This window comes from Streptomyces sp. A1277 (genome assembly GCF_004795015.1).
GTDB lineage: Bacteria > Actinomycetota > Actinomycetes > Streptomycetales > Streptomycetaceae > Streptomyces.
Map to the genome: position 1 here is coordinate 1 of NZ_SSBI01000007.1, position 188,642 is coordinate 188,642.

Genomic DNA, 188,642 nt, shown 5'->3' on the forward strand with positions numbered 1-188,642 from the left:
CGGGCGCAGGCGAGCGGCCATGGTGAAGGCATGAACGTCGCTGACATTTTGACGGATGGATACTCCCGCATCCAGGAGGCCGTGCACGCGGCCGTCGAAGGGCTCCGGCCCGACGACCTCCACGCCCGGCTGGACGACGGCGCCAACTCGATCGCCTGGCTGGTGTGGCACCTGACCCGCGTCCAGGACGACCACATCGCGGACGCGGCCGGCACCGAGCAGATCTGGTCCGCCCAGGACTGGGCCGGCCGTTTCGATCTGCCCCTCCCCGCCGATGCCACCGGCTACGGGCAGAGCAGCGAGCAGGTCGGGGCCGTGCGGGTGGGCTCGGCGGACCTGCTCCTCGGCTACTACGACGCCGTCCACGACCACACGCTCGCCTTCGTCGGGGACCTCGACGGGCACGCGCTGGACCGGGTCGTGGACGAGGCGTGGTCGCCCCCGGTCACCCTGGGGGTACGGCTGATGAGCGTGCTGTCGGACGACCTCCAGCACGCAGGCCAGGCCGCCTTCGTACGAGGTGTGCTGGAGCGGCGCTAGGACGCGCGCTCACGCCCCGCGGGTACGGGCGTAGTGCCCCGGGCCCGTGCCCACGACGCGCTTGAAATGGCGCGTCAGATGGGACTGGTCGTAGAAGCCCGCCGAGGCCGCCACGGCCGACGCGGGGACTCCGCGCAGCAGCAGCCGGCGGGCGAGGTCGACCCGCCGGCCCGTCACGTACTGGTGCGGTGCCATGCCGAACTCACGGCTGAAGGCCCGCACCAGATGCGCGTGATGGGCGTGCAGCCGGGTGGCCGCCTCCTGGAGCGTGATGCCCTCGACGTACTTCTCGTCCAGCAGATCCCGCAGCCGGTGCGCGACCTTGCGGTCGTGGACGAAGGGGACGGGGTCGAGGCGGTCGCGCAGGTGCTGTTCCAGGCGCTCCGAGACCAGGGCGAGCCGGCTCGCCGCCTCCAGTTCGTCACCGGGGCCCGCGAGGGCGCGGTGGAGGCTGTCGATGCGGTTGCGCAGCCCCGGATCGTGGAGGACGGGCCGGACCACCGCCCGGCCGATCAGCCGCTCGTCCACCTGCGGCACGTCGAGGTACAGGACGCGTTTGCGAAAGCCCTCCGGCGTGGCCGCGCCGCCGTTGTGCGGGACGTGCGGCGGCAGCAGCGTCACCGTATGGGTGAGTACGCCGTGCTCGTGGCGGTCCAGGTCGTAGCGCACCATGCCCTCGTCCACCAGGAGCAGCGTCCACGCGTCGTGTGTGTGCATGGGGTAGGTGTGGTCGGTGAAGTGCGCGTGGAAGACCTCGGCGATGCCCTCCACGGGGGGGCACCAAGCGGTGATCTCCGGACGGGCGGCCATGGGCCGATCGTACGCCGGGCGCACCCGCGCACCGACGCGCAAAGTTCGTACAAGACCGGGCGCCGGGCGGTTCGGCAGGCTCGGGGCATGACAGCTGAGACCACCGCCCCTGCCCCCGTCCGCTTCGACACCAAGATCGCCGTACTGCTCCGGGACGACCTGGAGACCTGGCAGCGGCTGAACGTCACGGCCTTCCTGGTCAGTGGCCTCGGCACCGCTGTCCCCGAGGTGATCGGCGAGCCCTACGCCGACGCCGACGAAACCCCGTACCTGCCCATGTTCCGTCAGCCGGTGATGGTCTTCGAGGGGCCGAAGGAGATGCTGACGACCGCCCACACCCGGGCCGCGGGCCGGGGCGTGCCGCTGTCGGTGTTCACCTCGGACCTCTTCGCCACGGGCAACGACCGAGGCAACCGGGCCGCGGTGCGTGCGGTGCGCCGGGACGGAATGGACCTGGTGGGCCTGGCCGTGTACGGCCCCCGCAACGCCGTGGACAAGATCCTCAAGGGCGCGTCGATGCACTCCTGACCGCCGGTGGGCGGGGCCGCCCCGCCCCGCCCACCGCGCGGCGCCTCACCCGGCGCGTTCGACCACGTACGGGAGGAGCGTCAGCATCTCCTCCAGGGCCTCCGGCGCCAGCGTGACGCTCTGCAGGCAGGCCCGCGCGCTCTCCAGGTGGCGGTGGGCCTCCGCCGTGGCGGCCGTGCGCCCGCCCGCCTCCTCGATCAGACCGGCCGCCCGTCCGACGGCCCCGTCGTCCAGCGGACCGCCGCGCAGCAGCGCCCCCAGCTCCGTCGAGGCGGGCCCGCCGGCGGCCAGCGCCGCGAGCACCGGGTACGTCTTCTTGCCGCGCCTGAGGTCGCTGTGCACCGGCTTGCCCGTGACCGCGGGGTCGCCCCAGATGCCCAGCACGTCGTCGGCCGCCTGGAACGCCACCCCGAGGTGGCGCCCCGCGGCCGTGAGGGCGTCGGCCTCCGTGCGCCCGGCGCCGCCGAGCAGCCCGCCCAGACCGGCGGCGCAGCCCAGCAGCGCACCGGTCTTGTGCTCGGCCATCAGCCGGTATTCGGACGGCTGCACGGCGTCCGGACCGGTCCAGGGCCGCGACTCGAAGAGCAGGTCGTCGGCCTGGCCGCGCACCAAATCGGTGAGGGTCGCGGCGAGCAGCCGGACCGCCGGCACGCAGTGGCTGCCGGGTGCGTCGGCCAGCGTCTGCACGGCCTGCGCGAACAGCGCGTCCCCGGCGAGGAGGGCCGGCCCGGTTCCGTACGCCTTCCAGGCGGTGGCGCGCCGTCTGCGCGTCTCGTCGCCGTCCATGATGTCGTCGTGCAGGAGGGAGAAGGTGTGGATCAGCTCGACGGCGACCGCTCCGGCGACCGCGCTCCGCGCCCTCGCCCCGACCGCCTGAGCGCCGAGCACGGCCAGCGCCTGGCGGAGGCCCTTGCCCTGCGCACCGGGCACGTCCCCGCCGTCGATCCCGTCCCAGCCGAGCGAGAACGCGGTGATCTCGCCGTGCCACGGGTGCAGCTGTCGCACCGCCCGGCACAGCGCGGGCCGGACCACGCCGCGGCAGCGGGCCAGTATCTGCGGCGCGGTGGCCGCCGAGGTCACGGGAGGCGTCATCGGCGTCCGCCCGCACCCTGCACCGCGTCACCGGCCGGTGCCACGCCCAGCTCCCTGTACGCCTGGTCCACCATGTCCCGTGCGTTGAGCAGACCGATCCCGTCCAGCGTGGCGCGCAACGCGTCCAGATCTGCGGCCGTCTCCCCGGCGTCACGCCCGAGCCGGGCCAGCGACTTCACCAGGCCGAGCCGGGACAGCGCCTCGCCCCGGGGCTCCGTCATCGCACGGAACTCCTCCAGCGCGCCCTCGTAGACCTGCCTGGCCTCCTCGTAGCGTCCGGCGCGGTAGAGCACATTGGCGCGCATCTTGTGGTTGTAGGCCAGGGCACTGGACAACTTCATCTCGCGGCACGTCACCTCGGCCTCCGAGAGCAGCGTCAGTGCCCGGTCCGCGTCCTTGTCGCGTGCGGAGACGATGTCGGCCATGCCGCGCAGCGCCCAGGCCCGGCCCCGCCGGTCGTCGGCGTCCCCGGCCAGCTGCGCCGCCTCCTCGAACATCGCCAGGGCGGTGTCGAACGAGCCGGTGTTGCGGTGGATCTGCGCGATGCCCTCCAGGGCCCAGACGGTGTGGCGGGCCTCGCCGCGTGCGCGGGCCTCGGCGAGCAGTTGCTCGTGCAGTGCCGCGACGGTCCGGTAGTCGCCCTGGATGCGCCCGGTCTCCGCGAGGCCGGCGAGCGAGTAGCCGCGGGCGACCACGTCATCGCCCCTCTTGCCCATGTCCGCCGCCAGGCCCAACAGGCGGAAGGCCAGGCGGAGCCGGCCGCGCTGGCGGGCGAGCGTCCCGCCGCTCCACAGCGCCCAGGCCATCGCCCCGGCGTCGTCCGCAGACCGGGCGGCGCGGTAACTGGCCTTCCACGCGAGGTCCGCGTCCGCCACGTTGCCGAGCCGGCGGTGCGCCTCGGCCACGGCGAGCCCTGCCCGGGCCGATTCCTGTGCGGAGCCCGAGCGTTCGGCCGCTTCCATGTGGCGTATCCCCTCGGCCAGGACGTCCGTGAGGGAGGCGTTCACGGACATCTTGGTGAGGGCGCCTTGGTATTCGGGCGCCAGTGCCTTGCTGTGCATGGGAGCCTTTCGCGCGTGAGCGGACCGGCCCGGCGCAACTATACCTTGCATGTATACGCAGGGAGTATAGTTGTCCGGTGCTCTGGCCCGCGTACTCATGGGGGGAGGGGCGAGGGTCGTCGTGTGCGGCGTGCCGCCTTGCTGTGGATCAAGACGGCATATCCGGGGACAGGGTTGCTTCGCGGTTCGAAAGGGCGCGGACCCGGCGGCGGGCTTCTTCTCTTCAGGCTGTCCCGTTCGCCAGGTGGCCGATGAACCAGTCGCGGGCCCGTTCGGCGACCTCGTCCAGGGTGCCCGGTTCCTCGAAGAGGTGGGTGGCGCCGGGGACGACGTCGAGCCGGCTCTCGCAGTGCAGCTCCGCCTGGGCCCGGCGGTTGAGTTCGAGCACTTCGGTGTCCCGGCCGCCCACGAGGAGCAGGGTCGGGGAGCGCACCTCACCGAGGCGGGCGCCCGCGAGGTCGGGCCGGCCGCCGCGCGAGACGACCGCACCGATCCCCGTGCCGGGCTCAGCCCCGACGACGGCCGCCGCCTGGAGGGCCGCGGCGGCTCCGGTGCTCGCCCCGAACACGCCGAGCGGGCCGGGGACCTGGAGCCGCAGCCAGGCGGTGGCGTCCACGAGCCGCCCGGCGAGCGTCGAGATGTCGAAGACGTGGGAGCCCTCGGCCTCCTCGTCGGGGGTGAGCAGGTCGAACAGCAGCGTGCCGAGGCCGGCCCGGTTCAGGGCCGCCGCGACGGACCGGTTGCGCGGGCTGTGCCTGCTGCTGCCGGACCCGTGCGCGAACATCACGAGCGCCCCGGTGTCACCGGGCCGGGTGAGGCTGCCGGGCAGGGCCACCCCGCCCGCCTCCACCAGCACATCGCTGGACGCCAGGGACCCGGACTGCCGCGCCGCCCTCTCCAGCAGCGACACGACCTCTTCGTCCGGGGTCTGGTCGAAGTCCCGGTACCACTCGCCGACCGCGGAGAACCCGGCCGGCGCCGACAGGCACACCAGCTCGTCCGCCTCCTCCCGCAGCCGGGCGGCGGCGGAGGGCGGTGCGACCGGCACGGCCAGCACCACATGGGCCGCACCCTGGGCGCGGGCCACCGCGCACGCGGCGAGGGCCGTCGCACCGGTCGCGATGCCGTCGTCCACGAGGATCACCGTGCGGCCTTGGAGCGGGATGCGCGGCCGGTCGCCCCGGAACGCCCTTGCCCGGCGCGACAGTTCGGCCTCCTCGGCCTGCTGGACGGAGGCGATGGCGGCCTCGAAGACCCCGGCCCGGCGCACGATGTCGTCGCTGATGATCCGTACCCCGCCCTCCCCGATGGCGCCGAAGCCCAGCTCCGGACGGCGGGGGACACCGAGCTTGCGCACCACGATCACATCGAGGGGGGCGCCGAGCTCCTGGGCGACGCGGAAGGCCACCGGAACGCCCCCGCGTGGCAGACCCAGCACGACGGGGTCGCTCTGCGCGAGGGGGCCGAGAGCCGCGGCGAGCCGCTGGCCCGCGTCGGAGCGGTCGGCGAACTGCACGGGATGCACCCCCAGACGGGGGAGGGAGGAAGGAAATCACCCACTTCGTTCCAGTCAAGGCCACTCACGGGAGGCCCGCAACCCGGCGTCCCCGCTGCTCCCCGTATGAGCTCCCTCCCCGCCAGGGCGTTCGGATCAGCCGTCCCCGTTCTCCAGCGCCTCGATGAGAAGGAGGGCGATGTCGTCGCTGCCCGGCGTGGTGTGTTCCGCGTACCGGACGAGGCTGTCGGCCAGGGCGTCCATGGACCGGCCGGCGCCCCGGGTGAACTGGCCGGCGAGCGCCGCCGTCGACTCGTCGAGATCGGTGCCGGGCACCTCCACCAGACCGTCGGTGTACAGCGCGAGGGCGGCGCCGGGCGGCAGCGGGATCTCGGTCGTCGGGTAGCGCGCCGCCCGGTCGATGCCGAGCAGCAGCCCGGGCGGCAGCCGCAGCACCTCGGTGTGCCCGCCCGGATGACGCAGGAGCGGCGGCGGATGACCGGCCGTGGCCAGCAGGGCGCGGTGACCGGCCAGATCCAGGTGGACGTAGAGGCAGCTGGTGAAGAGGCCGGGGTCGAGATCGGTGAGCAGTCGGTTGGTGCGCTCCAGGACCTCGGCGGGTGGCGCCCCCGCCGAGGCGTGCACCGCCGTACGGACCTGGCCCATCAGCGCCGCGGCCTTCACGTTGTGGCCCTGCACGTCACCGATGGCCGCGGCGGCGGTGGTGGCGTCCAGCCGGATCACGTCGTAGAAGTCGCCGCCGATGCCCATGCCGCGGGTGGCCGGCAGATAGCGGGCGGCCACGTCCAGGCCGTCGATCCGGGGGAGGGTGTGCGGGAGCAGATGGGCCTGGAGGCTGTGGGCCAGCTGCTCCTTGGTGTCGTACAGGCGGGCCCGGTCCAGGGCCTGCGCGATGAGCCCGGCGATCGAGGTGAGGAGGGCGCGCTCCTCCGGTTCGAAGGGGCGTGTGCGTTCGTAACCGAGCACCAGCGTGCCGACCGCGCGTCCGGAGGCGAGCAGCGGCAGGAACGCCCACGCGGCCAGGCCCTGCTGGAGCGTGGCGGGCTCGAACGCGCGCCGGAACTCGTCGAAGGTGCGGTAGAAGGCGGGCACCCCGGTGGCCAGGACGTGCGCGACAGGAGCGTGCGAGGTCAGGGGTGCGCCTTCGAAGCACTCCATCAGCCCGGCGCTGAAACCGCGGTGCCCCTCGCTCCGCAGCCGCCCCTCCGCCGCCGTCATCACGGCGAGCGCCTGGATGCGGAGGGCGGGCACGATCTGTTCGGAGACCAGCTCGACCACGTCCCGGATCCCGACGGCCTCGGTGAGCGTCGCCGCCAGGTGCATCAGGTGGTAGAGCGCGACCGCCCGGCCCGGGGCGCTCGGCGAGGCGGCACCGCCCGTGGCCGTGGGCGGTGCCGGGGCGTTCGGTGCGCTGACGGGGGTGATGTAGACGCTGATGCCGGAGGCGTCGGGGTAGAGGCGGAAGGAGAGCCACTGGTCCGGCGGCCGCAGAGCCGTGAAGGACATCGGCTCCCGGCTGATCATGGCCCCCCGGTACCGGTCCTCGAAGTGCGGATCGGCGAGCCAGCGCAGCGACACCCAGGGCAGCGTCCCCACCAGGTCCTTGGCCCGTCCGCCGACCAGGGCGGCGCCGGCGTCCGTGAGGTAGGTGATCCGGCCGTGCGTGTCCAGGGTGCAGCAGCCGCCCGGCAGCCGTGCGACGAAGTCGGCCGCGGCGACCGCGTCGGCGGGGGTGGGCGGCGGGGCGGTGACCGGCGGCAGCACCCGGGGCCCGACCCCGGCCGTCACCGGGTGGCCCGCTTCCCGCGCCTCGTGCAGCACCCGGGCGGCGTCACCGCAGCAGTCGGGGACCGCCGCGCGCTCCTGCGGCGTCAGCTGCGGCGGGTGCGAGCCGGGCCACAGCAGCACGAGACCGCCGGGAGCCGTGGTTCCCGTGAGGACGGGCGCGGCCGCCAGCGCGAAGCGGTACGGAAGGACGAGTGCGAGACGCGGATAGCGCCGGGCCAGCTCCTCCTGGCTGCCCAGCCACACCAGATGCCGGTCCTTCACCGCGTCGGACACCGGCATGGGAGCGGACAGCGGCACCCGCAGCCAGGGGTCGGCGAGCTCCGGCGGCACCCCGGCGAGCACGGCCAGCCGAAGGGTGGAGCTCCCGGGCGGCAGCAGGTACAGCATGGCCACCGTGGCCCCCGTCTCGCGCACGGCGCGTGCCACCGCCGCGTCCAGGCGATCCTCCGCGGAGTGCATGGCAGGCCCGACATTGTCCATAAACGGACAATACGCCCGCACCTCACGCACGACATCGCGATGTACGCCGCCGAGCCGCGCTTCCCGGCGAGCCCCGGTGGGTCAGCCCGCCGCGGCTTCGCGGCTGATGCGCTCGAACCGCGCTCCCATCTCCTCGGCCAGCGCCTGTGCGGCCGACAGGGGCCGGACCATCACCATGAGGTCGTCGATCAGGCCCGCCTCGTTGAGGTGGAGGAAGTCGCAGCCGGTGATCTCCCGGTCGCCGACCTTCGCCGTGAAGACGAGCGCGTGGTCGCGTCCGTCCGCGCTCGCCATCTCCCGTACGTACCGGAAGTCGCTGAACACCTCGGAGACGGCGCGCAGGATCGCGGCGGTGACCGGCTTCCCCGCGTAGGGCTTGAACGCCACCGGACTGGTGAAGACGACGTCGTCGGCCAGCGTGGCCTCGGCCGCCGACAGATCGTGTGCCTCGACAGCCTTGCGGAAAGGAAGCATCCCGGACTCCATAGTCAACTTGTTTAATAGGTGCGAACGAGATTAATCACATGGTGTTAGCGTGTCCAGATGTCACTCAAGTACGCGGTCCTGGCGGCCCTGCTCGAAGGCGAGGCGTCCGGATACGACCTGGCCAAGGTCTTCGACGTCTCCGTGGCCGACTTCTGGTCCGCCACGCCGCAGCAGCTCTACCGCGAACTGGACCGGCTGGCGGAGGGCGGCCTCATCGCGGCCCGCGTGGTGGAGCAGCAGCGCCGGCCGAACAAGCGCGTGTTCACCCTGACGCGAGCCGGCCGCGACGCGCTCGGCGCGTTCACCGCCGAAGCGCCCCGCCCCACGGCGGTCCGGGACGAACTCCTGGTGATGACCCAGGCCGTGGACATCGGAGACCGGGACGCGGTACGCGCGTCGGTCGAAGAGCGCATGGAGTGGGCGCGCGCCAAGCTCGCCCGCTACGAACGGCTGCGCCAACGCCTGCTGGCCGGCCGCGACGAGGACGCCTTCCTCGCGGAGACCGACCGCGTCGGCCCCTACCTCACCCTGATGCGCGGCCGGTCCTTCGAGGAGGAGAACCTACGGTGGGGGCGGCGGGTCCTGGAGATCCTGGACCGCCGCGCGGCGGCCGGGGAGGAGCCGGCGTCCGGCGGCGTTGTCAGGCCCGTCGTCTAGTGTCCCCGCATGACTTCATTCGTACTGGTGGCGGGTGCCTGGCTGGACGCGTCAGCGTGGGACGACGTGGTGCCCGGGCTGCGTGCGGCGGGCCACGGCGCCCACCCGGTGACCCTGTCCGGGCTCGGCGACAAGAAGGGGCGGCCGGTGGGCCGGCAGACCCATGTGGCGGACGTCGTCGGTGAGGTGGAGCGCCTGGACCTGCGTGACGTCGTCCTCGTCGGGCACAGCTACTCGGGCATCCCGGTCGGCCAGGCGGCCGAGCGCATCGGTGACCGGCTGGCCCGTGTCGTCTTCGTGGACGCCAGTGTCCCGGCCGACGGCGAGTCGTTCGTCTCCACCTGGTGGCAGGGGCCGGCCGCGCTCCAGGCCCAGCTCGACGGGAACGGCGGCCTCTGGGCCCTGCCGGCCGCCGCCGACTTCGAGGGCCAGGGGCTCGACCCCGGACAGATCGCACGGCTCCTGCACGGCGCGACGCCGCATCCGGGCGCCTCGCTCGGCGACCCCGCCGTGCTGGACCGTCCGCTGGGCGAGCTGCCCGCGACGTACGTCAAGTGCCTCCTGGACGGCCCGGAGCCGAGCGAGGACGCGGCCCGGCTGCTGGCCGGCGAGCGGTGGGAGCTGGTCACGACGGACACCGGCCACTGGCCGATGTACTCGCGGCCCGGCGAACTGACCGAGATCCTCATGGAGGCGGCCACCGCCTCCTGACCCGCCGCCCGTGCGCGCGCCCCGAACAGGCGATCAGGACGCGCGCACGGGCGGTGGGCGGGCTGCAATGGACGGGTGACCGCGCCCCCCGACGACTGCCTCGCGCGCAACGAGTGGATCTGCGGCGCCTACCTGAGCTCCCGTCGGCACATCCTCTGGGACGCCGTCCTGCAACACGTGCAGCTCACCGCGGTGGCCGTGCTCATCGGCCTCGTCCTGGCACTCCCGCTCGCCCTCGCCGCCCGCCGCCGGCACTGGGCGGCCGGGCCCGTGCTCGGTGTGACGACGATCCTCTACACCATTCCGTCGCTCGCCATGTTCTCCCTGCTGCTGCCGGTGTACGGGCTGTCCGCCTCGCTCGTCGTCGCCGGCCTCGTCCTCTACTCGCTGACCCTGCTCGTCCGCAACGTCCTCGCCGGACTGCGCGCCGTCCCCGAGGAGACCCGGCAGGCGGCACGCGGCATGGGGTACGGGCCCGTACGGCTGCTCCTGGCCGTGGAACTCCCGCTCGCCCTGCCCGCCGCCATGGCCGGCCTGCGCATCGCCACCGTCTCCGCGGTGTCCCTGGTCACCATCGGCGCGATCGTCGGCTACGGGGGGCTCGGCAACCTCATCTACTCCGGCATGAACACCTACTTCAAGGCCCAGGTGCTCACCGCCTCCGTCCTGTGCGTCGTCATCGCCGTCGCCGCCGACCTGCTCCTCCTGCTGCTGCAACGCCTGCTGACCCCGTGGACCAGGAGGCGGTCGTGAACACCCTCCTGGACGCCTGGTCCTGGCTGACGACCTCCGCGCACTGGCACGGCCAGGACGGCATCGGGGCCCGGCTCGGCCAGCACCTCTACCTCACCGCCGTCTGCCTGCTGGTCAGTTGCCTCATCGCGCTGCCCGTCGCGCTGGTCCTCGGCCACCTCGGCAAGGGCGGCGCGCTCGCCGTCAACCTCTCCAACATCGGACGGGCCGTCCCCACCTTCGCCGTCCTGGTGCTGCTCCTGCTCACCCCGGTCGGCCGCTGGGGCGAGGGCCCGACCATCGTGGCGCTCGTCCTGTTCGCCGTACCCCCGCTCCTCACCAACGCCTACGTCGGCATGCGCGAGGTCGACCAGGACGTCGTCCGCGCCGCCCGGGGCATGGGCATGACGGGCCGCCAACTGCTCCTCCAGGTCGAAATGCCGCTCGCCCTGCCGCTCATCCTCACCGGTGTGCGCATCGCGGCCGTCCAGCTCGTCGCCACGGCCACCATCGCGGCCCTGGCGGGCGGTGGGGGGCTGGGCCGCATCATCACCGCGGGCTTCAACCTCGCCTCCACCGCCCAGGTGGTCGCCGGAGCCGTCCTGGTCGCCGTGTTCGCGCTGCTCGTCGAGGGGCTCTTCGAGGCGGCGCAGCGGCTCGCGCCGCGCCGGCTCGGGCTGCGCGCGGGGGACACCGCGTGAGGGCCGGACGCACGCTGGCCGCCCTCGTGGTGCTGGCGGCCACCGCCTGCACCACCGGCCCCACCCTGGAGAACCAAGGCGAGGTCACCGCCCCGCCCGGTGACAGCAAGCACCTGACCATCGGCTCCGCGGGCTTCACCGAGAGCGACCTCCTGGCCCAGATGTACGCCCTGCTGCTCGGCCGCGCCGGATACTCCACGAAGATCATCTCCGTCACCAACCGGGAGATCTACGAACCCGCCCTGGAGAACGGCCAGATCGACATCGTCCCCGAGTACGCGGCCACCTTCGCCGACTGGCTGAACGCCAAGAAGAACGGGGCCGACGCCGCCCCCGTCGGCTCGCCGGACCTGGCCGCGACCATGAAGGCCCTGCGCGCCCTCGCCGCGCCCCGCGGCCTCACCGTCCTGGACCCCGGCAAGGCCGTCGACCAGAACGCCTTCGCCGTCACCGCCGCCTACGCCGAGAAGCACCACCTGAAGACGCTCAGCGACCTGGGCCGCTCGGGCCTGCCCGTACGGCTCGCGGCCGGTGACGAGTGCGTCCAGCGCCCCTACTGCGCGCCGGGTCTGAAGAAGACGTACGGGATCGACATCACCGCGGTCGACCCCAAGGGCGTCGGCACCACCCAGGCCAAGCAGGCCGTGCAGAGCGGTCGGGACCAGATGGTCCTGACCACCACCACCGATGCCACCCTGGACGACTTCGGGCTCGTCCTGCTCGCCGACGACAAGCACCTCCAGAACGCCGACTACCTCGTCCCCGTCGTCAACCGGGCCCGCGCCGGCGGCGAAGGGGTGCGCAAGGCGCTCGGCAAGCTCAACACCGTACTGACCACCGCGGACCTGGCCCGGCTGGACGAACAGGTGGACAGCTGGCGGCGGCTCCCCGAGGACGTGGCCCGCACGTACCTGAGATCCGAGCACCTCATCCCCGGCACGGACGGGTGAGACCGCGAGACCGCCCGGCGCCCACCGATGAGTTCGCACCGCCGCACGGGTCATCGAGCCGACACCCACCGCAGAAGGCGGAGCGATGAGCAGCCTGCGTGCAGTTCTGGAAGAGCATGTCCGCGACGGGTCGGTGCCGGGCATCGTGGGCCTGGTTGCGCACGGTCAGCGCGTGGACGCCTCATCCCGCTGCTGCACCAGCCGGGCCGGCAACGGCTGTACAACACCTGCTCCGACGTCCACCGTCGACGACCTGCACGCCTTCGCCCGCCTGCTCCTCGGCGAGGGCGCGGCCGGCAGCCGCCGCCTCCTGACACCCGCGGCGGTCCGGCAGATGACGACCGACCACCTGACGCCCGCACAGCGCGAGGCCGGCGGGCTGTTCACCGGGGGGCAGGGCTGGGGCTTCGGCGGTTCGGTGGACGTCGAGAGGACCGCCCCGTCGAACGTGCCCGCTACGGCTGGACCGGCGGCGCCGGCAAGACGGCGCACATCGTCCCGGCCACCGGCGCAGCCGCGAACATGCTCAGCCAGATGGCGATGACCGGCCCCACCCCACCCCACCCCGCCGCAGCCGATGCGCGACTTCTGGCGCTACGCCGCGAGCGCATGAGCCCCCGCCGGTGCCCGGGACGCCGGTCAGGCGTCCGCAACCGAATCGAACGGCACCTCGTCGCGCCCCACGCCCTGCGCGTCCGCGTCCACCGAGCGCCGCAGGGCCTCGTGGAGCTTCGCCGGAGTCAGCACCCCGAGGAACCGCGCCCCGTCCAGCACCGCGATCCACCCGGCGTCGTGCTGGAGCATCTCGCTGAACGCCTGCTTCAGCGGGGCGCCGACCGGCACCCACGCGTCCATCCGGCGCGCCAGCTCACCCACCGTGCCCTGGTCCCCGGCAATCCGCAGCGCGTCCGCCGACACCCAGCCGTGCAGCTCGCCCTCGGCGTTCAGCACGACCGCCCACCGCGAGCCCGCCGCACCCAGCCGGGCCGCCGCAGCCCCGGCCGGCTCGTCCAGCCGGGCCACCGGCGGCTCCTCCAGATCGTCCGGCTCGATCGCGGTGACCGACAGCCGCTTCAGCCCCCGGTCCGCGCCGACGAACCCGGCCACATACGGCGTCGCCGGGGCCCCGAGCACCGCGCCCGGGGTGTCGAACTGCTCGATGCGCCCCTGGCCGAACACCGCGATCCGGTCGCCCATCCGCACCGCCTCCTCGATGTCGTGGGTGACCATCAGGACCGTCTTCCTGACCCTCGACTGGAGGTTGAGGAATTCGTTCTGCAGCCGCTCGCGCACCACCGGGTCCACCGCCCCGAACGGTTCGTCCATCAGCAGCACCGGCGGGTCCGCCGCCAGCGCCCGCGCCACCCCGACCCGCTGACGCTGGCCGCCGGAGAGCTGGGCGGGGTAGCGCGAACCGTACGTCGACGGATCCAGGCCCACCAGGTCGAGCAGCTCGGCCGCGCGCTCCCGCGCCCTGGACCGCTTCCAGCCCACCAGCGCCGGCACCGTCGCCGTGTTGTCGAGCACCGTGCGGTGCGGGAAGAGCCCCACCTGCTGGATGACGTAGCCGATGCGGCGGCGCAGCTTCACCGGGTCGACCCGCGCGATGTCCTCGCCGTCCACGAAGATGCGGCCCGAAGTCGGTTCGGTCAGCCGGTTCACCATCATCATCGTGGTGGTCTTGCCGCAGCCCGAGGGTCCGACCAGGGTGACCAGTTCTCCCTCGGCGACCTCGAAGGACAGGCCGTCGACCGCGGCCGTACCGTCCGGATAGACCTTGCCGACCTGCTCGAACCGGATCATGACTGCACGGTAGGAGCCGGACGCCCCCGCCGCACACGGGCCGCGACCGTCCGGGGCACACCGGTGTGCTGAACTGTCCGGGAACCGTCCGATCCAGGAGCACCCTTGAACAGCTACCGGCAGCCCGGCCTCGTCCTCACCGACCGTCACTTCACCGTCCCGCTCGACCACGCCGACCCCGGCGGTGAGCAGATCGAGATCTTCGGCCGGGAGGTCGTGGCCGCTTCCAAGGCCGGCCAGGAGCTGCCCTGGCTGCTCTACCTGGAGGGCGGCCCCGGTTTCGGCGCCCGGCGCTTCACCGGTGCGGAGGCATGGCTCGGCCGGGCGGTCCGGGAATTCCGGGTGCTCCTCCTCGACCAGCGCGGTACCGGCCTGTCCACCCCGGCCAACCGGCAGACGCTCCCGCTGCGCGGCGGGCCGCGCGAGCAGGCCGACTACCTGGCGCACTTCCGCGCGGACAGCATCGTGCGGGACTGCGAGCTCATCCGCCCGCAGCTGACCGGCGGGGCCCCCTGGACGGTCCTCGGCCAGTCCTTCGGCGGTTTCTGCGCCGTCCGCTACCTCTCGTCCGCTCCCAACGGCCTCAGCACCGTCCTGATCACCGGCGGGCTGCCCTCCCTGGACGCCCACGCGGACGACGTCTACCGGGCCGCGTACCCGCGTGTCGAACGCAAGGTCGCCGCGCACTACGCCCGCTACCCGCAGGACGTCGAACGCGCCCGGGAGATCACCGCTCACCTCGCGGAGCACCGCCCCGAGTGCGCCGGGCACCGGCTGACGGCCGAGGGCTTCCAGTCGCTCGGCATCCTGCTCGGCGGCGGCAGCGGCAGCCACCAGCTGCACTACCTGCTGGAGAACGCCTTCGTCCGCACCCCCCACGGCAAGGAGCTCTCCGACACCTTCCAGGAGGCCATGCGCACCGCGACCTCGTTCGCCGGGCACCCTCTGTACGCCCTCATGCACGAGGCCATCTACGGCCAGGACGGCCGCCCCACCGCCTGGTCGGCGGAGCGGGTCCGCGAGGAGTTCCCGCAGTTCGACGCCGCCACGGCGCTGGGGGGCGACGGGCCCGTCCTGTTCACGGGCGAATCCATCCACCCCTGGCACTTCGAGGTCGACCCGGCACTGCGCCCGCTGCGCGAGACGGCCGAACTGCTCGCCGCCCGCACCGACTGGGAGCCGCTGTACGACCCCGAGCGCCTTGCCGCCAACGAGGTCCCGGTGGCCGCCGCCGTCTACCACGACGACATGTACGTGGACACCGCCCACGCACTGCGCACCGCCGCCGCGATCCGCGGGCTGCGCACCTGGGTGACCGACGAGTTCGAGCACGACGGGCTGCGCGCGGGCGGACCGCGTGTGCTGGACCGGCTGCTCGCGGTGGTCCGCGACGAGGTGTGAGACCTCGCGGTACGCACGGGGGCCGGCCGCACCATGTGCGGCCGGCCCCCGTGCGGTGCTTCGTCATGCCTGGAGCGCGTCCAGCGTCGCGTCCAGGTCCGCCGCCGAGCGCGGGGCGCGGTTGTGCGGGAGCTTCGACAGGGCCGCCGCCATGCCGCAGGTGTCGGTGACCGCGGAGAGGACGAGACCGGCGCCGATGCCCGCGGACAGCCAGCGCGCGGCGGGGTACTTGGTCCCGGCCAGCAGCCCGGCCACCACGAGCGAGCCGGCGGCCAGCCGTACCTGCCGTTCCATCGGCCAGGTCGCCCGTCCGCCCTCGGGGCGCTCCAGGCCGTGGCCCTCGTTCTCCCAGGCGGAGGTGCCGCCGGTGAGCGTCGCCGCGTCGATGTCAGCAGCCGAGAGGATGTCGCAGGCCCGCGTCGAGCGGACGCCCGAGGCGCACACCATGAGCAGCGTGCCCCGGGCCGATGCGGACTTGAGGGCCGGCACCGCGTCGGAGAGGCGGTCCAGCGGTATGTTCAGCGCTCCCGGCACATGCCCAGCGGCGTACTCACCGGGGGCCCGGACATCGATCACGGTGAACTCCGCGAGCCGGGCGGCCGCCTGGGTGGGGGAGAGGGATACGGGGCTGGTCACGAGCTGTGTTTCCTTTCGTTCACCGGGTGTGAGGCAGGGTCTGGCTCTCTCCTGCCCCGGACCGCCAAGAATACCCCCCGGGGTACTGAAGCGGTCGCGTCACGGCCTTCGTGCCTCCTTGCCGGTTAGCCTGCGGACATGACCGAGCAGCTGAAGCCCATGCCCGAGGACTGGCGGCGCGCGCTCGCCGTGGTCGCCCACCCCGACGACCTGGAGTACGGTTGCGCGGCGGCCGTGGCGGCATGGACCGACGGCGGGCGCGATGTCACCTATCTGCTGGCCACCCGGGGCGAGGCCGGCATCGATACGCTCGAACCGGAGCGGTGCGGGCCGCTGCGCGAACAGGAGCAGCGCGCGAGCGCCGCCGCCGTGGGCGTCTGCCGCGTCGAGTTCCTGGACCACCGCGACGGGGTCGTCGAGTACGGCGTCCCGCTGCGCCGCGACATCGCCGCGGCCATCCGCCGGCACCGCCCCGAGCTGGTGATCACGCTCAACCACCGGGACACCTGGGGCGGGGTCGCCTGGAACACCCCCGACCACCGCGCGGTCGGGCGCGCGACGCTGGACGCGGCCGCGGACGCGGGCAACCGCTGGATCTTTCCGGAGCTCACCGAGCAGGGCCTCGAACCGTGGGACGGGGTGCGCTGGGTGGCCGTGGCCGGATCGTCCACGCCGACCCACGCGGTGGACGCGGCCGCCGCTCTCGAACGGTCCGTCCAGTCCCTCCTGGCCCACCGCACCTACATCGAAGCGCTCACGGACGAGGACCCCGAGACGTACTGCCGCACCTTCCTCACCGGCAACGCGCAGGCGGCGGCCGAACGCTTCCGCGGGCGCCCGGCCGTCACCTTCGAACTCTTCCCCCGCTGACGCCGGGCGGGTGCGCTGCCGCGCTCCTTGATGCAGGAGCGCTGTTTTTTGGAGAGGAACCGCAGGTCAGCGCATTCATGTTGTCCAGACCATTGACATGCTAGCGCCAGGATGTTGAATTCAGTCTCGTTGTGTTGCGCGACTCTGGTGACTTGAGTGACCAATGGAGGATCTGTGACGCCTCGCCCGCCCCGCATCACCGCACTCACCGCCGCGGCGACCCTGCTCGCCGGCGGCCTGCTGGCCGCCGGGCCGTCCGCCCACGCGGCCGCCGGCGCCCCGGCCGCCGCGCCGGCCAAGGCCCAGGACACCCCGGCCATCACCCCGACCCCCCGGTCGGTGAAGAACCGCACGGACCGGGTGATCGTCACCCCCACCGTCACCCTCATCGCGGGAGCGACGGCCGACGGGCCGACGCTCGACGTGGTGGAGGCGGCCCTGCGCAAGGCAGGTGCCCGCAACGTCGTCCGCGCGAAGCGGCCCGCCCCGGGAAGACTCACCGTGTACGCCGGCGACCCCGCCGCGCTGGCCGCCCAGAAGCTGGAAGGCCCCTCCGCGCTGCCCGCCGAGGGGTACGTACTCGGCATCGGCGCGGACCGGATCGTGCTCGCAGGCAAGGACACCACCGGGACCTACTACGCCGCGCAGACCCTCCGCCAGGTCCTCCCGCACCGCGGACAGCCGGGCGGCAAGGTCGCCGGCCTCGCCGTGCGCGACTGGCCCGGGACCGCGCTGCGCGGGGTCATCGAGGGCTTCTACGGCACCCCGTGGTCGCAGAAGGCCCGCCTCGACCAGCTCGACTACTACGGCGAGCACAAGATGAACATCTACGTGTACTCGCCCAAGGACGACGACTACCTCCGGGCGAAGTGGCGCGACCCGTACCCCGCCGACCAGCTGGCCCGGATCAAGGACCTCACCGACCGGGCGGCCCAGCGGCACGTCGAGTTCACCTACGCGCTCTCGCCCGGCCTCTCGGTGTGCTACAGCTCCGACGCCGACGTGAAGGCGCTCGTCGACAAGTTCCAGACGATGTGGGACATCGGCGTCCGCACCTTCGCCGTCCCGCTGGACGACATCAGCTACACCAACTGGAACTGCGACGCCGACAAGGAGAAGTGGGGGACCGGCGGCGGCGCGGCGGGCGCGGCCCAGGCCCATCTGCTGAACCGGGTCAACCAGGAGTTCATCGCCACCCACGCCGGCGCACAGCCGCTCCAGATGGTCCCCACCGAGTACTACAACGTCAGCTCCTCGGCGTACAAGACGGCCCTGTCCGAACAGCTCGACCCCGATGTGCTGGTCGAGTGGACCGGCGTCGGCGTCGTCGCCCCCACCATGACGGTGGCTCAGGCCGACTCCGCCCGGGCGGTGTTCGGGCACCCGATCCTGACCTGGGACAACTACCCGGTCAACGACTACGCCACCGACCGCCTCCTGCTCGGCCCGTTCAACGGCCGCGAGAAGGGGCTGCCGGGGCGGCTCGCCGGGATCACCGCCAACCCGATGATCCAGCCGTACGCCTCGAAGCTCTCGCTGTACACCGTCGCGGACTACGCCTGGAACGACGCCGCCTACGACCCGCGGGAGTCCTGGGGCAAGGGCATCAGGGAGTACGCGGGCGGCGAGGCCCGTACCGAGAAGGCCCTGCGCGCCTTCGCCGACGTCAACTACAGCTCCGCGCTCAACACCGACAAGGCCCCCGAGCTGTCCGCCGAGTTCGCCCGCTACTGGAAGTCCGGGGACGCGGGGCGGCTCGCCTCCGTCCTGACCTCGCTGGGCGCGGCCCCCGCCCGGCTGCGCGCAGACCTTCCTGACCGCGGCTTCATCGCGGACTCGGCCCCCTGGCTGGACGCCACCGAGTCCTGGGCGACCGCCGCCCGCACCGCCCTGGGCATGGTCGAGGCCGCCCGCGCCGGCCAGGGCGCCCGGGCCTGGGAGCTGCGGCAGCAGCTGCCCGCACAGGTCGAGCGGGCCGCCTCGTTCACGTACACCGGGCTCGATGGCCGGAAGGTGCCGGTCCTGGTCGGGGACGGGCAGCTGGACGGGTTCGTGGACGCGGCCACCGCCGAGTACGACCGGCTGCTCGGGGTGAGCGGCCGGCCCACGGCCTCGACCAGCCTGGGCACGTACCAGAGCAACACCGTCGCCCGGATGCTCGACGGTGACGACTCCACGTACTTCTGGAGCGACGGGGCTCCCGCCGCCGGCGACCAGCTGACCGTCGACCTCGGCGAGCCCCGGGCCATCGGTGACGTCACGCTCGCCATGGCCAAGCCCGGAAGCACCGACGACTACCTCCACACCGGGGTCCTGGAGTACTCCGCCGACGGGCAGTCCTGGCAGAAGTTCGCGGACTTCTCCGGCAAGCCCGACGTCTCGGCGACCCCGCCCGCCGGTACGAAGGCGCGTTACGTGCGGGCCCGGGCGACCGCCGGGCAGACCAGCTGGGTCGTCGTCCGCGAATTCCAGGTCACGACCACGGACGGCGCGGTCACCGGCAACCCGCCCGCCGCCACCGGCTCCTCGCTGCGCGCGGCCGCCGACGGCGACCCGGCCACCGTCTACCGGGCGGCGCGTGCGACGGAGAGCGGCGAGTCGCTTGAGGTGGACCTCGTCGCCGCGCGTGCGGTCGGCTCCGTGACCGTCCTGCGGCCGGCCGGCTCCGCGGGGACCGCCGCCGACGTCCAGCTGCGCGAGGCGGACGGCACCTGGCACACCGTCGGCGCCCTCCGGGGCGCGTACACCCGCGTCGACACCGCGGGCCGGACCGCCGACGCGGTGCGGCTGGCCTGGCGGACCGGCTCGGCCGCGCCCCAGGTCGCCGAGGTGGTGGTCGGGAAGTAGTACCCGCGCATGGCCGTGCGCCCGGCTCCACCGCACCCTTCGCGGGCGGGGCCGGGCGCACGGCCGTGTCCCGGGCCGGTCGAACCGGTCGCCCGAGGGTTGTTCCCACAGGGGCAAGCGACCGCTTAGTATGCGCCGGAGCAGTGGTAATGCCGACAGTGTTGTGGAGGCCCCTCATGCAGGCATGGCGAGTGCACCGAAACGGCGAGCCGAGCGAGGTGATGCGGCTGGAGGAGACGGACCGGCCCACGCCCGGCGACGGGCAGGTGACCGTCGAGGTGCTCGCGGCGAACATCAACTTCCCCGACGCGCTGCTCTGCCGCGGCCAGTACCAGGTGCGGCCCCCGCTGCCGTTCACCCCCGGCGTCGAGATCTGCGGCCGCACCGAGGACGGGCGCCGGGTGCTGGCCACCCCCGCCCTGCCGCACGGCGGCTTCGCCCAGTACGTCGTCGCCGACGAGGCGGCGCTGCTGCCGGCCCCCGGGGCCCTGGACGACGCCGAGGCCGCGGCCCTGCACATCGGCTACCAGACCGGCTGGTTCGGGCTGCACCGACGGGCGCACCTGAAGGCGGGCGAGACCCTTCTCGTGCACGCCGCCGCGGGCGGCGTCGGCAGCGCGGCCGTCCAGCTCGGCAAGGCCGCCGGGGCCACCGTCATCGGTGTGGTCGGCGGTCCAGAGAAGGCCGGGACCGCCGCCCGGCTCGGCTGCGACCTCGTCATCGACCGGCGCAGCCAGGACATCGTCGCCGCGGTCAAGGAGTTCACCGGCGGTCGCGGCGCGGATGTCGTGTACGACCCGGTCGGCGGCGACGCGTACGCCAAGTCGGTGAAGTGCATCGCCTTCGAGGGGCGGGTGATCGTCGTCGGCTTCGCCAGCGGCGTCATCCCCACACCCGCGCTCAACCACGCCCTGGTGAAGAACTACTCGGTCCTGGGACTCCACTGGGGCCTCTACAACACCAAGGACCCGCAGGCGGTACGCGACTGCCACACGAAACTCACCCGGCTCGCCGCCGAAGGCGTCGTCAAGCCGCTGATCAGCGAGCGGGTCGCGATGGACGAGGCCGCGGCCGCCGTCCAGCGTGTCGCCGACGGCACCAGCACCGGCCGCATCGTCGTCCTCCCGTCGGGAGCCGCTCGATGACCGCCCCCGACGCCGGCGAACTGCGCAGCCTCACCCGAGAACTGCTCGCCGCACACCCCCCGGCCACCACCGGCCGCACCGACTTCCTCAGGGCGCGCTTCGACGCCGGACTCGCCTGGGTGCACTACCCGGTGGGCCTCGGCGGCCTGGACGCACCGCGCTCCCTCCAGCCCGTCGTGGACGCCGAACTCGCGGCGGCCGGCGCCCCGGACAACGACCCCCGCCGCATCGGCATCGGCCTCGGCATGGCCGCCCCCACCATCCTCGGCTTCGGCACCGACGAGCAGAAGCAGCGCTTCCTGAAGCCCCTGTGGGCCGGCGAGGAGGTGTGGTGCCAGCTCTTCAGCGAACCGGGCGCCGGCTCCGACCTCGCGGCCCTCGCCACACGCGCTGTCCGGGACGGCGGGGAGTGGGTGGTCGACGGACAGAAGGTGTGGACCTCCAGCGCCCATGTGGCGCGCTGGGCGATCCTCATCGCCCGCACCGACCCCGACGTGCCCAAGCACCGGGGCATCAGCTACTTCATCTGCGACATGACCGACCCCGGCGTCGAGGTGCGGCCGCTGCGCCAGATCACCGGCGAGGCCGAGTTCAACGAGGTCTTCCTCACCGGCGTGCGCATCCCCGACAGCCGCAGGCTCGGGCCCGTGGGCGAGGGCTGGAAGGTCGCGCAGACCACCCTCATGAACGAACGCGTCTCCATCGGCGGCTCCCGCATCCCGCGCGAGGGCGGCATGATCGGCCCGGTCGCCGAGACCTGGCGCGAACGCCCGGAGCTGCGCACCCACGACCTGCACCAGCGCCTGCTGACCCTGTGGGTCGAGGCCGAGGTCGCCCGGCTCACCGGCGAGCGCCTGCGCCAGCAGCTCGTCGCCGGACAGCCCGGCCCCGAGGGCTCCGGCATGAAGCTCGCCTTCGCCCGGCTCAACCAGGAGATCAGCGGCCTCGAAGTGGAACTCCTCGGCGACGAGGGCCTGCTCTACGGCGACTGGACCATGCGGCGGCCCGAACTCGTCGACTTCACCGGCCGCGACGCCGGCTACCGCTACCTCCGCTCCAAGGGCAACTCCATCGAGGGCGGCACGAGCGAGGTACTGCTCAACATCGTCGCCGAACGCGTCCTCGGCCTGCCCGCCGAGCCGCGCAACGACAAGGACGTCGCCTGGAAGGACCTCTCCCGATGACCGCACCGACCGAAGCGGGCCAAGCGCCCGACCTCCTCTACTCAGAGGCCGAGGAGGACCTGCGCGCCGCCGTCCGCTCCCTGCTCGCGGACCGGGCCGACGCGCCGTCGGTGATCGCCCGCACCGAGTCCGACACGCCGTACGACCCGCAGCTCTGGAAGGCGCTCGCCACCGACATCGGCGCCGCCGGGCTCCTCGTCCCCGAGGAGCTGGGCGGCCAGGGCGCCACCCACCGCGAGGCCGCCGTCGTCATCGAGGAACTCGGCCGCAGCGTCGCACCCGCGCCGTACCTGACCAGCTCCGTCGTCGCCACCGAAACGCTTCTGGCCCTCGGCGCGCAGGACGGTCCGGCGGGCGGGCTCCTCGCCGAACTCGCCGCCGGCCGCAAGGTCGCGGTGCTCGCCGTCCCGTTCTCCGCCGCCTCGGCGGGCCCCCCGACCGTGACCGGCTCCCTCGACGCGACGCTCGGCCCGATCGCCGACGCGGCCGCCGCCGACGTGCTGCTGGTCCCCACCGGGGACGGCCTCCACGCCGTCCCCGTGGATGCGCCCGGTGCGGCAGTCGAGCCGCTCGTCCCGCTCGACCTCACCCGCCCGCTCGCCACCGTCACGCTCACCGGCGCCGCCGGAACCCGCCTCGCGGACGCCGCGGCCTCGGCGCACGCGGTGGACCGGGGGCTGCTGGCCGGTGCCGGGCTGCTCGCCTCCGAGCAGCTGGGACTCGCCGAGTGGTGCCTGGCCGAGACAGTGCGACACACCCGGGAGCGCCATCAGTTCAACCGGCCGGTCGGCTCCTTCCAGTCGCTCAAGCACCGCATGGCGCAGCTCTGGCTGGAGATCGTCTCGGCCCGGGCCGCCGCGCGAAACGCCGCCGACGCCCTGGCCACGGGCAGCCCCGACACGCCGTTGGCCGTCGCCGTCGCGCAGGCGTACTGCTCCAAGGTCGCCGTCCACGCGGCCGAGGAGTGCGTCCAGTTGCACGGCGGGATCGGGATGACCTGGGAACACCCGGCGCACCTCTACCTGAAGCGGGCCAAGGCCGACGCGACCGCGTACGGCACGGCGGGACGCCACCGGGAGACCGTCGCCGCCCTCATGGAGCTGCCGGCTCCGTAACGGCCTTCGGTGCGCGGGACGGCCCCTCGGCTACGCCACACTTGCGCCGAATGCCGCAAATCGGGTGCGGCGGAGGAGGTTGGCCATGGCTATTTCGATCTCAGTGGTGCTGCTTCTGCTGATTCTCGCGGTGATCTTTCTCCGCAACGGCGGACTGAAGATCTCCCACGCGCTGGTCTGCGGGCTGCTCGGTTTCTTTCTGGCGGGCACGAGCATGGCCCCCACCATTCAGGACGGCATCATGGCCACCGCCGACGTGGTCAGCAGCATCAGGCCCTGACCGCTCGCGCGCAGCACAAGGCGGCCGGGCCCGTGTCCGTGCGGGTCCGGTCACTCCGCGGCGGCTTCGCCCGCCGCCTGCTCGGGGCCGGTTTGCACCCCGGGGACCGTCGCGGCCGCACCATGCCGCACCGCCTCCACGACGGCCGCGTGCAACGCACGGCTCGCCTCCTCCGACGGGCAGGGCACGGGACTGCCCGCCATGGTGAACCAGTCGGCCGCATCGGTGTACTGCACGGTGATCTGTGCCGTGCCCTCGGCCCAAGTGGTGTGGATGGTCAGGTCACCGGACAGCGGCCCGACCTCCTCGGTGAGCACGCCGCCGTGCCCCGAATACACTCCGCGTGTTGTCCAGGACGCCCAGGTCATGTATCCAGGCTCGCACCAAAGCGCCCGGATCGCGACCCGCGTGAACGGGGAATCCGGACCGGGTTGCGTCCCCGGGCGAAGCGTTGGGGAACGCCACCGGCCCCCGGACGATGAGCAGGTCGGGGGCCGGATGGCGGTCGATCGGGTGACACAGGCCGCTCTTCCCACATGCCGGAGGCGCGTGGCGGTTAGGCATGCGGGCATGACCAATGATCTCCACCCCAAGAACACCGGATTCCTCCGCTCCCACCGCCTCCGCGCGGCCGGCGCCGCCGGCGTCCTGCTCGCCGCGGCCCTCCTGACCGGCTGCGGCCAGGACAGCGGCAGCACCTCCACGGCCGCCGAGACCTCCGAGGCGGCCCGTGCCGTCCCCGAGGCCACGGGCAGCCCGTCACCCAGCGCGAGCAAGAGCGCCTCGCCGGCGCAGATGACGGAGGACCAGAAGGAACGCAAGGAGCTGATCTCCGCCACCAAGGTCACCTACGACAAGGCCATCACCACGGCCGAGGGCGCCGTCAAGGGCAGCAAGCTCACCGAACTCGAACTCAAGGGCCCGGGCGACGCGGACGACGACGAGTCCGCCAGCCCCTCGCCGACGGGCAGCCCCTCCCCGTCGGGCAGCGCCACGCCCGGCGCCGGCCCGCAGTGGGTCGCGGCCGTCGTCGCGAAGGACGGGACGAAGCACATCGTCCGCATCGACGCCGTCTCCGGCAAGGTCGTCAAGTCCTCCGAGGACTCCGACCAGGACGCCGAGGACAAGACCAAGATGGTCAAGCGGATCGCCGAGGCCAAGCAGACGCCTCAGCAGGCCGCGAAGGCCGCCCTGGCGAAGAAGAAGGGCACCGTGACGTCCATCGACCTGGACGAGAACGACAAGGACGTTCTCGTCTGGAAGACCGACGTGGTCACCAAGGACTGGAACAAGACCACCTTCGACATCGACGCGGACAACGGCTCCGTCACGCACGAGGAGACCGACCGCGACTGACGCGGAACACACCCCGTGTGCCCCCGGCCCGTACGGGCCGGGGGCATTGCCGTAGCGCGCTGTCGGCAGGGGCCTCGAGCCGCGCCGGCCGGCCCCCGCCGGGCAGGCCGGCGGGGGCCCTCGAAGCCACGGCCCGTCAGGCGGACGGCACCGGCGCCTCCTCCTGCTCGTCCTCACCGGGGGAGGCGAACTGCGTCCGGTGCAGCTCCTCGTAACGGCCGCCCGCGGCCAGCAGCGCGGTGTGCGTACCGCGCTCGACCACCCGGCCCTCCTCCACGACCAGGATCAGATCGGCGGCCCGCACCGTCGAGAGCCGGTGGGCGATCACCACGGCGGTGCGCCCCTCCAGAGCCTCGGTCAGGGCCTCCTGCACGACCGCCTCGGACGTGGAGTCCAGGTGTGCGGTCGCCTCGTCCAGGATCACCACGCGCTGCCGGGCCAGCAGCAGCCGGGCGATGGTCAGCCGCTGGCGCTCACCGCCGGAGAGCCGGTAGCCGCGCTCGCCCACGACCGTGTCGAGCCCGTCGGGCAGCGAGGCCACCAGCCCGTCGAGGCGGGAGCGCCGCAGCGCGTCCCAGATCTCGTCCTCGGTGGCGCCGGGCCTGGCCAGCAGCAGATTGGCGCGCACCGAATCGTGGAAGAGGTGCCCGTCCTGGGTGACCATGCCGAGGGTCTCGCGGATCGACTCGGCGGTCAGATCGCGTACGTCGACGCCGTTCAGCCGTACCGCTCCCTCGTCGGTGTCGTACAGCCGGGGCAGCAGCTGGGCGATCGTGGACTTGCCGGCGCCCGAGGAGCCGACCAGGGCGACCATCCGGCCCGGCTCGGCCCGGAAGGAGACGTCGTGCAGCACCCGGGCACCGCCCCGCGAGTCCAGCGTCGCGACCTCCTCCAGCGAGGCGAGCGAGACCTTGTCGGCGGACGGATAGCCGAAGGAGACCCCGTCGAACTCCACCCACACCGGCCCCTCGGGCACCCTGCGGGCCTCCGGCTTCTCGGCGATCAGCGGTTTCAGGTCCAGGACCTCGAAGACCCGCTCGAAGCTCACCAGCGCGCTCATCACCTCGACCCGCGCACCGGCCAGCGCCGTCAGCGGGGCGTAGAGCCGGGTGAGCAGCAGCGCCAGCGTCACGACCGCGCCCGGCTCCAGGCTGCCGCGCAGCGCGTAGTAGCCGCCCAGCCCGTAGACGAGTGCCAGCGCCAGCGCGGACACCAGGGTCAGCGCCGTGATGAAAGTGGACTGCGCCATCGCCGTACGGATGCCGATGTCCCGTACCCGGCCGGCCCGGGCGGCGAACTCGGCGGACTCGTCCGCGGGCCGCCCGAAGAGCTTCACCAGGGTCGCGCCCGGCGCCGAGAAGCGCTCGGTCATCTGCGTGCCCATCGCCGCGTTGTGCGCGGCCGCCTCGCGCTGCATGCGGGCCATGCGTGAGCCCATCCGCCGGGCCGGCACGACGAACACCGGCAGCAGCACGAGCGCGAGCAGGGTGATCTGCCAGGAGATGGTCAGCATCACGGCGAGCGTCAGCACCAGCGTCACCAGATTGGAGACCACCCCGGACAGGGTGTTGCTGAACGCCCGCTGCGCCCCGATCACGTCGTTGTTGAGCCGGCTCACCAGTGCCCCGGTCCGGGTCCGGGTGAAGAAGGCGACCGGCATCCGCTGGACGTGGTCGAAGACCGCGGTGCGCAGGTCCAGGATCAGGCCCTCGCCGAGCGTCGCCGACAGCAGGCGGGTCAGCAGCCCGAGCCCCGCCTCGGCCACGGCGATCACGGCGATCAGCAGGGCGAGACGGATCACCGTGCCGCTGTCCTTGCCCTGCACGATCGCGTCGACCACCCGGCCCGCCAGCATCGGCGTCGCCACGGCCAGCAGCGCGGTGACCACGCTGAGCAGCAGGAACCGGTACAGCTCGCGGCGGCGCGGCCGGGCGAAGGAAGCGATCCGGTGCACGGTGGCCCGGGAGAACGGTCTGCGGTCCGCTTGCGCGTTGATCGCGCTGTGCAGCGACGACCAGGCGGTGACTTCCATACTCATGCGGTGCCTCCGGGGCATGGCGGGTCGGTACGGCCCCGGGCCGGCCGGACGGCGGACCCGGGGCGCGGGAAGAACGCTAGAAACTCAAGCGAACTTGAGGTCAACTCTTCCGGAGCCCGGTGCGGACCGCGGCGGGGATCTGCGTAGAATCGGCCCCTGTTTCCGGCCGGACCACGGCAGACACGACCGATTGAGGCAGTTCGACGTGAGTTTCACAGACAGTTCCGAAGCACCGATCTACGCCGGTCTCGTGGAGGAGCACGGGGATGTGCCGGCCGAGGTGCGCCGGGTGGCTGAGGAGACCATGCGCGAGGCCGACCGGGCCATCGACTTCAGCGATGTGCGCAGGTCAGCGGCCTACCGGTAGCCCCTGAACCGGCCTTTTCCGGCCCCGCCCGAACCCCGTCGAACCGGCGTTTCACCCGGCCTCGGCCCACGGGCACCGGCCGCCCCCGGCCCTCGTCACCCGCGCCGTCCGGCACGCCCTCGCGGCGGCGCTCCGGCGCTGTCTCGTACTGCGGACCCGGCTCTCCCGTCGGAGCATGGAACGAACAGTCGGCGACGACATCGGGACGAAGGGAAGCCGGATGGGTGGTGAACGGCATGAGCCACCGACCGACGAGTTCGAGGCGGAACTGCGCCAGATCGAGGCGCTGAACCGGATGGAGGCGCCCGGCCCCGGCGCTGCCGGCCTTCCGGGACCGGACGACGGGTCCCCGGCCGAGGGGACGCCCGAGGAGGCCAGGCGCCGCGATTCCCTGCTGCTCTCGGCCGGCCACGCGGTGGCCGGGGCCGACACCCTCGACGAGGCGCTGAGGCTGGCGGCCGGACTGTACGCCCCGGACTTCCCGCTGGACGGGCAGTGCGTGTTCGGCCTGGCCGAGGGGAGCCTGACGGTCATCGGGCAGTACGGATTCCGGCCCGGCGGCACGAGCCGGGGCTTTCGCATGCCGATGACCACCGGCTACCCGGCGGCCGAGGTGGCCAGGACCGGACGCGCCGTCTACCTCGCCTCCACCGAGGAGTACCGCCGCCGCTTCCCCGCGACCTGGCACCTCTCCTCCCACAAGAACCGCGAGGCGTGGGCCTTCCTGCCGCTCGTGACCGCCGGCAGGGTCGTCGGGGTCTGGCTGGCCGCCTTCCGCTCGCCCCTGCCCTTCACGGCGAGCGAGCGCGCCCTGCTGACCGTCACCGGACGCATGATCGCCCAGGTGCTCGAACGCGCCCGGGCCAGCCGCGCCGAACTCGAACTCTCCCGCGGTCTGCGCCGCAGTATGCGCACCGCGACCGCCGCCCTGACCGGGCTGACCGTCGCCACCCGCTACGTGCCCACCGGTGGCGGCCTCATGGTCGGCGGCGACTGGTACGACAGCATCGACCTGCCGAACGGCCGGATGGCCGTGGTCATCGGCGACGTCCAGGGACACGACGTGCACGCCGCCGGACTGATGGCCCAGCTGCGGACCGCCGTGCACGCGTACGCCGCCGAGGGGCACGGCCCGGACGCCGTGCTGGCCCGCGCCTCGCGCTTCCTGACCACCCTCGACGAGGACCGCTTCGCGACCTGCCTCTACATCGAGGCCGATCCCTCCACCGGCAACCTGCACATCGCACGGGCCGGCCACCCGCACCCCGTCCTGCGCATGCCCGACGGCACCTGTGTGCTCAAACACGTCAGCGGCGGGCTGCCGCTCGGACTCATGCCCGGCGAGGAGGACTACCCGGTCGACACCGTGCGCCTGCACGAGGGCGAGATCCTCATGCTGTGCACGGACGGGTTCATCGAGAACGGCGGCCACGACATGTACACCGGCTGGGTCCGGGTCCGCGACGCGTTCTCGCCCTGCCCCGCCGACGACCTGGAGGCGATGGCCGACCGGCTCATGGCGGCCGTGCTCAGCCCCGGACCCGGTGCCCGGGAGGACGCCGCCGCACGCGACGGCGACGACATCGCCCTCCTGCTGCTGCGGCGCGACGCCGGACACGCCCGCGCCGAGGTCAGCCAGCGCCGCCTGATGCTCACCGTCGGCCAGGACCAGGGCGAGGGCCTGGCGGAGGCCCGCGCCGAACTAAAGGCGCTGCTGCACGACTGGGCGAGGCCGGACCAGGTCGACACCGCCGTGCTCCTGGCGACCGAACTCCTCGGCAACGTCCTCGTGCACACCGACCAGGACGGCGCCCTCAACGCCACCGTCACCGGCGAGACGGGCACCCGCCGGCTGCTCGTGGAGGTCATGGACCGGGGCGACGAACTGCCCCACCAGCGCACCCCCGGCGAACTCGCTTCCTCGGGGCGCGGCCTGCTGCTCCTGGACATCCTCGCCGACCAGTGGGGCGTACGGCCCGAACCCGAGGGCAAGACCGCCTGGTTCGCGCTCACCGAGGCGACACCCACCGAGACCGGCGACATCGCCCTCGCCTGAGCCGGCCCCCTCGGTCGCATACCGGCGGCCACCTACCGGGGCAGGACGACAGCTCCTACGGGGCCTACGTGCTGCTCGCGCAGCTGACGGGCGAGCAGAAGTACATGGACGACGCGAACCGCTGGCTCGACTGGTGGACGGTCGGCGTCAACGATGAGCGGGTGCCCTATGCGCCGGGCGGCCAGGCGGTGCTGGACAGCTGGGGCTCCCGCACCCGCCGACCAAGCCGCACCACCGCACCGCGCACGGTTCGTGGACCGACCAGATCAACAGCTCCGCGGAGAGCCGGCACACCCTGTACGGGGCGCTGGTGGGCGGCCCGAGCGCGGCCGACGACTCGTACACCGGCGACCGCTCGAACTACGTCAGCAACGAGGTCGCCACCGAGTACAACGCCTCCGTCCCCGCGGGTGGCAGCGCTTCCTTTTGCGGCGGCCCGGTCACCGGTGGCAGCTCCAGTGCCCCTTCACCCAGTGCGTGTCCCAGTGGCCGGGGACGTACACCTGGGTCCAGTGACCCTTGTGCCACTGGACGTGATGGGTCCAGTGACCGGGCTGCCAGTGTCCGTGCCGGTCGTAGTGACCGGGGTGCCAGACCTTCTGGTCGGAGTAGTGGCCCTTCTGCCACTGCTTCGCCCAGTGGCCCTTCACCCAGTGCTTCTGCCAGTGGCCCTGCTGCCAGGTGCAGCGGTCGTGGTGGTGGGTGGCCACGGCGGACGCGGCGGCCGGGACGGGGGGCTGCGCCGGGGCGGCCTCGGCCGCGCCCGCGGTGCCCAGGGCGCCGGTGCCGGCGAGCAGGCCGGTCGCCGCGGCACCGGCCAGGAGGTGACGGACTCGGGTGGAAGCGGTCATCGGACACACCTTCCTCGTGTCGGAGCGGACCCCCGAGCGAGGCGGAGCGAAAAGCCAAGAAAACATAAATATAGCCCGAATGGGCGAGTATGGCCGCTCCGTCGAAGTGCATCGCCGTCGCAGTTCATCGCCGCCGGAGTGGGTCGCCCTCCGGCGGTCAGGCCCGGGCGGGCGTCCGGAGCGCGGCATACGTGCCGGACACCGCCGCCAGCAGGATCACGCAGCCGGTGAAGACCAGACCGGCGTCGCGCAGGCCCAGCCAGGTGGCCAGCGCGCCCACCCCTACCACGGGCACGGAGATCCCCGTGTAGGCGACGACGAAGAACGCCGAGATGGTCCCGCCCCGGTGCTCGGCGGGAGCGGTCTCGCTGACCAGGGTGAGGGCCGCCCGGAAGGCGAGTCCCTGCCCGATGCCCCCGCAGACGGCGCCCAGGACGAGCAGCACCAGGGACTTCGCCAGCAATGACGAGGCGACCAGCACGAGTCCGGCGATCAGGACGGCGCAGCCGAGGGGGAGCGCACGCCGGGCGCCGATCCTCGGGGCCAGCGACTGGCCGACCGTCGAGGCGCAGAACACGGAGAAGACCACCGCGCCCGTCACCGCCAGGTTGTGCACGCCCAGCGTCTTGGCCGCGAAGCTCGGCGCGATCGCGGTGAACAGGCCGAGCAGCGCGAACCCGGCGAAGGCGGCCAGCCCGGCCGGCACGAACACGCCCTTCACCTCCGCGGGTACCCGGACACCCTGCGGCTCCAGCCGGGGCCACCGCCTGGGCTCCGCGACCGTCTCCGCCAGCCGCCAGGTGATGACGCAGGCCAGCGCGACCAGCCCCAGATGGACCCAGAACGGCAGGCTCAGCGGCCACGGCGTGTACTCGGCCAGCACACCGGACAGCAGCGGCCCGCAGCCCAGCCCGCCCATGTTCGCGGCCGTCGCGGCGAAACCGGCGCGCCCCTTCTGCCCGGGGCCCGCCAGCTCGATGACCGCCGCCGTCGCCGCCCCGCTCAGCAGCCCGGCCGCACCGCCGGACAGCACCCGGCCTGCGAACAGCAGGGGAAGCCCGCTCTCCAGGAGGAAGCAGCCCGCACTCGCGGCGGACAGCGCCATGGCGGCCAGCAGCACGGGTCTGCGGCCCGCCTTGTCCGAGTAGTTGCCCGCCACCAGGAGTACGGAGATGACCGCGACCGCGTACACGGCGAAGACCACGGTCACCATCAGCTCGGAGAACCCGATCTCCTTCTGGTAGAGCCCGTACAGCGGGGTCGGCAGCGTGGTGCCGGCCATGCCGATGGCGAACACGACCGCCGCGGCCGCGTAACCCGCCCGGCGCCTGCCCGTCCGTTCCGCATCCTCACGAACCATCACGCACGCCACTCTATGCAGCCCCCGCCCGCGGGCCTTGGCGGGCGGGCGCCCGGTGACGTGACGTACCGCCATACGGGCAGCTGCGCGGTGCCCTGGCCGACGGCCGACAATGGCCCGGGCCGCCGACCGCCGCGGCCCGGAAGAGAGCACCCATGAGGATCACCGACGCCAAGGTCGTCGTCACCAGCCCCGGCCGCAACTTCGTGACGTTGAAACTGACGACCGACGAAGGGCTCACCGGTCTCGGCGACGCCACACTCAACGGCCGGGAACTCGCCGTCGTCAGCTACCTCACCGACCATGTGGCGCCGCTGCTCATCGGCCGGGACCCGCACCGGATCGAGGACACCTGGCAGTATCTCTACCGGGGGGCCTACTGGCGGCGCGGCCCGGTCACCATGGCCGCCGTCGCCGCGGTCGACGTCGCGCTCTGGGACATCAAGGCGAAGGCCGCGGGGCTGCCGCTCTACCAGCTGCTCGGCGGCGCCTCCCGCGAACGCGTCGCCACCTACGGCCACGCCAACGGCCGCGACATCCCCGAACTCCTCGACTCCGTGCGGGAACGGCTGGCCGAGGGCTACCCCGCCGTCCGCATCCAGACCGGCATCCCCGGTCTCAAGGCCGTCTACGGGGTGCACGCCACCGACGACCACGGCGCACCCGTCCTCCACCAGCAGGCCCGCCCCCTGGCCGAGGACTGGGACACGGACGCCTACCTGCGGCACACCCCGGCCGTGTTCGAAGCGGTGCGGGCCGAGTTCGGCGCCGAGATCCCGCTGCTCCACGACGCACACCACCGGCTCACGCCCGTCCAGGCGGCCGGGCTCGGCAAGGACCTGGAGCCGTACCGCCCCTTCTGGCTGGAGGACTGCACCCCCGCCGAGAACCAGGAGGCGCTGCGGCTGGTGCGCAGGCACACGACCACGCCCCTCGCGATCGGCGAGGTCTTCAACACCGTGTACGACTACCAGACGCTCATCACGGAGCAGCTGATCGACTACGTGCGCAGCGCGGTCACCCACTTCGGCGGGGTCACCCCGCTGCGCAAGCTCTTCGACTTCGCCGCCCAGTACCAGGTCAAGAGCGCGATTCACGGGCCGGAGGACATCTCTCCGGTCGGCATGGCCGCGGCCGTCCACCTCGATCTCGCCGTCCACAACTTCGGCATTCAGGAGTACTCGGGCCACAGCGCCCTCACCGAGGAGGTGTTCCGGCACGCGTACGCCTTCACCGACGGCTTCCTGCACCCCGGCGAGGCACCCGGCATCGGCGTCGAACTGGACGAGGAGCTCGCGGCGGCGCACCCGTACGAGCGGTCCTACCTGCCCGTCAACCGGCTCCGGGACGGCACCGTCCACGACTGGTGACCGTCCCGGCGGGGGGTCCGCCCGCTGTTACGGGAGGGCGGGCTGGAGGTTCGCGTACACCCCGTGGCGGCCGAGCAGTTCGTCGTGCGTGCCCACCTCCGCGATCCGGCCGCCGTCCATCACCACGATGCGGTCGGCGCCCTGGATCGTGGAGAGGCGGTGGGCGACGACGAAGACGGTCCGGCCGTCCACGAGGCGGGACAGCGCCTCCTGCACCAGGGCCTCGGAACGGTTGTCCAGGGCGGAGGTGGCCTCGTCGAGTACCAGGACCCGGGGATCGCGGATCAGGGCCCTGGCGATGGCGAGGCGCTGCTTCTGGCCGCCCGACAGGCGTGCGCCGCGCTCACCGACCACCGTGTCCAGGCCGTGCGGCAGCCGGCGGACGAACTCCATCGCGTTGGCGTCCTCCAGGGCGCTCAGCAGGGTCGCCTCATCGGTGTCCCCGAGCCCGTACGTGACGTTGTCGCGGATGCTGCCCTCGAAGAGGATCGACTCCTGCGGCACCACCGAGAGGAACCGGCGGTAGCTGCGCAGGTCGAGCCCGGCCATGTCGGCACCGTCGAGCACGATCCGGCCCGAGGTCGGGCGGATGAAGCCGATGAGGAGGTTGAGGACGGTCGACTTGCCCGCCCCCGACGCGCCGACCAGCGCGATGGTCTCGCCCGGCCGCGCGGAGAGCGTGAACCCGTCGACGGCGGGCTCCGCGTCGTCGTACGCGAATCCGACGTCCTCGAAGTCGATGCGGCCGGTGACGTGCTCCACCTGCGCCTTGCCCGCGTTGCGCTCCAGGTCGGGCGCCTGGAGGACCTCGCCCGCCGAACGCACCGACTCCAGCCCCTTGGTGAGGATGGGGGCGAGCCCGAGCAGCGTGGTCACCGACCCGGTCAGGACGGTGAAGAAGGCGCTCAGCATGACCACATCACCGGCGGTCACCGGCATCCAGCCGTGGTAGGCGACCAGCGCGGAGCCGGTCAGGCACAGCACGCCGAGCGTGTTGAGGATGACCCAGGCCAGCGACCCGAAGCGGCCGTTGAGCATGTCCAGGCGCAGCCCGGCGGCGAACACCTGCCGCAGCGAGCCGTCCACCCGGCCCAGGGCGGTGCGCTCCAGGCCGTGGGCGCGTGTGATGGGGATGAGGGTGGTCATCTCGCCGACGCGGGAGGACAGCTGCTCGACCTCGCGGCGGAAGGACTCGTTGTGGCTGCGCAGCCGGGCGCGCAGCTTCATCACGAGGAACCCGGCGGCGGGGACGACGACCAGGAAGACGGGCAGGAACGAGGGGACCCGGAAGCCGATGACGACGAGCCCGCCGACCAGGGTCACGACGGCTCCCAGCCCCATGTCGGCGCTCTGCTGCATCATCTGCTCCACCGCTTCGACGTCACGGACCACCTTGGCCTGCAAGACGCTGGAGCTGACCCGGGCGTGGTAGCCGACGGACAGCTGCTGCATGCGGCGGCACAGTGCCGAGCGCAGGGTGATGCCCATGCGGCGGATGCTGCCGCCGAGGCACCGCACATACCACTGGTGGAGCGGATAGTTCAGGACCAGGATGAACAGGAGGAGGCCGGTGGCCTTCCACAGGCCGGACTCCGGGCCGTGCTGGACCACCACGTCCAGGACGGTCGCGGTGATCAGTGGCAGCAGCCATATGGGGCTGTGCTTCACGGTGAAGAGGACGACGGCGAGCGCCAGCTTCCCGCGGTCGGGGCGGAAGAGGAGTGCGAGGGTGCGCACCGGGTGCTCGCCGCGGTAGCGGTGGTCGAGGTGGTCGAAGGGCGCCAGGGATTCGGCGGAGGGTGGGGAGACCGCTTTCTGCATGGTGACCATCCCACCCCGTGGCCGATGCCCTCGGCAACTGCGTTCCACGGAAGGGACACGGGGCGGGGGCCGCGGCCGGGAGCGGTCAGCGCACGCGGAGTTCGCGGGGCCGCGGCTCGGGAGCCGGGTCCGTGCGGCGGGGGCGGCCCAGGGAGGCGATCGCGCTGGTGACGAGACCGGCCAGCAGGCCCCAGAACGCGGAGCCGATTCCCAGCAGGGTCACGCCCGACGCGGTGGCGAGGAAGGTGACCACGGCCGCCTCGCGTGACGCCTTGTCGGCCAGGGCGGAGGCCAGCGAGGACTCGATCGTGGCCAGCAGCCCGATCCCCGCGATCGCCAGTACGAGTTCCTGTGGCATCGCGGTGAGCAGCGAGGCGACGGTCGCGCCGAGCAGTCCCACGCAGAGATAGAAGAACCCCGCCCACACGGCTGCCAGATAGCGCTTGTCGCGGTCGGGGTGCGCTTCCTCGCCGGTGCAGATGGCGGCGGTAATGGCGGCGAGGTTGAGCCCGAACGCCCCGAAGGGCGCCAGCACGGCGTTGGCCGCGCCCGTCCACGTCATGAGCGGGGAGACCGGCACGTCGTAACCGGAGCCGCGCAGCACGGCGACACCGGGCAGGTTCTGTGAGGCCATCGTGACGACGAACAGCGGCGCGCCGACGCTGACGAGCACCTTCCAGTCGAACACGGGCGCGGTGAAGACCGGTGTGGCCAGGGACAGCTGGACCTCGTCCGGCTTCCAGCCCCCGGTGAACACGGTGGCCACGACCCCCGCCGCGAGCGCCAGGAGCACCGCGTAACGCGGCAGCAGACGGCGGCCCAGCAGATAGACGACGAACATGGGGAACGCGACCGCGAAGCTGTGGTGCATGGTGCTGAAGAGACCCGTGCCGAACCGCAGCAGTACTCCGGCGAGCAGTGCGGAGGCCAGCGGCACGGGGATGCGGCTCATGATCCGGGCGAACCACCCCGTCACCCCGCTCACCAGGATGAGCAGTGCCGAGAAGATGAACGCGCCGACCGCCTGCGGCATGGACACCCCGCTCAGGCTGGTCGCCAGGAGTGCTGCTCCCGGCGTCGACCACGCGGTCACGACCGGCGCCCGGTAGCGCAGCGAGAGGCCCGCGCAGGTGCAGGCGAGGCCGATGCCGAGCGCGAGCATCCAGGAGGAGATCTCGCGCGCGTCGGCCCCGGCGGCCTTGGCGGCGGTGAACACCAGCGCCGCCGAGCTGGTCACCCCGACCATGACGGCGATGAGCCCCGCGACCACGGCGGAGGGCGGTGCGGCCGAACGTATGCGCGTGATCGCGGACATGAGTGAGCCACTTCCCGGTGCGGTCGTTCCATATACGGAACGTTCTGTTTGTGGAACACTAGAGAGGCGGGCCGGTGCCCGTCAACCACGAAAGCGGAGCGGGCGGCGATGGGGCTGAACGAGGACGTCGGGCGCAGGCTGCGGGCCCTGCGGCACGGCATGGACGTGTCGCTGTCGGAGCTGGCCAGGCGCTCCGGGGTCGGCAAGGGGACGCTCTCCGAGCTGGAGAGCGGCCGGCGCAACCCCACACTGGAGACCCTGTACGCCCTCACCACGGCCCTCGGCCGCCCGCTCAGCGCGGTCCTCGGTGACCCCGCGCCCCCGGGCGTGGCCGCCGGGAAGGAGCCGGGTGTCTCGGGGGGCGCCGTCACCGCGGTGCTGCTGGAGCGGTACGAGGACGGGGAGGCGGTCACCGACGTGTTCCGGGTGACCATTCGCGCCGGTGCGGTCCAGGAGTCCCGGGCCCATGTGCCGGGTACGTCCGAGAGCCTGATGGTGCTGGCCGGCACCGCCGTCGTCGGCCGGCCGGACGACCTCGCCACGGTCGGGCCGGGCGCCTCCGCCCGGTGGCGCGCCGACGTACCCCACGTCTACAGCGCCCCCGACGGCGATGTGCAGGGCGTCCTCTTCGTGCGCTGTCCGGTCGCGGCGGAGCGGCGCGACGGGCAGGGCGGGGGCTGACCGCGCGGCCCCGCCCGCCGGGCGGCGCTCAGCCGGCGCTGAGGAGATTGACCAGACGGATGTAGCGGACCCAGTCCCAGTGGGGCCCCGGGTCGGTGTGGTCGGTGCCCGGGACCTCGACATGGCCGAGTATGTGCGCGCGGTCCTTGGGGATGCCGTAGCGGTCGCAGACGGAAGCCGTCAGCAGCGCCGACTTCTCGTACATGGCGTTGGTGAAGTAGGAGGGCTGATCCACCCAGCCCTCGTGCTCGATGCCGATGCTGCGGGTGTTGTAGTCCCAGTTGCCCGCGTGCCAGGCGATGTCCTTCTCCCGCACGCACTGGTCTATGTACCCGTCCCCGGAGCGCACCACGTAGTGAGCGGAGACCTGCTTCGCCGGGTTCTGGAAGATCGCCACCGCGTCGGAGAACGTCTCCTGCGTGACATGGATGACGACGTACTGGACGGGGTACGCCGAAGGGCGCGTGGACACCGTGTAGTTGGACGTCGAGGCGGGCACCCAGTGCGCCGACGGGTAGTCCGTGGCGCCCGTCGTCGCCGCGGTGGCCCGGACGGAGGGCGGAAGCAGCGCTCCCGCCGCCGCCACCGCGGCGCCCTGGAGGATTCTTCTGCGGTCCATGCGTACTCCTGTGTGGGGGGTGGGAAAGGCGGCCCGGATGCGGCCGGTCCGGCCGCCGGGCTTGGGACCGGCGGCCTGTCCGATGACCGGAGCTTGCCGTCCGATGTACGGCCGAGCGATGTGCGGGCCCTACCGTACGGGCGCCGCACGGGTCGCGGAAGACGGCGGGAGCCCCAAATCCTGCCCATGGGCCGGGAGTTGAAGGGATGCCGCCCCTCGGTGCGTGTCCCCCTCAGAGGCCGCCGGCCTCCGCCCAGGCCGCCGCCGGATCGTCGTCGGCCGGACCCGCCGGGAACCACTGCCCGTTCTCCTTGCGGTACGGGTACCAGCGCCCGTCGGGGCCGTAGCGGAGCTGAAGGCCGCCGTCCACCGAGGTCCAGCGGTTGCGCTCGGCCCGCAGCCGGGGAGCCTCTTCCTCCTCCCACGCCTCGGCGAGCCGCGTCCTGGCCCGGGCCAGGACGGCGGGCTCCAGCACCCGGTCCTCGTCGAGCACGGCCAGGGCCGCCGCGCCGCCGGACCGCCAGGCGGCGACCGCGGCCGGCAGCCCGGCGCGCGTGCGCCCGGAGCCGGTCGCCAGCCGCTGCGTGATCCATGGCGCGGGGCGCGCCTCGGCGGCAAGCCGCACCGCGTCCTGCTGCGCGGTCAGCTCCGCTGCCGCAGGGCGTTGTCCGTGGCCCGGCGCCAGCGCGTCGGCCAGCATCCGGTGGGCCCGCGCCGCGCCGTCCGTCGCCAGCATCTCCAGCGCCGCCGGGTCCATGCCCGGCTCCGGATCGGTCTCCGTGTCCAGCGAGGGCGCCGGGCCCGGCGCGTCGGGAAGCCCGGGGGGCGGGGGCAGCGCGGGCAGGATGCCGGCCGCGGTGTACGCCTGCTGTGCCGGTACGCAAGGCACCTCCCCGCTCGCGGCCCGCGCCTCGTGCGCGGCCGCCGCGCCCGGCTCCCCGGCCACGGACGCGATCCGCTCCTGGAGCTCGTCCAGCAGCCGCCGCTCGCCGCGCCCCCGCATCAGCATCAGCACGAAGGGGTCCTGGTCCAGCAGCCGCGCCACTTGGTAGCAGAGGGCAGCGGTGTGCGGGCAGTGGTCCCACGCCTCGCACGTGCACTCCGGTTCGAGGTCGCCGATGCCCGGGAGCAGGTCCATCCCGGCCGCCGCCGCGTCCTCGACCAGATGCGGCGGCATCTCCCGGTCGAGCAGCGCCGCGATGTGCCCGGCCCGCTCGGCCGCCATGTCCAGGAACCGGTCCCACTCCTGCTCGTCCAGCTCCTGGAGCAGCACATCGCTGCGGTACGTGCTCCCGTCCCGCTCACGGACCACCGCCGTGATCCGCCCCGGCCGCACCGACACGGCGCCGACCAGGCCCTCCCGGGCGAACCGGCGCCCCTCCTTCAGCTGCCGGGCGTCCAGGGCGGTGTCCTCCAGCGCCTTCAGCCACGCCATCCCCCACCAGGAAGCGGCGAAACCGCGGCCGTGCGCCGGAGGCAGGGCGGCGAACGTGCGCTCCTGCGCGTACACCGCGTCCTCCCGCTCCTCGCCGTCGCCCCCGTCAAAGAAGGCGTCCGCCTCGTATCCGTCCCTCATCGAGTCCCCCCTCGAAGCTCCACCAGATCGGCCAGTTCCGCGTCGCTGAGCTCGGTCAGGGCGCTCTCCCCGGAGCCCAGCACCGCGTCCGCCAGCCCCTGCTTGCGGGCGAGCATGTCAGCGATCCGGTCCTCGATCGTGCCCTCGGCCATCAGCCGGTGCACCTGCACCGGCTGCGTCTGCCCGATGCGGTACGCGCGGTCGGTGGCCTGCGCCTCGACCGCCGGATTCCACCAGCGGTCGAAGTGCACCACATGGCCCGCCCGGGTCAGGTTGAGCCCCGTGCCCGCCGCCTTCAGCGACAACAGGAAGACGGGCTCCTCACCGGCCTGGAAGCGGTTCACCATGGCCTCGCGCGCCGCGACCGGTGTGCCGCCGTGCAGGAACTGGGTGCCGATCCCGCGCGCCGCGAGGTGCCGCTCCAGCAGCCGGGCCATCCCGACGTACTGGGTGAAGACGAGGACCCCGGCCCCCTCCGCCACGATGGTGTCCAGCAGCTCGTCGAGCAGTTCCAGCTTTCCGGAACGGCCCGCGATGCGCGGCTCCTCCTCCTTGAGGTACTGCGCCGGGTGGTTGCAGATCTGCTTGAGCGAGGTCAGCAGCTTCACCACGAGACCCCGCCGGGCCATGCCGTCGGCCCCGGAGATCGCCGCCAGCGTCTCCCGTACCACCGCCTCGTAGAGCCCCGCCTGTTCGGCCGTCAGCGACACCGCCCGGTCCGTCTCGGTCTTCGGGGGCAGCTCCGGGGCGATGCCGGGGTCGGACTTGCGCCGGCGCAGCAGGAACGGGCGCACCAGCGAGCCGAGCCGTTCTGCGGCCGCCGGGTCACCGCCCTCCACGGCGCGCGCGTACCGGGTCCGGAAGGTGCCGAGCCGCCCCAGCAGACCCGGGGTCGTCCAGTCGAGGATCGCCCACAGCTCGGACAGGTTGTTCTCCACCGGGGTGCCGGTCAGCGCCACGCGTGCCTTGGCGCCGATGGTGCGCAGGGCGCGGGCCGTCGCCGAGTACGGGTTCTTCACGTGCTGCGCCTCGTCCGCGACGACCATGCCCCACTCCGCGGCGGCGAGCTTCGGGGCGTCCAGCCGCATCGTCCCGTAGGTGGTGAGCACGAACCCGGACCCGGCCAGATCGTCCAGACCGCGGGAGGGGCCGTGGAAGCGGCGCACCGGGGTGCCCGGGGCGAACTTCTCGATCTCCCGCTGCCAGTTGCCCATCAGCGAGGTCGGGCAGACCACGAGAGTGGGCCCGGCGGCGCCTTCGATGGTCTGACGGTGCAGGTGCAGGGCGATCAGGGTGATGGTCTTGCCGAGCCCCATGTCGTCGGCGAGACAGCCGCCGAGTCCGAGCGAGGTCATGGTGTGCAGCCAGTTCAGACCGCGCAGCTGGTAGTCCCGCAGCGTCGCGGCGAGCGCGGCCGGCTGCGTGACCGCCGGCTCTCCGTCGCCGTTCTGCCCGGAGGCGGGGTCGGCGACCCGCTCGCGCAGCCGCTCCAGCCAGCCGGCCGCCCGGACCTCGACCCGCCGGCCGTCGACCTCCGCGGAACCGGTCAGGACCGCGCCGAGCGCGTCGATCGGGGCGACCTTGCGGTCCCGGGTCTCCCGCGCGCGGCGCGCTTCGTCGGGGTCGATCAGCACCCACTGGTCGCGCAGCCGCACCAGCGGCCGGCCCGCCTCGGCCAGCCGGTCGAGCTCTTCGCGGCTGAGTTTCTGGTCCCCGAGCGCGAACCACCAGTCGAAGGCCAGCAGGCCGTCGGAGGACAGCAGGGAAGCGGAGTCCGAGGCGGTGCGCGACAGCCGCCGGGGCGCGTCGCCGTCGTCCCCGCCGTCCGGCCCGATCACCGCGCCGGCCGTGAGCTTACGAGCGGTCAGCTCCCTGGGCCAGTGCACCTGGACGCCCGTCGCGGCGAGCGCCCGCGAGGCGGGCCCCAGCAACTCGGTGATCTCCTCGTCGGCAGGCTCCACCGCCTCGGGCACGGCCGCCGACAGCAGCGGGGTCAGGGGCGGCCAGGCCCGGGCGGCCCGACGCAGCGTCAGCAGCGCGTCCATGCGGGCCCGCGGGCCGAAGGCCGCCGCTGCCGGGCCGCCGCCCGCCCAGATCTCGGCGGCGTCGGCGACCACGGCCGGATCGCTGACGCTGTGGATCTGCGGAACCACCCGGAACGACGGCCCCACCGCCGATTCGCCGTCCCGGTCCAGGCCCGACACCTCCACGCGCAGCGACAGCCGTACGCCCGCGTCATGGCCGGCCGCGACGTCGGCGGCCCACGCGCGATGGGCGGGTACGTGCTGCGGTGCCCACGCGGTGAACGCGGGACCGCCCGCGGCGAGGGACGCGGCGGGGGTCCGGGGCAGGCAGTCGGCGACCGCGTCGATAAACGCCCGTACCAGCCACTCCGGTTCGGGCAGGAGCAGCGGCCGGGCGGTCGCGTCCAGGGGAACCGCGTGGGCCGTGGGCGGCATGGACGCGGCCAGGGTGCGGATGCGGGTCCGGTCGTCTGCCGTCAGGGGGCCGGCCCGCCAGGTGTCGTGGTCCGTCGCGCTCAGCCCCGGCAGAAGCAGGCCCCGGGCGGCGAACTGGAGGGCCAGCAGCCCTGCCGCGCCCCAGAACGCCATCGACGCGGACGCCTCGGCCGCCGCCCGCGCACGCGTCAGCACGGGGAGCGCGTCACGTACCGGCAGCAGGCGGGCCGGCACCTCGTGGGGCAGGCCGTCGGCACCGGCCACGGTCAGCTCCCCGGCCTCGCCGGGACCGTCGGGCGGGCTGCTGCAGTCGGGGCGCCAGAAGGCGAACTGGCCGGTACGGGAGGGGTCCGAGGGCAGGAAGGCCACGGAACAGCCGGTGAGCGCGGAGATCTCGGAGGGCGAAGCGGCGGGGAGGCTGTGCACAGCGATGTCAGAGTCCTCAAATTTGACTAGTCGGCTGAGGTCGCCGAGGGTACCCCAACGATGACGGCGAAGGGCCATCCAGGCATGTGATCCACGCCACTTACGCGCCCTGGCAGGGGCTACCCGGTGCAGTCGGCCCCCGCCCCGGTGAGGGGGCTGGCCCCCGCACACCCCGGGTGGTGGCGCCATGGTTCCCGCACCCCTTGGAACCGTACGTTTTGTGAGGTCAGAGCGGATTCGAGACCGGAGACATCATGCCCCAGGCCGCCATGGCCGTCGCGGAACGCAGCCGCGACGGCGCCGGAAGTGACTTCGCGCCCCTGCTGCGCACCATCAAGGGGCGAGGACTCCTGGAACGGCGCACCGGCTGGTACGCGGCAGGCATCGCCGTCAACCTGCTCGCCCTGGCCGCCGTGCTCACCGGCGTCGTCCTCCTGGGCAATACCTGGTGGGTCCTGCTGCTCACCCTGCCCCTCGCGATCGTCTGGTCCCGCACCGCGTTCGTCGGGCACGACGCGGGACACGCCCAGATAACCGGCGACCGCCGGGCGAGCCGCGCCATCGGCCTGGTCCACGCCAACCTGCTGCTCGGCATGAACGAGGCGTGGTGGAACGACAAGCACGTACGCCACCACGCCAACCCGAACCACGTCGACAAGGACCCGGACGTCGGCGTGGGAGCCCTCGTCTGGACCCAGAAGCAGGCCGCCCAGCGCGAGGGCTTCGCCCGCTGGCTCACCCGCAACCAGGCCCGCCTGTTCTTCCCGATGCTGCTCCTCGAAGGCATCGCGCTGAAGATCTCCGGCTTCCAGTACCTGCGCCGGCAGCCCGTACGGGAGCGGGCCCTCTCCGCCCTGCTGCTGACCGCGCACCTCGGCCTCTACGCCGCCCTGCTCCTCACCGTCATGTCCCCGGGGAAGGCCGTCGTCTTCGCGCTCGTGCACCACGCGCTCTTCGGGCTCCACCTCGGCATGGCCTTCGCCCCGAACCACAAGGGCATGGAGATGCCCGACCCCGACGGCGACCGCTGGGACCACCTGCGGCGCCAGGTCCTCACCTCACGCAACGTGCGCGGCGCGGTCCTCACCGACTGGTTCCTCGGCGGCCTCAACTACCAGATCGAGCACCATCTCTTCCCGAGCATGCCCCGCCCGCACCTGCGCCTGGCGCAGCCCCTGGTCAGGGCCCACTGCGAGGCGCTCGGCCTGCCGTACGCGGAAACCGGACTCATCGAGTCCTACCGGCAGGCGCTCGCCCACATGCACGAGGTCGGCGCGCCGCTGCGATGACCGGGCGCGACGCGTACGCGGCAGCTGGAACCGATGAGCACGCACAGGCGTTCTCACAGCAGAGGCGGCCACTTGGCCGCGAAGGAGGCACGGGCGATGTCGAACAGCGCAAAGGTAGCCATCGGGGGAGTCGTCGTCGCAGTCGTCCTGATGCCGTTCATCGGGTTCTGGCTGTCCCTGCTGGTGCTCATCGGGGTCCCCACGCTCGCCTATCTGGCACTGGACCCGTCCCAGCGCCGCAGGCTCCGTAGGATCACGCGCAAGGAGATCGGCCGCTGAGAGCCGGCCGCTGAGAGGGGGTTCCCGCCGTGAGTGGCACCATCACCGTCGTGAGCAGCAATGAGACCTACACCTTCACCAAGCCGAACCGCGAGAGCGTGACGCTGCTGGCCGGCCTGGGAGTGGACGGGGACGTGCACTCCGGAGTGACGGTCAAACACCGGTCCAGGGTCGCCCAGGACCCCACGCAGCCCAATCTCCGTCAGGTCCACCTCATGCACGAGGAGCTCTTCGACGAACTGCGCACGGCCGGCTTCGAGGTGGCCCCGGGCGACCTCGGGGAGAACATCACCACCCGCGGCATCGACCTCCTCGCCCTGCCCGTCGGCACCCTGCTGCACCTCGGCGACGAGGCGGTCGTCGAGGTCACCGGGCTGCGCAACCCCTGCCTTCAGATCGACAACTTCCAAAACGGCCTCCTCAAGCAGGTCGTCGGCAGGGACGAGGAGGGCAATGTGGTCCGCAAGGCCGGGATCATGAGCGTGGTCGCGGTGGGCGGCGTGGTCAGGCCCGGCGACCCGGTCGAGGCCGAGCTTCCCGCCGGGCCCCACCGCCCGCTGGAGCGCGTCTGACCGCTGACGGTCAGGACGGGCGTACGGCCAGCGCGTCCAGGTCCTTGAGGAGCCCCGGCAGTTCCGTGCCGCGCCCCACCGGCAGGACCTCGCCCGGCACCTCGTCCAGCAGTACGAACGCGATGTCGTCGGTCCTGGCCACCATCGACCAGCCGGGCCCGTCGGCCCGTATCATCCGCGCGTCCCCGGGCGCGAAGGAAGAGCGGACGCGGCCGGGCGGCGGCGGCTCGTCCACATAGGCCCGCGCCTCGGCCAGGGCCCTGCGTATGCCGGGGTGACGCGGTCCGGAGGCGGGGGCCTCGCCGGTCTCCACCGCGTCGGGAGCCGCCCCGGGGGCGTCCTCGGGCTCGGTGGCGGACTTGTTGGCGGTGGCCTTGTCGTCGGTGGCGGTCCCGGTCGCTGTGGCGGTCCCGGTCGCGGTGTCGGCGTCGGACGCGGTCCTGGCCGGGATCCCGCCCTTGGCCTCTGGCCCGGCGTCAGCCTCTGGCCCGGCGTCAGCCTCCGGCCCGGCGTCAGCCTCTGGCCCGGCGTCAGCCTCCGCCCCGGTCTCCGTCTCCGTCCCGGCCTCGGCAGGCGCGTCGCTCTCGTCGTCCTGTGCGCCCTCCGTGCCCGTCGCGCTTCGGCCGTTCGCCGGGGCGAACGCCGTCGCGTCGTCGATCTGGTCGCGCCATTGCGCCCACTGCGAGGCGATCGCGTCCGCGCCCATGCGGCGCTGCGCGGGCCCCCACTCATCGGTGTCCGGCGGGGTCAGTGGTGCCAGCTCCTCGCCGTCCGCGTCCGCGTCCGGGTCGGGCGCCGGGTCGTGCGGGGCGGCCACCCCTGGGGCGGCCACGGCGACGGCGAGGGGCCAGCCGGGGAGCGCGCAGACCACCGAGCGGTCGTCCGGCGACAGGTCGTACTCCATGCCGCAGTCCCAGGACGCGATCGCCACCGCCACCAGCGACACGTCGTCGATGACGACGGTCCACCGGGCGCCGTCCCCGTCCTGGCCCATGACGAGCCCGTACCCCTCGGCGTACGGCTCCAGCCGCAGCGCCGCGCACGCCGCCGGATAGTCGTCGCCGAGCACGCCGGGGAACTGCGCGGGGGTCAGCAGGACAGCGGTCAGCACATACAGAGCGTCGTTGTCGGCGACTGTGTCGTCCGTCCCGGCCACTGCATCCTCCTCGTCCGTCATGGATTTCCGTCGGCGCACCTTAACCAGTGGGTAACCCCCTAGTCGAGGCCCTGACAAGGCAGGACGACCCGCTCGGCGTGCCCCCGCGGCGCCCGCCTCAGCCGTCGGTCAGGCCGAGCAGCTCACGCGCCACCGCCTGCGGTGATTCGTCCCGCTCGCGGGCGAGCGCGATGAGCGCCCGGCAGGCCAGCTCACTGACGCCGAAGGAGAGCTGCTCCGGCGACACCCAGCCGCTCGCCTCGTCCATCCGTTCCTCGTCGTCATCGGCCGACGCCGCGACGAAGACGGCCGCCGCCTCGAAGAGGTTGTGCTGCCGGCGTCCGGGCGCCGGCGGGGCCGCGGCCGTGCGGCGGCCTCTGCGGCCCGGGGTCACGGCTCTGCGCAGGACGCCGAATATCTCGGTCATGGGGGAACCGCCTTCCGTCAACGCGCGTGCGTCGCGCGTACTCACCGTCCTGCCCTCGGACGTACGCTGGAACACTCGACCTGGACAATGGGGGGCGGTGCGGTGAAGCGTTACGACCGGCTGAAGGAGATCCAACGCCTCGATCCCGAGGGGGACTTCCTCGAAATCTATCGAATCACCGCGACCTACGAGTTCCCCTGGGACATCACCCGAGCCCTCGAACTCGCCCTGTACCGCACCTACGCCGTCCCCAGCATCGGCCGACTGCTCGCCGAGACCGCCGAACTGACGAGCCGTTCGCAGAAGCGGTACGACGACACCGCGCTGCTCCTGGACACCGTCGTGGAGCACGGCTTCGACAGCGATCCGGGACGCACCGCCCTGCGCCGTATCAACCGGATGCACGCCGCCTACGACATCAGCAACGACGACATGCGCTACGTCCTGTGCACCTTCGTCGTCACCCCGAAGCGCTGGCTCGACGCCTACGGCTGGCGCCGGCTCTGCGACCACGAGTTGCGGGCGTGCGCCGCGTACTACCGGATGCTCGGCGCACGCATGGGCATCAAGGGTCTGCCGCAGACGTACGAGGACTTCGAGCGCACCCTCGACACCTACGAGGACGCCCACTTCGGCTGGGACGAAGGCGCGCGTGCGGTGTCCGACGCCACGCTGGACCTGATGGCATCCTGGTATCCACGCCCCCTCGCGCCGCTCGTACGGGGCGCGAGCCTCGCGCTCCTGGACGACTCGCTGCTGCGTGCCTTCCGCTACGAGCGGCCGGCTTCGGTGGCCCGCGGCCTCACCCGGGGCGCGTTGCGCCTGAGGGCCCGCGCCGTCCGCCTCCTGCCGCCGCGCAGCAGACCGCACTACGCCCGGCAGAACCCGGAGATCAAGGGATACCCGCAGGGATACGAGGTCGCCGCGCTCGGCACGTTCCCCACTCCGGGTGCCGGCGGCTGCCCGGTCCGGGACCTCGCCGCACCGGAGGCCCGGCCGGAGTGAGGGCGTTGCCCTCCTACGGCAGGGGCCCGGCGCGGCGCAACTGCCCCAGCTCGACGTTCATGGCGTGCAGGAACCTGACCACGACCAGCAGTTCGTCCTCGTCGAACTGCTTACGGGCCGCGTCCGTGCCCGCCGCCAGCGGCTGGAAGAAATCGCGGGCGACACGTTTCGCCGCAGCCGCGTAGTGAAGATGCACCACCCGCCGGTCGCCGCTGTCCCGTACCCGCCGGATGTGCCCCGCACGCTCCAGCCGGTCGAGACACGCCGTCACCGCGCCCGAGGTGAGATCCAGCTGCTCGCGCAGTCGCCCAGGCGTCATGGCCGGTCCCCCCTCGCCGCGGTCCGCGTCCAGGATGGCGACCAGGGCCTGCACATCCGTCGGGTGCAGGCCCTGGGCCTGGGCGAACTCATGCGTGATGCGGTTGAACTCGCTGTTCATACGGCGCAGCAGCACAGCGAACGACTGGAGGCCCGTGGGCCCGCCGTCCGTGCCTCTGTCCGGGCTCTCGTCTGCGGTGCGCATGCCCCTACAGTAATATCTCTCGATCATTGAGATAATGAATGGCCGAGATACATTCGGGATGTCTGTCCCGCGTCGACCCCTGGGGAAGCAATGAAGCCCGCACCGAGGCACCGTCTCCTTCGATGGCTCGTGCCCGTAGCGCTGCTCGTCGTCTGGCTCGGCATCGGAGGCGCCCTCGGCCCCTTCGCCGGGAAGCTCGGCGAGGTGGCGACGAACGACCGGGCGGCCTTCTTGCCGCGCAGCGCCGAGTCGACCAAGGTCGCCGACGAGCAGAAGGCGTTCCAGCGGTCCGGGACCGTACCCGCGATCGTCGTGTGGACGGCCGGGCAGGACGGGCTGCCGAGCGGCGCCCGGGCGTCGGCGACCCGGGCGCTCGCCTCACTGTCCGGGAAACCCGGCGTGGTCGGCGCGCCCTCGCCCGCGCTGCCGTCCGACGACGGAAAGGCCCTGTCGGGTGTCGTGCAACTGCGCTCCGACCTGGGCGACGAACTGCCGGACACCCTGGACCGGGTGCGTGACGCGGCCGATGAGGTGACCGGCACGACCGCCGAGATCGCCGGGCCCGCCGCCACCCAGGCCGACCTCAAGGACGCGTTCGCGGGAATCGACGGGCTGCTGCTGGGGGTCGCGCTGGCCGCCGTGCTGGTGATTCTGCTCCTCGTCTACCGCAGTGTGCTGCTGCCCTTCCTGATCATCATCAGTGCCGTCTTCGCCCTCGCGCTCGCCTGCGCCGTCGTCTACCTCCTCGCCGACCACGACGTGGTCCTCGTGGACGGCCAGGTCCAGGGCATCCTGTCGATCCTGGTGATCGGGGCGGCTACCGACTACGCCCTCCTCCTCACCGCGCGTTTCCGGGAGGAACTGGCAGTCCACGGCGACCGGACGACCGCTGCCCTCGCCGCGCTCCGCCGCTCCTTCGGGGCGATCAGCGCGAGCGCCGCCACCGTCGCGCTCGGACTCCTCGCGCTGCTGCTGAGCGACCTGACGAACAACCGGGCGCTGGGGCCCGTGGGCGCCATCGGGATCGTCTGCGCGGTGCTGAGCACGATGACGTTCCTCCCCGCCGTGCTGGTGCTGTGCGGACGGGCCGCGTACTGGCCGGCCAAGCCGCGCCCCGCCGACGAGGCGGCCGGCGGGCACGGCGTCTGGCGCCGGATCGCCGCCCGCGTCGACGGCTCCCCGCGCAAGGTGTGGCTCTCCTGTGCGGTGGTCCTGGTCGCCTGCGCCGCGTTCGCGCCCACCCTGAAGTCCCAGGGCGTCCCGCTGGACGAGATCTTCGTGAACGACGCCCCGTCAGTCTCCGCCCAGGCCACGCTCGGCAAGCACTTCCCGGGCGGCTCGGGCAACCCGGCCGTCGTCGTCGCGGCGGCCGGCCGGGCCGGTGAGGTGACCGCGGCCGCCGAGGCGACACCCGGGGTCTCCTCCGCCGCGCCCGTCACGGCGTCGGGCCGGCCCGGCGGGGGCAAGCCGCTCGTGGTGGACGGGCGGGTGCGCATCGATGCGACCCTGGACGCCGCCGCGGACAGCGATGCCGCGACGGCGACCGTCAAGCGCCTGCGTACCGCCGTGCACGACGTGCCCGGGGCGGACGCGCTCGTCGGCGGCTACACGGCCCAGCAGTACGACACCCAGCGCACGGCCGAGCGCGACCGCGGCATCATCGTGCCGGTGGTGCTCGTGATCATTCTGCTGATCCTGATGGGCCTGCTGAGGTCCGTCCTGGTCCCGGTCCTGCTGGTGGCCACCGTGGGCCTCAACTTCCTCGCGACCCTGGGCGTCTCGGCCCTGGTCTTCAAGCACGCCTTCGGCTTCAGCGGTACAGACGCCTCGGTGCCCCTGTACGGGTTCGTGTTCCTGGTGGCCCTCGGCGTCGACTACAACATCTTCCTGATGTCACGGGTCCGCGAGGAGGCGCTGCGACACGGGGCGCGGCAGGGCATGCTCCGCGGCCTGGTCAGCACCGGCGGGGTCATCACATCGGCGGGCGTGGTGCTGGCCGCCACCTTCGCCGCGCTGATCGTGATCCCGCTCGCGTTCCTCGCCCAGATCGCGTTCATCGTGGCCTTCGGCGTCCTGCTGGACACGCTGGTGGTGCGGTCGCTGCTGGCCCCGGCGCTCGTCGTGGACATCGGCCCCAAGGCGTGGTGGCCGAGCGCCATCAGCCGTACCGCGCGGGAGGCGGAGCCGTCGGCCTCCGTGTGACGGCCGCGGACGGAACGGCCCGGTCACCGCTGAAGCGGAGCCGGGCCGGTGGGGTCGGCGGACCTCAGACGTTGACTCCGTAGTCGGACGCGATGCCCGCCAGACCGGAGGCGTAACCCTGGCCGACCGCACGGAACTTCCATTCGCTGCCGTGCCGGTAGAGCTCGCCGAACACCATGGCGGTCTCCGTCGACGCGTCCTCGCTGAGGTCGTAGCGTGCGAGTTCCACGCCGTTGGCCTGGTTCACCACGCGGATGAACGCGTTGCGCACCTGGCCGAAACTCTGCCCCCGGCTCTGCGCGTCGTGGATGGAGACCGGGAAGACTATCTTCGCGACGTCGGCCGGGACCGCCGAGAGGTCCACGTTGATGGACTCGTCGTCGCCCTCGCCCTCACCCGTCAGGTTGTCACCGGTGTGCTGAACGGAACCGTCCGGGCTGTTGAGGTTGTTGTAGAAGACGAAGTGCAGGTCGGAGAGGACCTTGCCGTGGTCCGCGCACAGCAGTGCACTGGCGTCGAGGTCATGGTCGGCACCGGTCGTCGTCCGTACGTCCCAGCCCAGGCCGACCGTCACCGCGGTCAGGCCGGGCGCCTCCTTCGACAAGGAGACGTTGCCGCCCTTGGCCAGGGTCACACCCATGAACTTCCTCCAATGATCCAGTGGTTCACCGGCCGCCGCTCGCGCGCTCGCGGCCGGCGACGGTCCGGCCGCCGCCGAGGAGGCGGCGGCCCCGCCCTTACTCTTCACGATTCGAGAGGATTTGCCCAGGGCGCGGGCGGGGTCCGGCCCGCTTCTTCGGCCGGCCCGGTGAACGGGAGCGCTCTTCTTCCGCTCTCTCCTGGTGTCTTCCGGTCAATGTTTCCGGTGTCCGTGTGGGGACAGGGGATCGGATTGACGATGGAGACGCCTCACGGCGCTGTACGACAAACACTTCACGACAGAGCTTTACGACAGAGCTTCACGACTTTGACAACGCACAACTGCACGACCGTGCCGGTGCCGCCCACAGGCCGCCCCGCACGTCAGCCGGACGAACGGGGTGGCCCATGACAAGCAGGCGCAAAGAGACAGGGGCGGGGGGCAGGGGGAGCCGGCTGCGGCGGACGGCGGTATCCGCCCTGTCCTTCCTCGTCCTGCTGGTCGCCGGCGTCGGCTGGGGATATCTGAAACTGACCGGCAACATCGACACGTTCAGCGCCGACGGCGTCTCCGGTGACCGGCCACCGGGCACGTCCGGAGGGCAGAACGTCCTCGTCATCGGCTCGGACACCCGCTCCGGAGACAACAGCGGACTCGGCGGCGGCACGGGCGCGGTCGGCCGCTCCGACACGGTGTTCCTCCTGCACGTCTACGCCGACCGCAAACACGCCGTGGCCGTATCCGTCCCGCGCGACGCCATGGTCGACATCCCGGCCTGCCGGAAGCCCGACGGCAGCTGGACGACCCCGCAGCACCACAGCCAGTTCAACGGGGCGTTCTCGGTGGGGGAGACGACCGAGGGCAACCCCGCCTGCACCCAGAACACCGTCGAACACCTCACAGGACTGCGCGTCGACCACACGGTCGTGATCGACTTCGCGGGTTTCTCCGCACTCACCTCGGCGGTCGGCGGGGTACAGGTCTGCCTGCCGCAGGACGTGTACCAACGGGACCTGAACCCGAAGCGGGCCACCCAGGGCTCACGGGTCTTCGCCAAGGGCCCGCAGAAGGTGTCCGGACAGCGCGCCCTCGACTACGTCCGGCTGCGGCACGGCATCGGCGACGGCTCCGACATAGGGCGGATCAAGAGGCAGCAGGCATTCGTCGGCTCCCTGGTGAAGGAGATCAAGTCCCGCGGCATGAACCCCACCACCCTGCTGCCGCTGGCCAATGCCGCGACCGATGCGATGACCGTCGACCCCGGGCTCGGATCGGCCGACAAACTGCTCTCCTTCGCCCTGTCGCTGAAGGGCGTCGACCTGCACAACACCAAGTTCGTCACCGTGCCCTGGCGCTATGAGGGCGCCCGCGTCGCCGTCGTGGAACCGGACGCCGACGAGTTGTGGGCCGCACTGAAGGCCGACCGTACGCTCGACGGCAAGGAGACCAAGGGGGGCAGGGCAGGGTCCGTTGCCTCACCCGAGGCAGCGCAGTCGCAGCCCCCGGTATCCGGTACGGGCATCGACGTCGCCGTCTACAACGGCACCACGGTGACCGGCCTCGCGGCCCGGGCGGCCGGTCTCCTGCGCACGCACGACTTCACCGTCACCGGTACGGCCACCGCGCAGGACCAGGACCGCTCCCGCACCGTCGTCGCCTACGGCCCCGGCCTGCGCGACGAGGCCCGCACGACGGCCAGGCTCTTCCCGGGTGCGCGGATCACGCAGTCCGACGACGCCGGAATCCAGCTGATCGTCGGACAGGACTACGCGGACAGCCCGTCGCCCGCACCGGAGGCCGCGACCGCCGCTCCGGCGTCCGGCGTACCGGCCGACGTCGCCGACACGGCCCGCTCGGCCGACGACGATCCGTGCGAGGACCTGTCCTACGGGTGAGGCCCGGCGGCTGCTTCCGGACCGGTGTGCCGAGTGGGGTGCTTGCCCGTACGTGACCTGTGCGCAAGGCTTGCACACAAGCGAGGCACGGGGAACGCGTGAACGGGGAGGAAACAGAATGGCGCTGGACAGGGAACTCGACTGGCTCCTTGACGATCTCACCAAGCGGGTCGAGCACATACGGCACGCCCTGGTCCTTTCGAACGACGGCCTGGTGACCGGTGCGAGCGCCGGACTGGCGCGGGAGGACGCCGAACACCTGGCGGCCGTCTCGTCCGGGCTGCACAGCCTCGCCCGTGGTTCGGGACGGCACTTCCGTGCCGGAAAGGCCCGGCAGACCATGGTGGAGTTCGACGAGGCACTGCTCTTCGTGACGGCGGCCGGCGACGGCAGCTGTCTGTGCGTACTGAGCGAGGCGGAGGCGGACGTGGGTCAGGTGGCCTACGAGATGACCCTCCTGGTCAACCGGGTGGGAGAGCACCTCGCCGTGTCGTCGCGACAGGGCGGAACCGGGGGCATCAACCGGATCTGACGGTCTCCACCCGGCACTGCCGCGGGGCCTGTGGAGTTATCCACAGGCCCCGCGGCAGTTGACTTTCCCGGACTACCCTGGTTACAGAGAGTATCCAAGTCTCACGGGGGAGAGTCACCATGTCGACAACAAAGATGCCCGTAACCCGTCCATTCGCGGAGGAAGCCCGCGAGGCGGGGGCACCGACAGTGGGCACGTCGCGTTACGACAGTGCTCGAACGATGGCCGCCGGCCGGGCCGCGACGGAACTCGGGCTCAAGCGCGGCGAGTTCGATGTGGCGGTGTACCTGGGCGCGGTCAGGGTGACGAGAGGTCCGGACGGTGTGCGCCCCAGGGTCCACCAGGAGGAGATGGACCGCCTCCGGGCCCAGGACGGCTTCCCCGGCGCGCTGCGGGAGCGGGTGCGCACGGCGGGGACGGCGGAGGGGGCGGAGCTGCTCGGGATCAGCCCGCTCCGCTTCACCCGGCTGGCCAGGGCCGGCTGCGTCACACCCGTCGCCTTCTACCTCAACCGCTACCGGGCGGTCGTATGGGTCTACCTCGCCCAGGAGTTGCGAGCGCTGGCGGCCCGGTCGCCCGAACTCCTGGTGGGCAACAGTCCGCCCTGGATGCGCGAGCTGCTGGCTGCCGGGGGCGACTGCCGTCCCCGCAACTGGCGCTCGCGCAGGATCGAACGCCTGCTGTCCCTCACCGAGGATCCCTGGGCGCGTGCGGCGATCGTGGCGCAGGGGCTGGACCCGGTCCAGCTGGCGGAGGTGGTCGACGACCCCTACGAGCGGGCGTACTTCGTCAGGCTCGGGCCGGGAACGGTATTCGGCCGCAGAGGGACGGTCGCCGGGCGGGAAGCGATGGCCCGGCTGATGCCGGCGGACGAACCGGACGAGATCCTCTGGCGCCGGATCAGCCTGCTCACGGAACTGGAAGCCGCCCGCGAACTCCGCCCCGCCCCAAGGCCGGGCGAGGAGCCGGTGCCGTCCTCGCAGGCGGCCGTGCCCGTCGCCCCGGGCGTGCCCGCTGCGGCGGCCGCCCCCGAAGCACCGGCCACGCCCGGGCGCCCGGTGCGCGTCGGCGGCCCGGGAGGGCTCCTGGCGCGGCTTCGGCTGCGCAGGGCCGGGGGAGTGGGGCTGCGGCGCCACCGGCGAGGTGCGTCGCCCGGGGTGAAGCGGCCCGCCGGACGCCCCGGATAAGCGCTGGTGAACGCGCGGGCGGACAGGCATTCTTTGCGTCATATCGGTCAGGGAAGCCACGATCGAGGACTGGGCGGGGACGACGGCGCGGGGACGAGGGCGGTGCCGGACGGCCGGCCGCGGCGTGATCGGTACGGTCCGGCGCCGGGCGCTCACTTCACGCCACCGCACGGCGGACCCCTCGCGCGGCTCGGTGTCCGGCATGTCCCAACCGGCGACGGTGTGAGGGTTGTTGTGACACAGAATCGGTTGTGGGGCGGGTGCACACGTCGGGGACGGGGGCAGTACTGTGCGCTCCACCGCCCATTCGGGCGATGAAACATCTGCGGAGGAAAAATCCATGACCATACCCAGGAGATCGTGGCGGGCTGCGGGAACACTCGCCGCCGCCGCGGTTGTCGGTCTGTCCGGCGCGGTCCTCACCGCCGGTCCGGCCGCAGCTCACACCCCCACCTGGGACGTGACCTGTGACGAAGTCAGCCTGCACCTGACTCAGTACAACGCCGATGTCACCAACGAGGTGACCGTCACCGTCGACGGCAAGGACCTGCTGCCGACGGAGAAGTTCGGCGAGGGTTTCGAGAAGAAGATCGCGCTCCCGGAGCACGACCAGCCCCTGACGGTGCGCTTGGTCGTCAAGGCCGGTGACGGCGACCGGTACTCGAAGACCGACGCCAAGCAGGCGCCGGTGTGCGAGGACAGCACCCCGACCTCGACCCCGCCGTCGACGCCCACGCCGACTCCGACCGAGACGAAGCCGTCCGAGACGCCGACCACGTCGTCTCCCACCCCGACCGACACGCCGAGCGAGTCCGCTTCGCCGTCTGCGCCCGCCGCAGCCACGCCGAGCCCGAGCTCGCCGGATCTGGCCGAGACCGGTTCTTCGTCCGCCACGCCGATCATCGGTGGCGCGGCTGTTGCCGTGCTGCTGGCCGGCGGCGGCATCATGTGGTCCGTGCGCAAGCGCCGTACCGCGCAGCACTGACGCAGTCCGGCCGGCCGGACGCGCACAGCGCCCGGCCGGCCGGGCGAGGGGCGTAGCGCATCACGCAAGGCGTGATGCGCTACGCCCCTCACTGCTGTCGGCGGCCCCCGGCCCCCGGCCCTCTGCACGGGTCGTCCTTCAACGGCTCCGCGACGCTTCGGTGTATGGGAGGGGAGGTGGGCGGCGCCGCCGGGCCGATCTCGCACCAGACCGCCTTGCCCTCGCCCCGGGGTTCGATGCCCCACCGCGTGGCGACGGCGTCCAGCAGCAGCAGTCCGCGGCCCGAGGTCGCGGTCTCGCCCGGCGACCGGCGCCGCGGCCACGCACTGGAGCGGTCCTGCACCGAAAGCCGCACCCGGCGTACCGGCTCGGGCAGCACCTCCAGGGTGAGGACGGCGCCGCCCTCCGTATGCAGCAGCACGTTCACCAGCAGTTCGCCGGTCACCAGCTCCGCATCGTCGGCGAGTTCGGCCATCGCCCAGTCGGTCAGGGCCTGGCGCACGATCGTCCGCGCCTCGGAGAGCCCTTCCGGGTCCGCCTGGTGGACGTACTGGTGCAGCCTCGGTGCCCGGGGCGAGCCCGGGTCGGGGCTCCGGCGCAGCACCAGCAGGGCGACGTCGTCACCCGAACCCCAGCGTTCCCAGAGCCGGTCCGACAGATGGTCGGCCAGCGCCTCGGCACCCGCCGGTCCCGCGCTGACCTCGGTGATCAGGGTGCGCACCCCGGCGTCGATGTCGGCGCCCGGCTCCTCCACCAGCCCGTCGGTGTACAGGACCAGGGTCTCGCCCGGCACCAGGTCGAGCCGGGTCTCCGGGTACTCCTCGTCACCGAAGTCCGTCGAGATGCCCAGCGGCATGCCTCCGCGCACCTGCGGGCTGCCGACCCGGCCGTCCATGTGCCGGATCAGGGGCCCGAAGTGACCGGCCCGCACCACCCGTACGGTCCCGGTCCCCAGATCGACCTGGGCGTAGGTGCACGTGGCGAACCGGTCCGTGTCCAGTTCGGCGAGGAACCGCGAGGCCCGGGCCAGCACCGTCGACGGCGGGTGCCCCTCGGCGGCGTACGCGCGCAGCGCGATCCGGAGCTGGCCCATGATCGCGGCCGCGTGCGTGTCATGGCCCTGGACGTCACCCACCACGATCCCGAAGCGGTCCTTCGGCAGCGCGATCACGTCGTACCAGTCGCCACCGACCTGGCGGCCGCTCCACGCCGCGTGGTAGCGCACGGCGATCTCGCCGCCCTCGATGTCGTGGATGCGGCGCGGCAGCATCGCCGACTGGAGTCCGGTGGCGAACTCGCGCTCCTCGTCGAACAGCGTGGCCCGCTGGAGGGACTGGGCGACGATCGCCGCCAGCCCCAGGCAGAGAATGCGTTCGTCGGGGTTGAAGGCGGTGCGCTCGCGGTAGAAGAGGGCGAGCCCACCGAGCGACCGCGCCTGCGCGACCAGCGGAAGATAGGCCGCCGCCTGGAACTTCATCCGCCCCACGTACGGCTCCAGCATCGGGTAGCGCCGCGTCAGCGCCGCCAGGGAGCTCACGAACCGCGGCCGCCCGCTCAGCACGGTGTCGGCCAGTGGGAGCTTCGGGTCGAGGCGGCCCGACCCCAGCTCGTCGATGGCCTCCAGGGACTCGCCGCTCACCGCAATGACGTTCAGCGCCGCATTGTCCAGCAGGCCGAGCGCCAGCCCGTCCGCGCCCAGCCGCGCGAGCCCCCCGGGCCCCGTCAGGGCCGCGGTCACGTCGTCCACCGTGACCGCCCGCGAGAGAGCACTCGTTGTTCGTTCAACGATGTCGGTCTGCCGTTGGTGGCGCTTTTCCAGTTCCAGCACGAAGGCCGAATGGGTGACCTCGGCCGTCGCGTCCCGCACCAGACCGATCACCCGGCGCGCCTTCCCGCCCTCGCTGCGCAGGATGCGGCCCTGCACATGGGTCCACTGGTCGCGGCCGTCATCGAGCGCAATCCGGAAGTGGACGCTGTACGAGCTGTCGCCGTCCTTCAGCGCGTCGTCCGTCGCCACCCCGAGCCGGATGCGCTCCCCGGGCTCCAGCCGCTCCGCCAGGACCTCCGGCCGCCCGTCGTACGAGGCCGGGTCCACGCCGAAGACCAGCAGGCCCGCCTCGTCGATGTCCATCGTCCCGGCATCGAGATCCCACTCGAAACTGCCGGTCCGGTTCAGGGCGAGCCGCTCCGCCGTGCCGGTCTCGCAGGCCGGCGTCTTGCCGGCCGGCCTGCCGGGCGGGCCGGGAATGATCGGCGGCCGGTTCTGATCGGTCATTCCAGCTCCGAGGATCGTCCGGCGGGTCTGCCGTACGGCGTGCCTCAATTGTCCGGCCGGTTCGGTACGCCTGCCACAGCGGAGACCGCCCCGCACTGCGCGTCGGAGCCCCCTCGTACCTCGTCCGCGGGGCGCCGCGCACAATGGCAGCGGAAGATCGTCCGTGACCCGCGGACGGTACGGCACGAGGGCTGAGCGGAGCGCACGCATGAACCACGAGGATCCCGTCCTGCTGCATACCGAGGGACGCGTCCGCCACCTCACGCTCAACCGGCCCCGCGCCCTGAACGCGCTGAACCACGCCATGGTGCTGCGCCTGGCCGAAGCGCTCGACGCGGCGGAGCACGACCCGGCCGTCACCGCGGTCCTGCTCACCGGCGCTGGGGAGCGGGGCCTGTGCGCGGGCGGCGACATCCGCGCCGTCCGCGACGACGCGCTGGCCGGCGGCCGCGCCTCACTGGACTTCTGGCGCGACGAATACCTGCTCAACGCCCGGATCGCCCGCTTCCCCAAGCCGTACATCGCGCTCATGGACGGCATCGTGATGGGCGGCGGCATCGGAGTCTCCGCCCACGGCTCCGTCCGGATCGTCACCGAGCGCTCCCGCATCGCGATGCCGGAGACCGGAATCGGATTCGTCCCGGACGTCGGCGGAACGTACCTGCTGGGGACCGCGCCCGGCGAACTCGGTACCCACCTGGCACTCACCGGCGAGACGATCGGCGCCGCGGACGCGCTGCTCTGCGGCCTCGCCGACCACTTCGTGCCCGCACAGGGGCTCGCCGCCCTCGTGGCCGGTCTCGGCGCCTGCACCACGCCCGAGGAGGTCAGCGCGACCACCGAGCGGCACGCCCGCCCCGCACCCGGCGGCGTGCTGGCCGCCCACCGCGACTGGATCGACTCCTGCTACGCGGCGGACACGGTCGAGGAGATCGTCGACCGCCTCGCCGGCCACGGCGCCCCCGAGGCCAAGGAAGCGGCGGACACCATCCTGGCCAAGGCGCCCACCTCGCTCAAGGTGACCCTCGAAGCCGTCCGCCGGGCACGGCGCATCGGCGGCCTCGAAGCGGTGCTCGACCAGGAGTACCGCGTCTCGACCGCCGCCTTCGCCGGGCCCGACCTGGTGGAGGGCGTACGGGCGCAGATCGTGGACAAGGACCGCACCCCCCGGTGGGACCCGGCCGAGCTCTCCCGGGTCACCGACGAGGACGTCGCCCGCCACTTCGCACCCCTCGGCGACCGCGAACTCGGCCTCGCCCCGGCGCCGGAAGCCGGCTGACGCCGAAGCGGAGGCCCCACCGCCGGGCCCGTCGTGGCGAACGGCTCAGTGACCGCTGCCCGACAGGCTCGGCCGGAGCGACGAGATCAGGTCGAAGAACCGGGTCTCGTTGCCCGAGAGCCCCGCGCGCCTGAGCGCCCCGTCGGCCTCCTCGATCGGTGAGGCGAGCAACGGCAGGTACAGCGGGGCGTCCTGCGGATCGGAGAGGACCGCCCGGGTCGCCTCCAGTAAACGGACATAGGCTTGCGCCGCGGCGAGTTCGTCCTTGCGCATCTCAGCATCTCCCGGTCAGAGGTGTCGGACCCACAAGCATCCCCCACGGGTCTGACAGTGACCCCCGGCCGCGGGCGCGGCACGGCTTCTATCGGCCGTCCGGCCGACCTCCGCCCGCCGGCGGCTCGACCTCCAGGAACCGGCGGCCGCGCGGCCCCCGGTACAGCAGCGCCGTCCAGCCCAACTCCCGCAGGACCGCCGCGCACCGGGTCAGCTCGCCCTCCTCCTCGTACGCGGCCCCGCTGCCGGACGGACCCGGCCACTCCACCCGCACCGTGTCCGGCGAGGACCCGGCCGCCACCCGGTACCCCTTGGCGGTGCGCCGCCCTGACGGGTCGACGGCCGAAGCGGGCAGCCCCGCCGCCTCCAGCGCCAGGGCAACGGCCCGTACCGGCCGGTGCAGTTCCCACGGGGCCGGTACGGACTCCGGGTCGGCACGGTCCGCGTTCGTCAGGCGCCTGATCTGGAGCAGCCCGGCGAACGCGGTCCGCACCGAAGCGGCGCGCGCCCGCTCAGGTCCGGGGTCCGGCGGGCCGTCCCCCGTGGCCGGTTCGAAGCCGCTGTCCGCCTCGGCGCCCATCCGCATCCCCTCCGCCGTACCGTCCTGCCGCCAGTGTGCGCCGCCCCACCGACAACGGGCCGGTCGCCCCACCGACAGCGGGCCGGTCAGGGCCGGGCCGCCCCGAGAACCTTGCCGGGATTGAGGATGCCGTGCGGATCGAGCGCCGCCTTCACCGCGTGGTGCATGGCGAGCACGGCGGGGCCGAGCTCCTTGTCCATGCCGCGCATCTTCAGCAGCCCCACCCCGTGCTCACCCGTGACCGTGCCGCCGAGCGCGATCGCGTCGTCCAGGATGTCCTCGAAGGCCGACTGGGCGCGGGACCGGGCCGCCTCGTCACCCGGAGGCGTGATGATGAGGGGGTGGAGGTTGCCGTCGCCCGCGTGCGCGATGTTGGCCACCAGGATGTCGTGCCGGGCGGCCGTCCGCTCGATCCGGGCCAGCATCTCGGGGACAGCGGTGCGCGGCACGCAGACGTCCTCGGTGAGGACCGGACCCAGCCGCTCCAGCGCCGGATAGGCCAGGCGCCGCGCCTGGAACAGCGCGTCCGCCTCCTGCTGGTCCGTGGAGACCGCCGCCCAGGTCGCCGCGGCGCGTTCGAAGCAGTCGCGGATCAGCTCGGCCTCGGCGTCGCCCTCGGCCCCCGGCGTGTCGATCCGGCCGAGCAGCACCACGTCCGCGTCGGCGGACAGCCCCATCTTCTTCCAGGCGTCCACAGCGGCGAGACAGTGCCGGTCCACCAGTTCCAGCGCCGACGGGATGACCCCGCAGGCCGTCACCGCGCTCACGGCCTCGCCCGCCGCGACCACCGACGAGAAGTACCCGGCCACCGTCCGCTCCTGGAGCCGGGCCGGACGCAGCCGCACCGTGATCTCCGTGATGACCCCGAGCGTGCCCTCCGAACCCACCATCAGCCCGGCCAGATCGTATCCGGCCACGCCCTTCGCGGTGCGGCGGCCGAGCGACACGACCTCGCCGAGGCCGTTGACGACCTCAAGACCGAGCACGTAGTCGCGCGTCACGCCGTACTTGACGCAGCACATCCCGCCGGCGTTGGTCGCCACGTTCCCGCCGATGGTCGACCAGGGGGAACTGGCCGGGTCCGGCGGGTACCACAGACCGTGCTCCGCGCTCGCCGCCCGCAGGTCGTCGTTGACCACACCCGGCTGCACGACCGCCAGCCGCTCCGCGCGGTCGATGGAGACGACACGGTTCATGTCCTCGAAGGACAGCACGATCGACCCGTCCACGGCGTTCGCACCGCCGGACAGACCCGTGCCCGCGCCGCGCGGGACCAGAGGAACGCCATGGGCCAGGCAGTGGCGCACCACGTCCTGGACCTCGGCGGTGCTCTGCGGCCGCACCACGGCCATCGGAGTCCCGTACGGAGCCCACTCGGCCTCGTCGTGCTGGTAGCGGCCCAGGCCCGCCGGATCGGTCAGCACCCGCTGGGCCGGAATGCTGTCGACTGGTGCGTTCGCCACGAGAGTGGCCACCTCCCACATTGGATGTACTACCCACCATCATTGCGCGCAGGCCGCCGCCCCGCGGACCGGGCCCTGTGCGCGGAGTCGATAGGCTCCGGTACCGCCCACGAACCCCGCGTCCCGGAGGATCCACGTACCGTGCCCGACAACGACCGCCCGGACGGACGCGGCCGTGCCGCCCTGCGCGCCGACTGCGGGAACTGCTTCGCGCTGTGCTGCGTCGCGCTGACCCTGACCCGGTCCGCCGACTTCGGCCTCGACAAGGCCGCCGGCACGCCCTGCCGCAACCTCCGGGACGACTTCCGCTGCGGCATCCACACCCGGCTGCGCACCGAGGGCTTCCCCGGCTGCACCGTGTACGACTGCTTCGGGGCCGGTCAGAAGGTGTCGCAGGAGACCTTCGGCGGGCGGGACTGGCGCGGCGCCCCGGAGACCGCGCAGCAGATGTTCCAGGTCTTCCCGGTCGTCCGGCAGCTCCACGAACTGCTGTGGTATCTCACCGAGGCGGCCACCCTGGCACCGGCCCGCTCGTTGCGCGGCGAGATACGGCGCACCCTGGAGGCGACCGAACGCCTCACCCGCCTCGAACCCGCAGCCCTCGCGGACCTCGACGTCGCGGCGCACCGGGGCGAGGTCGCCGTCCTGCTGGCGCGTGCCGGCGAGCTCGTGCGCGCCACCGTGCCCGGCCGCAAGAAGCGCAGCCACCGAGGCGGCGACCTCATCGGCGCCCGGCTCAAGGGGGCCGATCTGCGGGGCGCCGATCTGCGCGGCGCCTACCTCATCGCGGCGGACCTCAGCGGCGCCGACCTCCGCCTGGCCGACCTCATCGGCGCGGACTTCCGGGACGCGGACCTGTCGGGCGCCGACCTGACCGGGGCGCTCTTCCTGACACAGGCCCAGGTGAACGCCGCCCGGGGGAGTGGCGCCACCCGGCTCCCGCCGTCGCTCGGCCGCCCCGCGCACTGGGCGGACTGACCGGTCAGACGTCGGGGGCCTCCAGCGCCGCCTTGAGGCGTTCGAGCGTGGTGCGGATGTTGCGGCGCTGGAAGGCGGCGAAGGTGTGCCCCCTGGTGGCCACCCGGTCGAAGGCGTTGGCCACGGCATCGGGCCAGGCCCGGCGGTCGTCGGTCCAGGTCTCCGTGACCCGGGTGCCGCCGTCCACGGCTTCGAACCGGTACTCCCACGTGGCGATGGGCCCGCGCAGCAACGGCCGCCGGGCACCGATCGCGTGGACCCGGAAGGCGAACCGGCGGCCCGGATCGGCCGCCGTGACCGTGCACCGCGTCGTCCAGCTCACCGGACCACGCTTGTTGCGGCCGTCGAAGACCATGCCGACGTACGCCTCGCCGCGTTCCCCCAGCACCCGCGCGCCTCGGTTCTCCGGACTCCAGCGGCCCATCGCCGTGGGATCGCTCAAGCGGTCGTACACGTCGGACGGATCGGCGAGCACGACGATGCTGTCCGACACGGACATGGTGCGGGGCATGGGGCACTTCCGTTCCGCGGCCGGCTGCGGTCACCACCGGGCGTCGGGCCGGCCGCACGGCCGACGGGCTCCCGCACCCACACCTTACTGACCGGTCACATAGGATCCGGCGGCGGGGAGTGACGCATCCGGCAGCCGGAACGAGAACGCCCCGCGGCCGTGGTTCGTTGCACAGACGTCGCACCCGGAACACCGCCGAGACCGACCGAGGAGCCCGCACATGCCCAGCCGTACCGACCCCAGCCGCACCGAGCCCGCAGACGCGGACGCCGGCCGCACCCGTCTGATCGAGCGGCTGATGGAGCAGTTCCCGCACGTGCCGCGGGAAGCCGTCATCAAGGAGGACCTGCTGCGCGGCGGCCTCGCCTTCGACGAGTCCGCGCTCAGCGACAACGAGGACGGCGACGTCAAGCCGAAGTCCTACTTCATCTTCTCCTTCGACCACGGCACCCTGCCCGAGCTGGGCGCGGCCGCGCTGCGCCGCCCGCCGGAGGAGATCGTGCTCACCGGAGGGCCGTACGACCTGCGGCGCACCGTCGTCTCGGTCCGGGTGAACCCGGCATCCCCCTACCGGGTCGCGGCGGACGACGACGGCGTGCTCGGGCTCTACCTCGACGGCAGGCGGATCTGCGACGTGGGCCTTCCCCCCATGCCGGACTACTACCGGCACACCCTTGCCAACGGGAAGTCCGTCATGGAGGTCGCCCCGACCATCCAGTGGGGCTATCTCGTCTACCTCACCGTCTTCCGGGTCTGCCAGTACTTCGGCGCGAAGGAGGAGTGCCAGTACTGCGACATCAACCACAACTGGCGCCAGCACAAGGCGGCGGGCCGCCCGTACACCGGGGTGAAGCCCGTCGAGGAGGTCCTGGAGGCGCTCGCCGTCATCGACCGGTACGACACGGCGAAGACCTCCACCGCGTACACCCTCACCGGCGGCGCCATCACCTCGCACATCGGCGGACGGGACGAGGCGGACTTCTACGGCCAGTACGCCAAAGCCATCGAGGAGCGTTTCCCGGGCCGCTGGATCGGCAAGGTCGTCGCCCAGGCCCTGCCCAAGGCCGACGTCCAGCGGTTCCACGACTACGGGGTGAAGATCTACCACCCCAACTACGAGGTGTGGGACCGTCGGCTGTTCGAGCTGTACTGCCCCGGCAAGGAGCGCTACGTCGGCCGCGACGAGTGGCACCGCCGCATCCTGGACTCCGCCGACGTATTCGGCGCCCGCAACGTCATCCCCAACTTCGTCGCCGGTGTGGAGATGGCCGAGCCGTTCGGGTTCACCACGGTGAAGGAGGCCATCGACTCCACCACCGAGGGCCTGCGCTTCTTCATGTCTCACGGCATCACCCCGCGCTTCACCACCTGGTGCCCCGAGCCGACGACCCCGCTCGGCAAGACCAACCCGGACGGTGCGCCGCTGGAGTACCACATCCGGCTGCTGGAGGCGTACCGCGCGACGATGGAGGAGTACGGGCTCAGCTCGCCCCCCGGCTACGGCCCGCCCGGAGCGGGCCAGGCCGTGTTCTCCGTCAGCTCCTTCATGGACAGCCTGCCGGCCGTCCCGCAGGACAAGGACGCCGCCGGGGGGCGGTGAGCGGGAGACGTGCCTACGCCTGCGGGGGCGCGGCCTCGGCGCCGAGTTCGCGCACCGTCACCGACACGGCCCGCATCGCGGACGTCGTGGCGGACACCGTGCTCGGGTACGGGCGGATCGACGTGGTCGTCGACAACGCCGCCACCGGGCCCGTCGGCGCGGTGGACGAGACCAGCAACCGCGAGGGCGCCCCGCACCGGAGCAAGGCCCTTATCGTCGAACCGGGCTCGTTCCGTACGGGATTCGCCGGGGGCGGCGCCCTGCGGCAGCCCGCACCCCTGGACGCGTACGGGGAGACCGTGGGCCCGGTCCGCAGCGGCCTCCCGGAGTCGGACGGCGAGCAGGAGGGCGACCCGGGCAAGGCCGCGGCGGCGATCCTGACCGCGCCGGCCGCCGGCGACACCCCGCCGCCGCTGCCGCTCGGCAACGACGCGACGGACGCCGTGCTCGGCGCCCTCGACGCCGGCCGCACCGAAGTCCTCGCTGGGAGAAGGTCAGCCGTAGTACCGGCTTCGACGGCTGACGGCGTCCGAAGGATCATGGGCGCGCGCTGTCCCGCGCGTGTGTGCCGGAGCGTGCGCCCCGGCACACACGCGCATTCGCGCTTCCCGCGGGGCCGCGGTGCGGGTGGGAGGCGGAAGAGGGGGGAAGCTAACCGGAACAGTGCTAGTCATTTGTAAAGGCGGTGCCCATGCTGCACGGTGTCGATGTCAGCGCCCACCAGTCCTCCTTCGACGTGGACGGGCTGGATTTCGTCTTCATCAAAGCCACCGAGGGCCGTTCCTACGTCAATCCACGCCTGACCGACCAGACCAAACGGGCCCGCGACGCCGACTGCGTCGTCGGCTTCTACCACTTCCTGTGGCCGGGGAACATCGCCGCGCAGGCGGAGTACTTCGTGAGCAAGGCCCCCGAGAAGGCGGGCGACCTGCTCGCCGTGGACTGGGAGCAGAACGGCGAGGGCACCCGCGCGAGCAACGCCGAGAAGGACAGCTTCATCCGCGAGGTGAAACGCCTGCGGCCGCACCACCGCGTCCTGCTCTACTGCAACCGCTACTTCTGGCTGAACCACGACACCACGTCCTACGCCGGGGACGGGCTCTGGATCGCCGACTACGTGACCGCGGGAAAGCCGCGCGTCAAGGCGTCCTGGCGCATCCACCAGCACACCGACCAGCCGCTCGACAAGGACGTCGCGAACTTCTCCTCGCGCTCCGCCCTGCGCACCTGGGCGCGGAAGTGACCCCAGGCGCACCGGTCAGTAGGACTGCAGCTCGACGAGGTGGCCCTCCGGGTCACGCACGTGGGCGGTGCGCAACCCCGCGCCCCATTCCGGCCGGTCGCACGCGGGTGCGACCGGCTCGGCGCCGTGCGCGAGGCAAGATCGTGGACGAGCTCGGAGCGGCGGGCCTGGTGGAGCGGGCCCGCGACACCGCCGACCGGCGGCGGGTCATGGTCACCGTCACCTCCGAGGGCCGCGCCCTGCTCGAAGCTCTCAAGGCCGATGCGCGGTCGGTGCAGGAAGAGGTGCTGGCACCGCTGACCGCCCGTGAAAGGGCCCGGCTGACCGCGCTGTTGCGCCGCGTGCACGACGGGATGCGGGGCAGCGAGGGGGCGCGGCCAGGTCGTTGACCCGATCGGCGCGCCGCGTGCGGCAGACTTCCGGGGTGACCACACCCGCGGCCCAGCCGCCTCGTGACCGTGCGCTCGGGCGCGGCATCTCCACCCTCATCCCGCAGGCCGCGACCGCCTCACCGGCCGAACAGGCGGCAGCCGTGCTGACGGCCATGCGCACCGTTCCGGTACGCGTCGGTGTGCTCCAAGCTGCTGTGGTGCTGCTGGAGGAACGGGTACGGGCCACGGGCGACGAGGCGGAACGGGCCGCGGCGGCGACCACCGTGGCCATGCTCCGCAGCGCCATCGGCCAGGCAGGCTGACCCGGCTCCCTTCGGCCTCCACACAACCGCGAGGTCGTGAGTCCCGCGTATTGCGTTCGCGCCGGGGCCGGTCGGCACGTCATCCTGAGCACCGCCTCCGACCGGGGGCGGAAAGCGAAGGGCAGCAGCGAAGCCTTGATGAGCAGTGTGTACGACACGGCATGCGGGCAGGTGCGCGGGCGGGCCCCGGTGCGGGACGTCGTCGCCGTCCTCGCAATCCCTTACGCCGAGCCCCCGTTCGGCGAGAACCGCTTCCGGGCGCCCCGGCCCCGCGCCCCCTGGCCCGGGGTCCGCGACTGTACCGATTTCGGCCCCGTCGCGCCGCAGTCGGCCGAACTGCCGGGCGCCCCGTCCTGGGCGCCCGGCGACGAGGACGTCCTGAGCGTCAACGTCTGGACCCCGGCTCGGGCAGCCGGCCCCTTGCCGGTGCTGGTCTGGATCCACGGCGGCGCCTACACCTTCGGGTCCGGCGCACAGCCCGACTTCGACGGTACGGCGCTCGCCCGCGCCGGCCTGGTCGTCGTCACCCTCAACTACCGCCTCGGCTTCGAGGGCTTCGGCCACGTCCCGGCCGACAGCACGGACGCCTGCCCGCCCAACCGGGGCCTGCTCGACCAGATCGCCGCTCTCGAATGGGTCCGCGACAACATCGCCGCGTTCGGCGGGGCGCCGGACAACGTGACCGTGGCGGGGCAGTCGGCCGGCGCCACGTCCGTGGTCTGCCTGATGGCGATGGAGGGCGCCCGGGGCCTCTTCCGGCGCGCGATCGCACACAGCGCGGTCGGCCCCTGCTTCGCCCCGGAGCTCGCCGAGCGTGTCACGGCGCGGGTGGCCGCCGAGGCGGGGGCGCCCGCGACCGGCGCCGCACTGGCCGCCACGTCCCCGCGGGCGCTGGTGCGGGCGACCGACGCCGTCGTCGAGGCGTACCGGAGGGAACCGCACTCCGGCGCCCTGCACTGGGACCCGGTGATCTACGGCCCGGTCGTCGACGGGCACCTCCTGCGCGACGATCCCCTGGCCCTGATCGCCGCCGGCGCCGCCCCGGACATCGACCTGCTCGTCTGCCACACGACCGAGGAGTACTGGCTGATGGACGCCGTCGGCAGCAGCGCCGACGTCGCCACGGCCGAGCGGCTCCAGCGCTTCGCGTCCGACTTCGGCCTGCCCGGCTCGCTGCTCGGCGGGTACCGCGCGCTCTTGCCCGGTGCTTCCCCCTACGACCTCCACCTCGCGGTCTACGGGGACCTGATGTTCGGCGAGTACAGCAGCCGGCTCGCCGACGCGCACGCCCGGGCCGGCGGCCGCGCCTTCCTGTCCCGGTTCGACCGGAGGCGCGGGGGAGGGCGGTCGGCGGTGCGCGCCTGGCACTGCGCGGACGTGCCCTTCGCCTTCGGGAACCTGGACGAGGCGAGCGTTCGGTTCCTTATCGGCGGCCCGCCGACGCCCGAGGACCGCCGCCTCGCGGACCGGATGACCGCGGCCTGGGCCGGCTTCGCGGCCGACGGTGAGCCGGGCTGGCAGCCGGGCAGCGAACACGTCCGGACGTGGGGTACGCCGGACGCCTCGGCGCCGCCGGGCCACTGGCGGGACAGCGCGGCGGTCCGCGCGCTGTGGAGCACGTACGCCTACCGTCCCGCCCTCACCTGACGCGGGGCGCGCCGGCGTAGCGGGCTCACATCGGGGGCAGTTGCAGCGGCCCGCGACCCTCGCGCACCCTGCCGACGTGCCGCAGCTCGCCCAGCGGCTCGCCGTGCAGGTCCGCGGTCACCAGCACGGCCTGATCACCCAGGCACGACTTGTCGCCGTCCGGCTCCTCGCAGTACAGCACGTAACCGGTGACCCGGTCGACGGTCCCGGGCTCCAGGCGCCACACCCAGTCGTAGTCGCTCACCTGCACCCGGGGGTGGGCCGCCCGGAGCCGGGACCTGACGGCGCTGTGCACGGCCTCGGTGAACTTCTCCCGCGCCTCGAACGGCCGGACGATCCTGGCACTGCCCGAACCGGGGTCGATGCGTCCGTCCGTCGCCGCGTAGCCCACCGAGTAGTAGTTGTGCGAGCTCAGGGCCGCCAGCAAGGAGGTCGCGCCCAGCCGCATCGCCGTCGGCTGGGACTTCTTGCCCGTGGGCCGGCCCTCGGCGACGGACGGCGAGGCCAGGTTGACCGAAGCGCCCTTCACCTCGGTCCCCTCCTTTCCGCTGCCCGCCTGCTCCTTCCACTGCCGCACGCAGGAGCCGATGTCCTTGAGCAGAGCGGTCACCGAGGCGTTGGTGGGGGAGGCGACGATCCAGGGGGCTCCGGTGGACGGCTCGATCGCGATCACCTCGTGGCCGCAGCGCCGGAACGTGTCGACCAGGACCCGCAGCGCGGCAGCTTCACTCCGCCCGCGCTCCACCGCGTCGTCCATGACACCCCGGCACTCGTGGGTGTTGCACGTGCCCGCGTCGGCATCCACCCGCATCCGGACCACGGCGTCGGGATCGTCGGTCATCGCGAAGGTGATCTCCGAACCGCCCGCGTGCGGGATCAGTTTGTGCGCCTCGATCACCTTGAGAACGCCCGGGTAGTAGGTGCCGGCCAGCTTCTCCGCGAACCGGCGGTCCTCCTTCGTGCTGACCACCCCGCACCCCGTGAGCGCCAGTGCCAGCGCGCCCGCCAGCACGCCGGCCACCCCTGCTCCGGCCTTGCGCGTTCTCGACGTTCCACCCATGTGCGCCCCGCCCCCGCTTCGTACTCCGGCACGCCCCTGCGCCCGGACCTGCTCGTTCATCTGATGTGACGGTAGGACGGGGGCGGGGGCGGGGGATGAGTACGCCTACTCATCGGGAGGACCGTACGGCCACCCATGTCATTGGCATGGACCTGCTAACACCTCTTCCGCTACAGTCCGGAACGGCACACTCTGAGAGCGCTCTCAGACGAGACGCCTCGGACGCCTGCTGTTCCTCCCCCACCCAGCCGGAACAACAGAAGGGCCAAGACCTTGAGACGCACCACAGCCTTGAGAACCGCACTGTCCGTCGTACTCCTCGTAGGAGCCTGGGCCGGTGCCGGATTCCCCTCGGCCTCCGCCGCGGACACCCCCGCCGCACCCTCCAGCACCGCCGCCGACACCGCACCGGCGTCCGACGGCCTGCTCGCCGCCATGCAGAAGGACCTCGGCCTGACGGAGAGTCAGGCCAGGGCGCGGCTCTCCGCAGAGAAGACCGCCACCGCGCTCCAGCCGAAGGCGCGCCACGCCGCCGGGGCGTCGTACGGCGGATCGTGGTTCGACCCGGCGACGGGCGACCTCACGGTCGCCGTCACCAGCGACAAGCAGGCGGACGCGGTACGGGCGACGGGCGCCGCCGTGCGGCTGGTGACCCACACCGAGCAGCGCCTCGACTCGGTCAAGGCGCGACTCGACAAGCTCGACGCGCCGGCGGGTGTCAGCAGCTGGCACGTCGACCCGCGCGCCAACAAGGTCGTCATCGACGTCGCCGCGTCCAAGCGGTCTGACAACGATGTCCAGAAGTTCATCGAGCGGGCCGAGAAGACCGGGCCCGTCACCGTCGAGCAGACCGCCGAGGCGCCCCGCACCTTCTCGGCGGGGACCGTGGGCGGCGACCCGTACTACACCGGCAACGTGCGCTGCTCCATCGGCTTCTCCGTCTACGGCGGCTTCGTCACGGCCGGCCACTGCGGCCAGGCCGGCGCCGGGGTCAGCGGCTGGGACGGCTCCGCGATAGGCAACTTCCAGGGCTCCTCGTTCCCCGGCGACGACTACGCGTGGGTCAGCGTCGGCAACGGCTGGTGGACCGTCCCCGTGGTCCTCGGCTGGGGCACGGTCTCCGACCAGCTCGTGCGGGGCTCCAACGTGGCCCCCATCGGCGCGTCGATCTGCCGCTCCGGCTCCACCTCGCACTGGCACTGCGGAAACGTGCTGGCCACCAACGAGACGGTCAACTACAGCCAGGGCGCGGTCTACGAGATGACGAAGACCAGCGTCTGCGCCGAACCCGGCGACTCGGGCGGTTCGTTCATCAGCGGTGACCAGGCCCAGGGCGTCACCTCCGGCGGATGGGGGAACTGCGCCTCGGGCGGTGAGACCTGGCACCAGCCGATCAACGAGATCCTGAACCGGTACGGGCTGACGCTCCACACGGCCTGACCGCAGCAGCACCGGGCCGGGGGCCTGCCGAGCGGGAAGGCAGGCCCCCGTGCCCGTGCGTGCCGGGCCGTCAGGCGAGCCCGAGGCCCGTTGGACGGCCCCCGTCCCACAGCCGACGGAAACGCGTTGCCGCGAAGACGGCCGCCCTGTCAGGCTCGGTGCCATGTCCGACCAGCAGACCGGCACCGGCCACAGCGTCCACGCCCTCTTCTCTGACGGCCGTCTCACGGCGATCCCGCGCAAGGCGGCCCGCCGCGAGCAACTCCTCGTCCACCTCACCCAATCGCTGTTCGAGCCCGAGCGCAGCTATACGGAACGCGAGGTCAACGAGGCGCTGCGCACCGTCCACGACGACTGCGCCGCGCTGCGCCGCTACCTGGTCATCGGCGGACTGCTGGGCCGGACCAAGGACGGCACCAGCTACCGGCGGCTGCCGCGCCCGGTGGCCTGACCGGCAACGGCCGCAGGTCCCCGCGCCGCCGACCGCTTCCGGGCCGGCCGCTCAGGCGGTCCATGTGCCGCGCAGGGCAGCGGTGGCGAACCCCGGCCCGTACGCGACCATGACCCCGGTGGCCCCGTCCCGCGGGGGCTCGGCATGGGTGCGTTCGAGGATCCGGAGTACGGAGACGGCGCCGAGGTTGCCCTCGTCCGAGAGCGTGGCGGTGGAGTGACGGGTGTCGTGGGCGTCGAGACCGAGCGCCCTCGCGGTGTCGCTGATGATGCGGGCGCTGCCGGGGTGGACGACGCCGAAGCCGACGGGGGTCCGACCGAGCCAGTCCAGCAGATCCGGCAGCACGTCGTCGGCGGCGCTCAGCGCTTCCTTGGTGCTGTCGAAGTGGAATCCGGTGTGGTCGACGCGGCCGGCGTAGCGGGTGAGGCTGTGCGGCAGGACGTGCTCGTAGGTGTCGGCCGGGGAATCGACGCGGAAACCGGGCCCCAGGGGTGCGCCGGTGACGAGGGTGGCGGCCGCGCTGTCCCCGAACAGCGCTTTGTAGATCATGTGCTCGACGGCGTCGTCCTCATGGCTGTAGACGGCGGAGATCACCTCCGCGGCGACGACGAGGACGGTCGAGCCGGGTCTCGCGGTCACCATGTCGACCGCCCGGATCAGTGCCTGGGCGCCACCCGCGCATGCCAACGATGTCAGAGCGATCCGCCGGACACCGGGCCGCAGCCCGAGACGGTCCAGGAGATGGACGTCCATGCTCGGGACGGCCCACCCCGTCGAGTGCGTCGTGATGATGGCGTCCACGGCGCCGGGGCCGAGGCCGTACGCGCCGAGGACGCCGTGCGCAGCCTGCTCCGCCATGGCCACCGCGTCGCCGAAGGCCGCGGTGGACCGGGCCGCGATGCCCGCGTTCCCCGACACCGTCGGCGCGCCCAGCGGCCGGGTGAAGTACCTGCTGCGGACACCGGTGTTGCTCACGATGCGGAGGATCGCGGCGAGCCGGGGGTGGTCGGGGTGGTGCGCGCCGATGTCGTCGGCTATTTCCCCGGTGGTGATCTTGTAGGCGGGGAACACAGTGGTGGGGCGGGCTATGTAGGCGGGCACGACATCCTCCGGCAGGCACGTTGCGGCGGCGTTGTGGGGGCGGAGCACAACCTAAGCCACCAGAGACCGCGTTGCCCTGATCAGAGCACTGCGGGAGCCCGGAGGGAAGACCTCAGAGGGCGCGCAGGGCCGGAGTCCGGGAGTGGGCGCGCCGTGCCCCGGCATGGAAGACGAGAACGATCAGTCGCGCGCCGGGGGCGGCCATGGGCTGTGCCGCGCACATCGTCACCCAGCCCGGACCGTCGACGGCATGGCGAATGGGCCGTTCGTCGCCGTCCGGATGGATGTGCGCGCCGCCCGAGTCCCAGATCGGTGCGCACTTCGGATCGGCCAGGACGTCCTTCTCGATCCGGCGGAGCACCTCGTCGTCGGGCCGGCTGGAGAGTGCCGCCCGGAGCTGCGGCACGACCAGGGGGGCCCATGCCCTCTCCCAGTCGATGAGCATGGCGCGCCCCTGGGGTTCGAGCAGCATCCACCGCATCGTGTTCGTCGGAACCCGTCCGCCGGGGAACAGGCGGGCGAACTCGCTGTTGTACGCGATGAGTTCCCACGAGGCGTCGGTGATGTACGCCGGATGGGTCATGCCCTCGACGGCCTCCTGCCACACACCGGGTACCTCCTTGCCCGAGTGGGAGGTGAGCGGCCCGGGCGGGTCGCCTATCCCGGCGTACCGGCACAGCGACACCCACTCCTGCTCGTTGAGGGCGAAGAGCATCGCGACGTCACGGAGGAAGCCGGTGTCCGGCCTCGGCCAGGCTCCGGACTCGAGGCGGCGGTACGTGCCGGGTGTCCGGTGCAGGAGCTGGTCGACCTGATGCTGCGACAGTCCGGGCGCGCGGCGCCCCTGGCCGGACGAACGGTGAAAACCGTGCCCTGTGGGGTCGATCAGTGCACGACGGACTTTCAGAAGCGTCCGCAGTGCTGCCTTGTCGGTGTTGGTCATGCGATCAAATCCCCCGCGTCAGAGCCACGTTGCGCGGGCGTGAGCCTAATTGGCGCGACGTGGCTTAGCGCTAAAAACTGGACGTAGAAAACAGTCTGTTTACCTTCCATGCTGGACGGCGTGAGGCACTGGCCTGCGGCTCTTCGAAGCAGTCGGCCCGCGCCTGACGTGCGGACTTCCTGCTGTCCTCTCCTGGCAGTGCTTGCAGCGGGAATTCCGTGTCCGTTCAGAACGGTGGCGGGAAGGGCTTGACCAGCAGACCGTATTTCGCCCCTGCGGGGGCCGGACTTCGTGAGACGGTCCGCTGATCTGGCTCTTTCCGTCACTCACCTCGATCTCCCGGACCGAGGCGGGGCGGATCCCGGTGCGGTCGGCAGCCCCCCTGCCGACCGCACCTTCTTCATGCCCCGGCGACACCGCTCCATTCGCGCGAGCCATGCCCCGCCGTCGCGGCATCCGCCCGGATGGCGCTCGCCGGTGACGCCGACTTCCCGGCCGACCGCGTCCACGCGCACACCACCGCCCCCGAACTACGGGCGCTGACCTGCGGCGGGGACTACTCCCGGGCGACCGGCTACGACGGTGACGTCGTCTACGCCCGGCTCACGGCCACCCGCCGAGCAGCCCTGCCGCCTTCGCCCCGGGTTACTCGGCCAGGGCCCAGATCTGGTTCTGCTGGTTGGGGCGGGAGTTGGCGCAGGTATCGACGATCAGGAGGTTGCCGTCGGTGGTCACGGAGGCGTACGCGTCGAGACAGCGCCCGGGCAGCCCGGTGTTCTTCAGGAACCCGTTGCGCTCGTAGGACCACTTCTGGGTGGCGCTGCCGTCGCAGGGGTTGAGGACGGCCCGGTAGCCGGTGTACGTGCCGTCCCCGCCGCGCGCGGCGTCCAGGCACCGGCCCAGGGTCCGGACGGTGCCGTCGCTGGGCAGGGTCCAGCGCTGGTTGGCGCCCGCGTTGCAGTGGTAGAGGACGACCGGGTTGCCGGCCGCCGTGCCCGCGCCGCTGTCGTCGGCGCACTTGCCGCCGATGCCGGTGATCTGACCGGTCGGCTGCTGGCCGGTGCAGCCCGCGCCCGGGGTGACGCGGAAGACGGCCGTGCCGTGCGGGGGCAGGGTCGCGCCGATCGTGGACGTGGTCCCGGTGTCTCCGGTCCAGAGGTTCTTGACCGATGCGGAGCAGGCCGCGCCGCCGAGGAAGCCGACCGCGGACAGGGTGGTGCTCGCGGGGACGGCCGACGTGCCGCGGTTGAGGAGCGCTACGGCACGGTCGCCGTTGGCCAGGGGACGGGCGAGTACGTCGACGGTGCCGTCCCGGGAGACGACACCGGCCTGCCTGCCGAGCGGGTCCTGGTCGATGGCGATGATGTCGGTGTTGCCGAGGGTGGCGAGCGAGTCGGTGCTGAGCGAGGCGACGTCCGTGCTCAGGATCAGGGGTGAGGCCATCATCGCCCAGAGGGCGAACTGGGACCGGGACTCCTCGGCGGTCAGTCCGTCACCGGTGATGAGGAAGTCCGGGTCGTTCCAGCTGCCGGGGGCCGCGTAGCGCGACAGGAGCGAGTTGTAGCCGTACTGCGTCATGACTCCGGCGCCGTTGCTGTTCTTGTCCCACGCGGATCCGCCGCCGTTGCGCATCTTGACGTCGTAGCCCTCGCGCCAGAGCTGCCCGGTCTTCGAGGCGCCGTCGATCACGTCGTACCAGTCGGAGAGGTCGGACGCGCCGATGGAGAAATAGGCGGGCGACGACTCGGAGAACACCATGTCGCGCCCCGAGGCATTGGCCTTCATCGCGGCGGCGAAGTCGCCGTAGGCGTTGACGTACCCGTCGGCGTCGGAGGCGGACGACGGCATGTTGCAGCCGTCGAGCTTGATGTAGTCGACGCCCCAGGAGGCGAAGAGGTCGACGTCCTGCTGAAAGTGACCCCAGCTGCCCGGGTAGCCGCCGCAGGTCGCCGTGCCGATGTCGCTGTAGATGCCGAACCGCAGGCCCATCTCGTGGAGCCGGGTTCCGATGTACGCCATGCCTGCCGGGAACTTCGCGGCATCGGCCACGAGGTTGCCGGCGGCGTCGCGCGAGGTGGTGGTCCAGCAGTCGTCGATGGTGACGGTGTCGTAGCCCTTGGCCGCGAGGCCGGTGTCCACCAGGGCTTGTGCCTGTTGAAGGATGAGTTGCTGGGTCGGCCCCTGGTCCCCGCGGTTCGGGGTGTTGGTGCCGCATCCGTAGCGCGCCCAGTTGTTGAAGCCCATGGGTGGTGTGAGGGCCAGGGCGTTGCCGTTCGGGCTGGTGGCCGTGGGGGATGCCTGCGCGGTGGGGGCGATCAGGGCCCCCGAGAGTGCGACGGTGGCGGCCACGGCCGCGAGGGCCGTACGCAGCCCGCGGGACCGGTGTGTTCTCTCCGACATGAACCACAACTCCTGACTCTGAAAGTGGGCATGACAAGCGTGTTGGCTCAGTGCAGTGCATGGGCTCGATGCTGTCAATAGATGCTCAAAAGCCTGGCTGTGCAAGCAACTTCATGCACTACCGGTGTTCGGCGCGGTAGCGCATGCCTGGGTCCGCCCGCGCGGTTCACCGGGCGGCGGCCGGGCCGGGCGCGGCCCCGTCAGCGCCTTCCTCCACACCCGGCGCGACGCGAACTCGTTGCTCTCTGGTGGAGAGCGGTTTCGCCATGTAGCGTCACTGCCGGAAGTCGTGGTTCGCCGAACCCGCCCGTGCTCCGGCGCGGGCGCCTTGCTGTGCAGGGTGGACCACGACACCACTGGGACCGCGTGGTGCGGATCCCGATATCGACTGAGAGGCACCGGCATGGCCAGCGGAACCGTCAAGTGGTTCAACGCCGAAAAGGGTTTCGGCTTCATCCAGCAGGACGGCGGCGGGCCGGACGTCTTCGCGCACTACTCGAACATCAACGCCACCGGCTTCCGTGAGCTCCAGGAGGGCCAGGCGGTGACCTTCGACATCACCCAGGGCCAGAAGGGTCCGCAGGCCGAGAACATCACGGCCGCCTGACACCACGGCTCAACCGTCCGGCCCCCTCGGAGCACGGCTCCGAGGGGGCCGGACGCGTGAAACGGCCTCGGCCCGCTCAGCCGGCCGCCGTCGCCTCCTCCCGTGCCGGCCGGTCGGCGGTCTGCGCGGTCGTCGCCGGTCCGGACACCGTGTACATGGCCGCCCCCTTCTGGATCCCCTTGGCTACGGCGCCCCGCTTGACCATGGTTTCCAGGGTGTTGCGCACCACCTGCACCGAGGTCCCGCGCTCCGGGTGCGCCTTCTCCAGGTCCGCGTGCACCTCGCGTGCCAACCGCGGCTCACCCACCGGCATCAGTGCGCGGATGAGCTCGCGCAGGGGAGCGTCCGCCGCGGCGGACGCCTTCTTGCCGGTCCTTCCGGCTGAAACGGCTGAAACGGCTGAAACGGACGGAACCTTCGCGCGCCTGGCAGGGCGGGGTTTCGGGACGGCCTTGACGGCGGGGGCCTCCTCGCCCACCGCCGCCGCGCCGGCCTTCGGGGCGGCGTGCGACCGGCCGGGAGCGGTCGCACCGGACAGCGTGGTCTGCATGCCCGTCAGCCAGCTCTCGTCCTTCTTCCGTTGCTCCAGGCGCGCCTGCAGTTCCGCGATCCGCGCGGTGAGCTCTTCCTGCTCCGAGCGGTTGGCGGCGAGATCGGCGGCCAACCGCTCGGCATACACCCTCTGTACGCTCTGCGACGCGCTGTCTGTGTTCTTCACGATGGTTCACGCTCCTTGGGCTGGGGGGTTTGCCGCCGGTACGCGGGCAGCTGCCCGGATCTGCGGCATGTGTCCATTCACCACGAGGCGCGACGCGTCGGACGGAGATTGCGGTCAAGGTCCAGCCGAAGGGATGAACGCTCCGCACTCCCCGTAGGCGTTACGGGTTCCGCGGGCGGCGCCCCCACGCGGAGATCATCGGTGCGGTGGCCAGGTCGAGGCGCCCCGTCGCGACGTTCGCAAGGTGGCGGTCGATCTCCTCGTCGGTGGCCAGCCCCGCCTTCACCAGACGGCCGCGGATCTGCCGCACCGTCGCCGCCTCCAGGACCGTGCACGCCGGAGAGGTGATCGGGAAGTACGCGTCGGCCCGGACGTCCTCCAGCCCCGCTTCGCGCAGCAGCCTGGGCAGGGTCCGCCCGTACGCGAGGTCCGCGCCCCGCTCGGCCATCAGGGACCGGAAGCCCGCACGCAGCCGGTTGGCCAGCCGCTGCCCGGGGCCGGACTCGTCCGGGCACAGCAGCGGCTGCAGCCCGGGGTCGGCGTCCTCCAGGAGCAGCACGCCACCCGGTCGCAGCGCCCGGACCATCCGGCGCAGCGCCTCGGCGCGGTCCGCGACATGGACCAGGACGAGCCGTGCGTGGACGAGGTCGAAACCGCCGCCCGGCGGAGGGTCGGCGGCAACGTCGTGCGCCAGTACCTCGATGACGCCGTCGGCGACGTCCTTGGTCCAGGACACGTCGATGTCGGTGGCGACCACCGCCCCGGCCGGGCCGACGCGCTCGGCCAGTCCCAGGGGAACGGACGGGCCGCCGGCACCGACCTCCCAGCACCGCATGCCGGCACCGATCCCGAGCGCGTCGACATGCCGGAACGTCACCGGATCGAAGAGCTCGCTCAGGGCGCCGAAGCGGACCCCCGCCTCGGTCTGCCGGTTGTCCAGCAGATAGCCGTGTTCCGGGTCGTTCTCAGTCATGGGGTGATTCTGGCAGAAGCGGCGCGGGGCGCCTGAGCGTGCGCGGCGGTCTCGCGGTCCCGGGCCGCGAGACCGGCACGCCAACAGCCGTCCGTGCGCGGACCGTTGACAAAAACGTCACCTGCTAGAAACCTGTCACCGCAGCACCGCAAAATATTGACCGGATCACTCAAAAATCCAGGTAATGAGCGTGAGTTTCCGGCAGGCGTGGTTGTCCCGCTCCTGTCGGCGTCCCCGATCGTCCCCACGGTGTACCGGAGGTCCGCGCCCGGCCCACGTCTTCCGCAGGGCGCGTCACGCGTCGCGCGGACGGTGACGCCTGCCCGCGGCCGCCCGGTCCCGCGGCCCACGGAACAAGAGGACAACATGAGATGGAAGCAATACGGATGGCGGCTCGTCGTCGGTGCGGTGACCGCCGCGCTGATGACCGTCGGGCTCGTGCCGGTCACCGCCTCGGCGGCAACCGTGCAAAATCCCGACCTGGCCCTCGGTAAACAGGTCACGACCAGCGGGGCCCACGGCGCCTACCCGGCGTCCAACGTCACCGATGGCAGCCAGCAGACGTACTGGGAGAGCTCCGGCGCACTCCCGCAGTGGGTCCGGATCGACCTCGGCGGCCGGTTCGACGTCGACCAGGTGGTGCTGAAGCTGCCGGCCACCTGGGAGGCCAGGGCCCAGACCCTCAGCATTCAGGGCAGTACGGACGGGAGCAGCTTCACCACCCTGTCCGCTTCGGCCGCACGGACGTTCAGCCCGGAGGCGGGCAACACCGTCACCATCGGCTTCGCCGCGAAGCAGGCACGGTACGTCCGCGTGCAGGTGACCGCCAACACCGGCTGGAACGCCGCGCAGCTCTCCCAGGTGGAGGTGCACGGCGAGGACACCGGCGACGATTCCGGCCCGTCCCCGGCAGTCGGCTCCAATCTGGCGCTGAACAAGCCCATCGAGGCGTCGTCGTCCGTACAGAGTTTCGCGGCGGCCAACGCCAACGATGACAAGGTCGGCACGTACTGGGAGTCGAACGGATACCCCTCGACCCTGACGGTGAAGCTCGGCGCGGACGCCGACGTCGAGGCCGTCGTCGTCAAGCTCTCCCCGGACCAGGCATGGGCGGCCCGCACACAGAGCATCCAGGTGCTCGGGCGCGCCCAGTCCGCCACCGGATTCACCTCGCTGAAGGACAGGGCCGACTACGCGTTCAGCCCCTCGGGCAACGCGAACACGGTGACGATCCCGGTCAGCGGGCGGTACGCGGACGTACGGCTCACGTTCTTCTCCAACACCGGTGCTCCCGGCGCCCAGGTCGCCGAGATACAGGTGGTCGGAACCGCCGCGCCCAACCCGGACCTGACCGTCACCGGACTGACGTGGTCACCCGCCTCGCCGTCCGAGACGGACGACGTCACGGTGAACGCCACCGTGCGCAACGCGGGTACGGCGGCTTCCGCCGCGACGACGCTGGATGTCAGCGTGGAGGGCGTGGTCGCCGGCAGCGCACCGGTGAGCGGCCTCGCCGCCGGAGCCTCGGCGACCGTGCAGGTCGACGTGGGCAAGCGGCCGATGGGCGCGTACAGCCTCTCCGCGGTCGTCGACCCGGCCGACACGGTCATCGAGCAGGACAACAGCAACAACAGCCGCACCGCGGCGTCGAAGCTCGTGATCGCCCAGAGTCCGGGCCCGGACCTGGAGGTGCTCGGTATCACCTCCAGCCCGTCGAACCCCGCGGTGGGGGCCGCCGTCACCTTCACGGTCTCCGTGCACAACCGCGGGACCACGGCCGTCAGCACCCCGACGGTCACCCGTCTCCTCGTGGAAGGCACCACGCTGAACGGCACGACCGGGGCGATTCCGGCCGGCGGCACCGTCTCCGTGCCCCTCAGCGGCAGTTGGACCGCGAAGAGCGGCGGCGCCACGCTGACCGCCACGGCGGACGCGACCGGTGTCGTCACCGAGACGAACGAGAACAACAACGTCTTCTCCCGCACCATCGTGGTCGGCCGCGGGGCCGCGGTCCCGTACACCGAGTACGAGGCGGAAGCGGGCGACTACCAGGGCACGTTGCTGAAGTCCGACAAGAAGCGCACCTTCGGGCACACCAACTTCGCCACCGAGTCCTCGGGCCGCCAGTCCGTGCGGCTGGACTCCACCGGCCAGTACGTCGAGGTCACCTCGACCGTCCCGTCGAACTCGATCGTGGTACGCAATTCCATCCCCGACGCCCCCGGTGGCGGCGGCACGGAGGCCACGATCAGCCTGTACGTCGACGACACCTTCGTCCGGAAGCTGACCCTCTCCTCCAAGCACAGCTGGCTCTACGGTGACACGGACAGCCCGGAGGGCCTGACCAACCGGCCGCAGGCGGACGCCCGCCGGCTGTTCGACGAGTCCAACGCACTGCTCGGCCAGAGCTACCCGGCCGGCACGAAGTTCCGCCTCCAGCGGGACGCGGGCGACTCGGCGTCCTTCTACGTCATCGACCTCATCGACCTGGAGCAGGTGGCACCCCCCACCGCGCAGCCGGCCGGATGCACCTCGATCACCGCCTACGGAGCGGTGCCGAACGACGGGATCGACGACACGGACGCCATCCAGCGTGCGGTGACGGCCAACCAGAACGGCGACATCGGCTGCGTGTGGATCCCGCCGGGGCAGTGGCGCCAGGAGCAGAAGATCCTCACCGATGACCCGCTCAACCGCGGACAGTACAACCAGGTCGGTATCAGGGACGTCACGATCCGTGGCGCCGGCATGTGGCACTCCCAGCTCTACACGCTCACCCCGCCCCAGGACGCGGGCGGCATCAACCACCCGCACGAGGGGAACTTCGGCTTCGACATCGACGACAACACCAAGATCTCGGACATCGCGATCTTCGGCTCCGGCACCATCCGTGGCGGTGACGGCAACGCCGAGGGCGGAGTGGGTCTGAACGGCCGCTTCGGCAAGAACACCAAGATCACCAACGTGTGGCTGGAGCACGCGAACGTGGGCGTGTGGGTCGGACGCGACTACGACAACATCCCGGACCTCTGGGGGCCCGGCGACGGCGTCGAGTTCACGGGCATGCGGATTCGCAACACGTACGCGGACGGCATCAACTTCGCCAACGGCACCCGTAATTCGACGGTGTTCAACTCTTCGCTCAGGTACACCGGTGACGACTCCCTCGCCGTGTGGTCGAGCAAGTACGTGAAGAACCCCTCGGTGGACGTCGGGCACGACAACCACTTCCGCAACAACACCATCCAGATGCCCTGGAGGGCCAACGGGATCGCGGTCTACGGCGGTTACGGCAACACGATCGAGAACAACATCATCTCCGACACGATGAACTACCCGGGGATCATGCTGGCGACCGACCACGACCCGCTGCCCTTCTCCGGGCAGACGCTGATCGCCAACAACGCGCTGTACCGCACGGGCGGGGCGTTCTGGGGTGAGGCCCAGGAGTTCGGGGCCATCACCCTGTTCGCTGCCGGCCAGGACATCCCGGGCGTCACGATCCGCGACACCGACATCCACGACTCGACCTACGACGGGATCCAGTTCAAGTCGGGCGGCGGCGCCGTGCCCGGGGCCCGGATCTCGAACGTCCGCATCGACAACTCCGTCAACGGATCCGGAATCCTCGCCCATGGAGGGGCACGGGGCAGCGCGACCCTGACCGATGTGACCATCACCGGCTCCGCCGACGGCGACGTGGTGATCGAACCCGGTTCACAGTTCGTCATCAACGGACAGGCCGGCAAGGCGGCCACCCGCAAGTAGTGCGGCCCCGGCCGGCGCCCCTTCGAGGCGCGCCGGCCGGGGAATCCGGTCGACAGCCGAGTGGCCGAGGCAGTCCGATGGCCTCGGCCGCCCGCCGTACGGAGCGGGCCGGAGGCAAAAACCGCCCTTGGCGGCCGAGGAACCCACCAATCCCCGCCCGGCGATCGATGCCGCACTGGTCAGGCGCCTGGGGGACACGCAGTTCCCGCAGTGGGCCGGGCTGCCCCTGCGACTGCTCAGCCCGGCCGGTTCGGACCATGTGATCTACCGGCTGGGGGACGGGCTCTCCGTCCGGCTGCCCCGCCACGCCGGCGCGATCGGGCAGGCCGGGAAGGAGTCCGAGTGGCTGCTGCCCCGGCTCGCGCCGCACCTCCCCCTGCCCGTCCCGGTGCCCGCCGGGGTGGGCGAGCGGGCCTGCGACCTGACCATCGCCTTCACTCTGATGTCGGCCCGCAGCCGGGCGGCCTTACGCACCGCGCTCGCAGCGGACGACGCCACCTGGACCCGGGGCCGCGGCCGGCCCTGGCCACCGGCCTGAACGCCTATACCTCCTACGCGGCCGTCAGCCCACGGGTCGCCGTGCAGAGCGCCCGCCAGATCACCGAGGCCCTCATCGGCTGAACAGCCGATGAGGGCCTGACGAAGCGAGTGCGGGCTCGGCTTCCCCGCCGGCGTCTCAAGCCGAGTAGACCTCGAATCCGGAGATCTGAGCAGCCGGCCACCCAGTGTTGGCGGTGAAGGTCAGCCGCACGAACCGGGGGGTGGCCGTCGACGGAAGGGTGAGAGTGACGGAGTTGCCGGTGGCCGGGTCGAACGTACGGTTCGCCGCGGCGAGCAGCTGGCCGAAGCCGCCACCGTCGGCGCTGCCCTGCACCGAGACGGTCTGGGTCCGGGCGCCCCAGGCGCTGGAAGGCGGCAGGGTCAGAACGATCCGCCGCACGGCCGTCGCGGCACCCAGATCCACCTGGATCCACTGGGGGAAGGCGTTGTTCGCCGACTCCCAGTAGCTGTTCGGATCGCCGTCCACCGCGTTGCCGGACCCGTACACCTGGGTGTGGCTGCTCTCCGCGGTCGGACGCCGCAGGGCCAGGTCGGTGTCGCCCCCCGCCGCGTCCGTGGTGGCACTCACCTGATCGGACGGCTGCGACGCACCGCCGGCCGCGTCGAGTGCGACCACGCGGAAGGTGTAGGCGGTGGACGGTGTGAGACCGGTGACGGTGAACGAGGTGCCGGCGGCGGTGCCCACCGGGGTGTCGGCGGGTCCGTCCACCCGCAGTACCCGGTATCCGGTGACGCCGACGTTGTCCGTCGCGGCGTTCCACGCCAGCGTCACCGACCCGCTGGTGTGTCCGGTGACGCGCAGGCCGGCCGGTGCGGTGGGCGGGACGGTGTCACCACCGGAGCCCGTCGTCGGCGTGGTGGGGCGGACGGGGGTGAGGGCGATCAGACCCTTGAGCATGCGTCCGCCGTCACCGGTCAGGCGGAGGTAGTAGTCGGACGAACAGGCGGTGCCGTCCTCGTCCAGGGCCAGGAAACCCGACCCGGTGGGTGTCCACGCCTGGGACTCCGCGGTCTTGGCGATCTGGTTGCCCTCGTTGTACTCGTCGAACATCGATATGTAGATGCCCTGCACCCCGGCCCGGCACATGTTGTAGAACTGCCGCCACATGAAATCACCGTGCGCGCGCTGGCGGGCGGACACGTCGCCGGGCAGCACGCACGGCTGGTAGTCGATGCCGTGCGCGGCACAGTCCGCCTGATCGCCGAGCGTGTAGGTGGTGTAGGCGTTGTCGGCGTCCTGGGCGCTGCCGATGGCGCCGATCATCCAGGGCGAGATCATGTCGAAGGCGTGGTACACGTCCGTGTATCCGGCGCGGCTGCCCGCACCGCCGGTGCGCCACTCACGGGGTACTCCGCCGATGATGTAACAGCCCTGGTCCGTGAACCAGTTGATGACATCCAGGCACGCTTCGGCGGAGAACGGATGGTTGGCGTCGTTGAAGCCGAACCCCCAGACGCACACCACCGGCCGGCCGTTCTGGGTGGCGTACTGGGGCGAGGACGTGTGCGCCTTCATCTTGTTCGTCCAGTCGGCCTTGATCTCCGACCGCATACCGGTCCAGCCGGTCACGTCGTACATCACGTAGAACTTCACGCCCTGCGACTCCGCCGCGGACCGCACCTTCGCGGCCATCGCGTCGCGGGTAGGGCCCTCGCCGCCGGTCGGGTTGAAGCGCTGCAGCGCAGCGGTGTCGATGCCGTACTGCCGCATCCACCGGAAGTGGGTGTCGACGGTCTGCTGGTCGTAGGAGGAGAAGAGCGTCGCCGGCCGGCCGTTGCCGAGGTTGTCGTACGCCGTGCGGTAGTCGTGCGTGTACTCCCGCATGTCGGGCCAGCACTTGATGCCGGTGTTCGAGGGGGACGGCGACCGGCTCCGGTCCTGCGCCCAGTGCCACCAGCTGTTGATCGGGGCGCCGTCGCCGCCGCAGGCGAACCAGCCCTGGTAGCCGACGGTGACCTTGCCCACCACGTCGCCCGGCGGACTGCCGGCCGCCGCCGCGGGCCCGGCGAGGGCGGTCTGTACGCCCCCGACCGTGCCCACCGAACCGGCCGCGAGGGCGGCTTGCAGAAACGTGCGGCGCGTTAAACCCATCTGAATGCTCCTCCGGCTAGGCCAACTCCCGCAGTGACGCGCCCGCATGGGCAGGCAGCAGGCGGGGACTCGATGCCGGGGATCGTAACGACGCGAGAATGTGCGCGCAAGACTCCGCGTCGTACATGAAATTAGCTGTGCGCGTATTGCAAAACGATGCTGTGAGGGGGGCGGGCTCAAGGACAGGGCGATCGGATCGCTGGGGGCCGGCCAAGTGTTCCTCCGGGGGACGACCCCTGATACGGCAGAACGCCGCGACACGGAGCACACCGACTCGCCGGCTCGACCCGACGAACCACCGGCGGGCAGACTGGGCCCGTGACACCACTGAGCAAGGGCGCCAACATGCCGGTGGCGGCATCCGCCGTCAGAGCCGTACTGGGCTGGTCGGCCGGGCCGGGCGTGCCCGAGGTGGACGCCTCCGCGCTCGTGCTGGCCGCCGGCGGACGCGTCCGCTCGGACGGCGACTGCGTCTTCTACAACCAGCCGCGCCACGCCTCGGGGTCCGTGCGTCACCTCGGCAAGCAGCCGGGCGCGGACGCGCTCGACGTCGATCTCGGGGCGCTGGGACGGGACGTGGAGCGGGTCGCCCTGTGCGCTTCGGCGGACGGCGGTACGTTCGGGCAGGTGCCCGGGCTCCATCTGCGGCTGCTCGATGCCGCGTCCGGCGCCGAGCTGGCCCGTTTCGACATGGCGGCGGGCCCGGAGACCGCCTATGTGTGCGGTGAGCTCTACCGGCGGGCCGGCGGATGGAAGTTCCGGGCCGTCGGCCAGGGGTACGCGAGCGGGCTCGCCGGTCTGGCGACGGACTTCGGCATCACCGTCGACCAGCCCGGTCCCGTGCCGGTGGCACCGGTCCCGCCGCCCCAACCGCCACTGAACCAGGCGCCGCCACCGTCCCCGGCCGCCGCGCAGCCCTCCGCCGGACCCGCGTCGCCGCGTCTCAGCAAGGGCGAGGAGCGGCTGCCGGTCGACATGCGCAAGCGGCTGTCCCTGCGCAAGCAGCAGGTCGCCGTCAGCCTGAGCAAGCACGGCCTGGCGCGGCTGACCGCCCGCGTCATCCTCGTCCTCGACGCCTCCGGTTCGATGAGCGGCCTCTACTCGCGCGGCACCGTGGCGGGGGTGACCGAGCGGATGGCGGCCGTGGCCGCGCAACTGGACGACGACGGCGAAATGCAGGCATGGACGTTCGCCTCGAACCCCGCCCGGCTGCCGGACCTGGCCATCGGCGACCTGCCCGAGTGGCTGCGGCTGCATGTGCGGGTCGGCCAGGTCGGCCTCTTCGGGCGCAAGAAGCCGCAGAGGGGCCTGCTCCCGGGCCAGGTCGACATGCGGGCGGTGGGCATCCAGAACGAGGAGCAGAAGGTGATCGCCGAGGTGCGCGCCTACGTGCGCGCCCACCCGGTGCCCGATCCGACGCTGGTCCTGTTCTTCTCCGACGGCGGTGTGTACCGCAACGACGAGATCGAGCGGGAGCTGCGGGAGGCGGTGGAGGAGCCGGTCTTCTGGCAGTTCATCGGGCTCGGCCGCTCGCAGTACGGGGTGCTGGAGCGGTTCGACACGATGCCCGGGCGCCGGGTCGACAACGTGGGCTTCTTCGCTGTGGACGACATCGAGAGGCTGTCCGACCCGGAGTTGTACGACCGCCTCCTGTCGGAGTTCCCCTCGTGGCTGCGGGCCGCCCGGCAGGCCGGAATCCTGCGCTGACCCGTCCGCGGCCGCAGCGGCGCCCGCTCAGCCGCTCGCGTCACTCGTCGAGTCGAGCCAGGCGCCGATCCCCGGCAGCGCCCGCGGCCCGCTGCTCTCCTCCACGGAGCCGACGAGATCCGCTATCGAGACGGCCCGCAGCGAGGCCCGCCAGGCGGCGTCGGCGGCGGCCATGGTGCGGGCGATGGGGCACGGCTCCGTGCACTTCCCGGGCGGCGTGCCGAAGGGGCCCCGCTGGCGGATCTCGGTGCACGCGAAGGCCGGATCGGCGCCGTCGACCGCCTGCACCACGTCCAGGACGGTGATCTCGGCGGCGTCCCCGGTCAGGACGTACCCGCCGGTCCTGCCCTGCACCGAGTGCACCAGGCCGGCGCGGGAGAGGGCCTGCATCTGCTTGGCCAGGTAGCTGGGCGAGACGTCGTGCAGCAGGGCCAGCCGGGCGGCGGGCACCGGCTCGCTGGCCGCCGTCAGCACGACACAGCAGTGCAGTGCCCATTCCACGCCGCCGGACAGTTTCATGTCGCCCTCCCGTTCGACCCGGACACATACTATCCGAGTAAAATCACGGACAACGGATATCCGAGTTCGCGGTGACGGGGGTGGCCGTACTCGGCTCACGGAAGGGCTCGACCATGAAGATCACGGTCATCGGCGGTACCGGACTGATCGGTTCCCAGCTCGTGTCCAAACTGCGCGAGGCCGGCCGCACGGTGGTTCCCGCGTCCCTGTCGACCGGCGTCGACCTGCTCACCGGGGCGGGGCTGGACGAAGTGCTCGAAGGCGCGGAGACGGTCGTCAACGTGACGAACTCGCCCACGTTCGACGCGGCGGCCCCCGACTTCTTCCGCGCGAGCATGGGGCACCTGCTGACGGCGGGGGAGCGGACCGGTGTGCAGCACCAGGTGATTCTCTCGATCGTCGGCGTCGACCGAGTGCCCCAGCTGGACTACTACCGGGCCAAGACCCTCCAGGAGGACCTTCTGCGCAACGGGCCCACCGCGTACTCGATCGTGCGCGCCACGCAGTTCTTCGAGTTCATGGACGCGGTCCTGTCGTGGACCTCCGACGAGCAGACCGTGCGCCTCCCCGCCACGCGTATCCAGCCGATCGCGACGGCCGACGTGGTCGCCGCCCTCGCCGGCGTAGCCACCGCTCCGCCGCTGAACGGCACGGTCGATGTCGCCGGCCCCGACGTCTTCCGCCTGGACGAGCTCGGGCGCCTCACGCTCGCCGCCCGCCAGGACCGGCGCACCGTGGTCACGGACGACGAGGCGGGCATGTTCGCCGCCGTCGACGGTGACGCCCTCATCGCGGGTCCCGTCGCGCGTCTCGCCGCCACCTCCTACGAAAAGTGGCTCACCGCCGGCCCCCGCTGAGACCGGAAGGGCGGCCGCGCGGCGCGGGCCCCGAGCCCCGGCACCGCGTGGCCGCCCTCCGTTCCGGGAGACGGTTCAGTCGTCCGTCACGGCGTGTTGTTGGCCAGGGCCAGCAGGCGGCCGGCGTCACCGCTGAACCGGTCGCGGTCCACGGCTCCCGAAACCCCGCTCACCGAACCGGAGTCGGTGTACTGCCAGAAGGTCCAGTACGGGAAGCCCTTCGGGATGGTCGGGCTCGCCGCGCTCGTCCAGTGCGCGGCGAACAGCGGGCTGCGTGCGGACATGCCGCTCCAGCCGCCCGTGCAGGAGTTCCACCAGCTCGCGCTGGTGTAGATGACGACGTCGCGCCCCGTCTTCGCCTTGTACGTGTTGTAGAAGTCCAGGATCCACGACTGCATCGCCGAGGCCGACTTGCCGTAGCAGCCGCCTTCGAGGTCGAGCATGCCGGGAAGCGTCAGGTTGTCCCGCGACCAGGCCCCGCCGTGGCCGGCGAAGTACGTGGCCTGCGCCGCGCCGCTGGACAGATTGGGACGGGCGAAGTGGTACGCGCCCCGGATCACCTTCGCGTTGTACGCGTTCAGGTAATTGGCGTTGAAGGTGGGGTCCTTGTAGGTGGTGGACTCGGTGGCCTTGATGTAGGCGAACTTGATGCCCGCCGACTTCACCGAGGACCAGTTGATCGACCCCTGGTAGTGCGAGACGTCGATGCCCGGGAGCTGGGCCGCCTGGACGGAGGCGGCGCTCCCGGCGCCCAGCTGGAGCCGGCGGGTGTCCGGTACGAACGTCTCGCCGTCCCCGAGGTAGCCGGCGCCCATGTATCCGTCGCCGAGGGGGATGGCGGCGCTCGTCGGCGCGGCCGGCTGGGCCGAGGCGGGGGTCGCCGAGACGGCGGGGACGAGCGCCATGCTGAGGCTGACGGCCCCGGCGGCCACCAGCTTGCGGAGTGCGGGTCTGCGGCTGCGGATGGGTGACAAGGGAGCCTCCTGGTGTGGGCCGCACGAGCAGGTCTACTCGCGTAGCGCGGGAGCGGTGCGGAACGGCGGGGTCTGTCCGGGGGCATGCATCAGTCGGTGCGGCGAAGCGGCCTTCGCATTGACGGGTGCACGTCACGAGTGACGCATGAACACTGCTGTGGCGTAAAGGGTTTCCGTCCGGCCTCTGAGGTCTGGACCAGTGGAGAACCCGCCGAGCTGCGGTGATGCCGCAGCCCGGCGAGAAATTTCACCTTCATGAAACCTCGGCGCGCGGCCGGCGGACCGGCCCGCGGACGCCCCGACCCGTGGTCGCGAGCAGCGCGACGGCGATGTAGACCAGCTGCTCGGGAATCCGGAACCACAGCGGGGTCGCCGGGTCACCGCCCAACGGGATGTCCTCCAGGGCGGCGTACACATTGGCGGGAAGCATCAGCACGAAGAGCACCGCCAGACAGATCCCGGCAGCCGGGCGCGTCGCCGTCCGGACCAGCCCGGCGGCACCGAGGAGTTCCAGCACGCCGGTCACGTACACCACGAGGTGGGGGAGCGGGACGAAGGGCGGGACCATGGCCGTCAGGTCGTCGTGGCTGGGCATCACGCTCCCGCCGTCCGGGACGAAGTGCGCCGACCCGCTCGCCACGAGCATGGCCGCCAGACCGTGGACGACAGCGGCCCGCCAAGTCGCGAACCAGTGGATGCCCAGGGCGCCCAGGAGCCGGAACACCAGCGTCGGGCCGGCGAGAAGCATGAGGGATTCGAACATGGATGTCCTCCGAGAGCGGGAAGCACGGGGCGCCGGGCACGACCGGCGAGTTCACGCCGCGCGGGTCCACCCGCGGGCGCCCGGCGCGGCACAGGCACGACCGCCATGCTTCCCCCGCCGGCCCGGCCCGGACCCCGACTCGCCCGGTCGGGACGGCTTTCGACACCGGCCTACACTGCCCGGATGGAATCGGTCACGCTGGACGCACTCGACCTGCGGCTCCTGCACGCCCTCCAACTCGACGGCCGGGCCCCCTTCAGCAGGATCGCCGACGTCCTCGGCGCCTCCGACCGCACCGTGGCACGGCGCTTCGGTAAACTCCGGGCCGCCGGAATCGCCCGGGTGGCCGGCGTGACCGACAGTCACCGCCTCGGCCACGCAGAATGGCTCGTACGCCTGCGCCTCCCGCCCGCCCGCAGCGCCGCACTCGCCCGCGCACTGGCCCACCGCCCCGATACCGCCTGGGTGGCCGTCCTGTCGAGCGGCACCGAGGTCGTCTGCGTCTTCCGTGTCCCGGACGAGGGCCCCGCGCCCCTCGCCTCCCTCGGCCGCCTGCCGGACATCACCCACATCGACGCACACCGGCTGCTGCGCCCCGTCATGGACCGCCGGTGGATCGGCCGCACCCTGGCGCTCACCGACGAACAGATCGCCGCACTGACACCGGACGCCACCGGGGACGCCCGGCCGGTGGAACTCACCGACCTCGACCGCCGGCTGCTGCCCGCGCTCGCCGCGGACGGCCGCGCCGCCTACCCGGACCTGGCCCGGCAGGTCGGCTGGTCGCAATCAGCCGTCCGCCGCCGGCTGCACGAACTGCGCCGCTCGGGCGTTCTCCAGCTCGACGTCGAAATCGACTCGGCGCTGTTCGGCTTCTCCGTGCAGTGCGTGCTCTGGCTGACCATCGCCCCGGCCCGCCTCGGCCGCGTCGCCCGGGCCCTGGCCGACGACGCCGAAGCAGCCTTCGTCGGCACCACGACCGGCCCCCACAACCTGGTGGCCATCGCCGTCTGCCGGGACACCGCGGCGCTCGACACGTACCTCACCGAACGCATCGGCCTGCTCGACGGCGTCGACCGCCTCGAATCCGCGCTGATCACGTCCTACGTCAAACGCGCCGCAGCGGAGCTCTGAGCCCCGGCGCGCCCGTCAGCGTTCCGGGGAGGCTTGCGTCAGCTCGGGTTCCAGGCCCTCGGCCATGTCGCTGGGACGGCGCCCGGAGTCGGCGCGCCATGCCTCGAACGCCCAGGCGGTGGACGCCACCACGGCGAGCCCGAGCAGCCAGCCGCCGACCACATCGCTGAACCAGTGCACGCCGAGCGCGACCCGGGTGAAGCCCACGCCCAGCACCGAGAGCGCCGCCACCCCCCAGCACAGCGCCCGGGCGCGGCGGGGCACCAGCGGGAGCAGGACGAGCAGCAGCACGGCGAACGACGTCGTGGCGGTCATCGCGTGCCCCGAAGGGAACGAGAAGCCGGGCGCCAGCGCCACCGGGTCCGCCAGCGACGGCCTGGCCCGCTCGACCACCGTCTTGACCAGCAACCCGGTCAGGCCGCCGGCCACCGCCGTCACCGCACACCAGGCCGCCAGCCGCCAGGCCCGCCGGTACAGCAGCCATCCCGTCAGCAGCGCGACCGCACAGCGCAGCGTCAGCGGGTCCCAGACCCAGTCCGACAGGAAACGCAGCGCGCTCGTCCAGGCCGGGTGGTCCAGCGCGGTGCGGTGCAGACGCCCCGCCGCGCCCGAGTCCACCGCGCGCAGCGGCCGCCAGTGCCCCTCGACGAGGACCAGCACCAGCGCGAAGGGCACCGCGGACAGCGCGGCCACGGCGGCGGCGCCCAGCAGGCGCACGCCGAACGCGCGGTCCGCCGCCCGGCGCCGCCGCTCACGCAGCAGCCGTGTGGTGGCTCGTACAACCATTCATGCTCCCGGGTCGTCGTGGACGGGACCGGGCCGGCGGGCGCGGGCAGCCTCCAGCTGCGCCGCGAAGGACAGCCCGAGGAAGAGGGCTATGGAGGTCAGATAGGCCCACAGCAGCAGCGACATGAACGCGCTCAACGGCCCGTAGACCGTGTCGAAGGAGCCGCTGAGCGAGAGATAGAGGCTGAGCAGCCAGGTCAGCGCCGTCCACAGCACCAGGTAGAGGGCCGCCCCGAACGCCAGCCACGTGTAGCCGGGCTGGTTGCGGCGCGGGGAGCGGCGGAAGATCGCGCTCGCCGAGAGGAGCGCGAGCAGCAGCCCGCACGGCCAGCGCAGGAGGTCCCAGGTCGTCCTGGCCGTGTCGCCGAGACCGTAGACCGTCGCGGCCGCCGTGACGAGGTCGCGGCCGACCACCATCAGGATGAACCCGAGCCCCAGCGGGATGCCCGCGGTCAGGGACATCACCAGGCCGCGGAAGTACTTCCGGTGGAACGGGCGGTCGCGCTCGACCCCGTAGATGCGGTTCGCCCCGCGCTCGATCTGGCACATCGCCGTCGTGACGTTGACCAGCGAGAACAGCAGGCCGAACCAGAGGGTGAGCTGCGATCCCTCACCGGCGCGCCGACGGCTGCGGTCGAGCGCGTCCTCCACCACTTCCGCACTCGGGCCGGCGGCGATGCGGCGGATCGTCAGCTCCGCGAGCCGCCCCACGTTCTCGGTGTGCAGGGAGGCCGAGAGGCCGACGAACGCGATGACCAGCGGGATGACGGCGAGGACCGTCTGCAGGGCGAGGGCACGCGAGTGGCTGAAGCCGTCGGCGTACCGGAAGCGCACGAACGAGTCGCGCAGCAGCGGCCAGCGTCCGTAGCGGCGCAGCGCGGCCAGCGCCTCGTCGGCGGTGAGCTCGTCGCCCGCCATGTCACGGGTCTGCGGGACCCGGGTCGCGGTCCCCATTCACTCGCCCCCCGCCGGCAGAAGCACGCTCAGGGCCCCGGGCCGCACCTCCGCGACGATCCGGCGGCCTGTGCCCACCGGGTCGCCGTCGATCTCCCGCGACTGCCGTGAGGCGAAGCGGAGTTCGGCACGGCGGAAGGTGAAGTACTCCACGGGCGTCCCGGCGCCCTCACCCCGCGAGGAGGCGGGCCGGGCCGGATTCCCGCGTCCGCGCAGCACCGCCCCGACCGCACGCAGCCAGCCGCCCGGCCCGTGCGGGTCGAACACTGCCAGGTCGAGCAGCCCGTCGTCGGGTCGCGCGGACGGCACGAGCGTGGCACCGCCCTGCACGTCGCCGATGTTCGCGAGGAGCACCATACGGGCCGTGCGGCGCAGCACCGGCCCGTCGTCCAGCCGGATCGACACCGACATGCGCGGCGCCCGCAGGCTGCTGACCCCGGCCACCACGTACGCGGGCCAGCCGATCGCGGCCTTCGCCGTACTGCCGGTGTTCTCCAGCATCGCGGCGTCCAGGCCGGCACCGGACATCGCGGTGAAGTGGGTGGCCGGGAGCGAGTCGCCCTCGATCCGGCCGAGGTCGATCCGGCGCTCGGAGCCCGACAGCGCGGCGGCCAGCGCCTCGGCAGGCTTTACCGGCAGCCCCAGGTTGCGGGCCAGCAGATTGCCGGTGCCACAGGGCACCACGGCCAGCGCAGTGCCCGTACCGGCCAGCCGGTCGGCGGCGGCCCGGACCGTTCCGTCGCCGCCGCACACCACCACCAGCGACGCACCCTCGCGCACCGCCGCCGCCGCCTGACCGCCGCCCGGATCGTCGGCGGTCGTGGCGATGAACCGCGGTGCGTGACGGCCGTGTTGCTCCAGGACGAGCCGTAGCGTCTCGCGCTGCTCGTCGTCGGTCACGGTCGGGTTGACGATGACGACCGTGCGGCCCGCGACCCGCTCCGCACGCTCGGCCGCCGCCTCCAGCGCCACCTCCATGGCGTTCTTCGGCACCGGCGCCGGGCTCGTACCCTCGGCCAGCAGCGCCCGGCCCACCACCAGCAGCGACAGCGCCCCGTTCAGCAGGCCGCCGAGTACGTCGGTGGGGTGGTGCATCCCCCGGTAGAGCCGGGCCACCGCCACGAGCAGCGGCAGGAGCAGCAGCAGGGCGGCGACCACCTTGCGCAGGCGGCTGCGCCTGCCGGGAAGCAGCGCCAGTACGGCGAGACCCGCATAGAGGGCCGTCGCGGCGCCCGTGTGACCGGATGTGTAACTCGCCGTCGGCGGAGAGGCGTCGAGGCGGTCCACGTCCGGCCGCCCCCGGTCCACGGACACGGTGATGATGAGGAACACCAGGGACTGGAGGGAGACGGCGACGGCAAGGAAGAACGCCTGCCGCCACCTCGGCAGCCGGGGGAGCACGACCAGGCCCAGGCAGGCCAGCACGGTGATGATGATCACCGTGGCGGTGTTGCCGGCCTCGGACGCGACGAACGACGCATCGGTCAGCGGGCCCGTCCGTACCCGCTCCAGCCCCTCATTGACCCGGTCCTCGGCACTCACGGGCCATATCCCGCGAGCGGGCCCGGTGACCAGGAGGCCGAAGCCCACCATCAGCGCAGTCTGGCCGACGGCCAGCGCACCGAGGCGCACAGCGGCCGTGCCGAAGCCGGTCGTCAGAGCGGGCGAGCGGCCGGGCTCGGGGACGGCATGGAGCTCCGCCGTCGATCGGACGGGTCTTTCCGGCTGGATGGCAGGCATGACGCTCCCCGTGTATCGGCGCCGCGGCATGGCGGCGCGGGAGGGTTCGGTCCTCCCGGTGAACCGCCGTCTGCCCCGTAATCCGCCCGTCAGGCATGCCCGCGCAACCACCGGCTCACGGTCGGGAGCGTCCCTTTGACAGGTACCGCCGGGGTGTGCCTCCGGGAGGCGCGGGTACGCGGAACGAGGTCCGGAGGAACGTACCCCCGCGAACAGGAGGATGGTCATGGCGGTGCCGAAAACGGGCCTGGTGGTGCTGGACTGCGCCGAACCGCAGGAACTCGCCGACTTCTACGCCGCGTTGCTCGGTGCGGAGGTCCGCGTCGGACACGAACCCGACATCGTGGAAGTGGTGGGCGCTGCCGGGGTGCACCTCGCCATCCGCAGAGACCACGGGTACGCCCCGCCGAGCTGGCCGAGGCCCGACGACTCCCAACAGGCCCATCTGCGCATCCTGGTGGCCCGCGAGGACATCGACGAGGCGGAGCGCGAGGCGGTCGGTCTCGGTGCGCGTCCCCTGGACACGAAGAACAACGGCGGCCTCCGGGACGCCCGCCTCTACTCCGACCCCGCCGGCCACCCCTTCACGCTCGCCACACCGGCGTAACGGCCCCCGGCGCCACCCGCCTCCCCTCCGCGGACCACTCCCTCCACACCCCTACCTAGGAGTTCGCATGTCTTCCTCGATCGTCGAGACCGTCGACATCAAGGCCCCGGTCGCCGTCAGCTGGGCCCTGTGGAGCGATGTCGCGCGCTGGCCCACCTTCCTGAGCCACGTCCGGCGGGTCGATCCCCTGGACGCGCGCCGGTTCGCGTGGCAACTCTCCCTGCCGGGCGCCGACAAGAGCTTCGTCGCCGAACTCACCGAGGTGATCCCGGAGGACCGGATCGCCTGGAAGACCACGGAGGGCGTCCATCACGCCGGGGTCGTCACCTTCCACCGGCTGGACGACGAGTCGAGCCGGGTGGCGCTCCAGATCGAGTACGACCCCCAGGGCTTCGTGGAGTACCTGGGCGCCCTCACCCACCTGGACTCGGTCCTGGCCAACTACGACCTCGGCGAGTTCCAGAAGCTGGCCGAGCGGACCGCGCGGGGCGATTTCTGAGGGGCGGCTCCGAGAGCGGCGGCCGGCTTCACACGCCGGTCGAAACCGCCTTGTCCGCTTGATCACCACAGGTTATGGTCCCCGGGCATGTATCGGGAGATCAACGCAGGTGGGGGACATGGCCGCAGATGTGAGCGCGTCCAGCAGGGCGCCGGGCGCGTGGAGTCAGGCAGCCCTGGCCCTCGTGCTGGTGGGGCTGCTCGGGGGCGGGTTCGCGCTGATGGCGAGGTCATCCGCCGCCGAGAGCACGCCCTCGCCCGCCACCTGCTCCGCCGATGATCCGTCGAAGGCGCCGGGGAAGGCGGACAGGGGCGCGAAGAGTCCGCGGCGCGTCTCCGGTGCGGGACTGTGCGAGGCGCTCAACCGCCCCGATCTCGCCGGCCTGCTCGGCACACCCGGCGAGATCCCCAACAGCGCGAGCGGCAGTGACAGCTCCATCGGGCTCTTCGGCGGCAAGGACATCCCCCACCCCACCGCCGAGGTCCGGTTCGACACGTACACCGTGAACCTGTCGGCCACCTACGACGGCCACCCGGTGGCCGGATCCGGCACCTACCTGCGGGACGCGCAGGAACGGACCGTTCTCGGCCGCCCGGCGTTCCTCTACTCCGACCAGACCATCAGCATCAGCTTCCGCTTCGACGGCCACGACTCCAAGACCGGCCCGGGCGTCCCGGCCCGCGCCCTCACCGTGGCCCTGGACGCCGACGACAGCGGCGGCTCCTTCGATGTGGTGGTGTGGCGCGAGGACGGCAGGATGCCGGACGACGCGGCGCTGACGCGCGTCGCGGAGAAGGTGCTGCCCACCGTCGACGAGTGGGCCGCCGCCGCGAAGTGACCGGCCGCCGTCCGGCCCCCCGGTGTCGTCGCCCGTCCCGTACCGGCGGAGGATACGGTGCGGGAATCGGCACGTAGAAGGGCATGGGCATGGCCAAGACGGTGACTGCGGGACTGGTGGACCTCCGGGAGGACCTCGCCGACCTCTACCGGGACCTGCACCGGCATCCGGAGCTGTCGCGCCAGGAGACCCGCACCGCGGCGCTGCTGGCCCGGCGGCTGAGGGACGCGCGGTTCGACGAGGTCGCCGAGCAGGTCGGCGGCACCGGCGTGGTGGGCGTCCTGCGCAACGGGGACGGCCCGGTGGTCATGCTCCGCGCGGACTTCGACGCGCTCCCGGTCGAGGAGAAGACGGGCCTCCCGTACGCCAGCACGGCCCGCGCCACGGACGGCGAGGGCCACGACGTGCCCGTGATGCACGCCTGCGGGCACGACATGCACGCCGTCTGCCTGACCGGCGCCGCCACCCTGCTCGCCCGGTCCCGCGACCGGTGGAAGGGCACCCTGCTGGTGGTCTTCCAGCCCGCCGAGGAACTGGTCGCCGGCGCCCGCGACATGGTCGAGGACGGGCTCTTCGAGCGCTTCCCGAAGCCCGGCATCGTGCTCGGCCAGCACGTCGGGCCCCTGCCGGCGGGGTTCATCGGCTACGGTTCCGGGCCGCTGATGGCGGCCGCCGACTCCCTGAACGTCACCCTCCACGGCAAGGGCGGCCACGGCTCCCGGCCGGAGGCGACGGTCGACCCCGTACTGATGGCGGCGAACGTGGTCACCAGGCTCCAGGGCATCGTCGCCCGCGAGGTCCCGCCGGCCGAGTCCGCCGTGGTGACCGTGGGGCGCCTGCAGGCCGGCACGAAGGACAACATCATCCCCGACACCGCCGAGCTGGGCATCAACATCCGCGCCTTCACCCCGGCCGTACGTGACCTGGTGCGCGGCGCGATCGAACGCGTCGTCGCCGGCGAGGCGCAGGCCGCCGGCGCGGTGCGGCCGCCGGAACTCGCCTGGTTCGGCTCCGCGCCGGCCCTCGTCAGCGACCCGGAGGCCACCGGCAGGACGGTGGCGGCGTTCTCCGCGCACTTCGGCGCACAGCGGATGCTGCCGATGCCCCAGGTGAACGCGAGCGAGGACGTCGGCGTGTTCGGGGCCGCCCTCGGCGTGCCCACCGTGTTCTGGTTCTGGGGCGGACTGGAGGCGGAGCAGACGATGGCCGCGCTCGCGCAAGGACGCCTGGACGAGCTGCCGGGCAACCACTCCCCGCAGTTCGCCCCGGTCATCGAGCCCACGCTGAGCACGGGCGTGGAGGCCCTGGTGGTCGCCGCGCTGACCTGGCTGGACGACGCCTGACGGCAGGCGCCCTCGCGGTCAGTCCACCGGGTGGCCCGCCGGGATGTCGAGCCCGTCGGACAGGGTCAGGAGCCGGAAGCCCTGGTCCGCAGGGTGCCGCACCTCCTCCGGGGCGAGCAGGAAACCCACGTGGTCCCCTCCGTCGACCCGGTCCTCGACGCGGCCGACGAACCACGCGGGCGCCTCGTCCAGCACCGGCACCCCGCCCGGCCCGGGGTGCCAGGGGACCTGGGCGAACTTGTCGGTACGGTCACCGGTCTCACCGCCGAAGAGGCGGGCCAGTCCGTCCTGGTCCCGGCGCAGCAGATGGACGGCGAGCCGGTCGGCACGGGCGGCGACCCGGTAGGTCCGGTTCACCTTCGACAGCCACACGATGAACCGGACCGGCCGCATCGAACACTGCGAACCGAAGCCGACCAGACACCCGCCCCGCTCACCGCCCGCCTCGGCGGTCACGACGTACATCGGATAGTCGAGCGCTTCGGTGAAAGGGTCCAGGTCGGTCACGACGGGTGGCTCCTGTCCGGGATCTGAGGCACGGGCTGCCACCGTATCGATGTGCGGCCCGAAGAACGCGGCATTGATCACGAAGATCAGCTGCCGGCGGACAACAACGCGCTCACCCGGGCAGGAGGGGCTCCTGCCCGGGTGAGCGCGTGGTGTGAGCGGGGCCTCAGGCCATTTCCGGCTGCGGCTCCAACTTCGGGGCGGGCACGGCCTTCGGCTCCCACCGCCTGATGGTCCGCACGTACCCGTAGATCACCGACCCCATGGCAAGGAGGAGAAGCGGCCCGAACACCCACGGATGATGGGCCATCTCCAGCGAGAGACAGCGATAGGACACCAGCAGCAGCGCGAACACCGCGGTGCCGTAGGCGACCAGCTGAATGGCGGGCCGGTCCCAGCCGCGTTCCAGCGCGCGCATACCCGTCTCGATCGTGAGCGTGAACACCACACCGGCGACCAGGTCCGCGCCGTAGTGGTAGCCGAAACCGAGGGTCGCGGCGAGCGTGGCCACCAGCCAGAAGGCGCCCGCGTACTGCAGGAACTTCGGGCCCTTGCGGGAATGGATGAAGATCGCGGTGGCCCAGGCGGTGTGCAGACTGGGCATGCAATTGCGCGGGGTGATCTCGTCGAACGGCATGTGGTGCGGGGCCCCGATCGGCACCGGTGTGTCCGGCCACAGGTTGGCCACCGCCCAGTGCCCGCCGTCCGTCCCGAACGCGAAGACCGGCCCGACCACCGGGAAGATCATGTAGATGGCGGGGCCGAGAAGGCCGATCACCAGGAAGGTGCGCACCAGGTGGTGGCCGGGGAAGCGGCGGTCGGTCGCCACGTTGCGCAGCTGGTACAGCGCGACGAGGACCGCGGCCACCGCCAGCTGTGTATAGACGTAGTCGAGGAAGCGGGCGCCGACCGGGCCGGTCGCATCGATGAGCCGCCCCACCACCCAGGACGGGTTGCCGAGCGCGTGGTCGGCGTTGGCCATGTACTGGTCGAGCACATCGGGGCGGGTCTTCGACGTGATGAGCAGCCATGTGTCACCGGTCTTCCGGCCGGCCACGAGGAGCAGGCCGAGTCCGACGCCCTTCAGGAGCAGCATGCGTTCCCGGCCCGTGCGGCGGGTGACGGCGATGACCGCGACGCCCACGATCACCCACAACGCACCGTTGCCGAAGAAGTGGCCTTCCGTGACGGGGGCGTCGGCCACCCACCGCACCAGCGCGATGACGATGTCGACGCCGGCCGCGACACCGACCGCGATGAACCGCTGCCGCCAGGTGAGGACCACCATCATCAAACCCATGCTGGCGTACAGCAGAAAGCCCGATTTGGGGGCGAATATCACTTCTTGGGCCTGAGTGGTGACCGGCCCCGGCAAGCCGTAGTGGCGTGCGGCGATCTCCAGCGCGACGAGGAACGCGAGGGTCACCACCGCCGCCGCCGTCCACAGTATCGCTCGCGGTTGGCGCCACGCGGCGAAGGGTATTCGGCGGTTTATTCGCGAAAACACCTGCGATGCTATAGGTATCAATTCTCTGGCCGATGTCTTAGGTTTTGGTCAAATGGGTCGCTTTTCATGCCGGATGGCATGGTTGTGCGGGCGATGAGGGCGGTCGCCGGGGTGCGATCATGCTAGCCGAGGGGGTACGGGCCGGATTCGCTGGTCATCGCCGGTGGGAAGGACGCGAAATCCTGTTCCCGGGTTCAGTAGCACGTCGCTGACAAGAGACACCGGCCACCCCCTGGCGTGGACCCTACGTCAGGGGATGGCGGCTTCCGAAGGTGTACGTCCCGAATGAGACGTAGCCCGCCATGGGAGGCGGGCTACGGTGCTCCCTTCCGGAGCGGGGTCCTGCGCGGACCAACCGGTCAGGACAGGGTGCAGCTCACGGTCGGAGCGCCGCCGGCGCCGGGCGTCCCCTGGAAACCGAAGCTGGTGTGGGCGCCGGCCGCGAGGCTGCCGTTGTAGTCGGTGTTCGTGACGCTGACGGCGCCCCCGCTCTGGGTGTAGGAGGCGTTCCACATGTTCGTGACCTTCTGGCTTCCGGCCCAGGTCCAGGTCACCTTCCACGACGTGGCGGCCGAGGTGCCCGTGTTGGTCACGGTCACGTCCACCCCGAAGCCGCTGCCCCAGTCGCCGTTCACCGTGTAGGCGGCCGTGCATCCGCTGTTGCCGGCGGAGCCGGTGGTGAGGGCGGTGACGGAGGCGGAGGGCGGCGAGGTGTTGCCCGCCGCGTCGCGGGCCCGGACGGCGTAGGTGTACGACGTTCCGGCGGCCACACCGGTGTCGGTGTACGTGGTGCCGGTGGCCGTACCGACCTTGGTGGAGCCGCGGTAGACGTCGTAGCCGGTGACCCCGGTGTCGTCGGACGCGGCCGTCCAGGAGAGGGAGACGGACGTGCCGGTGGTCGCGGTGACGGTGAGGCCGGACGGGGCGGTGGGTGCCTGCGTGTCACCGCCGCTGCTGCCGCCGCCGTTGGTGAAGTCGGGCGCCTTGATGCTCGCCAGGTAGCCGTCCTTCACCGTGTCGACCGAGGTCCAGTCGTCCTTGAGGATGCCGCCTGTATCGCCGGAGTTGGGGTTCCAGGACCAGAAGGTCCACGAGAAGCTGTCGCCGCCGTACTGAGCGGTCGGGCGGAGGTAGTCGGCCAGCGCCTTCAGCCACTTCTGGTCGGTGGCGGACTGGAGCGTCGTGCCGAACTCGCCCACCCACACCGGGGCGATGTCCTGCTTGAAGATGTAGCCCCAGTACTTGTCCCAGACGCCGGGCATGTTGCCGGGGAAGGAGGCGTCTTCGAACCACGGCTGCTGGGCGACGCTCGTCGCGTAGTCGTGCGCCGAGTAGACCACCCGGTGCGCCACGCTGAGCTCGACCGGATACTGGCCGACGCCCATCAGGTTGCCGCCCCACCAGCCCGACACCCCGTCGACCGTCTGGACACCTTCCACGAAGATCAGCAGGTCCGGGTTGGCCGACAGGACGGCGTCGCCGCCGCGCTCGGCCGCCAGCCGCCAGTCCTTCGTGGTGTCGCCGCAGCCCCAGCAGGCGGGGTCGTGGGGCTCGTTGTGCAGGTCGATGCCGACCACCGCGTCATCGCCCGCGTACCGGCCGGCCAGCGACTTGAGGTTGGCCAGCCAGGTGGACTCGGGCACGGCCGAGGTGTACCAGAGCGCCGACTGGCCGGCGGAGTCCGGGCGGTGCCGGTCGAGGATGACCTTCATGCCGACGCTGCCCGCGTGGTCCACGATCCGGTCCATCACCTGGAGCGAGTCGAGGCCCTGGAGGTCGCTGTTCATCCCGCCGGAATAGTTGATGCTAGCGGGCTGCGTCCCCGCGAAGATGTCGTCGCTGTAGGGCAGCCGGATGGTGTTGTAACCCAGCGACCGCATCTGGTCGATCATGCTCTTGTAGTCGCGGGACCACAGGCCGTGGGGCACGTAGTTGGCGGTCTCGAAGCCGAACCAGTTGATGCCGGCGACGCGGACCGGCTGGTTGTCCGAGTCCAGGATTTGCCGGCCGCTGGTGTGCCAGTAGCCGGACCCGGACGCGGCCTCGGCGGCCGAGGCCACCTGGGCGCCCGCCAGGGGGAGGAGCAGGGCCGCCGCGGTCACGGCGGCGGTTCTGGCGGCTCTGCGGAGGGTGCGGAGAGGGTGAAGCACGGTGCTGGTTCCTCTCTCGGAGGCGCGGTTCACGGCGATCATGGGAGCGCTCCCACTGTGCTGTGCGCCGTACCGCCTGTGACGTGGGGGACGGGGGTGTCGTGGACGCTCGCCACCCCGGCCCTCCCTGGCGATGTCCCGTTGCCCGGAGGTCCGGGCCGATGGCCGGCGACCCGGCGCCATAAAAGCGATAGAGCCATGGGCATGTCAATGGGGTGCGCGGCGTTCATGAGTTGAAGTCGGGGAGTCCTTGACTGCCGAAGTGCTCGGGGTGCGATGCGGAAAAGGGTGGACGTGCCGCCTGTGCGATGCAAATATATGCCGCATGACGCATGATCATGCATTGATGCCGGCGGCCGACCCCGTGACCTGGCCCGCGGGATTCGTCGCGTACACCGGACACGGCGGGCTGCGCGAACACGGCGACGACATCTCGATCGTCGCATCGGACCGGCCGGCGACCAGCGCCGCGATGTTCACGCGGAGCCTCTTCGCCGGTCCGGCCGTGGTCCTCAGCCGCAGGCACGCCGCCGGGCGGAACCTGCGTGCCGTGACGACGCTGGCGCAGAACGCCAACGTGGCCACCGGGCGCCGCGGCGAACAGAACGCCGCCGAGGTCGTCCGCCGTGTCGCCGCGATTATTGGCGTGCCCGAGAGCGAGGTGCTCATCGGCTCCACCGGTGTCATCGGCAGGCCCCTGCCGATGGACACCATCCTTCCGCGCTTCGACCGGACGGCCGAGCGCGGCGTCGCGGCGTTCACCGCCGGGCCGCTGGACGTCGCCCGCGCGATGATGACCACCGACACCCGCCCGAAGGTCGCGGTCCGCACCGCCGGGCGGGCCCGGATCGTGGGCGTCGCCAAGGGGGTCGGCATGCTGGAGCCCGACATGGCGACGATGCTCGCCTACGTGTTCACCGACGCCGAGCTGTCACCGGCCGACCTGGACACCGCGCTGCGCGGGGCGGTGAACCGTACGTTCAACTGCCTCAGCGTCGACACCGACACCTCCACCTCCGACACCGTCTCGGTCATCGCCAACGGGGCGGCCGGAGCGGTCGACCCGGCGCGGTTCGCCGAGGTGCTGGCCGACCTGTGCCTGGACCTCACGCTGCAACTGGCCGGCGACGGCGAAGGGGCCACCAAGCTCCTGCGCGTCACCGTCGCCAGTGCCCGCGACCATGCGCAGGCCAAACGCATCGCCAAGAGCGTGGTGAACTCCCCGCTGGTCAAGACCGCTGTCCATGGCGCGGACCCCAACTGGGGGCGGGTGCTGATGGCCATCGGCAAGAACACCGACGACACCGACATCGTGCCGGGCGACGTCACCGTGCGGTTCGGTGACATCGAGGTGTACCCCGAGGAGCCCGAGGCGGACACCCTCGGGAGACTCGTGGACATCATGCGCCGGGACGAGGTGGACATCGTCGTCACGCTCGGTCTCGGCGCCGCCGAAGCCACCGTCTACGGCTGCGACTTGTCCGCCGGCTACATCCGCGTCAACGCGGACTACACGACCTGACCCGCGGTCCCGTCGCCCCTGCCGGGAACGGGTGGCGGCGACGGGCGCGGTGTCACAGCCGTACGAAGCTCCCGACGAGCACGCCGAGCGAGAGCAGCAGCATGCCGAGGCAGTTCACCCAGAACGTACTGCTCAGCGCCCGCACCCGGATGTGGGCGGCGGTGGCCGCGAGGAAGTAGACGACGATCGCGGCCGTCGTCGTCATGGCCACACCGGGCACCCAGAAGCCGACGACGAGCCCCACGACCGAAGCGGCCTTGGCGGTGGTCAGCGCCCACCACCAGTCGCGCGGCAGCCGTACGCCTTCCAGGCAGTCCGCGATGAACCGCGGCGGGCGCAGCATCATCGCCGCGTCGCCCGCCTGGATGGCCAGCAGGACCACCACCGGCCATATGGGGGAGGGGAGTTCGGAGAGAGTCATCGGTCAGAGCCCTTCCTGCGCGGCGACGAAGGCGGCGGTGCGTCCGATCCTCGCCGCCGCCTGCCGGGGGTCGGTCGACCCTGCGGCGAGCAGCATCAGCTCGCCGAGATAGCCGGCGAACAGCACCTGCGCGCCCAGCCGGGCATGCGTCTCGTCCGCACCGGCGTTCACCATCGCGGCGGTGAGGTTGTCCTCGGTGAGGGTGCGCAGCGCGCCCAGGGCGGCGTTCTCGTCCTTGCCCCGGGCCAGCGTCCGGAAGTAGGCGCGCGCGAGGTCGTCGTTCTCGGCGAACAGGCCGAGGAACGGGTCGAAGTAGTGCGACAGGTACGCGACGGCCGACGGCGCGGGCGCCCCCGCCTCCGGCGGGGCGGGCGGAGGCGGGATGCGGTCGGCGATGGCCTGGTCGAACACCAGGCTCAGCAGGGACTCCTTGTCCCCGACCGCCATGACCGTGCCCACGGAAACCCCCGCCTCCGCAGCGATCTGACGCACCGTCGTGCTCTGGAAGCCGTGCTCCGCGAAGAGCTGGGCGGCGGCCTCCACGATGCGGGTGGCCGTCCGCACTTTCTGCGCCGCACGTGTTGACTGAACCTGTTCACCGAACATGTTCATAACGTACGTACGTGGCCGCGCCCCCGCAAGAGTGGCGGCGCGCCCGGTCCGCGCCGGCGCGGACCGGGCGCCTGCCCGCTACAGCTCGTCGCCGAAGGCGTCGGCGAGTTCACGCCACTCGGCGAGCGGCAGGCCGTCCCTCTCCCCGCCGACGGCGACTACCTGGAGCGCGACATGGTCGGCGCCCGCGTCGAAGTACTCCCGCGTCCGCGCCTTCACCCGCTCGGCGTCGCCCAGCGCGAAGAGGGCGTCCAGGAGCCGCACGCTGCCGCCGCCGTCGAAGTCGCTCTCCGAGAAGCCGAGGCGCAGCAGGTTGTCGGTGTAGTTGGGCAGCTGGAGGTACATCGCCAGCATCGCGCGCGCCGTGGCGCGGGCGCGGTCCGGATCGGTGTCGAGTACGACGGACAGCTCGGGCGCGAGCAGGGCGTCGGGTCCGAGGGCCTCGCGTGCCTCCGCCGTGTGCGCGGTGGTGACGAGGTAGGGGTGGGCGCCCAGTGCCCGGTCGGCCGCGAGCCGCAGCATCTTCGGGCCGAGCGCCGCCAGCACCCGGTGCCCGGGCTCCACGGGCGGCGCGGCGCCGTCCAGCGCGTCCAGGTAGGCCACCATGGCGCTGTACGGCTTCGCGTACCGGGGGACCACCGGGCCGTGGCTGACACCCAGGCCGAGGACGAAGCGCCCCCGGGCGTCGGCCTCGATCGCGGCGATCCGCGCCGCCACCTCCTCGGCGGTGTGGTCCCAGATGCTCAGGATGCCGGTGGCGACGTTGACCGTCCGGGTGGCGCCGACGATCGCGGCGGCGTCGTCGGGGGAGGGGCTGCCGCCGATCCACAGCGTCCCGTACCCCAGCGCTTCGAGCTCGGCGACCGCTTCAGCGATCGCCTCCTTGCCTGCGGCGTCCGCCTTCGACGAGTGCAGCGCGCCGCTCCAGATGCCGACCCGTCCGAATGCCTCATGTGTCTGAGAAGTCATGCCGTGATCAACAGCGGCCGCCTCCCGCTATTCCCCGCCCTGCCGCATGCGGGCCGGATTCACCCGACAGGCCGTCACACCCCCGTGTGCGCCCCTCATGTGGGCGAGTAGCCGCGTGTGCGGGGGCGCGGCCGGGGCAGCTGGCGGATATTGGATGTTCTGCGGCTCCGCAGTGTGCGCCCGCTCGGACGAGGAGGTAGCTGCCGTGACGACCCCCGCCGCATCGGAGGGACCTGGAGGCAGGGAAGAACGCCCGGACGGGGGAGGGGGTGGCAGGAGAGGGGGCCGCGATCCGCGTGACGAGGTGGCGGCGCCGGGTGATTCCGGGCTCGGCACCATCACGACGGCCGTCCCGGCCCGGCTGGACCGGCTGCCGTGGTCGCGCTGGCACTGGATGATCGTCATCGGCCTCGGCACGGTGTGGATTCTGGACGGCCTCGAAGTCACGACGGTCGGCAACATCGCGGGCCGGCTGTCGGAGGACGGCTCCGGCCTGGACATCACGTCCGCGCAGGTCACCGGACTCGCCGCCGCCCTGTATGTGGCGGGCGCCTGTTCGGGGGCGCTGTTCTTCGGGTGGCTCACCGACCGGTTCGGCCGCAAGAAGCTGTTCATGGTGACGCTCGCGGTCTACCTCGCCGCGACCGCCATGACCGGTCTGTCCTTCAGCGCGTGGTGGTTCTTCCTCTTCCGCTTCCTCACCGGCTTCGGTATCGGCGGTGAGTACGCGGCCATCAACTCGGCCATCGACGAGCTGATCCCCTCGAAGTACCGCGGCCGGGTGGACCTCATCATCAACGGCAGCTACTGGCTGGGCGCGGTCGGCGGTGCGCTGCTGTCGATCGTCATGCTGAACACGGACTACTTCCCCAAGGACCTCGGCTGGCGGCTCACCTTCGCCCTCGGCGTCATCCTCGGTTTCGTGATCCTGCTCGTGCGGCGGCATGTGCCGGAGAGCCCGCGGTGGCAGTTCATCCACGGGCACGGGGACGAGGCGGACAAGCTCGTCGCGTCCGTCGAGCGGGAGATCGAGGACGAGAAGCACGAGAAGCTGCCGCAGCCGGCCGGCGAGATCACGATCCACGAGCGCAAGAGCATCGGCTTCGGGCTCATCGCCAAGACCGTCTTCCGCAGCTACCCCAAGCGCGCCGTGCTCGGTCTCTCCCTCTTCGTCGGGCAGGCGTTCCTCTACAACGCGATCACCTTCGGCTTCGGCGCGATCCTGACGAAGTTCTACGACGTGCAGAGCGGCCACACCGGCTACTACTTCGCGGTGATCGCGGCCGGCAACTTCATCGGCCCGCTCGTGCTCGGCAAGCTGTTCGACACGATCGGGCGGCGCATCATGATCGCCGGTACCTACATCCTGCCGGGCATCCTGCTGTTCCTCACGGCCTGGCTCTTCGACCGGGGCTCGCTGACAGCCAACACCCTCACCGCGTGCTGGTGCGTCGTCCTGTTCTTCGCCTCGGCGGGCGCGAGCAGCGCGTATCTGACGGTCTCCGAGGTCTTCCCCATGGAGACCCGGGCCATGGCCATCGCCTTCTTCTACGCGGTCGGTACCGCGGTCGGCGGCATCAGCGGCCCGCTGATCTTCGCCGACCTCACCGAATCGGGCGTCCCCGGCGACACGGCCCTTGCCTTCTCCATCGGCGCGGCCCTGATGTGCGCGGCCGGCATCGTCGCGGCCTTCCTCGCGGTCGACGCCGAGCAGCGCTCCCTGGAGGACATCGCGAAGCCGCTCTCCCAGACGGCGTCCTGAGCGACGCCGGGACAGAGCCCGTCCCGGCGTCGCTCGGGACGCCGGGACGGGCTCCGTCCCGGCCGCTCAGCCGTCCGACGCCGGGCCGGCGAGCCCGTGCAGCAACAGGCGCGTCAGCGTGTCGATGATCTCGTCGCCGGAGATGCCGGGGCGCCCCGGCCCGCGGTCGTCACCGCGAACCCGAGCACCGAGACCATCGCCCCATGGCGGCGGCCACCACGGCGGGGCCACCCGGGAGCGGGTGACCCCGCTCGCGCAGCCACGCCAGGTGCTCGCGGAAGGCCCCCGTGTCCCCCGCCAGGCTCGCCCAGACGCGGCCCTCGCGCGGGGGAGCGGCGAAGCTGGTCTGCATCAGCGCCACGATCACGGGCAGGTGGTCGCGGATCACGCCCCAGGTGACGGCCAGACGGGCGCGCAGCTGCCCCGGGCCCGTCAGATCGTGACCGGTCCCGTCGTCGTGCGCACCGATCTCCGCTTCGAGCTGCGCGTTCAGATCCCCATCAGGGCCTGGAGCAGGGCGTCCTTGTCCGCGAAATGGGCGTAGAACGAGCCGGTGGCGCGCCCCGCCTCCCGCGTGATGTCGGTGATCTTCGTATCGAGATAGCCGCGCTCCGCGAACAGCCGGCGCGCCGCCTCCTTCAGCGCCGCCTCGGTCCCGGCGGCCAGGCCGGGGCGGCTCGTTCCTGAGCATCGCGTCCAACGGACTGCGGGTCCTGCGCGCCCGCGGCGTACTGGGAACAGGTGTGCCGGGCCGGAATCGATATGCCGTGCCGGAGCGACGGTGACGGTGTGGTCGGCCGGCCGGGGACGACCTGGGCTGCTCGAACCGATGGGCGTGCACGAGGAACACCGCCACCGGGGCTACGGCCGGGCGATCACCCTCGCCGCAGCGGCCGCACTCCGGGACATGGGCTCGTCCAGCGCACTCGTCTGCACCCCCAGCTCCCGCACCGGCGCCGTTGCCACCTACCGGTCGGCAGGCTTCCTGCGGCGCCCCGAGACCCATGACTGCTTCCGGCGCGCCTGAGGGGCCCGCCCCGCGAGGTGAGCACACGCACGGCCCTCCCCGCTGATCATGGAAGGCGCGGTTCGGGGCACACGGCGAACGACGACGTTCGTGACATGCCGAGGGAGACGCCGTGCCGATACGGAGACCGCGAAGCGCTACACGCCATCCCCGCACGACGGGCTCACTGCGCAGCCCCCTGCTCACCCTCGCCCTGGCCGGCGCCCTGATCTGCGCCGCGGCCCTGCTCTTCCTGCGCTTCGCCCACTGGGCCGGCGCGCACCCGGTCACCGCCGTACTGCTGGCCGTGGCCGCCGTCCCCGTGCTCTACATCCTGTTCCGCGCGATGCCGCGCACCCGTGAGCTGCGCAGGGCCGCCCGCGAAGGCATGGCACCGCCCCTTGAGGATGCCGCCGGGGCGCCCGGGAGCGACGGCGCCCCCGAACCGCCCGCCTCCACCGCGGACGGAGCGGCAGGCGTCGCGCCGCTCCCCGACGCGCGGGACGGACTCACCGCCGTACTCCCGCAGCCCGACGCCGAGTTGACCGCGTTCGACTTCGGCGCCCTCGACCCCGACGGCTTCGAGGCGGCCGTGGCCGCCCTGTGCGAACGCGACGGCTGCCACGAGGTCGAGGTCGTCGGCGGCGCCGGCGACCTCGGCGCCGACGTCCTCGCCACCGCACCGGACGGCCGGCGCGTCGTCGTGCAGTGCAAGCAGTACGGACCCGCGAACAAGGTGGGCTCCCAGGACCTCCAGCGCTTCGGCGGCACCTGCTGGACAATCCACGGCGCCCAGCTCGCCGCCGTGGTGACGACCAGTGAGTTCACCGCACCGGCCCTGGAGTACGCGGAATCCTGCGGCATCCGGTGCGTGGACGGAGCCTCGCTCACCGCCTGGGCCGAAGGCTCGGGCCCGGCTCCCTGGGGGCCGGCGATGATGGATACGGCTTGAGAAGCGCTCGCGGAGTCCGGGCAGCGGCCCACCGACCCCCTATCCTCACAGGATCACGGACATGTAGGGGAACGGGGCATGGAGCCTTCGGAGCCGGCCGCAGCGGCGTTGCGGGTGCTGACGGGGGACGATCCGGCCACGGCCGGGCAGAAGGCGTCCCTTCAGGAACTGGTGTGGGGCCGGCTGGGGCGAAGCAACCTCGGGGCGTCCGCCCTCACCCGGTTGCACGAGCGCCCCGATGAGGGCTCCGCGGCCATCGTGGCCTCCGTGCTCGCCGACGACACGCGTGCGGACCCGGAGCTGACGGCGCGTGTCGCCGACGCCCTCCGTCCGCAACCGGAACCACGGGTGCAGGCCGGCGCCCCGCAGGCGCCCCTGCGGGCGGGCGCCCCTTCCGCCCCGCTGCCTCCCCGGCCGACCGCGCCCCCGCCCCGGGCCCCCGGGACCGCCTCGGAAGTGCGCAAGGTCTGGCTGCTGGGGCTGCCCCAGATGATTTTGGCGGCCCTGGCACTGAGCATCGCCGGGAACCTAGGGGCGAAGTGGCCCCTCCTGCTGCTCATCGTGCTCGTGTCGGCCGGCCTGGCCGGGTACGGGCTGTGGCTCGGAAGCCGTCTTCTGCGCCGAGGCGTGCCCAGCCGCTCGCTCCGGGCCGCCATGGTGCTCGACGCGCTGGTCCTGATCAGGCTGATTCTCTGGGTGTTCATCGGCTGACGAGACGCGCCGCCTGGAGACGACCACCGGCACCGCCGTACCGCCCCGGCGCACCGCGTCCCGCCGGGCGAGGCCGGGGGACGGCCCGCCGCCCACCACCAGGCCGTCCAGGACCGCGAGCCAGCTGTCCTCGGGCAGGGCGGTGCGCAGCCCCCGCGCATCGGCCGGATCGAGGGCCTTGAGCAGTGCCGGGTCCGGGTCCCTCGGGGCGAGGGCCGCTGCCGCGCGCGGGGCCCCCGTGCGCCACTCGGCGACCGTACGCTCGGCGCCGCGCGCCCGTACCCACAGCACGTGCTGGACCACGATCAGCGGTCCCAGCGCGGTGAGCAGCGGAAAGGCCCCGGTCAGCGCGCCCAGGGCGAACAGGAGGCTGACCGCGCCGGACACCGCCACCCCGATGCCGGCCGCGAGGAGACCCGCGACCCGCCCGAACGCCTTGAGGGCGACCAGCGGGAACAGCACCAGCAGCAGGAGATCGCCCAGACCCAGCGCCACCGGCGGATCGCCCCGGGTGACGGCCAGCAGCGGGGCGAACGGCAGCCCCATCACCTGGACGGCGAACCGGTCCATCACCGAGGTCAGCCCGGTCGCCACCAGGTCGTAGCAGGCCAGCGCCCCCGCGAACCAGGCCGCGTGCGCCGACCGCATGCCGCTCTGCGCCCACATGTTCGCGACGCCCACGACGGCCGTGGCGAGCAGCACGTCGGTGAACACCATCACGGCGAGCGACCGGTCCGCGAACGCGCACCCGGCGGTGGCCGCGACCGAGGCGAGCGCGACCGCCCACGCCCGGCCCCCGCCGGTCACCGGCGCCAGCGTGAACTGGAGCGCCGCACAGAGCACCAGTCCGAAGACGACCGCCACCGCCGCCCGGGGCAGCTCCAGGTAGAGCAGCGGTGCGGCCACGACCACGGCGAACACCACGGCCACATCCGCGCGTTCGTAGCGGCCCACCGGCGGTCGCGGCATCCGGACGCGGCCGAAGTAGGCGAGGCCCGCCAGCGTGATCGCGGCGACGCAGCAGTTCAGGCCCACCAGGGCCGCCGTGCTCATGCCGGGCTCACGATGCGGGCGGCGGCCGGGCGGGCCGACTCGAAGGTGTGCTCGCGCAGGTCGGCCCGGACCGGGCCGGTCGGCGGCATCGAGGACGGCTCGTCGTGCAGCACGATCGCGTCCAGCGCGAGCCCCGATGAGGTGGCCCGCTCCTCCAGCCTGCCCAGCAGACCGGCGGCGGGCAGCCGGCGCACCAGGACGTGCAGGCGCGGGCCGGAGGGTGCCTCGACGAGGGCGTAGCGCGCGGGCAGCGGGATGTCCGGCTCCGCCTCCAGCACGTTCAGCACCGAACGGGTGGGGACCGCGACGCTGAGCGGGCCCGACCAGCGGCCGAGTATCTGCGAGGTCGCGGGCAGATGGGCCATCTCGCAGCCGGCCTCGCCCCCGGGCAGGCGTACCAGGTCCCCGGTCGCGTACCGCAGCAGCAGGGTGCAGTCCCGGTAGGGGACGTACGGGGTCTGCACGATGACCCCCACACCGCCCGGCGGAGTCGGCGCGTGAGTCACCGGGTCGAGCACTTCCAGGTGCCCGAACTCGGTGGTGTGGTGCAGATGTCCCTCGGTGCACGGTGTGCCGCCCGACGGCACGGTCTCCGTCATCATGTACGAGGTGGAGGTGTCCGCGCCCAGGGCCGCCGCCGCCCGTTCCCTCAGCGGTTCGGAGAGCGGTTCGCCGCCCACGCCGATGTACCCGAGCCCGAAGTCCGAGGGCCGCCAGTCGCCGCGTTCCGCCTCTTCGACCAGGGCCGCGAGGTAGGAGGCCGACAGCGTCAGATGCGTGATCTGCGGGGCCTTTCCGCGCAGCCCGAGCGGGGCGGCCAGCCGGTCCAGCGCCACCGCCGGCTCCACGGTCCCGAGCTGGACGAACGAGGCCCCGATGCGGGTCACCGACTCCTCCACGTTGAGCAGCGGCAGGGTGGCCCGCGAGCAGCCCGCGTACGCCAGGGTGTGGTGGGGGCGCAGGCCCAGTCCGAGCACGGCGGACACGGTGCTCATGGCGACCGCGATCTCGACCTCGGCCCGGGAGTACCAGACGGTGGTGGGGTTGCCGCTCGTCCCCGTGGTGAGCGCCATCAGCGCCGGTGCGGAGACGGCCGAGACGAACGCCGCCGGCAGACCGCGCAACGCCGCCTTCGGCGTGACCGGCACCCGGTCCCATGTCTCCGGTGTGAGCGTGCCCGGATCGAGCCCCAGCCGGTCGAACGTCCGCCGGTAGTAGGCGGTGTGCCGGGCGGCCGCGCGTGCCGTGGCCCGCAGACTGCGTTCGGTGACCGTTCGCCGTACGGCAGGATCGACGGCCCCGGCCCGGCCGGGCAGCAGGGCCGAGTCCGCGCCCGGTTCGCCGAACTCCGCGATCGTGGCGACGAGATCCCGGGCGATGCGCTCAAGGTCGTACGGGCGGATCGGGCGATTGCGCAGGATCGCCGCACCGTAGCGCAGCTGGCTGAGCGCGGTACCGAACAAAGATGCCTCCTGACGCCTGGACCGGGGGACAACTCCCGGTCCAGGCCGGGGGTTCCTGTCAGACCATGCTGGCGAACATGGCCGCGGTGAGGGTGCTGAAGGCATACTTGATGTAGTGCTTGACCATGGCGGATCTCCCTTCTCGGGCCGCCCCGCAGGGACGGCTGGGCTCCTGTGGTGCACTCGCAGCCAAGGACGGCTGTTCGATGAACGAGAGAGTAGAGCAGGGCTGTTGATGTCTCAACGGTGCCTGCCGATCCGACCGTTGGTCCGGGCGTACCGGCCGTCCCCTCCGCGACCGCGCCGCTGGTCCGCGGGCTCGCGATCAGGGGCCGGTCTCCTCCCCGCCCTCATCCGTCTCCCGTTCCCCGACGCTGATCAGACCCGTCTCGTAGGCGACGATGACGGCCTGGACCCGGTCACGCAGCCCGAGCTTGGCGAGGATGCGGGCGGGAGTGAGCCTGTCGGACGGGGTCGGTTGCTCCCACGGTCTACGGAGGTCGGCCGCCAGCGGGCGGGCGAGTCGGAGTTGGGTGAAGACCGCGAGGATCAGCCAGGTCCAGCGATCGGCGGCTTCGGGGGTGCGGATCTCCGGGCTGGTCTCGCCGAGTGTCTGCTTGAACAGGCGGAAGGTGTGCTCGATGTCGAAGCGTCGCAGGCACGCCTGCCACAGACGGTCGACGTCGGCTGTGGTGGCGTCGGTGCCCGACCACCACAGCCGCACCGGCTTGGGTGTCGCGCCGCTGGGCAGAAGTTCGACCTGCAGACGGATCACGGTCCCCTCGATCACGGGCAGGGCGCCCAGCTCTGCGGTCCAGGCCGAGCGGTGCGTCAGTCTTGGATGGAGCCGGTCCCAGGACCGTGCGACGGCGGTGCCGTAGAGACGGGTCTCGGTCACGGTCTGCGCGTCGGGAACGTTCCAGGTGGCCGGGTCACCGAACACGAACTCCCCACCGTGGCTGGGCGGGCGGCCCCGGACGCCGGGCTCGCGGGGTGGGACCGCACGTCGCAGGACCCGGTCCGAGCGCATCCGGCCGAGCACCTGCACCGGCAGATCCTTCAGCAGGAAGGCCAGCCGTGGCACGTCGTAGCCGGCGTCAACCACGATCAGGATCTCCGGATCACCCTTCTTCCACTGCCCGGCCGTCATCAGCCGCTCGATGAGCTCGCGCATCTGCCGGGCCGTGACGGTAGCGGCGTCGTCTCCCGGTGCCAGCCGCAGCGCGTCCAGCGGCGCGGTCCAGGAACTGCGGCCCCTCTCCAGCGCGCAGATCACCGAGTACGGCCAGCCGGGAACGGGAATGTGCTGGTCCTTGCCCCGCCCGTAGGTGTGGCACAGGATCCGCTGCGGTGAGGTGTGCGCGCTGGGCCGCAGCCAGCAGGTCAGGTCGGCGGCCAGGACCAGCCGGCCGTCCGCCGCCCGCGGCAGCGGCACCACGGCAAGGGCCCGCCGCAGCCGGGCCACCTCGACCCGGCCCGCGGCCAGAGCGTCATAGAGCCCGCCGTGCCCGCGGCGGTGTTCGCCCACCAGCGACAGTGCCACCAGCGACCGGACCGGGCCGTCCGCACACAACACCGCGTCCGCGAGTTCGAACAGCGCGTCCGCACGTGGTCAGACAGGAGCAGAACTCACCCCGGAAGCGTGACAGTTCCGCAAACGGATCCTGCCGGACAGCGTGATGCAGCAGACTCATCCCCACGGCCTTCGTGCTGGGTGTTGTGTGTTCCTTGGTCGGATCACATGCTCAGCCGAAGGCCGCCCGTACGTAAGGCGGTTACCAATCCGAGTGATCAAGTACGAGGACTCGTTCGGACCCCGAGGTTAAAGATCAAGTTAGGCAAGGCGGGAGCGCCACCGGTCCAGGCGCCGGATCACGGGCGTCGCCGTCGCCCCGTGCAGGAGCACGGAGACGAGGACCGTGAAGGCCGCGACCGCCCACAGTTCGTCGGCGTACCGGGCGAATGGCCCCTTTCCGAGCGCGTACGCGAGGTAGAAGAGCGAGCCGATGCCCCGGATGCCGAACAGGGCCGTCACCGCACGTTCGCGCGGCCCGGCCGGAGACCCCAGCTGGGCGGCGACACCCGCGGCCGGACGGATCACGAGGATCAGGGCGAGCGCGAGCAGCGCCCCCTGCGGGCTGAGGACAGCCAGTCCGTCCGCGACCAGGTAGCCGCCGAGGAGGAACAGCAGGACGGCGGTCAGCAGACGCTCGATCTGTTCGCTGAAGCCGTGCAGCACTTGGTGGTAGCCGTGGTTGCGTTCGGCGGCCCGGATGGTGCACGCGGTGACGAACACCGCGAGGAATCCGTATCCGTGGACCAGCTCGGTCAGCCCGTAGGCGGTGAAGGTGGCGCCGAGGGCGGTGAAACCCTCCATCTGCTGCGAGAGCCGGACATGGCGGGAGCGGAAGAACAACCAGCCGAGCAGCCGGCCCACCACCACACCGGCGACCAGCCCGACGGTCGCCCGCAGGAGCACGTCGGCCAGCAGCCAGTGGCCGATCCAGTCCGCCGACCAGCCCTCGCCCGCCGTCGTCGCCAGCGCGACGGCGGCGAGGACGAACGGCAGCGCAAGACCGTCGTTGAGACCGGCCTCGGAGGTCAGCGTGAAGCGCACCTCCTCCTCGTCCTCCTCGTCCTCACCACTGGTCGGCTCCCCGACCCGCACCTCCGCCGCCAGCACCGGATCGGTCGGCGCGAGCGCGGCGGCCAGGAGCAGGGCCACCGCCGGAGGCCAGCCCATGAGCCACGTGCCCAGCAGCCCCACCCCGGCGATGGTCAGCGGAAGCACCAGCCCCAGGAAGCGCCAGGCCCCCGCCCAGGTGCGCCATCCGAACGGGCGGTCGATCGCCAGCCCCGCGCCCATCAGCGACACGATCACGCAGACTTCCGTCACATGCTCGACCCACACCCGGTCCCGCACCGGGTCCACCACGGGCACGTCCCACGGCAGCAGGGTGATCGCCGCGCCCACGACGAGGAACACCATGGGCATGGAGAAGGGACGCCGACGAACCAGCGGGGGTAGGACAGCGGCCATCAGGATGCCGATACCTGCTGCCATGTATATGCCGTGCGCCAACGTCATGCGGTACCGAGTCCTCCGTCGGTTCGGGCCGCGAGCAGACGAACGGGCACGGGGCGGCCACGGCGGCTGCGGATGCGGCGGGAGGAACACCCGGTACCCCGGCACCCGGCACACACGCACCCGCACGTCGGTGTCTGTGCCGACGCCCCGACGTGCCCGGCAAACCGTGCGGCGGATGCATGGCGGTGGGGTCCGGGGCAAGGTGGGAGACATGACGACGACCCTCGGTGCCATCGTTCTCGGTACGCCCGACCCGCCCGCCCTGGCCGACTTCTACCGAGCCCTGCTGGGATGGGAGGAGGCCGAGCGGGAGCCCGAATGGGTCAGGCTGAGGGCCCCGGAACGGGAACGCCCCGGCCTCAGCTTCCAGCTGGAGACCGACCACACGCCCCCGGTCTGGCCCCAACTTCCGGGAAGCCAGCAGATGCAGGCGCACCTGGACCTCCAGGTGGACGACCTGGAAGCGGAGACCCAGCGAGCCTGCGCCCTGGGCGCGACGCTGGAGGAGCTCCAGCCGCAGAAGGACGTACGCGTGCTGCGCGACCCCCACGGCCACCCGTTCTGCCTCTTCCTCCCGGGCGCCTGAGGACACGGTCACCCCTGTTCGGCCGCGCCGCTGAAGAAGTCCGTGAAGCTGTACGGTGCGCGGTCGCCGAGGCAGAGGTCGAGGAGCTCGCGCGCCTCGGCGTAGAAGGGCTCGGTCCGCGCGAGCAGTGCCTCTTCGTACGCGGTGAACGCCGCCTCGATGTCGCCGGGGCGGTCGGCGATCGCCCCGGCGAGCTCGGAGCCGTCGAACATCGCCAGGTTGGCGCCGTCACCGGACGGCCGCATCAGGTGCGCGGCATCGCCGAGCAGAGTCACCCCGGGCACCCGCTCCCAGCGGTGACCGTCCGGAAGCGTGTGGATCATGCGGGCGACGGGAGCGGTCTCGCCGTCGGTGATCAGGGCGGTGAGGTGCGGCGCCCACCCCTCGAACTCCGCGGCGACCCGGGCGCGAGCCGCGTCGGCGTCGCCGAAGTCGATCGCGCCGGCCCACTCGGCGGAGCGGTTCAGCTCGACATAGGTGTGGATGATGTCGCCCGCCTCCCGGTGGGCCACGATCCCCTTCCCCGGGGTGAGCGCGTACATGGCACCCTCACCGACCGCCTCGGCCGTCGCGGGGTGACGCCGGTCCACGTCGTACAGGTAGGTCTCGACGAACGTCGTGCCCGTGTACGTGGGCGTGGCGTCGGACAGCAGCGGCCGGATGCGCGACCAGGCGCCGTCGGCGCCCACGAGGACATCGCTCGTCACGGTCGAGCCGTCGGCGAAGGCCAGCTCGTGCCGGCCGCCGCCGAGGGACCGGACACCGGTGAGCTTGCGTCCCCACTGAACGGTTCCCTCGGGCAGCGAGTCGAGGAGGATCTGCCGCAGACCGCCCGGAGCACCTCGGGGCGGGCGGCCGTGCCGTCGTCGGGGAGGTCGAGCAGCACCGCGCCCCGCTCGTCCAGTACGCGCGAAGCCTCGGCGCCCTCGTGGATGACCGCGCGGAACTCGTCGAGGAGGCCGGCTGCGGCGAGCGCGCGCTGTCCATCGTCCTCGTGGATGTCGAGCTGGCCGCCCTGGGTACGGGACACGGCCGAGGGATCGGCCTCGTAGACGGTCGAGGGGACGCCGTGGACGTGCAGAACGCGTGCGAGGGCGAGGCCGCCGGGGCCCGCGCCGATGATCGTGACCGGTGCCGTCATGGGGGTTCCTTTCTCTGGGCGAGCAGCACTGGAACGACGTTCCAGTGCTCGTCCCTCGTTGGAACGGCGTTCCAGTCCTGTCAGACTTGTCCCATGGCGACCCAGACCGAAGCGGGCAGAACGGCGCACGGACGCGCTCTCGAAGGAACGGATCGTGCGGGCCGCGATCCAGATACTCGACACCGACGGTGAGGGAGCGCTGACGTTCCGCGCCCTCGCGGCGCGCCTGGCCACCGGCAGCGGGGCGATCTACTGGCACGTCGCCAACAAGGGCGAGCTGCTGGCCGCCGCCACCGACGACGTCATCGCCCGCGTCGTGACGGACGTGCCGAGCGGAGCCGACCCCCGGACGGCGATCCGGGCCATCGCCCTGGGGATCTTCGACGCGAGCGACGCGCACCCCTGGGTGGGCCGCCACCTCTCCCTCACACCTTGGCTGGCCGCGATGCCCCAGATCTTCGAGGGCATCGGCGGCCAGCTCCAGGCGCTGGGCGTCAGCGAGGACGCCTGGTTCGACTCGGCGTCCGCGCTGGTGAACTACATCCTCGGCGTCGCCGGCCAGAACGCCGCCAACGGCCGCGCGCTCGTCCACGGCACCGATCGCACAGCCTTTCTGGGTGCGGTCGCCGAACAGTGGAGGCGGCTCGACCCGGCGCGGTACCCCTTCGTGCACCGGGTGGCGGCGCAACTGGCCGACCACGACGACCGCGAGCAGTTCCTCGCCGGCATCGACCTCATCCTGGCCGGCCTCAAGACGGCGACACCGTCGCCGGGCACCTCAGGCGGCGACGGGACCTGACCGGGCGCCGCGCGCCGGGCTGCCGCCCTCGTCCGCCACGCCCGCTGCCGTGGTGAACGCACTGTTACGCAGAAGAGCGTCGGCGGTGCTCAGGGCCTCCCGCACATCGCTCACGCCCGTCATGACACACAGGGTGTACGCCGTGTCCTCACGTTGCCGGACGGTGTCCGGGGTGGAACGGCGCTCGTCCTCGATCACCGCGTCGGCGTAACGGGACAGCGCGGCACGCAGGTCTCCGGGCGTGGGAAGCAGCACAGCCAACTCCTCCTCAAAATGGACCACCCCTCCCGAACCGGCACGACAGGCGGGGCAGGGGGATCACTCACGATGATCTTCCAGTTCCCCGCATCGTGCAGAGCATTCCCCCGTATTCCGGCCACCCCGCCAGGCCCGATATCGCCGCTCGTACGGGGCAGACGTCGGGTATGGCCGGGGTGGCCGCTCTGCGGAAGTCGAAACGGGACCCGCACGGCAGGCCCCCCGGTCATGCAGAGCCGGGCGAGGCGGAACGAGGCTGCGTGTGACCGAAGCGCGCCACACAGTGCCACACCTCCCGGCCCCGGCAGCAGAGGCCCACGAACACGGAATTGTTCGCCGGCCGCCCGTCCCGGAGAGATGATGCGGCGGAAGGAATTGTCTGCGTGCCGCGCTAGCCGACCGGGGGGTCCCCAGTGAGTCCGATCGACCAGATACTTCCGCTCGCGGGCGTCGCCCTCGGAGCCGCCATGTCGTTCCTGGTGAGCAGCGCGACCGAACGTACGAGGTGGCGCAGACAGCAAGCCGTCCGCTGGGACGAACGCCGCCTCACGGCCTATGCCGAGTACGCCCACGCCGTCAAGGAGTTGGCGGCGCGCTACCAGATGATCGCTGCCGCCCGGGGACTGACCTCGGGCCCCATCCCGCTGGAGCCGACCCCCGAAGTGCTGTCGGAGGTCAGCCAGTTGGAGTCCAGACGCTCCGCCCTGTCGGAGACGCTCGGGCTGCTCGGTGACACCGAGGCGAACACCGCGTCCAAGTCGCTGGACCACTGCTTGTGGCGGTTGGAGTCCCTGGCCCGGGGCGTCACCATGGAGGCCCGACACGACTGGGACCAGGCATACCTGGAGTTTCGGAACGCGCGGAACCGCTACATCGAGCGCGCACGGGCGAGCCTCGGTGTCACCGGGGCCGTCGCCCGGGACGTGGCCTGGCCCGCCGCATGGCGTCCCGCCGCGCGGTCGTCCTCCTCCCCGTGAGGACGACGTACACGCGTCCCGCCGCCCGGACGACGCGGCCGGCTCCTCCCGCCCCGCTGTCAGGCGATCAGCTGTACGACCAGCGCCAGGAGCAGGAGCGCGCCGACCACGACCCCCGTGATCTGCCAGGTCCGCTTCCGGGTCGGGAGCGTCATGACGTGCGGCTGCCCGGCCGTGGGGAACACGAAGTAGATCCTGTGCGGGTGCTCGGGCACGGTGACCCGGGCCATCCGCGTGTACCGGGCGTCCGTGTGACGTGCGATCTCCAGGCCACGCGGCTGAAGCAGCGCCTTCAGGCTCGCACCGAACTCCTCCACGAGGTAGTCGCGCAGAAGGTCCCTGCCGGTGAGACCGGTCCAGCTCCCGTGCTCGCGCACCTGCTGCCGCGCCGGGTACGGGACGCCGTATTCGGGCAACCGGACCTTGAGCGTCTTGGGCTTCCGGGTGATGACGTCCTCGGTCCACGTCACGGTCCTGCCGGTGCCAGCGCAGCGCCCGTGCCATACGGTGCCGTCCCCGCCACAGTCCGGACAGCCCCTGATCCCGGTCGCCCGACAGGTGGTGCAGCGCACGCTGCCACTGCCCTGGCAGGCGGCGCAGGCAGCAGCGTGCGCACCGCACTCCCGGCACAGGACGCGGCCCGCTAACTGGTGCGACTCGAAACCGGGCTGGTGCCTGGTACGGGAGCCGGTCCTGTGCGAGGCGCCGCCGTACTGCAAGGCGCTGCGGGCTCACCCCTCCGCAGGGGGTGTGGAGTGCCTGCCGCGCATGAGGCCGCTCATCTGGTCGGTCACCGAGCCGATTCCGAGCATCACTTCCAGGGCGGTCCGGGCCACCTTTTCCTTCGAGACGGTCTCGGCCGCCAGGGACAGCATGACGTGCTGCATTTCCGCCTTGAACACCTCGATGAGGGAGAGTCCCGGTGCCAGACAGCGCACCGACCCCTCGACATTGGCGAATGCCTTGCCGAGGACGGCGACCGTGGGACTGGTCCGGATCCCCCGCTTGGTGGAGCACGTCAGAACGCGGGTGAGGGTCAGGCCGAAGTTGAGTTCTTCGAGGGGGGCGTCGGCGATCTGCGGCACCAGGACCGCCATGTCGGAGGCGAAGGCACCGAGCTTCGCCCACGGTGTGGCATGCCCCAGCTCCACCCACGCCTTGGCCAGGCCGTGACCGTCGTTCTGGGCCAGCGACAGGAGGATCAGCATGAGCAGCATGCCCGTTCGCCGGTCGGTGCGCCCCACCATGCCCCAGTCGATCGGGGCGGCCTTCTCCCCGGGCGCGACGAAGACGTTCCCGGGATGGAGATCGGCGTGGAAGAAGCGGTGGACGAAGAAGCCGCGAAACACGAACGCCAGCAGATCCTCCCCGATGCCCAGCCGTTCGTGCGTGGAGAAGGCGTCCCGGTCGGCGTGGCGGATGGACGGCCCGGGGCCAGGCTCTGAATCAGAACCCGCGGGGTGGCGACGAAGACCTCCGGCACCGCGAGGTGTTTGAAGGAAACGGCGAGCTCGGGCGGCTCGCCTCATGTTGCGTGCCTCTGCGGGGAGGACAGCAGTCTCATGGCGAGGTACCTCGCCCAAGGAGGGCATGTGCCCGTGCGCGTAATTCCCGACCTGCCAGCACCCCCCCCCGACAGCCACGCCCGGTGGGCTGCGGCGAAACGGTGGAACTGAACCGTGGTGCCCAGGGAGCGGAAGCGGCCCGCGATGTCCTGCAACGGCGGGATGAAGCGCTCGCCGTCGGCGCGGTCCGCGGCGCCTCAAGAGCTCGTCGCACACGCCCGGCCACCGCGTTGAACTCGGCGGACCGCCTGCTCAGTGGTCCGTCGTCGCATCGGGCGTCATCGAAGGCGAATCCCCAGTACACCCACAGCGCCGTGGCCGGGAGGCGGTCGTCGTCCGCTCCGGAGCGAACCGTCCGTAGAAATCGACACTCCGCGAAGCGGCGATCCGCCGGTACTCGTCGTCGGTCGCGCTCATACCGCACGTGCGGATCCATTCCAGAGCCCCCCGCTCGATCGACAGGGCGTGGGGATGGGAGCGGGACCCACCCGATCCGGCCGCCGTGCACCCCCGCCCCTCGCCCTGCGCTACCTTCCCGAAGATATGGACGACGAGGCCGACGCACCCTTCATCGACCCGGGTTCGGACTACCCGTGCTGCTGGTTCTGCCCCGCACTGCGTCTTCCGCGCACCGGCTTCCTCGTCGCGGACCGGCCCAGCAGGGACTGGCCGTTCGACGCGGCGGACGGCTTCCGGTACACCGTCGACACCCGGACCCCGGTCTGCGTACACCCCGGCCGCGTCGGCCTGGACCCGGAGCGCACGGCCCGGATCTACGTGGACCCTCCGCTGCCGGACCCCGAGGAGAGCGACCCGGCGCCGACCGGACGGCGCCGCCGATGGTGGCGGCTGAGGCCCGGCCCGAAGAGCGTGTCGGGACGGCGGTAGCCTGCGTCTTCATGATGCGTGCCTGGCTGCTGCCGATACTGGTCTTCGTCTGCGGTGCAGGCGCCGCGACCGGGCTGTTCCGCAGGGAACACCTCGCCGAAGGCGTCACCATCGTGCTCGCCTTCACCCTGCTCGCGTACCTGAACTCGCCCCTGATCTTCCCGAAGTCGATCGGCGCGTTGGAGGCACAGCACCGCAGCGCGCTCGACGGCCGCCCGATCGTCTTCTGGCGTCCGGGCTGCGCGTACTGCATGCGCCTGCGCATCCGGCTTCGCCCCCGCGCCCGCCAACTGCACTGGGTCAATATCTGGAGCGACCCGGAAGCAGCTGCGCTGGTGCGGACGGCCAACGACGGCAACGAAACGGTCCCCACCGTCTTCGTGGCGGGCACACCGCACACCAACCCGGACCCGGCCTGGGTACGCGAGCAGCTCGCCCACTCCACGTGACGCGACTGAAGCACCGCAACCCGAACGAGGCGGGCTCGGGCTCCGCACAGCGCACGCGCACCGGCCGCGAAGCAGCGCACGCGCACCGGCCGCGAAGAGCGCACGCGCACCGGCCGCGAAGAGCGCACGCGCACCGGCCGCGAAGCCGTGACAAGGGCATCCGAGCCCGCGGCTCACCGCCCGCCGTCAGGCTCCCATCGCCCGGTCCCGACGGGCCGCCTCCGCATCCTCGACGGCGACGCCCAGCCGGTCGCAGACCGTACTGAGAGCCGGCCCGAGCGGCAGCGAGATCCGCGTGACGGCTTGCGGGTCGCCCCGGGTCGGCTCCCGGTTGACGATGAGCACCGGTTTTCCGGTCCCCGCGGCCTGCCGGACGAACCGGAGCCCCGACATCACCGTCAGCGAGGAGCCCAGGACCAGGAGCGACGTCGCCCCACGGATCAGCTCGCGGCAGTGCTCGACCCGCGCCGGGGGCACGGCTTCGCCGAAGAACACCACGTCCGGCTTGAGGACGCCGCCGCAGACCGCGCACGGCACCACCCGGAAGTCACCGACCTGCTCGTCGGTGAGATCGGCGTCGCCGTCCGGATTGACCGCGGCGGCCACCGGCTCGAACCCCGGATTGGCCTCCTCCAGCCGCCGCGCGACCTCCCGGCGCGAGACGAACGTGCCGCAGGAAAGGCAGACCACCCGGTCCAGGCCCCCGTGCAGCTCCACGACGTCCTCGCTGCCGGCGGCCTGGTGCAGACCGTCGACGTTCTGGGTGATCACCCCCGAGAGCAGACCGCTGCGCCCGAACGCGGCCACCGCCCGGTGACCGGCGTTCGGGCGTGCGCGCCGGAAGGTCCTCCAGCCGAGGTGACTGCGCGCCCAGTATCGGCGCCGGGCCTGAGCACCGCCGGTGAAGTCCTGGTACGTCATCGGAGTGTGCCGGCTCAGGCTCCCGCCCTCGCCCCGGTAGTCGGGGATGCCGGACTCCGTCGAGATGCCCGCTCCGCTCAGCACCAGCACACCGCCGCCCCGGAGTGCTTCGACCACGGGGGCCGGATCCGTGGTGGCCGGTGGCAGGCTGTCGGTGGGAGTCCAGCTCAGAGTGGGGCGCATGCGCATGGCTCCAGGGTACGGAACGGGCCCCGCCACCCCGAGGTCACGACAGGAGCTCGACGTACCCGTCGGTTCCGTGCACGCGAATGCGCTGCCCGTCCCGGATCAGCCGGGTGGCACGCTCCACACCCACCACGGCCGGCAGACCGTACTCCCGGGCGATCACCGCACCATGCGTCATCAGGCCGCCCACCTCCGTCACCAGCCCCGTGATGCCGACGAACAGCGGCGACCAGCTCGGGTCCGTGAACGTCGTGACCAGGATGTCGCCCGCTTCGAGCTCCGCCTGCGCCACATCGAGGATGACGCGCGCCCTCCCCTCAGCGGTCCCGGCGGAAACGGGCAGGCCGGTCAGCGCACCGGCAGGCACGTCGTCCCGCTGCCGGTATGCCCCGTTGACGGCGTCGCCCTCCGACGTCAGCACCCGCGGCGGGGTGAGCGCGCGGTACGCCCGGAACGCCTCCCTGCGCCGCTGGACGAGCCGCTCATCCACCGCGTTCGCGCGCACGACGTCCCGGAACTCCTCGAAGGTGAGCGAGAAGACATCCTCCTTCTCGGCCAGCACGCCGTCCCGGACCAGCCGCTCGGCCTCCCGCATCAGGGCCTGCTTGTAGAGGAAATAGCGGCCGACGATGCCGTACTTCGGATACTCGCGGTACCCGATGAAGGTGCGGACCCGGTCGATCATCCGCTTGGTCTCCTCGGCCTTCCGGTCCCCGTCCGGCAGAGCCCGCAAGCGTGACAGCACGTCCCGCTCCTTCGCCAGCGCCCGCTGCCGCCCCTCCTCGAAGCGCCGCCCGGCGGCACCCGGCTCGAAGATCCGCACATTGTCGAGGATCACGGGCACCAGCGCGGTGGGGCGCTCACGCCAGCGCGGCCTCGTGATGTCGATCTCGCCGACACACCGCATGCCGAACCGGTCCAGGTAGGCATCGATGGCGTCACGCGCCTCCGCCCCGCCCGCGACCTTCGCCAGCCCGTCCAGGAAGCCCTCGTCCTCCCCGACGCTCCGCAGATACGCCACCACCTCCGGATGCGGACGCACCGCATCCGCGACGTCGAGCAGCGCGAGACCCATCTCGGAGGTCACATTGCCGGGCGCGGACAGCGTGAGCGTGTCGGCCACGTTCTTCTCGCCCAGCCACTCCTGCAGCCTGTCGTTCAGCCACCACGTGGCCTCCATTCCCGCCATGATCGCCTGCATGCTCAGCGGATCACTGAGGACCCGCTTGTGCTCGGCGAAGGCATCCAGCAGGAAGTCGAACAGCGCGGACCCGGACTTCTCCCGGATGTCCCGTTCCAGCGCGGCAATGGAATCCTCGCTGCGCCGGATCAGCTCGCGGACGACGGCAGGATCGGTCCCGATCGGCGCCGGCGCGCCGCCCGGCGGAGGCCCACCGGGCCCCTCGTCCGGGAGCGACGGTACGAAGCCGAAGCGGTCGAGGACCGTTTCCAGGGCATCCCTCACCAACGGATCGCCCTTCCCCATGGCATCGAGGAGGCCGGCGCGGCTCGCCGGCGAGGCCAGGCGTCGCGTGACGTCGACGAACAGCCTCTCGCCCGCCTCATGCATGGGCACCATGGCGGTCAGCTGCCACATGGACAGCCCCAGCGGCATCATGGCGTCGGTCATCATCTGCTGATGACCGACGGACACGTAGACGTGGTTCTCCCGGTCATCGGCGTCGGGGATGGGAAACAACGTCGTGACCGGCCGGCTCTGCACGATCCGGAACCCGTCGCCGACCAGGCACCATTCGATGTCCTGCGGACTGCCGAAGTGCCCTTCGATCCGCCGCCCGAGCTGCACGAGCCGCACGACCTGCTCATCCGTCAGCGCGGGCTGCTCCCGCTGCCCCGCGTCGATCGGCACCTCCTGCGTCCCGCCATCCGGCAGAGCCTGCACGGCACACTGCTTGGCGGCGATCGACTTGTCGATGATCTCGTCGCCGCGCACCTTGAAGACGTCCGGGTTCACCAGACCGGACACCAGGGCCTCGCCCAGTCCGAAACCGGCGTCCACGGTGGCGACCCTCCGGTTGCCCGTGACGGGGTCGGCCGTGAACAGAATCCCGGACGCCTGGGGGAACACCACGTGCTGCACGACCACGGCCATGTGAACCGTGCGGTGGTCGACGCCGTTGCGCTGCCGGTACGCCACGGCCCGCTCGGTGAACAGCGAGGCCCAGCACCGGCTGACGTGCCGCAGGACCGCCTCCGGCCCGATGACGTTCAGATACGTGTCCTGCTGGCCGGCGAAGGACGCCGTCGGCAGATCCTCCGCCGTCGCGCTGGACCGTACGGCGTAAGCGGCCCGCTCCCCGTGCCGGTTCAGCGCACCCGTGACGGCCGCCGCGAGATCGCCCGGCAGCGCAATGCCCTCGACGGTCCGGCGGATCTCCGCGCTGAGCGTACGGATCGCCTCCCGGTCGTCCGCGTCCACACCCGACAGCCGATCAAGCTGCGCACCGACGGCCGGCGCCCCGGCCACGACCTGCCGAAACGCCTCCGTGGTCACGCAGAAGCCGTCCGGCACGCGGACTCCCTCGATCCGCGACAGCGCACCCAGATGCGCACCTTTGCCGCCGACGACCGCGATCTGCGTCTCGCCGGCCTCCTGAAGGTTCCACACATACCGCGCACTCATCGCGAGACCCCCGAGCCGTCCGTGCCTCGTCGCAGTGCGCCTGCCGGCCGAACAGCGGCCGGCTCCCGCCCCTGCACTGCCGGTCCCACCATTGCTCGCACGTAGTGCCTCGTTTCCGCAGGTTGTGGCCTTGGCCGACGATTGTGCGCCGCGACCCGGGCCTTGCCGCAAGCCCCCCGGTGCGCTATAAGTTAAGAACGGCAGGGAGAGCGTTCTCCCTGCCTTTGCTCTTGCCGTCGTACACCGTGCCGTCCAGGCCGTATGCGTTCGGCGCGCAACCAGGCGCCTCCTCGGGCTACGAAGCCGACCTGGCCGCCCGGAGGAGCACCGGCCGCAGTCGGCTGTAGCCGCGCACGGACACCGGCCGGAGCGGCCGCAGCGCATAGCCCGCCATCCCCGCCAGCTCGCCCGCGAATGCGGTGTTGACCAGTACGGAGGCGGGCCGGGCCACCGCGGTGAGACGGGCCGCGATGTTCACCGCCGACCCGTAGACATCACCGAAGCGGCCGATGACGGCGCCGTGGGCCAGCCCCGTACGCACCTGCGGCAAGCCCGGGTCGGCGCCGGCGCGGGCGGTGAGCTCGAGAGCGATATCGGCGGCCTCGGCCGCCGACTCGCACACGAACAGCACCTCGTCGCCGATCGTCTTCACCACCTGCCCGAGCCCCTCGGCCACCACGTCACCGGTCATGCTCTCGAACCGGTCGAGAACCCGCACGAGCTCGGCGCCGTCCAGCCCACGGCTCATCCGGGTGTACCCCACCATGTCGGTGAAGCCCACCGCTCTGTCACGTACATGCGCGCCACCACCGGGCGCACCCGTCGCACCCGGCGCGGAACCGTCCTCCGGGCCCTCGGCGAGCACGTGTCCGGCATGCGCCACGAGGTGCCGCCGCCACACGTACCGCTGCACCATCTCGATCTCCGGCAGCAGCGCCGCCATGTGATCCAGCAGGGTGCCCTGACCGGGGGACAGCTCCCCGTCGCCACCCACCCAGTCACGCAGGGTGTGCACCTGCCAGTCCGCGAGCCGGGAGAGATGGTGCCCGAGCGCGCGGGCCATCATCGTCTCGCTCTCCTCGGTGATCAGCCCGGCCGCGACCAGGCGTTCACCGGCGCGCAGGGCCTCGACATCGGCGTCGGTGAACACCCTCGCGTCCTCATCGACGGCCGGGAAACCGAGCGCCCGCCAGACGTGCACGGCATGCTCCAACTCCACCCCGGCCCGCTCGGCGACCTCCCTCCGCGTCCACACACGCCCCCCGCCCAGCAGGACTTCCTCGACGGACCGCAGCGCCCCGCCCTCCGGCTCCCCGGGTCTCGTGGCGCTCACGTGGTGTGCACGATCAGCACATCGAGGCCGGCCCTCCTGGCGACATCCGCCGGTACGGACCCGAGGAGCCGCCCGGCCAGCGAGCGCAGGCCGCGGTTCCCGACGACCAGCAGATCGGCCGAGCACTCGCGGGCAGTCCGCACGAGCGCCGGGACCGGGTCCCCCTCCACAGCGACCGAGCGCACATCGACCGCGCCCTGGAGACGAGCCCGGTCCTTGGCGGTTCTCAAGGTCTCCTCAGCGGGCGCCGACCCCACGACCTGATAGGCGTCAGCGCCTAACTGGTCTTTCGCGAGGGCGAGTTCGGGGCCGCGCATAGGGGCGTAGGCGCAGGTGACCACAAGCTCAGCCCCGCACACCGCGGCGAGCCGTGCAGCGGCCTCGACCGCCGCGAACGACGATGCGGATCCGTCCGTGCCGACCAGCAGGGTCCGATAGGCAGCCAAGGCAAACTCCTTACTCCGAAGTAAACTTACTTCAGGGTAAGGTAGAACGTCGCCGGGACCTGAGCAAGGGCGGGTCGGCCCTCCGAAGCGAGGTGATCACCCGTAGAGCGCACGAGCCCCGGACTGTCGCCCTTGAAGCGCTGCCCCGCGGCGATCTCATCGCCGACCACCGACCAGACGGCCTCGTCGCCCCGGAAGGGAAATAGATCAACGCTGCTCACCGCGGGACAGACGCGTTCGACCTCGCCGTCCAGCCGCTCGAAGTCGGCTTCCTCGACATCGCCGCCGCCGGAGGTGAACTCGTCGAGCAGGCCCTGCAAGTGGACAGCCACCTGCACGGTCCCCGCCGAAGATACCGGCGAGGCCGCTGCGGGTGATGTCGAAAAGCATGGTGCGAACTCCGGAGTCGGAGCGCGGGGGAGGGGCACCCAGGTGCCGGGCTCTCGACCGGTCGTGCGCGAGTCGCCTGCGGCGAAACCGAGCATCCACGCGGTGCAACGGTACGAGGCATGAGGCGCCGAACAACGGACGGGCCCGGGGCGCCGGCCACGCTGCCAGCTTGCACTCGCGCCCGGCGGGGCGGACGGGCGGCCGGTGCCTCCGGGGGAGGAACAACGCGATGAGGCGGACGCGTATCACGTATCGAGTACGGCGGCGACGGCCTCGATCTCGACGAGCTGGTCGTTGTAGCCCAGCACGGTGACGCCCAGCAAAGTACTGGGGACATCGTGATCGCCAAACGAGTCCCGGACCACCTCCCAGGCCGTCACCAAGTCCTCCCGCCGGGTCGACGCCACGAGAACCCTCGTGCTGATGACGTCTCGGAGAGACGCGCCGGCGGCAGCAAGAGCCGTCTGCATGTTCTCGACGGCTTTCCGCGCCTGCCCGGCGTAGTCCCCGACCGCGGCCGTCGAACCGTCGTCGTTCAGCGGGCACGCCCCGGCGAGGAAGACCAGACGGGCCTCGGCCGGCGCTGTGGCCGCGTAGGCGTACTCGGCCACGTCGGAGAGGGAGGTGGAGCGAATCAGGGTGACGGCACGAACCATGGTCGTCGGGTCCTTTCCCACCGGGCGTTGAACCATCGAGTACTGAGCCCGGACATCCTGCCAGCGGCGCCTCGTGACCGCCTTCGTATTTCTCCGCCCTGACAGCCACGAGAGTGCGGTCCTTCTGCGTGGACCGGGACCAGCACGACGACTTGAAGCTGTTCTTCTTCAATGGCGGTCCCGACGACGGAAACACGTACGTGATGACGCGCGGCGCAGGGGTCCTAGCCGTTGGTTGTGCGTGCCTTCCGGATGCGTCGGGCGAAGGAGAAGCGCGCGGCGGCTTCGGCGGGCGTGGTCCCTTGGCGGCGCCCGGGCACATCGTGGACACCCGGTGGCGCCCTCGGATCGGAGCTGGTCGGGACTCGCGTCTCGAGACGCCATGGCGGCGTAGGCACGGACGTCCGCGGCAGTGAGGTCGGCGCGGTCTCGCTCGGTGTACTGCTGGAGGAGATCGGTGACGCCCGGGGTGAACCGCAGCACGGTCACCGGGGCGTTGAAGCGCCTGGCGATGGCGATGGCGATGAGTCGTGCGCGTGCCTGCGGCGTGACGTTCGTCGACTCGGCGACTGTGCTGAGGCCCGCGGCGAGTCGGGTAACGATCCTGAGGTCACGTTCCTCGAAGATCCGTGCGTCCGCCGCGTCGGATTCCGCTTCCATGGGTGAGGTGCCGAAGAGTTCCGTGCGGATCTCGTCGCTGGACACCACGGCCTCTGCAGCGAGCCGCCCGCGCGCGATCAGTGCCTCAACGAAGCTGGTCTTGCCCGAGGCCGGCGGGCCTACGAGGACGACGAGTCCTGCCGGCACGTGGATGGCCGACGCGAGAGGACTGAGGTAGAGGTCGCCTGCGTAGCCGAGGGCTTCCTCCGGGCGGCCGGCCGGCAGTCCGCTGGGCAGGACGGAGTCCCGGTAGCTGTCGTTGTCGGCCAAGGGGAGGGCGAAGCCCCAGGTGTGCAGTACGCCGGTAAAGCGCAGGCGGCACAGCGGCAGGCTCTCCGCGCCGGGCAACTCGGCGGCCACGTAGGCAAATCCGGAACGGAAGCGGACCGTGATGGCGTCCACGTGGGGCCAGCATGCGCGGGCGTGGCGGTTCAGACGCCGGCGCAGCTCATTGCGCATCGATTCGGGTGGGTTCTTCGGCATGCGCCCGTCCTGAAGGGTGCGGCGCCGATCGGCAGCGGGCGCCCGAGGTGTGCGCCCTCTGCGAGACCCGCGACCACCCTCGGCCATAACCCGCATCGCTTGCACCTTTGTCCCGTCGGGCCCATGACCCGCTAGCTGAAGTGATGTTGTGCCCAGCCGGAGACTCTGCTCAGCCGGTTGGCGGCTTTGACGGGGTCGCCAGTTCGGGTGGGCCGGCCCACTTCGAAGTCGTGGCCGGTCAGGCAGCCTTCCTCCTCGACGATGCGAGCGATGCGGTAGGCCAGTTCCATGATCTCCAACGCTGCCGGCCCCGCGTGGCGGTCGGCGATCTCGCGTGCTCGACCCTTCCACGTCCAGCGGGGGACGGAGCTCTTCGCCGGAGACCTCGCGGGTCCGTCCTGACCTCAGCGTTTCCTACACTCGTGGGATGAACAACCTCAGGTGCACCCATTGCGGGACCGTCGGCCTGGCCGATGGCTTTATCGAGGACGCAGGCGACCACTCGCGCGGATACGCACGCTGGATCGACGGTGCGTTGGAGCGGGGGATCTTCGGGCTGGAGGGGTGCCGCCTCGCGCTCGCCCCCGCTCGTCGCGGCAGCGATGCTCAGGCGTCGATCGCCTGATCCTCGCCGGCACGGCTTCCTCCGCTGCGCGCGCTTCTGCGGAGCCGGGAGGACCGCCTCGGTGGCCGGCGGACATGGTCAGCCAACGCTCACCCAGGTCGCGACAGCCAGAGTGAGTGGAACCGGACACGCCACCACGCTGAGCAACAGCCCGCGCTTGGCGGGAGCCATGCGACGCACCGCCGGCACAAAGGCGAGCGCGGCGAGCAGCGCGGCACCGCCGGCCACGCACGCCGCGTACACCGCGAGAAATCCGCCGACCGCCTCCCCCGACGCCGCGCTCCACACCGCGATCATGCCGACCAGGAAGGTCAGCCACGCCACGGACAGCGCCGTGGCAGCGCCGAGCAGGACGGTCACCAGGACGAGTCCCGGGCGGGGCGCGGCGGCCGACGGGATGGGCGCCCACGGGACGCAGGGCTTCGCATGGGTCCGAGTATTCATGGGCCCGATGGTCTCCGGCAGCCGCCGGGCCCTTCATGAGCCGCCCTACTCAACCGAGCGCGTCGATCGTACTCAGGCTTGTGAGGCACCCTGCTGCCGCCGAGCACCCAGGGTGCCCGCTGTCTCGGGCGTGCGCGCCCATCGAGTTGCCCATGACTAACGTGGTGCTGGGCGGTCCTGGCCCCTCGTTCGCAACCCGCGGGCCGTATACCGGTGGCCACGCGCGGCCTCGGCCTCGCCCTCACGGCAGGCTCGCGGTGACCGACTGTCTGCGTAACGGCCGAGTGGTGGCAAGGGTGTTCCGTTCCGGTCGGTTAAGAGGTCCAGGACGGGGCCTCCCGGCTCGCGCGTCAGCCAGAGACGGCCGTCATGCGAAATCCGTCCTGTTCCGCTCCCACTGCCACGTCCACAGCGCGCCGGCCCGGTGGTCATGTTGGAAACCCTCACCCAGGTCGCCCACCCGCTCGATCCCCTCCGCGGTCCGGGGATCGTCGCGCAGAGCGAGACCGTAGGCCGCTTCCAGCCGCGTCAACTGATCCTCCTCATCGAGCAGGCCCGCCAGGGTGTCCGCGACGGCCGCTGAGCGGTCCGACGAGATTGCCAGTTGTTCGGCTGCCGCGTGCCGTGCAAGGGGGTCGCAATCCGTGGCCAGTGCGAGCAGGGCCCGGGTGATGTCCGGCAGCAGTTCGCTGTCCCTGCCGCCCACTCTGCACGCCACCGCCCGCACCCCCGCGTCCGGATCGTGGACGAGCGTGGCCAGAGCGGCGCGGGAGGCGGGGGAGGTGATGACCAGCTCATCGACCAGGGCGTACGGCACCTCACGGCGCACGCGCGGGTCGGGATGGGTGCAGAGCCGGAGACCGACGGACTCCAGACGGGGGTGCTCGTGCTCGGTGTACGTGTCGAGGACTTTCGCGAGCACTCCGCCATCGGTCTCCTCCAGCGCCCAGACGGCCAGGAGATCGCCGGATTCCGCCGAACGAAAGGGAATGTCGCCGATGGCCGATTCCAGGAGCCAGAGGTAGAGCGCCACGAAACGGCGGTGCTCCGGGGCGGCGTGGGACCGGTGGGCCACCACGGCCGACCAGGTCTCCGGGCTACGGCGCCGGCTGAGGGTCCAGCAGGCCGTCCACCAGTCCACGTGATCCTCGTCGGTCCGGACCGCGCGGTCGATGATCTCGTCCACCGGCGTCGGCACACGGAAGTCCCCCTCCAGCGCGGTCAGGACCGCGCCGTGCCCGGCCCGCACGGTGATACCCCCCAGCGACACCTGATCGACGTAGTCGTACCCGTCGTCCGACACCCGTACGGACACAGCCGGACCGGAGGCACCCGTCCTGCGCCGCAGCTCCTCCTCCGCTCCGTTCGCGTACCACGTCCGGGCCGAAGAGAGCAGCCGGTCACGGGTCGGTCCCGAGAGCCGCGGAGCCGCATCGGTGGCCAGCATCGCCACGACCACGTCCGGGGAACCACCGTCGACGGCGCGCTCCAGCGGCGTACTGCCGTCCGGCTGGGCCAGATCGGGATCCGCGCCGCCCTCCACCAGAGCGCTGACGACCGCCGTGTCGTACGCCGCGACCGCCGCGCACAGCACCGAAACCCCGTCCACATCCGACGTGTTCGGATCGGCACCGCTCTCCAGCAGGCCCCGCACCGCATCCGCGTCGCCGCGCCCGACCGCCGCCGACAGCCGGTCCTCAAGACCATCGCGGTCCATGTATCGCCCCCTCGATCACGTGCCCGGCCGGTGGGGCCGCGCACGGGCGGGCACCGTACGGAAAGCCGCAGGCAGGCATCGTGCCACGAGCATGGTCGTGGGTGCACTTTCCGCCCGGGGCGGCCGATGAGGCGGGCAGTGCGGAGACATCCCGGAACGCCCACGCCCAGGTGTGTTCCGCGCAGCGTTCGAGCCGGGCCGCGCGACAGACCAGCAAGGCGTGCGACCGGACGCCCGGCGCCGAAACCCCGCGGTCATGGTCGGCTTCACCGCCATGACCAACCTCGCCGGCCTCCGCCCTGGTCCCGTCCGCCGTGCCGCCCGATCGGCTTGAACACACCAACGCGTGGATGGTGGGCGCCGAGACCGTGGGACCGGTGAACCGGCTCCTCGCTGTGCGCAGGGCGATCTTCGCCGATCTGATCGGCACCATCGCGTTGGTGGCTCTGCCGGCGCTGACCGCCAGTCTCTGGGCAGTGGCCGCCAGTCTCTGGGCAGTGGCCGCCGGCGCCTTCCTCGGCGGGATGGGCGGCATACTCTGGTCGGTCAACGCGCGCACCCTGACCCAGCGCAGGGTGCCGGACGAGATGCTGGGCCGCCACGGTGCGGCGGCCCGGCTCTTCAACTTCGGCGCCACGCCCCTGGGGGCCGCCCTGCTGGGCCTGCTGGCCGAACTGGGCGGCATGCGAGCCGCGTTCGGCCTCTTCGCGGCAGCCACTGCGGTCACACCGGCGCTGCTCTTCAAGAGCGTTCCCCGCACCGCTGCGGGGCCCGCCAGCGACTTGGCGCCGGCTCCGTGCGGTCGGGTACGAGCCGCGCGGAGCGGGGAAGAGGCACGGTTCCCCGGCCCGAGGGCGCCGTTGCGCCAAATGGGGCAGGCGTGGCGCCACGCACGCGTGTTCCCTCGGTGGGGCGTTGGGCGAGGCCGAGGATGTGAACGGTATGGGCCACCGGTCACTCACAGCTGAGAGCGGGAACGTCACGTGGCGGATGCAAGGGGCTCCTCAACGAAGGTCGACGCCTGGACGGAGATGCGCGACGCGATCACGACCCGGGCCGTGCTCATCATGGTGGGAGTGCTGTTGCTCCAGCTGGGCTTCGCCTTGTCGTACATGGGGGCGTTCCACTCTCCCAAGCCGCACCGGATCCCGATCGCAGTGGTCGCGCCGCAGGCGGTGGAGGCGGACCTGGTGGCCCGGCTCAACGCACTGCCCGGCGACCCGTTGCACGTGACCTCTGTCCCGGACCGGGCACGAGCCCGGGCACGGCTCCTGGAACGAAAGAGCGACGCCGCCCTGATCGTGGAGGCGACCGGCCGCACCGACACCTTGCTGGTGGCCTCGGCGGGTGGGCCATCGGCGGCGGACGCCGCTGCGAAGGTCGTGCAGGCCGTCGAACGCACGCAGAACCGCGCCCTGGTCGTCCGTGACATCCGCTCGCCCGCCGCAGGTGACTCGCGAGGGCTCTCGTCCTTCTACCTGGTGCTCAGCTGGACGATCGGCGGCTACCTCGCCGCATCGGCGTTGAACATGGCGGCCGGATCCAAGCGTCCCACGCTCCGGCGCTCCCTCGTGCGGCTCGCGGCGATGGTGCCCTACGCCTTCGTTTCCGGGATCGGGGGCGCGATCATCGTGGGACCCGTGCTGCACTGTCTGCCGGGCGCGTTCTGGGAGCTCGTCGGTATCGGCACGCTGGTCGTGTTCGCCTCCGGTGCCGTGGGGGTGGCCCTGCAGTCGCTGGCCGGCACGATCGGTCTGGGCCTCACCATCCTCATCTTCACCATTCTCGGCAACCCCAGCTCGGGCGGGGTCTACCCGGCGTCGCTGCTGCCACCGTTCTGGGCCGCGATCGGCCAAGCCCTGCCGCCCGGGGCCGGGACCACGGTCGTGCGCAACACCGTCTACTTCGACGGCAACAACACCACCGGCGCGCTGTGGATCCTCGGCGCCTGGGCCTTCGCCGGGATCGTTGTGGCGCTCCTGTCCGCCGCCCTGCGCGACCGGCGGGCTCACCCGCACGCGAAGGCAGCGGCCGGAGCCGGGCCCGGGTCTCAGCCCGACGCGGGCTGAGACCCGGGCGGCGGGCTCGCCCCGTCCTCGGGTTCAGGAGCGGAAGCCGATGACGCCGAAACCCGGCATCGCCCTCGCGCGCCGCATCCAGCCGAGGCACTGCGCGACGGCTTCCGCGACTTCCGGCTCCTGCGACGGGGTCCGGCCCGACGCGGCGAGCTCGCGCGTGGTGGCCTCGTACTGCTCCAGAGCCTGGGCGATGCGGTCGGGTATCCACTCGCCGCAGCCCGGTGTGAAGCTGTACGGCAACGGGGCCGGCGGGCCGCCGTGGCTGAACGACTCCACGGACACGGCGGTGATACCCAGCTCGCCGAGCCCCTGATCGACCATCGACAGCCAGTCGCCCCGGTGCGGTGTGAAGCAGTCGTTGGGGAGGACCGCGCCGACGAATGAGCACAGCCGCTTGTAGGCGTAGCCGTACTGGAAGGCGTGATTCCGGTCCTCGCTGAACGGCCCGCCGTGAATGACCGCGCGCAGCGCCGCTTCCCCCGTGGGGGCGCCCTGCCCGATCTCGTGGCCGTGATAGTCGTCGTCGCGGGCCAGGTCGTCCGCGAACTCGGCCCGTATCACCCCCAGCAACTGGTCGTCGCGGCATCCGACCAGGGCACGCGTGGTCGATACATCCAGCAGGTAGAGGCTCAGGGCAGAACTCATGGAACCGAACCTATGGGACGCCACTGACAATGCCGCGTGGCAGCCCGTCTTGGTCGCCGGCCCCTTGTCAGACCTCGCTGTTACGTTGACCCGAGGATCTTGCTTCGACCTCAGGAGTGGGCGCATGTACGAGGAACGGCTCGCCGCGTCCTGCTCCTCGGTCCGGCTCCGACACCACCCGCATGCCCAGCCCGCGCACCCGGTAGATGCAGGTGTCATCGCCCCACAACGACGCGTCCGCCACCGCGTAGGGGCCCCGCTCGTCCGTGCCGCTCTCCACGATGTCCATGTCCACCCGGATCAGACGGTGGGCCGGGGTGATCTGGCCGCGGTACGTCCACGCGGTCTCCCGGTCGGGCAGCACCGGCTCGAAACGGGGATGGGGCGTGCCGGCGGCCGCGTCGCGTTCGAGCAGGTGGAACTGGAGCAGTTGGCACATGGCCTCGATGCCCAGCGAGCCCGGCTGTACCGGGTCCTGGAAGAAGTGGGCCCGGAAGAACCAGGCGTCCTGGCGCACGTCCTTCTCGGACCGCAACCGGCCCAGTCCGGCGCTGCCCCCGTCCGGCCAGTAGCCCGTGATCCGGTCCAGCATCAGCAGCATCGGCCCCGGCAGGCACAGCTCCCCGGCGCAGTAGCGGTCGGGCCGGGTGGTCAGGTCGACGGTGCGGTCGCAGGGCTCGGCGAGGCGGTTGCGGTCGTCCGCCGATGCGGCCAGGCCCTGCTGGTCGTCGAAGGCCGACTGGGGGAAGTAGCCGAAGACCGTCTCCAGTGCGAGCACGGGCACGTCGTCGGCCGAGCACGACACCCGGAAGGACTCGATGATCAGGTCACCGCTGCGCGAGACGCGCGTCAGCTCGGCGCGGGTGCGGACCGTTCGCGTCGCCGGGGTCACCTCGCCGGTGACCGTCCCCGTCCCGTCGAGGTTGCGGAACAGCAGGTCCACGTCGGTGGTGAGGGCGCTGCCCACGTACGAGGCGAGCCAGCCGCAGGGTTGCAGCGCGGTTTCCATGAGGACGGCGAACGGCATGGCGCGGCCACCGCTCTGCTCGAAGAACCAGGCTTGGTCGGGTACGTCGTACTCCGCGACGACACAGCTGCCCTCCCGCATCCCGCCCTGGGGCCCGTCCACCGAGACGATCCGGCTCATGAAGTGGTACGGGGGGCCGGGGAGGCGCGCCACCCGGCGGGTGCCGTCGAAGGGCTCGTACATCCTGCCGAACGCCTCGCTCGGCCTGCCCCAGGCGCACGCCAGGAGTGAGGGGTAGTCGAAGGGGAACCCGTCGGCAGCCGTGGCCACCGGCCTCTCCTCGCGGTGACCGACCAACCCGCCCGACTGCGGCAGCGGCACGGGGGCCGCCCCGGTCTGCACGGCGCGCGGACCCGCGTGCCGCCACTGCGAGAGCGGCCAGTCGGGCACCAGCCGCAGGGCCATGGCACGGCCCAGAAACGCTTTCGCCCCGTCCACCGAGCCCAGCACGTCGGCGTAGAGCGTCGGCACCGGGCCCGCGGAGACTCCGCGTACGAACACCTCGTAGACGACGCGCCGGCCCTCAGGGGTCGCCTGGCCCCGGCACATGGCGTGGTAGGGCTGATCACTGACCGGTTCGAAGCGCCAGCCGTCCCGGTCGACGGTGTAGCCCATGGCCGTCAGGTAGAAGGCCATCGCCTGGAGACCGCCTTGGAACATCAGGGTGCCGGGCATGCAGGGGTCGTTCTTGAAGTGCCCGGCGAAGAACCAGTCGTCCGGCGCCAACGCCGTCTCGGCGCGCAGATAGCCCCGGCCCCACGGGCCGCCGGCCGAGTCGAACGCGCTCACCTCGTCCAACAGGCGCAGCCTGCCCCCGTCGAGCCGCGGCGAGCGGATGTGGGCCGCCGTTGCCTCCCAGCCGGGACCGAAGCAGTCCGCCGGCCGCCCTTCTGTCAGGGCCCGGAGCCGGTCCTCGTCGAACCGGGTCAGCTCGCAGTGCACGGCCGGAGGGTCGAGCGGCAGGGCGTCACCCGGCGGATGCTCGGCCGGGTCCCACCGGATACCGCCGCTGCCGGCGAGTTCCTGAGGGGTGAAGAAGCCCGCCTGGCCCTCGCGGACACTGAGCCGGAGCTCGCCGTCCACGTAGCAGTCGTAGTGGAAGAAGGCCAGCCGCACGCCCTCGGCCTCCGCGTGGCCGTCGACGTGGATCTCGAAGGACAGGGTGTCACCGGCCCCCGGCGGGTCGCCGTGGAAGGTCACCTCGCACCCGAGCAGCCGGTAGGCGCGCTCGCCCCGGTTGAGCAGATCGGCGCCCAGCCAGCTGAGCAGAAGCAGGTCGGCCTGGCCCGCCTCGACCAGCAGGCCGGCCGGCATGCGCCCCGTGGAGTCCAGGTACCAGCCGTCGGACCGGATGTCGGTCTCCGTCCAGATCCTGCCGTCCGTGCGCACCGGTCCCGGCATGGCGAGTGCCGCGGGCACCGCGTCGATTCCGGTGACCCGGTCGGCGAACAGCATGGGCGGTCCGGGCATCCGGGTCTGCACCGCGTATCCGTCCTGTTCGGCGAACCTGGGCCCGAACAGAGCGGAGATCTTGTGCTCGGCGAGGTACTCCAGTTGGGCGCGGTCGAACTTCGGCCCCGGTTTCGGCGTCGGCGAGGACGGTGACGCGGGTGTATGCGGCAGCGGGGCGGGTGCCGGCTGCACCGGGGTCGGCGGCGGGGGCTGCACGGCCGGGCGGGGCGTGGTGAGTGCGGGCGGCCCCATGATGTCGGGGGCGGGGATCGGTGCTCCGGCAGCCGTCAACGCCCTCACGGCCAGCGTCGACATCCGCAGGAAGCGCTGGTGGGTCTCGGTGTGCCGGGCCATCACCTCCCGGTGCAGCTCGGCGACCCGCAGTCCGAGCCGGGCGACTACGGCCCGCGCGTCCTGCGGTGCCCAGGATTCTCCGCCGGCGGGGGAGGGGGCGGGGAGGGTGGGGCTCTGGGAGTGCTGTGGGGCCGGGTCGGTGTCCGCGCCCGGTCCTCCGCACGGCGGCGCGGTGGGGGCTGAGGACCCTCCCGGCACACGGGCCTGCGGGACGGTCGAGGGGAGCGGGCGGCCGGGGGCGTGGTTCGGGACCGGGGCCAGCTCCGGGGCCCGGGGCAGGGTCGTCACAGTGGACTCCAGGCAGGGCAGACGGGGGAACGGGACGGCGGGAACGGTGATGCCGGGGCCGGGGTCCGGGAGATCCGTCGCGGCGCGGCCGAGCCGGGCGAGCAGCTCATCGGCTCGCACCGGCACTCCGGCGACGACGAGTTCGGCCACCGACAGACACAGCTGCCGCAGTCCGGTGTCCTGCGGGGCGTCCAGCGCCACGGCCACGTGTTCCCGGTCGCCGAGCACCCGCTTGATCCAGCCGGTGCACAGCCTCCGCGGTCCGTGCTCCACGAAGACGCGGACCCCGTCGGCCCATGCCTGCTCGACCATGGCCGCGAAGTCGATCGTGCCCATCCCCTGAGCGGTGACCGCGTCGGCGGCCCGCTCGGCTGTCGGCAGGTACGCCTGCCCGGTGGCCCCGCTGTAGAACCGTACGCCCGGCACCTCCACCGTGGGACGGTGATGGGCCGCACGCCACGCTTCCCGGACCTCCGCCAGCTCCGGTGCATGGGCCGCCATGTCGTACTCCAGCTCGATGGCGAGGTCGGCGCCCAGTGCGGCCACAACGGCCGCGCACGCCCGGGACTCGCCGCCGATGACGCAGATCCCGGGGGCGTTCACCGCCATCAGATGGACGGCGGCCTGCCCGGCGAGTTGCGCACGGACGACGTCCAGAGGGGCACCGACCAGGTAACTCGACCACCGGGAGCCCTGAATGCCCCGATGCTCCCAATGACGCCGCACGGCCCGGAGTTCGCCGGTGAGCTCGGTCGTGAACAGGCCGCTCTCCCGGGTGGCTTCGTACAGTCCCGTGGCGTCCGGCCAGGCTCCCAGCGCGACCAGCGCGGTCGACTCGCCGGAGGAGTAGCCGAGAGCGGCGTCCGGCCGCAGTCCGAGAACATCGCGGCTGAACACCGTGTGGCACACGGCCAGTTCGGCGGCTGTCCAGATCTGCTTGAGCACCCCCTGCTGCGGCCCGGACCGCAACCGCGTACCGATCGCGTGGTGTGCCTCGCGGACGGTCTCGCCGAGCGAGGGCAGGGCGAGCAGCAACTCGTGGCCCATGCCCGGGTAGGCGGCCGAGCCGTTGGTGTACACGAACGCGGTCTGCCCGTCGACCGGACGTTCCCGGTACAGCACGTCGGCCGGTCGGGCGCCGCCCTCGGCCAGCCAGCGGCGGGCGGCTTCCCTGCGGTCCTCGGGCGCGGTGTCTGCGTCGACCACGAGCGCCAGCCTGGCCGGGCCCGCGCTGGACTCCACACCGGAATCCAGCGCGGCCAGCACCTCCCTGCGGTCCGCCCCCGAGTAGACGTGCAGGCTCGGCGCGGGACCGCGCAGCCACGGCCGGGCGTCCCCCGCGCGCAGGCGTACGCTCACGGCCGGCCCCTCCAGCGGCGTCACCGCAACCCGCGCGGTGCGGGGGACCGCCGCGGTGTCGGCGGGCTCGCCAGGCCGGGGCACGGCGCGGTGCTGGAGCGAGAGCGCCGCCACCGCGACGGAGACCAGCCCGGACGCCGCATGAGCGCGCCCGAAGGCCGCCGCCGGGTCGAACACCGCATCCGGACCGTCGCCGATGACCATGTCGGGCGCGTCGGCGCATTCCTCGTCCAGCAGGGCGACGATGGTGTCACCGTCCCTGCGTGCGGCGTCCAGGAGCTTCAGGACCAGGACGACGGCCGCTTCCCCCGGGGCGTCCTCGTGCCCGAGTTCCCGCAGGGCGGACCGGTGGACCGCCTCGCAGGACAGGTCGGCGGCACCGACGAGCGCGGCGTCGGCCTCGCCCGCACGCAGGGCCCGGGCCGCGAGCTCCAGCGCGACCGTCCCGGACGCCTCCTCGGCGGACACCGTGAACCCCGGCCCCGCGAGGTCGAGTTGGGTGCTGATGCGGTTCGCCGCGAGGTTCGGCATGCTGCCCACCACCCCTTCGGCCGTCAACGGCGGAACAAACGCGTCCCGGGCGGAGTCCGCCGGCACGGCGCTGCCGCATCCCGCCTCCTCCAGCCAGTTCGCCACCCGCCAGCGGGCACCTGACCGGGCCACTTCGGGGTCCACGCCCATGCCGATGACCACCATGGTCCGCTCACGGGGCAGGCTCACCGTCCGCACCGCCTCCCGCGCGGCCTCCAGCACCTGGAGCTGATGACGTACGGTCCGCTCCAGGGCCAGCGGAGGGAAGCACAGGTCCGTCAGCCCCACGGCGAACTCCGCCGCAGGGCCGCGCCGTTCACCGCCCAGCACCGCCCGGCGCAAGTCCTCCGCGGACCTTCCCTCGCCCACCCGGGCGCCGACCGCGACGATCGCCACCGGGGCACGGCCGCCCGGCTCCCGCGCCGCCGATACCCCGGCCGCAGCCGACGCCGAGCCCGGAGAGGGTGCCGGTGCGCGGCCGGCCCGCCCCGAGCCCCGCGCCGGCCGGGGCACGGAGGGCGGGAACCCGTCGTCGGGATGGTCCACGATCAGGTGGGCGTTGGTGCCCCCGAACCCGAAGGCACTCACCGCCGCCCTGCGCGGACCCGTCCACTCCTCCGGCTCCGCGAGCACCCGCAACGGCGTGCCCGCCAGCGCGTCCAGCGGCCGCTGCGCACCGAGCGTCGCCGGACGCACCCCCGCCCGCAGCGCGCCGAGCACCTTGAGCAGGCCGGCCACGCCGGCCGAGGCCAGCAGGTGCCCGACGTTGGACTTCGCCGACCCGATGGGCACGTCGTCACCGCCCCCGAAGACCCGGGCCATGCCGCGCGCCTCCACCGCGTCACCGACCGGCGTCCCCGTCGCATGGCACTCGACCAGCGAAACCGAATCGGGGGCGAGGCCCGCCGTGTCGTACGCCAAGCGCATGGCCCGGACCTGACCCTCCTCGGACGGGCTGATGAGCCCCGATCCGCGGCCGTCGTTGGAGAGACCCACGCCCCGGATCACGCCGAGCACGGGGAGGCCGGCGGATCTGGCGTCGGGCAGTCGCATCAGGGTGACGAACCCGGCGCCCTCGCCGTGCACCAGGCCGTCCGCGTCCTGGTGGAAGGGGCGGCTGCGTCCCGTCCGGCTGGTCGCGGACAGCGCGCAGAACCCCATGTGCAGGTAGAGGGGGTCGGGCCGGCTCACCGCGCCCGCCACCATCACATCGGCCGTGCCGTCGTGCAGCCGGTCGCACGCCAGCTTGACCGCGTACAACGAGGACGCACAGGCGGCGTCGAGGGACCAGGCCCCCGCCCCGAGTCCGAGCGCCCGGGCCGCGAGCGCGGCGGGCAGCCCGGAGGAGAAGCGGTTGCGGGCGTCGGGACGTGTACGGCGCCCATCCGCCAGCAGGGCGTCGCGGAGCGGCGGGTGCTGCGCGGAAAGCCAGACGTGTTCGGCGAAGGCGGCCCCGGCCTGCGTCGGGTACGACAGATTGCCCAGCACCAGCCCGCCGCGCGGCAGCGGACCCACACGGCCCGCCTCGGCGAGCGCCTGCCGAGCGCCGTACAACACCCAGTGGAACAGCGGGTCCAGTGAGGAGATCCGCTCCGGGGCGATCCGGAATCCGCCCGGGTCGAAGACGGACTCGAACCCCTCGACGTAACCGCCCACCTCGGTCCAGGTGCGGTCCAGATGGTCGTCCACCGAGCCCATGACCCAGCGGCGCGGGACCCGCCAGCGCCCCGCCGGGGCGGCCGACAGGCTGGTGCGGCCGGCGGCGATGTTCTCCCAGAACGTGTCCGGGTCGAGCGCACCGGGCAGCACACAGCCCCGGCCGACGACGGCGATCGGTTCGAAATCCATGAGGGTGCTCACTTAAGGGACTTGAAGGCAGGGCGTGGGCCGGGAGGGCTCGGGCTCGTCGGCGTTGTCAGGAAGGGCGGCGGACGAGTTCGACGCCGATCAGTTCCAGCAGGACGGACCCGTCGTCGTCGATCAGTGCCGCGTCGCAGCGCGCCCCCGTGGTGTGCGCCTTCCGCCCCCGGACCACACACCGCACGCCGCCGTCCACCGGGCCACGCCGGTGCACCCGGCACTCGGCGACGGCCATCGGGAGCGTGTCCGCCCCGAGCACCGCCTCGGCCCAGAGCAGGGCGAGTTGCAGGGCGCCGTCCACAGCCGCGGCATCGAGCGGCCAGTGATCCCCTGTCCAGCCCAGGTCGCGCAGGCCCACCACAGTCGCCTCGGCCCCGTCGTCCGAGGCGCCGGTCACCGTTCGCAGGGCGTGGAACCGGGGACCGTGGAAGAGGGCCGTGCCCTCGTACGGACCGGCCGCGTCGAGCGGCTTCAGGCCCTCAGGGGTGCCCCACGCGTCCGCAACCGGCTGGTCGGCCCCGCTGTCCAGCACGGCCCGGAAGTACGCCGGACCGTCCTCGCCCCGCAGCTCCGCCTCCAGCCCCGACGGCGCACCGGGCGCGCCCCTGCTGCCGAGCACGGTGAGCCGGTGGCCCGTAGCCGCCAGTTCCGGCAGGGAACATGTCCGGTACACACGCAGATCCCGCACCACGAGCGGGCCGGGGGCCGCCAGCCACGCCGCAGCCGCACCGGCGAACCAGTTCAGGACCATCGCCACAGGCAGCACGGGGACATCGGCGGGTGCGTGATCGGCCAGTTGCGGCAGCGAATCGGAGCGGACCAGCAGCTGCGCCCGGGAAGGGCCGGAGGGCGGGGCCATGGCCGCCGGGTCGTCCCCGGCCACGAGGACGACCCGGGCCTCGTCGGCAGCGGCGCCCAACTCGGCGGTGAAGGCGGCCGCACCCTGCTCCAGGGGAATGAGCGGGACCCCGGACCGGCCGAAGTGCGCCACCAGGGAGGGGGTGACCATGCCACCCTGCCAGGGCCCCCAGGCCACGCACCGCACCAGGCAGCCGGGGCGGCGCGCCTGCTCGGCCGACGCGACCTGGTGCAGGACCTCGTTGGCCATGGCGTAGTCGCTCTGCCCCGGGTTGCCGAACACGGCGGCCACCGAGGAGAACAGGCAGATCATGTCCAGGGGATCGTCCGCCGTCGCCGCCAGCAGCGCCCGCAGACCGTCCGCCTTGGTGGACATCACCAGCTCCGCCTGGTCGTCGCTCTTGTCGGCGATCCGCTTGTCGGTCAGGACCCCCGCGCCGTGCACGATGCCGGTGACCGGACCCCATGTGTCGCGTACATCGCGAAGGGCGGTGGCCAGGGCTTCACCGTCACGGGCGTCCACCTGGACGTACCGGACCGGCGAGCCGGCCGCCTCCAGAGCCGCCAGCGTCGCGCGCACCTCGCGCGCCGCCAGGATCTCCCTGGCCCGCGCCGCGATCCTCGCGGGCGAGGAGTCCGCAGCGCCCATGTCGGCACGTCGCGCGAGGAGTCGGGTGAGTGACGGCTCGTCGGTCGCGGCAGCGAGCCCGTCGGGTTCGGCGGCGGGGTCGGTCCTGCCCACCAGGACGATCCGCGGACGGTGGGCCCTGGCCAGGTCCAGCAGGGCCGCGGCGGTCACCCCGCGCGCCCCGCCGGTGGCCACGATCACGGACGCGGAGGTGATCCGCCGGGCACCGTCGTCCGACGCCGTCACCGGGCAGGGCACCATCCGCAACAGGGACCGAGTGCCGTCTGCCCGGAGGCCGACCTCCGTGTCGGTTCCGCCTTCGAGCAGTTCCCGCACGATCGCGTCGGCGACCCTCTCGTCGTCCCGGCCGTCCCGCTCGCAGTCGATGACCTTGACCGAGCCGTCCGGCCACTCCTTCGCCGCAGTCCTGGTCAGACCGGCGACCCCGCCCAGCCAGGCGCGGCCGGGCGCGTGGCCACGGAGCCCGAAGTCGCCCCCGGTGTCCTGCACGGTCACGAACAGCACATCACCTTCGGCCGCTCGCGCCGCCACCGTACGTGCCGCACGGAGCGCCGACCGGTGGACCTCGCGGGCCGCTTCCGGTGTGCCGCCGGACGCCGTCAGCGCGCCGAGATGGACGACGGCCCGTGCGTCCGAGGGCACCTTCGCCGCGGAGGCGGCGTCCACGCCGTGCTCCGCGAGTTTCCGGGCGACGAGGCCGGTCAGCCCGCATCCGTCCGGGCCCTCACCGGTCACCACGACCGGCCCGTCCAGCAGACCCGCCGTCGCCAGGCCGGACGCCGGGGAATCCATCATGCGCGGCACCAGCCTCGTCAGTGCGGCCTGCTCGCCGGGCCCGGAGTGTGGGCTCGGAAACCCGGCACCCTCTGGAGCGCCGGTGTCCGCGGAAGGCGCGGCGGAAGCGGGAGTCCGGCGGGGCTCCGGAACGGCCGGGCCGGCGCCCTCGGCGGCGGGCGCCGCCACCGGTCCGGAGCCGGTGGCGAGCGCATCGACGATCTCCCGCAGGGTGCGGAGCCGGCCCAGGTGCCCGAAGTCTCCTGCCGCCACGTCACCCAGCTGACGGCGTACGGCCGACAGGATCTCGACGCGCTTGATGGAATCGACCCCCAAGTCCGCCTCCAGCTCCATGTCGACGTCGAGCATGTCGGCCGGATAGCCGGTGAGCCGGGCCACCACCGACAGGAGGAGGTCTTCCAGCTCCGACGGCGACAGGGACACAGCACCATCGGCCGGAGCCGGAGCCGGAGCCGGAGCCGGAGCCGGAGCCGGAGCCGGAGCGGGTGCGGTGGGTGCCAGCGGTACGGGGACGGCGGGTGCTGAGGGCACGGGGACGGCGGGCGCGGCCGGAGCAGGCACGGTTGCCGCGGCATCGGTCGCGCTCGTGACCGGTGTGTGCGGCGGTGACGACGGGCGGGGGAGGGTCAGCGGTGCAGCGGGGGCCGGTGCGGCGAGTGCGTCTCCGGCAGGCGGCACCCCGAGCATCGCGGCGAGGCTCGTCTCGGTCATCCGGAGAAAGGCCATGTGGCTGTCCGCCAGCATGCCTTGACAGGCGGCGTGGGTCTCCGCCGTTTGCCGGTGGACCCGGTCGACCGCCGCGTACAGGCCGGCGTCGTAGAGGGCGGCCTCGGACGTGGGCTCGGGCTGCTGGTCGTGGGCGGAGGTGGGGGCGTACGCGGGCATGGCCACTGCCTGGGTGTCGAAATCGGATGCGTACGCGGGCATGGGGGCCGCCTGGGTGTCGGGCGCGGACACGTACGCGGGGTTCGGCTGATGGGCCGGCGCGCCTTCCGGCGCCGGTCCCGGGACCGGCGCGGCGGCTGCGGTGCGGGGCGGGGGCAGCTGCTGGTAGTTGGCTCCGCTGATCTTCACGGTCATTCGGGGCTCGCGCTCCTTCGCTGAGGTTTCGGGCGAGTCGTAGGGGGCCCAGAGAGTGCCGAGGTCGAGGGGGACACCGAGCACGGCGAGTCCGCCGAGCGCGGCGTGCAGGCCGCTGACCCCGTCGCGGCCCGGCCGGTCCAGGGAAACCGCCGCGTGCCGGCGGTCGCCGAGAATCTGCCCCACCAGGGCGGACAGCGCGTTGCCCGCGCCGATCTCGACGAAGGTCCGCACCCCGTCCGCGTACATCGCCTCGATCTGGTCCTGGAACAGCACCGGCGAGGCGAGATGACCGGCGATGCGACGGCGCACCTCATCGGGGTCCGAGGGATACGGTGCCGCGTCGGCGTTGCCGTAGACCGCGATCCCGGGCTCCATGAGCGGCACGGTGTGAAGGTACGCGGCGAGCGGTTCGGCGGCCGGGGCGACCATCGGACTGTGGAAGGCGGTCGACGCGGCCAGCCGCCGGGTGGCCACCCCCTCGCCGGCGAAAGCCGTCTCGGCGCGCACGACAGCCTCTTCGGAGCCCGAAAGCACCGTCTGACGGGGGGAGTTGTGATTGGCCGGCCAGATGTCGCCGAATCCGCCACCGGCCAGCACCTTCGCGACCTGCACGTGGTCCGCAGCCACGGCGAGCATCGCGCCCGGTGCGCCTGCCGCATCCCGCATCAGCTCACCGCGCCGGCGGGCCAGACCCACCAGCGACCCGGCGTCCAGCACACCCGCGCAGTGCAGCGCCACCAGCTCGCCGAAGCTGTGTCCCGCCACACAGTCCGGACGCAGTCCCAGCTCCCGCACCACCTCCAGCAGCGCCAGCGCGTGCACCGCGAGAGCGGGCTGCGCCCACTCGGTGGCGTCCAGCAACTCCTGCCGGGCCGCGCGCTCCCCATCGCTGAAGGCGGGCGGTGGGAAGACGACCCGGTGCAGGGGCCGCCCCTCGAAGCGGGTGCCGCCCAGCCGGTCCCACACGGCCTGGGCGGCGGGCGCCAGCATCGCGACGCCGGCTCCCATCCCGACGTACTGGGAACCCTGGCCGGGAAACAGGAAGCCGATGCGGCCGGGCGAGGGCTCCCCGTACGCGTACCGGACTCCGAACGGTGTGGAGAACGCCGTGCCCGGCCGCTGCCCGATCAGCGCGAGCGCCTGGTCGTACTTCTTCCGCAGGTCCGCACCGTCGCCGGCGACGACCGCTAGGCGCACCCGATCGGTGGGGGAGAAGGAGGCGTGGCTCTCCCGTGCGAGCGCGGCGAGCGGACGGCTGTCGTCCACCCGCGGCGGTACCAGGTCCGCCGGAGAAGCACCGCTGAACAGGACGAGTTCGCTCGGCGCCCATCGATGGCGCAGGGCCGCACGGCCCCGGGCGCCCGAGGGCACGTACTCCTCCAGCGTGACGTGGAAGTTGCTGCCGCCGAAGCCGAAGCTCGACACCGAGGCCCGGCGCGGATGGTCTGCGGGCCGGACCCAGGGGCGCGTCTCGGTGTTGACGTAGAACGGGCCGCCCGGATCGGCGGCCGCCGGGTTGGGCTGCTCGACCTTCACGGTCGGCGGCAGCACCTTGTGGTGCAGGGCCATGACCGCCTTGAGCAGTCCCGCCGCACCCGCGGCACACTTGGTGTGGCCGATCTGCGACTTGACCGAACCGATCGCACACCACGGACCGTCCGTACGCCCCGACGCGCCGAACACCTCGGTGAGAGCGGCCAGTTCGGCGGTGTCCCCGGCCTTGGTGCCGGTGCCGTGCGCCTCGACCAGTTCCACGGTCTGCGGCCCGTACCCGGCGTCCTCGTAGGCGCGTCGCAGAGCCCTCGCCTGGCCTTCGGGCAGCGGGGCGTAGATCGCCGTGCTCCTGCCGTCGGACGAGGTGCCGATGCCCCGGATCACCGCGTAGATCCGGTCGCCGTCCCGCTCCGCGTCGGACAGCCGCTTCAGCGCGTACATCACGACGGCTTCGCCGAGCATGGTGCCGTCCGCCGCGTCCGAGAACGGCCGGCAGTCACCGCTGGGGGACAGCGCAGGCGTCTTGGAGAAGCAGAGGAACATGCCGACGTCGTTCCCCGTGTCCACGCCCCCGCTGATCACCAGGTCGGCCCGGCCGAGCGCCAGCTCGCCTACCGCGGTGGACAGGGCCGCCAGGGAACTGGCACAGGCCGCGTCGGCGGTGTGGTTGATGCCGTGCAGATCGAACCGGTTGGCGATCCGTCCCGCGACGACGTTGCCGAGCAGACCGGGAAAGGTCGATTCCCGCCACGGCGTGAACCGCGCCGAGATGCGGTCGCACACGGCCTGCGCCTCCGCCTCCCCGATACCGCTCTCCCGCAGGGCGGCGAGCCACACCGGGCGTTGGGTGCGCCCGAACATGTGCGGAAGGAGTTCCAGGGAGGCCGCGCCGAGGACGACACCGGTCCGGTCCCGGTCCACCCCGGCCGCGCCACCGGCGTCCTTCAGCACCTGGTCGGCGACCATCAGGGCGAGGAGCTGCGACGAGTCCGTCGAGGACAGGCCGGCGGGGGGCACCCCGTACGCCATCGGGTCGAAGTCCACCTCCGGCAGGAAGGCGCCCCGGCGGGCGTACGTCTTGTCGGGGGCGGCCGGGTCGGGATCGTAGTGGTCCTCCACCCGCCAGCGGGAGGCGGGCACTTCGGTGATCAGGTCCCGTCCGCCGCACACGATCCGCCAGTAGCCGGCCGCGTCCGTCGCACCGGGCACCAGAGCGCCCACACCGACCACGGCGACGGGCGTCCGGCCGGGCGGGGATGCTTGCACGGTCTCTCCTGGGAGCAGCGCCTTCGGAGCGCCGGGCGCGCTCACGCCAGCTCGCACGGCACGTAGGTGAAAGCCTCGGGAGGCATGGGGACTCCATGGGTACGCAGTTGATGGGCGCGGGTGAGTACGGCCGCGCCTTCGAGGAGGTTGAGGGCGATCTGCACCACGGTCCGGTGCCCCGGTTCGGCCAGCCAGGAGCCCGCCACCCACCGGTTGAAGGCGCCCATCGACGGTCCGCACCAGATCTGGTAGTCGGCCCGCCGCGGTGCGTGCCCGGTGATCGCCCAACGGCTGGAACTGCCCAGGTACCAGCGGAAGACCAGGGCCATCCGGTGTTTCGGGTCCGCCTCGGCGCGCGTGATCTCGGCAGGATCGCGCTGTTCCCAGAACGCGCGCGTACGCTGCCACACCTCCTCGAACGGGGCGCGCAGCACATCGCGTTCGAGCGAGGTCCGCAGGGCGGGCGGGATCTCCTCCAGGGAGCCGTGCGCCCGGTACGCCGCGTGGAGCCTGCCGGCCCGCTGGGCGAACATCGTGCCGCGCGACAGCACCTGGAGCTTCACACCGAGCTCGAACATGTCGGCCGCCGGCGCCATGGCCACATCGGCGATGTCCGCCTCGCACAGCATCGCCTTGGCCTCGTCGCACAGGCCCGCTTCGACGGAGGTCTGGTTCACCGACCCGACGACCACGTAGGACGCGCCGAGGGCGAAGGCGCCGGCCACCGCGTCGGGCGTGCCGAGACCCCCGGCCGCACCGACCCCGACCGGCCGGGGGTATCCGAACCGCCGGCAGAGCGCGTCGCGCAGCCCCGCGATCCTCGGCAGCAGGACCGACAACGGCCGGTTGTCGGTGTGTCCGCCGCTGTCGGCCTCCACGGTGATGTCCTCGGCGACCGGCACGCGGGCCGCGAGATCCGCCTCCTCCCGGGTCAGCCGGCCCTCGGCCACGAGGGGTTCCAGGAGGGCGGCCGGTGCGGGGGAGAGGAACCGTTCGGCCACCTCGGGACGGGACACCTTGGCGAGCATCCGGGTGGGCCGGACGATGTGCCCGTCCGCCCCCCGGCGCAGCCCCCTGGCCGAGCACCACACGACGGCCGGGGTCAGTTCCATGTACGCGGACGCGGATACCCGGGGCACACCGCAGCCCACGAGGAGCTCCGCGACGCGTGACTCCAGTGCCGGTTCGGCCGGTGAGTGGATGAGGTTCACACCCCAGTTCCGGCGCCCGCCCAGCTCGTCGACGAGCGTGTGCACGGCCCGTTCCACGTCGCCGTACGCCAGTCCGCCCGCGCCGAAGAAGCCGAGCATGTCCGCCCGGGCCATCGCCGACACCATCGCGGTGGTCGCGATTCCGTTCGCCATCTCGCCCGCGACGTAAGGGAACCGCACACCGTGGGCCTCGCAGAAGGTACGGCCGCCGAGCCATTCGGGGTACAGCGGGGGCAGCGTTCCGAGGGCTCGGCCCGGTGGCACGGGGCCGAGTGCGAGCCCCAGCTCCCGGCTGTCCGGCCCGCTGACCACGTGGACGGGCTCACGGATACGCCGGGCGCGGGCCGCGATCCCGTCGGGCGAGAAGTCCGCCGGGGACGCGGCGGGGGAGCCGGAAACTGCGAGGACGGTCACGGAAGGGCTCCAACGAGACAGGACACGGGTCGGTCGACGGGAACAATGGTGCGGAGAGGGTCCGAGGTCAGGCGCAGCGAGCGGACGCGGAAGGGGTCGCAGGCGGGCCCGGTGGGCCGGGCAGAAGCCGGGCATGCGGGGACAGGCCGGACCAGAGGTAGTCGAGGTCCACCCGGCTGGATGCGGCCGAGGGGCCCAGCAGCGCTCTGACCCGGGTGTCGTCGAACCGCCGCCGGTGGGCGAGGTAGGCCGTCATACCCGGGTAGAAGTCCAGCAGAGCCTCCAGGGCCGACGGGGTGCCCGGTCTGTCGGCGACCAGTTCGACCGAGAGCGGGACCAGCCGTTCCAGCAGGGCCACGACCGTGGGCACGGGCACGTCGCGGTCGTGGACGACGTGGTACGTGTCGACCCCGCCCGAGGGTGTCCGGCCGGCCAGCCGCACCATGACCTCGGCCGCGTGCTCCACCTGGAGGAGGTTCAGCCGGCCGTGCGGATGCCCCACCATCCGGACGCGGGGGCGGCGCCCGGCGTGACTTCCCGGCACGCACGGTGATGCGCCCGAGTCGCATTGCGGGCCGGCGGCGCGCAGGGCGTCCCGCAGGATCCGCTCGATGACGAGCAGCGGATGCGCGGGCAGGTCCGGGTGCGGTGGCAGATCGGTGACCAGGATGCTCGGCCGCAGGACCAGGACCGGGCGGCCGTGCTCCCTGGACCACGCGTGCACCAGCAACTCCGCCTCGTACTTGGAGCGTTCGTAGGCGTTTTCGAACCCGCAGGTGTCCTTGAGCTCGTCCTCGTACGCCACCCCCTCGCGCCGCGCTCCCGCCACGAAGGCGGTGCTCACATGGTGGACTCGGGGCCGCAGACGGCTCGCTGCGGCCAGCTCCAGGACATGCCGGGTCCCTTCGACATTGGTCCGGCGCAGCTCGGGGAGGTCCCCTTCCAGGTTGATGCTGCCCGCGCTGTGCCAGATCGTGCCGATGCCGTCGGCCAGCTCCTGGAACGCCCGCTCGGACAATCCGAGCCTGGGCAGGGCGAGGTCGGTCTCCACCACCCGCAGCCGGTCCGGAAGCGTTGCGGTCAACGCCGCGGGTGCGCCCGTCAGTTCGAAGTACCGGGTGACCCGGCGCAGAGCGTTCCCCGATCCCGCGTGTGCCAGAAGAGTCAGCGACCGGTGCGTGTCGAGCAGACGGCGCAGCAGGCGCAGTCCGAGAAATCCGGTGGCGCCGGTGAGGGCGACTTGCACGGCCATGGCTCCAAGGGCTTCGGAAGGACGGGCCCGTGCCCGGAGGCAGGGACGGGGTCGCCGGCGGGCGACCGGGAAGGACGGGAGGCGACGGGCCGTCCCCGTGGCGTGGGGACGGTACAAGCGGCTCGAATCGGCAGGCCGGTCCGCCGCTGCGAGCGATCACCGCTTCTTTGACACCTCCGGCCTCGCCGTCAGCTCTTCGGCCCTCTCCGGGCACGTTGATCTCCGGCGCAGGGCACACGATGTCAGACGGCGGGCCGAGCGAACGTCCCCGATGCGGACTGCTCACCCGAACGGAGTACCTCGCGCCGTGGCCGGCGCACGCCCGTAGCCAGGGCCGGAGCCGTCCCGTGTGCCTGTACCGCCGGGGAGTGATTCGGCGGCGTCCGTGCGGAGTTGCGCATGCGGCCCGTCCCTCCTTCGGGGGATCTTGTCGACCGCGTTCCGACAGAGGCATGCCCGGCAAAGCGGCGCCGGACAGGGGAAGGCGCTGAGCGGCGGGAGAGCAGATACGGCACGGGGGAAGGGGCATTACGGCGGCCCGAGGACAGCTGCGGCAGCCCGACGGCGTTGAGCGGGAACCGGGCCGTGCGGGAGGGGCGGCAGCGGTTGCCGGTGCGGACCCACCGTCGCACGCGGTCATCCTGAAGGGCGCGGCGGGGGATGGACGGACAGCCGCCGTCCGCCGCTCACCCTGCCACCGGCGCGTCGGCGGCCTCACCCGTCTCCCGCCCCGTCAGCACGCATGCACATGCCTCGCATTGGAGCCGAAAGCCCCATGTCCGTTTCCGATCAGTCACCCTCATCGGCGGAGTCAACGCCCGCCACCCCGTCGATCCCGTCCGCCCGGCCCGCGTCGTCCGGTGAGTCGGACCATTCCGGTGAGTCGGACCATTCCGGCGACACGGCCCGGGCAGAGCGGTCCGTTCCCCCTCCGCACCACCCCGCCCACCCCGTGGACCGCGCCTTTCTCAACCTGGAGCGCAGCCGCCCCGACGTGTACTGGGACGCCGGCGGGGTCGCGTACCTCAGCGGCCCGCCCCCAGCCCTCGCCGACCTCCGTACCTACGTCGCCTACCGCCTGGGTGAGTTGCCGCTGCTGACGAGCCGGATCGAGGGCGGCCGGCGGCTCCGGTGGCAGCCGGACGCGGACTTCGCCGTGGACCGCCATGTGCACGAGGTCGTCGCCGACGGCCCGGCCGGGTGGGACCCCGCCCTGCACACCGCGCTCAACGCCCCGTTCGCGGACGGCGCCTACTGGGGGGTCTGGCTGATCCACGGCCACGCCCCCGACGCCTACGCCGTGTGCTACCGCTTCCGCCACGCCTGCCAGGACGGTTCGGCCGCGGCCATGACCTTCCGGGCCATGCTCGCCGAGGGGGAGCCCTCTGCCCGCCCGGTGCCGAGCCGAAGCCGCCGGGCGGTGCCCCGACGCGTGGCCTCGGCCGTCGGGCTGGCCACGAAGTTCATGGCCGGCACCTTCGTCGTACGCGGGCACCGCCCGGTCGCCGCGTACGTCCCCACCGGGGAGCGGCAGCTGTGGCGGGGCCGCGTACCGGTGGACACCCTCCGCCGCATCGGTGCGACCCGCGGTGGCTCGGCGCACGATGCGCACCTCGCCGCACTCACAGGCGCGTTGGCGGCCTGGGCCGACCGCGCGGGTGTCCCGCTCCCACGGGTGACAGCCGTGCTGCCCGTCGACGCGCGGCGACCCGACGAGGAACAGACCTGGGGAAACCGCTGCTTCGCCCTGCCCCTGGAGCTGCCCGTACGGATCGCCCCGGCAGGCCCGGACGGGCCCTCGGACGGTGACGCGGCTCTGCGGCGCCTGGATCACGTCATGGCCGCGACGCGGAAGTTGCGGGGCGAGGTGTGGCGGCAGGCCATCGGGGACCTGGTGCGTTTCATGCCCGCCCGCCCCACCGAGTGGTACATGCGCAGGGTGCTCTCCCCGCGCGTCACCAACGTCATGGCCACCTCCATGCCCGTCGCCGACAAGGGCAGCCTCGGCGAAACCCAGGTGACGGGCACCGCCCTGATTCCTCTGCTCGTGCCCGGGCACCTCTTCGCGGTCGGGCTCTCGTTCTTCGGTCAGTGGGCCGAGGTGTCGATCGTCGCCGACAGCGGACTGCCGATGGGCGAACTGCTGCCGGAGCTGTGGGAGCAGGCCGTGACGGAACTGGAGGACAGCTCCGCGCCGGTGTGAGCCGGGCAGGCGCCGAGCCGCGCGGCCGGCTACGTGCTCCCCAGCTCCGAACCGGCCCCGTGCAGGGCCTCCGCGCTCTGTGCGTCGGCCGGATTCCGCGGCGGGGGCGGTCCGGCGGGCGGCGCCGGCAGCGCACCGCGTGCGCGGCGCCGCCCCGCCCGGAGCTCCCGGCGCAGCGCCTTCCCGTAGGCGCGGACATCGATCTCGATGCCATGGCGGTAGGTGGGCACATACGTCCTGGCATGGTGGCGCCGCTCGCGGGCGATGGCCCGTGCCATCTCCTCCGGCGTCGGGAGGGCGACCGTGCCCTCGATCAGATCGGCGATCCACTCCGCCTGGGGTTCGAGCAAGGGGAAGGCCACGCCGGAGGGTTGGGCGAGCCCCATGAAGTAGAGGCCGGCCAGCCGCGGGGGAACCGTGCGCAGGTACAGCTCCGTACGGCCGCTGGGGGCGGCGAAGACGGAGGGGCTGAGGAAGGGGAAGGAGATGCTGTATCCGGTGGCGTACACCACGGCGTCCACGGATTCGCGGCTGCCGTCCGTGAACGTCGCCGTGTCCCGGCCGAAAAGGCTGACGCCCGGCTTGGGCGTGACCGCGCCCCGTGCCAGCTGGACGAGGAGTTCGTCCGAGGTGGAGGGGTGCGCGGCGAGGGGTCCGTGGGCCGGTTCGGCGAGCCCGTAGTGAGCCGGGGCGCCGCGGGTGAGCCGCAGGAGCAGCGCCATCGCCGGCCCCTTGATGAAGCGTGGAAGAGCGGCCGGCGGGCTTCGGACCAGGTGGTCCGCCGGCCGGCCCAGCAGCATCTTGGGAAACACATGCGCCGGGCTCCGTGCCGAGAGGTAGGTCCGCTCGGCCGTTCGGGAGATCTCCGCCGCGATCTCGCACCCGGAGTTGCCCATGCCGATCACCAGCACCCGCCGGCCGGCGTACGGCTCGGGGGAGCGGTAGTCGTGCGAGTGGACGGCGGACCCTTCGAAGGTCTCCGTCCCCGGGATCGCGGGATCCGGGAGACGCGGGTCCCAGTGGTGTCCGTTGGCCACCACCACGTCGGTGTAGCACCGGGGCACCGCTTGCGTGCTTGCGTCCCCGCGGCGCCGGTGGACGACCTCCCAGCCGCCTTCGTCCAGGGGGCGCACCGAGGTGACTTCGGCGCCGAACGCGATGTGCCGGTGCAGGTCGAACGTGGTGGCGTAGTCCTCCAAGTAGGCGAGGACCTTGCTGTGATGCGGGAAGACCGGGCCGTCCTCCGGCATCGCCAGTGAGGAGAAGGACATGCTCTCCTTCGAGATGTTCGCGTGCAACGACGCGTACACCCCCGACATGCCGTTGTCGTTGCCGTAGCGCCAGAGCCCGCCGAGCTGTGAACCGGCCTCGAAGCAGTCGAACGGCACCTTCCGCGCGGCCAGGACCTTGCTCGCGGCCAGGCCGGACGGACCGGCTCCGATTACGCACGTTCTCCGCATGACTGACCTGCCCTTCCTGGCCGGGCCCCCGCCCTGGTACCTACGGCGGAGCGCCTTGAGCGTGCACTCCGGATCTCGTCACGCTAGCCGCCCCCGCCGTCCCGAACCGGGTTCATCTGGGTAAACCCGCCGCACGCGTGGCATGCCGTGCACCAGGTTGACGCCCGCGCGACGGTGGGTGTGCGAGCCACCGTTTCCCCCGTGCGGCCCGCTCGTTGGGCACGGGCGGGCCGGTCACGCGGCCGAGCGGCCGGCCGGAACACCCGTCGGGCCGGAGAACACGTACGGCCCGGGCCGCCGGGAAGACCTGTCACGACGGAGCAGCGCGATGGACGTCACGGATGTGCACCACTCCTACCGGCAGCATGCCGTTCTCCGGGGCGTCGGCCTCCAGCTGCGGCCCGGCACGCTCGCCGGGATCGTCGGGGAGAACGGCGCCGGCAAGTCGACCCTGCTCAAGATCCTCGCCGGAGAGCTCAGACCGGACCGGGGAACGGTGCGGCACAGCGGAAGGTTCGGCTACTGCCCGCAGGCCGTCGTTCTGGACGACTCGTTCACCGTCCGCCAGCACCTCGACTTCTTCCGGAGCGCCTTCGGTCTGCCGGACCTGCGACGGGCCGGTGAAGTGATGGAGATCCTCGGCTTCACCGAATACCTCGACCAGCGTGCCGGCCTCCTCAGCGGAGGCTCCCGGCAGAAGCTGAACCTGACGCTGGCGCTCATGCACGATCCGGACATCCTGCTGCTGGACGAGCCCTACCAGGGGTTCGACTGGGAGACGTATCTGCGCTTCTGGGAGCTGGCGACGAGCCTGCGCGACGCCGGGCGCTCGGTGCTGGTCGTCTCGCACCTGGCGTACGACATCGACCGGCTCGACCTGCTGTGGCGCCTGGAGGACGGACGCCTGCACCGCCAGGAGACGCGTACGGAGGCGACGGCGTGAGGAGGCACTGGTCCCTGTTCACCACGGCGTCCCGATACGCGCTGATCGGGCACGCCCGCAACCGGTTCGCGATGCTGCTGGTGGTCGTGTACATCCCCGTGTGGATCGGCCTGGCCTACGTGGCCATTCCCGACCGGCCGGCACCGTTCCGGCTGCGCGCCACGGGCGAGGTCCTGTCCCCGCCGGGCAACCACCTCACCCAGATCACGGGCGCGCTGAACGCGGTCACCCTGATCGCAGGCTTCATGATGTTCGCCGCCACCTTCACCGGGGGCTCCTTCGACCGTCGCCTGGCCATGGCGGGGTACCCGCGATACCACCTCGTCCTGGCCAAGCTCACCGCGCTCACGCTGGTCTGCACGGCCGTCGCCGCGTACGCCACAGCCGCCGCAGGCTTCGCCTGGTCCCCCAGACAACCCCTCGTGCTGGCCGCCGGGTTGTTCCTCGCCGCCCTGACCTACGGGGCGCTCGGCGTGGTCTTCGGATCGGTGCTCCGCCGCGAGGTGGAGGGCATGTTCGCCATCCTGATGATCAGCATCCTGGACGTCGCCCTGCAGAACCCCCTCTCCAGCTCCGGCTCCGACAGCCCCGTCGTGCGCTTCCTGCCGACGTACGGCGCCGTGCAGGCCAGCATGGCCGCGGCCTTCTCCGACGCACCGGCGGGGGAGGGCCTCGCGATCCAGCTCCTCTGGCTCACCGGGGCCGCGTGCGCGGGACTGCTGGTCTTCCGCAGGCGCACCCGCAACGCGCTGCCGCCCCGGCGGACGCCGGGCATTCCGGCGCCCGCCCGGTCCCCGGATGCTGTCGGGCGGGTGGGCGCCGCCCCTTCGAGGGACCGGCGGCGTTTCGGCCCGCGACGCCCGTGACCTACGAATGCCGGTGATCGTTCTGTAGCCGTCGGGCACTGACGCGGTGCCCACGACGACACCGCCTCGTACAAGGAGCACCACACCCATGACCTTTTCGCGTACCGCCCGGAGCACTGTCCTCGCCGCGGCCCTCCTGTCCGTCACCGCGCTGGCCGTCCCCTCCCCGGCGCAGGCGGCCTCCTTCCCGCCCGCGTGCCAGGAGGCGCTGCTGGAAACCCTCGACAAGTTCCCCGTTGTCGACTTCACGGTCCCGGACAAGGCCAAGAACACCATGATGGGCGAGGTCCTGGGCCTGAGCGAGGCCGATCAGATGGTCTTCACCGAGAAGGCCTGCGCGGCTTGGAACAGCTGGGCGACGGACAACGGCAAGGCCGTCGCCACGGACCTGGACACCCGCTACCGCAACGCGGCCGGGCCCGTGTGCAACAAGTTCGCCAAGTCGTCCCTGGCGACGATCAAGAAGTACGCGCCGAACATCCCGGCCGAGACGCGCGAGCTGGAGAAGCTGGCCAAGCGGATCTGGGTGAGCTCCATGGAGAAGCTGACCGCCGATGCCACCAACGCGGACTGCCGTGCCGCGTACGACGCGGCGAAGGCGGGCTGGTAAAGGAAACCGGCGGGCTGCGCCGCGCGCCGAACAATTTCATGCATCGACGTAATCGTTCCGATGTCGACGGCCTGGGCTACCTCTGCGAGTTCCTCCGACGCAGCCCGGGCCTCCGGACGTATGAGATGCGGGTCCAGTGATCCACAGCAAGCCACCGTGCGACGCTCGCCGCGCGTGCGCCTCGCCGCGCGCCGGGCGGCGCCATGCACGGCAGCAGCAAGACCCGTGCGCTCGCTGAAGCAGGTGATTCCGGCTCGTGCGCGTTCCACGTTCATGTGACGTGGGCAATTTCCGATCAGCGGTCCTCACCGTTGAGAGGGACACACATGACGAGCCACGCAACTGAAGTCGAGCTGGAAAGCCTTCTCCACCAAGCCCTGCGGACCACCGGGACGGTCGCCCACTGGACGGCCGTCACCGACGAGGTGTGGTGCCGGGTCGCATCACGAGCCGGCACCGGGCCCGACCAGGGCTGGAAGTTGCACCTGTCGGCAACGGCCGCCTCCGCGCCGGCCGTTCTCGCCAAGGCCCTGGACGTACTGCTGCGGGACGAATCCCCCTTCAAGTTCGCGCGGTCGCTCGACCAGGTGAACGCCCTCAACTCCCGTGCCACGCCCCGGGGGAGCTCCGGCAAGTTCCTCACCGTCTACCCCCGCTCGGACGCCGACGCGGTCCGGCTCGCCAGGGAACTGCACGCGGCGACGACCGGACTGGCCGGCCCCCGCATCCTTTCCGATCAGCCCTACGCCCCGTACAGCCTGGTGCACTACCGCTACGGCGCCTTCACGGGCCGGCAGCGGCTGTCCGACGACGGCCTGCTGATCTGGTACATCGAGGACCCCGACGGCAATCCCGTGGAGGACCAGCGCAGCGGCCGCTACTGCCCACCGCCTTGGGCGGTCTGCCCGTTCCCCGCCGCGGTGCCCCTCCCTCCGGACAAGGCCGACGCAGCGAGCGGTCAGGTGCTGCTCGGCGGCCGCTTCGAGGTACGGGAAGCGATCCGGCACACCAACAAGGGCGGCGTCTACCGAGGCACCGACGTCCACACCGGCGCCCCCGTGGTCATCAAGGAGACGCGGCCGCACGTGGAGGGCGACGCCTCCGGCCACGACGTCCGCGACTGGCTGCGCGCCGAGGCCCGGACTTTGGAACGGCTCAAGGGCACGGGGCTCGCTCCGGAAGCGCTGGCACTCTTCGAACACGGACGCCACCTGTTCCTCGCCCAGAGCGAAGTCCCGGGCGTCAGCCTGCGGACCTGGGTCGCCGAGCACTTCCGGGACGTCGGAGGCGAACGCTACCGGGTCGACGCGCTGGCCCAGGTCGCGCGCCTGGTGGAGCTGGTCGCGGCAGCCCATGCCCACGGCTGCGTCCTGCGGGACTTCACACCCGGCAACGTCATGGTCCGCCCGGACGGCGAACTACGCCTCATCGATCTGGAGCTCGCCACCGCCGAGGCCGGCTCCTGCCTGCCGACGCGGGTGGGAACCCCCGGCTTCAGCGCCCCCGAGCGCCTGGACGACGCACCCGTATCCGTGACGGCCGACTACTACAGCCTCGGCGCGACCGCGTGCCTCGTCCTGGTCGGGAAGGTGCCGAACCTGCTCCCCGAGGAACCGGCCACCAGGCCCGACGAGGAAAGGCTCGCCGCCTGGCTGGCCGCCTGCGCCGGACCCGCGAACCTCCCCGGCGGCGTGGCGGAAATGATCCTGGGCCTGATGAGGGACGATCCCGCCGAGCGCTGGGACCCGTCCCGGGCACGCGAGGCCCTCCGCAGGACGGACCCGGCACGCCCCAGGACGAGAACCGGCGCCCAAGTCCCCCCAGCAGAAGGCGAGGACCGGCACGATGCGGTCGCCGGGCTCGTGAACCACCTCATCGACTCGATGACTCCGGCGGACGACCGAAGACTGTGGCCCGTGTCCACCACGGCCGGACAGACCGACCCCTGCACCGTGCAGCAGGGAGCGGCCGGCCCCCTCGCCGTGCTGACGCGGTACTTCGAACTGACCGCGGACCCCCGACTGCCCGACCTGATCTCGACGGCGGGCCATTGGGTCGCAGAGCGCACCGACACCCGCTCCACTCGGCCCGGCCTGCATTTCGGGGGCCGAGGAACGGCCTGGGCGCTGTACGACGCCGGGCGCGCCATCGACGACCCGGCCCTCGTCGAACACGCGCTGGCTCTGGCGCTGGCTCCACAGGAACCCGCGCTCCACCACGACATCACCCATGGCACCGCGGGCAGCGGAATGGCCGCCCTCCACCTCTGGCACCGCACCGGTGACCCGCGCTTCGCCGAACTGGCCGCCGACGCGGCCGACCGACTGGCGTCCGCCGCACAGCGCGGGCCGTCCGCGGTGAGCTGGGCGGTCCCGGCAGAAGCGCTTACCGGCGAGTCCGGCAAACGGTACCTGGGCTTCGCCCACGGATCCGCCGGCATCGGCTGCTTCATCCTCTCCACCGCGGTGGTCTCGCAGCGCCAGGAGCACCTGGACCTGGCGGTGGAGGTCGGTGAGCACCTGCTGCACAGCGCCGTATCCATCGGTGAGACGGTCCAGTGGCCCGCCCAGGCCGCTGACGAGCCCACCGCCCCGTACTGGTGCCACGGCGCGGCGGGCATCGGCACCTTCCTCGTGCGGCTCTGGCAGGTCACCGGTGACAACAGATTCGGCGACCTCGCCCGCCGCAGCACGCGGGCCGTCATGGAACGTGCGTCCCGCGCCCCCCTGTCCCAGTGCCATGGACTGGCGGGCAACGGCGACTTCCTGCTCGACATGAGCGCCGCCACAGGGGACCTGGCCTACCGCGCGATGGCCACCGAGACGGGCCGCCTTCTCGCCACCGAAGGAGCTCGCCGCCACGGACACGTGGTCTTCCCCAATGAGTACGGAGACGTATCGACCAGCTGGAGCGACGGGTCCTCCGGGATCCTGGCCTTCCTCCTGCGGCTCCGTCACGCCGACCCCCGGCACTGGCTCGTCCAGCTGCCGGGCTGAGCGGCAGAAAGTCTGCCGCCGACCCCAAGAGAAGGAGAATCCAATGGAGACCCAGGACCTCGAACTGCTGGCCCACCTGCACGCCCTCCCGGAGACCGACCCCGTCGGCGCTGACGGAGCCCAGTTCTCGGCGACCTGCGAGTGCGTCGGCCTGCTGACCGTACTCAACACGGTCTGCATCGGCATCAGCTGCGCCTAGGACCGGCACAACATCCGGCCGACGGCTGTCCCGGGGCAGCCGTCGGCCGGACCGCCGACTCGACCTCCGGCATGACTGTTCCCACGAAGCGCGACACGCGGGCCGGACAGCGCAAAGCCTCGTGTCACAGGCCGAGCGGAACCGAATGGCGACCACCAGACGAGGACCGGACCCCATGCAGCTCCACACCGGTGACGACGACCTCACCCATACGGCCCTCGCAACGGCCGCCCTCACCAGCACGAACGCCGGCCAACCCCCTCCGGACTCCGAGTGCGCCATTCGCACCCGCGGCCTCACCAAGACCTACCCCGGACCGGACGGCACGACCACTCATGCCGTCAGAGGGCTTGACCTGGAGGTACGACAGGGGGAGACCTTCGCCTTCCTCGGCCCCAACGGCGCCGGGAAGTCCACCACCATCGCCATGTTGTGCGCCCTGGCCCGCCCCACCGCCGGACACGCCACGGTGGCGGGCGCGGACGTGCTCGCACAGCCCCACCGGGTACGGCAACAGGTCGGCATGCTGTTCCAGCACAGCGCGCTCGACCCGGACCTGACCACCGAACAGAACCTGCGCATCCACGCACGTCTCTACGGGCTGCGCCGCGGCTACGCCCGGCAGCGCGCTGCCGAGGTCCTGGAGGTGGCCGGACTCACCGACCGGCGGCGTTCTCCCGTACGCACCTTGTCGGGCGGAATGCGGCGTCGCCTCGAGATCGCCCGTCAACTGCTGCACGCGCCCAGCCTGTTGTTCCTGGACGAGCCGACCACCGGCCTGGACCCCCACGCCCGCGCACAGATCTGGGCGCACCTGTACGCCCTGCGCGAGCGGCACGGCACCACACTCTTCGTCACCACCCACCAGTTGGAAGAGGCGGGAAACTGCGATCGCGTCGCCATCATCGACCGCGGCCGGCTGGTGGCACAAGGCACACCCCTCGCCCTGAAGGCCGCGATCGGAGACGACCGGGTCGTGCTGCACACCAGCGACGACGTGACAGCACACCAGGTCGTCCGCCGTCTCGCGTCCCCGGATCACTCCGTCACCGTGGGCATCGACGGGGTCTGCCTGCGCGTGCCGGACGGCAGCTCCTGGATCCCCCGCCTGTGCGCGGCACTGGAAGGCCACGGCATCGCCGTTCGCGCGGCTTCGGCGACCCCGCCCACGCTCGACGACGTCTTCTTCCACCACACCGGCCGCAGCATCCACGGCGCGCGCCCCGACCAGCCGCCGACCACTTCGCCCTCCACCTCGTGCGACGCCACGCCGGCAGCGGGCGGCGGCCGATGACCACCACACTGCCTCTCGACGCGCCCGGTACCCCCGGCGCCATGGCCGGTGACCGGCCGACACGCCTGCAACGGGAACTCCGCGCGATCCACGCCCTGATCTACCGCGATCTGCTGCGCCTGGCCTGCCAGCGCGCCCACACCACGCTGATGCTGCTCCATCCCGTGCTGTACCTCGTGATCCTGGGAGGCGGACTGGCCGCTCTGATCCCCAGCTCATCACTGGGGGTGGGCTACCAGACCTACCTCTTCCCCGGCATGCTGATGATGACGGTGCAGACCCCGGCCATTCTGGTCGGCATCCGTCTGATCACCGACCGGCAGAGCGGCTACCTGCGCGAACTCCTGATGGCCCCGGTCAGCCGCTCGACTCTGCTCCTGGGCAGCTGCGCCGGTGGCACGCTCGTCGCCACGGCCCAGGGCGCCGTACTGCTCAGCCTGGCCGGCGTAGTCGGTCTGCCCTACGACCCGCTCCTCCTGGCGCTGCTTCTCGCCGGGATGATCCTGATCTCCTTCACCATCACCGCCCTCGCGTTGACCCTGGCGGTGAGCCTGCGCAGGCCCGAGGCGTTCCACACGTTGCTCGGCGTGGTGATGATGCCCCTCCTGTTCCTCTCCGGCGGCTTCTTCCCCCTCCAGTCCCTCCCCGGCTGGACCCATGTCCTGGCCGCCGCGAACCCGCTCGCCTACGGCGTCGACCTGCTCCGTGGCAGCATTGCCCTGCAGGTACCGAACGGGACGGCCGTCGGTGGCCTCGAGTGGGCCGGCCGACAGCTCCCTCTTCCTCTGGAAGCGGCCCTGCTCCTGATCGCCGGCATAGGGGCCTTGATGTGGGCCGGCCATCGTTTCAAACGACTGGAGTGAGGCGCCGACAAGTCCCTCCGCACCGACCACGGGTCGCTGAGCGTTCCATGAGCGGATCATGCCCTGGTACGACGGCTGCGACCCGAGACCCGGGGGCTTGCGGCACCGCTGGTAGTCGCGGAGGACTTTGGCAACGCTGCCACCCGTCTCAGCCCGCGATGACGGCCACGGCTGTGCGGCCGCCGTCCACATCCAGCACGGTGCCGTGCACAAAGGCCGCCTCGTCCGAGGCCAGGTAGACCACGGCCTGGCCGATCGCCTCGGGCAGGCCATGGCCACCGGCCGGGGTGCCCCGCATCATGACGTCGCCGGGATGGGCCGGGTCGCCGGCCGGGGTGGGCGTGTGGACCACACCGGGCGAAACGGCGTTGACACGGACACCCTGCGCACCGAACTCGGCGGCCCAGCTGCGCGTGAGGGACTCCATCGCCGCCTTGGACGAGCTGTAGACGGAGCCGACGGGGACGGCCAGCCTGGCGATCCAGGAGCCGAGGTTGACCACCGCGCCGCCCCCGGCCTCGATCATCGCGGGTGCCAGGGCGGCGGTGAGGAAGAACGGCGCCTTGACGTTGACCGCGTAGATCCGGTCGAAGGTCTCTTCGTCGGTGTCGGGCGTGGTGGGGCTGGGGTAGACGCCGGCGTTGTTGACCAGGATGTCGATGCGGCCGCCGAGGGTGCGCAGCGCGTCCTCGGCGAGGGCGCGAGAGGCGGCCGAAGTGCCGTCGAGGTCGGCGGCCACGAAGTCCGCCCTGCCGCCCGCGCTGCGGATCTCGGCGACGACCTCCTCACCGCGCTCCCGGTTGCGGCCGGACACGGCGACATGCGCGCCCTCGGAGGCCAGGGCCACCGCGATGGCCCGTCCGATGTTGCTGGTAGCGCCGGTGACCAGGGCGTTTCTGCTGCTCAGGCGGTTACTCATGATGCGGACGGCTCCCGTTCGGTGGGGTGGTGCGGACGAACTGACGAGCCCGATGGTGGTCCGCAAAAAATGGACCCGCAAGTCCAATCCGAGGGGGAGAGGCGGCCCGACTAAAGTGGACCGCACGGTCCACAGGAGGAGCGCTATGCGTGGAACATTGACGGCCAAGGGCGAGGCCACCCGCGCCCGGATCATCCAGGGGGCTGCGGAGGTGCTGCGGGAGAAGGGCGTCGCGGCGGCCACGCTGGACGACGTGCTGGCCCACACCCGCACGAGCAAGAGCCAGCTGTTCCACTACTTCCCGGACGGCAAGGACGCGCTGCTGCTCGCGGTGGCCCAGCTGGAGGCCGACCGTGTCCTGGCCGACCAGCAGCCGCACCTGGGCTGCCTGGATTCCTGGGCGGCCTGGTCACGCTGGCGCGACTCGGTCCTCGAACGCTATGAGCGACAGGGCGACCACTGCCCGCTCGGCTCGCTGTTCCTGCAGGTCGGCCGGGACACCCCAGGAGCTCGGGCGATCGTGGTCGAACTGCTGAGGGAATGGCAGGAGCAGTTGGCCGCCGGGGTGCGGACGATGCAGTCGGCGGGCCGCCTTCCGGCCGGACTCGACGCCGACCGGACAGCGGCGGCGCTGCTGGCGGGGATCCAGGGCGGGGTGTCGATCCTGCTGGCAACCGGCAGCTCCGACCACCTTCGCGCCGCCCTGGACCAGGGAATCGCCGGACTCCGAGCAGCCGCTGCATCCGCAGGGTGAGTCGCAGCCGGCCTCGCTTTCGGCGGCATCGGCCTCCCCGGCCGTCTCGCCACCATGCCCGCGATTTCGGTGCCGGCCTACAAGGCGTACGCGTCCGCATCCCACACGGACCGCGCAGTCGCTCGCTGATACGAAAGGCTCACGGTCCGCAACGAGGCAACTGTGGGCGCACACGATTCGTGCGCAGGTCACCCGAGGTGGCGGGGCCAATGCACGATCAGGCGTGGGCCCTGAAGCAGGCGGCGGCAGCGTCGATGAAGCGATCGTGTGCGGCGCGGGTGGTGTCCTGCGCTGCGGTGAGCGCTTCGATGCTCATGGCGGCATCGACCATGTCGTAGGTGGCGACGACCATCGCCTGGGCAGTGGTGTGGACAGTCCGGTCGGGCACGAGGAGCCGCAGGGCAACCAGGGGGCGGGTGATGGCGGAACGGGTGACGTGGGACTTGGCACGCAGTTCTTCCAGCTCATCGTCGCCCGCGCCGCGTAGCTGAGCTTCCCCGCGCATCCACAGAGCCCGACGGTGGTCGGAGCCGGCTGAGGCGAGCGTGGTCACCGCGTCGAACCGGTCGCGCCGCAACTGAGCGGCGGCGGCCGCGCGTTCGGTGCGCCCTGCCGCCAGGTGCTGGAACGTGCCGGTGACGATCGCGCCGAGGAGTGTCCCGATGACGGCAAGGAGTGTGGTGATCACTTTCTGCTCTCTGGTCGGCGTCCGGCCCCAGACGGTGCGCAAACGTGTGCGACCACCGATGAACATCGTGAGCTGTGTGGACTGACGAACAGACGGTGGCCGCAGGCCACAGCATAGATCCGGTCCACGGGCGGAAGGCGTTCGAGATGACCACGGCGGCGGGCCGCCGAAGCCGCTCGGTCCGTGACGAACCACGCCTGCGGTCCGGGCGGTTGATTGACTCCGGAAGCGCTGGCGGGCCTTTCCCCGCGAGAACTGCTGGACGACCGTGGAGCGGGCAAGCGGAGCCCCGCACGGCGTGTATGCGCTCGGTGCCCTCGGCTGGCCGAGCCCGTACTCGTCGAGGTGCGGGGAAGAGGCTTTCGAACACGCGCAGCGCACCTGAACACCACCCTGTGCGCCCGCCGGGGCGACGAAGAGACTTCGATGCGCCACTGGCTAGGGTGCCCTTCTTGACCGCAGCCTCCAGCAGCCCCCAGCAACCGCCCTGGCCGGGCAGCATCTGGCGACGGTAGGTGACGAGGTCCTCGGCCGGTTCGTCCGGGGTTCACAGCCGTTGCCCGGAGGCGGCCGTTCGAACGACCCGTTCTTCAGCCGGAACAGGCGACTTGGCGACCGCACCGTCGTGCTGCTCCTGGGCACCGGGGACAGGGTTCAGGCTCGGCGACTGCTTCCGCGGCTCCGCCGCGCCGTCGAAGACAGCGCGGTCCTGCAACAGCGAGCGGTGGAGGCGGTCGTTCACCGCTTCAGTACTGCCCCTCCGACCGAAGAGGAGCTGACGCAGTCCCACGCCGACCTTCTGCTCGACACCGTCGTGGTCGATGACGAGCGGGAAGTCGTCCTGCACCTCAACGATTCCTGCGGCGAACACATCATGGACGGCTACTGGCCCGCCGTACGCTTCGATGCGCAGAACCAGGTGGCCGACGTCACGATCGAGACGTGAGCGATCGTACGGAGCCCGGGCGTCGACTCCACGTTGGACAGCGCGGGGGCTCGCCGCAGCCCGGACCGGTGCCGGAGAAGCTCCGCGTGCCTCGCAGGGCGCATGTCAGTGGCTACACGGAACGCCAAGCTCTCCGTGCGCTACGAGACGACGGTACTGGTCGCAGCCGTGAACGGGTGGCTGTGATCAGCATCGACGCAACGGTCCTCAGACGATGTCGAATTCGTTGCCCTCGGGGTCCTGCATGGCGGCGGCGTAGAGCCCCGTGTCCGGCTCATCCCTGATCCGCAGCACGGTGGCACCGGCTTCGACCAGCCCTTCCACCGTGGCCTTGACCCGCAGCGTGCGAACGTCCAGTGGAACGTCATGGCCCCCACCGACCTTCAAGTCGAAGTGCCACCGGTTCTTGGCGGCCTTCGGCTCCGGAACCTGCTGGAACCACACCCTCGGTCCACGACCCGCGGGATCGATGATCGATTCGGGAATGTCCCCGGCACCGGCCGGCAACTCTGCCTCGGGCACTCCCATCGCCGCCCAGTAGGCCCGCCATGTGGCGTGCCCATCCGGCGGAGGCTCAGGCACGTAGCCCAAGGCACCGGCCCAGAAGGTCACCATCCTCTGCGGATCGGAGCAGTCGATGGTCAGTTGCAGTGTCATCTCCATGCGCGGAGCATCCCAGACAGGTCTGACATTGATACTCGTAGCGGGTTCCGGTGGTCGTGGCTCAGGGTCTGACTGACGTCCTGCTGGGCTGACCTGCTGGGCTGTCCTGCGACTGTTCAGTCGATCCATTTGAGGAGGGCGCGACAAATCGTTCTGTCGAGAAATCGACATCCGATAGGTTTGTCTCTTCGATGTTGCGTGAGATTCGACGCTGCGCGAAAGGAGACTGCCGGGATGCTCACGTTGACGGACATCGCTGCCGACCCTCTTCGCCTGACGAGGCGCCTGGAGGCGCATGACGGTTCGGACATCGTCTTTCGCCCCCTCACACAAGCTGATACCGGGTGCTTGGCCGATTTCCTGGACGCTCTCTCCTCCGAATCGCGTCGGCTCAGCACGTTCGACGGGTACGATCTCGCAACTGCCCGGAAGATGTGCGACGCGATCGCGCGTTACGACAAGCTCAGACTGGTGCTCGCGGACGTAGTGTCCGCCAGGATCATCGGCCTGGTGGAGTTCAGCCTCGCTCTGACTTCCGGGGACATCGCGCGCTATCAGGAAGCGGGCGTCCGTCTTGCTGAGAGGTCTGACTGTCGCTTCGGTCCGACTCCGGCTGATGCCTATCAAGGCCGAGGCATCGGGACGCTCATCTTCCCGCTCGTCACGGAGGTTGCACGGCTGCTCGGCAGGTCGAGGATCACCCTGTGGGCCGTTGACGATCCGCCAGCGGGCCTGCGCGGATACCAACACCGCGGCGCGGGGAGCTCCATCCGCCAAGGGCGACCCGGTAGCGTGAAGCAATCGAGGCGGCGCCATGCTCAAGCACGCACGCTGTGATCCGTGGCGGAAGCATGGCAATGCGGGGACGGCACGCTGCCGGCTGATCGCCTCCATGGGACCGGCTGCTTGCGCCATGCCGACTCACTGGGGTGTCGCCTGCCTTGGGTCTGCTGCCGCAGCGGCGCTGGGGGCGGTCCAGAGCTTCGGAGCCCGACCGTCTGCGGACGCGCGGAGTGTGTCACCGGCGCCGTCCGGGGGCATCAACGGCCACCACCGGCCGTACGAGGAAGAAGGAGTGACCAGCATGGCGATTCAGCGGATGGACAACGTCGGCATCGTCGTAGAGGACATGGACGCCGCCATCGCGTTCTTCGTGGAACTCGGAATGGAGCTGGAAGGCAGAGCGGAGGTGGAGGGCCCCTTCGCCGACCAGTGCACCGGACTCGACGGCGTGCGCTGCGAGATCGCGATGGTCCGAACCCCGGACGGTCACAGCCGCCTCGAGCTGTCGAAGTACCACAGCCCCGCAGTGATCAGCGTCGAGCCGCGCAACCAGCCGCACAACGTGCTGGGCACTCACCGCGTCATGTTCGCCGTCGACGACATCGAGGACACCGTTGCCCGCCTGCGCCCTCACGGCGCCGAACTCGTCGGGGAGATGGCCAGGTTCGAGGACAGCTACCTGCTCTGCTACCTCCGCGGCCCGGCGGGCATCATCGTCGGACTGGCCGAGCAACTGAGCTGACATCCGGCGACAGACAAGACGGCATGCCCCAGGAGTACGCAGATGCCCTGCCGGTCCGCGTGGCGGCTTGCGAGGTTTTCGGGCTCGGGGAAGACAGCACTGGCCGGCGACGACGCGCTAGTCGGCGCTGAGCCGGCTCAGGGCCTGACCGGCCTTGAGGCCGGAGCCGGTCAGGACCAGGACGACGGTGTCGTCGGGGCCGACGTGTCCCGTGGCGTGGAACTGCCGTAGGGCAGGCAGGACTTGTGCGCTGGTGGGCTCGACGAACACGCCGGTGGCGGCGAGCTCCCGGACGGCGGGCAGGAGTTCTTCCTCGGCCACCGCGGTGGCGCCGCCGCTGCTGTCCCGGATCGCCTGGAGCACTTCCCGATCGCGTACCGGCTGGGCGATGGCCGTCCCCTCGGCGAGCGTCGCGGGCCAGGCACGAGCGTCAACGGCGGCCGCTCCACCGTTGAAGGCGCGGACGAGGGGACAGCACCGCTCGGGCTGGCTGACCAGGATGCGGGGCACCTGGTCGATCTCGCCGCACCGTTTGAGTTCGGCGAAGCCCATGGCGCAGCCCAGAACGAGGCTGCCGGCGCCCGCGGGGACGAGCACGGCCGAGGGGGCGGTGAAGCCCAGGTCCTCCCAGATCTCGTAGGCGATCAGCTTGACGCCCTGAAGGAACTGAGGGTGCCAGTTGTGACTTGCGTAGAAGCGGGTGCCGGCACGTCGGACGGCTTCGTCGGCGACGTCCTGGCGGGTGCCGGGGACGAGCTCCACACTGGCTCCGTGCAGGCGGCTTCGCACGATCTTCGAGGGAGAGGTGGAGGCGGGAGCGATGATCTGGGCGTCGATGCCGGCGGCGGCGCAGTACGCGGCGACGGAGGAGCCACCGTTGCCGCTGGAGTCCTCCAGGAGTTGCTTGACGCCTTGGTGGCGCAGCGCACTGATCATGACGGAGCTGCCGCGGTCCTTGAAACTACCGGTGGGGTTCATGGGCTCGGGCTTGATCGCGACCTCGAGTCCGGCCAGGGTGCGCTGCAGCAAGGGGGTGCGTCCTTCGCCCAGAGTCACGGGTTCACCCTGGGGCAGGGGGAGCGCGGCGCGGTAGCGCCACTGGGAGTTGGCGCCGGTGTCGATCTGCCGACGGGTGATGCCGGGCAGAGGCTCCAGCATCAGCGGGCCGCCGTCGTCACCGCGCCAACGGGGCTGGTCGAGTGCGTAGCGGCGGCCGCTTCGATCCGTGAGCTGGGGTGTGGTGTCAGACATGGCGGTGTCGTTCCTCTCCGGTCGGCGTGAAGGCGTCGTGGCTGAGCAGGAACTGCAGCTTGGCGTACGCAGCCCTCCCGGGACATGACGTACGCGCCGATACCCCCGGCACGCGGGAGGGCGTCGAAGCGTACTTCCGCCACCGTGGGGAGCAGTGGGCCGCTGGCGGGCCACTCCGCGCGTTCGGTACGGGCGGCCGCCCGCGATGGCGGCCGGCTCCGGTATCGGACGGCGGCACCGATGGGGTATGTGCCCCTTGCCCTGACCGACCGTCTGACATGTGTGGACCGTGCGCTGCTCCCACCCCTCATCAGCACCTGAATAGGTGGATCATGGACCATGGATGACGACTATGCGGAGGTGCTCAAGTGGCGGTCTCGATCCGACCTGCTCGGCCCGAGGAAGCGGGCCTCCTGTCCGAACTGGCGCTGCGCTCGAAAGCCCATTGGGGCTACGACGCCGACTTCATCGCGTCGTGCCGGGAAGAGCTCAGGCTCAGCGATTCAGAGCTCGCCGACCGCCGGACGGCTGTTGCGGAGCGAGAGGGCGCCGTCGTGGGCTTTACGACGGTGGAAGGCGAGCCGCCGCACGGTGTGTTGGGCATGATGTTCGTCGACCCCGAAGCGATCGGGCAGGGCATCGGCCGGCTGTTGTTCGCCCATGCCGTCCAAACTGCTCGGACCTCGGGGTTCAGCCAGCTCACCATCGATGCCGACCCGAACGCTGAGCGCTTCTACGAGGCCATGGGAGCGATCCCGGTCGGCCGTGCCCCCTCCGGGTCGATTCCCGGCCGCACCCTCACTCAATATGTATGCACCATTCCAGCCGCCCCCATCCCTCCCTCGACCCGGAGCAACGCCTCGGTCGAGCAGGACGAGGAGGTGGCCGAGTGAACCGGCCGACGCACGGGGCACTGCACCACGTCGAGATCTGGGTCCCCGATCTGGGTCGCGCCATCGACTCACTCGGCTGGCTGCTCCAGACGCTGGGTTATGCCGTCTCGCAGAGCTGGGGCGCCGGCCGCAGCTGGCTGCTCGGGCCGACCTATCTCGTACTTGAGCAGTCCCCGGCCCTCACCGCCGACCGGTACGACCGCTGCCGGCCCGGGCTGAACCACCTGGCCTTCCACGTCGAAGATGCCGCTACCGTCGAGAAGTTGGTCGTCGACGCGGCCCAGCATGGCTGGAGCCTGATGTTCCCCGAGCTTCACCCGCACGCCGGAGGCAATCAGCAGTACGCGGCCTACCTGGAGAACGTCGACGGCTTCGAGGTCGAGCTTGTCGCGATCAACTCACCATCTGGCTGACGGGCACGCTCTGGCAGGAAACAGTCTGACGGGGTACACCGTCCTCGCTGCGCCTCGGCCGCCGCCCGACCGGGTGAGATCAGCGTCTGGGCAGGCGGTGAAGGACGACCTCGCCGAGCGCTCCGTTTGTCACGGCGCACGTCATGTATGTGCAGTATGGCTGCCGTCTGCGGTCCGTGGGGGAGCCGGGGTTCAGCAGGCGCAACCCGCCCGGCGCCTCGGAGTCCCACGGGATGTGGCTGTGGCCGAAGACCAGGACGTCCAGTTCCGGGTGGAGCGCGGCGCAGCGGGCCTCCCGTCCGCGAGCCGCCCCGGTCTCGTGCACGACACCGAACCGCAGACCTCCCAGTTCGACGCGGGCAACCTCTGGCAGCCGGGCCCGCAGTTCCGGGCCGTCGTTGTTGCCGTACACGGCAACCAGACGGCGCGCGCGTTCCTCCAGCAGGTCCAGGGTGGCGGTATCGACCCAGTCCCCGGCGTGGAGGACGACGTCGGCACGGTCCACCTCGCGCAACAGTCCGTCGGGGAGCCGCTTGGCTCGCCGAGGCACATGAGTATCCGAGACGAGAAGCAGCCGCACCGGGCGGTCCGTTCCCGCCCCGGTCCTGTCGCCGTCCATCCGCCCACCTCCTCCTCGGGCCCTTCAGCTCAGCGGCCGCAGGCGTCCTTGCACGGGCCGGGGCCGCCCGCGTGGCGGCCGGGGCCGACGGCGGCGCGACCCCGGCGTTCCAGCAGCCGCGCCAGCACATGGCAGCCGGTTCGCTCCGTGACGGTCCCGGCCTTTCGAGCCTCTCATCCAGGTTAACCGGGACACTTCCTGCGCCTCCAGCGATCAGCCCCTGCTTCAGCGCTTGCGTGATCACGCTGAGCTGGGTTGTATCCGGCACCGGTACCCGGACCCGCGACACGTAGTGCGCCACCGGCTCACCACGGGCAGCGGACGGGCTTCGGCCCCCGCGGGTAGCGTCCGGCGCAGTCTGAGCGCGCACCACGGCGACGTTGTCCTCCACCAGGTCGAGCATCCGGTAGGCACCGGCCGTGGCGGGCTTGGAGGAGCGGCCGTAACCTCGTACGTCGATCGCCACCGCCCGGAAGCCGGCGGCGGCGAGGGCCGGGAGCTGACGGCGCCAGGAGTACCAGAACTCGGGGAAGCCGTGCACGAGCAGGACCAGCGGGCCGGTGCCCTGCTCGACCAGGTGCAGGCGCCCGGCCGGGGCCTCGACGGTGCGGTGGCGGAACTCGGCGGTCGGTTCGGGATGCATGGGCTTCTCCTCGGCTCGCGGCACACGCGGTTACATGCCGATCATGCGGCGCGGCGGCCCACCGACGCGATCAGCGTTACCATTCCGTCAAACTCACAGCAGGGGCCCGTTGAGCGGGCTACGTCCTTCACGGGAACGGTCACCGTCGCCTCACCCCGGCTCCGGCTGCGGCATGTGAGCCTTGCTCGCCTCTACTCCAGCATGCGTTCCGCGTCATCCGGAACCCAGGGAAAAGGGACGTCGGGCCACCGTGCGGACGCCCATGCGTCGAGATCGACAGCGAGAACGGCATCCATGAAGGCATGCGGTGGCCGGTAGCCGTGGGCGGTGATGTAGTGCGTGATCAGGAACGGAGCGGCATAAGCGAAGCCGGGCCCGCCCGGGATCCGTACCTCTCCGTTCCCTGTCGGAGCCTCCTCCTCAGAACAGAGGTCGCACTCGTGCACCCCGAGGCAGACGTCCATCCACTGGACCTCCTGCACAGCCTTCAGCTTCTCCACGAAGATCGTGGGGACCGTCCGCGTCGCGTACGGTTTTCCGGCTTCCAGCCACCCGATGTTCAGGCGGGTGTACGCCGGGCGGTACCAGAGCGCATAGAAGCCCGACTCCCTGTCCGCGCACGCGTCCTCGTCCTGGTAGTCGTACTCGCTGAGACCTTCGTAGAACACCCGCACATCATCACCGCACCGCACCGCACCGCACCGCACCGCTTCGTTGAGCCCGCGCAATGCGCGACCTTGACCTCGCCGGCCCCGTCGCATTGCGCCGCGCCGCATCCCCCGGCATCGCCGCCCCCTTGGACTCCTCGCTGCCCCAACTGCGGAGGGGAGCCCGGCTCTCAAAGCATGCTGGTGGGCCGTACGAGCTGATGCGTCCGGCCCTTCCTCCACGCCCCGAAGGTAAGTTGCCCTTCTGGGGCTGGTGCGGATGTTGCAGGTGAGGAAACATGGGCACGGCGCGGTACGGGGTTTGTCCGTGCTGCCGATGCGCGAGGCGAAGAGGGCCGATGACTGACAGGCAGGGCATCCAGATGGCGGTGGACGGGATCGACACGGGTACGCCGCATTCGGCGCGGGTGTGGAACTACTGGCTGGGCGGCAAGGACAACTATGAGGTGGACCGCCGACTCGGGGCCACGATGGAGGAGCTGTACCCGCAGATCATCGAGATAGCGCGCGCCTCCAGGGCGTTCCAGGCGCGAGCGGTGCGCTATCTGGCCGGTGAGGCAGGGGTGCGGCAGTTCCTGGACCTCGGCACCGGACTGCCGACGGCGAACGCGACGCACGAGGTGGCCCAAGACGTCGAGCCGACGGCACGCATCGTGTACGTGGACAACGACCCGATCGTCCTCGCCCACGCCCGTGCCCTGCTCACGAGCCGGCCCGAAGGGGCGACGGACTACGTGCACGCGGACCTGAGGGACGCGAAGACGGTGCTGCGCGAGGCCGGCCGCACGCTGGACCTCGACCGGCCGGTGGCGGTGATGGTGCTCTCGACGCTGGGACACGTAGCGGACTCGGGCGAGGCGGCGGCGCTGCTCCGCAGCTACTTGGACGCGTTGCCCGCGGGTAGCTACCTGATGCTGTGCGACACCATCGAGACCCCGGAAACGCAGGCCGGGTCCGACGAGTACGCCAGCGGCGGCGCCATGCCGTACATCTCGCGTCCCAAGGAGATCATGGCAACCTTTGCGGACGGACTCGAAATGGTGGAGCCGGGCTTCGGCTCGATCAGTCTGTGGCGCCCGGACGCTGCCGGCGGAACACCGGTCGACCAGTGGGGATTCGTGGCCGCCAAGCGGTAGCGGTCGAACAGGACGTTCGGTCGCCATACCCCCCGCACCCGCACCCGCGATTGCGGGTGCGGGGCGGTGAGAACCGGCACGGGTAACCCAACGGCAAACAGGCAAGGTTCCGCACGCTCGGAGACCGGCCCGACCGATGACGTCAGTGGCTCCTTGCCGTCGAGACGCGATCTCTACGGTGGCGGTACTGGCGTCGTCATGGTCGAGTACAGGGGCTACGGTACGTCGCTGTGGACGCTACTGATCTTGACTATCGGGCTCGGACGCAGTCCGGCTGCATCCCGCCGCATCTGGTCTCCCGGCTTCTCGAACTCGGCCATCTCGAAAAGGTGGAGCTCTGGGCCGGTCGCGGGGAGTGGTTCTGCGCGCGGGAGTGGGCGCGACTGCTCGGTGACCAGGGGCGACACGGTGATGCGCTGGAGACGCTCGCCCCGTACCTTGCCACGGGCTGGTGGACGGCCACCAGGACCACGGCGGAGCTGTTGGAGGATTGGGGACGGGCCGACGAGGCCATCGTGCTGACGCGATCCCGTATGGAGCTCGGGCATCCACTGGCGCTGGAGTTCTACGCGCGATTGCTCGCCCGGCACGACCGGAGCGATGAGGCGTTCAACCTGCTGCTTCCGCACATCGACGACTGGTTCCTCGCTGCGGCGCTCGTTGACGTCGCGGAGAGCGCAGGCCGCGGCGAGGAGGCGGCCGAGCAGCTCACTGCCCGGATTCCGGAAGAGCACCGTTGCGACGGCCCGTGGTGTTGCCGCGGCCTCGACCCCGACACGGCGATCGGCTTGCTCGCCACGATCCGCGAACGCCAGGGCCGCGTCGAGGCAGCGATCGCTCTGCTTCGCACCCGTGGCACCGCCCCGGTCAACGGCCGGGATCAGCTGGCCGATCTGCTGGCCCGGCACGGCCGGACCGGGGAACTGCGCGCCTACGCGGCCGCCGAGAAGCTGGGGTATGCCGCGCAGAGCCTCGCGGAGCTGCTGGAGGAACGCGGTGACGTGGAGGGTGCGATCGCCGTGTACCGGCAGGCCGGCGAGGCGTCCGTTCGCCGGGGCAACACGGCGGTCCAGCTGGCGCACCTGCTGGCGCGGCACGACCGCGGGGACGAGGCGATCGACGTGATGAGGGCCCTGGTCGACGGCCCCGGCGGGACCGATGACTGGATCTGGCATGTCCTCTGCACCCTCTGCATCGACCGGGGCCGTCCCGAGGACGGCCTGGTCTACCTCGACGCCCGCAAGACGCGCCGCGGCGAGGAGGACTGGGACCTGTACCGGATGAGGCTTCCACTGATGGCCGCCTGTGGCCGGGTCGACGAAGCCGTGGAGCAGGCCCAGGCCCATCCCGAGGCGTCCACACCGTACGCGGCGCTGCCCATCGCCGAATTGCTGGCCGACTCCGGACGTACCGAGGAAGCCGTTGAGCTCCTGCAGCTTCACGCCCCCGCGAACAGCCACGCCCTGGCCGGTTACCTCATAGACCTCGGCCGCGTCGAAGAAGCCGTTGCTTTCCTGCACCAGGACAGGCCCCGTCCTCCACAGCCCTCAACCACCGCGTGGAGCGAGGGTCCCCCGTTCTGAAGCTCGGGCTCGCACAACCCGGGGAGGGACCGGCCGGAGGGACCGGCCCGCTCGAACTGCCGAAGCTGACATTGCCCGTGCGCGCGGTGTACGGGTGGGACGCCGGGACGGGCGTCGAGCCGCCGGCGTACGTTCGCACCATGACACGCACCTTGAGGCATTGGACGGGGACCCAGTGAGCGGCTGGTGGGCCTACTTCGAGGAACGGACCCGCCGAGAAGTCGATGCCGACGTGCTGCGCGACCGCAGGCTGCCGGCGGTCAGGTCCGCCTGGGAGGCGCTACGTCCCCTGGGGGTGGGCCTGCACGAAGCCGAGCGAGTGGTCCAGGCGCGATACGAGGCTCTGGGCGACCGCGTGCAGCGCACCCCGCCCGATCCGCTGGACCTCCCCTCGCTCGCAGCCCGCGCCGCAGCTCTCCCAGGCCGCGTGGCGGCGGTGGAGGCGTTCTGGGACGGCGACACGGTGCACGACTGGTTCGTACTCCTGGTCGCGGTCCTGGACACCGCAGAGGGGGAGGGGCACCTGGCGACCGTCTACCACCGCTCCGGCGGCCCTCGTCCCGGTGTTGGCGCCGCCGAGGCCGGCCGGGCGCTGGCCGACCATCTTCACGTGCCTTTCCACTTCGCGTCTCCGGACGTCCCCGATGACGACGCCCCGCGCTGGAGGGCGGTCCAACGGTCGAAGGAAGGACCGTGACTGGAGGCATGGGCGGATCGCGGCGACCCCAAGGAGACCGGACCACCTGGCGCCTCCCGTTCTCATGAACCCGGCCCCGGGCCCGATCCGGCTGCCTCCCGAGTTCGTGGGGCGTGTCCGGACTGCGCTCGCTCTTCGGACCGAGTCCACGACCGTAACCAGAGCAGGCTGAGTGGCCTTCCGCTCGTCTCGCCGGCTCGGGCCCCCGCAATGCACCAGCGCCCCGAGCCAGCGCAGCGCCGCCTGGAAAGTGCTCTCGGGACGGCTCGCTGAACAGCGAGAACACCCCCTGCTCCACGCGCAGATGCACGTCCTCCTGGTCGAACGGCAGGGGACCCATGGCGAGAAGGCGACCCGGCTCCCGCGTCACAGTGTCACCATCCCCACCACGGCTGCCGCCACCACGACCACAAGACCCACGATGTTGACGGCCATGTCCTGCTTCCGGGACCGGCGTTCGGCCCCCACGTCCAGGGTGAAGACCGCTGGGTCATCGGGGGAGTAGTGGACCGTGACGTCCCGGCCCCGTGACCCGGCGGGGTCCCGCAGCCCTGACTCGCAGTAGGCCGTAACGGCCGTACCGTCGAGGGTGGTGAAGGTGACGACCGGCACCACGCGCGTGGAGGTGTGTCCGTCCTCGTCGGTGCTGACGCTCTTGAGCACGGCGACGACCCGGCCGGGCACGGCGGCCATGGCCGCCAGTGCGTCGAGACGGCGATTCCTGTCGCGTACGTTTCCGGGCAGATGGTACACGCCGGAGAGGGCCCACGGCCCGCAGAAACCGACCAGGGCCCACGGCCAGCCCCGGTCGATCGCGGCGACGACGACCAGACCGGCGTAGACGAGGAAGACCGCGAAGGTCGGCAGGCCGAGTCCGCGCCCGCCTTCGGAGGGGTCGCTGGTGAACCGGAAGGCGTGGGGTCTGCCGCGCGGGTAGTGGACGCCGATCTCCCGGCCCGTCCAGGCCACGCTGATCCTATCGCCCCGTTCACCGTCGTTCGCGACGGTGAACTCCTGCCCGGTGGACGGGTCCTGGAAAGAGACGACCACCGCGATCCCGTCCTTCGGGGAGCTTCCGTGCCGGGGTTCCCCCACCTGCTCGATCCGTCCCTCCACCCGGACCGCCCGCTGCGCCCGGGTCATCCCGGCCAGCGACATCCCGTAGCCGACCAGCGCGACCGTGCCGAACACGCCACACCACACCACCAGATATCCGTGCCAGCCCATCCGGCTTTCCTCCTGCCACTTCGGGGACGGCCACCGAGCGCACCCTGCCGTCCGGAACACCGCGTCCAGGGCGCCTCACCCTGCGGGCGTGCGCCGCACCACCTTGCCCTGCCCGTTCGCCTCCAGTGACGCCGTGCCTTCGGGCCCGGTCACGACGACCCTGATGACGAGGGAGCCAGTGAGACGTTCGGCGGTGATCTGCCAGGTCCCGGGGGAGTGGACGCCGAGAGTGGTCGTGGCCTCGTCGACCAGGGCGGGGAAACGGCCATACGGCAGCGCGCGGGGGTCGAGCCCCATGGTCTGCGTGCCGGTCGGCGAGAACACGACCGACAGCAGGTGCTCCCGCACGACGACAGTGAGTGCCTGGTGCGTGGCCCCACCCTTGGTGAGCGAGCCGATGGCCCGGTCCAGCTCACCCTTGCCGAGGAACGACTGGCCCGGACCCAGGGAGACGGTTCCGGACGCCGACGACAACACCGTGGTCGACGACGTGGAGGAGACGGACGGCCGCGCGGGCGAAGGCGGTTGCGCTGTGTCGTCCCGATCGAAGAGGTCCGCGCGGAACAGCAGGACCACGACGGCCGCGCCGAGCAGCAGGCCGAGGAGCATGACGAAGCCGAAGGCACAACCCTCCGGGGGCGCGGCCGCCCTGGCGGTCCCGGGCGCCGAGTCGAGGCGGGCCGAGGCCGCCCGGTCCTCCCATTCCGGCGTCGGCCGCTTGACGATGCGCACCCGCCACGGCCTGTCCGGCGGGTACTGGACCACCACCACGTCGCGCGGCCGGTAGTCGGACAGGTCCACGAGGTTGATGTCCTGCGTGATCTCCACCCGGTACGCCGGCCCGTCGTCCGGTGCGACGGTGAGCTCGAACCGCACCGGTATGTCGCTCGTCTCGCCCCCGACGGCCTCAAGGCTCTCGATCATCGCGAGCGCCGTGCGGGGCACGACCGCCGCCTCCCGGGCACGCCTCGGTATACCGGCGAGGAAGAACAGAAGTCCATAGACTGCGGGCAGGACCAACCCCGCGACGAACAACGGTACGTTCCCCACGATCCCACCCACGACGAGCGCGGTGAGCGATGTGCCGACCACGCCACCGGTCAGCAACCCCCGTGCGAGCACGACGGGCGTACGGTGCGTGGGCAGTGGCGCGCCCGTGGGGGTCGTCATACGGGTGATTGTGCTGGGCCCAGGTGACGTCCGGTAGACCTTGGTGTGATCTTCCGGCAGCTCATGGCGGGACCGCCTTGATCGCTTCGCTGAGGTGGTGCTGCACCGCACCGCGTCCGCCCGGTGCCGGAGCGGCCAGTGCCGGCCGGAGCGCTCGCGGACGACATGCCGGTGGCGGACGCCTCCATCCCAAGACCTCGTTTTCGCCCGTGCGTTGAAGTGGCGAGCGGCTCACCGGCAGACGATGGGCATGCTCGGTAAGTCGTGTGCTCCCAGGTGCGGCAGGGCGACAACTGCAACGAGGCAGGGTGCCTTCAGAAGCTCCAGGGTCCGTGCCGACGTCGCTGTGATAATGCGCGTATGTCCTCGATACTCGCCTTCTCCGCTCTGTCCGTGGTCCTGGTGATCATTCCGGGACCTGCGGTCATGCTGGTCCTCAAGAGCGCGATCGCTCGCGGCCGCGGCCCCGCGCTCCTCACCGCGCTGGGAGTTCTGACCGCCGATCTGGTGTGGGCCGCGGCCTCGGTTGCCGGCCTGACCGCCCTGCTCGTGTCCTCGCAGATCGCATTCGACGTGGTTCGATACCTCGGCGCCGCATACCTGGTCTACCTCGGCGTCAAGCTCCTGCTGGCCCGCGCCGCCCTCCCGGCACCGGAGCAGGGCACGGCGCCCGCAAGCGTCGGCAAGCCGCGCAGCCGGTGGCGCGCGTTCCGGGAGGGGCTCATCAGCGATCTCTCCAACCCGAAGACCGTGATCGTCTTCACCAGCGTCATCCCCCAGTTCATCGACCACGGTGCGCGGCCTGTCGACACCCTGGTCCTCGGTGCCGTATTCGCAGTGATCGGCTTCCTGTCGCTGGTCACGTACGCCCTGGTCTTCAGCGCCGCCGCGAAGATGCTCCGTGAGGCGCGGGTGATTCGCGCAATCCTGCGGGTGGGAGGCGCGATCCTCGCGGCGTTTGGTGTCGGACTCGCAGTCGAGCGCCCCGCCGTATGAACCGTTCCCGCGGGTACCCCTGCCGTGGCCGGACACCGGGCGCATGGACGGTGCCGGCGCGGCCGATGCCTCCGCTGCGACGGGGCCGGGCTGCCCGCCCGCCGTGGGAGCCGGCGGCCGGACACGCCTGAACGCGGGCCCGGTAAGCCCGCCGCGAGGGCGGCTTGCCCGGGTTTCCGGCTGGAGAGTGACCCTCCAGATGGGTGAGTCCGTTGACCGGATGTGTCTCGCCCCCTGCTGATCACTGACACGATGTGGGACCGGATCGAGCCGTTGACGCCGGCCGACCCGGCCCGTGGGCGAAGCTGAGCGGACCGCCGCGGACCACCGCCGCACTCTTCGAGACTCGCCATCGCGTACCAGGCAGCTTTTCACCTCACCGCCGCCCTCATCCGGACACGGCGGTGACGATGAAGAGAGATGACGATGAAGAGAGATGAGGAGAACATCTGCTCAGTCGTCGAAGAAGAGCTCCAGGTCCTCCATGGATCCGGGCCCGGTGAGGAAACCCTCGGCCTTCGCGATCTCGTCTTCTGGCGGCAGTTCGCCCCTCAGGAGCTGCTTCATCCAGATTTCGCCCTGCTCGCCGACCGCGTAGATGCCGGACAGCAGCTCGGCCATGCCGGCAGAGGCTGGTGGTTTGCGTCCGGCGACCGGTGCGAGCACCCAGCCACCTGCCCGAGCCGCGAGCCGCAGCACCCCGGCCCAGTTCGCGATCCTCCCGATGCGCACGTGCCACGAGTCCTCCGTGTACGGGGCCGCCCGCCCGCCGTGGAGAGGGTTGGCCGCGACGCGAATGTCCTTGATCACTTGCCGCTCAACCGCATCACGGACCCAGCGGCCCTCCTGCGCCTCCTCAATGGCGGCCTCCCACCATTTCCACCCGCCATCGAGTCGGTCCGCGAAAGTATCCATACGGCCAGGCTTCCATCCGCGATGCCGTAGGTCATCCGGGGGTGCCGATCAACAGACCGGCTCACCAAGGAGACAGGTTCCGGTTTGCCGGCAGGAGGCGCGATCCAATGAGGCGCCGGATGGCGGTGGGCAAGCGCCTTCTTTCGAGCCGTCGTTGATGGCGCGCTGTCCCGCACGGCCCTCCTCCGCCTCCACGACCCGGACGCCGGAGTCGGCGCGCCGATGCCGGCCCGTACGACACCGCCTCCGGCGGGCCGGGCGAGCCGGCGGGACCCTGTCCTGGCGACGCCGCTACCCTCGCGACCTTCGCTCGAGTGACGCCGACAACCGCGTCCACAGGACCCGGGCCGTCAGGCAGAACCAGAGTCGTACGCCCTCGTTGCCCGCGAGGTCGGTGACCAGCCGGGCGGTCAGAGCCACTTCCGGAGAGGGGTGCCACGAGCACCACCGGGCTGCCAGGCGCAGGATCTCCCGCGCACGCTCGGCGTGGAGGACGGTGGGAAGGTACTGGAGTCGGGACGGGACAAGGCGGAGCTGGGACAGAAGGAACTGCTTCATGCGGACCTCACCAACGGATCGGAGGTGAGGTGCGGGCCCGCACCCCGGGCTGTGCCGGCGTGAGACACCAAGGTGCGGCCGGGCCGCGCGGGGTCGTAACTCGTCCGAGGTCGCGGACGGAAACGGGCATCGGACCGCAGATGCGCGCAGGTGAGGAGCGCGGGCGGGAAACTTGCGCGATGTCTCGTTCATCAGCCCCCGCCGCCCCCGGTGCCTGCCCTACGCTGGGACATCCGCTTCGTACCGGGGGACGCGTGGTGACGGAACGACAGGGCCCGAGGACAGGGGCCGGCCGGGGGCCGCGCCGGGGCGGCGGCACGACCGAGTTATTGCGGCGATCGCTGGCCCGCCTGTACGACGAACTGCACCGCTCTTCCGCCACCGACCGGCAGGACCCTCTGCTCGCCCGGCGCACCGACCGGAACGTGTGGGAGCGGCTGCGCCGCGAGATCGTCGCGCGGATGGAGCTCGACCGGGAGCAGGGGCGGATCGCGGCCCCCGACCGGATCCCGGTACTGACCGAACAGACCTTCCGCACCCTGCGCCGGGACCTGGACGCCGACTGTCCGCTCAGCCTGGACCGGCTGCGGGTCTTCGAGGCCGTGCTGGCCATCGGCCGGGTGGGCGGCAGGCTGCCCGGCCCCTGGACGCAACGGGCCGGCGAACTCCTGGCCGCCGATCCGCCACCGGCCCGCCGGGCCGGCGACGGCGGCAGAAGTCACCACACGTACCTGGAGAACGCCAGTGACAGGGCGCTCACCCAGGCCGGCGGCCTCAGCGGCCCCGACGCAGTGGCTCTGGCCGACGTGTACGTGGTCCGCGGCCAGGAAGAGGCACTGGCGCGACGACTGGAGGAGGAGGCGGCGGCGGGGGAGCCGGGCCGGCCTGTCCAGGTCGTTCTCGGTGAGCCGGGCACCGGCAAGACCAGCATGCTGTGGTACCTGGCGACGACGCTGCGCGGACGCAGGGCCGCTGCGGCACCCGTCGGCCGGCGCACCGGGCCCCCCTCGGCGGAGCGCCGCCGCGGGGCGGTCCTCTCCCCGCGCCTGGTGCGCGGCGAAGACCTCCTGGACCCGCACGGTGGTCCGCGACTGCTGGAAGCGCTCGACGCCTCCGGCAAGGCACAGGCCCGGCGCGGCCGGATCGTGCTGCTCGACAGCGCCGATCTTCTCCTGCGCGCCGAGGACGGCCGGACCCGGCTGCGGCGGGTGGTCGAGCTGTGCCAGGGCCGGGGCACGCCGCTCACGATGACCTGCCGTACCCGTGACCGGGCACAGCTGGAGGATGTCCTCGACGGTGCGCCGCTCGCCGTGTCGACGCACGTGGACGACTTCCGTTTCGACGGCGAGGTGGAACGCGCCGTCACCACGTACTGCCGCCACTACCTGCCGGAGGACATCCGGCGCAGCACGGCCGACAACCTGCTCGCGGGCGCCGTGCGTGGTCTGCCCGTGCGGGAGGTCGTCGCGCGGCCCCTGACCCTGCGAATGCTGGTCCAGGTCTACGACCAGGGCATGGACACCGCCGAGATCGACGCCGGACTGGTCTACGACACCTACTGGGAACGCCGGGTGGCCAGGGACCGGCGTCATGGCGCGGAGGTCGTGGCGGACGACAGGGACCTGTCGTGGCCGGCCCAGGCCACCGCGCGGCTGATGCTGCACGACGGCACGGTGGCGCTGCCCGCCGTCGAACTGGCGAAGCGCCTGCCGGCCGCCGACGCCGGACCGGCGGGCGGCGACCCGGCCGAGCAGGTCGCGGTCCTGGAGGGACGCGGCGTGCTCACCCGTACGAACCCCGCGGCCGGCAGGCGCACCGCATCCCCCGCCGAGACAGTGTCCCTGGCGGACACGGCCTCCACTTCGTTGCCTGTCTCCTACGCGGGCGCCGCCCCGCCCGTGGCGAGCGCCGGCAGCGAAGGGCCGGCCGGCGCGGTGCAGTTCTTCCACCAGACCCTGTACGAGTACGCGGCCGGGCGGTGCGTGTCCCAGCTCGCCGACGAGGCCGGACTGTCGTACTACCAGGCGCTGGAAGCGCACCTGACGAGCCATCCGGACGACTTCCTGCGCGCCTCGGTCGCCGAGCAGGCGATCGTGCAGGGGGTACGGCTGACCGGCGCGGCGCGCGAGGAGGCCACCGGCCTGCTGCTGCGCCTGCTGGCCAGCACGGAGGCGGACCTCCAGGTCATCGCCGTGCGCTGCTACGCCTTCCTCCCGCACCTGTACGTCCACGAGCGCGAACAGATCCAGCGGTATCTGCGCGAGGCGGTGCCGCGGGCAGTGGCCGAGGAACTCCTGGCGATCCTGCCCACCCGCTGCCATCCCGCCCCGGAGGTCGTCACCGCCGACCTGGCCGACATCCTGCGCCGCCACCCCGCACTGCGCCAGCGGGTGCTGGAGATGCTGTGCCGGTTCGGCGGAGTGGAAGCCAAGGCCGCCGGGGCGGTCTGGTCGCTGCTGCACCAGCTGTGCGCCGACCACCGAGGATGCCTGAACCGGCCCGTGAACGAGGGGGATCCGCCACCCACGGGATGCGGCGGCGAACTCTGCCTCTGGTCGTGGCTGGTCCGGCTGGACGGCAACAGCGCCACCAGCCACGGCAATTTCGCCGCGCGGCTGGTCGACGTACTGGCCGAACACCACGGTGTCTGGGGCCTCGCCCGCATGCGCGAACTGCTCGCGCTCGCCCAACGCGACGCCCTGCGGGGCCAGGTGCTGCAATGCCTGCCGGCCATTCACCGCAGGCGGTGGAAGGCCGAATGGGCGAAGCTCATGGACCACGCGGCCGAGACGGCGGCCCGGCTCGGATCCGGGCGGCCGGGCAGGCCCGGCGACTCGGCCGACACCGGCGGGGCGGACACCGCGGGCGGCCAGGAGATCCTGGACGCCTACTGGTACGAGGCGGCGGCCGACGGCCGGGAGCCCCTGGCCGTCCTGCGAAGCCTGGCGGGGGAGGGGGGCCGGCCCTTCGACGTTCCGCCGCCCCGGCTGCGGGGCGTCCTCACCCGGCTCGGAGAGCGTCTGCGTACCGTGCGGACGCCGAGCGAGGTGCACCGCCTGCTGGACGAGGCGGTGGCGCTGTGCGCGGGTACCGACCGCACCGAACAGGTCGCCCGAGCCCTGCTGCCGCCCCTCCTCGCGGACACCGGGCCCGACCGCGACGCGTGGCTCCCGACCGACCGTGCTACCTGCCCGGACCGCACGGAGCAGGGTGAGGGGACCCGCGCCGCCGAGCGCTGGTGCGCCCACCAGCTCACCTTGTTCGTCGACAGCGGCTACCAGCATCCCGCGGCCCGATTCGCCGTCGCGGGACTGGCACGGCTCGCGCCCGCCCACGCGGCCCGCCTCGTGCCGTGGTCACCGGCGGCGCGCCCCTCGGGCCACCCGGGCGGCCGCCCGTGGGGCGAGGCCCGGTGCGACGCCGTCTGGCTGGCGCCGGGCGGCGCCGTGCGCCTACTCGTACCGCTCGCAGCGGCCGGCGATCACCAGGCCCTCGCCGCGCTCGAACGGTGGCGGGCCCTCGAACAGGCCCACCACGACCAGCTCGTGCGCGGCCGCGACGACTGGCCGCGCGACCACGGCGGCCGGCCCTGGCACGGCGCCCCGCGCACCGGCATGCACAAGGTCCTCCACCCGGCGCTCGCCGATCACGCCCCGGCCAACCACACCCTGGTCGCGGCGGCGTTGCGCCGCCGGATCCCGCCCGCGGACCTACCTTGGCTGGCCCAGCTCGCCAAGGCCGCCGCCGACCGGCCGGACACCGACTCCGCCGCCGGCGCCAAGGCGGTCCTCACCCGGTACGGTCCCGACCTTGCCGCCTGGTGCTCGGATCTGTGGGACCGGACCCTCCCGTGTCCCGACGACAACGCCAAGGCCGCGGCGCTGCGGCTCTGGGGCGACCTGGTGCGGCTGGGCGCGGCCGAACGCCCCACGCTGCGACGGCAGACGAAGCTGGCCGAGATCCTCGGCGACGGGTGGTGGCAGCGCGCCGCCGTGGTGTTCCGGCACTGGAACGGCCTCGCGGCGACCGCCACCGCCGACCGGGCCGGCGACCCGGACTGGGCAGGGCTGGACGCTGCCCTGGCGGCGGCCGCCGACGCCTTCCCGGGGCGGCAGCAGGCCATCGCCCCGCTGCGGGCCTTCCTGCACTGCCGCTTCGCCCCACTGACCGGCCCCGACGCGGTCACCGCGGCCCTGGCCGCCGCGCGCGCGGAAGTACGGGGAGCGCGCACGACCGCCGACATCCACGCCTGCGGGGCCGGGTTCCTCGCCGAACGGCTCTGTGCGGTCGACCCGGCGGCGGCAGTCTCGGTCACCGTCATGGTCGCCGAGCGTGTGGTCCGGGCCTCGGCCGGCCGCGGCGTCCCGCACCACGTCACACGCCTCGGCTGGAAGTGGCAGAAACCGCTCACCCGGCTCGCCACCGACGCCGATCCGGCCCAGTGGCACACGCTGCTGGCCGGCCTCGCGAACGGCCCGCTCGCCGTGCTCCAAAAGGCCCTCGACCTGGCCGCGGCACACCGCCGCGACGAGGACCTCCGGGCCGTCGCCGAATCCGCGCTGGCCGCCGGCCCCTATCGTGACGAGGCACTGGCCGGCCTGCGCGACGCCGCGATCCGTCACCGTCGCACCCCCCTGACCGAGCCTCGCTGGCCCGCCATCCTCGACCCGGCGGCGGCCGTCTCCGTGGCAGCGGGCCTGGACGCATAGCCGGATCCCTGGCCTCGGGGTCCGAACAGCTCGTCGTGCTTGATCACTCGTACCGGCAACCGGCGCGGAAGCACTCGGCCGCGAAGGCGTGGTTCATCATCGGGCGCCACACCGCCCGGCAGCTGCTCCGGTGAGCCGAGCCGAAGGCACGGGGGCCCGTGGTACGTAACTTGGCAGCCCGAGGGCACTGCGCTGCGCTGACGTGGCCCCGATCCCGCCGCGGACCTGATCGGCTACTGCGACGCGAACATTGCCAGGAGTCCGGCTTTCATCGGCCACACGCACCGTGATGAGACCGCGGGCCAGTTGGCACAGGCCCCGAGTCGTGCGCATCGCACGCGCCCGGACACGCGCCGGCCCGGGGAAGAGCAGCCGGCGGCAGTCACCCTCCCCCGGCTGACGTCGCTACCGCGCCGGCATCGAGCGAGAAACGCTCAGCACAGGGCCAACCCGTCGAACTGCGGGGCGAGACCGCGCTTCGTCTTGAACTTCTGGCCGGGCTTGAGGGTGTTGCAGTCGGAATCGGGAGCGAAGGACCACACGACCTTGACCCGCTTCGTCGTGGAGCACTTGTTCGTCACGTAGGCCGTCTTCGAGATGGTTCCCTTGTCGACGTTGACCTTGACGCACGTGGGGGCCGCGGCACTCACCTGGACGCCGCCGGCGGACGCGGCGTGGGCCGTACCGCTCATGGTCAGCAGGGCGGCACTGGCGATCCCCGTGCGTGACGAGCGGCTGAAGGACTGACCCGCGTCCCCACCGTCGGTCTTCCTGCATCTGGAAGGAACGGGGCGATCCTCAAGGACGAGAAGGTGCCGCATGGCGGGGACGAGCCATGTGGCACTTCACTGGTAGTCCGTCGGTGCGTCCCGGTAGCGCACCATCTCCGGTGGAGCTGGGCGTGGACGTCGCTCCCCGGCGTTGCCGACGTCCTGCCGGAACGGCTGGGCCGGCTGGACATGCCTGCTCGTCGGTGAACGCCCGGCCCCCGCCTTCGCGACCGACCAGCGCGCCTCTTGGGCGCAGCCGCCCGTGCTGAGAGCGTGCCGGTGACGGCAACCCGCAAGGGCTTGACAGGTCGGTGTTGCCGCACTGGACGGCGCTCATTGCGGGCACTGGATCTCGGGTGCGCTGCTTCCTTCTTCGGCCAGCGTGGGCTACAGGCCGGGCCGGTCGGCCCGGCCTGATACCGACAGCTCTACGCCAGGACGCCTGCGGTTCGGGCAGCGGCTATCCATTGAGGGAATTCCTGCAGAAGCTGATCAAAGAGCTGGTCGTCGTGGACGGCCCCGGGGGTGCGGCCGGCATGGAAGAAGCCTGCGTTGTCGACTATGCGACGGGCTGGAACAGCGAGGGTGTCGAGTTTCCGCAGGAACGCGAACTCGTTGGCATCCGGATCACCGAACCCGATGAACTGCCAGAACAGCGGAAGGCGAGCCGCCTTACAGAGGTACCGTTCCGCGGCGAGCTTGCTGGACGGCCCGCCATCGGTCTGGAAGACCACCAGGGCAGGGGCACTGCTGCCGGAGGCCATGTAGTGGTCGATGACTTCGTCCATCGCCCAGTGGTAGTTCGTACGGCCCATGTGGCCCAGGTTCTCGTGCAGCTTGTCGATGTGACCGTGGTGCCGGCCCAGCACGAGATCCGTGGATCCGTCGACGTCCGTGGAGAAGAACACCACCGGCACGATGCCGTCGTCATCAAGGTGCGCCGACAGCGACAACACCTGCTCGGCCAGGTGCTGCATGGTGCCGTTCCGGTAGTAGGGCCGCATCGACCCCGAGCGGTCCAGCACCAGGTACACCGCGGCCCGCACGCCTTCCAGCCCATGTGCGCGGACACTGCTGCCTGCCGCCTTGTACAGGGGCACGAGATCAGGCGCGTGCTCAATTACCTTCGACAGACTGATAGCCGGAACACTCCGGTGGCTGGTTGATGAAGTCACCCCTCCATCTTGAAGCGACTTTCCTGCACACGCAGGGGATTCACCTCACGGCATCGAGGGTTTCCCCGTGTGCTGAGTACCGCGCATCCCTCTTACTGATCGTTTCAGAATGAGGTTCGGAGCTTGCGCAGGCAGATGATTGCACCGCCTGCGGTGCCCCGGCAGTGGCACCTTTCGGCGAAGAACGGTGCCCGATCACGGCAGACCACCTTCACACCGGGCCGTTTCGCGAGCCAAGCGGCCAGGCCGGACGCGTCCCGGTCGGGCAGCAGGTCCACTGGACGCCGGCTTCCGACGTCGACCAGGACGGTCCCGCCGATGCGGACCTCGGGCGGTCGTTCGGGATCCGACCACAGGCCCCGCGCAAACGCCAGGCCACCCGGCGCTCCTACCTGCGCAGCTGCCGACGGGCGTTGTCCATATGCCCGGGGGGTGCCGAACAGCTGCTCCTTGCCGGCGGCCGTGAGCACCGGCTCCGAGGTCTCCGATTTCCTCGAGGGTCGGGGACGTCGCCGCCGGGCGGTGTACGACCCGGGAAGGTCCTGACCCCCACGGGGGCAGGACAGGAGGTCTGAGGGGTGCTGCGGGGGAGGGGGACGGCGGATCGCAGGGTTCCTGGCCCGCGAACGGCTCGCGAGCAAGCTCGGCCGCTTCGTATCCGCCGTACAGCGTGCCGAACGAGGGTCGCCGCCTACTGCCGACGAATCTCTGACTCAGATCACTGGTCGGATCCGGCCATCTGTGAAGGATCCCTTCGTTGATCTTTCTCTCTTATGCGGCATTTATCCAGCCGCTTTGTGCTGGTTGCTGGTATGCGGGGTGAGGCCGGTTTCGGGGGCGTGTGCAAGGGAATTCCGGGGGCATACCCCCCGGGCTTTGTGTGGGAGCTGTGTGAGTCTGTGTGCGCCTGGTGGCCGCTGGGGCTGCTGGGATCGCCTTCCTGTGGGGGGAAGTTGGGCCTTCCCCCGCGAAAGTGGACACGCGTTCGGGTGGTTATGCGACCAGCGTGAGCTTATCGGACTCCTGCTGGTGCTGGTTTTCGTAGGCCATGGGGCTGAGGTGTCCGTTGGCGGAGTGGCTGCGGCGGGTGTTGTAGCGGGTGAGCCACCGGAAGACGGTGAGTCGGCAGAGTTCCGCGCCCGGGTAGTGGTGGGCGCCACGCAGGGTCCCCCGCTTGAGGGAGGCGTGGAAACTCTCGCAGGCGGCGTTGTCGGCGGAGGTACCGACCGCTCCCATGGACTGGGTGACGCCCAACTCGACGCATAGGTCGGCGAATTCACGCGATGTGTACTGGGCGCCGTGATCGGAGTGGAAGATCGCGCCGTTCAGGCCGCTGCGGGTGGCGGCTGCCATCCGCAGGGCCTGGGCGACGAGTTCGGTGCGCATGTGGGCGGCGATGGACCAGCCGACCACCCGGCGGCTGAAGCAGTCCAGGACAGTGGCCAGGTAGAGGAACTGGCCATCCCCGGTGGGGAGATAGGTGATGTCGCCCATGTACTTGACTCCTGGCGCGGGGGCGGTGAAGTCCCGCTGGAACAGGTCCGGGACAGGTGTCGCCGACGGCTCGGGGATTGTGGTGCGGGCCCGTCTGTGCAGGCGTATGCCCTGGATGGAGAAGTTGCGCATCACGCGGGCCACCCGTTTCTTGTTGATCTTGCGGCCGTCGGCGCGGAGCTCGGCGGTGATCCGCGGAGAGCCGTAGGCGCCGTCCGAGTCGGTGTGGACGGCGCGGATCTGTTCGGCCAGGGCATGGTCGGCGGCCTGCCGCGCGGTCCGCGCGTCGGCCCCGTCCCTCCACTTGTAGTAGCTGGACCGGTTCACGCCCAGCACCTGGCACAACCGCTTCACGCCGAAGGCGTCCCGGTGGTCGTGGACGAACTGGAAGCGGTTCACCAGTTCGTCTCGCCGGCGAAATACTTGGCCGCCTTGCGCAGGATGTCCCGCTCGGTGGCCAGCTTCCGCTCGCTGGCCTCAAGCTCGGCCACCCGGGCCTCCAGCTGCCGGATCCGCTCGTCCGGGTCGGGGGACGGTGCCGGCTGTCCTGCCCGGGCCTGCGCCGCCCCACCCGACCGAGGGGCCGCGGGGGCCACGCCTCGACGTTCCCGGTCCCGCAGCACCCACTCACGCAGCGTCGCCCTGTTGATGCCCAGGTCAGCGGCGATGCTCTTGTACGTCGCCCCGGGCGTGGACTCGTACAGGGCCACGGCATCGGCCTTGAACTCGTCCGAGTAGTCCTTCATCGCCATCGGCGGTGTTCTCGCTTCCTCCGGATCAAGCAGATCCAGTATCAGCGTGTCCACCACTCAGGGGGAGGCCCCGTTGATGTCTTCACGTGCCTTTGGCATGCCCTCTCGGCGTGCCCGCACGACCGTGCGCCATACGTTGACCGCGACGGCTTTGGTCCTCGCCCTGGGCGTTGCGGCTCTGCCGGCGGCCGCAGCTGATCAGCCGGACACCCCGGTTTCCGTCTGGGGGAAGAAGGAGCAGAAGCTGGAGCGGCCGCAGGTGAAGTCCGGTGTGAACCGGGCGCCCGCTACCGCGCCGTCAGTGAAGCCTTCGGGGGAGCGCGCGGCGTGGCTGGATGCCGAGTGGGAGCGTACGGACCGGGCGAGGGACGCGGCCGGTGCTGCCGCGCTGGCCCGCAAGCAGAACGAGGCTGCTCCGAAGGCGGCGCCGTCGGTCTCGGCGGCCGAGTCGGGCGGGGTGGTGCCGTTGGTGTGGGTGCCGCGGGGGCAGGGTGATGTGCCCTGGCACCGGATAGCGGACACACGGCTGACCGATGCGCTGGTGGTTCGGGTGGACTACTCGACGGGCAATCTGATGCTGGCCGGGACGGACTTCGATATTGCCGGGGTGGGGCAGAAGCTGCAGCTGGCGCGGACGTACAACTCGCTGGACGCACCGGCCGGGACGATGTCCCAGCGGGCCTGGTTCACCTACGAGCGGCGCCTGGACACCTTCTTCACCGACGAGGTCGAGTGGTACGACTCCACCGGTGCGACGGTGTCGTTCAAGAAGAAGAGCGACGGGTCGTTCACTACGCCGGACGGGTATTCGCGGGACCTGGTGAAGAACAGCGACGGCA

The 188,642-nt window shown here is 71.9% G+C and carries 157 protein-coding genes and 11 pseudogenes; 82 read left to right on the plus strand and 86 right to left on the minus strand.

Annotation, left to right across the window (positions count from 1 at the left end):
* The first annotated feature begins 30 nt into the window (after positions 1-30).
* Entirely contained in the window at positions 31-540 is a 510-nt protein-coding gene (locus E6R18_RS06680; RefSeq protein ID WP_136315920.1) for a DUF664 domain-containing protein, read from the plus strand.
* A 9-nt stretch (positions 541-549) separates the two neighbouring features.
* Here the strand turns inward: E6R18_RS06680 and E6R18_RS06685 are convergent, their stop codons facing one another.
* On the minus strand, positions 550-1,350 hold the full coding sequence (locus E6R18_RS06685; protein WP_136315921.1) for an AraC family transcriptional regulator: 801 nt from the start codon (positions 1,348-1,350) through the stop codon (positions 550-552).
* An 87-nt stretch (positions 1,351-1,437) separates the two neighbouring features.
* Here E6R18_RS06685 and E6R18_RS06690 point away from each other — a divergent pair, with 87 nt between their 5' ends.
* Positions 1,438-1,878, plus strand: coding sequence for a DUF2000 domain-containing protein (locus E6R18_RS06690; protein ID WP_136315922.1), 441 nt, complete (start codon positions 1,438-1,440; stop codon positions 1,876-1,878).
* Between the two features lie 45 nt (positions 1,879-1,923).
* Here the strand turns inward: E6R18_RS06690 and E6R18_RS06695 are convergent, their stop codons facing one another.
* From E6R18_RS06695 to E6R18_RS06715, 5 genes are all read right to left on the minus strand, one after another.
* Positions 1,924-2,970 carry a polyprenyl synthetase family protein gene (locus tag E6R18_RS06695; protein ID WP_136315923.1) on the minus strand — a complete coding sequence of 349 codons (1,047 nt, stop codon included), beginning with the start codon at positions 2,968-2,970 and terminating at the stop codon, positions 1,924-1,926.
* Positions 2,967-4,031 carry a tetratricopeptide repeat protein gene (locus E6R18_RS06700; protein ID WP_136315924.1) on the minus strand — a complete coding sequence of 355 codons (1,065 nt, stop codon included), beginning with the start codon at positions 4,029-4,031 and terminating at the stop codon, positions 2,967-2,969. The genes E6R18_RS06695 and E6R18_RS06700 overlap by 4 nt, the downstream gene beginning before the upstream one ends.
* Before the next feature lie 223 nt (positions 4,032-4,254).
* Complete coding sequence (locus E6R18_RS06705) at positions 4,255-5,547, minus strand: phosphoribosyltransferase (protein ID WP_136315925.1); 1,293 nt, start codon at positions 5,545-5,547, stop codon at positions 4,255-4,257.
* A 135-nt stretch (positions 5,548-5,682) separates the two neighbouring features.
* Positions 5,683-7,815, minus strand: coding sequence for a GAF domain-containing SpoIIE family protein phosphatase (locus E6R18_RS06710; RefSeq protein ID WP_136315926.1), 2,133 nt, complete (start codon positions 7,813-7,815; stop codon positions 5,683-5,685).
* Between the two features lie 81 nt (positions 7,816-7,896).
* Positions 7,897-8,289 carry a nuclear transport factor 2 family protein gene (locus E6R18_RS06715; protein ID WP_136315927.1) on the minus strand — a complete coding sequence of 131 codons (393 nt, stop codon included), beginning with the start codon at positions 8,287-8,289 and terminating at the stop codon, positions 7,897-7,899.
* A gap of 69 nt (positions 8,290-8,358) precedes the next feature.
* Here E6R18_RS06715 and E6R18_RS06720 point away from each other — a divergent pair, with 69 nt between their 5' ends.
* From E6R18_RS06720 to E6R18_RS06750, 6 genes and pseudogenes are all read left to right on the plus strand, one after another.
* Positions 8,359-8,958: a PadR family transcriptional regulator gene (locus tag E6R18_RS06720; RefSeq protein ID WP_136315928.1), complete on the plus strand. Its 600-nt coding sequence runs from the start codon at positions 8,359-8,361 to the stop codon at positions 8,956-8,958.
* Positions 8,959-8,967: 9 nt separating this feature from the next.
* Entirely contained in the window at positions 8,968-9,669 is a 702-nt protein-coding gene (locus tag E6R18_RS06725; protein ID WP_136315929.1) for an alpha/beta hydrolase, read from the plus strand.
* A gap of 75 nt (positions 9,670-9,744) precedes the next feature.
* On the plus strand, positions 9,745-10,422 hold the full coding sequence (locus E6R18_RS06735) for an ABC transporter permease (RefSeq protein WP_136315930.1): 678 nt from the start codon (positions 9,745-9,747) through the stop codon (positions 10,420-10,422).
* On the plus strand, positions 10,419-11,102 hold the full coding sequence (locus tag E6R18_RS06740; RefSeq protein ID WP_136315931.1) for an ABC transporter permease: 684 nt from the start codon (positions 10,419-10,421) through the stop codon (positions 11,100-11,102). Before E6R18_RS06735 ends, E6R18_RS06740 begins: the two co-directional genes overlap by 4 nt.
* Positions 11,099-12,052 carry an ABC transporter substrate-binding protein gene (locus E6R18_RS06745; RefSeq protein ID WP_136315932.1) on the plus strand — a complete coding sequence of 318 codons (954 nt, stop codon included), beginning with the start codon at positions 11,099-11,101 and terminating at the stop codon, positions 12,050-12,052. The genes E6R18_RS06740 and E6R18_RS06745 overlap by 4 nt, the downstream gene beginning before the upstream one ends.
* A 238-nt stretch (positions 12,053-12,290) precedes the next feature.
* Positions 12,291-12,665: pseudogene (locus E6R18_RS06750) on the plus strand (serine hydrolase); the annotation flags it as partial.
* Between the two features lie 26 nt (positions 12,666-12,691).
* On the opposite strand, the gene E6R18_RS06755 reads toward E6R18_RS06750, so the two are convergent.
* Positions 12,692-13,855: a betaine/proline/choline family ABC transporter ATP-binding protein gene (locus E6R18_RS06755; RefSeq protein WP_136315933.1), complete on the minus strand. Its 1,164-nt coding sequence runs from the start codon at positions 13,853-13,855 to the stop codon at positions 12,692-12,694.
* Between the two features lie 105 nt (positions 13,856-13,960).
* Here E6R18_RS06755 and E6R18_RS06760 point away from each other — a divergent pair, with 105 nt between their 5' ends.
* Entirely contained in the window at positions 13,961-15,256 is a 1,296-nt protein-coding gene (locus E6R18_RS06760; RefSeq protein WP_136315934.1) for an alpha/beta fold hydrolase, read from the plus strand.
* A gap of 63 nt (positions 15,257-15,319) precedes the next feature.
* Here E6R18_RS06760 and E6R18_RS06765 read toward each other — a convergent pair whose 3' ends face one another.
* Positions 15,320-15,892: a rhodanese-like domain-containing protein gene (locus tag E6R18_RS06765; RefSeq protein WP_136315935.1), complete on the minus strand. Its 573-nt coding sequence runs from the start codon at positions 15,890-15,892 to the stop codon at positions 15,320-15,322.
* Between the two features lie 138 nt (positions 15,893-16,030).
* Here E6R18_RS06765 and E6R18_RS06770 point away from each other — a divergent pair, with 138 nt between their 5' ends.
* From E6R18_RS06770 to E6R18_RS06795, 6 genes are all read left to right on the plus strand, one after another.
* Positions 16,031-16,762, plus strand: coding sequence for a PIG-L deacetylase family protein (locus E6R18_RS06770; protein WP_136315936.1), 732 nt, complete (start codon positions 16,031-16,033; stop codon positions 16,760-16,762).
* 174 nt (positions 16,763-16,936) lie between these two features.
* Entirely contained in the window at positions 16,937-19,609 is a 2,673-nt protein-coding gene (locus E6R18_RS06775; protein ID WP_136315937.1) for a beta-N-acetylglucosaminidase domain-containing protein, read from the plus strand.
* 176 nt (positions 19,610-19,785) lie between these two features.
* Positions 19,786-20,754, plus strand: coding sequence for an NADPH:quinone oxidoreductase family protein (locus E6R18_RS06780; protein WP_136315938.1), 969 nt, complete (start codon positions 19,786-19,788; stop codon positions 20,752-20,754).
* Positions 20,751-21,938, plus strand: a complete 1,188-nt coding sequence (locus E6R18_RS06785; protein ID WP_136315939.1) for an acyl-CoA dehydrogenase family protein — start codon at positions 20,751-20,753, stop codon at positions 21,936-21,938. The genes E6R18_RS06780 and E6R18_RS06785 overlap by 4 nt, the downstream gene beginning before the upstream one ends.
* A complete protein-coding gene (locus E6R18_RS06790; RefSeq protein ID WP_136315940.1) occupies positions 21,935-23,053 on the plus strand; it encodes an acyl-CoA dehydrogenase family protein in 1,119 nt (372 codons plus the stop codon). Before E6R18_RS06785 ends, E6R18_RS06790 begins: the two co-directional genes overlap by 4 nt.
* A gap of 85 nt (positions 23,054-23,138) precedes the next feature.
* On the plus strand, positions 23,139-23,333 hold the full coding sequence (locus E6R18_RS06795; RefSeq protein WP_093703508.1) for a hypothetical protein: 195 nt from the start codon (positions 23,139-23,141) through the stop codon (positions 23,331-23,333).
* Between the two features lie 50 nt (positions 23,334-23,383).
* Here E6R18_RS06795 and E6R18_RS06800 read toward each other — a convergent pair whose 3' ends face one another.
* Positions 23,384-23,701, minus strand: coding sequence for a hypothetical protein (locus E6R18_RS06800; RefSeq protein WP_136315941.1), 318 nt, complete (start codon positions 23,699-23,701; stop codon positions 23,384-23,386).
* Positions 23,702-23,903: 202 nt separating this feature from the next.
* Here E6R18_RS06800 and E6R18_RS06805 point away from each other — a divergent pair, with 202 nt between their 5' ends.
* Positions 23,904-24,689: a PepSY domain-containing protein gene (locus E6R18_RS06805; RefSeq protein ID WP_136315942.1), complete on the plus strand. Its 786-nt coding sequence runs from the start codon at positions 23,904-23,906 to the stop codon at positions 24,687-24,689.
* 136 nt (positions 24,690-24,825) lie between these two features.
* Here the strand turns inward: E6R18_RS06805 and E6R18_RS06810 are convergent, their stop codons facing one another.
* Positions 24,826-26,727: an ABC transporter ATP-binding protein gene (locus tag E6R18_RS06810; protein WP_136315943.1), complete on the minus strand. Its 1,902-nt coding sequence runs from the start codon at positions 26,725-26,727 to the stop codon at positions 24,826-24,828.
* Positions 26,728-26,932: 205 nt separating this feature from the next.
* On the opposite strand from E6R18_RS06810, the gene E6R18_RS33960 reads away from it, so the two are divergent.
* The 3 genes and pseudogenes from E6R18_RS33960 to E6R18_RS34690 form a co-directional block, all read left to right on the plus strand.
* Positions 26,933-27,094 carry a hypothetical protein gene (locus E6R18_RS33960; protein WP_168712285.1) on the plus strand — a complete coding sequence of 54 codons (162 nt, stop codon included), beginning with the start codon at positions 26,933-26,935 and terminating at the stop codon, positions 27,092-27,094.
* Between the two features lie 220 nt (positions 27,095-27,314).
* A complete protein-coding gene (locus tag E6R18_RS06815) occupies positions 27,315-29,150 on the plus strand; it encodes a SpoIIE family protein phosphatase (RefSeq protein WP_136316048.1) in 1,836 nt (611 codons plus the stop codon).
* Between the two features lie 265 nt (positions 29,151-29,415).
* A pseudogene (locus E6R18_RS34690) lies at positions 29,416-29,490 on the plus strand (hypothetical protein); the annotation flags it as partial.
* Between the two features lie 100 nt (positions 29,491-29,590).
* Here the strand turns inward: E6R18_RS34690 and E6R18_RS06825 are convergent.
* Together E6R18_RS06825 and E6R18_RS06830 are read right to left on the minus strand one after the other, a co-directional pair.
* The gene (locus E6R18_RS06825; protein ID WP_136315944.1) at positions 29,591-30,001 is read right to left on the minus strand and encodes a YXWGXW repeat-containing protein; all 411 of its coding nucleotides are present in this window, start codon (positions 29,999-30,001) and stop codon (positions 29,591-29,593) included.
* A 157-nt stretch (positions 30,002-30,158) separates the two neighbouring features.
* Positions 30,159-31,361, minus strand: a complete 1,203-nt coding sequence (locus E6R18_RS06830) for an MFS transporter (protein ID WP_136316049.1) — start codon at positions 31,359-31,361, stop codon at positions 30,159-30,161.
* A 155-nt stretch (positions 31,362-31,516) separates the two neighbouring features.
* Between E6R18_RS06830 and manD the strand changes: the two genes are divergently transcribed.
* A complete protein-coding gene (gene manD, locus E6R18_RS06835; protein WP_136315945.1) occupies positions 31,517-32,731 on the plus strand; it encodes a D-mannonate dehydratase ManD in 1,215 nt (404 codons plus the stop codon).
* A gap of 27 nt (positions 32,732-32,758) precedes the next feature.
* Here the strand turns inward: manD and E6R18_RS06840 are convergent, their stop codons facing one another.
* Both E6R18_RS06840 and E6R18_RS06845 read right to left on the minus strand, forming a co-directional pair.
* Positions 32,759-34,552 (minus strand): ABC transporter ATP-binding protein, encoded by a 1,794-nt coding sequence (locus E6R18_RS06840; protein ID WP_136315946.1) that lies wholly within the window; start codon positions 34,550-34,552, stop codon positions 32,759-32,761.
* 85 nt (positions 34,553-34,637) lie between these two features.
* Positions 34,638-35,867 (minus strand): benzoate/H(+) symporter BenE family transporter, encoded by a 1,230-nt coding sequence (locus E6R18_RS06845; protein WP_136315947.1) that lies wholly within the window; start codon positions 35,865-35,867, stop codon positions 34,638-34,640.
* A gap of 108 nt (positions 35,868-35,975) precedes the next feature.
* Between E6R18_RS06845 and E6R18_RS06850 the strand changes: the two genes are divergently transcribed.
* Entirely contained in the window at positions 35,976-36,548 is a 573-nt protein-coding gene (locus tag E6R18_RS06850; protein ID WP_136315948.1) for an XRE family transcriptional regulator, read from the plus strand.
* A 28-nt stretch (positions 36,549-36,576) separates the two neighbouring features.
* Here E6R18_RS06850 and E6R18_RS06855 read toward each other — a convergent pair whose 3' ends face one another.
* The 3 genes from E6R18_RS06855 to E6R18_RS06865 form a co-directional block, all read right to left on the minus strand.
* Complete coding sequence (locus tag E6R18_RS06855) at positions 36,577-37,167, minus strand: peptidoglycan recognition family protein (protein ID WP_136315949.1); 591 nt, start codon at positions 37,165-37,167, stop codon at positions 36,577-36,579.
* Between the two features lie 232 nt (positions 37,168-37,399).
* Entirely contained in the window at positions 37,400-38,743 is a 1,344-nt protein-coding gene (locus tag E6R18_RS06860) for an SWF or SNF family helicase (protein WP_136315950.1), read from the minus strand.
* Positions 38,740-41,628 carry a DEAD/DEAH box helicase gene (locus E6R18_RS06865; RefSeq protein WP_136315951.1) on the minus strand — a complete coding sequence of 963 codons (2,889 nt, stop codon included), beginning with the start codon at positions 41,626-41,628 and terminating at the stop codon, positions 38,740-38,742. The genes E6R18_RS06860 and E6R18_RS06865 overlap by 4 nt, the downstream gene beginning before the upstream one ends.
* Positions 41,629-41,882: 254 nt before the next feature.
* On the opposite strand from E6R18_RS06865, the gene E6R18_RS06870 reads away from it, so the two are divergent.
* From E6R18_RS06870 to E6R18_RS06880, 3 genes are all read left to right on the plus strand, one after another.
* A complete protein-coding gene (locus tag E6R18_RS06870; protein ID WP_136315952.1) occupies positions 41,883-42,917 on the plus strand; it encodes an acyl-CoA desaturase in 1,035 nt (344 codons plus the stop codon).
* A 96-nt stretch (positions 42,918-43,013) separates the two neighbouring features.
* Complete coding sequence (locus E6R18_RS06875) at positions 43,014-43,196, plus strand: hypothetical protein (protein ID WP_136315953.1); 183 nt, start codon at positions 43,014-43,016, stop codon at positions 43,194-43,196.
* A 41-nt stretch (positions 43,197-43,237) separates the two neighbouring features.
* Positions 43,238-43,768 (plus strand): MOSC domain-containing protein, encoded by a 531-nt coding sequence (locus tag E6R18_RS06880; protein ID WP_136316050.1) that lies wholly within the window; start codon positions 43,238-43,240, stop codon positions 43,766-43,768.
* 10 nt (positions 43,769-43,778) lie between these two features.
* Here the strand turns inward: E6R18_RS06880 and E6R18_RS06885 are convergent, their stop codons facing one another.
* Both E6R18_RS06885 and E6R18_RS06890 read right to left on the minus strand, forming a co-directional pair.
* On the minus strand, positions 43,779-44,924 hold the full coding sequence (locus E6R18_RS06885) for a hypothetical protein (RefSeq protein WP_136316051.1): 1,146 nt from the start codon (positions 44,922-44,924) through the stop codon (positions 43,779-43,781).
* Positions 44,925-45,042: 118 nt separating this feature from the next.
* Positions 45,043-45,351, minus strand: coding sequence for a hypothetical protein (locus tag E6R18_RS06890; RefSeq protein WP_136315954.1), 309 nt, complete (start codon positions 45,349-45,351; stop codon positions 45,043-45,045).
* Positions 45,352-45,453: 102 nt separating this feature from the next.
* On the opposite strand from E6R18_RS06890, the gene E6R18_RS06895 reads away from it, so the two are divergent.
* A complete protein-coding gene (locus E6R18_RS06895; RefSeq protein WP_136315955.1) occupies positions 45,454-46,356 on the plus strand; it encodes an oxygenase MpaB family protein in 903 nt (300 codons plus the stop codon).
* Between the two features lie 13 nt (positions 46,357-46,369).
* Here the strand turns inward: E6R18_RS06895 and E6R18_RS06900 are convergent, their stop codons facing one another.
* Complete coding sequence (locus E6R18_RS06900) at positions 46,370-46,879, minus strand: MarR family winged helix-turn-helix transcriptional regulator (RefSeq protein WP_136315956.1); 510 nt, start codon at positions 46,877-46,879, stop codon at positions 46,370-46,372.
* 90 nt (positions 46,880-46,969) lie between these two features.
* Here E6R18_RS06900 and E6R18_RS06905 point away from each other — a divergent pair, with 90 nt between their 5' ends.
* The gene (locus E6R18_RS06905) at positions 46,970-49,081 is read left to right on the plus strand and encodes an MMPL family transporter (protein WP_206308229.1); all 2,112 of its coding nucleotides are present in this window, start codon (positions 46,970-46,972) and stop codon (positions 49,079-49,081) included.
* A 64-nt stretch (positions 49,082-49,145) separates the two neighbouring features.
* Here E6R18_RS06905 and E6R18_RS06910 read toward each other — a convergent pair whose 3' ends face one another.
* Positions 49,146-49,721, minus strand: a complete 576-nt coding sequence (locus E6R18_RS06910) for a TerD family protein (RefSeq protein ID WP_136315958.1) — start codon at positions 49,719-49,721, stop codon at positions 49,146-49,148.
* A gap of 407 nt (positions 49,722-50,128) precedes the next feature.
* Between E6R18_RS06910 and E6R18_RS06915 the strand changes: the two genes are divergently transcribed.
* The 4 genes from E6R18_RS06915 (at position 50,129) to E6R18_RS06930 (ending at position 54,320) form a co-directional block, all read left to right on the plus strand.
* Positions 50,129-51,616, plus strand: coding sequence for an LCP family protein (locus E6R18_RS06915; RefSeq protein WP_240799613.1), 1,488 nt, complete (start codon positions 50,129-50,131; stop codon positions 51,614-51,616).
* A gap of 118 nt (positions 51,617-51,734) precedes the next feature.
* Complete coding sequence (locus E6R18_RS06920) at positions 51,735-52,148, plus strand: roadblock/LC7 domain-containing protein (RefSeq protein WP_136315959.1); 414 nt, start codon at positions 51,735-51,737, stop codon at positions 52,146-52,148.
* Positions 52,149-52,369: 221 nt separating this feature from the next.
* Positions 52,370-53,335 (plus strand): DUF6397 family protein, encoded by a 966-nt coding sequence (locus tag E6R18_RS06925; protein ID WP_240799614.1) that lies wholly within the window; start codon positions 52,370-52,372, stop codon positions 53,333-53,335.
* Between the two features lie 340 nt (positions 53,336-53,675).
* Positions 53,676-54,320, plus strand: a complete 645-nt coding sequence (locus E6R18_RS06930; RefSeq protein WP_136315960.1) for an LAETG motif-containing sortase-dependent surface protein — start codon at positions 53,676-53,678, stop codon at positions 54,318-54,320.
* Positions 54,321-54,408: 88 nt separating this feature from the next.
* Here E6R18_RS06930 and E6R18_RS06935 read toward each other — a convergent pair whose 3' ends face one another.
* Positions 54,409-56,595: a SpoIIE family protein phosphatase gene (locus E6R18_RS06935; protein ID WP_136315961.1), complete on the minus strand. Its 2,187-nt coding sequence runs from the start codon at positions 56,593-56,595 to the stop codon at positions 54,409-54,411.
* 208 nt (positions 56,596-56,803) lie between these two features.
* Between E6R18_RS06935 and E6R18_RS06940 the strand changes: the two genes are divergently transcribed.
* Positions 56,804-57,874 (plus strand): enoyl-CoA hydratase/isomerase family protein, encoded by a 1,071-nt coding sequence (locus E6R18_RS06940; protein WP_136315962.1) that lies wholly within the window; start codon positions 56,804-56,806, stop codon positions 57,872-57,874.
* 45 nt (positions 57,875-57,919) lie between these two features.
* On the opposite strand, the gene E6R18_RS06945 is transcribed toward E6R18_RS06940, so the two are convergent.
* The 3 genes from E6R18_RS06945 to E6R18_RS06955 all read right to left on the minus strand — a co-directional run bounded on the left by E6R18_RS06945 (position 57,920) and on the right by E6R18_RS06955 (position 60,190).
* Positions 57,920-58,147, minus strand: coding sequence for a hypothetical protein (locus tag E6R18_RS06945; RefSeq protein WP_136315963.1), 228 nt, complete (start codon positions 58,145-58,147; stop codon positions 57,920-57,922).
* Positions 58,148-58,235: 88 nt separating this feature from the next.
* On the minus strand, positions 58,236-58,727 hold the full coding sequence (locus E6R18_RS06950) for a hypothetical protein (RefSeq protein ID WP_136315964.1): 492 nt from the start codon (positions 58,725-58,727) through the stop codon (positions 58,236-58,238).
* A gap of 86 nt (positions 58,728-58,813) precedes the next feature.
* Positions 58,814-60,190, minus strand: coding sequence for an FAD-linked oxidase C-terminal domain-containing protein (locus E6R18_RS06955; RefSeq protein WP_206308230.1), 1,377 nt, complete (start codon positions 60,188-60,190; stop codon positions 58,814-58,816).
* A 141-nt stretch (positions 60,191-60,331) separates the two neighbouring features.
* Here E6R18_RS06955 and E6R18_RS06960 point away from each other — a divergent pair, with 141 nt between their 5' ends.
* The gene (locus E6R18_RS06960; RefSeq protein ID WP_136315966.1) at positions 60,332-61,168 is read left to right on the plus strand and encodes a pentapeptide repeat-containing protein; all 837 of its coding nucleotides are present in this window, start codon (positions 60,332-60,334) and stop codon (positions 61,166-61,168) included.
* A gap of 4 nt (positions 61,169-61,172) precedes the next feature.
* Here the strand turns inward: E6R18_RS06960 and E6R18_RS06965 are convergent, their stop codons facing one another.
* Positions 61,173-61,679, minus strand: coding sequence for an SRPBCC family protein (locus E6R18_RS06965; protein ID WP_136315967.1), 507 nt, complete (start codon positions 61,677-61,679; stop codon positions 61,173-61,175).
* Positions 61,680-61,899: 220 nt separating this feature from the next.
* On the opposite strand from E6R18_RS06965, the gene E6R18_RS06970 reads away from it, so the two are divergent.
* The 3 genes from E6R18_RS06970 to E6R18_RS06980 are packed head-to-tail and all read left to right on the plus strand — an operon-like array spanning position 61,900 to position 64,522.
* Positions 61,900-63,279: a radical SAM protein gene (locus E6R18_RS06970; RefSeq protein ID WP_136315968.1), complete on the plus strand. Its 1,380-nt coding sequence runs from the start codon at positions 61,900-61,902 to the stop codon at positions 63,277-63,279.
* A complete protein-coding gene (locus E6R18_RS06975; RefSeq protein ID WP_240799615.1) occupies positions 63,276-63,959 on the plus strand; it encodes a hypothetical protein in 684 nt (227 codons plus the stop codon). Before E6R18_RS06970 ends, E6R18_RS06975 begins: the two co-directional genes overlap by 4 nt.
* Positions 63,960-63,970: 11 nt before the next feature.
* Positions 63,971-64,522, plus strand: a complete 552-nt coding sequence (locus tag E6R18_RS06980; protein WP_136315969.1) for a glycoside hydrolase family 25 protein — start codon at positions 63,971-63,973, stop codon at positions 64,520-64,522.
* A gap of 15 nt (positions 64,523-64,537) precedes the next feature.
* On the opposite strand, the pseudogene E6R18_RS34695 reads toward E6R18_RS06980, so the two are convergent.
* Positions 64,538-64,660 (minus strand): annotated as a pseudogene (locus E6R18_RS34695) (glyoxalase/bleomycin resistance/extradiol dioxygenase family protein); the annotation flags it as partial.
* Between the two features lie 5 nt (positions 64,661-64,665).
* On the opposite strand from E6R18_RS34695, the gene E6R18_RS06990 reads away from it, so the two are divergent.
* The 3 genes from E6R18_RS06990 to E6R18_RS07000 all read left to right on the plus strand — a co-directional run bounded on the left by E6R18_RS06990 (position 64,666) and on the right by E6R18_RS07000 (position 66,863).
* Positions 64,666-64,911 carry a hypothetical protein gene (locus E6R18_RS06990; protein WP_240799616.1) on the plus strand — a complete coding sequence of 82 codons (246 nt, stop codon included), beginning with the start codon at positions 64,666-64,668 and terminating at the stop codon, positions 64,909-64,911.
* A gap of 35 nt (positions 64,912-64,946) precedes the next feature.
* Complete coding sequence (locus E6R18_RS06995; protein WP_136315970.1) at positions 64,947-65,216, plus strand: hypothetical protein; 270 nt, start codon at positions 64,947-64,949, stop codon at positions 65,214-65,216.
* Between the two features lie 138 nt (positions 65,217-65,354).
* Positions 65,355-66,863: a carboxylesterase family protein gene (locus tag E6R18_RS07000; RefSeq protein WP_136315971.1), complete on the plus strand. Its 1,509-nt coding sequence runs from the start codon at positions 65,355-65,357 to the stop codon at positions 66,861-66,863.
* Between the two features lie 25 nt (positions 66,864-66,888).
* Here E6R18_RS07000 and E6R18_RS07005 read toward each other — a convergent pair whose 3' ends face one another.
* Positions 66,889-67,884, minus strand: coding sequence for a hypothetical protein (locus E6R18_RS07005; RefSeq protein WP_136316053.1), 996 nt, complete (start codon positions 67,882-67,884; stop codon positions 66,889-66,891).
* A 312-nt stretch (positions 67,885-68,196) separates the two neighbouring features.
* Here E6R18_RS07005 and E6R18_RS07010 point away from each other — a divergent pair, with 312 nt between their 5' ends.
* Positions 68,197-69,363, plus strand: coding sequence for a S1 family peptidase (locus E6R18_RS07010; RefSeq protein ID WP_206308231.1), 1,167 nt, complete (start codon positions 68,197-68,199; stop codon positions 69,361-69,363).
* Positions 69,364-69,526: 163 nt separating this feature from the next.
* On the plus strand, positions 69,527-69,814 hold the full coding sequence (locus E6R18_RS07015) for a DUF2087 domain-containing protein (protein WP_136315973.1): 288 nt from the start codon (positions 69,527-69,529) through the stop codon (positions 69,812-69,814).
* A gap of 51 nt (positions 69,815-69,865) precedes the next feature.
* Here the strand turns inward: E6R18_RS07015 and E6R18_RS07020 are convergent, their stop codons facing one another.
* The 3 genes from E6R18_RS07020 to E6R18_RS07035 all read right to left on the minus strand — a co-directional run bounded on the left by E6R18_RS07020 (position 69,866) and on the right by E6R18_RS07035 (position 74,258).
* Positions 69,866-70,915: a PhlD gene (locus E6R18_RS07020; RefSeq protein ID WP_136315974.1), complete on the minus strand. Its 1,050-nt coding sequence runs from the start codon at positions 70,913-70,915 to the stop codon at positions 69,866-69,868.
* Between the two features lie 112 nt (positions 70,916-71,027).
* The gene (locus E6R18_RS07025; RefSeq protein ID WP_136315975.1) at positions 71,028-71,858 is read right to left on the minus strand and encodes a helix-turn-helix domain-containing protein; all 831 of its coding nucleotides are present in this window, start codon (positions 71,856-71,858) and stop codon (positions 71,028-71,030) included.
* Between the two features lie 645 nt (positions 71,859-72,503).
* Positions 72,504-74,258: a ricin-type beta-trefoil lectin domain protein gene (locus tag E6R18_RS07035; RefSeq protein WP_136315976.1), complete on the minus strand. Its 1,755-nt coding sequence runs from the start codon at positions 74,256-74,258 to the stop codon at positions 72,504-72,506.
* 403 nt (positions 74,259-74,661) lie between these two features.
* Between E6R18_RS07035 and E6R18_RS07040 the strand changes: the two genes are divergently transcribed.
* A complete protein-coding gene (locus tag E6R18_RS07040) occupies positions 74,662-74,865 on the plus strand; it encodes a cold-shock protein (protein WP_018552900.1) in 204 nt (67 codons plus the stop codon).
* Between the two features lie 76 nt (positions 74,866-74,941).
* On the opposite strand, the gene E6R18_RS07045 is transcribed toward E6R18_RS07040, so the two are convergent.
* Together E6R18_RS07045 and E6R18_RS07050 are read right to left on the minus strand one after the other, a co-directional pair.
* Positions 74,942-75,583, minus strand: a complete 642-nt coding sequence (locus E6R18_RS07045; RefSeq protein WP_136315977.1) for a hypothetical protein — start codon at positions 75,581-75,583, stop codon at positions 74,942-74,944.
* Positions 75,584-75,743: 160 nt separating this feature from the next.
* Positions 75,744-76,556 carry a methyltransferase domain-containing protein gene (locus tag E6R18_RS07050; protein ID WP_136315978.1) on the minus strand — a complete coding sequence of 271 codons (813 nt, stop codon included), beginning with the start codon at positions 76,554-76,556 and terminating at the stop codon, positions 75,744-75,746.
* Between the two features lie 366 nt (positions 76,557-76,922).
* Here E6R18_RS07050 and E6R18_RS07055 point away from each other — a divergent pair, with 366 nt between their 5' ends.
* Positions 76,923-80,324, plus strand: a complete 3,402-nt coding sequence (locus E6R18_RS07055) for a CARDB domain-containing protein (protein ID WP_136315979.1) — start codon at positions 76,923-76,925, stop codon at positions 80,322-80,324.
* 127 nt (positions 80,325-80,451) lie between these two features.
* A pseudogene (locus tag E6R18_RS07060) lies at positions 80,452-80,945 on the plus strand (hypothetical protein).
* Positions 80,946-81,000: 55 nt separating this feature from the next.
* Here E6R18_RS07060 and E6R18_RS07065 read toward each other — a convergent pair.
* Positions 81,001-82,977, minus strand: a complete 1,977-nt coding sequence (locus E6R18_RS07065; protein WP_136315980.1) for a discoidin domain-containing protein — start codon at positions 82,975-82,977, stop codon at positions 81,001-81,003.
* Positions 82,978-83,295: 318 nt separating this feature from the next.
* Here E6R18_RS07065 and E6R18_RS07070 point away from each other — a divergent pair, with 318 nt between their 5' ends.
* Positions 83,296-84,684, plus strand: a complete 1,389-nt coding sequence (locus tag E6R18_RS07070) for a VWA domain-containing protein (protein ID WP_136315981.1) — start codon at positions 83,296-83,298, stop codon at positions 84,682-84,684.
* 27 nt (positions 84,685-84,711) lie between these two features.
* Here E6R18_RS07070 and E6R18_RS07075 read toward each other — a convergent pair whose 3' ends face one another.
* On the minus strand, positions 84,712-85,203 hold the full coding sequence (locus E6R18_RS07075; RefSeq protein WP_136315982.1) for an Rrf2 family transcriptional regulator: 492 nt from the start codon (positions 85,201-85,203) through the stop codon (positions 84,712-84,714).
* Between the two features lie 113 nt (positions 85,204-85,316).
* On the opposite strand from E6R18_RS07075, the gene E6R18_RS07080 reads away from it, so the two are divergent.
* Complete coding sequence (locus tag E6R18_RS07080) at positions 85,317-86,060, plus strand: NAD(P)H-binding protein (protein WP_136315983.1); 744 nt, start codon at positions 85,317-85,319, stop codon at positions 86,058-86,060.
* Positions 86,061-86,146: 86 nt separating this feature from the next.
* Here E6R18_RS07080 and E6R18_RS07085 read toward each other — a convergent pair whose 3' ends face one another.
* The gene (locus E6R18_RS07085; RefSeq protein WP_240799617.1) at positions 86,147-87,034 is read right to left on the minus strand and encodes a GH25 family lysozyme; all 888 of its coding nucleotides are present in this window, start codon (positions 87,032-87,034) and stop codon (positions 86,147-86,149) included.
* Positions 87,035-87,287: 253 nt separating this feature from the next.
* The gene (locus E6R18_RS07090) at positions 87,288-87,797 is read right to left on the minus strand and encodes a hypothetical protein (RefSeq protein ID WP_136315984.1); all 510 of its coding nucleotides are present in this window, start codon (positions 87,795-87,797) and stop codon (positions 87,288-87,290) included.
* Positions 87,798-87,980: 183 nt separating this feature from the next.
* On the opposite strand from E6R18_RS07090, the gene E6R18_RS07095 reads away from it, so the two are divergent.
* The gene (locus tag E6R18_RS07095) at positions 87,981-88,931 is read left to right on the plus strand and encodes an Lrp/AsnC family transcriptional regulator (RefSeq protein ID WP_136315985.1); all 951 of its coding nucleotides are present in this window, start codon (positions 87,981-87,983) and stop codon (positions 88,929-88,931) included.
* Between the two features lie 15 nt (positions 88,932-88,946).
* On the opposite strand, the gene E6R18_RS07100 is transcribed toward E6R18_RS07095, so the two are convergent.
* The 3 genes from E6R18_RS07100 to E6R18_RS07110 are packed head-to-tail and all read right to left on the minus strand — an operon-like array spanning position 88,947 to position 92,411.
* A complete protein-coding gene (locus E6R18_RS07100; RefSeq protein ID WP_136315986.1) occupies positions 88,947-89,717 on the minus strand; it encodes a phosphatase PAP2 family protein in 771 nt (256 codons plus the stop codon).
* Positions 89,718-90,671 (minus strand): YihY/virulence factor BrkB family protein, encoded by a 954-nt coding sequence (locus E6R18_RS07105; RefSeq protein ID WP_136315987.1) that lies wholly within the window; start codon positions 90,669-90,671, stop codon positions 89,718-89,720.
* Positions 90,672-92,411, minus strand: a complete 1,740-nt coding sequence (locus E6R18_RS07110; RefSeq protein WP_136315988.1) for a diacylglycerol kinase family protein — start codon at positions 92,409-92,411, stop codon at positions 90,672-90,674.
* A gap of 226 nt (positions 92,412-92,637) precedes the next feature.
* Here E6R18_RS07110 and E6R18_RS07115 point away from each other — a divergent pair, with 226 nt between their 5' ends.
* The 4 genes from E6R18_RS07115 (at position 92,638) to E6R18_RS07130 (ending at position 95,698) form a co-directional block, all read left to right on the plus strand.
* A complete protein-coding gene (locus E6R18_RS07115) occupies positions 92,638-93,018 on the plus strand; it encodes a VOC family protein (protein WP_136315989.1) in 381 nt (126 codons plus the stop codon).
* A 67-nt stretch (positions 93,019-93,085) separates the two neighbouring features.
* A complete protein-coding gene (locus E6R18_RS07120) occupies positions 93,086-93,517 on the plus strand; it encodes an SRPBCC family protein (RefSeq protein ID WP_136315990.1) in 432 nt (143 codons plus the stop codon).
* Positions 93,518-93,635: 118 nt separating this feature from the next.
* Entirely contained in the window at positions 93,636-94,355 is a 720-nt protein-coding gene (locus E6R18_RS07125) for a DUF6215 domain-containing protein (protein WP_240799618.1), read from the plus strand.
* Between the two features lie 89 nt (positions 94,356-94,444).
* A complete protein-coding gene (locus tag E6R18_RS07130) occupies positions 94,445-95,698 on the plus strand; it encodes an amidohydrolase (protein ID WP_206308232.1) in 1,254 nt (417 codons plus the stop codon).
* 18 nt (positions 95,699-95,716) lie between these two features.
* Here the strand turns inward: E6R18_RS07130 and E6R18_RS07135 are convergent, their stop codons facing one another.
* The 3 genes from E6R18_RS07135 to E6R18_RS07145 form a co-directional block, all read right to left on the minus strand.
* A complete protein-coding gene (locus tag E6R18_RS07135) occupies positions 95,717-96,205 on the minus strand; it encodes a flavin reductase family protein (RefSeq protein ID WP_240799619.1) in 489 nt (162 codons plus the stop codon).
* 166 nt (positions 96,206-96,371) lie between these two features.
* Positions 96,372-97,655 (minus strand): phosphatase PAP2 family protein, encoded by a 1,284-nt coding sequence (locus tag E6R18_RS07140; protein WP_276607256.1) that lies wholly within the window; start codon positions 97,653-97,655, stop codon positions 96,372-96,374.
* 416 nt (positions 97,656-98,071) lie between these two features.
* Positions 98,072-99,862 carry a cellulase family glycosylhydrolase gene (locus tag E6R18_RS07145; protein ID WP_136315993.1) on the minus strand — a complete coding sequence of 597 codons (1,791 nt, stop codon included), beginning with the start codon at positions 99,860-99,862 and terminating at the stop codon, positions 98,072-98,074.
* Between the two features lie 346 nt (positions 99,863-100,208).
* Between E6R18_RS07145 and argJ the strand changes: the two genes are divergently transcribed.
* On the plus strand, positions 100,209-101,384 hold the full coding sequence (gene argJ, locus E6R18_RS07150) for a bifunctional glutamate N-acetyltransferase/amino-acid acetyltransferase ArgJ (RefSeq protein ID WP_136316057.1): 1,176 nt from the start codon (positions 100,209-100,211) through the stop codon (positions 101,382-101,384).
* A gap of 52 nt (positions 101,385-101,436) precedes the next feature.
* Here argJ and E6R18_RS07155 read toward each other — a convergent pair whose 3' ends face one another.
* The 3 genes from E6R18_RS07155 to E6R18_RS07165 all read right to left on the minus strand — a co-directional run bounded on the left by E6R18_RS07155 (position 101,437) and on the right by E6R18_RS07165 (position 103,386).
* Positions 101,437-101,805 (minus strand): DoxX family protein, encoded by a 369-nt coding sequence (locus E6R18_RS07155; protein ID WP_136315994.1) that lies wholly within the window; start codon positions 101,803-101,805, stop codon positions 101,437-101,439.
* Between the two features lie 3 nt (positions 101,806-101,808).
* Positions 101,809-102,411, minus strand: coding sequence for a TetR/AcrR family transcriptional regulator (locus E6R18_RS07160; RefSeq protein ID WP_136315995.1), 603 nt, complete (start codon positions 102,409-102,411; stop codon positions 101,809-101,811).
* Between the two features lie 84 nt (positions 102,412-102,495).
* The gene (locus E6R18_RS07165) at positions 102,496-103,386 is read right to left on the minus strand and encodes an LLM class F420-dependent oxidoreductase (protein WP_136315996.1); all 891 of its coding nucleotides are present in this window, start codon (positions 103,384-103,386) and stop codon (positions 102,496-102,498) included.
* 205 nt (positions 103,387-103,591) lie between these two features.
* Here E6R18_RS07165 and E6R18_RS07170 point away from each other — a divergent pair, with 205 nt between their 5' ends.
* Complete coding sequence (locus tag E6R18_RS07170; RefSeq protein ID WP_240799620.1) at positions 103,592-105,148, plus strand: MFS transporter; 1,557 nt, start codon at positions 103,592-103,594, stop codon at positions 105,146-105,148.
* 169 nt (positions 105,149-105,317) lie between these two features.
* On the opposite strand, the gene E6R18_RS34705 is transcribed toward E6R18_RS07170, so the two are convergent.
* Positions 105,318-105,536: a hypothetical protein gene (locus tag E6R18_RS34705; protein WP_240799621.1), complete on the minus strand. Its 219-nt coding sequence runs from the start codon at positions 105,534-105,536 to the stop codon at positions 105,318-105,320.
* Between the two features lie 110 nt (positions 105,537-105,646).
* Positions 105,647-105,814: pseudogene (locus tag E6R18_RS34710) on the minus strand (helix-turn-helix domain-containing protein); the annotation flags it as partial.
* A gap of 109 nt (positions 105,815-105,923) precedes the next feature.
* Here E6R18_RS34710 and E6R18_RS07180 point away from each other — a divergent pair.
* Both E6R18_RS07180 and E6R18_RS07185 read left to right on the plus strand, forming a co-directional pair.
* Positions 105,924-106,175: pseudogene (locus tag E6R18_RS07180) on the plus strand (GNAT family N-acetyltransferase); the annotation flags it as partial.
* 112 nt (positions 106,176-106,287) lie between these two features.
* Entirely contained in the window at positions 106,288-107,106 is an 819-nt protein-coding gene (locus tag E6R18_RS07185) for a restriction endonuclease (RefSeq protein ID WP_168712286.1), read from the plus strand.
* A gap of 528 nt (positions 107,107-107,634) precedes the next feature.
* Here the strand turns inward: E6R18_RS07185 and E6R18_RS07195 are convergent.
* The 5 genes and pseudogenes from E6R18_RS07195 to E6R18_RS07210 all read right to left on the minus strand — a co-directional run bounded on the left by E6R18_RS07195 (position 107,635) and on the right by E6R18_RS07210 (position 113,421).
* Complete coding sequence (locus E6R18_RS07195; RefSeq protein WP_240799622.1) at positions 107,635-108,870, minus strand: hypothetical protein; 1,236 nt, start codon at positions 108,868-108,870, stop codon at positions 107,635-107,637.
* Complete coding sequence (locus E6R18_RS07200; protein ID WP_136315999.1) at positions 108,867-110,333, minus strand: phenylacetate--CoA ligase family protein; 1,467 nt, start codon at positions 110,331-110,333, stop codon at positions 108,867-108,869. The genes E6R18_RS07195 and E6R18_RS07200 overlap by 4 nt, the downstream gene beginning before the upstream one ends.
* A gap of 325 nt (positions 110,334-110,658) precedes the next feature.
* Positions 110,659-110,784 (minus strand): annotated as a pseudogene (locus E6R18_RS34385) (DNA-binding response regulator); the annotation flags it as partial.
* Positions 110,776-112,027, minus strand: a pseudogene (locus E6R18_RS07205) (NF041680 family putative transposase); the annotation flags it as partial. The pseudogenes E6R18_RS34385 and E6R18_RS07205, both read right to left, overlap by 9 nt.
* Before the next feature lie 140 nt (positions 112,028-112,167).
* Positions 112,168-113,421: a cation:proton antiporter gene (locus E6R18_RS07210; RefSeq protein ID WP_136316000.1), complete on the minus strand. Its 1,254-nt coding sequence runs from the start codon at positions 113,419-113,421 to the stop codon at positions 112,168-112,170.
* Positions 113,422-113,632: 211 nt separating this feature from the next.
* Here E6R18_RS07210 and E6R18_RS07215 point away from each other — a divergent pair, with 211 nt between their 5' ends.
* Positions 113,633-114,007, plus strand: a complete 375-nt coding sequence (locus E6R18_RS07215; RefSeq protein WP_136316001.1) for a VOC family protein — start codon at positions 113,633-113,635, stop codon at positions 114,005-114,007.
* A gap of 8 nt (positions 114,008-114,015) precedes the next feature.
* Here E6R18_RS07215 and E6R18_RS07220 read toward each other — a convergent pair.
* A pseudogene (locus E6R18_RS07220) lies at positions 114,016-115,148 on the minus strand (NAD(P)/FAD-dependent oxidoreductase).
* A 154-nt stretch (positions 115,149-115,302) separates the two neighbouring features.
* Here E6R18_RS07220 and E6R18_RS07225 point away from each other — a divergent pair.
* Entirely contained in the window at positions 115,303-115,947 is a 645-nt protein-coding gene (locus E6R18_RS07225) for a TetR family transcriptional regulator (RefSeq protein ID WP_240799623.1), read from the plus strand.
* Here E6R18_RS07225 and E6R18_RS07230 read toward each other — a convergent pair.
* Positions 115,927-116,202, minus strand: coding sequence for a DUF5133 domain-containing protein (locus tag E6R18_RS07230; protein ID WP_240799624.1), 276 nt, complete (start codon positions 116,200-116,202; stop codon positions 115,927-115,929). The genes E6R18_RS07225 and E6R18_RS07230 overlap by 21 nt on opposite strands.
* 416 nt (positions 116,203-116,618) lie before the next feature.
* On the opposite strand from E6R18_RS07230, the gene E6R18_RS07235 reads away from it, so the two are divergent.
* Positions 116,619-117,182, plus strand: coding sequence for a hypothetical protein (locus E6R18_RS07235; RefSeq protein WP_136316003.1), 564 nt, complete (start codon positions 116,619-116,621; stop codon positions 117,180-117,182).
* 59 nt (positions 117,183-117,241) lie between these two features.
* On the opposite strand, the gene E6R18_RS07240 is transcribed toward E6R18_RS07235, so the two are convergent.
* A complete protein-coding gene (locus E6R18_RS07240; protein WP_136316004.1) occupies positions 117,242-117,652 on the minus strand; it encodes a hypothetical protein in 411 nt (136 codons plus the stop codon).
* Between the two features lie 261 nt (positions 117,653-117,913).
* Positions 117,914-118,774 carry an AarF/UbiB family protein gene (locus tag E6R18_RS07245; protein ID WP_346764976.1) on the minus strand — a complete coding sequence of 287 codons (861 nt, stop codon included), beginning with the start codon at positions 118,772-118,774 and terminating at the stop codon, positions 117,914-117,916.
* A 516-nt stretch (positions 118,775-119,290) separates the two neighbouring features.
* On the opposite strand from E6R18_RS07245, the gene E6R18_RS07250 reads away from it, so the two are divergent.
* Both E6R18_RS07250 and E6R18_RS07255 read left to right on the plus strand, forming a co-directional pair.
* On the plus strand, positions 119,291-119,635 hold the full coding sequence (locus tag E6R18_RS07250) for a hypothetical protein (RefSeq protein WP_136316006.1): 345 nt from the start codon (positions 119,291-119,293) through the stop codon (positions 119,633-119,635).
* Between the two features lie 11 nt (positions 119,636-119,646).
* On the plus strand, positions 119,647-120,084 hold the full coding sequence (locus E6R18_RS07255; protein ID WP_206308234.1) for a glutaredoxin domain-containing protein: 438 nt from the start codon (positions 119,647-119,649) through the stop codon (positions 120,082-120,084).
* Positions 120,085-120,270: 186 nt separating this feature from the next.
* Here E6R18_RS07255 and E6R18_RS07260 read toward each other — a convergent pair whose 3' ends face one another.
* The 8 genes from E6R18_RS07260 to E6R18_RS33970 form a co-directional block, all read right to left on the minus strand.
* Positions 120,271-121,194 (minus strand): NAD-dependent protein deacetylase, encoded by a 924-nt coding sequence (locus E6R18_RS07260; protein ID WP_136316008.1) that lies wholly within the window; start codon positions 121,192-121,194, stop codon positions 120,271-120,273.
* 37 nt (positions 121,195-121,231) lie between these two features.
* Positions 121,232-123,835: a rifamycin-inactivating phosphotransferase gene (gene rph / locus E6R18_RS07265; RefSeq protein WP_136316009.1), complete on the minus strand. Its 2,604-nt coding sequence runs from the start codon at positions 123,833-123,835 to the stop codon at positions 121,232-121,234.
* 295 nt (positions 123,836-124,130) lie between these two features.
* Positions 124,131-125,168 (minus strand): adenylate/guanylate cyclase domain-containing protein, encoded by a 1,038-nt coding sequence (locus E6R18_RS07270; protein WP_136316010.1) that lies wholly within the window; start codon positions 125,166-125,168, stop codon positions 124,131-124,133.
* On the minus strand, positions 125,165-125,614 hold the full coding sequence (locus tag E6R18_RS07275) for a universal stress protein (protein ID WP_136316011.1): 450 nt from the start codon (positions 125,612-125,614) through the stop codon (positions 125,165-125,167). Before E6R18_RS07275 ends, E6R18_RS07270 begins: the two co-directional genes overlap by 4 nt.
* A 26-nt stretch (positions 125,615-125,640) precedes the next feature.
* Complete coding sequence (locus tag E6R18_RS07280) at positions 125,641-125,946, minus strand: hypothetical protein (protein ID WP_136316012.1); 306 nt, start codon at positions 125,944-125,946, stop codon at positions 125,641-125,643.
* Positions 125,947-126,249: 303 nt separating this feature from the next.
* Positions 126,250-126,660: a Rid family hydrolase gene (locus tag E6R18_RS07285; RefSeq protein WP_136316013.1), complete on the minus strand. Its 411-nt coding sequence runs from the start codon at positions 126,658-126,660 to the stop codon at positions 126,250-126,252.
* A 168-nt stretch (positions 126,661-126,828) separates the two neighbouring features.
* On the minus strand, positions 126,829-127,803 hold the full coding sequence (locus tag E6R18_RS34715) for an ATP-binding protein (protein ID WP_240799625.1): 975 nt from the start codon (positions 127,801-127,803) through the stop codon (positions 126,829-126,831).
* Positions 127,804-127,934: 131 nt separating this feature from the next.
* Complete coding sequence (locus E6R18_RS33970; RefSeq protein WP_168712287.1) at positions 127,935-128,093, minus strand: hypothetical protein; 159 nt, start codon at positions 128,091-128,093, stop codon at positions 127,935-127,937.
* Positions 128,094-128,230: 137 nt separating this feature from the next.
* Here E6R18_RS33970 and E6R18_RS07300 point away from each other — a divergent pair, with 137 nt between their 5' ends.
* On the plus strand, positions 128,231-128,428 hold the full coding sequence (locus E6R18_RS07300) for a hypothetical protein (RefSeq protein WP_136316014.1): 198 nt from the start codon (positions 128,231-128,233) through the stop codon (positions 128,426-128,428).
* A 78-nt stretch (positions 128,429-128,506) separates the two neighbouring features.
* On the opposite strand, the gene E6R18_RS07305 is transcribed toward E6R18_RS07300, so the two are convergent.
* Both E6R18_RS07305 and E6R18_RS07310 read right to left on the minus strand, forming a co-directional pair.
* A complete protein-coding gene (locus E6R18_RS07305; RefSeq protein WP_240799626.1) occupies positions 128,507-128,788 on the minus strand; it encodes a hypothetical protein in 282 nt (93 codons plus the stop codon).
* Positions 128,789-129,239: 451 nt separating this feature from the next.
* The gene (locus tag E6R18_RS07310) at positions 129,240-130,589 is read right to left on the minus strand and encodes a HEAT repeat domain-containing protein (RefSeq protein WP_136316015.1); all 1,350 of its coding nucleotides are present in this window, start codon (positions 130,587-130,589) and stop codon (positions 129,240-129,242) included.
* Between the two features lie 350 nt (positions 130,590-130,939).
* Between E6R18_RS07310 and E6R18_RS07315 the strand changes: the two are divergent.
* Together E6R18_RS07315 and E6R18_RS07320 are read left to right on the plus strand one after the other, a co-directional pair.
* Positions 130,940-131,311 (plus strand): annotated as a pseudogene (locus E6R18_RS07315) (MFS transporter); the annotation flags it as partial.
* A 309-nt stretch (positions 131,312-131,620) separates the two neighbouring features.
* On the plus strand, positions 131,621-132,658 hold the full coding sequence (locus E6R18_RS07320) for an ABC transporter permease (protein ID WP_136316060.1): 1,038 nt from the start codon (positions 131,621-131,623) through the stop codon (positions 132,656-132,658).
* A gap of 33 nt (positions 132,659-132,691) precedes the next feature.
* Here E6R18_RS07320 and E6R18_RS07325 read toward each other — a convergent pair whose 3' ends face one another.
* The 5 genes from E6R18_RS07325 to E6R18_RS07345 all read right to left on the minus strand — a co-directional run bounded on the left by E6R18_RS07325 (position 132,692) and on the right by E6R18_RS07345 (position 149,205).
* Complete coding sequence (locus tag E6R18_RS07325) at positions 132,692-133,312, minus strand: hypothetical protein (protein WP_136316016.1); 621 nt, start codon at positions 133,310-133,312, stop codon at positions 132,692-132,694.
* A gap of 67 nt (positions 133,313-133,379) precedes the next feature.
* Positions 133,380-140,171, minus strand: a complete 6,792-nt coding sequence (locus tag E6R18_RS07330; protein WP_136316017.1) for a polyketide synthase — start codon at positions 140,169-140,171, stop codon at positions 133,380-133,382.
* Positions 140,172-140,238: 67 nt separating this feature from the next.
* The gene (locus tag E6R18_RS07335) at positions 140,239-146,328 is read right to left on the minus strand and encodes a type I polyketide synthase (RefSeq protein WP_168712288.1); all 6,090 of its coding nucleotides are present in this window, start codon (positions 146,326-146,328) and stop codon (positions 140,239-140,241) included.
* A 41-nt stretch (positions 146,329-146,369) separates the two neighbouring features.
* Positions 146,370-147,953, minus strand: a complete 1,584-nt coding sequence (locus tag E6R18_RS07340) for a PfaD family polyunsaturated fatty acid/polyketide biosynthesis protein (RefSeq protein ID WP_136316019.1) — start codon at positions 147,951-147,953, stop codon at positions 146,370-146,372.
* 67 nt (positions 147,954-148,020) lie between these two features.
* Complete coding sequence (locus tag E6R18_RS07345; protein WP_136316020.1) at positions 148,021-149,205, minus strand: SDR family oxidoreductase; 1,185 nt, start codon at positions 149,203-149,205, stop codon at positions 148,021-148,023.
* A 775-nt stretch (positions 149,206-149,980) separates the two neighbouring features.
* On the opposite strand from E6R18_RS07345, the gene E6R18_RS07350 reads away from it, so the two are divergent.
* Entirely contained in the window at positions 149,981-151,408 is a 1,428-nt protein-coding gene (locus tag E6R18_RS07350) for a wax ester/triacylglycerol synthase domain-containing protein (protein ID WP_136316021.1), read from the plus strand.
* Between the two features lie 29 nt (positions 151,409-151,437).
* Here E6R18_RS07350 and E6R18_RS07355 read toward each other — a convergent pair whose 3' ends face one another.
* Positions 151,438-152,868: an NAD(P)-binding domain-containing protein gene (locus tag E6R18_RS07355; RefSeq protein WP_136316022.1), complete on the minus strand. Its 1,431-nt coding sequence runs from the start codon at positions 152,866-152,868 to the stop codon at positions 151,438-151,440.
* 328 nt (positions 152,869-153,196) lie between these two features.
* Here E6R18_RS07355 and E6R18_RS07360 point away from each other — a divergent pair, with 328 nt between their 5' ends.
* From E6R18_RS07360 to E6R18_RS07385, 7 genes are all read left to right on the plus strand, one after another.
* Positions 153,197-153,811 (plus strand): ABC transporter ATP-binding protein, encoded by a 615-nt coding sequence (locus E6R18_RS07360; RefSeq protein WP_136316023.1) that lies wholly within the window; start codon positions 153,197-153,199, stop codon positions 153,809-153,811.
* Positions 153,808-154,677: an ABC transporter permease gene (locus E6R18_RS07365; protein WP_136316024.1), complete on the plus strand. Its 870-nt coding sequence runs from the start codon at positions 153,808-153,810 to the stop codon at positions 154,675-154,677. The genes E6R18_RS07360 and E6R18_RS07365 overlap by 4 nt, the downstream gene beginning before the upstream one ends.
* Positions 154,678-154,765: 88 nt before the next feature.
* Positions 154,766-155,287 carry a hypothetical protein gene (locus tag E6R18_RS07370; RefSeq protein ID WP_136316025.1) on the plus strand — a complete coding sequence of 174 codons (522 nt, stop codon included), beginning with the start codon at positions 154,766-154,768 and terminating at the stop codon, positions 155,285-155,287.
* Between the two features lie 326 nt (positions 155,288-155,613).
* On the plus strand, positions 155,614-158,283 hold the full coding sequence (gene lanL / locus E6R18_RS07375; RefSeq protein WP_136316026.1) for a class IV lanthionine synthetase LanL: 2,670 nt from the start codon (positions 155,614-155,616) through the stop codon (positions 158,281-158,283).
* A gap of 43 nt (positions 158,284-158,326) precedes the next feature.
* Positions 158,327-158,482 carry a VenA family class IV lanthipeptide gene (locus tag E6R18_RS33975; RefSeq protein ID WP_168712289.1) on the plus strand — a complete coding sequence of 52 codons (156 nt, stop codon included), beginning with the start codon at positions 158,327-158,329 and terminating at the stop codon, positions 158,480-158,482.
* A gap of 175 nt (positions 158,483-158,657) precedes the next feature.
* Entirely contained in the window at positions 158,658-159,776 is a 1,119-nt protein-coding gene (locus E6R18_RS07380; RefSeq protein WP_136316027.1) for an ATP-binding cassette domain-containing protein, read from the plus strand.
* A complete protein-coding gene (locus tag E6R18_RS07385; protein WP_240799628.1) occupies positions 159,773-160,639 on the plus strand; it encodes an ABC transporter permease in 867 nt (288 codons plus the stop codon). The genes E6R18_RS07380 and E6R18_RS07385 overlap by 4 nt, the downstream gene beginning before the upstream one ends.
* Before the next feature lie 148 nt (positions 160,640-160,787).
* On the opposite strand, the gene E6R18_RS07390 is transcribed toward E6R18_RS07385, so the two are convergent.
* Positions 160,788-161,558: an SDR family oxidoreductase gene (locus E6R18_RS07390; protein ID WP_136316028.1), complete on the minus strand. Its 771-nt coding sequence runs from the start codon at positions 161,556-161,558 to the stop codon at positions 160,788-160,790.
* A gap of 145 nt (positions 161,559-161,703) precedes the next feature.
* Between E6R18_RS07390 and E6R18_RS07395 the strand changes: the two genes are divergently transcribed.
* Positions 161,704-162,312 carry a TetR/AcrR family transcriptional regulator gene (locus E6R18_RS07395; protein ID WP_136316029.1) on the plus strand — a complete coding sequence of 203 codons (609 nt, stop codon included), beginning with the start codon at positions 161,704-161,706 and terminating at the stop codon, positions 162,310-162,312.
* A gap of 217 nt (positions 162,313-162,529) precedes the next feature.
* Here E6R18_RS07395 and E6R18_RS07400 read toward each other — a convergent pair whose 3' ends face one another.
* Positions 162,530-163,000 (minus strand): hypothetical protein, encoded by a 471-nt coding sequence (locus tag E6R18_RS07400; protein WP_136316062.1) that lies wholly within the window; start codon positions 162,998-163,000, stop codon positions 162,530-162,532.
* Between the two features lie 625 nt (positions 163,001-163,625).
* Here E6R18_RS07400 and E6R18_RS07405 point away from each other — a divergent pair.
* Complete coding sequence (locus tag E6R18_RS07405; RefSeq protein ID WP_136316030.1) at positions 163,626-163,946, plus strand: hypothetical protein; 321 nt, start codon at positions 163,626-163,628, stop codon at positions 163,944-163,946.
* Between the two features lie 207 nt (positions 163,947-164,153).
* On the opposite strand, the gene E6R18_RS07410 is transcribed toward E6R18_RS07405, so the two are convergent.
* On the minus strand, positions 164,154-164,609 hold the full coding sequence (locus E6R18_RS07410; RefSeq protein WP_136316031.1) for a VOC family protein: 456 nt from the start codon (positions 164,607-164,609) through the stop codon (positions 164,154-164,156).
* Between the two features lie 234 nt (positions 164,610-164,843).
* On the opposite strand from E6R18_RS07410, the gene E6R18_RS07415 reads away from it, so the two are divergent.
* Complete coding sequence (locus E6R18_RS07415; RefSeq protein WP_136316032.1) at positions 164,844-165,446, plus strand: GNAT family N-acetyltransferase; 603 nt, start codon at positions 164,844-164,846, stop codon at positions 165,444-165,446.
* Between the two features lie 247 nt (positions 165,447-165,693).
* Positions 165,694-166,134: a VOC family protein gene (locus tag E6R18_RS07420; RefSeq protein WP_136316033.1), complete on the plus strand. Its 441-nt coding sequence runs from the start codon at positions 165,694-165,696 to the stop codon at positions 166,132-166,134.
* A 117-nt stretch (positions 166,135-166,251) separates the two neighbouring features.
* Here the strand turns inward: E6R18_RS07420 and E6R18_RS07425 are convergent, their stop codons facing one another.
* Complete coding sequence (locus tag E6R18_RS07425) at positions 166,252-167,385, minus strand: threonine synthase (RefSeq protein WP_136316034.1); 1,134 nt, start codon at positions 167,383-167,385, stop codon at positions 166,252-166,254.
* Positions 167,386-167,753: 368 nt separating this feature from the next.
* On the opposite strand from E6R18_RS07425, the gene E6R18_RS07435 reads away from it, so the two are divergent.
* On the plus strand, positions 167,754-168,278 hold the full coding sequence (locus E6R18_RS07435) for a GNAT family N-acetyltransferase (RefSeq protein WP_136316035.1): 525 nt from the start codon (positions 167,754-167,756) through the stop codon (positions 168,276-168,278).
* A complete protein-coding gene (locus E6R18_RS07440) occupies positions 168,275-168,691 on the plus strand; it encodes a VOC family protein (protein ID WP_240799629.1) in 417 nt (138 codons plus the stop codon). Before E6R18_RS07435 ends, E6R18_RS07440 begins: the two co-directional genes overlap by 4 nt.
* A 79-nt stretch (positions 168,692-168,770) precedes the next feature.
* On the opposite strand, the gene E6R18_RS07445 is transcribed toward E6R18_RS07440, so the two are convergent.
* From E6R18_RS07445 to E6R18_RS07455, 3 genes and pseudogenes are all read right to left on the minus strand, one after another.
* Positions 168,771-169,271, minus strand: a complete 501-nt coding sequence (locus E6R18_RS07445; RefSeq protein ID WP_136316063.1) for a metallophosphoesterase — start codon at positions 169,269-169,271, stop codon at positions 168,771-168,773.
* A gap of 400 nt (positions 169,272-169,671) precedes the next feature.
* Positions 169,672-169,953: pseudogene (locus E6R18_RS07450) on the minus strand (alpha/beta fold hydrolase); the annotation flags it as partial.
* 191 nt (positions 169,954-170,144) lie between these two features.
* On the minus strand, positions 170,145-170,681 hold the full coding sequence (locus tag E6R18_RS07455; RefSeq protein ID WP_240799630.1) for a hypothetical protein: 537 nt from the start codon (positions 170,679-170,681) through the stop codon (positions 170,145-170,147).
* Between the two features lie 278 nt (positions 170,682-170,959).
* Between E6R18_RS07455 and E6R18_RS07460 the strand changes: the two genes are divergently transcribed.
* The 3 genes from E6R18_RS07460 (at position 170,960) to E6R18_RS07470 (ending at position 174,037) form a co-directional block, all read left to right on the plus strand.
* Positions 170,960-171,757, plus strand: coding sequence for an SAM-dependent methyltransferase (locus tag E6R18_RS07460; RefSeq protein ID WP_136316038.1), 798 nt, complete (start codon positions 170,960-170,962; stop codon positions 171,755-171,757).
* A 230-nt stretch (positions 171,758-171,987) separates the two neighbouring features.
* Positions 171,988-173,340, plus strand: coding sequence for a tetratricopeptide repeat protein (locus E6R18_RS07465; RefSeq protein ID WP_136316039.1), 1,353 nt, complete (start codon positions 171,988-171,990; stop codon positions 173,338-173,340).
* Between the two features lie 175 nt (positions 173,341-173,515).
* On the plus strand, positions 173,516-174,037 hold the full coding sequence (locus E6R18_RS07470; protein WP_136316040.1) for a hypothetical protein: 522 nt from the start codon (positions 173,516-173,518) through the stop codon (positions 174,035-174,037).
* Positions 174,038-174,403: 366 nt separating this feature from the next.
* Here the strand turns inward: E6R18_RS07470 and E6R18_RS07475 are convergent, their stop codons facing one another.
* A complete protein-coding gene (locus tag E6R18_RS07475) occupies positions 174,404-175,264 on the minus strand; it encodes a DUF3592 domain-containing protein (RefSeq protein WP_136316041.1) in 861 nt (286 codons plus the stop codon).
* Between the two features lie 75 nt (positions 175,265-175,339).
* Positions 175,340-176,434 carry a hypothetical protein gene (locus E6R18_RS07480; protein ID WP_136316042.1) on the minus strand — a complete coding sequence of 365 codons (1,095 nt, stop codon included), beginning with the start codon at positions 176,432-176,434 and terminating at the stop codon, positions 175,340-175,342.
* Positions 176,435-176,794: 360 nt separating this feature from the next.
* Between E6R18_RS07480 and E6R18_RS07485 the strand changes: the two genes are divergently transcribed.
* The gene (locus E6R18_RS07485) at positions 176,795-177,430 is read left to right on the plus strand and encodes a LysE family translocator (RefSeq protein WP_136316043.1); all 636 of its coding nucleotides are present in this window, start codon (positions 176,795-176,797) and stop codon (positions 177,428-177,430) included.
* A gap of 453 nt (positions 177,431-177,883) precedes the next feature.
* Here the strand turns inward: E6R18_RS07485 and E6R18_RS07490 are convergent, their stop codons facing one another.
* Positions 177,884-178,345, minus strand: a complete 462-nt coding sequence (locus tag E6R18_RS07490) for a hypothetical protein (protein WP_136316044.1) — start codon at positions 178,343-178,345, stop codon at positions 177,884-177,886.
* A gap of 887 nt (positions 178,346-179,232) precedes the next feature.
* Between E6R18_RS07490 and E6R18_RS07495 the strand changes: the two genes are divergently transcribed.
* Positions 179,233-183,612 (plus strand): ATP-binding protein, encoded by a 4,380-nt coding sequence (locus E6R18_RS07495; protein ID WP_136316045.1) that lies wholly within the window; start codon positions 179,233-179,235, stop codon positions 183,610-183,612.
* Positions 183,613-184,046: 434 nt separating this feature from the next.
* Here the strand turns inward: E6R18_RS07495 and E6R18_RS07500 are convergent, their stop codons facing one another.
* The 3 genes from E6R18_RS07500 to E6R18_RS07515 form a co-directional block, all read right to left on the minus strand.
* Positions 184,047-184,304 (minus strand): hypothetical protein, encoded by a 258-nt coding sequence (locus E6R18_RS07500; protein WP_136316046.1) that lies wholly within the window; start codon positions 184,302-184,304, stop codon positions 184,047-184,049.
* 506 nt (positions 184,305-184,810) lie between these two features.
* Positions 184,811-185,557 carry a VWA domain-containing protein gene (locus E6R18_RS07505; RefSeq protein WP_136316047.1) on the minus strand — a complete coding sequence of 249 codons (747 nt, stop codon included), beginning with the start codon at positions 185,555-185,557 and terminating at the stop codon, positions 184,811-184,813.
* Between the two features lie 993 nt (positions 185,558-186,550).
* A protein-coding gene (locus tag E6R18_RS07515; RefSeq protein ID WP_136316064.1) for an IS3 family transposase occupies positions 186,551-187,803 on the minus strand; the annotation gives its coding sequence in 2 pieces (ribosomal slippage) (positions 186,551-187,461 and positions 187,461-187,803; 1,254 coding nt in all).
* A gap of 136 nt (positions 187,804-187,939) precedes the next feature.
* Between E6R18_RS07515 and E6R18_RS34720 the strand changes: the two genes are divergently transcribed.
* Positions 187,940-188,642: DUF6531 domain-containing protein (locus E6R18_RS34720; protein ID WP_240799631.1), on the plus strand; the 703-nt coding region annotated here is incomplete at its 3' end.

Bases quoted from the DNA above. Each gene is read 5' to 3' on its own strand.
- E6R18_RS06815 (WP_136316048.1), top strand. From the start codon at position 27,315: ATGGGTGGTGAACGGCATGAGCCACCGACCGACGAGTTCGAGGCGGAA.
- E6R18_RS07490 (WP_136316044.1), bottom strand. From the start codon at position 178,345: ATGGATACTTTCGCGGACCGACTCGATGGCGGGTGGAAATGGTGGGAG.
- E6R18_RS07250 (WP_136316006.1), top strand. From the start codon at position 119,291: ATGGACGACGAGGCCGACGCACCCTTCATCGACCCGGGTTCGGACTAC.
- E6R18_RS06715 (WP_136315927.1), bottom strand. From the start codon at position 8,289: ATGCTTCCTTTCCGCAAGGCTGTCGAGGCACACGATCTGTCGGCGGCC.
- E6R18_RS07420 (WP_136316033.1), top strand. From the start codon at position 165,694: ATGGCGATTCAGCGGATGGACAACGTCGGCATCGTCGTAGAGGACATG.
- E6R18_RS07325 (WP_136316016.1), bottom strand. From the start codon at position 133,312: ATGAGTTCTGCCCTGAGCCTCTACCTGCTGGATGTATCGACCACGCGT.
- E6R18_RS07155 (WP_136315994.1), bottom strand. From the start codon at position 101,805: ATGACTCTCTCCGAACTCCCCTCCCCCATATGGCCGGTGGTGGTCCTG.
- E6R18_RS06755 (WP_136315933.1), bottom strand. From the start codon at position 13,855: ATGATCCGGTTCGAGCAGGTCGGCAAGGTCTATCCGGACGGTACGGCC.
- E6R18_RS07260 (WP_136316008.1), bottom strand. From the start codon at position 121,194: ATGCGCATGCGCCCCACTCTGAGCTGGACTCCCACCGACAGCCTGCCA.
- E6R18_RS07040 (WP_018552900.1), top strand. From the start codon at position 74,662: ATGGCCAGCGGAACCGTCAAGTGGTTCAACGCCGAAAAGGGTTTCGGC.
- E6R18_RS07100 (WP_136315986.1), bottom strand. From the start codon at position 89,717: ATGGTTGTACGAGCCACCACACGGCTGCTGCGTGAGCGGCGGCGCCGG.
- E6R18_RS06680 (WP_136315920.1), top strand. From the start codon at position 31: ATGAACGTCGCTGACATTTTGACGGATGGATACTCCCGCATCCAGGAG.
- E6R18_RS07355 (WP_136316022.1), bottom strand. From the start codon at position 152,868: ATGCGGAGAACGTGCGTAATCGGAGCCGGTCCGTCCGGCCTGGCCGCG.
- E6R18_RS06795 (WP_093703508.1), top strand. From the start codon at position 23,139: ATGGCTATTTCGATCTCAGTGGTGCTGCTTCTGCTGATTCTCGCGGTG.
- E6R18_RS06970 (WP_136315968.1), top strand. From the start codon at position 61,900: ATGCCCAGCCGTACCGACCCCAGCCGCACCGAGCCCGCAGACGCGGAC.
- E6R18_RS06700 (WP_136315924.1), bottom strand. From the start codon at position 4,031: ATGCACAGCAAGGCACTGGCGCCCGAATACCAAGGCGCCCTCACCAAG.
- E6R18_RS06710 (WP_136315926.1), bottom strand. From the start codon at position 7,815: ATGGACAATGTCGGGCCTGCCATGCACTCCGCGGAGGATCGCCTGGAC.
- E6R18_RS07025 (WP_136315975.1), bottom strand. From the start codon at position 71,858: ATGACCAACACCGACAAGGCAGCACTGCGGACGCTTCTGAAAGTCCGT.
- E6R18_RS07015 (WP_136315973.1), top strand. From the start codon at position 69,527: ATGTCCGACCAGCAGACCGGCACCGGCCACAGCGTCCACGCCCTCTTC.
- E6R18_RS07285 (WP_136316013.1), bottom strand. From the start codon at position 126,660: ATGGTTCGTGCCGTCACCCTGATTCGCTCCACCTCCCTCTCCGACGTG.
- E6R18_RS07105 (WP_136315987.1), bottom strand. From the start codon at position 90,671: ATGGGGACCGCGACCCGGGTCCCGCAGACCCGTGACATGGCGGGCGAC.
- E6R18_RS06875 (WP_136315953.1), top strand. From the start codon at position 43,014: ATGTCGAACAGCGCAAAGGTAGCCATCGGGGGAGTCGTCGTCGCAGTC.
- E6R18_RS07165 (WP_136315996.1), bottom strand. From the start codon at position 103,386: ATGACTTCTCAGACACATGAGGCATTCGGACGGGTCGGCATCTGGAGC.
- E6R18_RS06830 (WP_136316049.1), bottom strand. From the start codon at position 31,361: ATGGTTCGTGAGGATGCGGAACGGACGGGCAGGCGCCGGGCGGGTTAC.
- argJ (WP_136316057.1), top strand. From the start codon at position 100,209: ATGCCGGCGGCCGACCCCGTGACCTGGCCCGCGGGATTCGTCGCGTAC.
- E6R18_RS06840 (WP_136315946.1), bottom strand. From the start codon at position 34,552: ATGCAGAAAGCGGTCTCCCCACCCTCCGCCGAATCCCTGGCGCCCTTC.
- E6R18_RS06910 (WP_136315958.1), bottom strand. From the start codon at position 49,721: ATGGGTGTGACCCTGGCCAAGGGCGGCAACGTCTCCTTGTCGAAGGAG.
- rph (WP_136316009.1), bottom strand. From the start codon at position 123,835: ATGAGTGCGCGGTATGTGTGGAACCTTCAGGAGGCCGGCGAGACGCAG.
- E6R18_RS07120 (WP_136315990.1), top strand. From the start codon at position 93,086: ATGTCTTCCTCGATCGTCGAGACCGTCGACATCAAGGCCCCGGTCGCC.
- E6R18_RS06915 (WP_240799613.1), top strand. From the start codon at position 50,129: ATGACAAGCAGGCGCAAAGAGACAGGGGCGGGGGGCAGGGGGAGCCGG.
- E6R18_RS07370 (WP_136316025.1), top strand. From the start codon at position 154,766: ATGACCTTTTCGCGTACCGCCCGGAGCACTGTCCTCGCCGCGGCCCTC.
- E6R18_RS07210 (WP_136316000.1), bottom strand. From the start codon at position 113,421: ATGACGTTGGCGCACGGCATATACATGGCAGCAGGTATCGGCATCCTG.
- E6R18_RS07460 (WP_136316038.1), top strand. From the start codon at position 170,960: ATGACTGACAGGCAGGGCATCCAGATGGCGGTGGACGGGATCGACACG.
- E6R18_RS07310 (WP_136316015.1), bottom strand. From the start codon at position 130,589: ATGGACCGCGATGGTCTTGAGGACCGGCTGTCGGCGGCGGTCGGGCGC.
- lanL (WP_136316026.1), top strand. From the start codon at position 155,614: ATGACGAGCCACGCAACTGAAGTCGAGCTGGAAAGCCTTCTCCACCAA.
- E6R18_RS33970 (WP_168712287.1), bottom strand. From the start codon at position 128,093: ATGGAACTGGCCTACCGCATCGCTCGCATCGTCGAGGAGGAAGGCTGC.
- E6R18_RS07035 (WP_136315976.1), bottom strand. From the start codon at position 74,258: ATGTCGGAGAGAACACACCGGTCCCGCGGGCTGCGTACGGCCCTCGCG.
- E6R18_RS07300 (WP_136316014.1), top strand. From the start codon at position 128,231: ATGAACAACCTCAGGTGCACCCATTGCGGGACCGTCGGCCTGGCCGAT.
- E6R18_RS07350 (WP_136316021.1), top strand. From the start codon at position 149,981: ATGTCCGTTTCCGATCAGTCACCCTCATCGGCGGAGTCAACGCCCGCC.
- E6R18_RS07055 (WP_136315979.1), top strand. From the start codon at position 76,923: ATGAGATGGAAGCAATACGGATGGCGGCTCGTCGTCGGTGCGGTGACC.
- E6R18_RS07075 (WP_136315982.1), bottom strand. From the start codon at position 85,203: ATGAAACTGTCCGGCGGCGTGGAATGGGCACTGCACTGCTGTGTCGTG.
- E6R18_RS06845 (WP_136315947.1), bottom strand. From the start codon at position 35,867: ATGTCCGCGATCACGCGCATACGTTCGGCCGCACCGCCCTCCGCCGTG.
- manD (WP_136315945.1), top strand. From the start codon at position 31,517: ATGAGGATCACCGACGCCAAGGTCGTCGTCACCAGCCCCGGCCGCAAC.
- E6R18_RS06720 (WP_136315928.1), top strand. From the start codon at position 8,359: ATGTCACTCAAGTACGCGGTCCTGGCGGCCCTGCTCGAAGGCGAGGCG.
- E6R18_RS06920 (WP_136315959.1), top strand. From the start codon at position 51,735: ATGGCGCTGGACAGGGAACTCGACTGGCTCCTTGACGATCTCACCAAG.
- E6R18_RS34715 (WP_240799625.1), bottom strand. From the start codon at position 127,803: ATGCCGAAGAACCCACCCGAATCGATGCGCAATGAGCTGCGCCGGCGT.
- E6R18_RS06930 (WP_136315960.1), top strand. From the start codon at position 53,676: ATGACCATACCCAGGAGATCGTGGCGGGCTGCGGGAACACTCGCCGCC.
- E6R18_RS06980 (WP_136315969.1), top strand. From the start codon at position 63,971: ATGCTGCACGGTGTCGATGTCAGCGCCCACCAGTCCTCCTTCGACGTG.
- E6R18_RS07360 (WP_136316023.1), top strand. From the start codon at position 153,197: ATGGACGTCACGGATGTGCACCACTCCTACCGGCAGCATGCCGTTCTC.
- E6R18_RS07410 (WP_136316031.1), bottom strand. From the start codon at position 164,609: ATGGAGATGACACTGCAACTGACCATCGACTGCTCCGATCCGCAGAGG.
- E6R18_RS06780 (WP_136315938.1), top strand. From the start codon at position 19,786: ATGCAGGCATGGCGAGTGCACCGAAACGGCGAGCCGAGCGAGGTGATG.
- E6R18_RS06690 (WP_136315922.1), top strand. From the start codon at position 1,438: ATGACAGCTGAGACCACCGCCCCTGCCCCCGTCCGCTTCGACACCAAG.
- E6R18_RS06940 (WP_136315962.1), top strand. From the start codon at position 56,804: ATGAACCACGAGGATCCCGTCCTGCTGCATACCGAGGGACGCGTCCGC.
- E6R18_RS07245 (WP_346764976.1), bottom strand. From the start codon at position 118,774: ATGCCCTCCTTGGGCGAGGTACCTCGCCATGAGACTGCTGTCCTCCCC.
- E6R18_RS06725 (WP_136315929.1), top strand. From the start codon at position 8,968: ATGACTTCATTCGTACTGGTGGCGGGTGCCTGGCTGGACGCGTCAGCG.
- E6R18_RS06810 (WP_136315943.1), bottom strand. From the start codon at position 26,727: ATGAGTATGGAAGTCACCGCCTGGTCGTCGCTGCACAGCGCGATCAAC.
- E6R18_RS06825 (WP_136315944.1), bottom strand. From the start codon at position 30,001: ATGACCGCTTCCACCCGAGTCCGTCACCTCCTGGCCGGTGCCGCGGCG.
- E6R18_RS06945 (WP_136315963.1), bottom strand. From the start codon at position 58,147: ATGCGCAAGGACGAACTCGCCGCGGCGCAAGCCTATGTCCGTTTACTG.
- E6R18_RS06805 (WP_136315942.1), top strand. From the start codon at position 23,904: ATGACCAATGATCTCCACCCCAAGAACACCGGATTCCTCCGCTCCCAC.
- E6R18_RS06925 (WP_240799614.1), top strand. From the start codon at position 52,370: ATGGCCGCCGGCCGGGCCGCGACGGAACTCGGGCTCAAGCGCGGCGAG.
- E6R18_RS06685 (WP_136315921.1), bottom strand. From the start codon at position 1,350: ATGGCCGCCCGTCCGGAGATCACCGCTTGGTGCCCCCCCGTGGAGGGC.
- E6R18_RS07385 (WP_240799628.1), top strand. From the start codon at position 159,773: ATGACCACCACACTGCCTCTCGACGCGCCCGGTACCCCCGGCGCCATG.
- E6R18_RS07050 (WP_136315978.1), bottom strand. From the start codon at position 76,556: ATGACTGAGAACGACCCGGAACACGGCTATCTGCTGGACAACCGGCAG.
- E6R18_RS07395 (WP_136316029.1), top strand. From the start codon at position 161,704: ATGCGTGGAACATTGACGGCCAAGGGCGAGGCCACCCGCGCCCGGATC.
- E6R18_RS06900 (WP_136315956.1), bottom strand. From the start codon at position 46,879: ATGCGCACCGCAGACGAGAGCCCGGACAGAGGCACGGACGGCGGGCCC.
- E6R18_RS07390 (WP_136316028.1), bottom strand. From the start codon at position 161,558: ATGAGTAACCGCCTGAGCAGCAGAAACGCCCTGGTCACCGGCGCTACC.
- E6R18_RS06950 (WP_136315964.1), bottom strand. From the start codon at position 58,727: ATGGGCGCCGAGGCGGACAGCGGCTTCGAACCGGCCACGGGGGACGGC.
- E6R18_RS06855 (WP_136315949.1), bottom strand. From the start codon at position 37,167: ATGGACCGCAGAAGAATCCTCCAGGGCGCCGCGGTGGCGGCGGCGGGA.
- E6R18_RS07480 (WP_136316042.1), bottom strand. From the start codon at position 176,434: ATGACGACCCCCACGGGCGCGCCACTGCCCACGCACCGTACGCCCGTC.
- E6R18_RS06870 (WP_136315952.1), top strand. From the start codon at position 41,883: ATGCCCCAGGCCGCCATGGCCGTCGCGGAACGCAGCCGCGACGGCGCC.
- E6R18_RS06785 (WP_136315939.1), top strand. From the start codon at position 20,751: ATGACCGCCCCCGACGCCGGCGAACTGCGCAGCCTCACCCGAGAACTG.
- E6R18_RS07115 (WP_136315989.1), top strand. From the start codon at position 92,638: ATGGCGGTGCCGAAAACGGGCCTGGTGGTGCTGGACTGCGCCGAACCG.
- E6R18_RS06935 (WP_136315961.1), bottom strand. From the start codon at position 56,595: ATGACCGATCAGAACCGGCCGCCGATCATTCCCGGCCCGCCCGGCAGG.
- E6R18_RS07000 (WP_136315971.1), top strand. From the start codon at position 65,355: ATGAGCAGTGTGTACGACACGGCATGCGGGCAGGTGCGCGGGCGGGCC.
- E6R18_RS06965 (WP_136315967.1), bottom strand. From the start codon at position 61,679: ATGCCCCGCACCATGTCCGTGTCGGACAGCATCGTCGTGCTCGCCGAT.
- E6R18_RS06770 (WP_136315936.1), top strand. From the start codon at position 16,031: ATGACCGAGCAGCTGAAGCCCATGCCCGAGGACTGGCGGCGCGCGCTC.
- E6R18_RS07215 (WP_136316001.1), top strand. From the start codon at position 113,633: ATGACGACGACCCTCGGTGCCATCGTTCTCGGTACGCCCGACCCGCCC.
- E6R18_RS07090 (WP_136315984.1), bottom strand. From the start codon at position 87,797: ATGTTCGAATCCCTCATGCTTCTCGCCGGCCCGACGCTGGTGTTCCGG.
- E6R18_RS07380 (WP_136316027.1), top strand. From the start codon at position 158,658: ATGCAGCTCCACACCGGTGACGACGACCTCACCCATACGGCCCTCGCA.
- E6R18_RS07425 (WP_136316034.1), bottom strand. From the start codon at position 167,385: ATGTCTGACACCACACCCCAGCTCACGGATCGAAGCGGCCGCCGCTAC.
- E6R18_RS07195 (WP_240799622.1), bottom strand. From the start codon at position 108,870: ATGAGCACGGCGGCCCTGGTGGGCCTGAACTGCTGCGTCGCCGCGATC.
- E6R18_RS33975 (WP_168712289.1), top strand. From the start codon at position 158,327: ATGGAGACCCAGGACCTCGAACTGCTGGCCCACCTGCACGCCCTCCCG.
- E6R18_RS07065 (WP_136315980.1), bottom strand. From the start codon at position 82,977: ATGGGTTTAACGCGCCGCACGTTTCTGCAAGCCGCCCTCGCGGCCGGT.
- E6R18_RS07475 (WP_136316041.1), bottom strand. From the start codon at position 175,264: ATGGGCTGGCACGGATATCTGGTGGTGTGGTGTGGCGTGTTCGGCACG.
- E6R18_RS07345 (WP_136316020.1), bottom strand. From the start codon at position 149,205: ATGGCCGTGCAAGTCGCCCTCACCGGCGCCACCGGATTTCTCGGACTG.
- E6R18_RS07485 (WP_136316043.1), top strand. From the start codon at position 176,795: ATGTCCTCGATACTCGCCTTCTCCGCTCTGTCCGTGGTCCTGGTGATC.
- E6R18_RS06890 (WP_136315954.1), bottom strand. From the start codon at position 45,351: ATGACCGAGATATTCGGCGTCCTGCGCAGAGCCGTGACCCCGGGCCGC.
- E6R18_RS06800 (WP_136315941.1), bottom strand. From the start codon at position 23,701: ATGACCTGGGCGTCCTGGACAACACGCGGAGTGTATTCGGGGCACGGC.
- E6R18_RS07160 (WP_136315995.1), bottom strand. From the start codon at position 102,411: ATGTTCGGTGAACAGGTTCAGTCAACACGTGCGGCGCAGAAAGTGCGG.
- E6R18_RS07320 (WP_136316060.1), top strand. From the start codon at position 131,621: ATGCGCGACGCGATCACGACCCGGGCCGTGCTCATCATGGTGGGAGTG.
- E6R18_RS07255 (WP_206308234.1), top strand. From the start codon at position 119,647: ATGATGCGTGCCTGGCTGCTGCCGATACTGGTCTTCGTCTGCGGTGCA.
- E6R18_RS06850 (WP_136315948.1), top strand. From the start codon at position 35,976: ATGGGGCTGAACGAGGACGTCGGGCGCAGGCTGCGGGCCCTGCGGCAC.
- E6R18_RS06790 (WP_136315940.1), top strand. From the start codon at position 21,935: ATGACCGCACCGACCGAAGCGGGCCAAGCGCCCGACCTCCTCTACTCA.
- E6R18_RS07125 (WP_240799618.1), top strand. From the start codon at position 93,636: ATGGCCGCAGATGTGAGCGCGTCCAGCAGGGCGCCGGGCGCGTGGAGT.
- E6R18_RS07330 (WP_136316017.1), bottom strand. From the start codon at position 140,171: ATGGATTTCGAACCGATCGCCGTCGTCGGCCGGGGCTGTGTGCTGCCC.
- E6R18_RS07080 (WP_136315983.1), top strand. From the start codon at position 85,317: ATGAAGATCACGGTCATCGGCGGTACCGGACTGATCGGTTCCCAGCTC.
- E6R18_RS06860 (WP_136315950.1), bottom strand. From the start codon at position 38,743: ATGAGGGACGGATACGAGGCGGACGCCTTCTTTGACGGGGGCGACGGC.
- E6R18_RS07110 (WP_136315988.1), bottom strand. From the start codon at position 92,411: ATGCCTGCCATCCAGCCGGAAAGACCCGTCCGATCGACGGCGGAGCTC.
- E6R18_RS06695 (WP_136315923.1), bottom strand. From the start codon at position 2,970: ATGACGCCTCCCGTGACCTCGGCGGCCACCGCGCCGCAGATACTGGCC.
- E6R18_RS07095 (WP_136315985.1), top strand. From the start codon at position 87,981: ATGGAATCGGTCACGCTGGACGCACTCGACCTGCGGCTCCTGCACGCC.
- E6R18_RS06905 (WP_206308229.1), top strand. From the start codon at position 46,970: ATGAAGCCCGCACCGAGGCACCGTCTCCTTCGATGGCTCGTGCCCGTA.
- E6R18_RS07130 (WP_206308232.1), top strand. From the start codon at position 94,445: ATGGCCAAGACGGTGACTGCGGGACTGGTGGACCTCCGGGAGGACCTC.
- E6R18_RS07415 (WP_136316032.1), top strand. From the start codon at position 164,844: ATGCTCACGTTGACGGACATCGCTGCCGACCCTCTTCGCCTGACGAGG.
- E6R18_RS07500 (WP_136316046.1), bottom strand. From the start codon at position 184,304: ATGAGCGGTACGGCCCACGCCGCGTCCGCCGGCGGCGTCCAGGTGAGT.